This window comes from Pseudomonas sp. PSPC2-3 (assembly GCF_049898265.1).
GTDB lineage: Bacteria > Pseudomonadota > Gammaproteobacteria > Pseudomonadales > Pseudomonadaceae > Aquipseudomonas > Aquipseudomonas veronii.
The window spans coordinates 54,067-279,028 of the sequence record NZ_JAFCXJ010000008.1; the positions used below are offsets into that span (position 1 = coordinate 54,067).

Annotated in this window: 213 protein-coding genes, 1 tRNA gene, 2 pseudogenes and 1 riboswitch (2 of these 217 running past the window's edge); of the genes and pseudogenes, 110 read left to right on the plus strand and 106 right to left on the minus strand. The window is 61.6% G+C overall.

Annotated elements, in window-relative coordinates:
• The 3 genes from ydcS to ACP7E3_RS18870 all read right to left on the minus strand — a co-directional run.
• A protein-coding gene (gene ydcS / locus ACP7E3_RS18860) for a putative ABC transporter substrate-binding protein YdcS (RefSeq protein WP_017844682.1) crosses the window boundary here: on the minus strand, positions 1-464 show its start. 688 nt of this gene lie to the left of the window's left edge; only the first 464 of its 1,152 coding nucleotides appear in the window; its start codon is at positions 462-464; the stop codon falls past the left edge of the window.
• A gap of 73 nt (positions 465-537) precedes the next feature.
• Positions 538-1,995, minus strand: coding sequence for a gamma-aminobutyraldehyde dehydrogenase (locus ACP7E3_RS18865; RefSeq protein WP_017844683.1), 1,458 nt, complete (start codon positions 1,993-1,995; stop codon positions 538-540).
• A gap of 132 nt (positions 1,996-2,127) precedes the next feature.
• On the minus strand, positions 2,128-3,039 hold the full coding sequence (locus ACP7E3_RS18870) for a LysR family transcriptional regulator (RefSeq protein ID WP_017844684.1): 912 nt from the start codon (positions 3,037-3,039) through the stop codon (positions 2,128-2,130).
• Positions 3,040-3,207: 168 nt separating this feature from the next.
• Between ACP7E3_RS18870 and ACP7E3_RS18875 the strand changes: the two genes are divergently transcribed.
• The gene (locus tag ACP7E3_RS18875; RefSeq protein ID WP_017844685.1) at positions 3,208-3,918 is read left to right on the plus strand and encodes a tellurite resistance TerB family protein; all 711 of its coding nucleotides are present in this window, start codon (positions 3,208-3,210) and stop codon (positions 3,916-3,918) included.
• A gap of 53 nt (positions 3,919-3,971) precedes the next feature.
• On the opposite strand, the gene ACP7E3_RS18880 is transcribed toward ACP7E3_RS18875, so the two are convergent.
• The 6 genes from ACP7E3_RS18880 to ACP7E3_RS18905 all read right to left on the minus strand — a co-directional run bounded on the left by ACP7E3_RS18880 (position 3,972) and on the right by ACP7E3_RS18905 (position 9,782).
• Positions 3,972-4,586, minus strand: a complete 615-nt coding sequence (locus ACP7E3_RS18880; RefSeq protein WP_057005797.1) for a hypothetical protein — start codon at positions 4,584-4,586, stop codon at positions 3,972-3,974.
• On the minus strand, positions 4,583-5,218 hold the full coding sequence (locus tag ACP7E3_RS18885) for a DUF2515 family protein (RefSeq protein ID WP_057005796.1): 636 nt from the start codon (positions 5,216-5,218) through the stop codon (positions 4,583-4,585). Before ACP7E3_RS18885 ends, ACP7E3_RS18880 begins: the two co-directional genes overlap by 4 nt.
• A 188-nt stretch (positions 5,219-5,406) precedes the next feature.
• Entirely contained in the window at positions 5,407-6,018 is a 612-nt protein-coding gene (locus tag ACP7E3_RS18890; RefSeq protein WP_057005795.1) for a hypothetical protein, read from the minus strand.
• Positions 6,015-7,454, minus strand: a complete 1,440-nt coding sequence (locus tag ACP7E3_RS18895) for a PAAR domain-containing protein (protein WP_426124049.1) — start codon at positions 7,452-7,454, stop codon at positions 6,015-6,017. The genes ACP7E3_RS18890 and ACP7E3_RS18895 overlap by 4 nt, the downstream gene beginning before the upstream one ends.
• Before the next feature lie 274 nt (positions 7,455-7,728).
• Positions 7,729-8,346: a hypothetical protein gene (locus ACP7E3_RS18900; RefSeq protein ID WP_426124051.1), complete on the minus strand. Its 618-nt coding sequence runs from the start codon at positions 8,344-8,346 to the stop codon at positions 7,729-7,731.
• The gene (locus ACP7E3_RS18905) at positions 8,343-9,782 is read right to left on the minus strand and encodes a PAAR domain-containing protein (RefSeq protein WP_426124053.1); all 1,440 of its coding nucleotides are present in this window, start codon (positions 9,780-9,782) and stop codon (positions 8,343-8,345) included. The genes ACP7E3_RS18900 and ACP7E3_RS18905 overlap by 4 nt, the downstream gene beginning before the upstream one ends.
• A 216-nt stretch (positions 9,783-9,998) precedes the next feature.
• Here ACP7E3_RS18905 and ACP7E3_RS18910 point away from each other — a divergent pair, with 216 nt between their 5' ends.
• From ACP7E3_RS18910 to ACP7E3_RS18980, 15 genes are all read left to right on the plus strand, one after another.
• Complete coding sequence (locus ACP7E3_RS18910) at positions 9,999-11,621, plus strand: methyl-accepting chemotaxis protein (RefSeq protein WP_046384494.1); 1,623 nt, start codon at positions 9,999-10,001, stop codon at positions 11,619-11,621.
• A complete protein-coding gene (locus tag ACP7E3_RS18915; protein ID WP_288077219.1) occupies positions 11,621-12,133 on the plus strand; it encodes a chemotaxis protein CheW in 513 nt (170 codons plus the stop codon). Before ACP7E3_RS18910 ends, ACP7E3_RS18915 begins: the two co-directional genes overlap by 1 nt.
• Entirely contained in the window at positions 12,130-13,389 is a 1,260-nt protein-coding gene (locus tag ACP7E3_RS18920) for a CheR family methyltransferase (protein ID WP_057004708.1), read from the plus strand. The genes ACP7E3_RS18915 and ACP7E3_RS18920 overlap by 4 nt, the downstream gene beginning before the upstream one ends.
• Complete coding sequence (locus ACP7E3_RS18925; RefSeq protein ID WP_046384491.1) at positions 13,382-14,083, plus strand: chemotaxis protein CheW; 702 nt, start codon at positions 13,382-13,384, stop codon at positions 14,081-14,083. The genes ACP7E3_RS18920 and ACP7E3_RS18925 overlap by 8 nt, the downstream gene beginning before the upstream one ends.
• A complete protein-coding gene (locus tag ACP7E3_RS18930; protein ID WP_426124056.1) occupies positions 14,080-16,359 on the plus strand; it encodes a hybrid sensor histidine kinase/response regulator in 2,280 nt (759 codons plus the stop codon). Before ACP7E3_RS18925 ends, ACP7E3_RS18930 begins: the two co-directional genes overlap by 4 nt.
• Complete coding sequence (locus ACP7E3_RS18935) at positions 16,356-17,366, plus strand: chemotaxis response regulator protein-glutamate methylesterase (protein WP_046384489.1); 1,011 nt, start codon at positions 16,356-16,358, stop codon at positions 17,364-17,366. The genes ACP7E3_RS18930 and ACP7E3_RS18935 overlap by 4 nt, the downstream gene beginning before the upstream one ends.
• 51 nt (positions 17,367-17,417) lie before the next feature.
• Entirely contained in the window at positions 17,418-18,419 is a 1,002-nt protein-coding gene (locus ACP7E3_RS18940; protein WP_046384488.1) for a response regulator, read from the plus strand.
• Between the two features lie 239 nt (positions 18,420-18,658).
• A protein-coding gene (gene prfB, locus ACP7E3_RS18945; RefSeq protein ID WP_098100956.1) for a peptide chain release factor 2 occupies positions 18,659-19,754 on the plus strand; the annotation gives its coding sequence in 2 pieces (ribosomal slippage) (positions 18,659-18,730 and positions 18,732-19,754; 1,095 coding nt in all).
• Positions 19,755-19,824: 70 nt separating this feature from the next.
• Complete coding sequence (gene lysS / locus ACP7E3_RS18950) at positions 19,825-21,327, plus strand: lysine--tRNA ligase (RefSeq protein ID WP_046490136.1); 1,503 nt, start codon at positions 19,825-19,827, stop codon at positions 21,325-21,327.
• A gap of 106 nt (positions 21,328-21,433) precedes the next feature.
• On the plus strand, positions 21,434-22,150 hold the full coding sequence (locus ACP7E3_RS18955) for a TetR/AcrR family transcriptional regulator (RefSeq protein WP_017844698.1): 717 nt from the start codon (positions 21,434-21,436) through the stop codon (positions 22,148-22,150).
• Between the two features lie 15 nt (positions 22,151-22,165).
• Complete coding sequence (locus tag ACP7E3_RS18960) at positions 22,166-22,714, plus strand: hypothetical protein (RefSeq protein WP_261754164.1); 549 nt, start codon at positions 22,166-22,168, stop codon at positions 22,712-22,714.
• A 21-nt stretch (positions 22,715-22,735) separates the two neighbouring features.
• Complete coding sequence (locus ACP7E3_RS18965) at positions 22,736-24,013, plus strand: flavohemoglobin expression-modulating QEGLA motif protein (protein ID WP_017844700.1); 1,278 nt, start codon at positions 22,736-22,738, stop codon at positions 24,011-24,013.
• Positions 24,014-24,119: 106 nt separating this feature from the next.
• The gene (locus ACP7E3_RS18970) at positions 24,120-25,025 is read left to right on the plus strand and encodes an alpha/beta hydrolase (protein ID WP_046490139.1); all 906 of its coding nucleotides are present in this window, start codon (positions 24,120-24,122) and stop codon (positions 25,023-25,025) included.
• Positions 25,022-25,348, plus strand: coding sequence for a hypothetical protein (locus ACP7E3_RS18975; RefSeq protein WP_017844702.1), 327 nt, complete (start codon positions 25,022-25,024; stop codon positions 25,346-25,348). The genes ACP7E3_RS18970 and ACP7E3_RS18975 overlap by 4 nt, the downstream gene beginning before the upstream one ends.
• A 119-nt stretch (positions 25,349-25,467) precedes the next feature.
• A complete protein-coding gene (locus ACP7E3_RS18980; protein ID WP_372813319.1) occupies positions 25,468-25,836 on the plus strand; it encodes a hypothetical protein in 369 nt (122 codons plus the stop codon).
• Between the two features lie 47 nt (positions 25,837-25,883).
• Here ACP7E3_RS18980 and ACP7E3_RS18985 read toward each other — a convergent pair whose 3' ends face one another.
• From ACP7E3_RS18985 to ACP7E3_RS18995, 3 genes are all read right to left on the minus strand, one after another.
• Entirely contained in the window at positions 25,884-26,669 is a 786-nt protein-coding gene (locus ACP7E3_RS18985; RefSeq protein ID WP_017844704.1) for an OmpA family protein, read from the minus strand.
• Between the two features lie 56 nt (positions 26,670-26,725).
• Entirely contained in the window at positions 26,726-27,151 is a 426-nt protein-coding gene (locus ACP7E3_RS18990) for a DUF4398 domain-containing protein (RefSeq protein ID WP_026139763.1), read from the minus strand.
• Between the two features lie 284 nt (positions 27,152-27,435).
• Positions 27,436-27,780, minus strand: coding sequence for a hypothetical protein (locus ACP7E3_RS18995; protein ID WP_017844706.1), 345 nt, complete (start codon positions 27,778-27,780; stop codon positions 27,436-27,438).
• Between the two features lie 198 nt (positions 27,781-27,978).
• Here ACP7E3_RS18995 and ppc point away from each other — a divergent pair, with 198 nt between their 5' ends.
• The 6 genes from ppc (at position 27,979) to ACP7E3_RS19025 (ending at position 34,504) form a co-directional block, all read left to right on the plus strand.
• The gene (gene ppc / locus ACP7E3_RS19000) at positions 27,979-30,624 is read left to right on the plus strand and encodes a phosphoenolpyruvate carboxylase (RefSeq protein WP_046384485.1); all 2,646 of its coding nucleotides are present in this window, start codon (positions 27,979-27,981) and stop codon (positions 30,622-30,624) included.
• Between the two features lie 280 nt (positions 30,625-30,904).
• The gene (adk, locus tag ACP7E3_RS19005) at positions 30,905-31,552 is read left to right on the plus strand and encodes an adenylate kinase (protein WP_046384484.1); all 648 of its coding nucleotides are present in this window, start codon (positions 30,905-30,907) and stop codon (positions 31,550-31,552) included.
• A gap of 90 nt (positions 31,553-31,642) precedes the next feature.
• On the plus strand, positions 31,643-32,329 hold the full coding sequence (gene tsaB / locus ACP7E3_RS19010) for a tRNA (adenosine(37)-N6)-threonylcarbamoyltransferase complex dimerization subunit type 1 TsaB (protein WP_104903816.1): 687 nt from the start codon (positions 31,643-31,645) through the stop codon (positions 32,327-32,329).
• A gap of 160 nt (positions 32,330-32,489) precedes the next feature.
• Positions 32,490-32,789 (plus strand): hypothetical protein, encoded by a 300-nt coding sequence (locus tag ACP7E3_RS19015; RefSeq protein ID WP_017844710.1) that lies wholly within the window; start codon positions 32,490-32,492, stop codon positions 32,787-32,789.
• Positions 32,789-33,649: a DUF72 domain-containing protein gene (locus ACP7E3_RS19020; RefSeq protein WP_426124063.1), complete on the plus strand. Its 861-nt coding sequence runs from the start codon at positions 32,789-32,791 to the stop codon at positions 33,647-33,649. Before ACP7E3_RS19015 ends, ACP7E3_RS19020 begins: the two co-directional genes overlap by 1 nt.
• A 27-nt stretch (positions 33,650-33,676) precedes the next feature.
• On the plus strand, positions 33,677-34,504 hold the full coding sequence (locus tag ACP7E3_RS19025; RefSeq protein WP_177029789.1) for an isocitrate lyase/PEP mutase family protein: 828 nt from the start codon (positions 33,677-33,679) through the stop codon (positions 34,502-34,504).
• Positions 34,505-34,544: 40 nt separating this feature from the next.
• Here ACP7E3_RS19025 and ACP7E3_RS19030 read toward each other — a convergent pair whose 3' ends face one another.
• Positions 34,545-35,165: a hypothetical protein gene (locus ACP7E3_RS19030; RefSeq protein WP_046384481.1), complete on the minus strand. Its 621-nt coding sequence runs from the start codon at positions 35,163-35,165 to the stop codon at positions 34,545-34,547.
• A gap of 96 nt (positions 35,166-35,261) precedes the next feature.
• Here ACP7E3_RS19030 and ACP7E3_RS19035 point away from each other — a divergent pair, with 96 nt between their 5' ends.
• Positions 35,262-36,044 carry a class I SAM-dependent methyltransferase gene (locus ACP7E3_RS19035; protein WP_017844714.1) on the plus strand — a complete coding sequence of 261 codons (783 nt, stop codon included), beginning with the start codon at positions 35,262-35,264 and terminating at the stop codon, positions 36,042-36,044.
• A gap of 18 nt (positions 36,045-36,062) precedes the next feature.
• Here the strand turns inward: ACP7E3_RS19035 and ACP7E3_RS19040 are convergent, their stop codons facing one another.
• A complete protein-coding gene (locus tag ACP7E3_RS19040; protein WP_026139764.1) occupies positions 36,063-36,722 on the minus strand; it encodes a TetR/AcrR family transcriptional regulator in 660 nt (219 codons plus the stop codon).
• 93 nt (positions 36,723-36,815) lie between these two features.
• On the opposite strand from ACP7E3_RS19040, the gene ACP7E3_RS19045 reads away from it, so the two are divergent.
• Genes ACP7E3_RS19045 through ACP7E3_RS19055 form a run of 3 tightly spaced genes read left to right on the plus strand, consistent with a single transcriptional unit; the run spans position 36,816 to position 41,584 of the window.
• Complete coding sequence (locus tag ACP7E3_RS19045) at positions 36,816-37,916, plus strand: efflux RND transporter periplasmic adaptor subunit (RefSeq protein WP_046384480.1); 1,101 nt, start codon at positions 36,816-36,818, stop codon at positions 37,914-37,916.
• A 6-nt stretch (positions 37,917-37,922) separates the two neighbouring features.
• On the plus strand, positions 37,923-40,988 hold the full coding sequence (locus ACP7E3_RS19050) for an efflux RND transporter permease subunit (protein WP_426124067.1): 3,066 nt from the start codon (positions 37,923-37,925) through the stop codon (positions 40,986-40,988).
• Positions 40,989-40,990: 2 nt separating this feature from the next.
• Positions 40,991-41,584 carry a LysE family translocator gene (locus ACP7E3_RS19055; RefSeq protein ID WP_046384478.1) on the plus strand — a complete coding sequence of 198 codons (594 nt, stop codon included), beginning with the start codon at positions 40,991-40,993 and terminating at the stop codon, positions 41,582-41,584.
• A gap of 477 nt (positions 41,585-42,061) precedes the next feature.
• On the opposite strand, the gene ACP7E3_RS19060 is transcribed toward ACP7E3_RS19055, so the two are convergent.
• From ACP7E3_RS19060 to plsB, 3 genes are read right to left on the minus strand one after another with little or no spacing between them, the layout of a single operon-like run.
• Entirely contained in the window at positions 42,062-42,751 is a 690-nt protein-coding gene (locus ACP7E3_RS19060) for a DUF4197 domain-containing protein (protein ID WP_426124069.1), read from the minus strand.
• Between the two features lie 27 nt (positions 42,752-42,778).
• The gene (locus tag ACP7E3_RS19065; protein ID WP_046384477.1) at positions 42,779-43,180 is read right to left on the minus strand and encodes a YbaY family lipoprotein; all 402 of its coding nucleotides are present in this window, start codon (positions 43,178-43,180) and stop codon (positions 42,779-42,781) included.
• Between the two features lie 50 nt (positions 43,181-43,230).
• Complete coding sequence (plsB, locus tag ACP7E3_RS19070; RefSeq protein ID WP_046384476.1) at positions 43,231-45,750, minus strand: glycerol-3-phosphate 1-O-acyltransferase PlsB; 2,520 nt, start codon at positions 45,748-45,750, stop codon at positions 43,231-43,233.
• A 180-nt stretch (positions 45,751-45,930) separates the two neighbouring features.
• Here plsB and ACP7E3_RS19075 point away from each other — a divergent pair, with 180 nt between their 5' ends.
• Positions 45,931-46,140 (plus strand): cold-shock protein, encoded by a 210-nt coding sequence (locus ACP7E3_RS19075; RefSeq protein ID WP_017844724.1) that lies wholly within the window; start codon positions 45,931-45,933, stop codon positions 46,138-46,140.
• 143 nt (positions 46,141-46,283) lie between these two features.
• On the opposite strand, the gene ACP7E3_RS19080 is transcribed toward ACP7E3_RS19075, so the two are convergent.
• The 4 genes from ACP7E3_RS19080 to ACP7E3_RS19095 form a co-directional block, all read right to left on the minus strand.
• Positions 46,284-46,661, minus strand: coding sequence for a hypothetical protein (locus ACP7E3_RS19080; protein WP_046490163.1), 378 nt, complete (start codon positions 46,659-46,661; stop codon positions 46,284-46,286).
• A 71-nt stretch (positions 46,662-46,732) separates the two neighbouring features.
• On the minus strand, positions 46,733-47,542 hold the full coding sequence (locus ACP7E3_RS19085) for a putative RNA methyltransferase (protein ID WP_017844726.1): 810 nt from the start codon (positions 47,540-47,542) through the stop codon (positions 46,733-46,735).
• A complete protein-coding gene (dapE, locus tag ACP7E3_RS19090; RefSeq protein WP_108525949.1) occupies positions 47,542-48,693 on the minus strand; it encodes a succinyl-diaminopimelate desuccinylase in 1,152 nt (383 codons plus the stop codon). The genes ACP7E3_RS19085 and dapE overlap by 1 nt, the downstream gene beginning before the upstream one ends.
• A gap of 226 nt (positions 48,694-48,919) precedes the next feature.
• Positions 48,920-51,511, minus strand: a complete 2,592-nt coding sequence (locus ACP7E3_RS19095; RefSeq protein ID WP_046384473.1) for a glycosyltransferase — start codon at positions 51,509-51,511, stop codon at positions 48,920-48,922.
• Positions 51,512-51,729: 218 nt separating this feature from the next.
• On the opposite strand from ACP7E3_RS19095, the gene tcdA reads away from it, so the two are divergent.
• Positions 51,730-52,539, plus strand: a complete 810-nt coding sequence (gene tcdA / locus ACP7E3_RS19100; protein WP_371928159.1) for a tRNA cyclic N6-threonylcarbamoyladenosine(37) synthase TcdA — start codon at positions 51,730-51,732, stop codon at positions 52,537-52,539.
• Between the two features lie 122 nt (positions 52,540-52,661).
• Here the strand turns inward: tcdA and ACP7E3_RS19105 are convergent, their stop codons facing one another.
• The 4 genes from ACP7E3_RS19105 to ACP7E3_RS19120 form a co-directional block, all read right to left on the minus strand.
• Positions 52,662-53,069: a SufE family protein gene (locus ACP7E3_RS19105; RefSeq protein ID WP_017844731.1), complete on the minus strand. Its 408-nt coding sequence runs from the start codon at positions 53,067-53,069 to the stop codon at positions 52,662-52,664.
• Positions 53,066-54,271 (minus strand): aminotransferase class V-fold PLP-dependent enzyme, encoded by a 1,206-nt coding sequence (locus tag ACP7E3_RS19110; protein ID WP_079442985.1) that lies wholly within the window; start codon positions 54,269-54,271, stop codon positions 53,066-53,068. The genes ACP7E3_RS19105 and ACP7E3_RS19110 overlap by 4 nt, the downstream gene beginning before the upstream one ends.
• Positions 54,272-54,335: 64 nt before the next feature.
• Positions 54,336-55,370, minus strand: coding sequence for a 2,3,4,5-tetrahydropyridine-2,6-dicarboxylate N-succinyltransferase (gene dapD, locus ACP7E3_RS19115; protein ID WP_046490174.1), 1,035 nt, complete (start codon positions 55,368-55,370; stop codon positions 54,336-54,338).
• A gap of 32 nt (positions 55,371-55,402) precedes the next feature.
• Positions 55,403-55,765 carry an ArsC family reductase gene (locus ACP7E3_RS19120; protein WP_026139766.1) on the minus strand — a complete coding sequence of 121 codons (363 nt, stop codon included), beginning with the start codon at positions 55,763-55,765 and terminating at the stop codon, positions 55,403-55,405.
• Positions 55,766-55,977: 212 nt separating this feature from the next.
• On the opposite strand from ACP7E3_RS19120, the gene ACP7E3_RS19125 reads away from it, so the two are divergent.
• Complete coding sequence (locus ACP7E3_RS19125; protein ID WP_046384470.1) at positions 55,978-57,621, plus strand: Na+/H+ antiporter; 1,644 nt, start codon at positions 55,978-55,980, stop codon at positions 57,619-57,621.
• A gap of 44 nt (positions 57,622-57,665) precedes the next feature.
• Here the strand turns inward: ACP7E3_RS19125 and ACP7E3_RS19130 are convergent, their stop codons facing one another.
• The 5 genes from ACP7E3_RS19130 to map form a co-directional block, all read right to left on the minus strand.
• Positions 57,666-58,448, minus strand: a complete 783-nt coding sequence (locus ACP7E3_RS19130) for a M12 family metallopeptidase (RefSeq protein ID WP_232566338.1) — start codon at positions 58,446-58,448, stop codon at positions 57,666-57,668.
• A 113-nt stretch (positions 58,449-58,561) separates the two neighbouring features.
• Positions 58,562-59,275: a M12 family metallopeptidase gene (locus ACP7E3_RS19135; protein ID WP_108525956.1), complete on the minus strand. Its 714-nt coding sequence runs from the start codon at positions 59,273-59,275 to the stop codon at positions 58,562-58,564.
• Positions 59,276-59,364: 89 nt separating this feature from the next.
• Positions 59,365-60,564, minus strand: coding sequence for a succinyldiaminopimelate transaminase (gene dapC, locus ACP7E3_RS19140; RefSeq protein WP_046490180.1), 1,200 nt, complete (start codon positions 60,562-60,564; stop codon positions 59,365-59,367).
• A gap of 39 nt (positions 60,565-60,603) precedes the next feature.
• Positions 60,604-63,306, minus strand: a complete 2,703-nt coding sequence (locus ACP7E3_RS19145; RefSeq protein ID WP_046384468.1) for a [protein-PII] uridylyltransferase — start codon at positions 63,304-63,306, stop codon at positions 60,604-60,606.
• Between the two features lie 64 nt (positions 63,307-63,370).
• Entirely contained in the window at positions 63,371-64,153 is a 783-nt protein-coding gene (gene map, locus ACP7E3_RS19150; protein ID WP_017844739.1) for a type I methionyl aminopeptidase, read from the minus strand.
• A gap of 389 nt (positions 64,154-64,542) precedes the next feature.
• On the opposite strand from map, the gene rpsB reads away from it, so the two are divergent.
• From rpsB to ispD, 23 genes are all read left to right on the plus strand, one after another.
• A complete protein-coding gene (gene rpsB, locus ACP7E3_RS19155) occupies positions 64,543-65,280 on the plus strand; it encodes a 30S ribosomal protein S2 (protein WP_017844740.1) in 738 nt (245 codons plus the stop codon).
• A 191-nt stretch (positions 65,281-65,471) separates the two neighbouring features.
• Entirely contained in the window at positions 65,472-66,335 is an 864-nt protein-coding gene (tsf, locus tag ACP7E3_RS19160) for a translation elongation factor Ts (RefSeq protein ID WP_046384467.1), read from the plus strand.
• 210 nt (positions 66,336-66,545) lie between these two features.
• Positions 66,546-67,289, plus strand: coding sequence for a UMP kinase (pyrH, locus tag ACP7E3_RS19165; protein ID WP_003172271.1), 744 nt, complete (start codon positions 66,546-66,548; stop codon positions 67,287-67,289).
• Positions 67,286-67,843 (plus strand): ribosome recycling factor, encoded by a 558-nt coding sequence (frr, locus tag ACP7E3_RS19170; RefSeq protein ID WP_046384466.1) that lies wholly within the window; start codon positions 67,286-67,288, stop codon positions 67,841-67,843. Before pyrH ends, frr begins: the two co-directional genes overlap by 4 nt.
• Positions 67,844-67,859: 16 nt before the next feature.
• On the plus strand, positions 67,860-68,615 hold the full coding sequence (uppS, locus tag ACP7E3_RS19175) for a polyprenyl diphosphate synthase (protein ID WP_017844743.1): 756 nt from the start codon (positions 67,860-67,862) through the stop codon (positions 68,613-68,615).
• Entirely contained in the window at positions 68,615-69,421 is an 807-nt protein-coding gene (locus ACP7E3_RS19180) for a phosphatidate cytidylyltransferase (protein WP_017844744.1), read from the plus strand. The genes uppS and ACP7E3_RS19180 overlap by 1 nt, the downstream gene beginning before the upstream one ends.
• The gene (gene ispC / locus ACP7E3_RS19185) at positions 69,418-70,608 is read left to right on the plus strand and encodes a 1-deoxy-D-xylulose-5-phosphate reductoisomerase (RefSeq protein ID WP_017844745.1); all 1,191 of its coding nucleotides are present in this window, start codon (positions 69,418-69,420) and stop codon (positions 70,606-70,608) included. The genes ACP7E3_RS19180 and ispC overlap by 4 nt, the downstream gene beginning before the upstream one ends.
• A 53-nt stretch (positions 70,609-70,661) precedes the next feature.
• Positions 70,662-72,014 (plus strand): sigma E protease regulator RseP, encoded by a 1,353-nt coding sequence (gene rseP, locus ACP7E3_RS19190; protein WP_017844746.1) that lies wholly within the window; start codon positions 70,662-70,664, stop codon positions 72,012-72,014.
• A 74-nt stretch (positions 72,015-72,088) separates the two neighbouring features.
• Positions 72,089-74,476, plus strand: coding sequence for an outer membrane protein assembly factor BamA (bamA, locus tag ACP7E3_RS19195; protein WP_108525960.1), 2,388 nt, complete (start codon positions 72,089-72,091; stop codon positions 74,474-74,476).
• Positions 74,477-74,520: 44 nt separating this feature from the next.
• Entirely contained in the window at positions 74,521-75,024 is a 504-nt protein-coding gene (locus tag ACP7E3_RS19200) for an OmpH family outer membrane protein (protein ID WP_003172279.1), read from the plus strand.
• Positions 75,025-75,027: 3 nt separating this feature from the next.
• On the plus strand, positions 75,028-76,083 hold the full coding sequence (gene lpxD / locus ACP7E3_RS19205; RefSeq protein WP_017844748.1) for a UDP-3-O-(3-hydroxymyristoyl)glucosamine N-acyltransferase: 1,056 nt from the start codon (positions 75,028-75,030) through the stop codon (positions 76,081-76,083).
• Between the two features lie 110 nt (positions 76,084-76,193).
• A complete protein-coding gene (gene fabZ, locus ACP7E3_RS19210; RefSeq protein WP_003172281.1) occupies positions 76,194-76,634 on the plus strand; it encodes a 3-hydroxyacyl-ACP dehydratase FabZ in 441 nt (146 codons plus the stop codon).
• A complete protein-coding gene (gene lpxA / locus ACP7E3_RS19215; protein ID WP_046384462.1) occupies positions 76,631-77,407 on the plus strand; it encodes an acyl-ACP--UDP-N-acetylglucosamine O-acyltransferase in 777 nt (258 codons plus the stop codon). The genes fabZ and lpxA overlap by 4 nt, the downstream gene beginning before the upstream one ends.
• A 2-nt stretch (positions 77,408-77,409) precedes the next feature.
• Positions 77,410-78,549 (plus strand): lipid-A-disaccharide synthase, encoded by a 1,140-nt coding sequence (gene lpxB / locus ACP7E3_RS19220; protein ID WP_126589170.1) that lies wholly within the window; start codon positions 77,410-77,412, stop codon positions 78,547-78,549.
• On the plus strand, positions 78,546-79,178 hold the full coding sequence (rnhB, locus tag ACP7E3_RS19225; protein WP_426124080.1) for a ribonuclease HII: 633 nt from the start codon (positions 78,546-78,548) through the stop codon (positions 79,176-79,178). Before lpxB ends, rnhB begins: the two co-directional genes overlap by 4 nt.
• A 76-nt stretch (positions 79,179-79,254) precedes the next feature.
• Positions 79,255-82,776: a DNA polymerase III subunit alpha gene (gene dnaE / locus ACP7E3_RS19230; protein WP_126589172.1), complete on the plus strand. Its 3,522-nt coding sequence runs from the start codon at positions 79,255-79,257 to the stop codon at positions 82,774-82,776.
• Positions 82,777-82,914: 138 nt separating this feature from the next.
• Positions 82,915-83,862, plus strand: a complete 948-nt coding sequence (locus ACP7E3_RS19235) for an acetyl-CoA carboxylase carboxyltransferase subunit alpha (RefSeq protein WP_017844753.1) — start codon at positions 82,915-82,917, stop codon at positions 83,860-83,862.
• Between the two features lie 161 nt (positions 83,863-84,023).
• Positions 84,024-85,343: a tRNA lysidine(34) synthetase TilS gene (gene tilS / locus ACP7E3_RS19240; protein WP_426124083.1), complete on the plus strand. Its 1,320-nt coding sequence runs from the start codon at positions 84,024-84,026 to the stop codon at positions 85,341-85,343.
• 273 nt (positions 85,344-85,616) lie between these two features.
• On the plus strand, positions 85,617-87,248 hold the full coding sequence (locus ACP7E3_RS19245; protein WP_026139768.1) for a CTP synthase: 1,632 nt from the start codon (positions 85,617-85,619) through the stop codon (positions 87,246-87,248).
• A 5-nt stretch (positions 87,249-87,253) separates the two neighbouring features.
• Positions 87,254-88,099 (plus strand): 3-deoxy-8-phosphooctulonate synthase, encoded by an 846-nt coding sequence (kdsA, locus tag ACP7E3_RS19250; protein WP_126589174.1) that lies wholly within the window; start codon positions 87,254-87,256, stop codon positions 88,097-88,099.
• 152 nt (positions 88,100-88,251) lie between these two features.
• Complete coding sequence (gene eno / locus ACP7E3_RS19255; protein ID WP_017844757.1) at positions 88,252-89,541, plus strand: phosphopyruvate hydratase; 1,290 nt, start codon at positions 88,252-88,254, stop codon at positions 89,539-89,541.
• 171 nt (positions 89,542-89,712) lie between these two features.
• Positions 89,713-89,991 (plus strand): cell division protein FtsB, encoded by a 279-nt coding sequence (gene ftsB / locus ACP7E3_RS19260; protein ID WP_003172294.1) that lies wholly within the window; start codon positions 89,713-89,715, stop codon positions 89,989-89,991.
• Entirely contained in the window at positions 89,988-90,695 is a 708-nt protein-coding gene (ispD, locus tag ACP7E3_RS19265) for a 2-C-methyl-D-erythritol 4-phosphate cytidylyltransferase (RefSeq protein ID WP_017844759.1), read from the plus strand. Before ftsB ends, ispD begins: the two co-directional genes overlap by 4 nt.
• Positions 90,696-90,806: 111 nt before the next feature.
• On the opposite strand, the gene ACP7E3_RS19270 is transcribed toward ispD, so the two are convergent.
• Positions 90,807-91,709: a LysR substrate-binding domain-containing protein gene (locus ACP7E3_RS19270; protein ID WP_046384458.1), complete on the minus strand. Its 903-nt coding sequence runs from the start codon at positions 91,707-91,709 to the stop codon at positions 90,807-90,809.
• 109 nt (positions 91,710-91,818) lie between these two features.
• On the opposite strand from ACP7E3_RS19270, the gene ACP7E3_RS19275 reads away from it, so the two are divergent.
• The 8 genes from ACP7E3_RS19275 (at position 91,819) to rpoS (ending at position 98,938) form a co-directional block, all read left to right on the plus strand.
• Positions 91,819-92,931: an S-(hydroxymethyl)glutathione dehydrogenase/class III alcohol dehydrogenase gene (locus ACP7E3_RS19275; protein WP_057004721.1), complete on the plus strand. Its 1,113-nt coding sequence runs from the start codon at positions 91,819-91,821 to the stop codon at positions 92,929-92,931.
• Positions 92,932-92,939: 8 nt separating this feature from the next.
• The gene (fghA, locus tag ACP7E3_RS19280) at positions 92,940-93,785 is read left to right on the plus strand and encodes an S-formylglutathione hydrolase (RefSeq protein ID WP_017844762.1); all 846 of its coding nucleotides are present in this window, start codon (positions 92,940-92,942) and stop codon (positions 93,783-93,785) included.
• A gap of 54 nt (positions 93,786-93,839) precedes the next feature.
• Positions 93,840-94,313, plus strand: a complete 474-nt coding sequence (gene ispF / locus ACP7E3_RS19285; RefSeq protein WP_017844763.1) for a 2-C-methyl-D-erythritol 2,4-cyclodiphosphate synthase — start codon at positions 93,840-93,842, stop codon at positions 94,311-94,313.
• The gene (truD, locus tag ACP7E3_RS19290; protein WP_046384456.1) at positions 94,310-95,368 is read left to right on the plus strand and encodes a tRNA pseudouridine(13) synthase TruD; all 1,059 of its coding nucleotides are present in this window, start codon (positions 94,310-94,312) and stop codon (positions 95,366-95,368) included. Before ispF ends, truD begins: the two co-directional genes overlap by 4 nt.
• Positions 95,356-96,105 (plus strand): 5'/3'-nucleotidase SurE, encoded by a 750-nt coding sequence (surE, locus tag ACP7E3_RS19295; protein WP_017844765.1) that lies wholly within the window; start codon positions 95,356-95,358, stop codon positions 96,103-96,105. The genes truD and surE overlap by 13 nt, the downstream gene beginning before the upstream one ends.
• 41 nt (positions 96,106-96,146) lie before the next feature.
• Complete coding sequence (locus ACP7E3_RS19300) at positions 96,147-96,782, plus strand: protein-L-isoaspartate(D-aspartate) O-methyltransferase (protein ID WP_169850588.1); 636 nt, start codon at positions 96,147-96,149, stop codon at positions 96,780-96,782.
• Between the two features lie 209 nt (positions 96,783-96,991).
• Entirely contained in the window at positions 96,992-97,828 is an 837-nt protein-coding gene (locus ACP7E3_RS19305; protein WP_082643844.1) for a peptidoglycan DD-metalloendopeptidase family protein, read from the plus strand.
• Positions 97,829-97,933: 105 nt separating this feature from the next.
• Positions 97,934-98,938, plus strand: coding sequence for an RNA polymerase sigma factor RpoS (rpoS, locus tag ACP7E3_RS19310; protein WP_017844767.1), 1,005 nt, complete (start codon positions 97,934-97,936; stop codon positions 98,936-98,938).
• A 190-nt stretch (positions 98,939-99,128) separates the two neighbouring features.
• On the opposite strand, the gene ACP7E3_RS19315 is transcribed toward rpoS, so the two are convergent.
• The gene (locus tag ACP7E3_RS19315; RefSeq protein WP_002554837.1) at positions 99,129-99,338 is read right to left on the minus strand and encodes a cold-shock protein; all 210 of its coding nucleotides are present in this window, start codon (positions 99,336-99,338) and stop codon (positions 99,129-99,131) included.
• Positions 99,339-99,737: 399 nt separating this feature from the next.
• Here ACP7E3_RS19315 and dcd point away from each other — a divergent pair, with 399 nt between their 5' ends.
• Positions 99,738-100,304 (plus strand): dCTP deaminase, encoded by a 567-nt coding sequence (gene dcd / locus ACP7E3_RS19320; RefSeq protein WP_017844768.1) that lies wholly within the window; start codon positions 99,738-99,740, stop codon positions 100,302-100,304.
• A 107-nt stretch (positions 100,305-100,411) separates the two neighbouring features.
• Positions 100,412-100,609: a hypothetical protein gene (locus ACP7E3_RS19325; RefSeq protein ID WP_046490227.1), complete on the plus strand. Its 198-nt coding sequence runs from the start codon at positions 100,412-100,414 to the stop codon at positions 100,607-100,609.
• Positions 100,610-100,841: 232 nt separating this feature from the next.
• Here the strand turns inward: ACP7E3_RS19325 and ACP7E3_RS19330 are convergent, their stop codons facing one another.
• From ACP7E3_RS19330 to ACP7E3_RS19375, 10 genes are all read right to left on the minus strand, one after another.
• Entirely contained in the window at positions 100,842-101,606 is a 765-nt protein-coding gene (locus ACP7E3_RS19330) for an ABC transporter ATP-binding protein (RefSeq protein WP_010563548.1), read from the minus strand.
• Positions 101,607-101,619: 13 nt separating this feature from the next.
• The gene (locus tag ACP7E3_RS19335) at positions 101,620-102,738 is read right to left on the minus strand and encodes a succinylglutamate desuccinylase/aspartoacylase family protein (protein WP_169864453.1); all 1,119 of its coding nucleotides are present in this window, start codon (positions 102,736-102,738) and stop codon (positions 101,620-101,622) included.
• Positions 102,739-102,747: 9 nt separating this feature from the next.
• Complete coding sequence (locus tag ACP7E3_RS19340) at positions 102,748-103,458, minus strand: ABC transporter permease (RefSeq protein WP_426124091.1); 711 nt, start codon at positions 103,456-103,458, stop codon at positions 102,748-102,750.
• A complete protein-coding gene (locus tag ACP7E3_RS19345) occupies positions 103,455-104,183 on the minus strand; it encodes an ABC transporter permease (protein ID WP_426124093.1) in 729 nt (242 codons plus the stop codon). The genes ACP7E3_RS19340 and ACP7E3_RS19345 overlap by 4 nt, the downstream gene beginning before the upstream one ends.
• Positions 104,184-104,240: 57 nt before the next feature.
• Positions 104,241-105,020 (minus strand): transporter substrate-binding domain-containing protein, encoded by a 780-nt coding sequence (locus ACP7E3_RS19350; protein WP_046384451.1) that lies wholly within the window; start codon positions 105,018-105,020, stop codon positions 104,241-104,243.
• 263 nt (positions 105,021-105,283) lie between these two features.
• Positions 105,284-107,725: a penicillin acylase family protein gene (locus ACP7E3_RS19355; RefSeq protein WP_426124096.1), complete on the minus strand. Its 2,442-nt coding sequence runs from the start codon at positions 107,723-107,725 to the stop codon at positions 105,284-105,286.
• A 102-nt stretch (positions 107,726-107,827) separates the two neighbouring features.
• Positions 107,828-108,028, minus strand: a complete 201-nt coding sequence (locus ACP7E3_RS19360; protein WP_003189235.1) for an SEC-C metal-binding domain-containing protein — start codon at positions 108,026-108,028, stop codon at positions 107,828-107,830.
• On the minus strand, positions 108,025-108,507 hold the full coding sequence (locus ACP7E3_RS19365) for an LEA type 2 family protein (protein ID WP_046384449.1): 483 nt from the start codon (positions 108,505-108,507) through the stop codon (positions 108,025-108,027). The genes ACP7E3_RS19360 and ACP7E3_RS19365 overlap by 4 nt, the downstream gene beginning before the upstream one ends.
• Before the next feature lie 21 nt (positions 108,508-108,528).
• Positions 108,529-108,999, minus strand: a complete 471-nt coding sequence (locus ACP7E3_RS19370) for a YchJ family protein (protein WP_017844777.1) — start codon at positions 108,997-108,999, stop codon at positions 108,529-108,531.
• Between the two features lie 4 nt (positions 109,000-109,003).
• A complete protein-coding gene (locus ACP7E3_RS19375) occupies positions 109,004-109,501 on the minus strand; it encodes a DUF6231 family protein (RefSeq protein WP_017844778.1) in 498 nt (165 codons plus the stop codon).
• Positions 109,502-109,691: 190 nt separating this feature from the next.
• Between ACP7E3_RS19375 and ACP7E3_RS19380 the strand changes: the two genes are divergently transcribed.
• The gene (locus ACP7E3_RS19380; RefSeq protein ID WP_046384448.1) at positions 109,692-110,387 is read left to right on the plus strand and encodes an OmpA family protein; all 696 of its coding nucleotides are present in this window, start codon (positions 109,692-109,694) and stop codon (positions 110,385-110,387) included.
• A 171-nt stretch (positions 110,388-110,558) separates the two neighbouring features.
• The gene (locus ACP7E3_RS19385) at positions 110,559-111,317 is read left to right on the plus strand and encodes a hypothetical protein (protein ID WP_046384447.1); all 759 of its coding nucleotides are present in this window, start codon (positions 110,559-110,561) and stop codon (positions 111,315-111,317) included.
• A 102-nt stretch (positions 111,318-111,419) separates the two neighbouring features.
• Here the strand turns inward: ACP7E3_RS19385 and ACP7E3_RS19390 are convergent, their stop codons facing one another.
• The gene (locus tag ACP7E3_RS19390) at positions 111,420-111,884 is read right to left on the minus strand and encodes a CopD family protein (RefSeq protein WP_169881954.1); all 465 of its coding nucleotides are present in this window, start codon (positions 111,882-111,884) and stop codon (positions 111,420-111,422) included.
• 99 nt (positions 111,885-111,983) lie between these two features.
• On the opposite strand from ACP7E3_RS19390, the gene dinG reads away from it, so the two are divergent.
• The 5 genes from dinG to pdxH all read left to right on the plus strand — a co-directional run bounded on the left by dinG (position 111,984) and on the right by pdxH (position 119,814).
• Complete coding sequence (dinG, locus tag ACP7E3_RS19395) at positions 111,984-114,128, plus strand: ATP-dependent DNA helicase DinG (RefSeq protein ID WP_017844782.1); 2,145 nt, start codon at positions 111,984-111,986, stop codon at positions 114,126-114,128.
• Positions 114,129-114,226: 98 nt separating this feature from the next.
• Positions 114,227-116,524, plus strand: a complete 2,298-nt coding sequence (locus ACP7E3_RS19400) for a beta-galactosidase (RefSeq protein WP_079442999.1) — start codon at positions 114,227-114,229, stop codon at positions 116,522-116,524.
• 82 nt (positions 116,525-116,606) lie between these two features.
• Positions 116,607-117,752, plus strand: coding sequence for a serine hydrolase domain-containing protein (locus tag ACP7E3_RS19405; protein WP_057004727.1), 1,146 nt, complete (start codon positions 116,607-116,609; stop codon positions 117,750-117,752).
• A 142-nt stretch (positions 117,753-117,894) separates the two neighbouring features.
• A complete protein-coding gene (locus ACP7E3_RS19410; protein WP_426124101.1) occupies positions 117,895-119,139 on the plus strand; it encodes an OmpA family protein in 1,245 nt (414 codons plus the stop codon).
• Between the two features lie 27 nt (positions 119,140-119,166).
• Entirely contained in the window at positions 119,167-119,814 is a 648-nt protein-coding gene (gene pdxH / locus ACP7E3_RS19415) for a pyridoxamine 5'-phosphate oxidase (RefSeq protein WP_046384443.1), read from the plus strand.
• 54 nt (positions 119,815-119,868) lie between these two features.
• Here the strand turns inward: pdxH and ACP7E3_RS19420 are convergent, their stop codons facing one another.
• Complete coding sequence (locus ACP7E3_RS19420; protein ID WP_017844787.1) at positions 119,869-120,111, minus strand: hypothetical protein; 243 nt, start codon at positions 120,109-120,111, stop codon at positions 119,869-119,871.
• A gap of 157 nt (positions 120,112-120,268) precedes the next feature.
• Here ACP7E3_RS19420 and ACP7E3_RS19425 point away from each other — a divergent pair, with 157 nt between their 5' ends.
• Entirely contained in the window at positions 120,269-120,733 is a 465-nt protein-coding gene (locus tag ACP7E3_RS19425; RefSeq protein WP_003189251.1) for a glycine zipper 2TM domain-containing protein, read from the plus strand.
• 76 nt (positions 120,734-120,809) lie between these two features.
• On the opposite strand, the gene nhaA is transcribed toward ACP7E3_RS19425, so the two are convergent.
• Positions 120,810-121,985, minus strand: a complete 1,176-nt coding sequence (nhaA, locus tag ACP7E3_RS19430; protein WP_057004729.1) for a Na+/H+ antiporter NhaA — start codon at positions 121,983-121,985, stop codon at positions 120,810-120,812.
• 215 nt (positions 121,986-122,200) lie between these two features.
• Here nhaA and ACP7E3_RS19435 point away from each other — a divergent pair, with 215 nt between their 5' ends.
• On the plus strand, positions 122,201-123,295 hold the full coding sequence (locus ACP7E3_RS19435; protein WP_057004730.1) for a PLP-dependent cysteine synthase family protein: 1,095 nt from the start codon (positions 122,201-122,203) through the stop codon (positions 123,293-123,295).
• A gap of 58 nt (positions 123,296-123,353) precedes the next feature.
• On the opposite strand, the gene ACP7E3_RS19440 is transcribed toward ACP7E3_RS19435, so the two are convergent.
• The 3 genes from ACP7E3_RS19440 to ACP7E3_RS19450 all read right to left on the minus strand — a co-directional run bounded on the left by ACP7E3_RS19440 (position 123,354) and on the right by ACP7E3_RS19450 (position 126,441).
• Positions 123,354-124,967, minus strand: coding sequence for an NAD(P)/FAD-dependent oxidoreductase (locus ACP7E3_RS19440; RefSeq protein WP_426124104.1), 1,614 nt, complete (start codon positions 124,965-124,967; stop codon positions 123,354-123,356).
• A gap of 106 nt (positions 124,968-125,073) precedes the next feature.
• Positions 125,074-125,745, minus strand: coding sequence for a COG3650 family protein (locus tag ACP7E3_RS19445; RefSeq protein ID WP_057004731.1), 672 nt, complete (start codon positions 125,743-125,745; stop codon positions 125,074-125,076).
• Between the two features lie 96 nt (positions 125,746-125,841).
• A complete protein-coding gene (locus tag ACP7E3_RS19450) occupies positions 125,842-126,441 on the minus strand; it encodes a short chain dehydrogenase (RefSeq protein WP_256823043.1) in 600 nt (199 codons plus the stop codon).
• A 104-nt stretch (positions 126,442-126,545) separates the two neighbouring features.
• Between ACP7E3_RS19450 and ACP7E3_RS19455 the strand changes: the two genes are divergently transcribed.
• Entirely contained in the window at positions 126,546-127,454 is a 909-nt protein-coding gene (locus ACP7E3_RS19455; protein ID WP_017844793.1) for a LysR family transcriptional regulator, read from the plus strand.
• Here the strand turns inward: ACP7E3_RS19455 and ACP7E3_RS19460 are convergent.
• From ACP7E3_RS19460 to ACP7E3_RS19500, 9 genes are all read right to left on the minus strand, one after another.
• The gene (locus tag ACP7E3_RS19460) at positions 127,451-127,936 is read right to left on the minus strand and encodes a DoxX family protein (RefSeq protein WP_046384439.1); all 486 of its coding nucleotides are present in this window, start codon (positions 127,934-127,936) and stop codon (positions 127,451-127,453) included. The genes ACP7E3_RS19455 and ACP7E3_RS19460 overlap by 4 nt on opposite strands.
• Positions 127,933-128,709, minus strand: a complete 777-nt coding sequence (locus ACP7E3_RS19465) for a DNA-binding domain-containing protein (protein WP_169881953.1) — start codon at positions 128,707-128,709, stop codon at positions 127,933-127,935. The genes ACP7E3_RS19460 and ACP7E3_RS19465 overlap by 4 nt, the downstream gene beginning before the upstream one ends.
• Entirely contained in the window at positions 128,706-129,584 is an 879-nt protein-coding gene (locus tag ACP7E3_RS19470; RefSeq protein ID WP_046384437.1) for a DUF692 domain-containing protein, read from the minus strand. Before ACP7E3_RS19470 ends, ACP7E3_RS19465 begins: the two co-directional genes overlap by 4 nt.
• A 23-nt stretch (positions 129,585-129,607) precedes the next feature.
• Complete coding sequence (locus ACP7E3_RS19475) at positions 129,608-129,913, minus strand: BufA1 family periplasmic bufferin-type metallophore (RefSeq protein WP_017844797.1); 306 nt, start codon at positions 129,911-129,913, stop codon at positions 129,608-129,610.
• 226 nt (positions 129,914-130,139) lie between these two features.
• On the minus strand, positions 130,140-130,841 hold the full coding sequence (locus tag ACP7E3_RS19480; RefSeq protein WP_017844798.1) for an ABC transporter ATP-binding protein: 702 nt from the start codon (positions 130,839-130,841) through the stop codon (positions 130,140-130,142).
• Position 130,842: 1 nt separating this feature from the next.
• A complete protein-coding gene (livG, locus tag ACP7E3_RS19485; RefSeq protein WP_012722652.1) occupies positions 130,843-131,610 on the minus strand; it encodes a high-affinity branched-chain amino acid ABC transporter ATP-binding protein LivG in 768 nt (255 codons plus the stop codon).
• Complete coding sequence (locus tag ACP7E3_RS19490; protein WP_017844800.1) at positions 131,607-132,860, minus strand: high-affinity branched-chain amino acid ABC transporter permease LivM; 1,254 nt, start codon at positions 132,858-132,860, stop codon at positions 131,607-131,609. The genes livG and ACP7E3_RS19490 overlap by 4 nt, the downstream gene beginning before the upstream one ends.
• Positions 132,857-133,780 (minus strand): high-affinity branched-chain amino acid ABC transporter permease LivH, encoded by a 924-nt coding sequence (gene livH / locus ACP7E3_RS19495; RefSeq protein WP_003231100.1) that lies wholly within the window; start codon positions 133,778-133,780, stop codon positions 132,857-132,859. Before livH ends, ACP7E3_RS19490 begins: the two co-directional genes overlap by 4 nt.
• Before the next feature lie 228 nt (positions 133,781-134,008).
• A complete protein-coding gene (locus ACP7E3_RS19500) occupies positions 134,009-135,136 on the minus strand; it encodes a branched-chain amino acid ABC transporter substrate-binding protein (protein WP_017844801.1) in 1,128 nt (375 codons plus the stop codon).
• A gap of 341 nt (positions 135,137-135,477) precedes the next feature.
• Here ACP7E3_RS19500 and ACP7E3_RS19505 point away from each other — a divergent pair, with 341 nt between their 5' ends.
• Positions 135,478-135,780 carry a DUF2288 domain-containing protein gene (locus ACP7E3_RS19505; RefSeq protein WP_046384436.1) on the plus strand — a complete coding sequence of 101 codons (303 nt, stop codon included), beginning with the start codon at positions 135,478-135,480 and terminating at the stop codon, positions 135,778-135,780.
• A gap of 221 nt (positions 135,781-136,001) precedes the next feature.
• On the opposite strand, the gene ACP7E3_RS19510 is transcribed toward ACP7E3_RS19505, so the two are convergent.
• From ACP7E3_RS19510 to ACP7E3_RS19520, 3 genes are all read right to left on the minus strand, one after another.
• Positions 136,002-138,179 (minus strand): hypothetical protein, encoded by a 2,178-nt coding sequence (locus ACP7E3_RS19510; protein WP_026139772.1) that lies wholly within the window; start codon positions 138,177-138,179, stop codon positions 136,002-136,004.
• Between the two features lie 205 nt (positions 138,180-138,384).
• Entirely contained in the window at positions 138,385-140,649 is a 2,265-nt protein-coding gene (locus ACP7E3_RS19515; RefSeq protein ID WP_079443005.1) for a putative bifunctional diguanylate cyclase/phosphodiesterase, read from the minus strand.
• A 133-nt stretch (positions 140,650-140,782) separates the two neighbouring features.
• Positions 140,783-141,151: a YkgJ family cysteine cluster protein gene (locus tag ACP7E3_RS19520; RefSeq protein WP_057004735.1), complete on the minus strand. Its 369-nt coding sequence runs from the start codon at positions 141,149-141,151 to the stop codon at positions 140,783-140,785.
• Positions 141,152-141,404: 253 nt separating this feature from the next.
• Between ACP7E3_RS19520 and ACP7E3_RS19525 the strand changes: the two genes are divergently transcribed.
• Complete coding sequence (locus ACP7E3_RS19525; RefSeq protein ID WP_057004736.1) at positions 141,405-142,757, plus strand: spinster family MFS transporter; 1,353 nt, start codon at positions 141,405-141,407, stop codon at positions 142,755-142,757.
• A gap of 167 nt (positions 142,758-142,924) precedes the next feature.
• Here ACP7E3_RS19525 and rapA read toward each other — a convergent pair whose 3' ends face one another.
• Positions 142,925-145,771: an RNA polymerase-associated protein RapA gene (gene rapA / locus ACP7E3_RS19530; protein ID WP_057004737.1), complete on the minus strand. Its 2,847-nt coding sequence runs from the start codon at positions 145,769-145,771 to the stop codon at positions 142,925-142,927.
• Between the two features lie 218 nt (positions 145,772-145,989).
• Here rapA and ACP7E3_RS19535 point away from each other — a divergent pair, with 218 nt between their 5' ends.
• Positions 145,990-146,331, plus strand: a complete 342-nt coding sequence (locus tag ACP7E3_RS19535) for a hypothetical protein (protein ID WP_046384432.1) — start codon at positions 145,990-145,992, stop codon at positions 146,329-146,331.
• On the opposite strand, the gene ACP7E3_RS19540 is transcribed toward ACP7E3_RS19535, so the two are convergent.
• The 3 genes and pseudogenes from ACP7E3_RS19540 to ACP7E3_RS19550 all read right to left on the minus strand — a co-directional run bounded on the left by ACP7E3_RS19540 (position 146,328) and on the right by ACP7E3_RS19550 (position 148,744).
• Entirely contained in the window at positions 146,328-147,509 is a 1,182-nt protein-coding gene (locus tag ACP7E3_RS19540) for an aminotransferase class V-fold PLP-dependent enzyme (protein ID WP_108525988.1), read from the minus strand. The genes ACP7E3_RS19535 and ACP7E3_RS19540 overlap by 4 nt on opposite strands.
• Positions 147,506-147,782: pseudogene (locus ACP7E3_RS19545) on the minus strand (RidA family protein). Before ACP7E3_RS19545 ends, ACP7E3_RS19540 begins: the two are co-directional and overlap by 4 nt.
• 89 nt (positions 147,783-147,871) lie before the next feature.
• Entirely contained in the window at positions 147,872-148,744 is an 873-nt protein-coding gene (locus ACP7E3_RS19550) for a LysR substrate-binding domain-containing protein (protein WP_261754157.1), read from the minus strand.
• Between the two features lie 132 nt (positions 148,745-148,876).
• Between ACP7E3_RS19550 and ACP7E3_RS19555 the strand changes: the two genes are divergently transcribed.
• Together ACP7E3_RS19555 and ccoM are read left to right on the plus strand one after the other, a co-directional pair.
• Complete coding sequence (locus tag ACP7E3_RS19555) at positions 148,877-149,038, plus strand: hypothetical protein (RefSeq protein ID WP_017844811.1); 162 nt, start codon at positions 148,877-148,879, stop codon at positions 149,036-149,038.
• 143 nt (positions 149,039-149,181) lie between these two features.
• On the plus strand, positions 149,182-149,298 hold the full coding sequence (gene ccoM, locus ACP7E3_RS19560; protein ID WP_017844812.1) for a cytochrome c oxidase subunit CcoM: 117 nt from the start codon (positions 149,182-149,184) through the stop codon (positions 149,296-149,298).
• A gap of 176 nt (positions 149,299-149,474) precedes the next feature.
• Here ccoM and ACP7E3_RS19565 read toward each other — a convergent pair whose 3' ends face one another.
• Positions 149,475-150,950, minus strand: a complete 1,476-nt coding sequence (locus ACP7E3_RS19565; protein ID WP_057004740.1) for an inorganic phosphate transporter — start codon at positions 150,948-150,950, stop codon at positions 149,475-149,477.
• Between the two features lie 333 nt (positions 150,951-151,283).
• Positions 151,284-151,484 carry a hypothetical protein gene (locus ACP7E3_RS19570; protein ID WP_003172389.1) on the minus strand — a complete coding sequence of 67 codons (201 nt, stop codon included), beginning with the start codon at positions 151,482-151,484 and terminating at the stop codon, positions 151,284-151,286.
• A gap of 541 nt (positions 151,485-152,025) precedes the next feature.
• Between ACP7E3_RS19570 and pcaR the strand changes: the two genes are divergently transcribed.
• The 11 genes from pcaR to pcaC all read left to right on the plus strand — a co-directional run bounded on the left by pcaR (position 152,026) and on the right by pcaC (position 162,715).
• Entirely contained in the window at positions 152,026-152,868 is an 843-nt protein-coding gene (pcaR, locus tag ACP7E3_RS19575) for a pca regulon transcriptional regulator PcaR (RefSeq protein ID WP_017844814.1), read from the plus strand.
• Between the two features lie 144 nt (positions 152,869-153,012).
• Positions 153,013-154,353 (plus strand): MFS transporter, encoded by a 1,341-nt coding sequence (locus tag ACP7E3_RS19580; RefSeq protein WP_426124113.1) that lies wholly within the window; start codon positions 153,013-153,015, stop codon positions 154,351-154,353.
• A gap of 171 nt (positions 154,354-154,524) precedes the next feature.
• On the plus strand, positions 154,525-155,382 hold the full coding sequence (locus tag ACP7E3_RS19585) for a CoA transferase subunit A (RefSeq protein ID WP_017844816.1): 858 nt from the start codon (positions 154,525-154,527) through the stop codon (positions 155,380-155,382).
• Positions 155,382-156,161 (plus strand): CoA-transferase subunit beta, encoded by a 780-nt coding sequence (locus ACP7E3_RS19590; RefSeq protein ID WP_017844817.1) that lies wholly within the window; start codon positions 155,382-155,384, stop codon positions 156,159-156,161. The genes ACP7E3_RS19585 and ACP7E3_RS19590 overlap by 1 nt, the downstream gene beginning before the upstream one ends.
• Entirely contained in the window at positions 156,158-157,363 is a 1,206-nt protein-coding gene (pcaF, locus tag ACP7E3_RS19595) for a 3-oxoadipyl-CoA thiolase (RefSeq protein WP_169850589.1), read from the plus strand. The genes ACP7E3_RS19590 and pcaF overlap by 4 nt, the downstream gene beginning before the upstream one ends.
• A gap of 17 nt (positions 157,364-157,380) precedes the next feature.
• On the plus strand, positions 157,381-158,085 hold the full coding sequence (gene pcaH, locus ACP7E3_RS19600) for a protocatechuate 3,4-dioxygenase subunit beta (protein WP_017844819.1): 705 nt from the start codon (positions 157,381-157,383) through the stop codon (positions 158,083-158,085).
• Between the two features lies 1 nt (position 158,086).
• Positions 158,087-158,653, plus strand: a complete 567-nt coding sequence (gene pcaG / locus ACP7E3_RS19605) for a protocatechuate 3,4-dioxygenase subunit alpha (RefSeq protein ID WP_102617393.1) — start codon at positions 158,087-158,089, stop codon at positions 158,651-158,653.
• Positions 158,654-158,839: 186 nt separating this feature from the next.
• A complete protein-coding gene (locus ACP7E3_RS19610) occupies positions 158,840-160,135 on the plus strand; it encodes an MFS family transporter (RefSeq protein ID WP_017844821.1) in 1,296 nt (431 codons plus the stop codon).
• Between the two features lie 10 nt (positions 160,136-160,145).
• On the plus strand, positions 160,146-161,510 hold the full coding sequence (locus tag ACP7E3_RS19615) for a 3-carboxy-cis,cis-muconate cycloisomerase (protein ID WP_046384424.1): 1,365 nt from the start codon (positions 160,146-160,148) through the stop codon (positions 161,508-161,510).
• A gap of 10 nt (positions 161,511-161,520) precedes the next feature.
• Complete coding sequence (gene pcaD, locus ACP7E3_RS19620; RefSeq protein ID WP_046384423.1) at positions 161,521-162,312, plus strand: 3-oxoadipate enol-lactonase; 792 nt, start codon at positions 161,521-161,523, stop codon at positions 162,310-162,312.
• Between the two features lie 10 nt (positions 162,313-162,322).
• The gene (pcaC, locus tag ACP7E3_RS19625; protein ID WP_017844824.1) at positions 162,323-162,715 is read left to right on the plus strand and encodes a 4-carboxymuconolactone decarboxylase; all 393 of its coding nucleotides are present in this window, start codon (positions 162,323-162,325) and stop codon (positions 162,713-162,715) included.
• An 88-nt stretch (positions 162,716-162,803) separates the two neighbouring features.
• Here the strand turns inward: pcaC and ACP7E3_RS19630 are convergent, their stop codons facing one another.
• The 9 genes from ACP7E3_RS19630 to ACP7E3_RS19670 all read right to left on the minus strand — a co-directional run bounded on the left by ACP7E3_RS19630 (position 162,804) and on the right by ACP7E3_RS19670 (position 177,700).
• Positions 162,804-164,270, minus strand: a complete 1,467-nt coding sequence (locus ACP7E3_RS19630) for a M91 family zinc metallopeptidase (RefSeq protein WP_052735811.1) — start codon at positions 164,268-164,270, stop codon at positions 162,804-162,806.
• A gap of 137 nt (positions 164,271-164,407) precedes the next feature.
• Positions 164,408-165,307: a polysaccharide deacetylase family protein gene (locus ACP7E3_RS19635; RefSeq protein WP_079443013.1), complete on the minus strand. Its 900-nt coding sequence runs from the start codon at positions 165,305-165,307 to the stop codon at positions 164,408-164,410.
• A 111-nt stretch (positions 165,308-165,418) separates the two neighbouring features.
• Positions 165,419-166,960: a M91 family zinc metallopeptidase gene (locus ACP7E3_RS19640; protein ID WP_426124118.1), complete on the minus strand. Its 1,542-nt coding sequence runs from the start codon at positions 166,958-166,960 to the stop codon at positions 165,419-165,421.
• 91 nt (positions 166,961-167,051) lie between these two features.
• Positions 167,052-168,302: an OprD family porin gene (locus tag ACP7E3_RS19645; protein ID WP_046490264.1), complete on the minus strand. Its 1,251-nt coding sequence runs from the start codon at positions 168,300-168,302 to the stop codon at positions 167,052-167,054.
• A gap of 142 nt (positions 168,303-168,444) precedes the next feature.
• On the minus strand, positions 168,445-170,058 hold the full coding sequence (locus ACP7E3_RS19650; protein WP_046384420.1) for a J domain-containing protein: 1,614 nt from the start codon (positions 170,056-170,058) through the stop codon (positions 168,445-168,447).
• A gap of 10 nt (positions 170,059-170,068) precedes the next feature.
• Complete coding sequence (locus tag ACP7E3_RS19655; RefSeq protein ID WP_046384419.1) at positions 170,069-171,766, minus strand: molecular chaperone HscC; 1,698 nt, start codon at positions 171,764-171,766, stop codon at positions 170,069-170,071.
• A 166-nt stretch (positions 171,767-171,932) separates the two neighbouring features.
• Positions 171,933-173,390 (minus strand): AdeC/AdeK/OprM family multidrug efflux complex outer membrane factor, encoded by a 1,458-nt coding sequence (gene adeC, locus ACP7E3_RS19660; RefSeq protein ID WP_126589330.1) that lies wholly within the window; start codon positions 173,388-173,390, stop codon positions 171,933-171,935.
• Positions 173,387-176,548, minus strand: a complete 3,162-nt coding sequence (locus ACP7E3_RS19665) for an efflux RND transporter permease subunit (RefSeq protein WP_128191908.1) — start codon at positions 176,546-176,548, stop codon at positions 173,387-173,389. The genes adeC and ACP7E3_RS19665 overlap by 4 nt, the downstream gene beginning before the upstream one ends.
• A gap of 3 nt (positions 176,549-176,551) precedes the next feature.
• Positions 176,552-177,700, minus strand: a complete 1,149-nt coding sequence (locus ACP7E3_RS19670; protein ID WP_017844834.1) for an efflux RND transporter periplasmic adaptor subunit — start codon at positions 177,698-177,700, stop codon at positions 176,552-176,554.
• 286 nt (positions 177,701-177,986) lie between these two features.
• Between ACP7E3_RS19670 and ACP7E3_RS19675 the strand changes: the two genes are divergently transcribed.
• Positions 177,987-178,619, plus strand: a complete 633-nt coding sequence (locus ACP7E3_RS19675) for a TetR family transcriptional regulator (RefSeq protein ID WP_108526007.1) — start codon at positions 177,987-177,989, stop codon at positions 178,617-178,619.
• 295 nt (positions 178,620-178,914) lie between these two features.
• Here ACP7E3_RS19675 and ACP7E3_RS19680 read toward each other — a convergent pair whose 3' ends face one another.
• Genes ACP7E3_RS19680 through ACP7E3_RS19690 form a run of 3 tightly spaced genes read right to left on the minus strand, consistent with a single transcriptional unit; the run spans position 178,915 to position 181,504 of the window.
• On the minus strand, positions 178,915-179,970 hold the full coding sequence (locus ACP7E3_RS19680; protein WP_057004747.1) for an alkene reductase: 1,056 nt from the start codon (positions 179,968-179,970) through the stop codon (positions 178,915-178,917).
• A 27-nt stretch (positions 179,971-179,997) separates the two neighbouring features.
• Entirely contained in the window at positions 179,998-181,164 is a 1,167-nt protein-coding gene (locus ACP7E3_RS19685) for an MFS transporter (protein WP_017844837.1), read from the minus strand.
• Between the two features lie 13 nt (positions 181,165-181,177).
• Positions 181,178-181,504, minus strand: coding sequence for an ArsR/SmtB family transcription factor (locus ACP7E3_RS19690; protein ID WP_017844838.1), 327 nt, complete (start codon positions 181,502-181,504; stop codon positions 181,178-181,180).
• A gap of 154 nt (positions 181,505-181,658) precedes the next feature.
• On the opposite strand from ACP7E3_RS19690, the gene ACP7E3_RS19695 reads away from it, so the two are divergent.
• Complete coding sequence (locus tag ACP7E3_RS19695; protein ID WP_426124124.1) at positions 181,659-182,243, plus strand: ACP phosphodiesterase; 585 nt, start codon at positions 181,659-181,661, stop codon at positions 182,241-182,243.
• Positions 182,244-182,290: 47 nt separating this feature from the next.
• Here the strand turns inward: ACP7E3_RS19695 and ACP7E3_RS19700 are convergent, their stop codons facing one another.
• A complete protein-coding gene (locus ACP7E3_RS19700; protein WP_057004749.1) occupies positions 182,291-183,082 on the minus strand; it encodes a lysophospholipid acyltransferase family protein in 792 nt (263 codons plus the stop codon).
• Entirely contained in the window at positions 183,082-183,837 is a 756-nt protein-coding gene (gene olsB / locus ACP7E3_RS19705) for an L-ornithine N(alpha)-acyltransferase (RefSeq protein WP_017844841.1), read from the minus strand. Before olsB ends, ACP7E3_RS19700 begins: the two co-directional genes overlap by 1 nt.
• Positions 183,838-184,022: 185 nt before the next feature.
• Between olsB and ACP7E3_RS19710 the strand changes: the two genes are divergently transcribed.
• The 4 genes from ACP7E3_RS19710 (at position 184,023) to ACP7E3_RS19725 (ending at position 187,265) form a co-directional block, all read left to right on the plus strand.
• Positions 184,023-185,105 carry a serine hydrolase domain-containing protein gene (locus tag ACP7E3_RS19710; RefSeq protein ID WP_057004750.1) on the plus strand — a complete coding sequence of 361 codons (1,083 nt, stop codon included), beginning with the start codon at positions 184,023-184,025 and terminating at the stop codon, positions 185,103-185,105.
• A complete protein-coding gene (locus ACP7E3_RS19715; RefSeq protein WP_017844843.1) occupies positions 185,102-185,416 on the plus strand; it encodes a hypothetical protein in 315 nt (104 codons plus the stop codon). Before ACP7E3_RS19710 ends, ACP7E3_RS19715 begins: the two co-directional genes overlap by 4 nt.
• A gap of 99 nt (positions 185,417-185,515) precedes the next feature.
• Complete coding sequence (locus ACP7E3_RS19720; protein WP_017844844.1) at positions 185,516-186,106, plus strand: YceI family protein; 591 nt, start codon at positions 185,516-185,518, stop codon at positions 186,104-186,106.
• 1 nt (position 186,107) lies between these two features.
• Positions 186,108-187,265, plus strand: a complete 1,158-nt coding sequence (locus tag ACP7E3_RS19725; protein ID WP_128191910.1) for a phospholipase D-like domain-containing protein — start codon at positions 186,108-186,110, stop codon at positions 187,263-187,265.
• A 235-nt stretch (positions 187,266-187,500) separates the two neighbouring features.
• On the opposite strand, the gene bglX is transcribed toward ACP7E3_RS19725, so the two are convergent.
• Positions 187,501-189,792, minus strand: coding sequence for a beta-glucosidase BglX (gene bglX / locus ACP7E3_RS19730; RefSeq protein ID WP_057004752.1), 2,292 nt, complete (start codon positions 189,790-189,792; stop codon positions 187,501-187,503).
• 241 nt (positions 189,793-190,033) lie between these two features.
• On the opposite strand from bglX, the gene ACP7E3_RS19735 reads away from it, so the two are divergent.
• The 4 genes from ACP7E3_RS19735 (at position 190,034) to ACP7E3_RS19750 (ending at position 193,466) form a co-directional block, all read left to right on the plus strand.
• The gene (locus ACP7E3_RS19735) at positions 190,034-190,645 is read left to right on the plus strand and encodes a LemA family protein (protein WP_017844848.1); all 612 of its coding nucleotides are present in this window, start codon (positions 190,034-190,036) and stop codon (positions 190,643-190,645) included.
• An 18-nt stretch (positions 190,646-190,663) separates the two neighbouring features.
• Entirely contained in the window at positions 190,664-191,395 is a 732-nt protein-coding gene (locus ACP7E3_RS19740) for a TPM domain-containing protein (RefSeq protein WP_079443018.1), read from the plus strand.
• 31 nt (positions 191,396-191,426) lie between these two features.
• Positions 191,427-192,044 (plus strand): TPM domain-containing protein, encoded by a 618-nt coding sequence (locus tag ACP7E3_RS19745; protein WP_426124129.1) that lies wholly within the window; start codon positions 191,427-191,429, stop codon positions 192,042-192,044.
• 204 nt (positions 192,045-192,248) lie between these two features.
• Positions 192,249-193,466 carry a class I SAM-dependent methyltransferase gene (locus ACP7E3_RS19750; RefSeq protein WP_108526017.1) on the plus strand — a complete coding sequence of 406 codons (1,218 nt, stop codon included), beginning with the start codon at positions 192,249-192,251 and terminating at the stop codon, positions 193,464-193,466.
• A gap of 102 nt (positions 193,467-193,568) precedes the next feature.
• Here the strand turns inward: ACP7E3_RS19750 and ACP7E3_RS19755 are convergent, their stop codons facing one another.
• Positions 193,569-194,468, minus strand: a complete 900-nt coding sequence (locus ACP7E3_RS19755; protein ID WP_057004755.1) for a DMT family transporter — start codon at positions 194,466-194,468, stop codon at positions 193,569-193,571.
• Positions 194,469-194,655: 187 nt separating this feature from the next.
• Here ACP7E3_RS19755 and ACP7E3_RS19760 point away from each other — a divergent pair, with 187 nt between their 5' ends.
• The gene (locus ACP7E3_RS19760) at positions 194,656-195,237 is read left to right on the plus strand and encodes a DJ-1/PfpI family protein (RefSeq protein WP_102618437.1); all 582 of its coding nucleotides are present in this window, start codon (positions 194,656-194,658) and stop codon (positions 195,235-195,237) included.
• Between the two features lie 18 nt (positions 195,238-195,255).
• Positions 195,256-195,555, plus strand: coding sequence for a ribbon-helix-helix domain-containing protein (locus ACP7E3_RS19765; RefSeq protein WP_017844854.1), 300 nt, complete (start codon positions 195,256-195,258; stop codon positions 195,553-195,555).
• 7 nt (positions 195,556-195,562) lie between these two features.
• On the opposite strand, the gene ACP7E3_RS19770 is transcribed toward ACP7E3_RS19765, so the two are convergent.
• The 4 genes from ACP7E3_RS19770 to ACP7E3_RS19785 form a co-directional block, all read right to left on the minus strand.
• Positions 195,563-198,121, minus strand: a complete 2,559-nt coding sequence (locus ACP7E3_RS19770) for a TonB-dependent receptor (protein WP_169882123.1) — start codon at positions 198,119-198,121, stop codon at positions 195,563-195,565.
• Positions 198,122-198,247: 126 nt separating this feature from the next.
• On the minus strand, positions 198,248-199,216 hold the full coding sequence (locus tag ACP7E3_RS19775; RefSeq protein ID WP_426124133.1) for a FecR family protein: 969 nt from the start codon (positions 199,214-199,216) through the stop codon (positions 198,248-198,250).
• Positions 199,213-199,752, minus strand: coding sequence for an RNA polymerase sigma factor (locus tag ACP7E3_RS19780; RefSeq protein ID WP_017844857.1), 540 nt, complete (start codon positions 199,750-199,752; stop codon positions 199,213-199,215). Before ACP7E3_RS19780 ends, ACP7E3_RS19775 begins: the two co-directional genes overlap by 4 nt.
• A 110-nt stretch (positions 199,753-199,862) precedes the next feature.
• Positions 199,863-200,879, minus strand: coding sequence for a DUF4917 family protein (locus tag ACP7E3_RS19785; RefSeq protein ID WP_017844858.1), 1,017 nt, complete (start codon positions 200,877-200,879; stop codon positions 199,863-199,865).
• A gap of 123 nt (positions 200,880-201,002) precedes the next feature.
• Between ACP7E3_RS19785 and yiaY the strand changes: the two genes are divergently transcribed.
• Both yiaY and ACP7E3_RS19795 read left to right on the plus strand, forming a co-directional pair.
• A complete protein-coding gene (gene yiaY / locus ACP7E3_RS19790) occupies positions 201,003-202,151 on the plus strand; it encodes an L-threonine dehydrogenase (RefSeq protein WP_017844859.1) in 1,149 nt (382 codons plus the stop codon).
• Positions 202,152-202,259: 108 nt separating this feature from the next.
• Entirely contained in the window at positions 202,260-202,937 is a 678-nt protein-coding gene (locus ACP7E3_RS19795) for an NAD(P)H-binding protein (protein WP_126589327.1), read from the plus strand.
• Here ACP7E3_RS19795 and ACP7E3_RS19800 read toward each other — a convergent pair whose 3' ends face one another.
• Positions 202,938-203,426 (minus strand): DMT family transporter, encoded by a 489-nt coding sequence (locus ACP7E3_RS19800; RefSeq protein ID WP_128191912.1) that lies wholly within the window; start codon positions 203,424-203,426, stop codon positions 202,938-202,940.
• Between the two features lie 77 nt (positions 203,427-203,503).
• Between ACP7E3_RS19800 and ACP7E3_RS19805 the strand changes: the two genes are divergently transcribed.
• The 4 genes from ACP7E3_RS19805 (at position 203,504) to ACP7E3_RS19820 (ending at position 206,185) form a co-directional block, all read left to right on the plus strand.
• The gene (locus ACP7E3_RS19805) at positions 203,504-204,421 is read left to right on the plus strand and encodes a LysR family transcriptional regulator (protein ID WP_376740634.1); all 918 of its coding nucleotides are present in this window, start codon (positions 203,504-203,506) and stop codon (positions 204,419-204,421) included.
• A 13-nt stretch (positions 204,422-204,434) separates the two neighbouring features.
• The gene (gene fos, locus ACP7E3_RS19810; RefSeq protein WP_017844864.1) at positions 204,435-204,845 is read left to right on the plus strand and encodes a fosfomycin resistance glutathione transferase; all 411 of its coding nucleotides are present in this window, start codon (positions 204,435-204,437) and stop codon (positions 204,843-204,845) included.
• 54 nt (positions 204,846-204,899) lie between these two features.
• A complete protein-coding gene (locus ACP7E3_RS19815; RefSeq protein WP_046384396.1) occupies positions 204,900-205,541 on the plus strand; it encodes a LysE family translocator in 642 nt (213 codons plus the stop codon).
• Between the two features lie 116 nt (positions 205,542-205,657).
• Positions 205,658-206,185 (plus strand): DUF4142 domain-containing protein, encoded by a 528-nt coding sequence (locus ACP7E3_RS19820; RefSeq protein WP_017844866.1) that lies wholly within the window; start codon positions 205,658-205,660, stop codon positions 206,183-206,185.
• A gap of 92 nt (positions 206,186-206,277) precedes the next feature.
• Here ACP7E3_RS19820 and ACP7E3_RS19825 read toward each other — a convergent pair whose 3' ends face one another.
• The 4 genes from ACP7E3_RS19825 to ACP7E3_RS19840 form a co-directional block, all read right to left on the minus strand.
• Positions 206,278-206,778 (minus strand): methylated-DNA--[protein]-cysteine S-methyltransferase, encoded by a 501-nt coding sequence (locus ACP7E3_RS19825; RefSeq protein ID WP_046490294.1) that lies wholly within the window; start codon positions 206,776-206,778, stop codon positions 206,278-206,280.
• Positions 206,779-206,907: 129 nt separating this feature from the next.
• A complete protein-coding gene (locus ACP7E3_RS19830; protein ID WP_057004761.1) occupies positions 206,908-207,318 on the minus strand; it encodes a type II toxin-antitoxin system HicB family antitoxin in 411 nt (136 codons plus the stop codon).
• Positions 207,319-207,340: 22 nt separating this feature from the next.
• Positions 207,341-207,523 (minus strand): type II toxin-antitoxin system HicA family toxin, encoded by a 183-nt coding sequence (locus ACP7E3_RS19835; RefSeq protein WP_057004762.1) that lies wholly within the window; start codon positions 207,521-207,523, stop codon positions 207,341-207,343.
• Positions 207,524-207,670: 147 nt separating this feature from the next.
• Positions 207,671-208,573, minus strand: coding sequence for a LysR family transcriptional regulator (locus tag ACP7E3_RS19840; RefSeq protein WP_046384393.1), 903 nt, complete (start codon positions 208,571-208,573; stop codon positions 207,671-207,673).
• 95 nt (positions 208,574-208,668) lie between these two features.
• On the opposite strand from ACP7E3_RS19840, the gene ACP7E3_RS19845 reads away from it, so the two are divergent.
• Both ACP7E3_RS19845 and ACP7E3_RS19850 read left to right on the plus strand, forming a co-directional pair.
• A complete protein-coding gene (locus ACP7E3_RS19845; protein ID WP_126589325.1) occupies positions 208,669-209,832 on the plus strand; it encodes an MFS transporter in 1,164 nt (387 codons plus the stop codon).
• Complete coding sequence (locus ACP7E3_RS19850) at positions 209,829-211,022, plus strand: MFS transporter (protein ID WP_126589324.1); 1,194 nt, start codon at positions 209,829-209,831, stop codon at positions 211,020-211,022. Before ACP7E3_RS19845 ends, ACP7E3_RS19850 begins: the two co-directional genes overlap by 4 nt.
• Positions 211,023-211,103: 81 nt before the next feature.
• Here the strand turns inward: ACP7E3_RS19850 and ACP7E3_RS19855 are convergent, their stop codons facing one another.
• From ACP7E3_RS19855 to ACP7E3_RS19920, 14 genes and pseudogenes are all read right to left on the minus strand, one after another.
• Positions 211,104-211,472: a BrnA antitoxin family protein gene (locus tag ACP7E3_RS19855; protein ID WP_057004765.1), complete on the minus strand. Its 369-nt coding sequence runs from the start codon at positions 211,470-211,472 to the stop codon at positions 211,104-211,106.
• 3 nt (positions 211,473-211,475) lie between these two features.
• Positions 211,476-211,758: pseudogene (locus ACP7E3_RS19860) on the minus strand (BrnT family toxin).
• 223 nt (positions 211,759-211,981) lie between these two features.
• Complete coding sequence (locus ACP7E3_RS19865) at positions 211,982-212,287, minus strand: DUF6482 family protein (protein ID WP_017844869.1); 306 nt, start codon at positions 212,285-212,287, stop codon at positions 211,982-211,984.
• Positions 212,288-212,310: 23 nt separating this feature from the next.
• Positions 212,311-212,835, minus strand: coding sequence for a DUF3833 domain-containing protein (locus ACP7E3_RS19870; protein WP_017844870.1), 525 nt, complete (start codon positions 212,833-212,835; stop codon positions 212,311-212,313).
• Between the two features lie 218 nt (positions 212,836-213,053).
• Positions 213,054-213,127 (minus strand) — tRNA-Gly (locus ACP7E3_RS19875).
• 142 nt (positions 213,128-213,269) lie between these two features.
• Positions 213,270-214,154 (minus strand): alpha/beta fold hydrolase, encoded by an 885-nt coding sequence (locus tag ACP7E3_RS19880; RefSeq protein ID WP_057004957.1) that lies wholly within the window; start codon positions 214,152-214,154, stop codon positions 213,270-213,272.
• Between the two features lie 304 nt (positions 214,155-214,458).
• Positions 214,459-215,151: a pseudouridine synthase gene (locus ACP7E3_RS19885; protein WP_017844881.1), complete on the minus strand. Its 693-nt coding sequence runs from the start codon at positions 215,149-215,151 to the stop codon at positions 214,459-214,461.
• Positions 215,151-215,363 carry a cysteine-rich CWC family protein gene (locus ACP7E3_RS19890; RefSeq protein WP_017844882.1) on the minus strand — a complete coding sequence of 71 codons (213 nt, stop codon included), beginning with the start codon at positions 215,361-215,363 and terminating at the stop codon, positions 215,151-215,153. The genes ACP7E3_RS19885 and ACP7E3_RS19890 overlap by 1 nt, the downstream gene beginning before the upstream one ends.
• Before the next feature lie 59 nt (positions 215,364-215,422).
• Positions 215,423-219,046 carry an urea carboxylase gene (gene uca / locus ACP7E3_RS19895; RefSeq protein WP_426124140.1) on the minus strand — a complete coding sequence of 1,208 codons (3,624 nt, stop codon included), beginning with the start codon at positions 219,044-219,046 and terminating at the stop codon, positions 215,423-215,425.
• Positions 219,047-219,282: 236 nt separating this feature from the next.
• Positions 219,283-219,912, minus strand: a complete 630-nt coding sequence (locus ACP7E3_RS19900; RefSeq protein ID WP_046384385.1) for an urea amidolyase associated protein UAAP2 — start codon at positions 219,910-219,912, stop codon at positions 219,283-219,285.
• A 9-nt stretch (positions 219,913-219,921) separates the two neighbouring features.
• On the minus strand, positions 219,922-220,647 hold the full coding sequence (locus ACP7E3_RS19905) for an urea amidolyase associated protein UAAP1 (protein ID WP_017844885.1): 726 nt from the start codon (positions 220,645-220,647) through the stop codon (positions 219,922-219,924).
• Entirely contained in the window at positions 220,644-221,408 is a 765-nt protein-coding gene (locus ACP7E3_RS19910; protein WP_017844886.1) for an ABC transporter ATP-binding protein, read from the minus strand. Before ACP7E3_RS19910 ends, ACP7E3_RS19905 begins: the two co-directional genes overlap by 4 nt.
• Positions 221,405-222,220, minus strand: a complete 816-nt coding sequence (locus ACP7E3_RS19915) for an ABC transporter permease (RefSeq protein ID WP_046384383.1) — start codon at positions 222,218-222,220, stop codon at positions 221,405-221,407. Before ACP7E3_RS19915 ends, ACP7E3_RS19910 begins: the two co-directional genes overlap by 4 nt.
• A 12-nt stretch (positions 222,221-222,232) precedes the next feature.
• Positions 222,233-223,300, minus strand: coding sequence for a putative urea ABC transporter substrate-binding protein (locus tag ACP7E3_RS19920; RefSeq protein WP_046384382.1), 1,068 nt, complete (start codon positions 223,298-223,300; stop codon positions 222,233-222,235).
• A 60-nt stretch (positions 223,301-223,360) separates the two neighbouring features.
• A riboswitch (guanidine-I (ykkC/yxkD leader) is annotated at positions 223,361-223,462 on the minus strand.
• 313 nt (positions 223,463-223,775) lie between these two features.
• On the opposite strand from ACP7E3_RS19920, the gene ACP7E3_RS19925 reads away from it, so the two are divergent.
• Positions 223,776-224,102: a hypothetical protein gene (locus tag ACP7E3_RS19925; protein WP_082643854.1), complete on the plus strand. Its 327-nt coding sequence runs from the start codon at positions 223,776-223,778 to the stop codon at positions 224,100-224,102.
• A gap of 154 nt (positions 224,103-224,256) precedes the next feature.
• Entirely contained in the window at positions 224,257-224,691 is a 435-nt protein-coding gene (locus ACP7E3_RS19930) for a DUF3757 domain-containing protein (RefSeq protein ID WP_046384380.1), read from the plus strand.
• A gap of 3 nt (positions 224,692-224,694) precedes the next feature.
• On the opposite strand, the gene ACP7E3_RS19935 is transcribed toward ACP7E3_RS19930, so the two are convergent.
• Positions 224,695-224,962 carry the 3' end of an enoyl-CoA hydratase/isomerase family protein gene (locus ACP7E3_RS19935; protein ID WP_017844891.1) on the minus strand. It continues 845 nt past the right edge of the window, so only the last 268 of its 1,113 coding nucleotides appear in the window; its start codon lies beyond the right edge, outside the window — the gene reads right to left on this strand; it ends in the stop codon at positions 224,695-224,697.

Sequence of the window (224,962 nt, forward strand, 5' to 3'; positions counted from 1 at the left end):
GTGTTGTACATCAGCACGTTCGGCCCCCACTGGTACGGAGTACCGTAGGTTTGCTGGCCGACCACGTACCACGGCGCGTCTTTCAGGCGCGGGTCGATAGTCTTCCAGTTGGGAATCAACGCGGTATTGATCGGCTGCACCCGCTTGCCGACGATCAACCGCAGCGACGCATCGCCTGACGCGGTGACCAGGTCGTAACCGCCCTTGGCCATCAAGCTGACCATTTCGTCAGAGGTGGCGGCGGTTTTCACATTGACCTTGCAGCCGGTTTCCTTCTCGAAACCTGTGACCCAGTCGTAAGCCTTGTCGCTTTCGCCCCGTTCGATATAGCCGGGCCAGGCGACGATATCCAGCTGGCCTTCGCCGGCGCCTACCGCTTTGAGCGGTTCGGCGGCCTGCAGGCTGGCGCTGGCCAGCAGCGCGGTGGTCAGGGCACTGAGCAGTGCGGTCTTATGCGCGGACATGGGGAATCCCTCTTCTTTAATTATGGTCGGGGCAGTTTTTTGCAGCCGGTGACGCTTGAGCTTAGTTGTTGTTTTAAAGGTGCTGGCCGTGGCGAGCCATGATGTGCCGCACCACGCTGTAGTCCTGTAGCGAATCGCTGGACAGATCTTTGCCATACCCGGAGCGCTTCAAGCCGCCGTGGGGCATTTCGCTGACCAGCATGAAATGACTGTTGATCCAGGTGCAGCCGTATTGCAGGCGCGCCGCGACCTGCATGGCCTTGTCCAGGTTCTGCGTCCACACCGACGAGGCCAGGCCGTATTCGGAGTCGTTGGCCCAGTCCACCGCTTGTTCCAGTTCGTCGAAGCGGGTCACGGTGACCACCGGGCCGAACACTTCGCGCTGGACGATTTCATCACTTTGTTTACAGCCGGCGAGCAACGTCGGCTGATAAAAGAAGCCCGCGCCGGAATGCACGGCGGCGCCGGTGACGCGTTCGATATGCGGCTGGCCGAGGGCGCGTTCGACAAAGCTGGCGACGCGGTCGCGCTGGCGCGTGCTGATCAGCGGGCCGAGTTCGTTGTCGGCATCGCGCTTGCCGGCAAAGCGCAGGCTGCTGACCGCCGCGCCCAGGTCGGCGACCAATTTGTCGTGAATCCCCGCCTGGGCGTAGATACGGCACGCGGCGGTGCAGTCCTGGCCGGCGTTGTAGTAACCGTAGGCGCGCACGCCTTCGACCACGGCTTGCAGGTCGGCGTCGTTGCACACAATCACTGGCGCCTTGCCGCCCAGTTCCAGGTGCGTGCGTTTAAGGGTTTTCGACGCGGCTTGCAGGATCTTTTGTCCGGTGACGATATCGCCGGTCAACGACACCATCCGCACCTTCGGGTGGCTGACCAGATGGCTGCCGACGCCTTCGCCGCCGCCGCACACAATGTTGATCACCCCGCGCGGCAACAACTGGTTGAGCGCTGGAGCGAGGGCGAGGATCGACAGCGGCGTGTGTTCCGACGGCTTGAACACCAGGGTATTACCGGCGGCCAGGGCGGGAGCGATCTTCCACGCGGCCATCATCAGCGGGTAATTCCACGGCGCAATCGAGGCCACCACGCCAATCGGGTCACGCCGCACCATGCTGGTGTAGCCCGGCAGGTATTCGCCGCTGAGCTGGCCGGTCTGGCAGCGCACGGCGCCGGCAAAGAAGCGGAACACATCGACGGTGGCGCTCAAGTCATCCTGGCGGGCCAGGTGCAACGGTTTGCCGCAGTTCAGGGATTCGAGGCGAGCCAGGTAGTCAGCTTGGTGCTCGATGGCATCGGCGATGCCCAGCAGAATGTTCGAACGTTGCTGCGGCGTGGTGCGGGACCAGCCGGCAAATGCGCGGTGGGCGGCGAGGATCGCGGCTTCGACCTGTTCGATGCTGGCTTCGGCGATCTGAGTCAGCACTTCGCCCGTGGCTGGGTTGAGAATCGGTTCGACAAAGCCCTGGCCCTGGACCAGTTCGCCGTCGATCAGCAACGCAGTGAGCAGCGGGGTGGGCGCAGCGGACATTTTTCGCGATCTCTTTTCTTGTGTGGCCATGGGCGTTCTCTTACAAGGCGCCCGACTTTCTCTTATGGATGCACAGAGACTAGAGGTCAGGCGCGAGGTCAACAAATACTAAATACTGAATGCAGCATTCGATTAAATAGATGGCTTGCGCGGGTGCGGCTGTTCCCGTGCCACGGTCAGGAACGGGTCGACCAGCGCCGGGCGCGCGGTGCCACGGCGCCAGGCGAGGCCGACGTCGAGGGTCTGGCTGAGGTCGGCGATGGGGCGCGCTTCGATAATGTCGCCTTCCAGGGACCAGGGGCGGTAGGTCATGTCCGGCTGGATCGACACGCCCAGGCCGGCGGCCACCAGGCTGCGCACGGCTTCGGTGGAGGCGGTGCGCAAAGTGACGTGTGGTTGCAGGCAGGCAGAGGCCCACATGCGTTGAGCGTTGTGGCCCATTTCGTCGACGTTCAGCTGAATCAACGGCTCACGCGCCACATCGGCCAGGTTGATGCTGTCGTGCTCCAGCAGCGGATGTTGCGCCGGCAGCCACAGGCGGTGGGGCGAGTGGGTGAGTACTTCGGTCTGCAGGGCGTGGCGGTCTTCGAGGTTGGAGAGGATCAACACGCCCACATCGATCTCGCCGCTGACCAGCAAATGCTCGATGTACGGGCGCTCATCCTCCATCACGCGGATTTCCACATTGGGGTAGGCGCGTTGGAAGCGGGTGAGCAGGTCGGCCAGGTAATAACCGGCCACCAGGCTGGTCACGCCGACGATCAATTGCCCGGCCACCTGGTCGGTGCTCTGCTGCAGGCTGCGCTTGGCGTTGTCGACGGTGGCCAGGATCAAGTGCGCCTGGCGCAGGAACTGATGGCCCTGGTGGGTCAGGGTCATGCCCTTGGCGTGGCGGTTGAACAGGTTGACGCCGATTTCCTGCTCCAGTTGCTGGATCGCCAGGGTCAGGGTCGACTGCGAAATAAACGCGGTTTGCGCAGCGGCGGAGATCGAACCGGTCTCGGCCACGGCGATGAAGTGGCGGATCTGACGCAAGGTCATCATGCTGGAGTTACCAGTGGGGTGTTTTTATCGATTTGCTCGAGTGTATATCGATTTAACCGAAGGATAGCCGCGTTACATCTGGAAGCACTCTAGATCGGGGTTTTTTGGCGCTTAGTTTTACGCTGGGAGTCTATTGGTCTTATGAACCCTGGTGTCTGGAGGCTACGCATGAATACCCGTGGATTACTCGAACAACTGCTCAAGTCTGGTCAAGACATGTTGCAGAACAAGGCCGGCGGCCAGCGCAAATCCGACGACAAAGGCGCCCTCGGCGGCCTGCTCGGCAGTGGCGGGCTCGGCAGTTTGCTCGGCGGCGCTGGCGGCGGGGCCCTGGCCGCTGGGGCCATGGGCCTGCTGCTGGGCAATAAAAAAGCGCGCAAATTCGGCGGCAAGGCCCTGACCTATGGCGGGTTGGCGGCATTGGGCGTGATCGCCTACAAAGCCTATGGCAACTGGCAGGCGCAACAGGCCAGCGCGCCCCAAGGCGAGCCGCAGACCATCGACCGCCTGCCGCCAGCCCAGGTCGAGCAACACAGCCAGGGCATCCTCAAGGCGTTAGTGGCGGCGGCCAAGGCCGACGGGCATGTGGATGAGCGCGAGCGCGCGCTGATCGAAGGTGAATTCAACAAGCTGGATAACGACCGTGAATTGCAAAGCTGGCTGCACGGCGAGCTGAACAAACCCCTCGACCCGGCCGACGTGGCGCGGGCCGCCGGCACCCCGGAAATGGCCGCCGAGATGTACATCGCCAGTGTGATGCTGGTGGATGAGGAGAACTTTATGGAGAAGGCGTACCTGGATGAGCTGGCGCGGCAGCTCAAGTTAGAGCCCGGTTTGAAGGTTGAATTGGAGAAACAGGTGCGCCAGGCGACGCTTTAGGGATCGTTCCCATGGATGGGCGCGATCAGGAGTGACAGGTCTATCGGGGGCGGCTAAGGAGGGCCCCATGGCGCGGCCAGTTGCAGCGTCATGAGGTAACGCTCCTCTGTGGGACGTCTATCGTCCTTGAATCGCCCAACCACCAGCATCACTTGATACTTGTCGCTCGCTCGCCAATAGGATGTGCCGCCTCGGTTCACATTGCGCAGCCGGGCACGCCATTCCGGGGTATCGGCGAACGGAGGGTTGGACGCAACTCGAATGGGTTCCCAGCCTGCCTTGCGCCATTGCTCCTGCAAGTCCAGTACGACCTTGAGGGTGTCGTCGAGCAGTAGTGGCTCTACTTGGGGAGACAAGCTGAGATCTGCGACTCGCATATCCTTATATCTAATCATGAAGAAACGCGCAGGCGGGCTCATAAACCCATACTGAGGGTCTATGAAACGCAGGCGAGCATCAGATTTCGGTACTGTTCCCCAATAATTTCCCGAAACGGCTGGGCCAATGCTTGCGCTGGAACGCTGACGCATGTCTTCCCAGGGCTCGCCTAGCATCAGCGCAATTTCCGGATCTTCCGCGCCCAGGCGTAGCGCTATCCATACGAGTGATGCGGCAACGACCAGTCCCGGTCCGCCACGTCGCCAACCTATCTTCGCGAGCCGGCTCATTGAACACCCCGGTTTTCAGCGATATCGTCTAGCGCCTGTTCGATTCGATGCCGCTCAGTACTGCGCAGCAGTGTGTGAAACCGCGCTGCAGCCTTGAGCACGAATGCCATACGCTGATCGATATTGGCTAGATTGGCGAAGGGGTTGTTGTTGAAATCAATGGTCCGACCTTCATCAGCGGGACTGCATTGGTTTGCCAGTGTCAGTTCAATGGCCTGAGCGATCCCGGACGGTATGCCCGTGACGTATGAAAGATGGTTGCTACGTAGCAGGGTCACGAGTTTTGGATCGCCGTACATGGTCGGTTGAAGAATGTTTCGTTGTTCGTGGTCAGCCAGATGCTCAATACTTTTGGCAATGTCTCCATCGTCAATCGCCTTGAAGGCCTGCAATATTTCCGGGTAATCCCCCTCAAACCTTAGCTTTTCCTGCCCCACCGACCACAACACCCGATCCTGTCCATCCTCATAAATGTTCTGGCGCGACCGCAAGCAGGTCTCAAGCAAGCCCAACCCCCGGTCCTCACCTTCAAGGGCGATGGCTACTTTGGTGATGCGAAAGCCCCTCAAACCGCCGCCGACGGTCCCGCCAGCGGTGGTCTTGGCTCCTCGGGTAATGAAATAGCGGCGCATGCCAGCGATGTCCTTTTGTTCGCAGGGACTAGCACGCTAGGCTCGGCGAGAAAAGCCTGGTAGTCGGACGCTTCGCGGGTTTTTGTAGGTTGGTTCTGTGAAAAGGGTGCCTCAGGCCACCCTCTAGGCATGCCTGCGCACGATGAAGATCGTTCTCACGTTCTGTGGAAACGATTTAACAAATCTATTTATGGCAGCCCCCACGGCCTGGATAATTCCAGTGTAATGAGGTACCGCTCTTCTGTGGGATGCCGATAGTCCTTGAAGCGCCCAACTACCAACATGACTTGGTATTTGTTTTCTGCCCGCCAGTAAGACTTGCCACCCCGGTTCACATTTCGCAATCGAGCACGCCATTCAGGTGTGTCGGCGAATGGAGGGTTGGAGGCGACTCGGATGGGCAGCCAGCCGGCATTGCTCCATTGTTTTTGCAAATACAGCACGACGTTGAGGGTGTCATCGAGCAATAGCGGTTCGATTTGGGGGGACATGCGGATACTACCAACGCGCTCCTTGTCGAAACTTACCGCGAGGAAGCGGGCAGGCGGGGTAACGAATCCATATTGAGGGTCTATGAAGCGTAGACGGGCATCGGACTTTGGTAGCCTCCCCCATATTTCTCCGGGAATAGCAGGGGCGATTGCTGCACTGGAGCGCTGACGCATGTCTTCCCAAGGCTCCCCAAGCATCAGTGCGATTTCTGGCGTACTGGTGAAGAAACGTATCATCCCCACCAGTAGTACGGCAGCGAACAATACAAGTGCGGCATGTCGCCAATTTACTTGTGAGAGCCGGTTCATCGCATGCCCCGACCTGCAGCGACATCATCCAGCGCTTGTTCGATTCGATGCCGCTCACCGCTATTTAACAGCTTGTCAAATTGCGCGGCGGCCTTGAGCACGAAGGTCATGCGTTGATCGATATCGGCCAAGTTGGCGATGGGGTTGTTGCTGAACTCAATGGTCCTGCCGTCATCAACAGAGCGGCATTGGCTTGCCAGCGTTAGCTCAATGGCTTGCGCGACTCCGGACGGTATGCCCGTGACGTATGAAAGATGGTTGCTACGTAGCAGAGCCACTAATTTTTGGTCGGTATACATGGTTGGCTGAAGGATATTTTGCTGTTCATGCCAAGCCAGATACTTAACACTTTCGGCGATATTTCCTTCGTCAATGGCCTGAAAGGCTTGCAGAATGTAGTCGTAGTCAAGCCCAAACCTTAAATTTTCCTGCCCCACCGGCCACAACACCCGCTGCAGCCCATCCTCAAAAATGTTCTGGCGCGAGGACAGGCAGGTCTCAAGCAACCCCAACCCCCGCTCCTTATAAAACGCATGCAACGGAAACACATCCAAAAACAGCGTGGTATTGCCCATCGCCATCATCTCGTACACATGTTGATAAAGCTGCTGCACGCTCGATAACGGTTCACCCTCGCGCCGCCAATCAACATCAGGCACCGGGTTATTACGGCTGGCCTGTTCATGCTCCCGCAGGCGCCGCTCGTACTCCCGCAGTTTTGCCTGCCGTTCACGCTCCTCTGCGCTGAACAACCCCCAAACCCCTTTCCGGGCACTCTTTCGCAATTGCTCCGCCGCTTCAAATTCCGCCTGAATTTTCTCGATGGATTCTGCCGCGTGCAGCAAACCGCACCCCACTTGCTTGGAGGCAAACGCCGCAAGGCCCGCCCACTGAAAACGGTTGTCGAGGCGCCAGAGCTGGGCATACGCCGAGTTGATGAGCCGGTTGCGCAACCTGGGGTCGGCGATCAGCTTGCCGCCGGGGGCGATCACGTCTTCTGCCTGCTTCTGGTAGAAGCGCCAATTGCGCTCGCAGGCTGACTCGAGTATTTCGCTGAAAGCGGAAGGCGTTGAGCTCGGGGTGGGTTTTTTCGTGGGCGCTGGCGCTTCCGATGCGGTCGCGCTTCGGCGGTGTGCCGCGGAGTCTTCAGCAGTAAGGGTCTGAAACCGCTCGAACTGGTCGGCCAGCAGGCGAGGGGGCGGGTCGCATTTACAGCGGCAGAGATCGTCCGAGAGCGCCACCCGTCGCCCTCGTGCCCACTGCTCCAGGCGCGGGCCAACACAGACTATGACTCCGGTGGTTTTGCATACCGGGCAAAGCACCTCATGACCTTCAAGGGCGATGTCCACTTGGGTGATGCGAAAGCCCGTCAAACCGCCGACGACGGTCCCGCCAGCGGTGGTCTTGGCTCCTCGGGTAATGAAATAGCGGCGCATGCCAGCGATGTCCTTTTGTTCGCAGGGACCAGCACGCTAGGCTCGGCGAGAAAAGCCCGGTAGTCGGACGCTTCGCGGGTTTTTGTAGGTTGGTTCTGTAATTACCCTTCGGGATGTTTTTGCATTCTGTGGGCAGCGCATCGAAACCTGTCCTCCCTGCGCTCGCTGAGCATCAACGCAATTTATGGCTCTATGCTGAAAAAACTTAGCCTCCCCAGTAATAGCGCAACAATGATCAGTCCACATCCGATACCCCGACAGCCTGAATGTAGATTCATGGGCGCACCCAAGGCTCGCCCAGGTTCAGCGTGATCAGATAACGCTCCTCATTGGGGTGCCGGTCATCCTTGAATCGATGGGCGACCAGCATCACTTGGTATTTATTTCCAGCCTGCCAGTACGAGGTCCCTCCCTGGTACGGGTCCTGCAATTGGGCGCGCCATTCTGGTGTGTCAGCAAAGGGGGGATCATATTTGGCTCGGATGGAGACCCAGCCGCCTTTGCGCCATTGCTCTTGTAGATCCAATACAACCTTGAGGGCATCATCGAGTAGCAGTGGTTCGATTTGAGGGGACATACGAATGCCGCTAACCCGCTGATCGCTGTCGAAGTCCATGGTGAAGAAGCGGGACAACGGGGTCGTGAACGCATATTCAGGGTCGATGAATTGAAGGCGAGCATCGGTTTTGGGAAGCCTGAACCAATGATGCCCAGGAATTGCGGGGTCAATGGCGGCGCTGGAGCGCTTGCGCATGTCCTCCCAAGGTTCTCCAAGCATCAATGCGACTTCTGGCTCGTCGGCGAAAAAACGCATTGTTATTCCCGCCAGTAACGCGGCAGCGAACAGCACGGGTGCGATGCCCTGCCAGCTCACCGTCGTGAGCCTACTCATCGAACATCCCGGCCTTCGGCGATGGCTTCAATCGCCTGTTCTATGCGATTTCGCTCGGTGCTATGTAGCAGGTCGTCAAACTGCGCGGCGGCCTTGAGGACGAACGCCATACGCTGATTGATATCGGCCAAGTTGGCGAATGGATTGTTACTAAAGGCGATCGTGCGTCTTTCATCTGCAGGGTGGCATTGGCTGGCAAGTGTCAGTTCGATGGCTTGCGCGGCCCCGGACGGTATATCTGTGACGTAGGAAAGATGGTTGGCACGCAACAGAGTTATCAATTTCAGATCGTTGTACATTGTCGGTTGAAGAATGTTTTTCTGTTCGTGACGAGCCAGATGCTCAACACCCTCCGCGATGTTGCCAGCGTCAATAGCCCTGAAAGAACGTAGGATTTCCCTATGGTTGGTGCCGAACTCAAGCCTCTCGTGCCCCACCGGCCACAGCACCGGAGACTGACCATTGCCATGAATCTTTCTGCGTAGCGGTAAACATCTCTCCAACAACCCCAACCCCCGCTCCTTATAAAACGCATGCAACGGAAACACATCCAAAAACAGCGTGGTATTGCCCATCGCCATCATCTCGTACACATGTTGATAAAGCTGCTGCACGCTCGATAGCGGTTCACCCTCGCGCCGCCAATCAACATCAGGCACCGGGTTATTACGGCTGGCCTGTTCATACTCCCGCAGGCGCCGCTCGTACTCCCGCAGCTTTGCCTGCCGTTCACGCTCCTCGGCGCTGAACAACCCCCAAACCCCTTTCCGGGCACTCCTTCGCAATTGCTCCGCCGCTTCAAATTCCGCCTGAATTTTCTCGATGGATTCTGCCGCGTGCAGCAAACCGCACCCCACTTGCTTGGAGGCAAACGCCGCAAGGCCCGCCCACTGAAAACGGTTGTCGAGGCGCCAGAGCTGGGCATACGCCGAGTTGATGAGCCGGTTGCGCAACCTGGGGTCGGCGATCAGCTTGCCGCCGGGGGCGATCACGTCTTCTGCCTGCTTCTGGTAGAAGCGCCAATTGCGCTCGCAGGCTGACTCGAGTATTTCGCTGAAAGCGGAAGGCGTTGAGCTCGGGCTGGGATTTTTCGTGGGCGCTGGCGCTTCCGATGCGGTCGCGCTTCGGCGGTGTGCCGCGGAGTCTTCAGCAGTAAGGGTCTGAAACCGCTCGAATTGGTCGGCCAGCAGGCGCGGGGGCGGGTCGCATTTACAGCGGCAGAGATCGTCCGAGAGCGCCACCCGTCGCCCTCGTGCCCACTGCTCCAGGCGCGGGCCAACACAGACTATGACTCCGGTGGTTTTGCACACCGGGCAAAGCACCTCATGACCTTCAAGGGCGATGTCCACTTGGGTGATGCAAAAGCCCGTCAAACCGCCGACGACGGTCCCGCCAGCGGTGGTCTTGGCTCCTCGGGTAATGAAATAGCGGCGCATGCCAGCGATGTCCTTTTGTTCGCAGGGACCAGCACGCTAGGCTCGGCGAGAAAAGCCCGGTAGTCGGACGCTTCGCGGGTTTTTGTAGGTTGGTTCTGTAATTACCCTTCGGGATGTTTTTGCATTCTGTGGGCACCACGTCGAAACCCATTGATAAATGAAGGCTTGTGCTCAGCTATACTCCCCCCCATTTGAATGGCTCTTCGAGGAAACACTGTGAAGAATTGGACCTTGCGCCAGCGGATTTTGGCGAGCTTTGCGGTCATTGTCGCGATCATGCTGCTGATGGTTGTGGTGTCCTACTCGCGGTTGCTGAAGATCGAAGCCAGCCAGGAATCGGTCCGGGACGATGCGGTACCGGGGGTTTACCTCAGTTCGATGATCCGCAGCGCATGGGTCGACAGCTATCTGCTGACCATCGATATCATCGGCCTGCGCGCAGATAAAACCCTCACCAGTGCCGATAAGACGGACTTCAAGTCTTTCGAAGCGCGTATTGAACAGCAGATGGCCAATTACGAAAAAACCGTCAACAGCCAGGCTGATCGCATGGAGTTCGATAACTTCAAGGCGGCGCATATCAACTACAACAAGGCCCTCGCCGAGGTGCTGGCGCGCATTGAAGCCAATGATTTGCCGGGTGCGAGCGTGCTGGTCGAAGAGCAATTGACGCCGATCTGGACCGAAGGGCGCATGAAGCTCAATGACATCATCACCGAAAACAAGAGCGTGTCTGACCGCGCCACATCGGCCATCGACGAGTCGGTGATGTCGGCCAAGCTCAGCATGGCGGTTTCGCTGATCATCGCCATCTTCGCCGCTGGCCTGTGCGGTCTGCTGTTGATGCGCGCAATCATGGCGCCGATGCAGCGTATCGTCGAGATCCTCGACGTCATGCGTACCGGTGACCTGAGCAAGCGCTTGAACCTGGAGCGCAAGGACGAATTCGGCGCGGTCGAAACCGGCTTCAACGACATGATGACCGAACTGACCGCCCTGGTGTCTCAGGCCCAGCGTTCGTCGGTGCAGGTGACTACCTCGGTCACCGAGATTGCCGCCACCTCCAAGCAACAACAGGCCACGGCTACGGAAACCGCGGCAACTACCACCGAGATCGGCGCTACTTCGCGGGAGATCGCCGCCACTTCCAAGGACCTGGTCCGTACCATGACCGAAGTCTCCACCGCCGCCGACCAGGCCTCGGTCGCCGCCGGTTCCGGCCAGCAAGGCCTGGCGCGCATGGAAGAAACCATGCACTCGGTGATGGGTGCGGCTGAGCTGGTCAACGCCAAGCTGGCGATCCTTAACGAGAAGGCCGGCAACATCAACCAGGTGGTGGTGACCATCGTCAAGGTTGCCGACCAGACCAACCTGTTGTCCCTCAACGCCGCCATCGAGGCCGAGAAGGCCGGTGAGTACGGCCGCGGCTTTGCCGTGGTGGCCACTGAAGTGCGCCGCCTGGCCGACCAGACCGCCGTGGCCACCTACGACATCGAGCAGATGGTGCGCGAGATCCAGTCGGCGGTGTCCGCCGGGGTGATGGGCATGGACAAGTTCTCCGAAGAAGTGCGCCGGGGCATGTTCGAGGTGCAGCAAGTGGGCGAGCAACTGTCGCAGATCATCCACCAGGTCCAGGCCCTGGCGCCGCGGGTGTTGATGGTCAACGAAGGCATGCAGGCCCAGGCCACCGGGGCCGAGCAGATCAACCACGCGCTGGTGCAATTGGGCGATGCCAGCAGCCAGACGGTGGAGTCCTTGCGCCAGGCCAGCTTTGCCATTGATGAACTGAGCCAGGTTGCGGTCGGTCTGCGCAGCGGCGTGTCGCGTTTCAAAGTCTGATGAGCGACCTCGCGGCTAAACTCGGCGTCGTCCCGGCAGCGAAAAAGGCGTTGTTCCTGGTGTTCCACATCGGTCACGAACGGTATGCCCTCAAGGCCACCGAAGTGGCCGAAGTGCTGCCGCGCCTGCCGCTCAAACCCATCGCCCATGCACCGCTGTGGGTGGCGGGTATCTTTGCCCATCGTGGCGCGATGGTGCCGGTCATCGACCTCAGTGCCTTGACCTTCGGCGAGCCGGCCCAGGCGCGGACCAGCACGCGGCTGGTGCTGGTCAACTATAAACCTGAGCCCTGGCTCGAGGCGCGTTGGCTGGGACTGATTCTGGAGCAGGCCACCGAAACCCTGCGTTGCGACCCGGCGGAGTTCAAGCCCTACGGCCTGGACAATCCCCAGGCGCCCTACCTGGGACCGGTGCGCGAAGATGCCTTGGGCTTGATGCAATGGATCGGCGTCGCAGATATGCTCACCGATGACGTGCGCGCCTTGCTGTTTTCTGCCGAGCCGAGCCTATGAGCAACGACCCGCGCTTCTTTGCCTTCTTGAAGGAACGCATTGGCCTGGACGTGGCCTCGGTGGGCGAAGCCATCATCGAACGCGCCGTGCGCCAGCGCAGCCAGGCCGTCGCGGCCCACACGGCGGATGAGTACTGGCAGCACCTGCAGCACTCCCACGACGAACAGCAAGCGCTGATCGAAGCGGTGATCGTGCCCGAGACCTGGTTTTTCCGTTACCCCGAATCCTTTGCGACCCTGGCCCGTCTGGCCAAGGCGCGCCTGGCCGAGATCAACCAGTTGCGCGCGCTGCGCATCCTCAGCCTGCCCTGTTCCACCGGCGAAGAACCCTATTCGATCGCCATGGCCTTGCTCGATGCCGGCCTGGCGCCGCATCAGTTCAAGGTGCAGGGCATGGACGTCAGCCCGCTGTCGGTGGAGCGTGCCCAGCGCGGCGTGTATGGCCGCAACTCGTTTCGCGGCGGCGACCTTGAGTTTCGCGACCGCCACTTCACCGAGCAGGCCGATGGTTATCGCATCGACGACCGCGTGCGCGAACAGGTGCGCCTGCAAGTCGGCAACCTGCTCGACCCGGGGTTGCTCGCCAATGAGCCGAGCTACGACTTTGTGTTTTGCCGCAACCTGCTGATCTATTTCGACCAACCCACGCAAAAACAAGTGTTCGACGTGCTCAAGAACCTGACCCACGTGGACGGCGTGCTGTTTATCGGCCCGGCCGAAGGCAGCCTGTTGGGGCGTCATGGCATGCGTTCGATTGGCGTGCCGCAGTCGTTTGCATTCAGCCGGCACACCGAGCCGGTCAAGCCTGAGCCGATATTCGTGCCGATACCCGCGCCCGCGCCTCGGCGCAGCATCGCAGCGGTCCCGCCCAAGCCGCGACCGTTCAGTACGCTCAATGCCCAGGTGGTGCCGATCAAGGCGCCAGCGTCGGAGGCCGGCGACCTGCTCAGCCAGATCGCGACCCTGGCCAACGAAGGCAAAAGCGCCGAGGCCCGTGCCGCCTGCGAGCGTTATTTAAGTCAACACCCGCCGGCCGCCCAGGTGTTTTACTGGTTGGGGCTGCTCAGCGATGTGGCCGGCAACGCCCTGGACGCCCAGGGGTTTTATCGAAAAGCCTTGTACCTGGAACCGCAGCATCCGCAGGCCCTGATGCAGCTGGCCGCGTTGCTCGAAGCCCAGGGCGACATTGCGGCGGCGCGTCGGTTGCAGGCGCGGGCCGCGCGTAGCGAGCTGACAGTGAGCAAAAACCATGAGTAGCCCCAACGCGCTCGACACTGCGGGCCTGGCCCTGACGATGGACGACACCCAGGCCATCGACGATTGCTGGAACCGGATCGGCATTCACGGCGACAAGTCCTGCCCGTTGCTGGCGGACCATATCCATTGCCGCAACTGCTCGGTGTACTCCGCCGCCGCTACCCGCTTGCTGGATCGCTATGCGTTGCAGCAGGACGATCATCGCCCGGTCGCCGATACCCAGGCGAACGAAGACATCGTCACCCGGTCCCTGCTGATATTCCGCCTCGGCGAAGAATGGCTGGGGATCGCCACCCGATGCCTGGTGGAAGTGGCAACCCTGCACCCGATCCATTCTCTGCCGCACCAACGTTCCCGCGCGTTGCTTGGCGTGGCGAACGTGCGCGGCGCGCTGGTGGCGTGCCTGTCGCTGGTCGAGCTGTTGGGCCTGGACGCCATCAACCACGGCACGCCGGGCGGGCGCATCATGCCGCGCATGTTGATCATCGCCGCGCAGGATGGCCCGGTGGTGGTGCCGGTGGATGAAGTCGACGGTATCCATGCCATCGATGAGCGTACTTTGACGGCGGCGTCAGCCTCCGGCACCCAGGCCAGCGGCCGCTTCACTCAGGGCGTGTTGCAGTGGAAGGGCCGTAGCCTGCGTTGGCTGGACGAGGCTCAGTTGCTGTCTGCCGTGACCCGGAGCCTCACATGACCCCCGACCAGATGCGCGATGCCTCGCTGCTGGAATTGTTCAGTCTGGAAGCCGATGCCCAGACCCAGATACTGAGCGCGGGCCTGCTGGCCCTGGAGCGCAACCCGACCCAGGCCGACCAGCTCGAAGCCTGCATGCGCGCCGCGCACTCGCTCAAAGGCGCGGCGCGGATTGTCGGGGTGGACGCCGGGGTCAGCGTGTCCCATGTCATGGAGGATTGCCTGGTCAGCGCCCAGGAAAGTCGCCTGTATCTGCAGCCGGAACACATCGACGCGCTGTTGCAAGGCACCGACCTGCTGATGCGTATCGCCACGCCGGGCAACACCGTGGGGCCGGCGGATGTCGAGGCGTATGTGGCCTTGATGGAGCGCCTGCTCGACCCGTCGCCGCCCACCGCCAAGGTGGCGCCGCCGCCCGCGCCTGCCCCAGCGCCCACTCCGCTGATTGAAGCGCTGCCCGCCGAACCCGAGCCTGCGCTGTCCCTCGGCAGCGAACCGCTGCGTCAGAACAAGCGCATGACCGAAGGCGGCGAGCGCGTACTGCGTGTGACCGCCGAGCGTTTGAACAGCCTGCTGGACCTGTCGAGCAAATCCCTGGTCGAAACCCAGCGACTCAAGCCATACCTGGCCAGCCTGCAACGCCTCAAGCGTGTGCAGGGTAACGGTGTGCGTGCGCTGGACCACCTCGATGGTCACCTCAAGACCCTCGACTTGAGCCTGGAAGCCCAGGAGTCCCTGGCCGATGCCCGCCGCTTGCTGAGCGAAGCCCAAGCCCTGCTGGCGGAAAAAACCGCTGAGCTCGATGAGTTCGGCTGGCAGGCCGGGCAACGCGCCCAGGTGCTTTACGACACCGCGCTGGCCTGCCGCATGCGCCCGTTTGCCGATGTGCTCGCCGGCCAGGTCCGCATGGTGCGCGACCTCGGCCGCAGCCTGGGCAAGCAGGTGCGCCTGGAGATCGAGGGCGAAAAGACCCAGGTCGACCGCGATGTGCTGGAGAAGCTCGAAGCGCCGCTCACCCACTTATTGCGCAATGCCGTCGACCACGGCATCGAAACGCCGGAACAACGCCTGCTGGCGGGCAAGCCGGCCGAAGGCTTGATCCGCTTGCGGGCCTCCCACCAGGCCGGTTTGCTGGTGCTGGAACTGAGCGACGACGGAAATGGCGTCGACCTCGAACGCCTGCGTGGCACGATCGTTGATCGGCATCTGTCGACGGTGGAAACCGCCTTGAACCTCAGCGAGGAAGAGTTGCTGACGTTCCTGTTCCTGCCGGGCTTCAGCCTGCGCGACAAGGTCACCGAAGTCTCCGGGCGCGGCGTCGGCCTGGATGCGGTGCAGCATATGGTCCGCCAACTGCGCGGCGCGGTGGTGCTGGAGCAAGCGGCGGGGCAGGGCAGCCGTTTCCATCTGGAAGTGCCGTTGACCCTGTCGGTGGTGCGCAGCCTGGTGGTGGAAGTCGGCGAAGAAGCCTATGCCTTCCCGCTGGCGCATATCGAGCGCATGTGCGACCTGGCGCCCGACGACATTGTGCAGCTCGAAGGCCGCCAGCATTTCTGGCACGAAGGCCGGCATGTCGGCCTGGTCGCCGCCAGCCAGCTGTTGCAGCGCCCGCCGGGGCAAGGTAATGACGAGACGTTGAAGGTGGTGGTGATCCGCGAGCGCGATGCGGTGTATGGCATTGCCGTGGAGCGTTTTATCGGCGAACGCACGTTGGTGGTGCTGCCGCTGGATGATCGGTTGGGCAAGGTCCAGGATATTTCCGCCGGGGCGTTGCTGGACGATGGCTCGGTGGTGTTGATCGTCGACGTCGAAGATATGCTGCGCTCGGTGGACAAGCTGCTCAATACCGGCCGCCTGGAGCGTATCGCCCGGCGCAGCCAGCAGGCCGCCGAAGCCCCGCGCAAACGCGTGCTGGTGGTGGACGATTCGCTCACCGTGCGTGAATTGCAGCGTAAATTGCTGCTTAACCGCGGTTATGAAGTGGCCGTCGCCGTCGATGGCATGGACGGCTGGAACGCCTTGCGTTCCGAGGACTTCGACCTGCTCATCACTGACATTGATATGCCTCGTATGGACGGGATCGAATTGGTCACACTCTTGCGCCGGGATGCTCGCCTGCAATCGTTGCCGGTGATGGTGGTGTCCTACAAGGACCGCGAAGAAGACCGACGCCGTGGACTCGACGCCGGCGCCGATTACTATCTGGCCAAAGCCAGTTTCCACGATGACGCCCTCCTTGATGCCGTAGTGGAACTGATCGGAGGCGCGCGGGCATGAGGATTGCAATCGTCAATGACATGCCCATGGCCGTGGAGGCGTTACGCCGCGCCGTGAGCTTCGAGCCCGCGCACCAGGTGGTGTGGGTAGCCAGTAATGGCCTGGAAGCGGTGCAGCGTTGCGCCGAATTGACCCCGGACCTGATCCTGATGGACCTGATTATGCCGGTGATGGACGGCGTGGAAGCCACCCGGCGGATCATGGCCGAGAGCCCGTGCGCGATTGTGATCGTCACCGTCGACCGCCAGGCCAATGTCAGCCGGGTGTTCGAAGCCATGGGCCATGGCGCCCTGGATGTGGTGGATACACCGGCCCTGGGCGTCGGCAATCCCAAGGACGCCGCCGCGCCGTTGTTGCGCAAGATCCTCAATATAGGTTGGCTGATCGGCCAGCGCGGCAGCCGTGTGCGCGCCGAAACCGCGCCGCCGCGCAGCACCGGCAAACGCCAGAGCCTGGTGGCGATCGGTTCTTCGGCCGGCGGCCCGGCGGCCCTGGAAGTCCTGCTCAAGGGCCTGCCCCGGGACTTTCCCGCCGCCATCGTGCTGGTGCAGCATGTGGACCAGGTGTTCGCCGCCGGCATGGCCGAGTGGCTGAGCAGCGCCTCCGGCCTGCCGGTGCGCCTGGCCCGCGAGGGGGAGCCGCCACAAAGCGGGGTCGTGCTGCTGGCCGGCACCAATCACCACATTCGTCTGTTGAAAAATGGCACGCTAGCCTATACAGCCGAGCCGGTGAACGAGATTTACCGGCCGTCCATCGATGTGTTTTTCGAAAGTGTGGCCAGCCACTGGAATGGTGATGCCGTCGGCGTGCTGCTGACCGGCATGGGTCGCGACGGAGCCCAGGGGCTCAAATTAATGCGGGAACAAGGATATCTGACCATCGCCCAGGACCAGCAGAGTTCGGCGGTGTATGGCATGCCCAAAGCGGCGGCGGCGATTGACGCTGCTGTTGAAATTCGCCCACTGGACAGAATTGCGCCCCGACTGCTGGAGGTATTTGCAAAATGATCAATATCCCCGGTGGTGCTGGTTTGCGGGCAGTAATTCAGGTGATTGCAGATGAATGATTTACAGATCGACGGCATCAAGACCGACGAAAATGCCGCCATGGTGTTGCTGGTCGACGACCAGGCCATGATCGGCGAAGCCGTGCGGCGTGGCCTGGCCCATGAAGAAAACATCGACTTCCACTTTTGCGCCGACCCGCACCAGGCCATCGCCCAGGCGATCCGCATCAAACCCACGGTGATTCTGCAGGACCTGGTGATGCCCGGCCTGGATGGCCTGACGCTGGTGCGCGAATACCGCAACCACCCGGCCACGCAGAACATCCCGATCATTGTGCTCTCCACCAAGGAAGACCCTCTGATCAAAAGCGCGGCGTTCTCGGCCGGCGCCAATGATTATCTGGTCAAGCTGCCGGACAACATCGAGCTGGTGGCGCGTATCCGCTATCACTCGCGCTCCTACATGACCCTGTTGCAGCGTGATGCGGCCTATCGCGCGCTGCGCGTCAGCCAGCAGCAACTGTTGGACACCAACCTGGTACTGCAACGGCTGATGAACTCCGACGGCCTCACCGGGCTGTCCAACCGCCGGCATTTCGACGAATACCTGGAACTGGAATGGCGCCGCGCCATGCGGGACCAGACCCAATTGTCGCTGCTGATGATCGACGTGGACTTCTTCAAGACCTACAACGACAGCTTCGGCCACGTTGAAGGCGACGAAGCCCTGCGCAAGGTTGCCGCCAGCATCCGTGAAGCCAGCAGCCGGCCTTCGGACCTGCCGGCGCGCTACGGCGGCGAAGAGTTCGCCCTGGTGCTGCCGAGCACTTCGCCGGGTGGCGCACGGCTGGTCGCCGAAAAACTGCGCATGGCCGTCGCCGCCCTGAAAATCCCGCACATCGCTCCGGCCGAGGGCGCGAGCCTGACCATCAGCATCGGCCTGTCGACCATGACGCCGGTGCAAGGCACCGATTGCCGCCAGTTGATCATGGCGGCGGACAAGGGGCTGTATACGGCCAAGAACAACGGGCGCAATCAAGTCGGTATCGAGTGATCCGAGGCCAGTGCCGGTCCACATGTGCGAGGGGCGGCGTGACGACTCGGCTTGCTTCCGATGGCGGTGCGACAGTCACCTAGTGCAGGGCTGACACACCGCTATCGAGGGCAGGCGCCCTCTCACAGTGGATTTTCATGGTTCTTGAGCCTGCCTTTTCGCCAAGCGGGCTGCCGTTTGCGCCTGTTTGTCGTTATACTCGTCGGCTTTCAAAAGTTCGCCAACGAGTGCTGCCCGCCATGGAAATCAACCCGATCCTTAACACCATCAAGGACCTGTCCGAGCGCTCCGAAACTATTCGGGGGTATCTTTGACTACGATCAAAAGCATGAGCGTCTGACCGAAGTCAATCGCGAGCTTGAAGATCCGAGTGTCTGGAACAAACCCGAATACGCCCAGGAACTGGGCCGCGAGCGCGCAGCGCTGGCGCAGATCGTCGACACCCTCGACGAACTGAACACCGGTCTGGCCGATTGCCGCGACCTGCTGGACATGGCTGTCGAAGAAAACGACGAAGGCGCGGTAGGCGATGTCGTCGCCGAGCTGGCCCGTCTCGAGGAAAACCTCGCCAAGCTTGAATTCCGCCGCATGTTCAGCCACGAAATGGACCCGAACAACGCCTACCTGGACATCCAGGCCGGTTCCGGCGGCACCGAAGCCCAGGACTGGGCCAACATCCTGCTGCGGATGTACCTGCGCTGGGCCGACAAACGCGGTTTCGACGCGACCATCATGGAGCTGTCGGCCGGTGAAGTCGCCGGCATCAAAGGCGCCACCGTTCACATCAAGGGTGAATACGCCTTCGGCTGGCTGCGTACCGAGATCGGTGTGCATCGCCTGGTGCGCAAGAGCCCGTTCGACTCCGGCAATCGCCGCCACACCTCGTTCTGCGCGGTGTTCGTCTCGCCCGAGATCGACGACAAGGTGGAAATCGAGATCAACCCGGCCGACCTGCGGATCGACACCTATCGCTCCTCCGGTGCCGGTGGCCAGCACGTAAACACCACCGACTCGGCGGTACGTATCACCCACGTGCCGACCAACACCGTGGTCAGTTGCCAGAACGAACGTTCCCAGCACGCGAACAAGGACACCGCCATGAAAATGCTGCGGGCCAAGTTGTACGAGCAGGAAATGCAGAAGCGCAACGCCGCTTCCCAGGCGTTGGAAGACACCAAGTCGGATATCGGCTGGGGTCACCAGATCCGTTCCTATGTTCTGGACGCGTCGCGGATCAAGGATCTGCGCACTAACATCGAACGCAGCGACTGCGACAAGGTGCTCGACGGCGACATCGACGAATACCTGGAAGCCAGCCTGAAATCGGGGCTGTAAACCGCCAGCCCGACCTCAAGTCCCCCGTCAGTGGCGGGGGCAACGAACCTGTGATGGAAAATTTAAAGACATGAGCGACCAACAACTCGACCCGCAAGCCCTGCAACAGGAAGAAAACTCCCTGATCGCCCTGCGCAAGGAAAAGCTTGCTGCCGAGCGCGCCAAGGGCAATGCCTTCCCCAACGACTTCCGCCGCGATGCCTACTGCGAAGACTTGCAGAAACAGTACGCGGACAAGACCAAGGAAGAGCTGGCAGAGGCTGCGATCCCGGTCAAGGTGGCAGGTCGCATCATGCTCAACCGTGGCTCGTTCATGGTGATCCAGGACATGTCCGGGCGCATCCAGGTCTACGTCAACCGCAAGACCCTGCCGGAAGAAACCCTGGCCGCCGTGAAAACCTGGGACCTGGGCGACATCATCGCCGCCGAAGGCACCCTGGCCCGTTCCGGCAAGGGCGACCTGTACGTTGAAATGACCAGCGTGCGCCTGCTGACCAAATCCCTGCGCCCGCTGCCGGACAAGCACCACGGCCTGTCCGACACCGAGCAGCGTTATCGCCAGCGCTACGTTGACCTGATCGTCAACGAAGACGTGCGCCACACCTTCCGCGTGCGTTCGCAAGTGATTGCCCACACCCGCGCCTTCCTGATGAAGCGTGACTTCCTGGAAGTGGAAACGCCGATGCTGCAGACCATCCCCGGGGGGGCCGCAGCCAAGCCGTTCGAAACCCACCACAACGCGCTGGACATGGGCATGTACCTGCGTATCGCGCCGGAGCTGTACCTCAAGCGCCTCGTGGTCGGCGGCTTCGAAAAAGTCTTCGAGATCAACCGCAACTTCCGCAACGAAGGCGTCTCGACCCGGCACAACCCTGAGTTCACCATGTTGGAGTTCTACCAGGCCTACGCCGACTACGAAGACAACATGGACCTGACCGAAGAACTGTTCCGCGAACTGGCGCAACTGGTCCTGGGCAGCACCGACGTGCCGTATGGCGACAAGGTGTTCCACTTCGGCGAGCCGTTCGTGCGGCTGTCGGTGTTCGACTCGATCCTCAAGTACAACCCTGAGTTGACTGCCGACGACCTGACCGACATCGACAAGGCCCGCGCCATCGCCAAGAAAGCCGGCGCCAAGGTGCTGGGCTTCGAAGGCCTGGGCAAGCTGCAGGTGATGATTTTCGAAGAGCTGGTGGAGCACAAGCTGGAACAGCCGCACTTCATTACCCAGTACCCGTTCGAAGTGTCGCCGCTGGCCCGTCGCAACGATGACAACCCGAACGTCACCGACCGTTTCGAACTGTTCATCGGCGGCCGCGAAATCGCCAACGCCTACTCCGAGCTCAACGACGCGGAAGACCAGGCCGAGCGCTTCATGGCCCAGGTGGCCGACAAGGACGCCGGCGACGACGAAGCCATGCACTACGACGCCGACTTCGTGCGCGCCCTGGAGTACGGCATGCCGCCGACCGCGGGCGAAGGCATCGGCATCGACCGCCTGGTGATGTTGCTGACCAACTCGCCGTCGATCCGCGACGTGATCTTGTTCCCGCATATGCGGCCACAAGCGTAACCGTAGCGAAATCCGAAGCCGCCTTTTATAAGGCGGCTTTTTTATGTGGCGTAAATAAGCGTCAAGCAAACAGCGCCAGGTTTTGATCTTTTCAAGGATGTGTGTCGTGAACCGCGTAATCGCTCAGGAAGGAGCCGCTGGCATTGCCGCTGCCGTGGCTGAAAGTGTCCAGTACCAGGGCCGCAAGGCCAGTCGTCGGGGCAGCGAGCAACGCAGGCAAGATATTCTCGATGCCGCCATGCGTATCGTGGTGCGTGATGGCGTGCGAGCCGTGCGTCACCGTGCCGTGGCGGCGGAAGCTGGGGTGCCCCTGTCGGCGACCACCTATTACTTCAAGGACATCGATGACCTGCTCACCGATACCTTCGCCCAATACGTCGAGCGCAGCGCCGCATTCATGGGCAAGCTGTGGGTGCGTAACGAAGGCTTGTTGCGCGAGATGGTCGCGTATGGCGATGGCAGCCCGGAGTCGCGTTCGCAACTGGCCGATGACATTGCGCGGTTGACCGCCGATTACGTGCAGCGCCAATTGAGCAATCGTCGCGAGTACTTGATGGCCGAACAGGCCTTTCGCCAGGAAGCCTTGCTCAACCCGCGCCTGGCCGAGCTGGTGCGTTCTCACCAGCAGATCCTGTTGCAGGGCACCGGGCAGTTTTTCCAGGTATTGGGCTCGCGCGAGCCGCAACAGGATGCCAAAGTGTTGACGGCGATTATCGGTCGGATGGAATATCAGGGCCTGCTGGACGGCGCGGAACCGCTGAGCGCTGACGACATGCTTGAGATCCTCAAGCGTTACATGCATTTGGTGTTGGCCTCGGTCTGACACCGGGAGTGTCCAATGAAAGCCTGGCGTGTCGCGGTCGTCGCCTTGTCGTTCCTCTTCCTCAGCGGTTGCCTGGTGACCTTCAAGGAACCGCTGCCGACCAGCGAGGCGGCGCCCGCTGCGCTGGTGGGCCAATGGACGAGCAAGAATGCCTGGGGCGAGCCGCTCAACCTGCAGATCAGCCGCGCCGGCAAACACCGCTACAAAGCCGTGAGCTACCCTCAGGCCAAGCCCGGCCAGCGTGATGAGTATGTGTTCAGCGTCTCGCGCCATGGCAATCGCTGGTATCTGTCGGCGCCGTTGCCGGGCAAACTCGGTGGGCATTACGTCCTGGCGGGGTTCGAACTCGACGAAACGCACGAATTAGTGGTCTATAACCTCGACCTCGAGCAAATTCACCAGGCCATCGGGCAGCGGTCGTTGCACGGCAGCACGGTGGACACCGTGGAAGGCCCCGGCGTACTGGTCGACAGCCCGATGGACCAGGTGTTTGCCTACCTGGATGACCCGGCCAATGCCGATGTGTTCGTTGAAGCTGCGCGCTACCGGCGTGCGGATAAATAACGTTTAAAGAGGAAGTACCGGGTGGACGATTACCAGCAGACGATACGCAGTTTGTCCGATCGCATTGTGCTGGCGCAAACACCGATCCGCGTCCTCGACGCAGTGAAATGGGACGACAACATTCGCCAAGGCTTCCTCAAGGCCAAGGGCAAGGCAATGCCCGCGGTAGACCGCGATTACTACCTGAACCGGCCGCTGTCGTTCGATTCGAGCGCGGTGAAGCTGGAGTTTCAGAACATCGAGCGCGACATCACCCGCCGCCTCGGCCAGTTCAGCCCCGTAGGGCAGATCATGCGCCGCATGTGCCGGGAGTACCGCATGGTGGTGCGTATGCTCGAAGCGCGCGGCACCGAGGATTTCGGCCTGATTTCCCAGGAACTCTACGGCGCCGCCTCCGATGCCTTCCATGCCGGCGACCCGACCCTGGCCGACCTCGGCCTGATGCTCTCCGACTACCTGAACAATATCGACGTGCGTGGCGACCTGAAGGACGAGGCCAAGACCCTCACCGCCAAGGACGCGGTCAGCCTGCTGCAAACCCGTCTGAACAAGGTGTTTGGCGAGGCCGAGGAAACCATCCGCGTGTTCGAGTCCGACGGCATCGTCGCCGACGCAGCGGCGGGGGCCGACTACATCAAGATCCGCGCCGATGCGATGTTCAACGAGCGCGACGTGCGCGCCCTCGAAGTGCATGAAGGCCTGGTGCATGTGGGCACCACCCTCAACGGCCTGAACCAGCCGATCTGCACCTTCCTGTCCAAGGGCCCGCCATCGTCGACCGTGACCCAGGAAGGCCTGGCGATCCTGATGGAAATCATCACCTTCGCCTCCTACCCGAGTCGCTTGCGCAAGCTGACCAACCGCACCCGTGCCATCCACATGGTGGAAGAGGGCGCCGATTTCCTGCAGGTGTTCGAGTTTTTCCGCGAGCAAGGTTTTGAAATGGCCGAGAGCTACGGCAACGCCAGCCGGGTGTTTCGCGGTTCGGTGCCGAACGGTCTGCCGTTTACCAAGGATTTGTCCTACCTCAAGGGCTTTATCATGGTCTACAACTACATCCAGCTGGCCGTGCGCAAAGGCAAGCTGGAACAAGTGCCGTTGCTGTTCTGCGGCAAGACCACCCTGGAAGACATGCGTACCCTGCGCCAACTGATCGACGAAGGCCTGGTGGTGCCGCCCAAATACCTGCCGGAGCAGTTCCGCGACATGAACGCCCTGGCGGCGTGGATGTGTTTCTCCAACTTCCTCAACCATTTGAGCCTGGATCGGATCGAGGCGGATTACTCCAACATCCTGTAAAGGCTGAACTGACCCAACCGGTCCAACAAGGTGGGAGGGGGCGTGCTCCCACCTTGTTGGACCTGCACACGCCTGAACATTTCGACTATCAGCGAGGCTTCAACGGATGAGAATCCTCGGCATTCTTTGCCTGTTACTCACACTGAACGGCTGCAGCTCCCTGCTGTTCTACCCGGAGCCCGGCTTGCCGTTCACGCCGCAAAAGGCGCACCTGGCGTATCGCGACGTCACGCTCACCACCGCCGATGGCGTCAAGCTGCATGCCTGGTGGCTGCCGGCCAAGCCGGGAGTGCCGCTCAAGGGCACGGTGCTGCACCTGCACGGCAACGGCGGCAACCTGGCCTGGCACCTGGGCGGCAGTTGGTGGTTGCCGGAGCAGGGCTATCAAGTGCTGTTGCTGGACTATCGCGGCTATGGGCTGTCGCAAGGCAAGCCGTCGCTGCCGGCGATCTATCAGGACGTCGACGCGGCTTTCAGCTGGATCGACAAGGCGCCCGAAACCCAGGGCCAGCCGTTGATCGTCCTCGGCCAAAGCCTGGGCGGCGCGCTGGCCGTGCATTACCTGGCGGCCCACCCCGAGCGGCAGGCCCACCTCAAGGCCCTGGTGCTGGACGGCGTGCCCGCCAGTTATCGTGATGTAGGACAATTCGCCCTGAGCACCTCCTGGTTAACATGGCCGTTTCAGGTGCCCTTGTCTTGGCTGGTGCCCGACGCCGACAGTGCGATCAATGGCATGCCCCAGTTGAGCGGAGTCCCGAAACTGCTGTTCCACAGCCTCGATGACCCGATCGTACCGCTGTCCAATGGCATCCGCTTGTATCAGGCCGCGCCTGCACCCAGGGTGTTGCAACTGACCCGCGGCGGCCATGTGCAGACCTTTGCCGACAAGACCTGGCAAACTGTGATGCTGCGTTATCTGGACGACCCGCAACACTTCAACGGCCTGCGTCGCCTGGGCGAGATTCCGAATTACCCTATTCCTAAAGTTGACTCATCAGAGAGCCCGCAATGAGCGAAGAACGCAACATGATCCCGCTGATCCTCACCGGTATCGGCACCATCATCGGCACCGTCGGCTGCCTGTGGTTTTATGGCTACCTGCATTTCGCCAAACCGGAAGACGCGTTGCTGCTCAGCGACTTCACCATGCTCAAGACCGTGCCCGGCGAGGACTACAAGATCTCCCTGACCCCGGCGGCGCAAGTGGCGCAATGCGTCGATGGCGTGCTGGTGATGTTCGATACCGAGCAAAAAGGCCTCAGCGGTGTGCTGGTGAACAACAAAAAGCAGGCCGTGCGTTGCGTCGGTCAGGAAACCCCACAGTTGCAGCAATAAACCGTTGCGCGCAGTACCGCCCGGCCTGAAATTTCTGGAACCGTTTTGCGTAAGACGCCACTGATTGGCTTGTCAGCGTTGCTGATAACAATCCTTACGAAAAAATCCGGGAGAGCGGTATGGCTATCAGTGCACTCGATAGAGCAATGGGCATGGTCAATGGGCAGAACAGCCTTGATCAGGGGGGCTTGCAAGAGGTTGGGCAGCAGCCGGGTAAGATGGGGGCCGAGCTGATCAAGAAGCTTCTGGAGAAACTGGAAGGCAGCAACGGTGCTCAGGGCGGTGGCGGTGCTCAAGGCGGTGGCGGTGCTCAAGGCGGTGGCGGTGCTCAGGGCAGTGGCGGTGCTCAGGGCGGTGGCGATTCCTCGGGCTCTGGCGGTTCCGGCGATCAACTGGATATGGAGAAACTGAAGAAGATGATGGCCGGGCGCCAAGGCATGGAAGCGATGATGCCGGACAGCGACAACGGTCGTAAGATCGGCGCCTGACAGGCAAAAAAAACCCACCGTTCAGGTGGGTTTTTTTCCAGCATCGATCAGTAAGCGACGGACGAACGTGGCTTGACCGGCTGGTTGTCGTTGGAGATGGTCACTTCAACGCGGCGGTTCATGGCGCGCCCGGAAACGCTGCCGTTATCGGCCACCGGGTATTCCTTGCCATAGCCCTGGGTCACGATGCGCGAAATGTCCACGCCTTGCTGGGCCAGTGCGCGCTGTACGGAGGCCGCACGGCGCTCGGACAGGCTCTGGTTGTACGAGTCGGAACCGGTGCTGTCGGTGTAGCCTTCGACGATCACTTTACGGTCCGGGTTATCGCGCAGGAACTGCGCCAGTTTGGTGATGTTGACCAGGCCGTTGGACTTCAGGTCGGACTTGTTGGTGGCAAACAGCACGTCACCAAAGGTCACCAGGGTGCCACGCTCGGTCTGCTTGGCGTTCAGGCTGTCTTGCAGTTGCTTGATCTGCGCATCGCGGGCATCGAGCAAGGCGCGGGCGCGCTCGTCACCGGCGTTTTTCAGTTTGGCTTCGGATTCGCGCAGCGCGATGGTGTCTTTGGCCACTTCAACGCGCTGGTTGGTCAGGTAGGCCAATTGGTCGACTTTCTTCTGGTCTTCCTTGTCGCGGTAAGCCTTGTCAGCCTTGTCCAGCCATTCGCTGGCGTCCTTGGTTTCCAGGGCCGCCACTTTGGTGGCTTGCGGGTTGGACTGCAGGGCCGAGAAGTTGGTCCGTGCATTTTCCAGGTTCGCGTTCGGCGGAGTGGAGCATGCTGCCAGAGCAACGCTCATCGCCAGCAGGGCAGGGATCATCAATTGTTTGCGCATAGTCGTGTCGTCCTTTCAATTCGATATCAGGTGCGATGCAGCCAAGGGGCGGCGGCTTATTTCTGTTGGATAGCAGCCGGGCGCATGCCTTCCTTGCGCAGTTCATCAACCGCTTTCTGCGAGTCCTTCACCGCCTGCTCGGCCTTGGCGGCCTGGGCTTTACGCTCAGCGACGCGGGCGTCCCATTCGGCTTGCTCGGCCAGGCGACGGGCTTCGTCATAGTTTTTGTCGTGCATGGCAATTTCGGCTTGCTTGAGCTTGTCCTGGGCCGACTTCATTTCCACGGCGGCGAACTCGGTGCCGCCGGCGCTGACTGCGCTGTTGACCGCAGACTGAGTCACCGCGTATTGCTCGGTCGGTGGGTTGCCAGCGCAGCCCGCCAGGACGAAGCTAGTGCCGATGGCCAACGCGGCCAGTTTGAGCCCGCGCAGGTGGTTAAACGTGGATTTGGCAGTGCTGGTCTTCATCGTCTTCAACTCCATTGGATAACGCCTCAAAAACATCAAAATCCATCGCACTGGTCAGCGGCTGCGGGCCCGGCGGTAAAGCACGAAACGCCTATTCAAACGGCCGTTCCAAGTGATGGCTTACTGGTTGTGACCTGCGGCTTTTTTCAAAAGTTCAGAGAAGATGGCTATTGGCCTGAAAAAATACCTGACTGATCGGTCAGTGCTTTTTGGCTTGAACTTTTGCCGCGCGCAGAGGTATGCCGGGCCCTTGTGAGGCCCGGAAATACGCGGGATGGAGGGTGTTTAAGAACGGCTGATCAGTGCTTCGGTTCGTCGGCGCCGGCCGACATGTCGTGCAGATAGCGGCGCGACAATGTCAGGAAGCGCGGGGTGGGGCCAACGTCTTCATACAACGGATCACCCTCTTCGTCGGTGGCAATCACATGCTGGCCCTTGATGTACGGAAAGCTGGTTTCCAGCTCTTCGAGGGCGGCGCCGATCAGCTCGCCGAGCAATTCTTCGGGGTGGCGCTTGGGGTACATCTCCGCAATGGCCGCCAGGCGGGCGGCGGATTCCACGTCCAGATGGATCGCGTACTCCGTCTTGGTCAGGCGACCCTTGGCGTTTTCTTCCCAATGCTGGGCCAGTTCTCGAATTTTCATGGCAACCTCAATAAAACCCTGGGTAACGGGCGGTGATGAGCGACCAGCCGCCAGCGTGGATAAACGCGGCGACTCACTCATGAGACTAGCTGTAAGCCACAAGGTTTAAAGTGGTTTGTGCTTGGCCTTGTCAGAAAGTGACGCGGGCGGCACTCTGGAAGGCCTGCGCGTCCCGGATTTCTGGCTGGAGATTGGCTGATGAGTGATATCGATGCACGCTTGCGTGAGGATGTTCACCTGCTGGGTGAACTGTTGGGCAACACCATTCGAGAGCAGTACGGCGATGATTTTCTCGACAAGATCGAGCAGATCCGCAAAGGCGCCAAGGCTGACCGGCGTGGCGCGGTGGCCGATCAGGCGGCGGGCGAGGAACTCAGCGCCAGTCTGAACCAACTGCAGGAAAACGAACTGTTGCCGGTCGCCCGGGCCTTCAACCAGTTCCTCAACCTGGCCAACATCGCCGAGCAGTATCAGTTGATTCATCGGCGCGATGAGTCGCAACCGGCGCCTTTCGAATCGCGGGTGTTGCCGGAGTTGTTGGCGCGCCTGCAACGCGAAGGCCACAGCAATGAATCCCTGGCCCGTCAGTTGGGGCGCCTGGAGATCGAGCTGGTCCTCACCGCGCACCCCACCGAAGTGGCCCGTCGCACCCTGATCCAGAAATACGACGCGATTGCCGCGCAACTGGCGCTGAAGGATCACCGTGACCTCACCACCGCCGAGCGCGAACAGATCCGCGAGCGCCTGCAACGGCTGATCGCCGAGGCCTGGCACACCGAGGAAATCCGCCGTACCCGGCCCACGCCCGTGGATGAAGCCAAATGGGGCTTCGCGGTGATCGAGCACTCGTTATGGCAGGCGATCCCGAATTACCTGCGCAAGGCCGACCATGCGTTGCAGGCCGCCACCGGCCTGCGCCTGCCTTTGGAAGCGGCGCCGATTCGCTTCGCCTCGTGGATGGGCGGCGACCGTGACGGCAACCCGAATGTCACCGCGCCGGTCACCCGCGAAGTCTTGCTGCTGGCGCGCTGGATGGCGGCCGATCTGTACTTGCGCGATATCGATCAGTTGGCCTCGGAGCTGTCGATGCAGCAGGCCAGCCCGGCGTTGCAGGCCAAGGTCGGCGACAGCGTCGAGCCGTATCGCGTGCTGCTCAAGCAACTGCGTGATCGCCTGCGGGCGACCCGCCAATGGGCCCAAGCCGCATTGAGCGCGACCATCCCGGCACCGGCGGATGTGCTGCAACACAACCGCGACCTGCTGGACCCGCTGGAGCTGTGCTACCAGTCGCTGCATGAGTGCGGCATGGGCGTGATCGCCGATGGTCCGTTGCTCGATTGCCTGCGCCGCGCCGTCACCTTTGGCCTGTTCCTGGTGCGCCTGGATGTGCGCCAGGACGCCAGCCGCCACACCGCGGCGATGACCGAAATCACCGATTACCTCGGTCTGGGGCGTTACGAAGACTGGAACGAAGAGATGCGTATCGGCTTCCTGATGAAGGAACTGGTCAATCGTCGACCGCTGCTGCCGGGCTATTTCAAGCCGTCGGCGGATACCGCCGAGGTGTTGAACACCTGCCGGGAAATCGCCGCCGCCCCGGCCGCGTCCCTGGGCTCGTATGTCATTTCCATGGCCGGCGCCGCGTCGGATGTGCTGGCGGTGCAACTGTTGCTCAAAGAGTCGGGCGTGCAACGGCCGATGCGCGTGGCGCCGCTGTTCGAAACCCTGGCCGACCTGGACAACGCCGGCCCGGTGATCGAAAAACTGTTGCTGCTGCCGGGTTACCGCGCGCGGCTGCAAGGCCCGCAGGAAGTGATGATCGGCTACTCGGACTCGGCCAAGGACGCCGGCACCACCGCCGCCGCCTGGGCGCAGTACCGGGCGCAGGAACGTCTGGTGGATATCTGTCGCGAGCAACAGGTGGAACTGCTGTTGTTCCATGGTCGCGGCGGCACCGTCGGACGAGGCGGCGGCCCGGCCCACGCGGCGATTCTGTCGCAACCGCCGGGCTCGGTGGCGGGGCGGTTCCGCACCACTGAACAAGGCGAAATGATCCGCTTCAAATTCGGCCTGCCGGACATCGCCGAGCAGAACCTCAATCTGTACCTGGCGGCGGTGTTGGAAGCGACGTTGTTGCCGCCGCCACCACCGCAGCCGGACTGGCGCCATTTGATGGATGAATTGGCAGCGGACGGCGTCAGCGCCTACCGCGCGGTGGTGCGGGAAAATCCGCAATTCGTCGAGTATTTCCGCCAGTCCACCCCGGAGCAGGAGCTGGGGCGCCTGCCCTTGGGCAGTCGCCCGGCCAAACGCCGTGCCGGTGGTATTGAAAGCCTGCGGGCGATCCCGTGGATCTTCGGCTGGACCCAGACCCGCCTGATGCTGCCCGCCTGGCTCGGCTGGGAAGCGGCGTTGAGCAAGGCGCTGGAGCGCGGGGAAGGCGAGTTGCTGGGGCAGATGCGCGAGCAATGGCCGTTCTTCCGCACCCGCATCGATATGCTGGAAATGGTGCTGGCCAAGGCCGATGCCGATATCGCGCGGCTCTATGACGAGCGCCTGGTGCAGCCCGAGCTGTTGCCGTTGGGCGCGCATTTACGCGACCTATTGTCGCAGGCCTGCCAGGTGGTGCTTGGCCTGACTGGCCAGTCGCAACTGCTGGCCCATAGCCCGGACACCCTGGAGTTCATCCGCCTGCGCAACACCTACCTCGACCCCTTGCACCTGTTGCAGGCCGAATTGCTGGCGCGCTCGCGTCGCCAGGAAGCGGCACAGGACAGCCCTCTGGAACAGGCGTTGCTGGTGTCCGTGGCCGGTATCGCCGCCGGCTTGCGCAATACAGGCTGAGGTTTTTTGCGTGTGCTCAACGGCTTGCAGATAACCCACGACGGCCGTCCTTAACAGGGCGGTCGGCGTTTAGGGGGGAGGGTTGCACTCAGGCACACCTCTCCTATGACGCATGTGTGGTGCGGGTTTTTCCTACTTTTGGCGGCTTGTGTGGTTAAGGCCTGCTGTGTATCTTGATCAGCCTTTGGCCGTTTGGGCGGCCTGGACCCACATTTTTACGAGATTGGCCCCACGCGGCGAATCCGAGCGTCATCTCTATAAAAAATTGAGGAGCACATCGATGCGCGTCATTCTGCTGGGAGCTCCCGGGGCCGGTAAAGGTACTCAGGCAAAGTTCATCACTGAAAAATTTGGCATTCCACAAATCTCCACCGGTGACATGCTGCGCGCTGCGGTAAAAGCAGGCACCGAGCTGGGCATTAAAGCCAAAAGCATCATGGATGCTGGCGGTCTGGTTTCCGATGACCTGATCATCGCGCTGGTCAAGGACCGTATCGCGCAACCCGATTGCGCCAATGGCTTCCTGTTCGACGGCTTCCCACGCACCATTCCCCAGGCAGAAGCCCTGGTGACGGCAGGTGTCGAGTTGGACGCCGTGGTCGAAATCGCGGTTGAAGACGAAGAGATCGTGCAGCGTATCGCCGGTCGCCGCGTTCACGAGGCCTCGGGTCGCGTGTACCACACCATCTACAACCCGCCGAAAGTCGAAGGCAAGGACGATGTCACCGGTGAAGACCTGGTGCAGCGTAAAGACGACACCGAAGAAACCGTGCGTCATCGCCTGTCGGTCTACCATTCCCAGACCAAGCCGCTGGTGGATTTCTACCAGAAGCTGTCGGCTGCCCAAGGCAAGCCGAAGTACAGCCACATCCCTGGCGTCGGCTCGGTGGAAGCGATCACCGGCAAGGTGCTGCAAGCACTGAGCTGATCGAACCATCGGCTTTACGCACAACGGCCCGCTTGCGGGCCGTTGTTGTTTATACTGGCGCACTTTTTTTCGACTTGGACACCGACACCGATGAGCACCCTGCTGGCCCTGGACACTGCGACTGAAGCTTGCTCGGTTGCCTTGCTGCACGATGGCAAGGTCACCAGCCACTACGAGGTGATCCCGCGCCTGCACGCGCAGAAGCTGTTGCCGATGATCAAGCAACTGCTGGAGGACGCCGGCACGAGCCTGTCGGCCGTGGACGCCATCGCCTTCGGCCGTGGCCCGGGCGCCTTTACCGGCGTGCGTATCGCCATCGGCGTGGTCCAGGGCCTGGCCTTTGCGTTGGAGCGCCCGGTGTTGCCGGTGTCCAACCTCGCCGTACTGGCCCAGCGTGCGTTGCGTGAACACGGTGCGCGGCAAGTGGCGGCGGCGATCGATGCGCGGATGGATGAAGTCTATTGGGGCTGCTACCGCGAAACCGACGGCGAGATGCGCCTGGCAGGCGTTGAGGCCGTGCTGCCCCCCGAAGCGGCGGAGTTGCCGAGCGATGCCAGCGGTGATTGGTTCGGTGCCGGTACGGGCTGGGGTTATGGCGAGCGCATCGGTGTGCCGCTGGTTGGCCAGGACGCCACAATGCTGCCGCATGCCGAAGACCTGCTGACCCTGGCGCGCTTTGCGTTCGAGCGCGGCGAAGCGATTGCTGCGGACCAGGCTGCGCCGGTGTATCTGCGCGATAAAGTCGCGCAGACCAAGGCCGAACGCGGGATAATTTGACGTCAAAAATACGGGTGTTTTTGGCCAAAGCGCGCCAATCGTCAGAATTTGCCCCGGCGTTTAAACCTTTTTCCATTTATGTGTTCTAGTTATCACCAGAGCATTTGCGCGCTACGGATTGCGCCACTAAAATGCCATTACTGATACCGAGTTCGCATCGATGCGTATAGACGGCTTTTCCTCACAGTCCTACCCCCTCAAGCGTAAGCCGCGCAAGGCAAACGTCACGGTAGACGAGTCCGTCGAGGATTCGCCGGACTTCATCGAGGTCCAGTCCGAAGCGTCCAGCCCCCAAGGCGCTGCAAATGCGCGTACCAGTGGTCTTCCTGCCCGCCAGCAAGACATGGTCTTCCCGCGCTCCATGAGCAAAAGCGTTGCCACCGCCCTGGCCAGCTACCTGACCACCGCCGGCTTTGTCGAATGGGATATGGAAGTGCTGGGTCTCGACATCCACATCTGATGCGCCTGCCTTATTTCATCGGTTGCCCGTCCTGGAGTGAAAACGCCTGGCGCGAGTACCTGTACCCTGTCGATGCCCGTTCCAGCGATTACCTCGCCCTCTACTCGCAAGTCTTCAACGCGGTGGAAGGCAACACCACGTTTTATGCGCGCCCGTCGGCCGCCACCGTGCAGCGCTGGGCTGAGATCATGCCCGCGGATTTTCGCTTCACTGCCAAGTTCCCCGGTGACATCAGTCACGGTGGCGACCTGCGTGAGCAACTGCCGGCGGCACACAGTTTCGTCGACTTGATGAGCCCGTTGGGTGAGCGAATTTCGCCGCTGTGGCTGCAATTGTCGGCCAGCTTTTCGCCGCAGCGCCTCGCTGAACTGGCCGGGTTTATCGACGGGCTGGAACGCCCCCTGGCCGTGGAAGTGCGCCACCCGCAATTCTTCGCCAAGGGCGATGCCGAGCGCATGCTCAACCGCCTGCTGCGCGACCGTGGCGTCGAACGGATCTGCCTCGACCCTCGCGCCCTGTTCAGTTGCACATCCTCCTCGGCCGCGGTGCTGCATGCCCAGGCGAAAAAACCCAAGGTACCACCGCGTCCGGCGGCGTTGACCCTGTTTCCCCAGGTGCGCTTCATCGGCCACCCCGAGCTTGAGGCCAACGACCCCTTCCTGATCCCGTGGGTGGAAAAGATCGCCGGTTGGATCGAAGAGGGACGCACCCCCTACGTGTTCCTGCACACCTCGGATAACCGCCTCGCCGCGCAACTGGCGCTGCGTTTTCACGCCAAACTGATGGCACGTTTGCCCGGCTTGCCCGCGTTGCCGACCTTGCACCGCGAACCCGCAGCGCAGCAACTGGGGTTACTCTAAGGCTCCTTTTCCCGCCAGGAGTCAGTCATGGATGCCCAAACCCTTCGCGCCGAAACCTTCAAGGCCCTGCATGCACGCGATCGTGCGTTTGTGATGCCCAACCCGTGGGACGCAGGCTCGGCGATCATGCTCGCCAGCCTCGGCTTCGAAGCCCTGGCCACCACCAGCGCGGGCTACGCGTTCAGCCTGGGGCGCCCGGATGCCGAAGGGGCGTTGTCCCTGGAAGACACCCTGGTCAACGCCACGATGATCGCCAAGGCCACCGCGTTGCCGGTGGCCGCCGACCTGGAAAACGGCTTCAGCGACACCCCCGACGGTTGCGCCCGGACCATTTTGCGCGCGGCGGCCAGCGGTATCGTCGGTGGCTCCATCGAAGATGCCACGGGTATCGCCGTCGACCCGATCTATTCCTTTGACCTTTCCGTCGAGCGTGTGGAAGCTGCGGTCGCTGCTGCGCGCAGCCTGCCATTCCCGTTCATGCTGACGGCCCGTGCAGAAAACCTCCTGCATGGTCGCCTGGATTTGCCTGACACTATTCGCCGCCTGCAGGCCTACGCCGAAGCCGGTGCGGACGTGCTCTATGCGCCGGGGCTGCGCAGTGCCGAGGAGGTGCTGGCGGTGGTCAAGGCCGTGGCCCCAAAACCGGTGAATGTGTTGATGTCCGGCGGCCTGAAACTCAGTGTGGCGCAGTTGAGCGCGATGGGCGTCAAGCGCATCAGCGTGGGCTCGGCCATGGCGCTGGCGGCGTATGGCGAGTTTTACCGCGCGGCGCAGGAGGTGTACCAGTCCGGCACGTTTACTTTCACCGAGCGCTCGATGCCCTACAGCCAGGCCAGCCAATTCTTCAAGGATTAAGCGGCGCGTGTTCGCACGGCATGGGGCGCGGCGTTGAGGCTTATGCCGCCAGGCGCAGGTTGTTGACGATCAGCGGACGCGCCCAGTGGTAGTCGAAGTCCAGGGCCTTTTGTTGGGCGGCCAGCTCTTCTTGTGGGAACGGCGTGGCGGCCGCTGGCAGCAGGTCCAGTTCGAACTCGGCGATCGGCAAGTGCAATGGGCGCGGTTCCGGCGCGGCGCCGGGTTCCGGTAGCGGTTGGCCGGCGCTCAGCACGATCGGGCGCACCCAAGTGCTTTCGAAATTCTGCTGGCGCTGCTGGGCGACGATCTCTTCTTGCGGGAATGGCGTGGCGGCCGGTGGCAACAACTCGGTTTCGAATTCGGCAATCGGCAGGAACAGCGGTTCGGGCGGGGCGATCTCAGTGTCTTTCACGTCGCACTCACGCTGGGTGAGGATCTGCGACAGCAGGTCAGCACCAGCACTGGGTTCCACCGCTGGGTCCAGCGGCGCTGGCGCCTTGGCCGCGAGCGCGTCCGGCGTTTCGCCGAGCTGCTCGGCCAACGCGCGGGCGAAGAAGTCCTGCCACACATGACTGACGCCGGCCAGCGCTTGAGTATTGCGCAGGCCGTAGTGGTTGTGGGTCGGCAGTACACCGATGGTTAGCGGAAGAATGTCTGACATTTTTCTCGGTCGACGCTCAGCTCTGGCAAAATACCTGATCCTTGTTTCTATCGGCCGTTGTTGGCCGATCCTTAATATTTTTGAGCGTAGCGATTCATGAGCGAACAACCAGCGGCCAGCCGCATTCAAGTCGAGGCCTTGGCCGACGGCTTCCAGGCCCGCGCCGAACAGTGGGCTGCGCTGCTGGGCTTGCCGCTACAGCTGGCGGATGCGGAGTTTTCCCTGCAAGTCGGGGAGCAAGGCCTGCAGTTGCAACAGCTCGGGCCTGACGCGCCAGGGCCGGTGCGCGTGGATTTCGTCGAAGGCGGCGCGGCGCATCGGCGGTTGTACGGCGGCGGCAGCGGGCAGATGATCGCCAAGGCCGTGGGCATCGCCCAGGGCGTGCGCCCACGGGTGCTGGACGCCACGGCCGGGCTGGGCAAGGACGCATTCGTGCTGGCCAGCCTGGGCTGCGAGATGAGCCTGATCGAACGTCAGCCGCTGATCGGCGCATTGCTCGAGGATGGCCTGGCACGCGCGGCGGAGGATTTTGAGGTGGCGCCGATCGTGGCGCGGATGACGCTGCTCAAGGGCAACTCCATCGAGGTGATGCTCAATTGGCAAGGCGAGCCGCCCCAGGTGATCTACCTCGATCCGATGTTCCCGCACCGTGAGAAAACCGCCCTGGTGAAGAAGGAAATGCGCCTGTTCCGCCCCTTGGTCGGCGATGATCCAGACGCACCGGCCCTGCTGGCGGCGGCGCTGGCCCTGGCCAGTCACCGCGTGGTGGTCAAGCGCCCGCGCAAGGCGCCGTGCATCGAGGGGCCCAAGCCGAGCCATGCGCTGGATGGTAAATCCAGCCGCTACGACATCTATCCGAAAAAGGCACTCAAGTCCTGAGCCTCGCGCTACAAGCGGTCACCCGTTGCCGCTTGCAGCGGGTTCTCGGCGATAGGCCCGCATAAACAATCCCACCACATCCTGCACGTGGGCTTCGGCCGCTTCCTCGCTCAATTGCCCGCCGCAGCCATACAACAAGCAGAAGTTCGCCGTGCCCTTGAGCAGGCAGAAGAAGTGTTCGGCTGCGGTAAAAGGCTTGTCGATGCTCAGCGCGCCGCTCTGGTCGATGTGCCCGAGCAGACGCTCCATGCCTTGCAACATCCGCATCGGCCCGGCTTCGAAGAAGATCTGCGAGAGTTTCACGTCCTGATTGCCCGTGGTCATCATCAGGCGGTGCAGGTTCACCGATTCCTTGCTGTTGACCAGGCGATGGAAGCGGCGCCCGATATTCAGCAGCACCGTCTCCACAGGCACACCCTCGGGCAGCTCAAAGTACATCACCGGCAACTGTTCTTCGCACTTGGCCATCACGGCGGCGGTGAACAAGGTCTCTTTGTCGGTGAAGTGGCTGTAGACGGTCAGTTTCGATACGCCGGCCTCAAGGGCCACGGCATCCATGCTGGTATTTGCGTAACCGTTGCTCAAAAACAGGATTTTCGCTGCTTCGAGGATTGCCTGGCGTTTTGCCATGTCCTTGGGACGCCCAGGGCTACTGGTATTGACAAGATTGTCGGACATTTCCACCTTTAATACTGGACTGGTGAGTTTGGTATTAATAACATACTGCCCAGTATAATTATTCCTAGCACCATTTGCGAAAGGTCCTTCAGCATGCGCAGCATTCTCCTGCCCCTTGCGTTGCCTGCCAGCCTGGTCTTTCTACTCGCCGCCTGCGGCCATGAAGAATCGCCCCAGACTACCCTCCGCCCGGCCATGGTGGTGCAACCACAGCCTGCGGCGCAGACGATGGACAGTTATCCAGGCGAGGTGCGTGCCCGGTACGAACCGGACCTGGCCTTTCGCATCGGCGGCAAGGTCAGCAAACGGCTGGTGGAGGAGGGCGAGCGGGTCAAGGCCAATCAACCGCTGGCGGAACTCGACCCTCAGGATGTGCGCCTGCAACTGGAAGCCACCCGCGCCCAGGTGGCCGCCGCCGAGGCCAACCTGCGGCTGGTGCGTGCCGAGCGTGACCGCTACAAGACCCTGATGGATCGTCAGTTGGTCAGCCGTTCCCAGTACGACAATGCTGAAAATCTGTACCGATCAGGTGAGGCGCGCCTCAAGCAGATCAAGGCCGAGTTCGATGTGTCCAGTAACCAGGCCGGTTATGCCGTACTCCGCGCTCCTCAGGACGGCGTGGTTGCCAAGCGCGCGGTGGAAGTCGGCCAGGTGGTGTCCGCCGGCCAGACCGTGTTCACCCTGGCCACCGATGGCGAGCGTGAAGTGCTGATCAGCCTGCCCGAGCAAGGTTTCGGCCGGTTCAAGATCGGCCAGCCGGTGTCGGTCGAGTTATGGAGCCAGCCGGACCAGCGATTTGCCGGACGTATTCGCGAACTGTCGCCCGCAGCCGATCCGAAATCGCGCACCTTCGCTGCGCGCATCGCCTTCACCGGCGGTAAGGTTCCGGCCGAGTTGGGCCAGAGCGCCCGCGTTTTCATACAGGCAGACGGTGTTATTCCGCTGTCGGTGCCGCTGTCAGCCTTGAGCGCGGAGAACGGCGTGTCCTACGTCTGGCGCGTGCAGCCGGATGACACCCTTGTGCGTACCCCAGTGCGTATCGGCGCCTTCGGCGAAAAAACCGTACCCGTGCTCGAAGGCTTGAGCCCTACCGACTGGGTGATTGCCGCCGGGGTTCATGTGCTCCATGAGGGGCAGCAAGTGCGCCCGGTGGATCGCTCCAACCGGGTGGTGAATCTGGCGGTCAAGGAGTAGTCCCCGATGGGTTTCAATCTTTCCGAATGGGCGTTGCGTAATCGCCAGATCGTACTGTTCCTGATGCTCCTGCTGGCGGTGGTCGGCACTTTGTCCTACACCAAGCTTGGGCAAAGCGAAGACCCGCCGTTCACCTTCAAGGCCATGGTGATCAAGACCAATTGGCCCGGTGCCACGGCCCAGGACGTGTCGCGCCAGGTCACCGAACGCATCGAGAAAAAGCTCATGGAGACCGGTGAGTACGAGCGCATTGTGTCTTTCTCGCGCCCCGGCGAATCCCAGGTCACCTTCATCGCCCGCGACGCCATGCGCTCGGCGCAGATTCCCGAGTTGTGGTACCAGGTGCGCAAGAAGATCAGCGATATTCGCCAGACCTTGCCGCCGGATATCCAGGGACCGTTTTTCAACGATGAATTCGGCACCACCTTCGGCAATATCTACGCCCTGACTGGCGACGGCTTTGACTATGCCGTGCTCAAGGACTACGCCGACCGCATCCAGATTCAACTGCAGCGCGTGCCGGATGTGGGCAAGGTCGAACTGCTCGGCCTGCAGGATGAGAAGATCTGGATCGAGCTGTCCAACCTCAAACTCGCCACGCTCGGCTTACCGCTGGCCGCTGTTCAACAAGCGCTGCAGGAGCAGAACGCGGTCTCCACTGCCGGCTTCTTTGAAACCCCGACTGAGCGCGTGCAACTGCGGGTGTCGGGTAACTTCAAGAGTGTGGAAGAGATTCGCAGCTTCCCGATTCGCGTAGGTGACCGAACCTTCCGTATTGGCGATGTGGCCGACATCCACCGTGGCTTCAATGATCCACCGGCGCCGCGCATGCGCTTTATGGGCGAAGATGCGATCGGTCTGGCCGTCGCCATGCACGAGGGCGGCGACATTCTGGTGTTGGGCAAAGCCCTCGAAGGCGAGTTCGCACGCCTGCAGAAGAACCTTCCGGCGGGCATGCAACTGCGCAAGGTGTCGGACCAACCGGCGGCGGTGAAAACCGGTGTCGGAGAGTTCGTCCGGGTGTTGGCCGAGGCGCTGGGCATTGTCTTGCTGGTGAGTTTTTTCTCCCTCGGTATACGCACTGGCATGGTCGTGGCCCTGGCGATTCCGCTGGTGCTGGCGATGACCTTTGCCTGCATGTACTACCTCGGCATCGGCTTGCATAAGATCTCCCTCGGCGCGCTGGTGCTGGCCTTGGGCTTGCTGGTGGATGACGCGATCATCGCCGTGGAAATGATGGCGATCAAAATGGAGCAGGGGTACGACCGCCTTAAAGCGGCCAGTTTTGCCTGGACCAGTACCGCGTTCCCGATGCTGACCGGTACGCTGATCACGGCGGCCGGCTTCCTGCCGATTGCCACCGCGCAGTCGAGTACCGGTGAATACACCCGTTCGATCTTCCAGGTAGTGACCATCGCGTTGCTCGCCTCGTGGGTTGCTGCCGTGGTGTTCGTGCCGTACCTGGGCGAAAAACTCCTGCCGGACTTGGCGAAAATTCATGCGGCTAAACACGGCGCTGACGGTCCCGATCCCTACGGCACACCGTTCTACCAGCGTGTCAGACGTTTGCTGGAGTGGTGTGTCAGTCGGCGCAAGACCGTGATCGTGCTGACGCTGCTGCTGTTTGTCGGCTCGGTCGCACTGTTTCGTTTTGTGCCGCAACAGTTCTTCCCGGCTTCCGGCCGCCTGGAGTTGATGGTCGACCTGAAACTCGCCGAGGGCGCGTCCCTGAGCAACACCGCTGGCCAGGTCAAGCGCCTGGAAGCCCTGCTCAAGGAACACGCCGGCATCGACAACTACGTGGCCTATGTCGGCACCGGTTCGCCGCGCTTCTATCTGCCCCTCGACCAGCAACTGCCGGCCGCCAGCTTTGCGCAGTTCGTGGTGTTGGCCAAGTCCATCGAAGAGCGCGAAAGCCTGCGCATCTGGTTGATCGAAACCCTCAACGAGCAGTTCCCCGACCTGCGTTCACGGGTCACACGCCTGGAAAACGGCCCGCCCGTGGGTTACCCGGTGCAGTTTCGCGTGACCGGCGAGCATATCGACGAAGTCCGTGCCCTGGCGCGCAAAGTGGCGGCCAAGGTGCGCGAAAATACCCACGTGGCTAACGTGCATCTGGACTGGGAGGAACCGAGCAAGATCGTCTACCTCAATATCGACCAGGACCGTGCGCGCGCCCTCGGTGTGAGTACCGCCAACCTGTCGAAATTCCTGCAGAGTTCTCTGACCGGTGCCAGCGTCAGCCAGTACCGGGAAGACAACGAGTTGATCGAAATTCTCCTGCGCGGCACTGTCCATGAGCGCACTGAACTGTCGCTGCTGCCGAGTCTGGCCGTGCCGACCGACAACGGCAAAAGCGTCGCGCTGTCGCAGATCGCCACCCTCGAATACGGCTTTGAGGAAGGCATCATCTGGCACCGTAACCGCCTGCCCACCGTGACCGTGCGCGCCGACATCTACGGCAAGGAACAACCGGCGACCCTGGTTCAGCAGATCCTGCCGACCCTCGACGGCGTGCGTGCCGAACTGCCGGATGGCTACCTGCTGGACGTCGGCGGTACCGTCGAGGACTCGGCCCGCGGGCAGAATTCGGTCAAGGCCGGTGTGCCGCTGTTTATCGTGGTGGTGCTGACGCTGCTGATGCTGCAACTGCGCAGCTTCTCACGCACGGTAATGGTATTTCTCACGGCGCCCCTGGGGCTGATCGGGGTCACGCTGTTCCTGCTGGTGTTCCGCCAACCCTTCGGCTTCGTGGCCATGCTCGGCACCATCGCCCTGTCAGGAATGATCATGCGCAACTCGGTGATTCTGGTGGACCAGATCGAACAGGACATCAAGGCAGGGCTGGCGCCGTGGCAGGCGATTATCGAAGCCACTGTCCGACGCTTCCGGCCGATTGTTCTCACAGCGCTCGCGGCGGTACTCGCGATGATCCCGCTGTCACGCAGTGTGTTCTTCGGGCCGATGGCAGTGGCGATCATGGGCGGGTTGATTGTGGCGACGGCGTTGACCCTATTGTTCCTGCCGGCCCTGTATGCTGCGTGGTTCCGAGTGAGGAAGGACGTCGCGTAATCATGCTGGCCACTGTTTCAGCCTTAGTGTTGTTGTTGCTCGCCCCCGGCCCGACCAATACCCTGCTTTTGCGCGCCGGGGTGTTGTTCGGGTTTCGGGCTTCGTGGAAGCTGGTCTTCATCGAATGCCTGGCGTACCTGTTGCAAGTGACGCTGTGGGGTGTGGCGTTGCTCTACCTTTCGGTATACGCCCCATGGGCCGTGAAATTGACGCAGTTGGCCGCTGGCGCTTACTTGCTTTTGGTTTCGTATCAGTTGTGGTTGCGCGAAAAAGCTCAGGCCGCTGTAAACCAGGATCGATTCACCGGCTTGTCCTTTTTCTGGTTGACGGTGATGAATCCCAAGGGGCTGTTGATTGCCTCGTTGATCGCGCCGATCAATACCTTTATCCACTGGGCGGGTTACCTGGTTTTCATGAGCACCCTTGCACTGGTCGTGCTGCCGGTAGGCGCGGCCTGGGTAGCATTCGGTGCGGGAATCGTCGGGCGTCAACCGGGTTGGTTGAGTGCGCTTGCGATTAATCGGGTCGCCGCCATCGCCATCGGGTGTTTTGCCACGGTTCTATTGGGGCGCCTGGCCGATTCTATTTTCAACTGACGCGAGGCAGTATTTCACACGCAGGACGGAACCATTTTTGCCCTTGCTTCCACACAGGATTAGTCGACCGAGCGGTTCCCGTGTATGAGATGCGGGGCAGTGAGTTGGCGCTAATCTGAATAGGAAGGAGTGTGTATGCTTTTACTACCTTTGCTGGCGTTACCGATGCAAGTCGCGGGCTCGATGCTTGGGCTGGGAAATATGTTTGGACAGAATCAGCCAAACGCCAATCGCGATATCAATATTAATATCAACAACGATAGCCATAACTTCAATGCGTCGTCGTCCAGCTCTCATCACTCACACATGTCTCACGGTGGTGCCCGACGAGCGTCGCACATCCATTATTGAGCCTACTCATCGACGCTGCCGGGCGTGAGCGTGCGGCGCCTGGTTCGGGGGCCTGATAGCCGGTTCGGCGAAAAATCAAGGCCCTGACGATGTCAGGGCCTTTTTTTCAGCTCAGGTCGCGTGGCGTTACAGCGCGCCAAACACCTTCTTCGCCAGACTGGTCGCCGCTGCCGCCGGGTTTTTGCGAATGGTCTCTTCCTGCTGCGCAATCATCTTGAACAAACCATCCAGCGCTTGTTCGGTCACATAGTTTTCGACGTTGGCACTTTTGGCATCGACCGCGCCAAACGCCGCGGCCTTGCCGGCCAGCGCGTTGTACTGCTGCGCCACGCCGACCTTGTCGGTGGCGGCCTTGACGATCGGCAGGAACTTGGCGCGGATGGCTTCGCGGCTGCTTTTGTTCAGGTACTGGGTGGCCGAATCCTGGCCGCCGGTGAGAATGCCCTTGGCATCGCTCACGCTCATGTTTTTCACCGCGTTGACCAGGATTGGCTGGGCTTGGGTCACGGCGGTTTCGGCGGCTTTGTTCATGCTGGTTTCCAACTGCTCGACCTGGTAACCCATGCCGAACATCTTCAGCTTGTCGGCGACTTTGCCCAGTTTTCCCGGCAGGCCGATCTTGACGTCGGGGTTGTTGCTGAAACCACCCGGTACACCCAGTTGTTTCACGGCGATCTGTGCGCCTTGGGTCAATGCATCCTTGAGGCCGCCGGCGGCGTCGCCCTGGGACAGGCTGCCAAGATCCAGGGCCATGGCGTTGGCACCGAGCAGCAGGCCGGCGCACAGGGCGGTGAGACGAAGGGAATTACGGAGCATGGGCGCTTCCTTATGATCTGGAAATAATCAGTGTGCGACCGCATCAACCCGCAGGCGCAGCGGTTGAACGTCTTGGCCATTGAGTTGCACAGGGTGCCGCTCGGTGGTGATGAACAGTAGCTTGCCCTCCACTTCGATGCGAGCGCTGACCGAGTAACTGTGGCCCGGCTTGACCTGGGCCGGGTCATAGCTCAAGTGGAACGGCAATGGCACCTGGCCTTTGACCGGGCCTTTCTGTTCGGCCAGGGTCACGGCCGGCGCGTCCATCAGCGATACGTCCTGCAGGCTGACGCTCAAGATGGCTGTCGGCGGCAGCGCGATGCGTTGCAGGTAGAACACTTCGCCATCGAGGCTGGCCTTGGGCGCGGGATTCATGGAATGGCAGGCGCCGAGCAGGGCGGTCAGGCCCAGGAGGATGATCTTTTTCATGGTGCAGCTCCTTTTCAACGGCGCCGTAACCCAGCGACGCCTTATTCAATTTAGCGGCTTTCTTCCGGTTTGCGGGCTTCGGCTTCGACCGGCGCTTCGGCCGCGCCGTCGACGCGGTGCAGGGCAACCTGGCGGATCGACAGGCGAATCTCAGCCGGCAGCACCCGTTTCGCCGCGCCTTCAGCCAGTTCGCCGAGCAGGTCGTGATAGCTCAACTTGCCGGCTTCGTCGCGGCGCAGCACATCTTGCTCCAGCAACGTCTGAATAAAATGTCGGAAAAGGCTCTTGTCGAAGAACTCCGGGGCATTGAGGCCATGCAGGATCGATAGGCGCTGGGCCATGATCGTACACAGGTCTTCCAGCTCTTCGGCGCTGATGCTGTTCCGGCCGCTGTTGAGCAGCAGCGAAATCGCCATGTAGAAGCGTTGCAGGGTCTGGGCGATGCTCTTGGACAGCAGTGTCAGCAGCACAAAGTGCCGCGAACTCGGCGCCGGGCGCAGGTACACGTTGTTCTCGAAACGCAGCAGGCCTTGTTCGACAAACGCCTCCAGCCACTGGTCGATCACCGTGTCCAGTTCCTCCAGCGACCAGCGGATAAACAGCTCTGACTGCAGGTATGGGTACAGCGCACGGGTGTAGCGCAGAATCTGCTCGCGGCTCATCCGCGAGCTGCTCTGGAAGAAGCTCGCCAGCAGCGCCGGCAAGGCAAAGATATGCAGCACGTTGTTGCGGTAGTAGGTCATCAGGACGGCGTTCTGCTCGTCCAGGTACAGAATCTTGCCGAGAGCATCGCTCTGTTCCGACAGCAGGTTCATGTCCTTGACGTGCTTGATCAACGCCATGCCATCCCCTTCGGGCAGGGTGGTATGCGGCGAGTAGGGCACCCGGCGCAGCAGCGCCAGGTACAGGTCCAACTGGCGGGCCATGGCCTGTTCGTCCAGGGCCAGGCGCGTGGTCGACAGCAGCGCCAGGGCCACCAGGTTCACCGGGTTGATCGCCGCCGCTTCGTTCAAATGGCGCGCCACCCGCTCGCCGAGGCGGTTGGTGGTTTGGTTGAGCCACGCCGGTTTGTAGTGCGGGCCCAGTTCCTGGGCACGCCAGCCCGGTTGTTCGGCGTCGAGGAATTGCGCCAGTTTGATCGGTTCGCCGAAGTTGACCGCGACCTGGCCAAAGCGCTGCTTGAGCGCACCGACCACCTTGAAAATATCGAAGATCGACTCTTTCTTCTTGCTCGCGCCGCGCAGCTCACCGAGGTAGGTACGGCCTTCGAGCACACGCTCGTAACCGATATACACCGGCACGAACACGATCGGCATGCGCGAGGAGCGCAGGAAGCTGCGCAACGTGATCGCCAGCATGCCGGTTTTCGGTTGCAGCATGCGCCCGGTGCGCGAGCGTCCGCCTTCGACGAAGTACTCCACGGGGAAACCCTTGGTGAACAGGGTGTGCAGGTATTCGTTGAACACCGAGGTGTACAGCGGGTTGCCCTTGAAGGTGCGGCGCATGAAAAACGCACCGCCGCGGCGCAGCAGGCTGCCGATCACCGGCATGTTCAGGTTGATGCCGGCGGCGATGTGCGGTGGGGTCAGGCCGTTCTTGAACAGCAGGTAGGACAGCAGCAGGTAGTCGATATGGCTGCGGTGGCAGGGTACATAGATCACCTCGTAACCCTGGGCAACCTGTTGCACACCCTCGATGTTATTGACCTTGATGCCGTCGTAGATCTTGTTCCAGAACCAGCTCAGCACCACTTCCAGGAAGCGGATCGCGGTGTAGGTGTAGTCCGAGGCGATTTCGTTGCCGTAGCGCAGGGCCAGGGCCTTGGCTTTTTCCGGGCTGATCTTCTCGCGTTCGGCTTCATCGAGGATGGCCTGGCGCACCAGCGGCATATTCACCAAGCCCTTCACCAGGTTGCGGCGGTGGGACAGGTCGGGGCCGATCACTGCGGTTTTCAGGTTGCGAAAGTGTACGCGCAGGATGCGTTGGGCCATGCGGACGGTGCGTTCGTGGCCTTTATTGTGCTCGATCAATTCACGCAGGTTGATAGGCGCGGAGAATTGGACGCGGGTCTTGCGCCCCAGGATCAGGATGCTCAGCAGCCGGCGCAGGCGCCCGGTGACGGCCCAACTGTCGGCGAACAGCAGTTTCCATGGGCTGGACTCGCTGTCGGGCGACTGTCCCCAGAACACGCTGACCGGAATGATTTGTGCATTCTCTTGTGCGTGCGCGCTGAGGGTATTGACCAGGCGGGTCAGGGTCGGCGGCGCGCCGCGTTTGTCCTGGCGGCCGAGCCAGTCCGGCTCTGGCGTGAGGTAGAAGAACGCCGCGGGTTCCAGCAACGGCCCGACCGCTACCGGCAGCACCGGGCGCGGCAGGCCGGCCTTGGTGCACTCGGTATCGACCACGGCCAATTCGGTGAGGGAGGGTGATTGCAGGACGTAGAACACCGGCCGGCTGCGGTCGAGGTTAAGGGTAAGGGACGACTGGTTGATCGTCTCTGAGCGAACCCAGAGGTACAACAGTCGGCGCAAGGTGCCAAACACCAGACGGCGGAACGGGGAGCGGGTCATAGGCGAGCTGCTTCAAGTGGAAAAAACCGAGCAGGTGCTCGGGTGGGTAGTGTGCCGTATTCACCGAAAATCGGCAAAAAAGCAGCGATGTAAAGTTGAGTTGATCGTTTTTGAGCCTGTCTTATACTCGGCAGTTCAACGCGACCGACTCGACAATAACAATCATGTGGGAGTGAACAGATGACAACGCGCGAAACCGGTAATGTGAAGTGGTTCAACGATGCCAAGGGATATGGCTTTATTCAGCGTGAAGACGGCAAGGATGTGTTCGTACACTACCGCGCCATCCGCGGTGAAGGGCACCGTTCCCTGGCCGAAGGCCAGCAGGTGGAATACGCCGTGGTGAGCGGCGAGAAGGGCTTGCAGGCAGAGGATGTGGTGGGTTTGTAATGCGGGTTTTTGTTACACCGTAGAACCCATGTGGGAGCGGGCTTGCTCCCGATCGCGGTGGGCCAGTCAATACATTTAGTGACTGATCCAACGCGATCGGGGGTAAGCCTCCTCCCACATTTGATTGGGTTCACACATTCAGATCAGGTGGTTTTCCAGGTGATCTGCTCTTCACCGTCTTCGCTGATGCGAATCCAGGTGTCGGCGCTTTCCTCGCCTTCTTCCTCAACCCAGCTGCCCGGTGCGCAACGCACTTCGACGTTCAGCGCGGCAAAGGCGGCGCGGGCGCAGGCGATGTCGTCTTCCCACGGGGTCTGATCGCTTTCCAGGTACAGGCTGTTCCATTTGCCTACCGCCTTGGGCAGCCAAGTGACAGGCACGTCGCCGGCCGTGCACTTGTAGGTCTGGCCGCGCTGGACCCAGGCGGTGCAAGGGCCAAGGGCGGCGCCCAGCCAGGCGGCGATGGCCTTGTGGTCGACGTCGGCGTCCTTCAGGTAAATCTCGATATCAGGTTGGCGCATGGATGTTCCTCGTTGCGGGATTCGAAAATCCATTCGCGGATTCAGGGTGGGCGGAGTGCCCGAAAAGTCGGTTATTGAAGCACGAAATAATCGTAGCGCATCGATACGCTGACCCGCAGCGGTTCGGCATGCTCGATTACCTCGGTGCGGCGCTCGGCGCTGGCGCGCCAGCCGTGAGGGGTCATGGCCAGCAGGTTGGCACGGTCTTTCGGGTCCGCCAGGCTCAGCGTGAACTCGAGGGTTTCGCTGTGCGCAAGGCTCATGCCGTCCGGCACCAGGGCCAGGTGTTTGTCGTCGGTGTACTCGCGCACTTCGTCGTACAGGCGCTCGCGCAGCTCCATCAGGTGACCGCGGGTCGGGCCGACTTTCATCAAGCCGCCGCCGGGGCTGAGCAGGCGTTTGGCCTCTTGCCAGTCCAACGGGCTGAACACGCTGGCGAGAAACTGGCAGCTGGCATCGGCCAACGGCACGCGGGCCATGCTGGCGATCAACCAGGTCAGTGCCGGGTTGCGCTTGCACGCACGCTTGACCGCTTCCTTGGAGATATCCAGGGCATAGCCATCGGCGTGGGGCAGGGCGTCGGCGATTTGTGCGGTGTAGTAACCCTCGCCACAACCGATGTCCACCCAGCGCTGCGGTGCTTGTTGCGCGGCCAGTTGCGCCAGGCGCTTGGCCACCGGGGCGTAGTGGCCGGCGTTGAGGAAGTCGCGGCGCGCCTCGACCATGGCGAGGTTGTCGCCCGGGTCGCGGCTGTTTTTGTGCTGCACCGGCAACAGGTTCAGGTAACCCTGGCGCGCGCGGTCGAAACGGTGTCCGACCGGGCACGCCACGCCATTGTCCACCGCGTGGAGCGGTGCGCTGCAAATGGGACAGGCCAGCATCAGGCGAGCAACTTGATCAGGGTCTGGTAGTAGATCTCGGTCAGCACGTCGAGGTCGCTGGCCAGAATGCGCTCGTTGACCTGATGGATCGTCGCGTTGACCGGGCCCAACTCGACCACCTGGGTGCCGAGGGTCGCGATGAAGCGCCCGTCGGACGTACCGCCGCTGGTGGACGCCTGGGTCTCGCGACCGGTGACTGCCTTGATGCTGGCGGACACCGCATCGAGCAAGGCCCCCGGTTCGGTGAGGAACGGCAGGCCGGACAGCGCCCAGTCTACGTGCCAGTCCAGGCTGTGTTTGTCGAGGATCGCGGCAACGCGCTGTTGCAGGCCTTCCACGGTGGATTCGGTAGAGAAGCGGAAGTTGAACACCGCTGTCAGGTCTCCGGGGATCACGTTGGTCGCGCCGGTGCCGGCGTTGAGGTTGGAGATCTGGAAGCTGGTCGGTGGGAAGAAGGTGTTGCCGTCGTCCCAATGCTCGGCGGCCAGTTCCGCCAGTGCCGGGGCAGCCAGGTGGATCGGGTTCTTCGCCAGGTGCGGGTAGGCCACGTGACCTTGCACGCCGCGCACGGTCAGGGTAGCGCCGAGGGAGCCGCGCCGGCCGTTCTTGACCACATCGCCGACCAGGCTGGTGCTGGACGGTTCACCGACGATGCACCAGTCCAGACGCTCCTTGCGCGCGGCCAGGCGTTCGATCACGGCCTTGGTGCCGTGGTGCGCCGGGCCTTCTTCATCGCTGGTGATCAGAAAGGCCACCGAGCCCTTGTGGTCCGGGTAGTCCTGCACGAAGCGCTCCGACGCCACCAGCATCGCCGCCAGGCTGCCTTTCATGTCCGCCGCGCCGCGGCCGCAGAGCATGCCGTGGTCGTCGATCAGCGCGTCGAACGGATCGTTCTGCCAGGCCTGCACCGGCCCGGTCGGGACCACGTCGGTGTGGCCGGCAAAGCACAGCACCGGGCCGTCGTGCTTGCCGTGGGTGGCCCAGAAGTTATCTACGTTTTCGATACGCATCGGCTCAAGCTGGAAACCGGCGTCGCCCAGGCGCTGCATCATCAGCTTCTGGCAATCGGCGTCGATCGGCGTCACCGAGGGACGGCGGATCAGGTCGATGGCAAGTTGAAGGGTCGGCGAAAGGTCGGCATGGGCCGTCATGGGAAACTCCGGAAATCGAGGCGGCGACGTTCTAATTGACTGTAGGAGCGAGCTTGCTCGCGAAAAACGCAAGAGCACCGCGTTCATTCAAGATGTTCGCGTGATCGTTGATGATTTTCGCGAGCAAGCTCGCTCCTACAGTGATATGTGCAAGGCTTACAAAACGGCCGTTATCTTATAGCAAAACGGCGGCCAGAGGCCGCCGTTTAGTGCATTGCACACGTTTTTACAGCGCGGTGGCCGGCTCTGCCTTCGGCGCCGGTTTCGGCAGCGACGACAGGAACGCCATGATCAACGCCGCCACATACGGCAGCGACTGCACCAGCAGCATCACCACCCAGAAGCGCATGTCGGCGCTCGGCAGGCCCTGCACCAGGTAGATCCCCAGCGCCGCGCCCCACAACAGCAGCATGATGAACATCTCTTCGCGGGCTTCGGAAATCGCTACCCAGAACCCGTGGTTATCCGCGTTTTTCGGTGTGCGAAAGAACGGAATGCTGGTGGTGAAGAAGCCATACAGCACCGCTTTGGCGATGGTGTGGGACAACGCCAGGCCGGCCAGCGCCGCACAGAACGCATCCTTGAGGTTAACCCCCACGGCACGACGGTACAGGAAGATGATCTTGCCCACCTTGAACACGAACAACGCCAACGGCGGGATCGCGAAAATCAGCAACGGCGGGTCGACCCGGGTCGGCACGATGATCATCGCCGCCGACCACAACAGCGCGCCGACGGTGAAGAAGATGTTCATGCCATCCGCGACCCACGGCAACCAGCCCGCGAGGAAGTGGTAGCGCTGGCCACGGGTCAGCTCGGTGTCCTTGCCGCGCAGCAGGCTGGCGGTGTGACGCTTGATGATCTGGATCGCGCCATAGGCCCAGCGGAAACGCTGTTTCTTGAAGTCGATGAAGGTGTCGGGCATCAGGCCCTTGCCGTAGCTTTCGTGGTAATACGCGGCCGACAGGCCTTTCTCGAACACGCGCAGGCCGAGTTCGGCGTCTTCGCAGATGCACCAGTCGGCCCAGCCCAGCTCTTCGAGCACCGAGCGACGGGTCATGGTCATGGTGCCGTGCTGGATGATCGCGTCGCGGTCGTTGCGGGTGACCATGCCGATATGGAAGAAGCCTTTGTATTCGGCGTAGCAGAGCTTCTTGAAGGTGCTTTCGTTCTGGTCGCGATAATCCTGCGGCGACTGCACCACGGCGATTTTCGGGTCGGCGAAGTGCGGCACCATGTGCTTGAGCCAGTTCGGCGACACGCAGTAGTCCGAGTCGATCACCGCGATCACTTCGGCATCCTTGGCGGTGTGCGGGATCAGGTAGTTCAACGCGCCGCCCTTGAAACCGGCCAGGGGCGCGACGTGGAAGAACTTGAAGCGCGGGCCCAGGGTTGCGCAGTAGTCGCGCACCGGTTCCCACACCGCCGGGTCCTTGGTGTTGTTGTCGATGATCAGGACTTCGTAGTCCGGGTAGTCGAGGGCGGCCAGGGCATCGAGGGTCTGTTTGACCATCTCTGGCGGCTCGTTGTAGCACGGCACATGGATCGACACTTTCGGGCGGTAGTCCGAGTCCCCCACGACCGGCAGGAATTCACGCCGACGCTTGTGAGTCCAGACCGCTTCCGCCAGTTCATGGGCTTCGGCCAGCAGCACGATAAACACGCCCAGGGCGCCGAGCGCCAGGAGGAAGCCGACCGTCAGGCTGAACCAGGTGCTGTATTGCTGGCTGTAGTCGTAGCCGATCCACACCAGCACCGAACCGCACAGGAACGCGATAAAGGTCAGGAAGGTCCGCCCGCGTTGGCGCAGGGCCGAGCCGTCGATCATCAGCAGGGTCAACGACAGCAGTGCAAGCACCACCGAACCGATGGCCAGCACGCGCCATTGCGGGATCGCGACCACCGGTCCTTCGAAGTTGAATTTCTGCTGACGCGCGGCGTTGTACACGCCCCAGTAGGCGCCGACCGAGCCTTCGTCGCTGGCTTTCCACGGTTGGTCGAAGGCCTCGATCACGAAGTAGTTGAAGCCCTGGCGGTTCAGCTTGTTCACCAGCGTGCGCAGGTAAATTGCCTGGTCGGCGGGAGACGCATCAGCACCGCCACGCATGCGGCCGTTGCTCGGCCAGCCGACTTCCGACAGCAGCAGCGGCTTTTTCGGGAAGGTCTTCTTCAGATCCCGTGCGCGGTCGAGTACGAATTGGCCCGCCTGGTCCACCGGAATATGTTCCCAGTACGGCAGGATGTGCGCGGCGATCAAGTCGACGTGCTTGGCCAGTTGTGGGTTGTGCTCCCAGATGTGCCATTGCTCGGAGGTGGTCACCGGCACCTTGACGGCCGCGCGCACGCGATCCAGCAACACGATCAGTGCTTCGGGGGTGATCTCTTTACGGAACAACGCTTCGTTGCCGACCACCACGCGCACGACGCTGCGCGAGCTGTTGGCGATCTCGATGGCGCGCTGGATCTCGCGTTCGTTGCGTTCCAGGTCCGGGCTGATCCAGATCCCCAGGGTGACGCGCAGGCCGAACTCTTCCGCCAGCTTGGGGATGTCTTCCAGAGTGCCGTCGACCGAGTAGGTCCGGATGTTGTCCGTCAACTTGCTCATGATCTCCAGATCGCGACGCATCTGGTCGTCGGTCGGGTACTGGTCTTTCTGTGGGTACTGGCCTTGTTGAAACGGCGAGTAGGAAAAACCGGAGATCTGTTCAGGCCAGTTGGGGGCAGTGACCGGGCGGTTGATCAGCGCCCAGAAGCCGGTGAACAGCGCGGCAATTGCCAGCACCACCACCAGGTTGAGTCCAAATTTACGCGATGACATGGCTATTTCGGGTTCCAAAAGGTGTGGAACGAAAAGAGGTGTCGGCCTACGCCGAACGGCGCGCATCCTACACCGGCCCTTCCCTGAGCGTACAGCAGACTGAGAAAAGCCGGACGTTAGTCCGCGAATCTCCAGCTAAGTTCTTTACTTGTATCGCGAAGTTTCGAACTTGTCCTGGCAAAGCCCTATAATGCGCGCCGGTTTTTGGGGTAATGGTCATGAGTACAGAAGATCCGCGGTTTGCAGGCGTCGCCCGTTTGTATGGCATTGAAGGCCTGGAGCGCTTGAAAGCGGCCCATGTGGCGATCGTCGGCGTCGGCGGCGTAGGCTCATGGGCGGCGGAAGCCATCGCCCGTTGTGGGGTGGGCGAGATCTCGTTGTTTGATTTGGATGATGTCTGCGTCAGCAACAGCAACCGTCAGTTGCATGCCCTCGACAGCACCGTGGGCAAACCCAAGGTCGAGGTGATGGCTGAGCGCCTGCGCGGCATCAACCCGGACTGCACGGTGCATGCCGTGGCGGATTTCGTGACCCGCGAGACCATGGCCGAGTACATCACCCCCAACATCGACTGCGTGATCGACTGCATCGACGCCGTCAACGCCAAGGCGGCACTGATCGCCTGGTGCAAGCGCCGCAAGATCCAGATCATCACCACCGGCGGCGCTGGCGGGCAGATCGACCCGACGTTGATCCAGGTCTGCGACCTGAACCGCACCTTCAACGATCCGCTGGCCTCGAAAGTGCGCTCCACCCTGCGCCGTGACTATGGCTTCTCGCGCACGGTGACCCGCCATTACAGCGTGCCGTGTGTGTTTTCCACCGAGCAACTGCGCTATCCGAAGCCGGACGGCAGCATCTGCTTGCAGAAGAGTTTTGTCGGCGACGGGGTAAAGCTGGACTGCGCCGGCGGGTTTGGCGCGGTGATGATGGTGACGGCCACCTTCGGCATGGTGGCGGCGACCAAGGCGGTGGACAAGATTGTGGCCGGGGTGCGCCGGCCTTCCGAGCGGGTCAAACCTTCTTAAACCTCAAGGCCTTGCACCATTCAAATGTGGGAGGGGGCTTGCTCCCGATAGCAGAGTGCCAGTCACTGAATACATTGACTGAACCACCGCTATCGGGGGCAAGCCCCCTCCCACATTGGGTTTTATGTACGGCTTAGTTCGCGCATGCGCTGCAGCACGGCGTTCAGGCCATTGCTGCGCGACGGCGACAACTGGCGGGACAGCCCCAGTTGATTGAACCAGTCCGGCAAGTCGACCGCCTGCAACTCGGCGGCCGACAGCCCGTTGACCCGCGCCAGCAGCAACGCCACCAGCCCACGGATCATGCGCGCTTCGCTGCTGGCGGCGAACTGCCAGTGGCCGTCGGATAAACGCCCGACCAGCCATACCAGGCTCTCGCAGCCCTGCACCAGATTGGCCTCGACCTTGTCTTCGTCCGCCAGCGGCGGCAGCCGTTCGCCCCATTGCATCAGCAGGCGCGCGCGTTGCTCCCAACTGCCCACTGCCTGAAACGACTCAAGCGCGCCGACAGCCTCGGCCGGCAGGCTCATCGCAGCATATCCAGGGCCTGGTCCAGCGCTTCGAAGAATCGCTCCAGATCATCGGAATTGTTGTACAGCGCCAGGGACACGCGAATCGCTCCCGACAAGTGCATCGCCTTGAGCAGCGGCATTGCGCAATGATGGCCGGCGCGCACGGCAATGCCCTGTTCGGTCAGCAAGTGCGCAAGATCGGCGTTATGCACGCCTTCCACCACAAAACTGACCAACGCCACCTGCGGCGCGCCCAGTACGCGCACGCCATTGCGCGCTTTCAGCCCGCGCAACAGGTACTCGTGCAGGGCGGCTTCGTGGGCGATGAGCGCCGGTTGATCCAGTGAATTGAGGTAATCCAGGCTGGCGCCCAGGCCGATCACGCTGGCAATCGGTGGGGTGCCGGCCTCGAACCCCAGCGGCGCGGGGCGGAAGCTGGCGCTGTGGTAATCGGCCTGTTGCACCATTTCGCCGCCGAACTGCCAGTGGCGCAGCTGTTGCAGGGCTTGGGTGCGGCCGTACAGCACGCCGACGCCGTCCGGGCCGTAGAGTTTGTGGCTGGAAAATACGTAGAAGTCGCAGCCCAGCGCTTGTACGTCGTGGCGGCCATGGACGATGCCCTGGGCGCCATCGACCACGGTCAGCGCGCCCTCGGCCTTGGCCATGGCCAGCAAGGGTTCCAGCGGCTGCCAGGTGCCCAGCACGTTGGACAGTTGGCTCACCGCCAGCAGGCGCGTGCGCGGGCCGATCAGCGTGGCGGCGGCCTGAAGGTCGATCATACCGTCGTCGCCAACCGGCAGGATCACCAGTTCCAGCGCGCGACGTTTGGCCAGTTGCTGCCAGGGCAGCAGGTTGGCGTGGTGTTCCAGGGCGCTGATGACTAGTTCATCGCCCGCATTGAATAAGTGCTCGAGGCCGTAGGCCAAGAGGTTCAGCGCCGACGTCGCGCCATGAGTGAAGACGATGTGCCCGCTGTCTCCTGCATTCAACCACTGCGCGACCTTGTTGCGACTGTCCTCGAAAGCCTGGGTCGCGTGGGCGCCCGGCAAATGCTGGGCACGGTGAACGTTGGCGGCGCCATTGGCGTAGTAATGGCTGATCGCGTCCAACAGGGCTTGAGGTTTTTGCGCGGTGGCGGCGCTGTCCAGATAGGTCTGGTCTTGCCGTTGCAGGGCGGCGATGGCCGGAAAGTCGACGCGCCAGGGAGAGGGCACAAGCATGGTGTTCAAGACTCGTATAAACGGGCCCCAGGATCGGGGCCCGCGAGTGGCATCGAGTCGCTGCTTAGTTGTGAGCGTGCAGCGCTTCGTTCAGTTCGATGGCCGACTTGTGGGTTTTGCACTCCACGGCACCGGTCTCGGAGTTACGGCGGAACAGCAGGTCTGGCTGGCCGGCCAGCTCGCGCGCCTTGACCACTTTAACCAACTGGTTGCGCTCGTCGAGCAGGGCAACCTTGGTCCCGGCGGTGACATACAGGCCCGATTCCACGGTGTTGCGGTCGCCCAGCGGGATACCGATACCGGCGTTGGCGCCGATCAGGCAGCCTTCGCCGACCTTGATCACGATGTTGCCGCCACCCGACAGGGTGCCCATGGTGGAGCAACCGCCGCCCAGGTCCGAACCCTTGCCGACAAATACGCCGGCCGAGACACGGCCTTCGATCATGCCCGGGCCTTCGGTGCCAGCGTTGAAGTTGACGAAACCTTCGTGCATCACGGTGGTGCCTTCGCCCACGTAGGCGCCCAGGCGGATACGCGCCGCGTCAGCGATACGCACGCCGCTGGGTACGACGTAATCGGTCATTTTCGGGAACTTGTCCACCGAGAACACTTCCAGCAGCTCGCCACGCAGGCGCGCTTCGAGTTGGCGTTCGGCCAGCTCATTGATGTCGATCGCGCCCTGGCTGGTCCAGGCCACGTTCGGCAGTTGCGCGAATACACCGGCCAGGCTCAGACCGTGGGGCTTGACCAGGCGGTGGGACAGCAGGTGCAGCTTGAGGTAGGCCTCAGGCGTGGAAGTCAGTGCGGCGTCTTCGGCCAGCAGGGTGGCGACCAGCGGGGTATGGCTTTCAGCCAGGCGGGTCAGCAGGGCTGCCTGGGTCGCGTCGACGCCTTTGAGCGCGTCAGCCAGTTGCAGGGCTTGGGCGACGGTGAAGGTGATCGCCTGGTTGCCTTCGCTGTAACCGAGGATCGGCGCGATGGCGGCGACGACTTCTGCCGACGGGTTGAGTACGGGTTGTGCGTAAAACACTTCCAGCCAAGCACCTTGGCGGTTCTGAGTGCCGACGCCGAAGCCCAGGCTGAACAGGGAATTGGACATGCTGTTACCTCTACAAAAATGGGATGGCCGGCCTACTTGAGGGCTGCCGAATAAGTATCTGGCTTGAAGCCAATCAGGGTTCTGTCTCCGAGATCAAGCACCGGGCGCTTGATCATCGAGGGTTGTGCGAGCATCAATTCAATGGCTTTCGACTGATCGAGATCGGCTTTGCGTTCGTCTTCGAGTTTGCGAAAGGTGGTGCCCGCACGGTTCAAAACCACCTGCCAACCGTGCTCGTTGCACCATTGGGTCAAGTGTTCGCGGTCGATACCGACGGTTTTGTAGTCATGGAACTCGTAGCTCACGCCGTGCTCGTCGAGCCAGGTGCGGGCTTTTTTCATGGTGTCGCAGGCTTTGATGCCGAAAAGGTGCAAGGTTTTACTTGATACGGTCAAGGAATTGCCCCCCTTTGGACCAATGAAGATGAAAGGTCTGGGATTATGCCACGACCAGCGGGTTTGGGTGCCGCTCGTCTCTAGCGTGGATTGCCCCGTGCGACTATTGTGCGAAAGCCATCGCGCAGCATAGGCGGCTAATATGGCACTTCAATGGTGAGTTGTTGCCTGATGTGTGTCGTTGCAAGTCGATTGTCCGGGAAAACCGCGTTATGCAAACCGCCTACACCGTTCTTATCTTGCTGATGCTGGTCAGCGTTTCGCGTCTGGTATGGCGAGTCATCCCACTGCCGTTACCGCTGGTGCAGATTGCCGCCGGGGCCTTGCTGGCCTGGCCCACGCTGGGGCTGCATGTCGCGCTGGACCCGGAGTTGTTCCTGTTTCTGTTCCTGCCGCCGCTGTTGTTCTCCGATGGCTGGCGCATGCCTAAGCGTGAACTGTGGCGCCTGCGCGGGCCGATTCTGACGTTGGCGGTGGGGCTGGTGTTGTTCACCGTGGTCGGCGCCGGCTACTTCATTCATTGGTTGTTGCCTTCGATTCCATTGCCGGTGGCCTTTGCCCTGGCGGCGGTGTTGTCGCCGACGGACGCCGTGGCGGTGTCGGCCATTTCCCAGAACCGTTTACCCACGCCGTTGATGCATATGCTCCAGGGCGAAGCCTTGATGAACGATGCCTCGGGCCTGGTGACCTTCAAGTTCGCCCTGGTGGCAGCCTTGACTGGGGTGTTTTCCCTGGCGGATGCCAGCCTGACCTTTGTACTGGTGGCCATCGGCGGTCTGGCGGTCGGGATCGCGTTGAGCTGGCTGGTGGGGCGCTTGCGTGTCTGGATGATTGCGCGAGGCTGGGACGACCCGGCCACCCACGTTGTGTTCATGTTGCTGCTGCCGTTCGCCGCCTATGTTCTGGCCGAACGCCTGGGCGCATCGGGGATTCTTTCGGCCGTGGCGGCGGGCATGATGCAAAGCTGGCTGGACCTGCTGCCCCGCCAGACCAGCACGCGCTTGCTCAATCGCAGTGTGTGGTCGCTACTGGAGTTTGCCTTCAATGGCTTGATCTTCCTGCTATTGGGGTTGCAACTGCCGGACATCATCAAGGCGGTGGTGAGTCATGAAACCACGCTGTGGCCGACCCTGCTGTATCGCTGCCTGGACGTGGTCGCGATCTTCCTGGTGTTGTTGGTATTACGCTTCATCTGGGTGCAAAGCATCTGGCGTCTGTCGGGCGTGCTCCGGCGCCTGCGTGGGAAAAGCGAGCTTACCCTGGTGCCGACGGCACGTTCCTGCTGGCTGTTGACCGTGGGCGGTGTGCGCGGGGCGGTGACGTTGGCCGGTGTGATGTCGGTGCCCTTGCTGCTGGCGCCGGGCAAGGCGTTCCCGGAACGCGATCTGCTGATCTTTATCGCGGCCGGGGTGATCCTGTTGTCGCTCATCGCTGCCTGTATTGCGTTGCCGCTGCTGCTGCGCGGCATTGAAAAAAGCCCCGATGAAAAACACCACAATGAAGTGCGCGAGGCGTGGAAAAAGACCGCCGTGGCGGCGATCCATGCGCTTGAGGTCGAAGAACCCACCGAGAGCGCTCCCGCGGACGCCGCCCAGGCCGCATTGGCTACCGAACTGAAGGCGCGACTGATGTCGGAATACCGGCATCAGTTGGACGTCTTCAACGACTCCGCCGAAGCCCAGGCACTGGCGTCGCAGATGGACCAACTGGAGCGAAAGCTACGGCTCAAGGCGTTGCGGGCGCAGCGCTTGGAGTTGTATAGCCTGAGCCGTCATCACCGGATCGGGGATGACGTGTTGAGGGAGGTGTTGGACGACCTGGACATGAGTGAGGCGAACCTGGGGTCGCCGAAGTAGGCAATTGGGGGCCGCCGTGCCGCCGGCGCTGAGTATGCGTTGCCTTAAACGGTGCAGTCTGAGTCGGCATCACGAAAGCGTGGATGACGGATCACGGCGGGTATGGGCGCCGCTTGAGGGTAGGCTTTTTGGGCCCAGGCAATGTCTCCGTCACTCAGTGACCTGTTCTCGCTGTGCGCCCGCTTTCCATTGGTCTGGTCCGGGCTGACAGCGTAGTGCATGACCGAGTCAGGGTCATAAGGCAGCAAGTCATAAGCGCTGCTGCGAGTCAGCGGCAGGACGTTGTCCTCCACCTCCTGCGGGTTGGGGGTGTTGCGGTAGGTCTGGTGGATGGTTTCACGGTTCCACGGAATGTTGGCATCGGGGTGCTGGTGGGCGTGATGGGCACCGAGCATATGCCCGAATTCATGCAGGACGGTGTCTTCGAAGCGGGGCGCGTTGTGATCCATGGGCAGGCTCATGGTCGGCAGCCCGAACGGAATGTTGCGCGCATCGGTGCCTATGGATGAAGCGCCGCCGTTATCGCCCGGCGGATTCTGCGCAATACGGATATCGCCTCTCGCGCCCGAGACAAAATCAAACTTCAGGTTGATATGGGGCAGCCAACGGCTGGCGGCTTTTTTCACGGCCAGCACGTATTCGTCGTCCACCCCATACTCATACATGGCGATCGTGAGCGTAGTGTTCTGGGGCCAGTATTTGCCCGGCTCGCCGACATTGCGTCGACGTCTCGAAAGACTGTGCGTTGGCGTAGCGCTATCGCTGCTTTCGCCAGGCGACCAGTGCGTGCCAGGCTGATACGAGGCTTCGGGGGCGGGGTTTATCATTGAGCGTTTCCTGCGGCAGGTCGAGACGAGACACTGGTTGATTCGTGCCAATTACAGGAAAGTTCCCGGCGGTGTTGAGTGAATACGTGAGCCGATGTTTACCCCTGGGCCCGCTACGTCGGGTTGACCGGGGGGTACAGCATTCTGATCGTTTGCTTGTCGCCCGCGGAAAGGGTTGTGTTTTTAGGAATGGCCTGGCCGTTGCGCCTCAATGCTGCCGGAATTTCATAATGCATCACGGACTGTGGATCGTATGGGGTGATCTGCAGGCCGGGCCGGTTGTCTGGCTCAAGGATATGCTCGCGTACCATGGCTTCGTTGAAAGAGTCGCTGGTGTAGTAGTCATACACTTGGGGGCTGTCCCAATCCAGGCTGTTCTGCGGGTGTTGGTGTTCGTGCAATAACCCGAGGGCGTGGCCGAATTCGTGCAGGGCCGTACTGCGCAACTTCTTCGAGTCGTCGGTCCGGTTGAGGTGCATCGTGGGTTGATCTTCATCGATGCGCTTGGCCTCCGTGCCAATGGCGGACCAATTGCCCTTGAGCCCTTCATCGTCAGAAATACGAATATCGCCCGTCTTGCCTTCGACGATATTGAAGCGCAGGGCCGGCGTGTGGTGGGCCCACTCGCGGATAGCGTCCACCACCAGCGCTTTGCTTTTTTCGCTGCTCAGGTCGAGCGCAACGGTGACCACGCCGGCCGGCCAGCGCTTGTCGCTGTCGGCGATGCCTCTTTTGGTTCGCCCGGCGGATTCGGGAGGGGAGGTGTGGTTATTCGGGAGCGGCTCATAAGCGGGGGGAGGGGCGAGCGACGGGGTGATTAGGCTCATAGGCATTACTCGTAGGAAGTTTGCCTATTGGTGGTGAGCGAGTGAACAAGGTTCCCGCACTGTGCGACACAGTGCGGGATGTGGCGAGGTTACTTCCTGCGTTGAATGAAATCGCGAATGCGCTCAGCCGCTTCCACGCACTCCGCCAGTGGTGCAACCAATGCCATGCGAACGCGCCCGGCGCCTGGGTTGACGCCGTCCACCTCCCGCGACAGGTACGAACCGGGTACTACGGTCACGTGTTCTTGCACAAACAGATCGCGACAGAAGGCGGCGTCGTCACCCTCTACATTCGGCCACAGGTAGAAACCACCATCGGGGGCTTGTACGTCCAGCACCGGCTTGAGGATCGCCAGCACGGCGTCGAATTTTTCCCGATACAGGTCGCGGTTGGCCTGGACGTGGGCTTCGTCCTGCCAGGCGGCGATGCTTGCCAGTTGGGTTTGCACGGGCATCGCGCAGCCGTGGTAGGTGCGGTACAGCAGGAAGGCCTTGAGGATGTCGGCGTCGCCGGCCACGAAGCCGGAACGCAGGCCCGGCAGGTTGGAGCGCTTGGACAGGCTATGGAACACCACGCAGCGTTTGAAGTCCTGGCGGCCGAGTTCGACGCAGGCGCTCAACAGGCCCGGCGGCGGGCTTTGTTCGTCGAAGTACAGCTCGCTGTAGCACTCGTCGGCGGCAATCACAAAGTCATATTCGTCGGCCAGGGCGATGAGCTTTTTCAGGGTGTCGACCGGGATCAGCGCGCCGGTCGGGTTGCCGGGGGAGCACAGGAACAGGATCTGGCAGCGCTTCCAGACGTCTGGCGACACGGCGTCGAAATCCGGGTTGAAGCCATTGGCGTCCAGGCACGGCAGGTAGTGCGGCTTGGCGCCGGCCAGGAACGCCGCGCCTTCATAGATCTGGTAGAACGGGTTCGGGCTTACCACCAGCGCGTCGTCACTGCGATTGACCACGGCTTGGGTGAAGGCGAACAGTGCCTCGCGGGTGCCGTTGACCGGCAGGATGTTACGCGCCGGGTCCAGCCAGCCCTTGGGTACATTGAAGCGGCGTTCGCACCAGGCCGCGATGGCTTCGCGCAGCGCCGCAATGCCCAGGGTGGTCGGGTACACCGCCATCTGGTCGAGGTTATTGCTCAACGCCTCGGCGACGAAGGTCGGCGATTTATGCTTGGGCTCGCCGATGGACAACGCGATCGGACGTTTGTCCGGGTTCGGCGTGACGCTGCCGAGCAGGGCGCGCAATTTTTCGAACGGGTAGGGCTGCAGCTGGTTCAGGGCGTTGTTCATCGGTGGATCTCGTGCAAGGCGTTAAAAACTGGGCGGGTATCAAATCGTCAGGCGCGTCAGCTCGACCCCGGGCTCCTGGTGAACGCTCAACTGCTGGACGATTGCATCCTGCAGGCGGCGGCACAGTTCGGGGTCGGACAGCGGCTGGTTGTCGGCGTCGGTAATGAAGAACACGTCTTCCACGCGCTCGCCGAGGGTCGCAATCTTGGCGTTCTGCAACGACAGGTCGAACTCCAGGAAAATCCCGCCGATCCGCGCCAGCAGGCCCGGGCGATCCGGCGCGCTGAGTTCCAGCACCGTCACCGGGCGCTGGGCGTCGTTGGAAATGGTCACCTGGGGCGCAAACGCAAAATGCTTGAGCTGGCGTGGCACGCGGCGCTGGATGATGGTCGGGTAGTCGTCCGGGTTGCGCAACGCTTCGGTCAGGCCTTCGCGGATCTTTTTCACCCGCGCCGGGTTATCGCCGATGGACTCGCCTTCGGTGTCGAGCACGATGTAGGTGTCGAGGGTGAACTGGCTGCTGGAGGTGATGACCCGGGCGTCGTGGATGTTCAGGTTGAGCTGGTCCATGGCCGCTACGGTCACGGCGAAGAAGTCGTGCTGGTCGGGGGCGTAGATGAAGATCTGCGTGCCGCCTTCGAACTCGCGTTGGGTCGTCTCTTTGATCAGCACCAGCGGGCCGCCATCGGCCGGTTGCTGCAGGATTGCATCGCTGTGCCAGGCCACGTCGCCGGCGGTGTGGCGCAGGAAGTAATCGTCGCCCAGTTGCGACCACAATTGTTCGACGTCGTCCGGGTCGTTGCCGCCGCGCACCAGGATATCCAGGGCCGCGCTTTGGGTGCGGCGGATCTGTTCTTCGCGGTCCACCGGGTTTTCCAGGCCCCGGCGCAGGGCGCGCTTGGTCTCGGTGTAAAGCTGGCGCAACAGGCTCGCGCGCCAGGAGTTCCAGAGGGTCGGGTTGGTGGCATTGATATCGGAAACCGTCAGCACATACAGGTAGTCGAGACGGGTTTCATCGCCGACGATCCCGGCGAAGTCATGGATCACCTGCGGGTCGGACAGGTCCTTGCGCTGGGCGGTCGTCGACATCACCAGATGGTTCTGCACCAGCCAGACAATCAGGCGGCTGTCCCACAACGGCAACTGGTGACGCTGGCAGAACGCCTCGGCATCGACCGCGCCGACTTCCGAATGGTCGCCGTGGCGGCCTTTGCCGATGTCGTGGTACAGGCCGGCCAGGTAGATCAGTTCGGGTTTGGGCAGCTTGGCCATCAGCTTACTGGCCAGCGGGAATTTCTCTGACACCTGGGTGTACTGCAGCTTACGCAGGTGCTTGATCAGGTTCAGGGTGTGGGCGTCGACGGTGTAGATGTGGAACAGGTCGTGCTGCATCTGCCCGACGATAAAGCCGAACTCCGGCAGGTAACGCCCGAGGATGCCGTAGCGGTTCATCCGCCGCAGGTTGCGGTGGATGCCGATCTTGCACTTGAACAGCTCGATGAACAGGCTGGTGTTGCGGATGTCGTTGCGAAAGTCATCGTCGATCAGGTGACGGTTTTCTCGCAGCAGGCGAATCGTGTCGGCGCGCACGCCTTTGATTTCCGGCTGCTGGGCCATCAGCACGAAAATTTCCAGCATGGCAAACGGCGTGCGGCGGAACACGTTGTCGTTGCGCGCCTCGATATAGCCGTCGTGCAGCTGGAAACGCGGGTTGATCGGCTGCGGCGGCGCTTCGTCTTCCGGGGCCAGGATCACTTCTTCGAAGTGCTGGATGATCAGGTCGCTGAGCTGGGCGATGCTCATGACCACCCGGTAGTACTGCTGCATGAAACTTTCGATGCTGGTCTTCGCGTCTTCGCCCTCGAAACCCAGCAGGGTGGCGATGGAGCGCTGATGGTCGAACAGCAGACGGTCTTCGGCGCGCCCGGCGAGCATGTGCAGGGCGTAGCGCACTTTCCAGAGGAATTCCTGGGACGAGGCGAGCAGGGCGTTTTCGCTTTCCACCAGAAAGCCTTCACCGGCCAGGGCGCGCAGGTTCAGGGTGCCGTACTGGCGACGGGCGACCCACAAGATCGTCTGGATATCGCGCAAGCCCCCGGGGGAGCCTTTGACGTTGGGTTCCAGGTTGTATTCGGTGTCGTTGTACTTGTGGTGCCGGGCTTTCTGCTCGGCGCGCTTGGCCAGGAAGAACTCCTTGCTCGGCCACATGTGTGCGGTGCTGGTGACTTCGAGCATGCGTTGGCGCAGACGCTCGGGACCGGCGATGGTGCGGCTTTCCATCAGGTTGGTGATGACGGTGAGGTCGGCGCGGGCTTCTTCGCCGCATTCGGCCACCGAGCGCACGCTCTGGCCGACTTCCAGGCCGATGTCCCACAGCAGCGTCAGAAAACGCTCGATGGAATCGCGAAAGATCTCATGGTCGGCGCTGTCCAGCAGGATCAGCAGGTCGATGTCCGAGTAGGGGTGCAGCTCGCCGCGGCCGTAGCCGCCGACCGCCACCAGGGCGATATCGGCGTCTTCGCTCCAACTGAACTGTTCCCAGGCCTTTTGCAGGATGTTATCGACGAACCAGGCACGGTCCTCGATCAGCCGACGGATGTCCCGGCCGCTGCGAAAGCGCTCGTCGAGCACCTCGCGGGCCTGGCGGATAGCCTTCTTGAAGGCGGCGATAGGGCTGGCCTTCAGCGCCAGTTCGGCCTGGAACTGGCCACGGTCGAAGAGTTCGGGATCCACCTGGGGCATCGTTCGGCTTTCCTTTCTATCTATCAGTCAGTCACAACACAGTCTGGGAAAACCAGGGCAGCCGTTACGCCGAGATGCGTGGGATGGTGTCGTCCGCGCGCAGGGTGAAGATCTCGTAGCCGGTGTCGGTGACCAGCAGGGTGTGTTCCCACTGGGCGGAGAGCTTGCGGTCCTTGGTGATGGCGGTCCAGCCGTCGCCCAGCACCTTGGTGTCGGCCTTGCCCTGGTTGATCATTGGCTCGATGGTAAAGGTCATGCCGGCTTTGAGTTCCATGCCGGTGCCGGCGCGGCCGTAGTGCAGGATTTGCGGCTCTTCGTGGAACACCTTGCCGATGCCGTGGCCGCAGAACTCACGGACCACCGAGAAGCCGTTCTTTTCAGCGTGCTTCTGGATCACTTCACCGATATCGCCCAGGCGGCAGCCGGGTTTGACGATTTCAATGGCCTTGTACATGCATTCCTGGGTCACCTGGGACAGGCGCTCGGCCCAGACCGGCACGGTGCCGACATGGAACATGCGGCTGGTATCGCCGTGGTAGCCGTCTTTGATGACGGTGACGTCGATGTTCAGGGTGTCGCCGTCTTTCAGCGGTTTGTCGCCGGGAATCCCGTGGCAGACCACGTGGTTGATCGAGGTGCAGATCGACTTGGGGAAGCCCTTGTAGTTCAGCGGGGCAGGGATAGCTTTTTGCACGTCGACTATATAGTCGTGGCAAATGCGGTCCAGCGTTTCGGTGGTGACGCCGGGCTTGACGTGTTCGGCAATCATTTCCAGCACGTCGGCCGCCAGTTTGCCGGCAACGCGCATGCCGGCAATGTCTTCGGCGGTTTTCAAGGTAACGGTCATACAGGCTCTCTCTCTAGCGCGAGGCGCTGAAATCAATACGGTTTACGGGTGTGCGACAAAAGGTTGCAGAATTCGCACAAACCCTGAAAAACGCGATTCTACCAGACGCGGGCGGCAAACCATGAGCGTCTGGCCATCGGTTATCTCTATAAGGTGGGGCTATAGTGGCGCGATTCAAAGGGTTGCGCAAAAGTCGTTGGCGGCAAATGTGATTGCGGGTTTCGTTTTTTCCCTTCGTGTGGTATAAAATGCGCCGCTTTCCGGGGATACCCCGCGAAGCTTAAATCCACACACGTGTCGACACGATGACCTGGGTGCCGGAGGCCTTGATGCCGCTGGTTGGTCATTGGGATACGTGGAGGCCAAACCCGACTTATTAAGGAACTATCATGTCCCAAGTCAACATGCGCGATATGCTGAAGGCCGGTGTGCACTTCGGTCACCAGACCCGTTACTGGAACCCGAAAATGGGTAAATACATTTTCGGCGCGCGTAACAAGATCCACATCATCAACCTTGAAAAAACCCTGCCAATGTTCAACGAAGCTCTGACTTTCGTAGAGCGTCTGGCCCAGGGCAAAAACAAGATTCTGTTCGTCGGCACCAAGCGTTCCGCTGGCAAGATCGTTGCTGAAGAAGCAGCACGTTGCGGTTCGCCGTACGTCGATCACCGCTGGTTGGGCGGCATGCTCACCAACTTCAAAACCATCCGTGCTTCCATCAAGCGTCTGCGTGACCTTGAAGTGCAAGCCGAAGACGGTACTTTCGCCAAGCTGACCAAGAAAGAGGCGCTGATGCGTACTCGCGACCTGGAAAAGCTCGATCGTTCCCTGGGTGGTATCAAGGACATGGGCGGTCTGCCTGACGCACTGTTCGTTATCGACGTTGATCACGAGCGCATTGCGATCACCGAAGCCAACAAGCTGGGCATCCCTGTTATCGGCGTAGTCGATACCAACAGCAGCCCAGAAGGCGTTGACTACATCATCCCAGGCAACGATGACGCCATCCGCGCTATCCAGCTGTACATGGGTTCGATGGCTGACGCTGTCATCCGCGGTCGCAACCACGTTGCTGGTGGTACCGAGCAGTTCGCTGAAGAAGCTCCGGTAGCCGCAGCTGAGTAATTGACGCCCTGGCGTTGACTCAGTAAGCAAAAAGGGGGCTTGGCCCCCTTTTTGCCCCCTCGAAAACCATTTGTCGGCAGCGCAGCTACAACATCTGTAACGTGCAGCGGCCTACAAGGGTGATTCGGGAAGAATTGATCGCCCGTTTGATCGGGTGGAATGGTTGAAAACCTATCCAAGAGGATTTTGAAATGGCAGAGATTACTGCAGCGTTGGTTAAAGAACTGCGTGAGCGTACCGGCGAAGGCATGATGGATTGCAAAAAGGCCTTGACCAAGGCTGGCGGCGACATCGAAAAAGCCATTGATGACATGCGTGCTTCGGGCGCCATCAAGGCTGCCAAGAAAGCAGGCAACGTTGCTGCTGAAGGCGCCATCGCGCTGAAAGAAGACGGTAAATCCGCAGTTCTGCTGGAAGTGAACTCGCAGACCGACTTCCTGGCTCTGCAGGACGACTTCAAGGCATTTGTTGCTGCCAGCATTGAGAAAGCGTTCGCTGACAAGCTGACTGACGCCGCTCCGCTGATCGCCGCTCAAGAAGCTGATCGCCTGGTACTGGTCGGCAAGGTTGGCGAAAACGTCAACATCCGTCGCCTGGCTCGCGTTGAAGGTGATGTTGTCGGTGGTTACCTGCACGGCAACAAGATCGGCGTTGTGGTTGCCCTTAAAGGCGGCAGCGTTGAGCTGGCCAAAGACATCGCTATGCACGTAGCGGCCAGCAACCCTGAATTCCTGCTGCCATCGGAAGTGTCCGCTGAAGCCATCGAACGCGAAAAAGCGGTGTTCCTGAGCCTCAACGCTGACAAGATCGCGGGCAAGCCAGAAAACATCGTTGAAAACATGATCAAAGGCCGTATCAGCAAGTTCCTGGCTGAAGCGAGCCTGGTTGAGCAGGCGTTCGTCAAGAACCCTGAAATCAAGGTTGGCGAACTGGCCAAGAAAGCCGGTGCTGAAATCGTTTCCTTCACTTACTACAAAGTAGGCGAAGGCATCGAGAAGCCGGTCGACAACTTCGCTGAAGAAGTTGCTGCCCAGCTGGCTGCCGCCAAGCAATAAGACGGTTTTCAACTGTCGCCCGAAAGAGGCTGCCCGCTCACGCGCGCAGCCTCTTTTCAAATGGGAAGGCTAATTTTATTTGGCTTCCCTTCGGAACTGGCTTACAAAGCCGTGTTCCGATGGCGCTGTGATAGCGTCCAGCTAGAGTGAACGCAAGCCGTAAACGGCTCGCCAAGAATTTTTTAAAATACGCCGCAGGAGAGATTCGCAATGGCTCAGCAGGGCAGTGGTTATCAGGCTCGCTATAAACGCATTCTACTCAAGCTCAGCGGCGAGGCCCTGATGGGCTCGGAAGAGTTCGGGATCGATCCCAAGGTGCTCGACCGCATGGCGCTGGAAGTTGGCCAATTGGTCGGCATCGGCGTGCAGGTCGGCCTGGTGATTGGCGGTGGCAACCTGTTCCGCGGTGCCGCACTGAGTGCGGCGGGCATGGACCGGGTCACCGGCGACCACATGGGCATGCTGGCCACTGTGATGAACGCCCTGGCCATGCGCGATGCCCTGGAGCGCGCCAACATCTCGGCGATCGTGATGTCGGCTATTTCCATGGTAGGCGTGACCGATCACTATGACCGTCGCAAAGCCATGCGCCACCTGAACGCCAAGGAAGTGGTCATCTTCGCCGCCGGTACCGGCAACCCGTTCTTCACCACCGACTCGGCCGCATGCCTGCGTGCGATTGAAATCGATGCTGACGTCGTGTTGAAAGCGACCAAAGTCGACGGCGTATACACTGCAGATCCATTCAAAGACCCGCATGCCGAGAAGTTCGATCATCTGACCTACGATGAAGTGCTGGATCGCAAGCTGGGCGTGATGGACCTGACGGCAATTTGCCTGTGCCGCGACCACAAGATGCCGCTGCGCGTATTTAACATGAACAAGCCCGGCGCCCTGCTGAACATCGTACACGGCGGCGCGGAAGGCACTCTGATCGAGGAAGGCCAACAATGATCAACGAAATCAAGAAAGACGCCCAAGCGCGTATGCACAAATCCCTGGAGTCTCTGGCCCATGCGTTCGGCCAGATTCGTACAGGCAAGGCGCACCCCAGCATTCTGGGGAGCGTGATGGTGCCGTACTACGGTGCCGACACCTCCATCACCCAAGTGGCCAATATCACCGTAAAAGACTCGCGCACCCTGCAAGTCGTTGCCTTCGAGCGCAACATGCTCGCGGCGGTCGACAAGGCGATCCAGAGCGCCGGCCTGAACCTCAACCCGACCAACCTGGGCGAGTTGCTGCTGATTTCCATGCCTGCCCTGACTGAAGAAACCCGCAAGGGCTTCACCAAGCAGGCGCGCAGCGCAGCAGAAGATGCACGTGTTGCCGTGCGCAACATCCGTCGCGATGCCCTGGGCGAGCTGAAGAAGCTGGTCAAGGACAAGGAAATCAGCGAAGACGAAGAGCGCCGTGCGGCGGCTGACATCCAGAAGCTGACCGACAAGGCCGAAGCTGATATCGATGCGGCCACCAAGCAAAAAGAAGCGGACTTGATGGCCGTATAAGGGTCAGGGCGCTTTCATGGAAAAGACCAAGCAGACTGTGCCCTCCGTGGTGCCGCGCCATGTCGCGATCATCATGGATGGGAATAATCGCTGGGCGAAAAAACGCTTCCTGCCTGGCGTCGCCGGGCACAAAGCGGGTGTCGATGCGGTACGGGCAGTGATCGAGGTGTGCGCCGAGGCCAAGGTCGAAGTGTTGACCTTGTTCGCGTTTTCCAGTGAAAACTGGCAGCGCCCGGCCGAGGAAGTCAGTGCCTTGATGGATCTGTTCTTCAGGGCTCTGCGTCGTGAGGCCAAGCGCCTCAACGACAACAACATCACGCTGCGCATCATTGGTGATCGCTCGCGGTTCCACCCGGAGCTGCAAGCGGCCATGCGTGAGGCTGAAGCCATTACCGCCGGCAGTAACCGTTTTGTGCTGCAGATTGCCGCCAACTACGGTGGCCAGTGGGACATCGCCCAGGCTGCGCAACGGCTTGCCCGCGAAGTGCAGGCCGGCCACCTGCAGCCGGACGAAATCACGCCCGAACTGTTGCAGACCTGCCTGGTTACCGGCGACCTGCCGCTGCCGGACTTGTGCATCCGTACCGGTGGCGAGCACCGCATCAGTAATTTCCTGTTGTGGCAGTTGGCCTATACCGAGCTGTATTTCTCCGACCTGTTCTGGCCGGACTTCAAACACGATGCCATGCGTAAAGCGCTGGCCGATTTCGCTTCCCGTCAGCGTCGCTTCGGTAAAACGAGCGAGCAGATCGAAGCTGGAGCCCGGGTTTAATGCTTAAACAACGAATCATCACTGCACTGATCCTGCTGCCGATTGCCTTGTGTGGCTTTTTTCTGCTCGACGGATCCGGCTTTGCGCTGTTCATCGGCCTGGTCGTGACGCTTGGTGCCTGGGAATGGGCGCGCCTGGCCGGCTTCAGTGCGCAGTTGCCGCGGGTGGTGTATGCCGCCATCGTGGCGCTGTTGCTGTTCCTGATGTACATCCTCCCGGATCTCGCTCCTTGGGTGTTGGGTGCGGCAGTGCTGTGGTGGGCGTTGGCGACCTTCCTGGTGTTGACTTATCCGCGCACCAGCAGCCAGTGGTCCAGTGTTGCCTGCAAGCTGGTGATCGGCTTGTTGATTCTGCTGCCGGCCTGGCAAGGGCTGGTGGAGATCAAGCGTTTTCCGATCGGCAATGAGTTGATCCTGGCGGTGATGGTGTTGGTCTGGGGTGCCGATATCGGTGCCTACTTCTCCGGTCGGGCCTTCGGCAAGCGCAAGCTGGCGCCGGCGGTCAGTCCGGGCAAGAGCTGGGAGGGCGTGTACGGCGGCCTGGCCTTGACCTTGGTGATCACGCTCGTGGTTGGTGTTGTGCGTGGCTGGTCGGTGAAAGAGCTGTGCCTGGCCTTGCTGGGCGCGGCCATCGTCGTATTGATCTCGGTCGTGGGCGACCTCACCGAGAGCATGTTCAAGCGCCAGGCCGGGATCAAGGACAGCAGCAATCTGTTGCCGGGTCATGGCGGCGTGCTGGACCGTATCGACAGTCTGACCGCTGCGATCCCGATCTTTGCCGTGCTGTTGTGGATGGCTGCGTCGTGAGCCGCCTGCAACAGGTCACCGTGCTGGGTGCGACCGGCTCGGTAGGGTTGAGCGCCCTGGATGTGATCGCGCGCCACCCGGAACGCTATCAAGTTTTCGCATTGACCGGCTTCTCTCGCCTGACTGAGCTGCTGGCGCTGTGCGTGCGCCATGCGCCACGTTTTGCCGTCGTGCCTGGGGTCGCCGCCGCGCGAGGCTTGCAGGATGACCTGCGCGCCGCCGGCCTGGCTACTCAGGTGCTGGTGGGCGAGGAAGGGTTGTGTCAGGTGTCGGCCGATGCCGAGGTGGATGCCGTGGTGGCGGCCATCGTCGGCGCCGCTGGCTTGCGCCCGACCCTGGCTGCCGTCGATGCGGGCAAGAAGATCCTGCTGGCTAATAAAGAAGCGCTGGTCATGTCCGGCACGCTCTTTATGCAGGCGGTGCGCAAGAGCGGGGCGGTATTGCTGCCGCTCGACAGTGAGCACAACGCGATTTTCCAGTGCATGCCCGGCGATTTTGCCCGCGGCCTGAGCCAGGTCGGTGTACGCCGGATTTTGCTGACAGCATCCGGTGGACCTTTTCGCAAAACTCCGCTGGCGGACCTGGAGCATGTGTCTCCGGATCAGGCGTGCGCCCATCCGAACTGGTCCATGGGGCGCAAGATCTCCGTGGATTCGGCCAGCATGATGAACAAGGGCCTGGAGTTGATCGAGGCCTGCTGGTTGTTCGATGCGCGGCCCGATCAGGTCGAGGTGGTGATTCATCCGCAAAGTGTGATTCATTCCCTGGTCGACTATGTGGATGGCTCGGTGCTGGCGCAGTTGGGTAACCCCGACATGCGGACGCCGATCGCCAATGCCCTGGCCTGGCCTGAACGGATCGATTCCGGTGTTGCACCGTTGGACCTGTTCGCGATTGCACGCCTGGACTTCGAGGCACCGGACGAGCAGCGCTTTCCATGCCTGCGCCTGGCGCGGCAAGCTGCGGAGGCGGGCAACAGCGCGCCAGCGATGCTCAATGCGGCTAACGAGGTGGCGGTGGCGGCGTTTCTCGAACAGCGCATCCGCTTTCCGCAGATCGCGAGTATCATCGAGGATGTTCTGAGTCTTGAGCCCGTGGTGGCTGTGAATGATCTGGGGGCAGTGTTCGAGGCGGATGCCAAGGCCCGCGCCCTGGCCGAACAATGGTTGAACCGCAACGCGCGTTAGTCTTTGGGCGTGTTTGCGTCTTCAGGCACTGGATTGGAATGCGGAGAAATTAGATGAGTGCGCTTTACATGATTGTCGGCACCCTGGTTGCTCTGGGTGTGCTGGTTACCTTCCACGAATTCGGCCACTTCTGGGTGGCGCGTCGTTGCGGCGTCAAGGTACTGCGCTTTTCCGTTGGTTTCGGCATGCCGTTGCTGCGTTGGCACGACCGCCGTGGCACCGAGTTCGTGATCGCGGCCATCCCCTTGGGCGGCTACGTCAAGATGCTCGATGAGCGCGAAGGCGAAGTGCCGGCGGATCAACTGGATCAGTCCTTCAATCGCAAGACCGTTCGTCAGCGCATCGCTATTGTCGCCGCCGGCCCGATCGCCAATTTCCTGTTGGCCATGGTGTTCTTCTGGTTCCTGGCCATGCTCGGCAGCGAACAGATACGTCCGGTGATCGGCGCGGTTGAAGCGGACAGCATGGCGGCGAAGGCGGGATTGGTCGCCGGGCAGGAAATTGTTTCCATTGATGGCGAACCAACCACCGGTTGGGGCGCGGTCAATTTGCAGTTGGTACGTCGCCTGGGCGAAAGCGGCACCGTCAAGGTGGTGGTGCGCGAGCAGGACTCTTCCGCCGAGACCCCGCGTGAACTGGCCCTCGACCATTGGCTCAAGGGGGCCGATGAGCCGGACCCGATCAAGTCCCTGGGTATTCGCCCATGGCGCCCGGCCTTGCCGCCGGTGCTCGCCGAGCTTGACCCGAAAGGCCCGGCCCAGGCCGCAGGTCTGAAAACCGGCGACCGCCTGCTGGCCCTCGATGGCCAGGCGCTGGGCGACTGGCAGCAAGTGGTCGACCTGGTGCGTGTACGGCCTGATACCAAAATTGTGCTGAAAGTTGAGCGCGATGGTGCTCAAATCGACGTCCCCGTGACCCTGGCGGTTCGCGGGGAAGCCAAGGCGGCCGGGGGTTACCTCGGTGCCGGCGTGAAAAGCCCGGAGTGGCCGCCGTCGATGATGCGCGAGGTCAGTTTCGGGCCGTTGGCGGCAATTGGCGAGGGTGCGAAACGCACTTGGACCATGAGCGTGCTGACTCTCGAATCGCTCAAGAAAATGTTGTTCGGCGAGCTCTCGGTAAAAAACTTGAGTGGGCCGATAACCATTGCTAAAGTGGCGGGCGCTTCTGCCCAGTCGGGTGTCGCGGATTTCCTGAATTTCCTGGCTTATCTGAGTATTAGCCTTGGGGTTCTGAATTTGTTGCCCATTCCAGTATTGGATGGGGGGCATCTGTTGTTTTATCTGGTCGAGTGGGTGCGTGGTCGCCCCTTGTCGGATCGGGTGCAGGGTTGGGGGATACAGATCGGTATCAGTTTGGTGGTCGGGGTGATGTTGTTAGCCTTGGTCAACGATCTGGGACGACTGTAACGCTTCGCTGAATTGCGAATCTGCCGCATTTTGCGGCAGTTTGTTTATTGCCAGTTGGAATAAGAAAGGACTTCATGAAACGTCTGCTGCTAACTGCGGTTCTCACCGTATTGATGATCGCCGAAGTTCACGCCGAGTCCTTCACTATCTCCGATATTCGCGTCAACGGCCTCCAGCGGGTTTCCGCGGGTAGCGTCTTTGGTGCCTTGCCGTTGAACGTCGGGGAACAGGCTGATGACCGTCGCCTGGTGGAATCCACTCGTGCGCTGTTCAAAACGGGGTTCTTTCAAGATATCCAACTGGGTCGCGAAGGTAACGTCCTGGTCATCACCGTCGTCGAGCGACCTTCTGTCGCCAGTATCGAGATCGAGGGTAACAAGGCGATCTCCACTGAAGACCTGATGAAGGGCCTCAAGCAATCCGGCCTGGCCGAGGGCGAGATCTTCCAGCGCGCCACCCTCGAGGGTGTGCGTAACGAGCTGCAACGCCAGTACGTTGCCCAGGGCCGCTACTCCGCGACCGTGGAAACGGAAGTGGTCCCGCAGCCTCGTAACCGTGTCGGCCTCAAGGTCAACATCAACGAAGGCACCGTGGCGGCCATTCAGCACATCAACGTGGTGGGCAACACCAAGTTCCCTGATGAAGACCTGATCGGCCTGTTCGAGCTCAAGACCACCAACTGGCTGTCGTTCTTCAAGAACGACGACAAGTACGCCCGTGAAAAACTCTCCGGTGACCTGGAGCGCTTGCGTTCCTACTACCTGGACCGTGGCTATATCAACATGGATATCGCTTCGACCCAGGTGTCCATCACCCCTGACAAGAAGCATGTGTACATCACCGTCAACGTCAACGAGGGTGAGAAGTACAAGGTCCGCGACGTCAAGCTCAGCGGCGACTTGAAAGTGCCTGAAGACCAGGTCAAGGCCCTGTTGCTGGTGCAGAAAGACCAGGTGTTCTCGCGCAAGCTGATGACCACCACGTCCGAACTGATCACCCGTCGCCTGGGTAACGAAGGCTATACCTTCGCCAACGTCAACGGCGTGCCGACCCCGCACGATGACGACCACACCGTGGACATCACCTTCGTGGTCGACCCGGGCAAGCGTGCCTACGTGAACCGCATCAACTTCCGTGGCAACACCAAGTCTGCGGACGAAGTGCTGCGTCGTGAAATGCGTCAGATGGAAGGTGGCTGGGCGTCGACCTACCTGATCGACCAGTCCAAGACCCGTCTTGAACGTCTGGGTTTCTTCAAGGAAGTCAACGTCGAAACCCCGGCCGTACCGGGTGTGGACGACCAGGTTGACGTGAACTACGCCGTTGAAGAACAAGCCTCGGGCTCGATCACCGCCAGCGTCGGTTTCGCACAGAGTGCCGGCCTGATCCTCGGTGGTTCGATCACCCAGAACAACTTCCTCGGTACCGGTAACAAGGTTTCCATCGGCCTGACTCGCAGCGAATACCAGAGCCGCTATAACTTCGGTTATGTCGACCCCTACTGGACCGCTGACGGTGTGAGCCTGGGCTACAACGCCTTCTATCGCACCACCGACTACAAAGACCTCGACGTCAACGTTGCCAGCTATGCGATCGACAGCCTGGGTGCCGGCGTCAACATCGGTTACCCGATCAGTGAGACCTCGCGTCTGACCTTCGGCCTGACCGCGCAGCAGGATAAGATCAAGACCGGTGTGTACACCGTGGATGAGATCTTCGACTTCACCCGTCGTGAAGGCGACCAGTTCCTGAACTTCAAGGCGTCTGCCGGCTGGTCCGAGTCGACCCTGAACAAAGGCGTACTGGCCACCCGTGGTCACTCCCAGAGCGTGACCCTGGAAGCCACCACGCCGGGCAGCGACCTGTCGTTCTTCAAGCTCGACTACCGTGGCCAGTTGTTCCAGCCTTTGAGCGACAACTACACCATGCGCCTGCACACTGAACTGGGCTATGGCGACGGTTATGGTTCGACCAGCGGCTTGCCGTTCTATGAGAACTACTATGCAGGTGGTTTCAACTCGGTTCGCGGCTTCAAGGACAGCACCTTGGGTCCTCGTGGTACCCCTAGCCGTGGCGCTGGCGTGACCGGTAACACCGGCACCGTGGCGGATACGGACACTAGCGCACTGCCATTCGGTGGTAACGTGCTGATCCAGGGTGGTGCCGAGATCCTGTTCCCGCTGCCGTTCGTGAAAGATCAGCGGTCCCTGCGTACTTCGGTTTTCTGGGATGTGGGTAACGTATTCGACTCCAAGTGCGATCAGGTCACCAACCCGACTGGCGTGAAGTCCAATACCCAGTGTAACGAAGTAAGCCTCAGCAACCTGGCGAGCTCCGTAGGTGTTGGCGTGACGTGGGTGACTGCGCTTGGTCCGTTGAGCTTTGCTCTGGCCATGCCAGTCAAGAAACCGGATAACGCTGAAACCCAGATTTTCCAATTCTCCCTCGGCCAGACGTTCTAAGCGTCTGACCCAAGATAACGACAACGGATCTGTAGGAGTACATCGTGCGTAAGTTGACTCAATTGGTTCTGCTGGCCACTGTGCTGGTAACCACCCCGGCCTTCGCCGAGATGAAAATCGCCGTCCTGAACTATCAGATGGCCCTGCTGGAATCCGACGCGGCCAAGAAGTACGCGGTGGATGCCGAGAAGAAGTTCGGTCCGCAACTGACCAAGCTCAAAACGTTGGAAAGCAGTGCCAAGGGCATCCAGGATCGTCTGGTAGCCGGTGGCGACAAGATGCAGCAAGGCGAGCGCGAGCGCCTGGAGCTTGAATTCAAGCAAAAGGCCCGTGACTACCAGTTCCAGTCCAAGGAGCTGAACGAAGCCAAGGCTGTTGCCGACCGCGAAATGCTCAAGCAGCTCAAGCCGAAACTCGACAGCGCTGTGGAAGAAGTCATCAAGAAAGGTGCCTTTGACCTGGTGTTCGAGCGCGGCGCCGTGATTGACGTCAAGCCTCAATACGACATCACCCGCCAGGTGATCGAGCGCATGAACCAGCTGAAGTAAGCCATGACCGCGACTATCAAGCTCGGCGAGTTGGCCGAGTTCCTGGGAGCCACCTTGCGTGGTTCCCCGGAGAAAGAAATCACTGGGCTAGCCACCTTGCAGGAGGCTGGCCCATCTCAGTTGAGCTTCCTCGCAAATCCCCAATACCGTAAATACCTGGCCGATAGCCAAGCCGCAGCCCTGCTGCTGAAGGCTGCTGACGCCGAGGGTTACGCCGGGGATGCGCTGGTGGTGCCTGATCCGTACCTCGCTTATGCGCGGGTATCCCACCTGTTCGATCCGAAACCCAAGGCGGCTGGAGGGATTCACCCGACGGCGGTGATCGCCGATGATGCCCAGGTTGATCCTGCGGCGAGCATTGGCGCCTTTGCCGTGATCGAAAGTGGCGCGCGCATTGGCGCCGGTGTCACCGTGGGCGCTCAGTGCTTTATCGGCGCACGCTGTGAAATCGGTGCCGATGGCTGGCTGGCGCCCCGCGTGACCCTGTACCACGATGTGCGTATCGGGCAGCGGGTGGTCATTCAGTCGGGCGCGGTGATCGGTGGTGAAGGCTTCGGTTTTGCCAATTCGAAAGGCGTTTGGCACAAGATTGCCCAGGTCGGCGGCGTATTGATCGGCGACGATGTGGAAATCGGCGTCAATACCGCTGTTGATCGCGGGGCTTTGGCCGATACCGTGATCGGCAATGGCGTGAAGCTCGATAACCAGATCCAGATTGCCCACAACGTACAGATTGGCGATCACACCGCCATGGCGGCCTGCGTAGGCATATCCGGCAGCACCAAGATCGGCAAGCATTGCATGCTCGCCGGTGGCGTAGGGCTGGTGGGCCACATCGATATTTGCGACAACGTCTTCATCACCGGCATGACCATGGTCACCCACTCGATTACCGAGCCCGGTGCCTATTCGTCCGGTACCGCCATGCAGCCTGCGGCTGAATGGCGCAAGAGTGCGGCGCGTTTGAGGCACATCGACGACATGGCTCGACGTCTCAAGCAGCTGGAAAAGCGTGTTGGGGACGTGACCCCTGGCGGTAATGCTTCATCAGAAGGCTGATACCATTTCCATATCAAGTGTGCACAGCCGCTAGACTGCCTCCTTGATTTGCTAGCGGGGCGTGCGTTTAGTCGCCCGCCCCCAATCTTTATTACAGGCTTCCCCCCGAAATGATGGACATCAACGAGATTCGCGAATACCTGCCTCACCGTTACCCGTTCCTGCTGGTGGACCGTGTAGTGGACCTCAATGTTGAGGAAAAGCGCATTCGTGCCTACAAGAATGTCAGCATCAACGAACCGTTCTTCAATGGCCACTTTCCCGCGCATCCGATCATGCCGGGCGTGTTGATCATTGAAGCAATGGCCCAGGCTGCCGGTATCCTTGGTTTCAAAATGCTCGACCTCAAGCCTGCCGACGGCACGCTTTATTATTTCGTGGGCTCCGACAAGTTGCGTTTCCGCAACCCGGTCACCCCGGGTGACCAGTTGATCCTGGAAGCCAAGTTCATCAGCTGCAAGCGCCAGATCTGGAAGTTCGAATGCCAGGCCTCGGTGGATGGCAAGCCGGTGTGCTCCGCCGAAATCATCTGCGCGGAACGCAAACTATGAGTTTGATTGACCCTCGCGCAATCATCGATCCGTCGGCCGTACTGGCCGCCGACGTTGAGGTCGGCCCTTGGTCGATCGTCGGCGCAGGTGTGGAAATCGGCGAGGGGACTGTCATCGGGCCGCACGTGATCCTCAAGGGACCGACCCGCATTGGCAGGCACAATCGCATCTATCAGTTTTCCTCGATAGGCGAAGACACCCCCGACATGAAGTACAAGGGGGAAGAAACACGCCTGGTAATCGGTGATCACAACATCATTCGTGAAGGCGTGACCATTCACCGTGGCACCGTGCAGGACCGTGCCGAGACCACGTTGGGTGATCACAACCTGGTCATGGCCTACGCGCATATCGGCCACGACAGCGTGATCGGCAACCACTGCATCCTGGTCAACAACACCGCGTTGGCAGGCCATGTACACGTTGACGATTGGGCGATCCTGTCCGGTTTCACCCTGGTGCATCAGTACTGCCACATCGGCGCCCATAGTTTTTCCGGCATGGGCACGGCTATCGGCAAGGATGTCCCGGCGTTCGTCACGGTGTTCGGCAACCCTGCCGAAGCCCGCAGCATGAACTTCGAAGGCATGCGCCGTCGGGGTTTCAGCGACGATGCGATCCACGCCCTGCGTCGCGCCTACAAGGTGGTTTACCGCCAGGGCCTGACGGTTGAGCAGGCATTGGCTGAACTGACCGAGCCGGCAATGTTGTTCCCGGAAGTCGCGGTGTTCCGTGACTCGATCCAGGCGTCGACCCGCGGCATCACGCGCTGATCATGGCCAATCTGCGTATCGCATTGGTCGCCGGGGAAGCTTCCGGCGATATCCTGGGCGCGGGGCTGATGCGGGCGCTCAAGGCCCAGCATCCAGCGGTCGAGTTCATTGGCGTGGGCGGCCCGTTGATGCAGGCCGAGGGCCTCACCTCCTACTTCCCCATGGAGCGCTTGTCGGTCATGGGGTTGGTGGAAGTGCTGGGCCGTCTGCGTGAGCTGCTGGCACGGCGCAAGCTGCTGATTCAGACCCTGATCCAAGAAAAGCCTGACGTGTTCATCGGAATCGACGCGCCGGATTTTACCCTCAATATCGAACTCAAGTTGCGTCAGGCCGGGATCAAGACCGTGCATTACGTCAGCCCGTCCGTGTGGGCGTGGCGGCAGAAGCGCGTGCTGAAGATCCGCGAAGGCTGTGATTTGATGCTGACCTTGCTGCCGTTCGAAGCCCGTTTCTACGAAGAGAAGGGCGTGCCGGTGCGGTTTGTCGGGCACACGCTGGCCGACACCATCCCGCTGCACGCCGATCGTGCTGCGGCGCGTGCCGAACTGGGCTTGCCGGACGGCCCGCTGGTCGCGCTGATGCCGGGCAGTCGGGGTGGCGAAGTGGGCCGCCTGGGCGCGCTGTTTTTTGATGCCGCCGAGCGCCTGCTGATCATGAAGCCTGGCGTGCGCTTTGTGCTGCCGTGTGCGAGCCTGCAACGTCGCGCACAAATCGAAACCTTGCTGCAAGGGCGCAACCTGCCGTTGACCCTGCTCGATGGTCAGTCGCACCTGGCCCTGGCGGCGTGCGACGCGGTGCTGATCGCCTCGGGTACCGCGACCCTGGAGGCGTTGCTGTACAAGCGTCCGATGGTCGTGGCTTACCGCCTGGCGCCGCTGACCTTCTGGATTCTCAAGCGCATGGTTAAAAGCCCCTACATCTCCTTGCCCAATCTGCTGGCCCAGCGCCTGTTGGTGCCGGAATTGTTGCAGGACGATGCAACGCCCGCAGCCCTGGCGCAGACGCTACTCCCCTTGATCGACGGCGGCGAAGAGCAGACCCGCGGCTTTGACGAGATCCACCGCACCCTGCGGCGCGATGCGTCAAACCAGGCGGCGGATGCCGTGTTGACCTTGATCGGCCATAAACAGGAAGCCCTATGACGACGCAAATGGGGCTGGATTTCAGCCTGGTCGCGCAAGCCCACGAACTGGTGGCCGGCGTGGATGAAGTCGGGCGCGGCCCGCTCTGTGGTGCCGTGGTGACGGCGGCGGTGATTCTTGACCCGAACCGGCCGATCCTCGGCCTCAACGACTCGAAGAAACTCACCGAAGCGCGTCGGGAAAAACTCTTCGACGAGATCTGTGAAAAAGCCCTGAGCTGGCATATTGCCCGGGCCGAAGTCGAAGAGATCGACGAGTTGAATATCCTCCACGCCACCATGCTTGCCATGCAGCGCGCCGTCGAGGGCCTGCATATCACCCCGAAACTGGCGATGATCGATGGCAATCGCTGCCCGAAACTGGCGATGCCGGCTGAAGCGGTGGTCAAGGGTGATAGTAAGGTGCCTGCCATCGCGGCCGCCTCGATTCTGGCCAAGGTCAGCCGTGACCGTGAAATGGCTGCGTTCGAATTGGTCTACCCCGGCTATGGCATCGCGGGCCATAAAGGCTACCCGACGCCCGTTCATCTGGAAGCGCTGGCCCGTCTCGGCCCGACGCCGATCCACCGCCGCTCGTTCGCCCCGGTGCGCCTGGCTTACGAACAGCGCGAGAGCCTCAGCGAGGTTTAGTCGCGAGGCTGATGTTTTTGCCCAGGCCCGGTACAATCCCGGGCCTTGTTGTTTCTACGTTTAAGACAGGATCACTATGCCGGCTTCATTCGTTCACCTACGCCTGCACACTGAATACTCCCTGGTCGACGGCCTGGTACGGATCAAACCGCTGGTCAAAACCCTGGTGGGCATGAACATGCCTGCCGTCGCGGTCACCGATCAGAACAACATGTGTTCCCTGGTCAAGTTCTACAAGAACGCCATGGGCGCCGGCATCAAGCCGATCTGCGGCGCCGACCTGTGGCTGTCGAACAAAGACCCGGATAACCCTCTGAGCCGCATCAGCCTGTTGGCGATGAACGGCGTCGGTTATCGCAACCTCACTGAACTGATTTCCCGTGGCTTCATCGACGGCCAGCGCAACGGCGCGGTGATCATCGAGCGTGAGTGGGTGGCCGAGGCCAGCGAGGGCGTGATCATGCTCTCGGCGGCCAAAGAGGGCGAAATCGGGATCGCGCTGCTGGGCGGCAACCCGCAGGAAGCCGAAGTGCTGGCCCGCGAGTGGATGGCCGTGTTCCCTGACCGCTTCTACCTGGAAGTCCAGCGCACCAACCGCCCCAACGATGAAGAACATCTGCACGCCGCCGTGGCCCTGGCCGACAAGCTGGGCGCGCCGCTGGTGGCGACCAACGATGTGCGCTTCATCAAGAAGGAAGATTTCGAAGCCCACGAAACCCGCGTGTGCATCGGCGAAGGGCGGGCCCTGGATGACCCGCGCCGCTCGAAAAACTACAGCGAAGAGCAATACCTCAAAAGCGCCGAGGAAATGGCCGAGCTGTTCAGCGACCTGCCCGAGGCCCTGGAAAACTCCGTCGAAATCGCCAAGCGCTGCAATATCGAAGTGAAGCTGGGCAAGCACTTCCTGCCCAACTTCCCGATTCCCGAAGGCATGACCATCGATGAGTATTTCCGCAAGGTATCGTTCGATGGCCTGGAGGAACGCCTCTCGGTCCTGCTGCCCAAGGACACCACCGAAGATTACGAAGCCAAGCGTCAGGTCTACGTCGACCGGCTGAATTTCGAGCTGGATATCATCATCCAGATGGGGTTCCCCGGTTACTTCCTGATCGTGATGGACTTTATCCAGTGGGCCAAGAGTAACGGCGTGCCGGTCGGTCCAGGCCGGGGCTCGGGTGCCGGCTCGCTGGTTGCCTATGTGCAGAAGATCACCGACCTCGACCCGCTGGAATATGACCTGCTGTTCGAACGCTTCCTTAACCCGGAACGGGTCTCCATGCCCGACTTCGACGTCGACTTCTGCATGGACGGTCGCGACCGCGTGATCGAATACGTGGCCGATAAGTATGGCCGCAACGCCGTGAGCCAGATCATCACGTTCGGTTCCATGGCGGCCAAGGCGGTAATCCGCGACGTGGCCCGGGTGCAGGGCAAGTCCTACGGGCTGGCGGATCGCCTGTCGAAGATGATCCCGTTCGAAGTCGGCATGACCCTGGAAAAGGCCTACGAGCAGGAAGAAATCCTGCGCGACTTCATCAAGGTCGACGAAGAAGCCGCCGAAATCTGGGAGATGGCGCGCAAGCTCGAAGGCGTGGTGCGTAACGTCGGTAAACACGCCGGTGGCGTGGTGATCGCGCCGACCAAGCTCACCGACTTTTCGCCGATCTATTGCGACGAAGAAGGCGATGGCCTGGTGACCCAGTTCGACAAGGACGACGTGGAGGCGGCCGGCCTGGTGAAGTTCGACTTCCTCGGCCTGCGGACTCTGACGATCATCGACTGGGCGCTCAAGACGATCAATCGCGAGCGTGCCAAGGTCGGCGAAGCACCGCTGGACATCGCGTTTATCCCGCTGGATGACAAGCCGACCTACAGCCTGCTGCAAAAAGCCGAAACCACGGCGGTGTTCCAGCTGGAATCCCGCGGCATGAAAGAGCTGATCAAAAAGCTCAAGCCCGACTGCCTGGAAGACTTGATCGCACTGGTCGCCCTGTTCCGTCCGGGCCCGCTGCAATCGGGCATGGTGGATGACTTCATCAACCGTAAGCACGGTCGCGCCGAACTGGCCTACCCGCACTCGGACTACCAGTACGAAGGCCTCAAGCCGGTACTGGCACCGACCTACGGCATCATCCTGTACCAGGAACAGGTGATGCAGATCGCCCAGGTCATGGCCGGTTACACCCTCGGTGGTGCGGACATGCTGCGTCGCGCCATGGGTAAGAAAAAGCCCGAGGAAATGGCCAAGCAGCGCGGCGGTTTCATCGAGGGTTGCGCCACCAACAATATCGACGCCGACCTTGCCGGTAACATTTTCGACCTGGTGGAAAAATTCGCCGGTTATGGCTTCAACAAATCTCACTCCGCTGCCTACGGCCTGGTGTCGTACCAGACCGCCTGGCTGAAGGCCCACTACCCGGCGCCGTTCATGGCCGCGGTACTCTCGGCGGATATGCACAACACCGACAAGGTCGTGACCTTGATCGAGGAAGTGCGAACCATGAAGCTGCGCCTCGACGCGCCGGACGTGAACGCCTCGGAGTTCAAGTTCACCGTGAACGACGAAGGCCGCATCATCTATGGCCTGGGCGCGATCAAGGGGGTGGGCGAGGGCCCGGTGGAAGCGATCACCGAGGCGCGCCAAAACGGCCCGTTCAAGGATCTGTTCGATTTCTGCGCGCGGGTCGACCTCAAGCGCATCAACAAACGTACCCTTGATGGCTTGATCCGCAGCGGCGCCCTCGACCGTCTCGGCCCGTATTTCCATGATGAGCCGAAGGCCTACCAGGCGAATATCGACCGCAATCGCGCGGTGCTGCTGACCGCCATGGAAGAAGCGATCAAGGCCGCCGAACAGACCGCCCGCACCCACGACAGCGGTCACGCCGACCTGTTTGGCGGGTTGTTCGTCGAAGAAGACGCGGATGTCTACGCCAACCATCGCAAGGCCAAGGAGCTGACCCTCAAGGAACGCCTCAAAGGTGAGAAAGACACCCTGGGCCTGTACCTGACCGGTCACCCGATTGACGAATACGAAGGGGAAATCCGTCGTTTCGCCCGTCAGCGCATCATCGACCTGAAACCGGCGCGCGACACCCAGACCGTCGCCGGCATGATCATCGCCCTGCGGGTGATGAAAAACAAAAAGGGCGACAAGATGGGCTTTATCACCCTCGACGACCGCTCCGGCCGGATCGAGGCGTCGCTGTTTGCCGATGCGTTCCATTCGGCGCAGTCGCTGTTGCAGACCGACGCCATGGTGGTGGTGGAAGGGGAGGTCAGCAACGACGACTTCTCCGGCGGCCTGCGCCTGCGGATCAAGCGCGTGATGAGCATGGAAGACGCGCGCACCAACCTGGCCGAAAGCCTGCGCTTGAAGGTCAAAACTGAGGCGCTCAAGGGCGATCAGCTGCGCTGGTTGGGGGACTTGCTCAAACGCCACCGTGGCGCATGCCCGGTGACCATGGAATACACCGGTAACGACGCCAAGGCCATGCTGCAGTTCGGCGAGACCTGGCGAATTGATCCCGCTGATGGCTTGATTCAAGCATTGCGTGACCAGTTCGGTCGTGACAACGTCTTCCTCCAATACCGTTGACGATCAGGTGATGGCAAATAGCCTGATCTCGACCAAACATTTAATCTCGACCTAGACGCGCCTCTCCCTTAAGGTAGGGCGCGAATAGACAACCGGCTGGCCAGGCACTCCTTGGCCGTCGACCCAAGACGGACGCTTATGAACCCGAATTTTCTTGATTTCGAACAGCCGATCGCTGACCTGCAAGCCAAGATCGAAGAACTGCGCCTGGTCGGCAATGACAACTCGCTGAATATCGGCGATGAAATCGCTCGCCTGCAAGACAAGAGCAGCTCGCTCACCGAAGACATCTTCGGCAAGTTGACCAGTTGGCAGATTGCGCGCCTGGCCCGCCATCCGCGCCGTCCGTACACCCTGGACTACATTCAGCACATCTTCACCGAGTTCGACGAGCTGCACGGCGACCGCCACTTCTCCGACGACGCCGCCATCGTGGGCGGTATCGCTCGCCTGGACGACCAGCCGGTGATGGTGATCGGTCACCAGAAAGGCCGTGAAGTGCGTGAGAAAGTCCGCCGTAACTTCGGCATGCCGCGTCCGGAAGGCTACCGCAAGGCTTGCCGCCTGATGGAAATGGCCGAGCGCTTCAAGATGCCGATCCTGACGTTCATCGACACCCCGGGCGCGTACCCGGGTATCGACGCCGAAGAGCGCAACCAGAGCGAAGCGATCGCCTGGAACCTGCGCGTCATGTCCCGCCTGAAAACCCCGATCATTGCCACCGTGATTGGTGAAGGTGGTTCCGGCGGCGCGTTGGCCATTGGTGTCTGCGACCAACTGAACATGTTGCAATATTCGACCTACGCGGTGATCTCGCCGGAAGGTTGCGCCTCGATCCTGTGGAAAACCGCCGAGAAAGCGCCGGACGCTGCCGAAGCGATGGGCATCACCGCCGATCGCCTCAAGGGCCTGGGGATCGTGGATAAAGTCATCGCCGAACCATTGGGCGGCGCCCACCGCGACCCGGCCGCCGCTGCCGCGACCATCCGTGCCGAACTGGGTTCGCAACTGGCGATGCTCAAGAAGCTGGATACCGAAGCACTGTTGGCCCGGCGTTACGAGCGCCTGATGAGCTACGGTCTCTAAACCGCAGCCGTAAAAAATGTGGGAGGGGGCTTGCTCCCGATTGCTGAGTGTCAGTCAATGCATCTGGTGACTGACCTGCCGCAATCGGGAGCAAGCCCCCTCCCACATTTGCTTTGTGTATGCTTGGCCAACGTATTCCAGGTTTGCGGCGGTAACATCTGATGAAACCATTACTCTCCGCCAAACTCCTGCAAACCCTGGCGCCCTGGCGCAACGCTTCGGCCTGGCATATCGCTTTTTCCGGCGGGCTTGATTCCACCGTCTTGCTGCACCTCCTGGCAAATCTCGCCAAAACTGAGAAGCTTCCTACGCTCGGCGCTGTTCATGTCCACCATGGCCTGCAAGCTGCGGCCGATGCCTGGCCCGCTCATTGTCAGTCGGTCTGTGACGCCCTTGGCGTGCCGTTGCGGGTGATGCGCGTGCAGGTGCGGGCTGGCGCAAGCCTGGAGCGCGCAGCCCGTGATGCGCGCTATCAGGCATTCAGTGAGGTGGTCGGGGTAGGGGAAGTGTTGCTCATCGGCCAGCACCGCGACGATCAGGCCGAAACCTTGCTGTTTCGTCTGTTGCGCGGCGCGGGGGTGCAAGGGTTGGCGGCCATGCCGATGCAGCGTGCGCTGGCGGGCGGTCATCTGCTGCGGCCGTTACTGCGCAGTTCACGCGCGCAACTGCAGGCCTACGCCGAGGAGCACCAGTTGACGTGGATCGAAGACCCTTCCAACGCCGATCCCCGCTTTTCGCGCAATTACCTGCGCCATCGTGTATTCCCGCGCCTGACCGAGCGCTGGCCCCAGGCCGTGGCCAACCTGGCCCGCGCCGCTGAACATTTGAGCGAAGCCCAAGGTCTGTTGGACGAGTTGGCGCACATCGACCTGCAAGCCGCCGAGCAGCCTTCGCCTTTTCCGTGGCTGCCCTTGCCGTCCTTGGCCCTGGCGCCGCTGTGTGAGCTTTCCGACGCGCGTCAACGCAACGCCCTGCGCCATTGGCTGAGCCCGCTGACGCGTTTACCCGACAGCGACCACTGGGCCGGCTGGCATTCCCTGCGCGACGCCAAGCTCGATGCACAACCCCTGTGGCGCTTGGCCAACGGCGATCTGCACCGTTGCGGCGAGCGCATCTGGTGGCTGCCCTCCAGTTGGTCGGAGTTTTCCGACGCATCGGTGAGCTGGGCGCAGCCGCAAAACCCGCTAGAGTTACCGGGTAATGGCCAACTCCGGTTGATCGGTCGGGTTCCCGAGGGCGTGTTGCAGGTTCGCTATCGCCAGGGCGGCGAAATCATCGACATTCCGGGGCGCGGTCGGCGCGATTTGAAGCGTCTGCTCAACGAAAGTGGGCTGCCGGGTTTTGTCCGTGGCAGATTGCCGCTGCTGTATCGGGGCGAGCAATTGCTGGCTGTGCCCAGCCTTGCAGGGCTTTGGAAGACGTCGAATGACGGCTGGCAATTACATTGGATGCCACAGACCTGCGATCAAGGTTTGAGCTGATAGCGCCTTTCCGGTAGACTACGCTCCCTTCTTGATACAACTTCTGTGGATTCGCCTGAATCGCAGCAGTTGCCGATTACCAAGCAGTCTTTGCTGGGCGATTCCAAAAAATGTGTAGCGATCAACGTACCGGTGTTTCATTGCTGGTCTGTCACCACGCGGCGGTTTTTTTGAAAGGTGCACTGTGATTAATGCAGGTGATCGGGGGCTTCGGCCTTCCTTCGCTTTCCCCGGCGGCTCGGACCGCTTTAACGCAGACTTCTAGGGTTTTTCATGACGCGCTACATATTCGTCACGGGCGGTGTTGTTTCTTCATTGGGGAAAGGCATTGCCTCCGCTTCATTGGCGGCCATCCTGGAGGCGCGGGGACTTAAGGTCACCATGCTCAAGCTGGACCCGTACATCAACGTTGACCCGGGCACCATGAGCCCGTTCCAGCACGGTGAAGTGTTCGTCACCCACGACGGCGCCGAGACCGACCTGGACCTGGGCCACTACGAGCGGTTCATCCGCACGACCATGACCCAGAACAACAACTTCACCACCGGCCGTGTCTACGAACACGTGCTGCGCAAGGAGCGTCGTGGTGACTACCTGGGTGCAACCATCCAGGTGATCCCGCACATCACCGACGAAATCAAGCGCCGCATCATCAAGGGCGCGGGCGATGCCGACGTGGCGATGGTCGAGATCGGTGGCACCGTGGGTGACATCGAATCCCAACCGTTCCTCGAAGCCATCCGCCAGTTGCGTTTCGAAGTCGGCGCCAAGCGCGCGATGCTGATGCACCTGACACTGGTGCCCTACATCGCCACCGCCGGCGAAACCAAAACCAAACCAACCCAGCACTCGGTCAAGGAACTGCGTTCCATCGGCCTGCAGCCGGACGTGCTGGTGTGCCGTTCCGATCACCCGATCGATATTTCCTCGCGTCGCAAGATCGCGCAGTTCACCAACGTTGAAGAGCGTGCGGTGATTGCCCTGGAAGACGCCGACACCATCTACAAGATCCCGGGCATCCTGCATTCCCAGGGCCTGGACGATTTTGTGGTCGAGCGTTTCGGCCTGCAATGCGGCGGCGCGGATCTGTCCGAGTGGGAAGCCGTGGTCGACGCCAAGCTCAACCCTGAGCACGAAGTCACCATCGCCATGGTCGGCAAGTACATGGAGCTTTTGGACGCGTACAAGTCGCTGATCGAAGCGATGAGCCACGCCGGCATCAGCAACCGTACCAAGGTCAACCTGCGCTATATCGATTCCGAAGACATCGAGAACCAAGGCACCGCGCTGCTCGAAGGCGTCGACGCGATCCTCGTTCCAGGCGGTTTCGGCCTGCGTGGCGTGGAAGGCAAGATCACCGCCGTGCAGTACGCTCGTGAGCACAAGGTGCCGTACCTGGGGATCTGCCTGGGCATGCAAGTGGCCGTTATCGAGTTCGCTCGTAACGTGCTGGGTTGGAAAGACGCCAACTCCACCGAGTTCGATCATTCCAGCGGCCACCCGGTCGTAGGCCTGATCACCGAGTGGGAAGACGCCACCGGCGCCGTTGAAACCCGTACCGAATCGTCCGACCTGGGCGGCACCATGCGCCTCGGCGCGCAAGACTGCCTGCTGGAGCCGGGTTCGCTGGTTCACGACTGCTATGGCAAGGACGTGATCGTCGAGCGTCACCGTCACCGCTACGAAGTGAACAACAACCTGCTGCCGCAGATCAAAGCAGCCGGCCTGAAAGTCTCCGGTCGCTCCGGTGACGGCAAGCTGGTCGAAGTGGTCGAGGCGCCGGATCATCCATGGTTCGTGGCCTGCCAGTTCCACCCTGAGTTCACCTCGACGCCGCGCGACGGTCACCCGTTGTTCAGCGGTTTCGTTAAAGCAGCACTGACGCAACATCAGAAGAAGGCGTGAAGCTGATGGCCCAGAAGATCATTCGCGTAGGCGACATCGAGATTGCCAACGACAAGCCCATGGTGCTGTTCGGCGGCATGAACGTGCTGGAAAGCCGCGACATGGCGATGCAGGTCTGTGAAGAGTACGTCAAGGTTACCCAGAAACTGGGTATCCCTTATGTGTTCAAGGCCAGCTTCGACAAGGCCAACCGTTCGTCCGTGACCTCCTATCGCGGCCCGGGCCTTGAAGAAGGCATGCGGATCTTCCAGGACATCAAGCAAGCCTTCGGCGTGCCGATCATCACCGACGTCCACGAGCCTGAACAGGCTGCCGTGGTCGCCGAGGTGTGCGACATCATCCAGTTGCCGGCCTTCCTGTCGCGCCAGACCGACCTCGTGGTCGCCATGGCCAAGACCGGTGCGGTGATCAATATCAAGAAAGCCCAGTTCCTCGCGCCCCAGGAAATGAAGCACATCCTGAACAAGTGCGTGGAAGCGGGTAACGACCAGTTGATCCTCTGCGAGCGCGGTTCGAGCTTCGGCTACAACAACCTCGTGGTGGACATGCTCGGTTTCGGCATCATGAAACAGTTCGAATACCCGGTGTTCTTCGACGTGACCCACGCGCTGCAAATGCCGGGTGGCCGCGCCGATTCCGCTGGCGGGCGTCGTGCCCAGGTATTGGACCTGGCCAAGGCCGGCATCAGCCAGTCCCTGGCCGGCCTGTTCCTGGAAGCCCACCCGGACCCGGACAACGCCAAATGCGACGGTCCTTGCGCCCTGCGCCTGGACAAACTGGAGCCATTCCTGGCCCAGCTCAAGCAGTTGGACGAACTGGTCAAGAGTTTTCCGATGGTAGAGACCGCGTAAGCGCCATTTCTCCGTGTAGGAGCCGAGCTTGCTCGCGATGAGGCCCGAGAGGGCACTATTACTGGCAAGTTCGTTCCAAATATTGCAATGTGCGCGACAAGTTAAATCGAGCGGTATAGAGCATTTTCGTCAACTTTGGAGTGTTTACAACAATGGCAAAAATCGTCGACATCAAAGGTCGTGAAGTTCTCGACTCCCGTGGCAACCCCACCGTCGAAGCCGACGTGCTTCTCGATAACGGCATCATCGGCAGCGCTTGCGCGCCGTCCGGTGCTTCCACAGGTTCCCGCGAAGCGCTGGAACTGCGTGATGGCGACAAGAGCCGTTACCTGGGCAAGGGTGTCCTCAAGGCGGTAGCCAACATCAACGGTCCGATTCGCGACCTGTTGCTGGGCAAAGACCCGCTGGACCAGAAAGCCCTGGACCACGCGATGATCAAACTCGACGGCACTGAAAACAAAGGCAGCCTGGGTGCCAACGCCATCCTCGCCGTGTCCCTGGCCGCCGCCAAGGCCGCCGCGCAGGACCAGGACCTGCCGCTGTACGCCCACATCGCCAACCTTAACGGCACTCCGGGTGTGTACTCGATGCCGGTGCCGATGATGAATATCATCAACGGCGGCGAGCACGCCGATAACAACGTCGACATCCAGGAATTCATGGTGCAGCCGGTTGGCGCCAAGACCTTCTCCGAAGGCCTGCGCATGGGCACCGAGATTTTCCATCACCTCAAGGCTGTGCTGAAGGCCCGTGGCCTGAGCACCGCCGTGGGTGACGAAGGTGGTTTCGCGCCGAACCTGGCGTCCAACGAAGATGCACTGAAAGTCATCTCCGAAGCCGTAGCCAACGCCGGCTACACCCTGGGCACCGACGTGACCCTGGCCCTGGACTGCGCTGCCAGCGAATTCTACGAAGACGGTAAGTACAACCTGTCCGGCGAAGGCCAGGTGTTCAACTCCGAAGGGTTTGCCGAGTACCTCAAGGGCCTGACCCAGCGCTACCCGATCATCTCGATCGAAGACGGCCTGGACGAGTCCGACTGGGACGGCTGGAAAATCCTCACCGACAAGATCGGCGAAAAAATCCAGCTGGTGGGCGACGACCTGTTCGTGACCAACACCAAGATCCTGAAAGAAGGCATCGACAAGAAGATCGCCAACTCGATCCTGATCAAGTTCAACCAGATCGGCACCCTGACCGAAACCCTGGAAGCCATCCAGATGGCCAAGGCCGCGGGCTACACCGCCGTGATCTCGCACCGCTCCGGCGAAACCGAAGACTCGACCATTGCCGACCTGGCCGTGGGCACGTCGGCGGGCCAGATCAAGACCGGCTCGCTGTGCCGTTCCGATCGCGTGTCCAAGTACAACCAATTGCTGCGTATCGAAGAGCAACTGGCGGGTAAAGCCAAGTACAACGGTCGCAGCGAGTTTCGCGGCTGATCAGTAAATGGTAAAAAGTCGGCAGATTGTGTCGGAAAAATCACGAGAGTGTGAAATTCGACGCTAATCTGATGACGATCAAGCACAAGCCTGGGTCTTCCAGGCTTCGTGCTATCCGTTGCTGCAAAAGTTTTGTATGGCGGTCTTTTTTCACTGGATACCCGATATTCGATGCGCAGTCCCAATTGGTTGTTCCTCGTCTTGCTCTTGTTGCTGGCTGGCCTGCAGTACCGCCTATGGGTGGGTAATGGCAGCTTTGCGCAGGTAAAAGACCTGACCCAGCAAATTGCCGACCAGCACGCCGAAAACGAACGCCTGCTGGAGCGCAATCGCGTTCTCGATGCCGAGGTGCTTGAGCTGAAAAAAGGCACGGAGACCGTCGAAGAGCGGGCTCGCCATGAGTTGGGCATGGTCAAGGAGGGCGAAACCCTCTACCAGTTGGCCCAATGAATCACCGTTTGCCGGCCTTCTGGGCCGTGATTCCTGCCGCGGGCATCGGTGCCCGTATGGCTGCGGACCGTCCCAAGCAGTACTTGCAACTGGGCGGGCGCACTATTCTCGAACACAGCCTTGGCTGTTTTCTCGACCACCCCTCGCTCAAGGGCCTGGTGGTCAGTCTTGCTGTTGATGACCCTTACTGGCCTCACCTCGCGTGTGCCGCTGACCCGCGTATCCAGCGGGCGGACGGTGGCTCGGAGCGTTCGGGCTCGGTACTCAATGCGTTGCTGCAGCTCAATGCCCTGGGTGCCAGCGATGATGATTGGGTCTTGGTGCATGATGCGGCGCGGCCTAACCTGAGTCGTGACGATCTCGACAAACTGCTCGCCGAACTCGCGGACGATCCGGTGGGTGGCCTGCTGGCTGTGCCGGCCCGCGATACCCTCAAGCGTGTAGACAAGCATGGTCGCGTCATCGAGACCGTTGACCGCAGCTTGATCTGGCAGGCCTACACGCCGCAGATGTTCCGCCTGGGTGCGCTGCACCGTGCACTGGCCGACAGCCTTGTGGCCGATGCGGTCATTACCGACGAAGCGTCGGCCATGGAATGGTCTGGCCAGGCGCCGCGCCTGATCGAAGGGCGCTCGGACAATATCAAGGTGACCCGGCCCGAGGACCTGGAATGGCTGCGACTACGCTGGGCCAATCGGCTGTAGGAGCGAGCTTGCTCGCGAAAAACTTGAGAGCGCCGCTTCAATCCAGATTGTCCGCGTTATCGTTGACGTTTTTCGCGAGCAAGCTCGCTCCTACATAAACGATAAACGCCATCAATGCTCAGTACCGTACTCCGGCCGTTCGGCCAACCCTGCCTTTAAATAATCCACCAGCTTCCTGACCTTCGGCGACAAATGCCGCTGCTGCGGATACAACGCCCACACCGCCGTATTCGGCGGCTGATGCGCTTCCAGTAACGACACCAGCGCGCCACTGTGCAAATGCTCGAGCACGTAATAGTCCGGCAACTGACACAAGCCCACCCCTTGCAACGCCGCGTCCAACACCGCTTGCCCACTGTTGCAGCGCCAGTTGCCCTGCACCCTTTGGGAAAATTCGCGCCCGTCCTGGGCCAGTTGCCAGATGTCCGAGCTGCCGATCAGGCAATTGTGCCGAGTCAATTCCGACAAACTGTGCGGCCGCCCATACCGCGCCAGGTAGGACGGCGACGCGCACAAGTACATGCGGCGCGGCGCCAGGCGGCTGGCGACCATGCGCGAGTCTTGCAGGCGTCCCAGGCGAATCGCCAGGTCGAGACCTTCGTGTACCAAGTCCAACTGACGATTGCTCAGTTCGATGTCCACCCGCAGTTGCGGGTAAAGCCCCATGAACCGCGTCACCAACGGCACGATGAATCGTTCGCCATACGCCACGGCGCAGGTCATGCGCAGCATGCCCTTGGGCTCGCTGGCGAGGTCGCCGACGGCGCGCAGGGCCTCTTCGCGGCCATCCTGCAGGCGCTGGCAGTGTTGCAGAAAGGTCTGGCCGGCTTCGGTCAGGGTCACCTTGCGCGTACTGCGATACAGCAAGCGCGTTTGCAGCCGTTCTTCCAGGCGAGCCACTTGCCGGCTGATGTGCGACGAAGACACCCCAAGGCGTTCCGCCGCCGCGGTGAATTGGCTGCATTCAGCGACGGCGACGAACTCATCGATGCCTTCCCAGCGGTTTTCCAGCATGGCGATTATCCCTGTACAGCAATAAAGTTTTGCTTTTGCCTGGATTATTAATCAGCGGGGCATGTTTTACACTCGCCGTCTTAGTTTTTAACTCCCAGGAGAAACCCGGATGATCAAGTCCCGCGCCGCCGTAGCCTTCGAAGCCAAGAAGCCCCTCGAGATCGTAGAAGTGGATGTCGCCATGCCCAAGGCCGGCGAAGTGCTGTTGCGCGTGGTTGCGTCCGGCGTGTGCCATACCGACGCCTACACGTTGTCGGGCGCCGACCCGGAAGGCATCTTCCCGTCGATTCTCGGCCATGAAGGCGGTGCGGTGGTTGAGGCGATCGGCGAGGGCGTGACCTCGGTTGCGGTCGGCGACCATGTGATCCCGCTCTACACCCCGGAGTGCGGCAAGTGCAAATTCTGCCTGTCGGGCAAGACCAACCTGTGCCAGGCGATTCGTGCCACCCAGGGCAAAGGCCTGATGCCCGATGGCACCACGCGTTTCTCCTACAAGGGTCAGCCGATTTTCCACTACATGGGCACCTCGACCTTTTCCGAGTACACCGTGCTGCCGGAAATTTCCGTGGCGAAAATTCCTAAAGACGCGCCGCTGGAAAAAGTCTGCCTGCTCGGCTGTGGCGTCACCACCGGTATCGGTGCGGTGATCAACACCGCCAAGGTCAAGCCCGGCGATACCGTCGCCATCTTCGGCTTGGGCGGTATCGGCCTGTCGGCGGTAATCGGCGCGGTAAAAGCCAAGGCCGGTCGCATCATCGCCATCGACATCAACCCGGCCAAGTTCGAAATCGCCAAGCAACTGGGCGCCACCGACTGCATCAACCCGAAAGACTACGATCGCCCGATCCAGGACGTGATTGTCGATTTGACTGACGGCGGCGTGGACTTTTCCTTCGAGTGCATCGGCAACGTGCAACTGATGCGCGCCGCCCTCGAGTGCTGCCACAAAGGCTGGGGCGAATCGGTGATCATCGGCGTTGCCGGTGCCGGCCAGGAAATTTCCACCCGTCCATTCCAGCTGGTGACCGGCCGCGTCTGGCGCGGTTCGGCCTTTGGCGGCGTGCGTGGTCGCAGCGAGCTGCCCAGCTACGTGGAAATGGCCCAGAACGGCGAGATCCCGTTGGACACCTTCATCACCCACACCATGGGCCTGGAAGACATCAACAAAGCGTTTGATCTGATGCATGAAGGCAAGAGCATTCGTACCGTCATTCACTTCTGAGGTCGGCCATGAGTCTGGAAAACCTGTCGTGCCAGAAGAGCTTCGGCGGCTGGCATAAACGCTACAAGCATCATTCCGAGGTGCTCGGTTGCGACATGACCTTCGCCGTCTACCTGCCGCCGCAAGCGGAGCAGGGCGGCAAGCTGCCAGTGGTGTACTGGCTGTCCGGGTTGACCTGCACCGATGAAAACTTCATGCAGAAAGCCGGCGCCCAGCGCATGGCGGCCGAACTGGGGCTGATCATTGTTGCGCCGGACACCAGCCCGCGTGGTCCTGGGGTGCCGGGCGATCCGGACAACGCCTGGGATTTCGGCCTGGGGGCCGGTTTCTATCTGAATGCCACCCAGGAACCCTGGGCCAAGCACTATCGGATGCATGACTACGTGGTGCAGGAATTGCCGGCGTTGGTTGAGGCGCATTTCCCGGCTTCGCAGAAGCGCGGTATCAGCGGCCACTCCATGGGCGGCCACGGTGCGCTGGTATGTGCATTGCGCAACCCCGGGCGTTACCTATCGGTGTCGGCGTTTTCGCCGATCAACAACCCGATGGATTGCCCATGGGGCCAGAAAGCCTTCTCCCGTTACCTGGGCGAAGAGCGCTCGAAGTGGCGCGAGTGGGACGCTTGCGTGCTGATCAGCGAAGCCGCGGAAAAGCTGCCGTTGCTGGTGGACCAGGGCGACCGCGACGACTTCCTCGCGGTGCAGCTCAAGCCCGAAGCCCTGCAGCAAGCGGCGAAAGCGGCCAACCATCCGCTCGAACTGCGCCTGCAACCGGGCTACGACCACAGCTACTTCTTTATCGCCAGCTTCATCGAAGATCATTTGCGACATCATGGCCGTGCTTTGCTCGGTTAATATGCGACAAAAGTAGGTAGAATCACGCCCTGAATTAAATCGGGGCGTTTTTTTATGCGTATTGGCCACGGCTACGATGTGCACCGTTTCGCTGAAGGCGATTTCATCACCCTGGGCGGCGTGCGGATCGCGCACCACCATGGGTTGCTGGCTCATTCCGACGGCGATGTCCTGCTGCACGCGTTGAGCGACGCCTTGCTCGGCGCCGCGGCGCTCGGCGATATCGGCAAGCACTTTCCGGACACCGACCCGACCTTCAAGGGCGCGGACAGCCGGGTATTGCTGCGCCATGTGGTCGGCCTGATCCACGCCAAAGGCTGGAAGGTCGGCAACGTCGATAACACCATCGTGGCCCAGGCGCCGAAAATGGCCCCCCACATCGAGTCGATGCGCGCGTTGATCGCGGCGGATCTGCACATTGAATTGGATCAAGTGAACGTGAAAGCCACCACCACCGAAAAGCTCGGGTTTACCGGTCGTGAAGAGGGCATCGCGGTACATTCCGTCGCTTTGTTGCTGCGCGCATGAACGACTTGCAACTGCTGGGCCCACGGGCCTATGGCGAGGCCTTGGGCAGCGCCGTGCTGAAGGCTACCGCGGAAGATTTCCAGGTCGACGAAGTGCTCGATATCCCGCTGAGCGGTGAGGGTGAGCACCTGTGGCTGTGGGTGGAAAAGCGTGGCCTCAACACCGAAGAAGCCGCGCGCCGGATCGCCAAGGCCGCCGGCGTGCCGTTGCGCACCGTCAGCTATGCCGGGCTCAAGGATCGCCAGGCGTTGACCCGCCAGTGGTTCAGTGTGCAACTGCCGGGCAAGGCCGATCCGGACCTGAGTGGCGCGGAAAACGACACCCTCAAGATCCTCAAGACCGGCCGCCACAAGCGCAAGCTGCAACGCGGTGCTCATTCGGCCAACGGTTTTACCTTGCGCCTGACGCAACTGGCGGGGGATCACGCGGCCATCGATGCGCGCTTGCAACTGATCGCCCAGCACGGCATTCCCAATTATTTCGGCACCCAGCGCTTTGGCCACAACGGCGGCAATGTGGTGGATGCGCGTGAGTGGGCGGCCCGCAAGGCCTTGCCGGAGCAGCGCAACGTGCGTTCGCGGTTGCTGTCGACGGCGCGCAGTTACCTCTTCAACAAAGTGTTGGCGGCCCGTGTCGCGGACGGTTCCTGGCAGCGTGCGCAGGTCGGCGATCTGCTGGCCTTCACCGACAGCCGCAGTTTTTTCCCGGCGGGGGAGGCTGAATGCAGCGACCCGCGCCTGGCGATCCTCGATCTGCACCCCACCGGACCGCAGTGGGGCGAAGGCGATTCGCCAGCCAGCGGTGCAACCCAGGCGCTGGAGCAGGCGGTTGCCGCCAGTGAGGCCGACCTGCGCGATTGGCTGGTGAATGCCGGCATGAGCCAGGAACGTCGCATTCTGCGACTGCCCATTGGCGGGTTGACGTGGCATTATCCCGGGCCTGACATTCTGCAATTGGAATTCGTCCTGCCGGCCGGATGCTTCGCCACTGTCTTGGTGCGCGAGCTTGTTGATCTGGTGCCGGTGGGGCAGACGGACAGCCCATGCGTATTCTGATATCAAATGACGACGGTGCCACCGCACCCGGCCTCGCCGCGCTTCATGCTGCGCTGGCGGATTACGCCGAGTGCGTGGTGGTTGCCCCCGACCAGGACAAGAGCGGCGCCAGCAGTTCGCTGACGCTCGACCGTCCGCTGCACGTGCACGTTCTGGCCAATGGCTATATCAGCGTGAACGGCACCCCCACCGACTGCGTACACCTGGCGATCAACAGTTTGTTGGATCAGGAGCCGGACCTGGTGGTGTCGGGCATCAACCTCGGCGCCAACCTGGGGGATGACGTGCTGTATTCCGGCACGGTGGCGGCGGCCCTGGAAGGGCGTTTCCTGGGGCGGACCTCGTTTGCCTTTTCGTTGACCTCGCGTCAATTGGACAACCTGCCGACGGCCGCGCATTTCGCGCGCAAGCTGGTGGAGGCCCACGGTTCCCTCGATCTGCCGCCCCGGACGGTGCTTAACGTCAATATCCCCAACTTGCCCCTCGAGCATATTCGCGGTATCCAGCTCACGCGCCTGGGCCATCGCGCCCGCGCAGCGGCGCCGTTGAAGGTGGTCGACCCGCGTGGCAAGGAAGGTTATTGGATCGCCGCTGCGGGCGATGCCGAAGACGGTGGGCCGGGCACTGACTTTCATGCGGTGATGCAAGGCTATGTATCGATTACCCCGTTGCAGCTCGATCGCACCTTCAGTGATGCCTTCAGTAGTCTCGATGGCTGGCTGGAGGACTTGCGCTGATGGCTCGTGAACAAGACGACCTGTTGCGTCGCGGCATCGGGATGACCTCCCAGCGCACCCGCGAGCGTCTGATCCAGCGCCTGTACGAAGAAGGCCTGTCCAACGCCCAGGTACTGGAAGTGATCCGGCGCACGCCCCGGCACCTGTTTGTCGATGAGGCCCTGGCCCATCGCGCCTATGAAGACACGGCGTTGCCGATCGGGCATAACCAGACCATTTCCCAACCGTATATGGTTGCGCGCATGAGCGAGCTGCTGCTGGCGGCGGGCCCGTTGGACAAGGTGCTGGAGATCGGCACCGGTTCCGGCTACCAGACTGCCGTGCTGTCGCAGTTGGTGGAGCGCGTGTTCTCGGTGGAGCGCATCAAGGTGCTGCAGGATCGCGCCAAGGAACGCCTGGTGGAACTGAACCTGCGCAACGTGGTGTTCCGCTGGGGCGATGGCTGGGAAGGCTGGCCGGCGCTGGCGCCGTATAACGGCATCATCGTCACCGCGGTCGCCACCGATGTACCGCAGGCGTTGCTCGATCAACTGGCCCCCGGCGGTCGGCTGGTGATCCCGGTGGGTTCCGGCGAAGTGCAACAATTGATGCTCATTATCCGTGAAGACGAAGGCTTTTCCCGGCATGTGCTCGGCGCCGTGCGTTTCGTGCCGTTGCTCAATGGCCCGCTGGCCTGATCATTTATTCGCGAGCAGTGAATTCTGTTGGCGGCGATGTGTCTTACGGCGGGGTCTATAGAGTCAACATGATCGGTCGTTGGTTTTAAACGCGATGAATCTTTCGTTTCAGTCGTGTGCCAGTAAAAAGCCAATGCCCAGTTATACTTACGACATATTTCAAGCCTGATACAGGCATTCATGTTCAGCCACCACAAAGGGAGCGGCGGGTGAGTCTCACAGGTCTTGCGCAGCGTATGAGTAAAACAAGCTTTCAGCGACTGGTGCTTGGCCTTGTCTTGAGTTCCTTATTGGCGGCTTGTTCGAGCGCGCCTTCCGGGGGCGCGAGGGTGGTTGATCGCACGAATGCCGCGCCGCAGAAGCCGACCGTAACCACGGGGCAGTATGTGGTGCGCAAGGGCGATACGCTGTTTTCGATTGCCTTCCGCTATGGCTGGGACTACAAGGCGCTCGCCGCGCGCAACAATATTCCGGTGCCCTACACGATACATCCGGGTCAGACGATTCGCTTCGATGGACGCACCGGTTCAACACCGACATCAGTGGTGACAAACACCACATCTTCGCCCTCGTCCTCGAGCAAAACCACGATCATCACGCGGCCTGCAGGCAGCGCCGCGCCTGCGGTTGCGAGCAAACCGGCAGCCGCGCCGCTGCCGCCTGCGGGGCCTGCGCCGACCGGCTGGGGATGGCCGTCGAACGGCGTATTGATTGGAAAATTCTCTTCAAACGGTAGTTTGAATAAAGGCATTGATATCGCCGGGGATTTGGGACAGCCTGTTTTAGCTGCATCTGATGGGACAGTGGTGTACGCCGGGAGTGGTTTGCGGGGCTACGGCGAGCTGGTCATCATCAAACACAGCGATACCTACGTCAGTGCTTACGGCCACAACCGTAGGCTGTTGGTTCGGGAGGGGCAGCAGGTCAAAGTCGGACAGACAATTGCCGAAATGGGGTCAACTGGTACAGACCGGGTGAAACTGCACTTTGAGATTCGCCGCCAAGGGAAACCTGTAGATCCTCTGCAATTCCTACCCCGTCGTTGATGTGTTGCCAGCCTGTTCCCTCACGTAGAAGGAACAGGCTCCAGCGTTGCCAAGGATAAAGGCGTCGCTTGAGCTTGAGGTCGAACTCACCAAAGGACTATAACAATGGCTCTCAGTAAAGAAGCGCCGGAGTTTGACATCGACGATGAGGTTCTCCTTACGGAGACCGGCATCGCTATGGAATCGATGTCGAATGAGGGAATGGCTGTACCTTCAGTTCGCACCAAATCCAAGAACTCCACTGCGTTAAAGCAACATAAGTACATTGACTACACGCGGGCGCTCGATGCGACCCAGCTGTACCTCAATGAAATCGGCTTTTCCCCTCTGCTGACTCCCGAAGAAGAAGTCCATTTTGCGCGCTTGTCGCAAAAGGGTGATCCGGCTGGGCGCAAGCGCATGATTGAAAGCAACCTGCGCCTGGTGGTGAAAATCGCCCGACGCTACGTCAATCGCGGGCTGTCCCTGTTGGACCTGATCGAGGAGGGCAACCTGGGCTTGATCCGGGCGGTGGAGAAGTTCGACCCCGAACGCGGCTTCCGCTTCTCGACCTATGCCACCTGGTGGATTCGTCAGACCATCGAACGGGCGATCATGAATCAAACCCGCACGATCCGGTTGCCGATCCATGTGGTCAAGGAGCTCAACGTCTACCTGCGGGCGGCGCGTGAGCTGACACAAAAACTCGATCATGAACCCTCTCCCGAAGAAATCGCCAACCTGCTGGAAAAACCGGTGGGCGAGGTCAAGCGCATGCTCGGTCTTAACGAGCGCGTGTCTTCGGTCGACGTCTCGCTGGGCCCGGATTCGGACAAAACCCTGCTGGACACCCTGACGGATGATCGCCCGACAGACCCTTGCGAGCTGTTGCAGGACGATGATCTTTCCCAAAGCATTGACCAGTGGTTGTCGGAGCTTACGGACAAGCAGCGCGAGGTGGTGATTCGCCGCTTCGGCCTGCGCGGTCATGAGAGCAGCACCCTGGAGGATGTAGGCCTGGAGATCGGCTTGACCCGTGAGCGGGTGCGGCAGATCCAGGTAGAAGGGCTCAAGCGCTTGCGTGAGATCCTGGAGAAGAACGGCTTGTCGAGCGAGTCGTTGTTTCAGTAACGACGCAGTCTGAATGTGGGAGGGGGCTTGCTCCCGATGGCAGTGGATCAGTCACTGGATGTATTGACTGACCCACTGCCATCGGGAGTAAGCCCCCTCCCATATTTTTTGCGCTCATGCATGCCCAAATCCCAGGCATAAAAAAACCCCGCTTTTAAGGGCGGGGTTCTTTCGACTGAGTCAGTACAAGTTAGATAACTTGAACTTCTTCAGCTTGCATGCCTTTCTGACCGCGGGTAGCGATGAAAGAAACCTGTTGGCCTTCTTTCAGGCTTTTGAAGCCGTCGGATTGGATAGCTTTGAAGTGAACGAACAGGTCGTCACCGGATTGTGGAGTGATGAAGCCGAAGCCTTTTTCATCGTTGAACCACTTAACGGTACCAGTTTGGCGATTAGACATGGTGTATCTCCTTGGACAAAGTTAACTGCGACTCAGGAAAAGCCCTGGCCGAGACTGAGTGCAAAGAGCAGGAAAAATTCTTGGAGATGGTTGGATCGAAATTCAACATATCGTGTAGAGATTCTCAGTGACACAAGCAGCACAGTGGCGCCACCTTAACCCTTTTTCCGGAACGTGCCAATGGTATTTCCGAAGGTTTCTCTAATTTCGTGACTGGCGGTGGTATTTACGTCCGTCGTGCACGCCGATTCTGGTCCCGGCCCCAATGGACGCGGCTTGTACAAGGCGGGCATTGATCAACACATTCGTCAACAAAAGCCCCACGCCCTTTGAACCCCAACGCCTGCCCCGGTAAGATGCCCAACAGAATTTTTCCACCTCGCTATCAGGACACCCGCCATGAGCATCAAATCGGACAAGTGGATTCGCCGCATGGCGCAAGAGCACGGCATGATCGAACCGTTCGTTGAGCGCCAGATCCGTGGTGACGACGCCGATCGCGTGATTTCGTATGGTGTTTCCAGCTACGGCTACGACGTGCGTTGTGCCGATGAGTTCAAGGTGTTCACCAATATCAACTCGGCGATCGTCGATCCGAAGAACTTCGACGAAAAGAGCTTCGTCGACGTCAAGAGCGACGTGTGCATCATCCCGCCCAACTCCTTCGCCCTGGCGCGCACCGTGGAGTTCTTCCGTATTCCCCGCGACGTGCTGACCATCTGCCTGGGTAAAAGCACTTACGCGCGCTGCGGCATCATCGTCAACGTGACGCCACTTGAGCCTGAGTGGGAAGGTCACGTCACCCTGGAATTCTCCAACACCACCACCCTGCCAGCGAAGATCTACGCCAACGAAGGCGTGGCGCAGATGCTGTTCCTGCAGTCCGATGAGGCCTGTGAAGTGTCCTATAAGGACCGTGCTGGCAAGTACCAGGGCCAGCGCGGCGTCACCTTGCCACGCGCTTGATCGAAAGCTCCTACGCGTAAAGGGAATTAGTCTGCGGAAAGTGACTCTATTGGGTGTACTGCTTCGGTGCGTGCAATGCGCGCCGAGCCACGCTTGAGGAGTACCTTATGAAGCTCGACCCGCGAATCAGCGCCGAACTCGCCCGGCTTGAACCCAACCAGATTGGCGTGATGGCGTGGTCCCTGATGGCCGACCCTGCCTATGCGGGTGGTCTCCCCGGTCAACCTGACCCGGATTCCCCTGAGCCTACCGAACCTGGCGAACCGACCCTTCCGGACGAGCCGCCACCCGCGCCGATGGCCTGATGCCTGCAGATTGGAATGTGGTCAGTCCTTCCGCGGGCTGACCATCTCTCCTGGCGGCCGATCACAAATATCTGCCGTGTTGCACTCAGTATCCCCAGCAAAGCCCCAAAACGCGGGCAGCGGGCTGCCTGCGCGCTTATCGTGGATTGCCGCGCTCAAGCGCATGGGCCGGCTGGGCGGGCTCTCAGAGCGCTTAGGCGGCGCTGGGGCGTGTGGGAAGATCAGCGAAGGCTTACTTCAGATTGCCACTCAGGAACTGTTGCAGGCGCTCACTTTTCGGGTTGCCCAGCACATCCTCCGGCGTGCCTTGCTCTTCCACCAGGCCCTTGTGCAGGAACAGCACCTGGCTCGACACCTTGCGCGCAAAGCTCATCTCGTGGGTCACCATGATCATGGTGCGACCTTCCTCGGCCAGGCCCTGGATCACCTTCAGCACTTCGCCCACCAGCTCCGGGTCGAGGGCCGAGGTGGGTTCGTCGAACAGCATCACTTCCGGTTCCATCGCCAGGGCGCGGGCGATGGCCACGCGTTGCTGCTGGCCGCCGGAGAGAAATGCCGGGTATTGATCGGCCACGCGGGCCGGCAGTCCGACTTTGTCCAGGTAGCGACGGGCACGGTCTTCGGCGTCTTTCTTACTGCAGCCCAGCACCCGGCGCGGGGCCATGGTGATGTTTTCCAGCACGCTCATGTGGCTCCACAGGTTGAAGTGCTGGAACACCATCGCCAGGCGTGTGCGCAGGCGCTGCAGCTCGGCATCGTCGGCCACGCGCATGCCGTGGCGGTCGCTGACCATGCGGATCGGCTTGTCATCCAGGGTCATCGCGCCGTCGTTGGGGGTTTCCAGAAAGTTGATGCAGCGCAGGAAGGTGCTCTTACCCGAGCCGCTGGCGCCGATCAGGCTGATCACGTCACCGGTCTTGGCCTTGAGCGAGACGCCTTTGAGCACTTCATTGTCGCCATAGCTTTTATGCAGGCCTTCAACGGTCAGTTTGTACATGGGGCGTGCATCCTCAAGGCGAAAGTAGGTAGCCGCTGCGGTAGGCCTCTGAGCCTGCGACATGGCCGATGACCATCCCCGCAGTGGCCATGCGCCGTAGCGAACGGGCGTAAAGCAGGCCGGCGTTTTGACAATGCACAGGCGTTACGCGGTCAGTAATGGGGTCGATGATTTCGGCGATCAGTTGCCCGGCTTCGAGGTACTCGCCGGGCAAGGCGCTGAACACCAGCAGGCCGCCGACCGGCGTCGCCACCGGTTCGACTCCCGCCAGCGGGGTGGCCGGGTAGGGCAGGGCGGGCAGCGGTGCCACGTCGCCGGCAATCGCGCCGAAGTGAATCAGGTAGTCGATGATCGCCTGGCAGTCGAGGCCGGCCAGGCCGTGGTTGACGTCACCCTGGCCGCGCAGCTCGACGGTCACCGAAAAGCTGCCCATGGGGATCGGGAAGCGTTCTCCGAAGCGTTGCTGCAATTGCCACCACACCAGGCTGAAGCACTCATCGAAAGATTGCCCGCCGGAATCGGTGGCCAGCAAGTTGGCCTCCGAGCCGATATAGCGCGCCAACGGCTCCACCTGCGGCCAGGCCTCGGGCGTGGTGTACAGGTGCGCCACGGCTTCGAAATCGCAATGCAGGTCGAGCACCATGTCGGCATCGCAAGCCAGGCGTTGCAGCACCAGGCGCTGGGACTGCAACTGCGTCGCGGCGGTTTGTGCGGCCAGCGCGGTGGAGAGTGCCGTGCGGATCAATTCGACGTTGCGCTGGGGATCATCCCCGAGCACATCCTCGACCCGATCGCCCACCTCTTCACTGAGGTCGACAAACAGGCGATTGAAGTTCTGCCCGCTTTCCAGCTCATAGCGGCCCAGCGGGATGTCCATCAACACTTGTTCGAGGCCCGCCGGGTTGGCGATCGGCACCAGCACTATCTCGCTGCGCAAGCGCCCGGCGGCGACCAGTTGCGCCAGGCGCGCCTTGAGGTGCCAGGCCACCAGCATGCCCGGCAATTCATCGGCATGCAGTGACGACTGGATGTAGACCTTGCGTTCGGCCAGCTCCGGGCCGAAGTGGAAACTGTGAATCTGCCGTGCCGTGCCAGGCACGGGCGCGATCAGTTCATGAACCTGATGACGCATGAAGGCTCCTTAGTGGCTCGGCCCGAGGAAGGCCAGCCAGCGGCGCTCCGCCAGACGAAACAGACCGACCAGGGCAAAGGTCACGGTCAGGTAGATCAGCGCAGCGATGCCGAACGATTGAAAGGTGAGGAACGTGGCCGAGTTGGCGTCCCGGGCCACTTTGAGAATGTCCGGGATCGTCGCGGTAAACGCCACTGTCGTCGAGTGCAGCATCAAAATCACTTCGTTGCTGTAGTACGGCAATGAACGGCGCAGGGCCGACGGCGTGATGACATAGGCGTACAGCTTCCAGCCGCTGAGGCCGTAGGCTTTGGCCGCTTCGACTTCGCCGTGGGCCATGCTGCGGATCGCCCCGGCGAAAATCTCCGTGGTGTAGGCGCAGGTGTTGAGGGCAAAGGCCAGGACCGTGCAGTTCATCGCATCGCGAAAGAACGCATCCAGCACCGGTTGGGCGCGCACGGCGGCGATGCTGTAGATGCCGGTGTAACAGATCAGCAATTGGATATAGAGCGGCGTGCCGCGAAACAGGTAGGTGTAGAACTGCACCGGCCAGCGCACCAAGGGATTGCGCGACACCCGGGCGATGGACAGCGGAATCGACACCAGGAAGCCGATCACCAGCGAGGCGCTGAGCAACCACATGGTCATGGCCAGGCCGGTGATGTGCTGGCCGTCGCTGTAAAGGAATGGGCGCCAGTATTCCTGCAAGAGTTCGATCATCGCACGGCCTCCCGCGAGCCTGCCGAATAGCGACGTTCAAGACGGCGCAGGACAAAGTTGGACGCACTGGTGATCAGCAGGTAGATCAGTGCGGCGATCACCAGGAAGTAAAACAGCTGATAGGTGCTCTTGCCGGCGTCCTGCGCGGCCTTGACCAGATCCGCGAGGCCGATGATCGACACCAGTGCGGTGGCCTTGAGCATTACCATCCAGTTGTTGCCGATGCCCGGCAGGGCAAAGCGCATCATTTGCGGGAAGGTCACGTAGCGAAACCGCTGCCCGCGCTTGAGGCCGTAAGCCGTGGCGGCTTCCAATTGACCACGGGGCACCGCGAGGATCGCGCCGCGAAAGGTTTCGGTGAAGTACGCACCGTAAATAAAGCCCAGGGTGATCACCCCGGCGCTGAATGGGTCGATTTCGATGTAGTCCCATTCCATGAAGTCGGTAAGACCGGTCAGCCAGGTTTGCAGGCTGTAGAAAATCAGCAGCATCAGCACCAGGTCGGGCACGCCACGAATCAACGTGGTGTAGAGCTGGGCGGGAATGCGTAGGAGCGGCAGGCTGGACAGTTTGGCGCTGGCGCCGAGCAGGCCCAGCAACACGCTGACGGCCAGGGACAGCACCGACAACTTGAGGGTCATCCAGGTGCCTTGCAGCAACAGCGGGCCGAAACCCTTCAAACTGAACGCGCTCAGCCCGAGGGTTTGCAACAGTTCTTCGAACATAAATCAGGACCTATGGCGATAAAACAGCGCCCCTCGCGGGAAGGGGCGCCCCAGGCATTATTTGCCGCTGTACAGGTTCAGATCGCCAAAGTGTTTCTTCTGGATGCTGGCGTAGGTGCCATCATCGTGTAACGCTTTGATACCTTTATCCAAAAGGGCCTTCAGCTCAGTGTTACCTTTTTTGATACCGACCGCGGTTTTCGACGGCAGCAATGGGTCGTCGATGGCCGCGCTGACTTCGTAACCGGCACCGGCCGGCGACTTCAGGAAGCCCAGTTCGGCTTGCAGCATGTCCTGCACGGAGGCGTCGAGACGGCCGGAGGTCAGGTCAGCGTAGACCTGGTCCTGGTTGGCGTAGGCCTTGGTGGTTACACCGGCTTTATCCAATACGGCCTTGGCATAGGCTTCCTGGATGGTGCCTTGCTCGTAGCCCACGGTTTTGCCCTTGAGCGACTCAGGCGTGGAGTAGCCGGCGCCCTTCTTGAATACCAGCGAAGTCGGGCCGGAGAACAGCTCGTTGGAGAAGTCGATGGCCTTCATGCGGGCTTCGGTGACGGTCATGGACGAAATCACACCGTCGAATTTGTTGGCTTTGAGGCCTGGAATCATGCCGTCGAAGTCGCTTTCGACCCACTTGCACTTGACCTTCAGCTCAGCGCAGATCGCATTGCCCAGGTCGATGTCGAAGCCCACCAGGCTGCCGTCAGCGGCTTTGGACTCGAACGGCGCGTAGGACGGATCGACACCAAAACGCAATTCCTTGTATTCCTTGGCCAAGGCGGAACCAGCGGCCATGCACAGAGCCAGTGCAGAAAGGGTCAGCAATGCTTTTTTCATTATGTAATCCCTGGAAACCAAGATAAGCGCTTGTGGCGCGTTTAGGACTGTTACTGAACGGTGTCAGACGGATCACAAGTAGCAATTTCTGCACCATAGTTCCGAATGCAGCTCCGAATGATCGTTTTAAAAGGTGGGAAGAGGGAGCTATGAGTATAGGAGGTGCCCGAAAATGGGCATGAAAAATAGGCTGCACTATTTTGGATCGAGCGCAGATTAAAAAATGTGGGAGCAGGCAAGCCTGCTCCCACCTGTTGGTACGGTTATTTGCCGGGCGTGAGGGTCAGCCTGGCTTTCCCATACACCTTGTCAAAGTTCTGCGGCTGCATCGGGAAGCTCAGGTATTGCGCCTTGAGCGACGGATCGATGCCATTGGCATAGTTCGGGCTGACCGGGTTGCCGGACTGGCCGATACCGCCCTGGCCCGTCATCGGTTCTGCCTGGCCGAAGTCGACAATCATGCGCAGTGCCGGCACTTGGGTGGTGTCGAAACTCTCCCCCCAGTTGTACGGCGCCGGGTTCAGGGTGTTGTGGTCGCCGCCGCTGGCCAGCGGGCCGCGGATCACCTGGCCATTGCGGTTCTTCCAGGTGGTGCTGTGCAGTTTGCCCCACTGCCAGGCCTTGTGATCGGTACCCAGTTGGCTGTCGCCGGCAGTGATCGCAGCGGCCAGGCTGCGGGCGAGGATCGTCGGTTTGTCTTCTTTCTGCGCGGTGCGGACATCGTCCCAGAACGGGCTGTCTTCACGGCCCAGCAGGTGGTCGGCCTGGGCGGCGTAGGACAGGCTCGCGTTGCTGACAAAGGCTTTCCAGCTGGCGCTGTTTTGCGGGCCGAGTTCGTCGAGGAAGATCTGTTTGCTGCTTTCCTGCAGGAACAGCTCATACATCGCTGCGTCGGCGGACGTCGGCGTCAGGCGGCCGTCAAACGCCATCAGACGATTCAGCGCTTCACGGGCCTTGGCCTGTTCGGCCGCGGGCAGCGCAGCGATCGCCTGTTTCAGCGGCTGCGCCATGCCCGGCGCCTGGAACATGTTCTTGAGCTTGGCGGCGAACGTGGTGGTCTGGTCGTATTGCATGGCGATCATGCTGCGGCTGTCATGCTTGCCGGCATTGGCCAATTGCGCCAGGCGCTCGCTGCGCTCCGGAGCGTCCCAGGAGTTGGACAGTTGCATGCCATAACCGCGCGGCGCGGTACGTTGGTTGGCGGTGCCGATCCAGCCTTGGGCCGGGTCCTGGTCATAAGGGTGCAGCATCGCGTCGGCGTAACCGTCCCAGTCGAAGCGCGCATCCCAGCCCGGCGAGGGCAGCAGGCCTTCGCCTTCGCGGCGGTTGGGGAAGCGCCCGGTAACCTGCCAGCCGATGTTGCTGGCGTCGGCGAACACCATGTTCAAGGCAATGGCGCGGATTTCCCGGGTCGCATCCGAGGCCTTGGCGGCGTTTTGCGCGCGGGACAGGTCGAAGAACGCATCAAGGCTCTTGTCGTCCTTGAAGTCCGCCGTTTGCAGGGCCAGGCCCAGCCCGCTGGTCAGCGCCTGGCTGCTGTTGAGCAGGGCGCCGTGGCGGGTTTCGTACACCACCTCACGAATCGAGCGTTGGCCTTTGATGAAAAAGGTCTCGTTGCGCACAGCGGCCGGTAGCCATTTACCGTTGTTCTCGTAGTACAGCGCGCTGCCCTGGCGTTTGACCTTTTCCAGGAACAGGTCCTGGGTGTCGCCCTTGACCGTGCTCATGCTCCACGCCACTTTGCCGTTGAAGCCGGACAACAGGGTCGGCAGGCCGGCGATCGAGGCGCCGACGGCCTGGTATTTCGGTGCGCGGATCTGCACGTAGTTCCATGGCGACGGGGCTTGCGGCTGGGCGGCGAGGTCATTGGCCAGCAGGCTCTTGCCGCTGCGGCTGCGTTGCGGGCCGATGGCCCAGTTGCTCGAAGTGGTCACCGCCAGTGAGTTGAGGCTGCTCAGTTGCTGGCTGACCGTGTCCAGCCCGGCCAGGCCGGTGATCTGGCTCAGGTTCACGCCCTTGAGCTTGTCGGCTTCGGCCAGGGGGATCGGCTCGTCCGGCGCGCTTGGGGTGAGCCAGGCGAGTTTGTCGACACCGACCTTTTGCGCGAGCACCAGCGATGACAATTCTTCCTGCAGGTTGGCCGACTCGCTGAAATTCAACAGGCAGAACAACAGCGCCGAATCTTCCGGCTTCCAGTACTCGGGTTTGTAGCCGGTCTGGGCCAGGTCCGGCGGCAGCTTGTCGCGGTAGCGGAACAGGTAGGCGTTGACGCCGCGGGCATACACTTCAAAGAAGCGCTTGAGGCGCGGCGACGAGGCGTTGTAGAGCTCGCCGGCGCTTTTTTTCAGGTTGACCGCGCGCATGAAACGGTCGACATCCAGCACCTCGGGGCCGGACATTTCCGCCAGACGGCCCTGGGCCAGCAGGCGCAACGTGACCATCTGCGTGATGCGGTCGCTGGCATGCACATAGCCGAGGCTGAACAGCGCGTCGTGGAAGGTATTGCTTTCAATCAGCGGCATGCCCTGGGCATTGCGGCGTATCGAAACATTCTGCGCGAGGCCCTTGATCGGCTGGACGCCGGTAACGGGTGGCAGGGTGTCCTGGGTGCTCTGGAGCTGGCAACCGGCCAGGTTTAATGCACTGGCCACTGCCGCGGCAACGCCGAACCGGGGAAGAAAATGTGAAAGGGCTGGCGAGGCCATGGCAAAGCTCCTGCGGGGGGTAGCGTCAGTAAAGGCGCTACGTTAGTGAGCGCGGTGAAACGACGCAAGCAGGAGCTAAAGCTTATTTTCAGTAGCCAGGTTTCAAGCGCCGTGGCACTTCTTGAATTTCTTCTCGCTGCCGCACGGGCATGGATCGTTGCGGCCAACGTCTTTCAGGGCGTTGCGCACCGGCTCCTGGTGAGCGTGGCCGCAGTTCGGGCCGTGGACATGGCCGTGGTCGTGATCATGGTGATCGTGATCGTGGTTGCAGTCAGGACCATGGACATGGGGTTGCTGAGTCATCGATGTCGCTCCGGAATAAAATCGCCGGGGATTATCTCGCCATTGTGGTCCACGCGCACGTCATTACCGATGAATAATCCGGTTTTCAGCTCGCCTTCCAGCCGATAAGGCACGGGCCGGTCGGGGTTTTTCAGCATCTGCACGACGTCACGGATCTGCGGCCAGAGGTTGGTGCGTACCGAGATCTTGAAAAAGGCGTGGCCACGCGGCGGCACGGTGAGCCATTCGTTGGATTCGCCTTCGGTCAGCAGCAAGCGACCCAGGGTGACCTTGTAGATCAGGCCGCGCACCGTGAGGTCGGCGTCGTCGCGGTTATCCACGCGGAAATACAGCTTGAACTTCTGTTCGAGCAACTTGGCCCGCACCACTTCGACCTTCACCAGGGCGACGTGGGGCGGTGGGGCATCGTCCTCGAACCATGAGGCGCAGCCACTCAAGCCAAGGGTCAACGCCAGCAACAAGCTGTAAGTGCGGAGCATGGCGCGATCCCTGTGAGGTGGTTAGAGGTAGCTGGAGCAACACTTCTTGAACTTCTGCCCACTCCCGCAGACGCATGCATCATTGCGTCCGGCCTTCACTTCCACGGTGGGGTCGATGAAGTACCAGTGTCCCTCATTCTGTACGAAAGAGGACTGTTCGCGGTGGCTGTGTTCGCCGGTGCTGTCATGCCAGCGCGCGGTAAACGTCACGAACGCATGTTCCGGCTGGCCGCCGAACACCTCGGAGCTTTCCACTTCCAGGCCGAGCCAGGTGCTCTGGGCGCTCCAGGTGGCGATGGCATCACGGTCCAGGCCGGCCTGCTGCGCAGGCAACGTGGTAGCCACCAGGTAGTCCACCAGGCCCAGTACGTAGGCGCTGTAGCGCGAGCGCATCAGCGCGGTGGCGCACGGCGCCGGGTGGCCGGCGTGATAATGGCCGCAGCACGCGTCCAGCAGGTTGCCGCTGCCACAGGGGCAAATGGATGTACTCATCGGGTTACCACCAATACTTTCCGAAGTTTTCCGGGTTGGCCCAGAAGCGGGCGTTGAGCCAGTCCGGCACCTGTTTATAGTCAAGCAGATCATAGGTAAACAGCGTCAGTACCTGCTCATCGCGCTGGAAGCGCTCGCCGGCCTGCAGGGCCAGGGAGAAGAAGTCAGTGTCTTTCCAGTCGCAGGCGCCCAGGTCGACCAGCACCGCAATGCGGCTGGCATTGAGGTTACGGATGCCGCCCAGCAGGGTCAGGCCTTGTGGTTTTGACAGGTGCTCCAGGCAATCGACCACCAGCGCCAGGTCAAAACGCTGCGCCGCGAGGTCCGCCGGCAGCGCGCCAGGCGTCGCGACGGACACCTGGGTCTCAGGGTGCGCCTTTTGAAAGGCCTCCAGCGCCGGGAACTGGCTGGCACCCAACAGCAACAGGCGTTTGGGCTGGTGCAAATCGAGCAAGGCAGCCAGGGCTTGCTGGGGTGTACGGGAAGAAATACCAGCGGTCATCAGAGATCCTCACATCAGGACCCTAGAGACTAGCGCGGCTGAGCGTGCGGGCCTAGAGCGGGTGGTTGCGAAAAGTCCTTCAAGTACGCCCATCCTCAATGAATCCGGGGGTGTGACGTACTGGCGCAGTTGAAAGGAGCGGTCTTTACTCCACCCATCGGCCCCTGCCGATCCCCTCAGGAGAAATCAAATGAGCATCATGCGGACAGCTCTACCCTTGGTTCTGCTCACCGGAGTATTGACAGGTTGTGCAGGTTTGCAAAAAACCGATTGGCCCACCTGCGCCGCCGTGGGCGGCGTGACCGGTGCGGCGATCGGTGCGACGGAAAGCTCAGCCTATGCCGGCTACGGCGCGTTGTTGATCGGCGGCATGGCCGGCGCCTATTGCTGGGTACACGGCGATGGTGACGAAGACGGCGACGGCGTGCCGGACAGCCGCGACAAGTGCCCCGGCACGCCGAAAGGCGTACAGGTCGATGCCAATGGTTGCCCACCTGCGCCACCCGCGGCGGTGGTTGAAGAGGTGGTTGTGGTCAAGGAAGAAACCATCGTGATTCGCGATGTCCACTTCCAGTTCGACTCGGCGAAGCTGACGGCGGCGGATAAAACCGCGCTCGACACCATCGCCACCCGCCTGAAACGCGAAGCCCCGAGCGCCCAGTTGCGGGTCAGCGGGCATACCGACAGCGTCGGCAAGGACGCCTACAACCAGAAACTCTCGGAAAAACGCGCACATTCGGTGACGGACTACCTGATCGGCGCCGGTGTGCCTCGCAGTAACTTCGTGTCGGTGACCGGTGCGGGCGAAAGTCATCCGGTGGCTGACAACAAAACCGCTGAAGGCCGTGCCCTGAACCGCCGCGTAGAAATCCAGATCAACCGCTGACAGGCCTTGCCCCTGTGGGATTCCACAGGGGCATCGTTGGCGATCCTCGCTGAAACCGCCGCCTTCTCAAGTTTTTTGATCCTTCACTGGCAAATCGCCTGTAGAAGTCGTTACTGTGCGCCCAAAGAAAAATTTGAAATAACAAATTCCCCATCACTCAGGAGCCCCATGATGCGTAAGGTTTTTCTGTTGGCCCTGTTGGTCAGCCCCGTTGCCCTGGCCCAGAGCGTGAGTGTTGAAACCAACTCGTTGATGCGCTTGCCCAGCAGTACCAGCGTATTGCAGCTGGAACGCCTGGACGTCGCGGACTACGGCACGTTGCTCATCCCGGCCACGATCAGCCAGGTCTCGGTGGATGAGTTGCACCTGGGCCGCGAAGCACGCATCGCCATCGCTCCGGGGAGCACCGGGCTGCAATTGCAGGCGCGGCATGCGCAACTGGAACATGGCAGCCAGATCACCTCGCGTGGCGCTCCCGGTACCCACGAAAAACCAGCCAGGGCCGGACGTGACCTGACCTTGCGCATCAATGCCCTGACGGCGCAGGAACTGTCGGTGGATGCCCGTGGTGGCGCTGGCGCCCAAGGTTATGCCGGGCTGGACGGCGCCAACGGCGAAGACCCGGGTTGCACTTGGGGCTCCGCTGGGCGCGGCGCCAACGGTGATAACGGTGGCGACGGGTTGCCTGGCGCGGCGGGTGCGCAGGTGCGGGTCGAACTGCCGCAGGACTTCCCAAGCGACAAGATCAAGGTCTGGGTCGATGGCGGCGCGGGCGGTTTGGCGGGGACGGCGGGCAAGCCTGGGCGTGGCGGGCAATCCAAGGGTTGCCTGGTGTACCGCGCCGATGGTGGCGAGAAAGGCCGGCCAGGGGTGGAAGGGCAGCCGGGGCCGGCCGGGCCTGCGGGAACTGTGACCATTCAGCGACTTTGAGTCGTTCGATCTGACGCCATCGGGAGCACGCCCCCTCCCACATTTGGAATGCATTTCAAGTGTGGGAGGGGGCGTGCTCCCGATGGCCGTTTAAGGCACGTCTCAGAACATCGGCCGCGCCGAAGCAATCGCGACCACCACCAACCCAACGAGCAGGTTAATGCCCACCAGCTTGCGGATCTGCCCCAGCACCGCCGCCCCGGCCGGCCAGTTTTCAGCCGCCACCGCTGCGCGCAATTCGGGGAACTTCAACGCCTGGATGCGGATGAACAGCGCCGTCATCACCACATACAAGCCCATCATCACCTGCACGTAACGCGGTGCGGTTTCAAACCCGCTGAAGCGCAGTTGCAACAGGCCGACACCGCTGATCGGCAAAACCAGCACCGCCACCCAAACCCACACGAAAAAACGTTGAAACACATTCGCCCACAGCTTGAGCCGGGCAGGGCCCTCGAGGGCCGCCACAGCGGCCGGGCGCAGGATCATCCAGGCGAAAAACATGCCGCCGACCCAGATCAGGGCGGCCAATACATGCAGGGTGTAAACGAGGCTGAACACGGTCATTGCGGTACTCCGTTCTGCGCGGGATTAATTAGCGGGGTATGATAGCGGCCGATCCGAACCACTGAAAATTTATCCAGCGTTTTTTGCGCCCGACTATCCATGATCAGCACTGAACTCAAAACCACGATCCAGGGCGCCTATTCGCGTTTTCTCGAAGCCAAGAGCTTGAAACCGCGCTACGGCCAACGCCTGATGATCGCCGAAGTGGCCAAGGTCCTCGGGGATATCGACACCGACGACGAAGGCCGGCGCAGCGGTGACCCCGCGGTCGTGGCCGTCGAGGCCGGCACCGGTACCGGCAAGACCGTGGCCTACAGCCTGGCGGCGATTCCCACCGCCAAGGCCGCCGGCAAGCGCCTGGTGATCGCCACCGCCACCGTCGCCCTGCAGGAGCAGATCGTCTACAAAGACCTGCCCGACCTGATGCGCAACAGCGGCCTGAACTTCACCTTCGCCCTGGCCAAGGGCCGTGGCCGCTATATGTGCCTGTCCAAGCTCGACGTGCTGCTGCAGGAAGGCCACGCGCAAACTGCCACGGCCTCCTTGTTCGAAGAAGAAGGCTTCAAGATCGAAGTCGATGAAGTCAGCCAGAAGCTGTTTACCAGCATGATCGAAAAACTGGCCGGGAATAAATGGGACGGCGACCGCGACAGCTGGCCCACCGCCCTGGAAGACGCCGATTGGGCGCGCCTGACCACCGACCACAGCCAATGCACCAACCGTCATTGCCCCAACTTCGGCCAGTGCGCCTTCTATAAAGCGCGCGAAGGCATGGGCAAGGTCGACGTGATCGTCACCAACCACGACATGGTCCTCGCCGACCTGGCCCTGGGCGGCGGCGCCGTGCTGCCGGACCCGCGCGACACGCTCTACGTATTCGACGAAGGCCACCACCTGCCCGACAAGGCCATCGGCCACTTCGCCCATTACACGCGCCTGCGCTCCACCGCCGACTGGCTCGAGGCCACCGCCAAGAACCTCACCAAACTGCTGGCCCAGCACCCGCTGCCCGGCGACCTGGGCAAGCTGATCGAACAGGTGCCGGAACTGGCGCGGGAGATCAAGACCCAGCAGCAGTTCATGTTCAGCGCCTGCGAGCAGGTTGCCGACTTCAAACCCGGCGAAGACGTCGAAGGCCGCGAGCGCCCGCGCCATCGCTTTGTCGGCGGGCTGATCCCCGAGCACATGCGTGAAATGGGCGTCGAACTGAAGAAGGGTTTTTCGCGCCTGACCGACCTGTTCACCCGCCTGACCGACCTGCTCAAGGAAGGCATGGACGGCGAGGTCAACATCGGCATCGCGAGCAACCAGGCCGAGGAATGGTACCCACTGTTCGGCAGCCTGTTGTCCCGCGCCCAGGGCAACTGGGAGTTGTGGACGGCCTTCACCGTCGAAGACCCGGAAGACAACCCGCCCATGGCCCGTTGGCTGACCCTGTCGGAAAGCGGTGCGCTGTTCGATATCGAGGTCAACGCCAGCCCGATCCTTGCGGCGGAAATGCTGCGACGCAACCTGTGGAACGTGGCGTATGGCTGCCTGGTCACCTCGGCCACGCTGACCGCCCTGGGCACCTTCGACCGCTTCCGCATGCGCGCCGGCCTGCCGAAAAAAGCCGTCACCGCCGTGGTGCCGAGCCCGTTCCATCACGCTAACGCCGGTGTGCTGCGCGTGCCTGACCTCAAGGCCGACCCTCGGGATGCGCCGGCCCACACCGCCGCGATCATCCGTGACTTGCCGGAACTGGTCGAAGGTTCACGCGGCACCCTGGTGCTGTTCTCGTCGCGCAAACAGATGCAGGACGTGTTCGACGGCCTTGACCGCGACTGGCGCAAGCAGGTGTTTATCCAGGGCAACCTGTCCAAGCAGGAAACCCTGAACAAGCACAAAGCGCGGGTCGATGGCGGCGATTCCAGCGTGCTGTTCGGCCTGGCGAGCTTTGCCGAGGGCGTGGACTTGCCCGGTGCCTACTGCGAACACGTGGTGATCGCCAAGATCCCGTTCTCGGTGCCGGATGACCCGGTCGAGGCCGCGTTGGCCGAGTGGATCGAGGCCCGTGGCGGCAACCCGTTCATGGAAATCTCGGTGCCGGATGCGTCCCTGAAGCTGGTGCAGGCCTGCGGGCGCTTGCTGCGGACCGAAGAAGACCGAGGCACCATCACCTTGCTGGACCGCCGTCTGGTCACGCAGCGCTATGGCAAGGCCATCCTGAATGCCTTGCCGCCGTTCCGGCGCGAAATTTCTTAAGCCACAGTGGGCAAAATCGCCCACTTCGTGGTCTATCTCACTGCCATCGCATTATGTCATCAGGCCATTTATCGGCCGTTTGGGAGAACCTTGCTCGTATGATTCGCACGCTGCCCGCCCTTTTTGCCCTGCTGTTCGCTGCGCCACTGCTGGCCGCGCCCGCCGGGCAACAAACGTTGTTCAACTTCGTCCGACCTGCCGATGTGGTCAAAGTCGCGACCCAGGACGCCAGCCTGCCGCAATACAACGCCGAACAAACCCCTGAAGGCGAGGTGCTGCGCCGCATCACCTTCAACCCGGCCGCCGAACCGAGCCTGGTGCTCAGCCCGCAGACCGGCGCCTGGGACTGGTCGCAATCCAGCGCCATCAGCCTGCGTATCCAGAGTGCCATGGACTGGGCGCTGACCCTGTACGTCAAGGTGCAGAGCAACGACGGCAAGACCCTGGTCAGCCGCATCGACCTGCCGGCCGGTCCGGCCCAGACCCTGCTGATCCCGCTGCAAGCCAACTCGCCATTGAGCCAGGGCATGAAGGCCGGCCCGCCGATGCCGATCAGCGTCGACGGCCAGCGCGTGTTACTGGCCAGCAGCGCCGGAGACATCGACCGCAGCCAGGTGGTGTCGGTGACCCTGTCGATGATCAAACCGAATGTCGCCCAGAGTATTCTGCTGGAGCGCTTTGGTGTGCAGGACAGCGAGCCGGTGCTGAAGGCGGCCTACAGCGAACTGGTGGATGCCTATGGCCAGTCCACCCGCGCGCGCTGGCCGGAAAAGGTCAGCAGCGACGAGCAACTCAAGGCCGCCGCCACCAAGGAGCAGCAACAGCTCAAGGCTTGGCTGGCCGAGCGGGATAAATCCTCCCTGGACCAGTACGGCGGTTGGAACAAAGGCCCGGCGTTCGACGCCAGCGGCTTTTTCCGCACCGAGAAGCGCGATGGTCGTTGGTATCTGGTGACGCCGGAGGGGCATCCGTTCTATTCCCTGGGCGTCAACACCGTGGCTTCGGATAACAACCAGACCTACGTGGCGGGCCGTGAATGGATGTTCGCGGCGCTGCCCAAGGCCGGGGAACCCTTTGACAAGTACTACGGCAGCGGCGACAACCGCACCGGTAACGGCGCCGGCGAAGGGCGTAGCTTTGGCGCCGGGCGTTGGTACGATTTCTACCGCGCCAACCTGCAGCGCACGTATGACACTGACGGTTTCGACCAGAAGCGCTGGGTCAGCCACACCCTCGACCGCCTGCAGGCCTGGGGTTTCAACACCGTCGGCAACTGGAGCGCTGCACAACTGGCCAGTGCGGACCGCGTGCCGTACACCTTGCCGCTGTCGATCGTCGGCGATTACGCCAGCATCAGCACCGGCACCGACTGGTGGGGCGGCATGCCCGACCCGTTCGACCCGCGTTTCGCCATGGCCACCGAGCGCGCCGTGGCCATCGCTGCCCGCGATCATCGTGACGATCCTTGGCTGATCGGTTTTTTTGCCGATAACGAACTGGCCTGGGCCGGTCCCGGTGACGATGCAAAATCCCGTTACGCCCTGGCCTATGGCACCCTGCGCATGACCACCGATGTACCGGCCAAGCGCGCGTTCCTCAAGCAACTGCGCGACAAATACCGTAACGAAGAAGGCCTGTCGAAAGCCTGGGGCATCCACCTGGCGGGCTGGGAACTGATGGAAGACCCGGGCTTCGAACCGCCGATGCCCAACCCTGAGCACCCGGAAATCGAAGCCGACTTCAAATACTTCCAGAAGACCTTCGCCGATACGTACTTCAAGACCATCTCCGATGCACTCAAATGGCACGCGCCCAACCAGTTGCTGCTGGGCGGGCGTTACGCGGTGAGTACGCCGGAGGCGGTGGCGTCCTGTGCGCAGTATTGCGACGTGTTGAGCTTCAACATGTACACGCTCAAACCCCAGGACGGCTATGACTTCGCCGCGTTGCGCGCGTTGGACAAGCCGGTGTTGATCACCGAATTCAACTTCGGCTCGGCGGACCGCGGCCCGTTCTGGGGCGGTGTGACCCAGTTGGCCAAGGAAGAAGATCGCGGCGCGGCGTATGCCAACTTCCTCAAGCAGGCCATGGCCGAGCCGTCGATTGTCGGCGTTCACTGGTTCCAGTACCTGGACCAGCCCGTGACCGGGCGTCTGCTGGACGGCGAAAACGGCCACTTCGGTCTGGTCGGCATTACCGATGTGCCGTTCCAGGGCTTTGTCGACAGCGTGCGTCGAAGCAACCTGGCGGCGGTCGACCAACTGGGCAAGGAGGCCGAAAAGGCCAAGGCGGCCCGCGCGGTTCGCGAGCATGAAGGCAGCAAGCCCGGGCATGACGGTAAAGGTGCGGGGCAGGGCGCCGGACACACCGGTGGGCATGCCGGAAATGGTCATTGATTGAGTGTTGACGGGTTCACAAATCCTACAAGGGCTGGAACAATGTCGGCCACTTTTTACAGCGTTTTCCGAGGGGGCTTAGGTGCAGGTTCAGGGGCATTACGAACTCCAGTTCGAAGCGGTACGTGAAGCGTTCGTCGCGTTGTTCGATGACCCGCAGGAACGTGGTGCGGCGCTGTGCATCCAGATCGGCGGGGAAGCCGTGGTCGACCTGTGGGCCGGCACCGCCGACAAGGACGGGGCACAGGCCTGGCACAGCGACACCATCGTCAACCTGTTCTCCTGCACCAAGACTTTCACCGCCGTTGCGGCCCTGCAATTGGTGGCCGAAGGCAAGCTGCAACTGGATGCGCCAGTGGCCAACTACTGGCCGGCATTTGCCGCGGCCGGTAAAGAAGCGATCACCTTGCGCCAGTTGCTCTGCCACCAGGCCGGGTTGCCGGCGATCCGCGAGATGCTGCCCACCGAAGCGCTGTACGACTGGTCGTTGATGGTCGACACCTTGGCCGCCGAAGCGCCGTGGTGGACGCCGGGCCAAGGCCACGGCTACGAAGCGATCACCTATGGCTGGCTGGTCGGGGAATTGCTGCGCCGTGCCGACGGGCGTGGGCCGGGCGAATCCATCGTGGCGCGGGTTGCACGCCCGTTGGGGCTGGATTTTCATGTGGGCCTGGCGGACGAAGAATTTTATCGCGTGGCCCATGTAGCGCGCGGCAAAGGCAACATGGGCGATGAAGCCGCGCAACGTTTACTGCAAGTAATGATGCGTGAACCCACGGCCATGACGACGCGGGCATTTGCCAATCCGCCGTCTATTCTGACCAGCACTAATAAACCCGAATGGCGGCGTATGCAGCAGCCAGCGGCAAACGGTCACGGTAATGCGCGTAGCCTGGCGGGTTTTTATAGTGGTTTATTGGACGGTAGTTTGCTGGAAAGCGACATGCTCGAACAATTGACCCGTGAACACAGTATCGGGCCCGATAAAACCTTATTGACCCAAACCCGTTTCGGCCTGGGCTGCATGTTGGATCAACCGCAATTGCCGAATGCGACCTTCGGCCTTGGCCCGCGTGCATTTGGACATCCTGGTGCGGGCGGTTCGCTGGGGTTTGCCGACCCCGAACATGATGTAGCGTTCGGTTTTGTGACTAATACGCTGGGGCCCTACGTACTTATGGACCCACGTGCACAGAAGTTGGTCAGAATATTGGCCGGTTGTCTGTAAACCCCTTGCTGTTTCACGTTTTTTTGTTACAAATGCAAGTATAAGAAGACGCTGAGCAAAATATTGTAACTTTAATGTTCTGGAAGCGTCTGTTTAACGGGTCATTCAGACCCTCGGTTTTTTCTCATTTTGTGGATATCTCATGTTATCGAACAAGTCCTTGGCACTGGCGCTGTGCCTATCTATTACTGGCTGCGCACAAACACCACAAAATGATGCCGAAGGCGGGCATTGGTGGTCATTTGGATCTGACAAGGCTGCTACCAAGGACGCAGTGAGCCAAACTGACGCCAAGCCGGACGCCAAGCCGGACGCCAAACCCGCCGCGGGCGCCAAACCTGCCGCACCGGTAGCGGCTGCTGCCAGCGCCAAGCCGGCTGCACCGGTAGCTGGCGCAGCTGGCGCCAAGCCTGCCGCACCGGTAGCCGCCGCTCCTGCGCCAGCCCCGGTGGCCAAAGCGGATACCGGCTCCAGCTGGTGGCCGTTCTCCTCCAAGAGTGCCGACGAAAAGGCCGCCGATGCCAAGGCTGACCTGAAGGCCGACCTCAAGGCCGCCACCCCGGCGCCAGCCGCTGCTCCTGCCGCCCCCGCCGTGGCCAAGACCGACTCCGAGACTCACTGGTGGTGGCCGTTCGAAAGCACGTCCAAGCCTAAGCCATTGGCCAAGGTCGACGTGACCAACGTGCCGATGCCCGACCCGAAAATCACCCAGGCCTGGCTGGACGACTATGAGCCGCGCCTGCGCGCCGCGATCAAGGACAGCAACCTGCAACTGGAACGTCGCGACAACGTACTGGTGGTGATTGCCCCGGTAGACGGTTCCTACAACCCGAAACGCCCGGCGATGTTGCTGCCGGTCACCCTGGGCCCGTTCACTCGCGTCGCCAAGGCTGTTGAAGCCGACCCGAAGACCGCCGTACTGGTCCTCGGTCACGTTGATGCCACCGGCGCGGCCCCGGCGAGCCAGGCGCTGACCAAAGAACGCGCGCAATCCATCGCATCGATTTTCAGCCTCAGCGGCCTCAAGCAAGACCGTCTGATGCTGCGTGGCATGGGCGACATGATGCCGCGTGCTGCCAACGACAGCACCCAAGGCCGTGCGCTGAACCGTCGCATGGAAATTATGTTTACTCAGCGTACAACTATGTTGGCCTTGCTGAGCAAGTACAACTCGGGCAAGACCCTGCCTGTGGCTGAAATGGTTGCCGTGCAGGACGTTCCCGCGCCGGCACCGGTCGCAAAAGCCCCGGCGAAAAAGGCTGGCGCGAAGAAATCCGCCGCCAAGCCAGCCGCGAAAAAGGCCCCGGCCAAGGCAGCTGCCAAGAAACCCGCAGCGGCCAAAGCCAAGGCCGCTGCACCGGCTGCGAACGACCAGGCAAAAAACTGATCCGCTGAACCAGAAGGATAAAGTCGCATGACCCAGGCATTGGCTGATATGCGCCGTGACTACACACGGGATGGTTTGAGCGAGGCCCAGGCCCCGAGCGAGCCGTTTGCCTTGTTCCATCAGTGGTTCGGCGATGCGGTGAAAACCGAGCAGCCGCCGGTGGAGGCCAATGCCATGACCCTGGCCACGGTCGACGAGGACGGTCGCCCGCACTGTCGCATCCTGCTGCTCAAGGGCCTGGATGCGCAGGGCTTTACCTTCTTCACCAACTATGAGAGCGCCAAGGGCGATCAGCTTGCGGCGCGGCCCTTCGCGGCCATGACCTTTTTCTGGCCGACCCTGGAGCGTCAGGTACGCATCGAGGGTCGGGTGGTCAAGGTCACGCCGGAAGAGTCGGATGCCTATTTCCAGGTGCGCCCCTTGGGCAGCCGCCTGGGTGCCTGGGCTTCCCCGCAGAGCAAGGTGATCCGTGACCGCGAAGAGTTGCACGATTTGCTCAAGGTCACCGAACAGCGGTTCAGCGACACTCAGCCGCACTGCCCCGAGCACTGGGGCGGCTATCGCTTGTTGCCCGAGCGCATCGAGTTCTGGCAAGGCCGCGCCAGCCGCCTGCATGACCGCCTGAACTACCGCTTGCATGGGGCCGACTGGACCCGTGAGCGCCTGGCGCCCTGATCGTCGTCTTGCGTCACCCTTTCTGACTGTTGCCCGTCACCCCGAAGCCTCTGTTCAAGAGGCCTCGGGCGTGTACTGCTGCGCCGCGTTTTTCAACCAGTCCGGCAGCTCGCGGCGGTTGATCTTCAGGGTGCGGGCTTTTTCCAGTTGTTGCAGCATGAAGGCCCGCTTGTGCAGGTCGTTGCCCGCCAGGGAGAGCGCCAGGTCGCGGTCGATCCAGCGGCGGATGCGCAGGTATAACCAGCCATGGAAATACAAGCCGGCTACGGTCGTGACTATAATGATGAAATAATCCATGAGCGTCCTGTTTACGAGATGAGAGCTACCGTTTGTCGTCTGTTTTGGTGCTGGCACTCTGTACTAGGGCTGAATGAAAGCAATTTTCTGCGGAGCTTGCCGTGACAGGCGTCAAGCGGCCGCGTCTAATGAACACCTGTCCTTTGGAGTTGATGCTATGCGTAAGTCCGTTTTACTAGTTGCCTGCTTTACTACCCTGTCGTTGTTGTTGGGTGGCTGCGCCTCGAGTCTGACCGGCGACTCATACTCCCGTGACGAAGCGCGTCGCGTGCAGACCGTTCGCATGGGGACCATTGAATCCCTGCGTCCGGTGAAAATCGAAGGCACCAAGACCCCAATCGGCGGTGCGGCCGGTGCCGTCATTGGCGGCGTGGGCGGCAGCGCCATCGGTGGCGGCCGTGGCAGTATCGTGACCGCCGTGATCGGCGCTGTCGCCGGCGGCCTGTTGGGTTCGGCCACCGAAGAAGGCCTGACCCGCACCCAGGGCGTGGAAATCACCGTTCGCGAAGACGACGGCAGCATGCGCGCCTACGTGCAGGCCGTGCAGGAAAATGAAATCTTCCGCATCGGTGATCGCGTTCGCATCATGACCGTTGATGGTACCAGCCGCGTGACTCGCTAAGCGTTAAGCCGCGAGCAAAGAAAAACCCCAGCCGGGTGACCGGCTGGGGTTTTTTGTGCGCGGTGTTTTGTGCGAGTCAGGCTTTCTTGCGACTCGCCATCGCCGTCACCGCATAACCGATACACGCCGCGAGTATCGACCCGGTCAGAATCCCCATTCGATCTTCCCCGGCAAATTCGCTGGCGCCCGGCACGAACGCCAGGGAGCCGACAAACAGGCTCATGGTGAAGCCGATGCCGCACAGGATCGCTACGCCGAACACCTGGCCCCAGCTGGCGCCGCTGGGCAGCGCGGCGAGGCCGGTCTTGATGGCGAGCCAGGTCAGGCCGAACACGCCGATGGTCTTGCCGATCAGCAGGCCGAGGGCGATGCCCAGCGGTACGTGGTGGGTGAAGCTCTCGAGGCTGACCCCGCTCAGGGACACGCCGGCGTTGGCGAACGCGAACAGCGGCAGGATGCCATAGGCCACCCATGGATGCAGGGCATGTTCGAGCGTCAACAGCGGCGAGGGTTCGGCGTTTTTGGTACGCATCGGGATGCAGAACGCTAGCGTCACGCCGGCCAAGGTGGCATGCACGCCGCTTTTCAGTACGCAGACCCACAGGATCAGGCCGATGATCAGGTACGGCCCGAGCTTGATCACGCCCAGGCGGTTCATGGCAATCAAGGCGATCAAGCAGGCGCCCGCGCCCGCCAGGGCGGCGCCGGACAGGTCGCTGGAATAGAACACGGCGATCACGATGATCGCGCCCAGGTCATCGATGATGGCCAGGGTCATCAGGAACAGTTTCAGCGACACCGGCACGCGCTTGCCGAGCAGCGCCAGGACGCCCAATGCGAAGGCGATATCGGTGGCCATGGGGATCGCCCAGCCGGAAAGCGCCGCCGGGTAATCCTTGTTGATTGCCCAGTAGATCAATGCCGGCACGACCATGCCGCCGATCGCCGCGGCGCCTGGCAGGACGACTTGCGAAGGCTTGGACAGGTGGCCGTCGAGCAGCTCGCGCTTGACCTCCAGGCCGATCAGCAGAAAGAACAGGGCCATCAGGCCGTCGTTGATCCACAGCAACGCGGGCTTGGCGATCTTCAGCGCGCCAATCTGCGCCACCACGGGCACGTCGAGGAACGCGCTGTAGAGGTGCGACAACGGTGAGTTGTTGACGATCAGCGCCAACGCGGCTGCGGCGATCAACAACAGACCGCTGGCGGCTTCCAGCTGGAAGAAACGGGTGAACGTGCTACGCAGAGCCAAGGGGTACTCTCCAATCCAGATTCAATAGATGCGTACCCTAACCCGTACCGTTAGTTGTTAAAACAAAAGTTATATTCTTATTTGTTATAAGAAGGGGGCGCGCTCGGAGTTGGGGCGGAGCCTAGCAATTGTGTGTCCGATTGAGTCGTTACTGTATCTGTGTGTGGTGTAGGAAACATCCTAAGATTGAGACTGAAATCCTTAGAGATCCTCTCATGAGCGACCACCGTCCCTGGGCCCGCGAAGCCATTCGTATCATTGAAGCAGACTTCCAGCGCAGCGCCGACACCCACCTGATTCCTTTGGCGCTGCCCGGCTTGCCGGGTATCGAGTTGTACTTCAAGGATGAGTCCAGCCACCCCACCGGCAGCCTCAAACACCGGCTGGCGCGCTCGCTGTTCCTGTATGCGCTGTGCAATGGCTGGCTGAAGCCGGGAGCGCCGGTGATCGAAGCCTCCAGCGGTTCGACGGCGATCTCCGAAGCCTACTTCGCACGCTTGCTCGGCCTGCCGTTTATCGCCGTGATGCCGGCCACCACCTCCCAGGAAAAGATCGCCCAGATCGGCTTCTATGGCGGCAAGAGCCATCTGGTACAAGATCCGACGCAGATCTACGCCGAATCCGAACGCCTGGCGCAGGAAAGCGGTGGTCACTTCATGGACCAGTTCACCTACGCCGAACGCGCCACCGACTGGCGGGCGAACAACAATATCGCCGAGTCGATCTTCCAGCAGATGCGCTTCGAGCGTCATCCGGAGCCGAGCTGGCTGATTTCCAGCCCGGGCACGGGCGGCACCACCGCGACCCTGGGACGCTATGTGCGTTATCGCCAGCATTGCACCCGCGTGTTGTGTGCCGATGCCGAGCGCTCGGTGTTCTTTGACTACTACCTGAGCGGCGATGCCGGCTTGCGCCTGGAGTGCGGCTCGCGGATTGAAGGTATTGGCCGACCGCGGGTCGAAGCGTCGTTTTTGCCCAAGGTCATCGATGCGATGGTCAAGGTGCCGGACGCGCTGTCGCTGGCGGCCATGCATTACCTGGCCGAGCGGTTGGGTCGGCGGGTCGGCGGCTCCAGCGGGACCAACCTGATCGGTGCGCTGATGGCGGCGCAGCAGATGAAAGCGGCGGGGGAGTCGGGGTCGATCGTGGCGATCTTGTGTGACGGGGGCGAGCGGTATGCCACTACCTATTACGATCAGGCGTGGCTGGCGGGGCAGGGGTATGAACTGCAGGGCTTGATAGCCGCGGTGGCGGCCAGCGTCGAGCGCGGTGAGCCACTGCCCGATGACATCCTGCGCGCGAATATCTGACACGTCACAAAAACCAATGTGGGAGCGGCCGCGCTCCCACCTTTGGACGGCGCTGTTTTCAGGCCTCGATACCCAACATATCCCGCGCCAACGCTTCGGCAATCCGAATGCCGTCGACGCCCGCCGACAGAATCCCACCGGCATAACCCGCGCCTTCGCCGGCCGGGAACAGGCCTTTGACGTTCAGGCTCTGCATCGATTCGTTACGGGTAATCCGCAACGGCGATGAGGTGCGTGTCTCGATCCCGGTCAAGACGGCATCGTGCAACGAGTAGCCCTTGATCTGCTTCTCGAACGCCGGCAAGGCTTCACGGATCGCTTCGATGGCGAAGTCCGGCAGTGCCAGGGCCAGATCGCCCATGGACACCCCAGGTTTGTAGGACGGTTCCACGCTGCCGATGGCCGTGGACGGCTTGCCGGCGATGAAATCGCCGACCAGTTGCGCCGGGGCTTCGTAATTGCTGCCGCCGAGGATGTAGGCGTGGGATTCCAGGCGCTCCTGCAGCTCGATGCCGGCCAGCGGACCGCCTGGGTAATCGACCTCAGGCGTGATGCCGACGACGATGCCGGAGTTGGCGTTGCGCTCGTTGCGCGAGTACTGGCTCATGCCGTTGGTCACCACGCGATGCGGCTCGGACGTCGCGGCCACCACGGTGCCTCCGGGGCACATGCAGAAGCTGTAGACCGAACGGCCATTCTTGGCGTGGTGTACCAGTTTGTAGTCGGCCGCGCCGAGTTTCGGATGCCCGGCGTATTTGCCCAGGCGCGCGGCGTCGATCAGCGACTGTGGGTGTTCGATACGGAAACCCAAGGAAAACGGCTTGGCTTCCATGTACACGCCACGGCCGTGGAGCATACGGAAGGTGTCGCGGGCGCTGTGGCCGAGGGCGAGGATCACGTGCTTGGAGAGGATCTGCTCGCCGCCGTCGATGACCACGCCGTTCAGTTGACCGTCTTCGATCAATACGTCAGTCACCCGTTGCTCGAAGCGCACTTCACCGCCCAGGGCGATGATTTGCTCGCGCATGTTTTCCACCACGCCGGTCAGGCGGAACGTACCGATGTGCGGCTTGCTGACGTAGAGGATTTCTTCCGGCGCGCCGGCCTTGACGAACTCGTGCAGCACTTTGCGCCCGTGGAATTTCGGGTCTTTGATCTGGCTGTAGAGCTTGCCATCGGAAAAGGTCCCGGCGCCGCCCTCACCGAACTGCACGTTGGACTCCGGGTTGAGCACGCTTTTGCGCCACAGGCCCCAGGTGTCCTTGGTGCGCTGGCGCACTTCCTTGCCGCGTTCGAGGATGATCGGCTTGAAGCCCATCTGCGCCAGCAGCAGCCCGGCGAAAATCCCGCACGGGCCAAAACCGACGACGATCGGACGTTCAACCAGATCCGCGGGCGCCTGGCCCACCACCTTGTAGCTGACGTCCGGCGCCGGGTTGATGTTGCGGTCGTCGGCAAACTTGAGCAGCAGGGCGGCTTCACCCTTCACGTTCACGTCGACGGTGTAGATGAAGCACAGCTCCGACGATTTCTTGCGGGCGTCGTAGCTGCGCTTGAACAGGGTGAAATCGAGCAGGTCATCACTGGCGATGCCCAGGCGCTGCACGATGGCGGGCCGCAGGTCTTCTTCGGGATGGTCGATGGGCAGCTTGAGTTCGGTGATTCGTAACATGACAGGATCCGGTGTGCGGCGTTTGGTGGGGCCGGCGGTTTTGCAAACCGGCGATTATAAGCCCCAACGGCAGGTTCCCGTCATGTTAAAACAGCGCGGGCCCGAATCAATCGTCGCGCGAACCGCCGAAAGCCGCGCAGCCACGCTGGACTTGACCGTTGACCCGCAACTCGGCGGTCATGTGTTGCAGGCTGCCGCTGGCACTGTCGACACAGCGCTGCGGGGCCACCCACAGTTCGATGTGCTGGTTATTGGCTTCGGTCATCAGGTTGAAACGCCCGTCACCCAGTTGTTCCTCGACATAGGGAACCGGCAGCGGTGGCTGGCCTTCGCGCTCCAGCACCATGCCCTTGGCGGTGACGTTCAGCGTCCAGGCCGGTTTGTGGCCGTTGGCGCGCAGGATCGTGCGCTTGAAGTCGGGATCATCGCAGGCCGAGATCGAGCGCTCGACGCGGTACAGCTGTTGCAGCTCCACTTCGCCCTGGGTGCCGGCGGCGACGCCGGAGAACTTGCCGCGCAGGTCGGCAAACAGTGCGCCTTGCTGGCCGGCCAGGGAAGCGGCTTCCTGCAGGATGCTGGTGCCGCCGGTGTCCTTGACCACGTAGTTGCGCTGGTCGTGGCACGGTTGGAACAACAGCTTGCCGGCGACTGCCGTGAGCTCGCCCTGCATGCGGGTCAGCCCGGCAGTGGACGGTTTGGCCGGCTCGCTTTCGAACAACTGGCAGGCGGTGAACAAGGGGAGCAAGGCAAACAGCATGAGGGTACGGGCGGCACGCATTATCGGGTCTCCTGACAAGTGCCGCCACGTTACGCAGGCTGGCGGTGCATCACAAGCCCACGCGCCAGCTTCAGGCATTTCTTACAGCTTTGGCGTTCAACCTACGATAAAGGTTTGGCCGGTCTGCAAGCCCTCGACGCTTTTCGCGTAGGCCAGCGCCACATCGGCGCCCGCAGCCGGTTTGTACCCGCGAAAGTACGGTGCATAGCTGTCCATGGCTTCCAGCAGCACTGTCGGGCTTACGGAATTGACGCGCAGGCCCCGTGGCAATTCGATTGCCGCGGCTTTCACAAATGCATCCAGTGCGCCATTGACCAGTGCCGCCGAGGCGCCGGTGCGAATCGGGTCGCGGTTGAGGATGCCGCTGGTAAAGGTGAACGAGGCGCCGTCGTTGGCGTACTCGCGGCCGATCAGCAGCAGGTTGACCTGGCCCATCAGTTTGTCGCGCAGGCCCAGTTCGAAATCGGTTTCGCTCATCTCACCCAGCGCGACGAAATTCACACTGCCGGCGGCGCAGACCAAGGCATCGAACCGGCCGGTCTGCTCGAACAGCCGACGGATCGAGGCGCTGTCGCTGATATCCACCTGGAAGTCGCCGCTGCTGCGACCAATGCTGATCACCTCGTGACGCTGCGCCAGTTCCGCCTTGACCGCCGAGCCCACGGTGCCGCTGGCACCAATCAATAGGATTTTCATTGTGCTGTTTCTCCAGTGGGTAAGTGAGGGTTCAGTCTAGTGTGGCTTTTCAAGTGGATAAACGCGCTAATAGGCAACCTTTGGTTTTCAAATGGAAACAATCCATGAGCGAGATGGATGACCTGGCGGCGTTTGCCGTATTGATCGAGGCCGGCAGTTTCACCGTGGCGGCTGAGCAACTGGGTTGCAGCAAAGGGCAACTGTCCAAGCGCATCAGCCAGCTGGAGGCGGGGTACTCGGTGGTGTTGCTGCATCGCACCACGCGCAAGCTCAGCCTGACCGCGGCCGGCGCTGCGTTGTTGCCCCAGGCGCAGGCGTTGGTGGCGCAGGTCGAACGGGCACGTCAGGCGCTGGCCCGGCTCAAGGACGACTTGGCCGGGCCGGTGCGTATGACGGTTCCGGTGTCGTTGGGCGAAACCTTCTTCGACGGCTTGTTGCTGGAGTTTTCCGAGCACTACCCGCAGGTGCAGATCGAACTGGAGCTGAACAACAGCTACCGCGACCTGGCGCGGGATGGCTTCGACCTGGGGGTACGCTCGGGCGCCATCGAAAATCAGCGCCTGGTGGCCAAGCCGCTGTTGGCCTGGCACGAGATGACCTGTGCCAGCCCGGCCTACCTGGAGCAGCACGGCGAACCGCTGACCCCGGCCGATCTGGCGTCTCACACCTGCCTGCTGAACAGCCACTACAGCGGCCGCGAAGAGTGGCTGTACCACCAGCAGCACGAGCTGCTGCGCGTGCGGGTGAGCGGGACCTTCGCTTCCAATCACTACAACCTGTTGAAAAAGGCCGCCCTGGTGGGCGCTGGTATTGCGCGGCTGCCTTCCTACGTTTTACCGGCGGAACTGGCTGACGGCCGATTGCGCTGGCTGCTGCGGGATTATCAGACGCGGAGCCTGCCGATGTACCTGGTGCATCCCTATCAGGGCGGCTTACCGCGACGCACCCAAGTGTTGGCCGACTACCTGGTGGACTGGTTCAAGCGCAGCGGTGAAGCCCTCGACCGACTCTAGCGATAGCGGCGGGCGATCAGGTGGTCGACGGAGAGGCGACCCGGGCCTTTGGCCACTAACAGCAGTAGGACGGCCAGCCAGGTGCCGTGGGTCGGGTAGGCATCGGGGTACACGAACAGTTGAATGGTCAGGGTCATCCCGATCAACGCCAGGGCCGAGAAGCGTGTGGCCAAGCCCAGCAGGATCAGCACCGGGAAGAAGTGTTCGGCAAATGCCGCCATGTGCGCGGCCACTTCCGGCGACAGCCAGGGCAGCTTGTATTCGCTGCGAAACAGCGGCAACGTCGAGGCGGCGAGGCGCGGCTCGCCCAGTTGGAAGGTGCCGCTGATCAAGTCGATGGCAAAGCCTTCGACTTTGGTCTGCCCGGACTTCCAGAACACCGCCGCGATGGAGAAGCGTGCGAGAAAGGCGATCAAGCTGTAGGGGATTTTTTCGAAAAGCTGGATGGCCCGGTTGATCAGGCACGTTGATCGAGGGTTCATGGCGATACCTTGTGTTCCAGAGACAGATGAGTGATGGCGGCTTGGTTGATCAGCAGCGCCAGGCATTGGTGCAGGTCGAACTCGGCTGAGGCCTCGAGTGCGTGCGCGAGCGCCTTCTCCAGCACCGCGCCCTGGTTCAGGCTGTCGATAAACGCCACCGAGCCGCTGTCGATGGCGAACACCTTGACCTCCAGGCCCCGGCGCAACACGAGGGCGCCCTGGGCATGCCAGGGATTCAACGTGGCAATCGCGCCCTCGGTCTGGTGCGCCGCCCATACCGCGACGACGGCGTAGCGCGAGTCCAGCGTGGCCAGGGATGGGTGCAGTTGCAGGTGCAATGTGCCCAGCTCGGTGTGCGTTTGCAGTTGCTGCAGAACAGCCTGCGGTTCCAGCGCGAGGGCATCCGCCGCGTGATAGGCACGGACCCGCAAGCGTTCCAGGCGTGCTACATCCGCCAGGTAAGGCACGCTCGCGGCCGGTTCAAAGCCCTGGATAAAACCGGAAAATGTCGCGCCGTATTCGCTGATCAATGGGCTTGCCGGTGGGGACGCCTGTACATAACAGCCGGCCATGGCGCGGAAAAACTCATCGCCCACCAGTTGCAACGTCACCGGGTAAGCGGTCGCCAGCGCGTTGATCAACGAGCCGTGGACATTGTTGCGATACACCGCAAAACGGCTGGCCGGGTCGGCGCCGTTGCTGCTGAACAGGCCGGCCGGGCAGGCTTGGTCCGGCGCCAGCAGGGCGGCGGCAAAGTCTTCGAGAAGGCTCATGGGCGGCCCCGCGACAAGTGCCGTTCGGCCTGCTGTGCCTCGGCCAGCAGCACGCTGAAGGCCGGTACCTGGTTATCCCTTTCGATCAGCGTGGCCACCGGGCCGGTACGCGCGAGCACGTGTTCGTACAACTGCCAGACGGCGTTATCGATGGGCGCGCCGTGATCATCGATCAGCAGGCGCTCGCCCAGGCTGTCGGTGTCTTCGGCAAAGCCTGCCAGATGAATCTCAGCCACGGCGTGCAAGGGCAGCGCGTCGATGTAGGTCAACGGATCGCGCTGATGATTGATGCACGACACATAGACGTTATTCACGTCCAGCAGCAGGCCGCAGCCGGTGCGGCGGATGATTTCGCCGATGAAGTCCGTTTCGTCGAGGGTCGAGCGCTGGAACTGCAGGTAGGTCGACGGGTTCTCCAGCAGCATTGGCCGCTTGAGGGTGCTCTGAACCTGATCAACGTGTTCGCACACTCGATTGAGGGCGGCGACATCGTAGGCCAGGGGCAGCAAGTCGTTGAAAAACACCGGGCCGTGGGTCGACCAGGCCAGGTGCTCGGAAAAGGCCTGGGGTTGATAGCGCTCGATCAGTGTCGCCAGCCGTGCCAGGTGCTCACGGTTCAGCGGGTTTTCGCCGCCGATGGACAGGCCCACGCCGTGCAGCGACAGCGGGTACTGCGCGCGAATCAAACCCAGGTAGTGATGAAACGGGCCGCCGGCCACCATGTAGTTTTCGGCATGCACTTCAAAAAAACCGATATCGGGGCAGGTGTCGAGCACTTCGGTGAAGTGCTCGTTTTTCAGCCCCAGCCCGGCCCGCAGGGGGAGGCCGGGCACCTGAGCCGCTGAGGGCGTTTGCAGGAACGAAAGCGTCATCATCAGTACTCAGGCTGCGGGCTGCTTCAGGACTTGGCGGTAAAGGCCGCTTCCTGGCCGAAGCCAGTCGACGAGGTGGTGCTTGGGGTTTGTGTGCAGGTGCCGGCCGGGACCAGTTTCCAGGCGTTGGCCTGATCCTTGGTTTTGGACGTGCCGGCGCAGGAAGTGCCGGCGCCGGCGGCGCAATCGTTCTTGCCGGCTTCGGCGACGCCGAAGCATTTCTGCATGTCGTCGGCCGCGTGGGCGCTGGTGCTCAAGGCGGACAGGCTCAGGGCGGAACTCAGGGCGAGGACGAGGGAAGCAGCGGACAGTGAACGGTGTTTAACGGTCATGGTGTATCTCCAGCAGTGGAATGAGTCGGCGGGCATGATTGCCTGCTTGTACCACTAGAGGCTGGACGCTGGAATTCGTTACAAGCCGTTTGAAAAAAAATTCAGCGATCACCCGAAACAAATGTGGGAGGGGGCTTGCCCCCGATGACGGTATATCAGTCACATGTTCTGTGCCTGACATGGCGCCATCGGGGGCAAGCCCCCTCCCACATTTAGCAACCGGGTGTTAACCGCCGAGGTACGCCTCACGCACCTTCGGATCGGTCAGCAACTGTTCACCCGTGCCCTGCATCACCACCCGGCCGTTTTCCAGCACATAGGCACGGTCGGCGATTTTCAGCGCCTGGTTGGCGTTCTGTTCGACCAGGAACACCGTCACACCGTCCTTGCGCAGCTGTTCGATGATGTCGAAGATCTGCTGGATGATGATCGGCGCCAGGCCCAGGGAAGGTTCGTCGAGCAGCAACAGCTTGGGTTTGCTCATCAGCGCGCGACCGATGGCGAGCATTTGCTGCTCGCCGCCGGACATGGTGCCGCCGCGCTGGCTGAAGCGTTCCTTGAGCCTGGGGAACAGGTGCAGCACCTTGTCCATTTGCTCCTGGTAGTCGCCCTTGTCGGTGAAGAACCCGCCCATGGCCAGGTTCTCTTCGACGGTCAGGCGCGAAAACACCCGTCGGCCTTCCGGCACCACGGCAATGCTTTTACGCATGATGTGCGACGACTGCTGGCCCACCAGCTCTTCACCCATGTAGCGGATGCTGCCGCTGTGGGCCTGCGGCGAACCGCACAAGGTCATCAGCAAGGTCGACTTGCCGGCACCGTTGGCGCCGATCAGCGTGACGATCTCACCCTGGCGCACTTCGACGTTGACGCTGTGCAGGGCCTGGATCTTTCCGTAGAAAGTGGAAACGTTTTCGAATTGCAGCATTTTACGCTTCCCCCAGATAGGCTTTGATCACTTCAGGATTGTCGCGGATCTGCTCCGGCGTACCGTCGGCCAGGGGCGTGCCCTGGTTGATCACCACGATGTGGTCAGAAATGCTCATGACCAGTTTCATGTCGTGTTCGATCAACAGCACGGTGGCGTTGTTTTCCTCACGCAACACGCCGATCAGCGCCTTGAGGTCTTCGGTTTCCTTGGGGTTCAAACCGGCGGCCGGTTCGTCGAGCATCAGGATCCGCGGGCGGGTCATCATGCAGCGGGCGATTTCCAGGCGACGTTGCTGCCCATAGGCCAGGGTGCCGGCGGGGCGGTTGGCGAACTCGGTGAGGTTGACCTTGTCCAGCCAATACTCCGCGTATTCCATGGCCTCGCGCTCGCTCTTGCGGAACGCCGGGGTCTTGAACAAGCCAGCGAAGAAGTTGGTGTTCAAGTGACGGTGCTGAGCGATCAGCAGGTTCTCGACCGCCGTCATGTCCTTGAACAACCGCACGTTCTGGAAGGTCCGCACCACGCCTTTGCGGGCGATCTCGTGACCGGCCAGGCCCTGGATCGGCTGGCCGTCGAGCAGGATGCTGCCACCGCTGGGCTTGTAGAAACCGGTGAGGCAGTTGAACACCGTGGTCTTGCCGGCGCCGTTGGGGCCGATCAGCGCAACCACTTGTTTTTCCTTCACGGTCAGGGCCACGCCATTGACCGCCAGCAAGCCGCCGAAGCGCATGCTCAAGTTTTCGACTTTCAGGATCTCGCGGCTCATTTGCGCAGCTCCATGTGTGGACGTTGCATGGGCAGCAGGCCTTGAGGACGCCAGATCATCATCAGCACCATCATGGCGCCGAACATCAACATGCGGTATTCGCTGAACTCACGCATCATTTCCGGCAGCAGGATCATCACGATCGCCGCGAGAATCACGCCCAACTGCGAGCCCATGCCACCCAGTACCACGATGGCGAGGATGATCGCCGACTCGATAAAGGTGAACGACTCCGGCGTCACCAGGCCTTGGCGAGCGGCGAAGAAGCTGCCGGCAAAACCGGCGAACGCGGCGCCCAGGGTGAACGCGGACAGCTTGATGATGGTCGGGTTCAGGCCCAAGGCCCGGCAGGCGATTTCATCTTCGCGCAGCGCTTCCCACGCACGGCCGATCGGCATGCGCAGCAGGCGGTTGATCACGAACAGTGCGGCCAGGGCCAGCAACAGCGCCACCAGGTACAGGAACACCACTTTGCTCACCGGGTTGTAGGCAATCCCGAAGTACTCGTGGAAGGTCTGCATGCCTTCGGCCGCAGAGCGCTCGAACGACAGCCCGAAGAAGGTCGGCTTGGGAATGCTGCTGATGCCGTTGGGGCCACCGGTGATGTCGGTCAGGTTACGCAGGAACAGTCGGATGATTTCCCCGAAGCCCAGGGTCACGATGGCCAGGTAGTCGCCGCGCAGACGCAGCACCGGGAAGCCCAGCAGGAAGCCGAACGTCGCCGCCGCCATGCCGGCCAGGGGCAGGCAGATCCAGAAGCTCCAGCCCAGGTAGTGCGAGAGCAGCGCATAGGTGTAGGCGCCCACGGCGTAGAAACCCACATAACCCAGGTCGAGCAGGCCGGCCAGACCGACCACGATGTTCAGGCCCAGGCCCAGCAACACGTAGATCAGGATCAGGGTGGCGATGTCGACCGCACCGCGCGAGCCGAAGAACGGCCAGATCAGCGCGGCCACGATCAGGCCGATGATGATGTAGCGCTGGGTGCGCGGCAGGGTCAGGAATTGGCTGACCTTGGGCGATACCAGCGGGCCACGGTTGCCCTTGAACAACGCGCCGACCTGCCGGGTGAACAGCACGCGCAGGAACATCAGCACCGAACACAGGGCAATGATGGTCAGGGTCACGGGACCGGTGCCATGCACTTCCAGGTTGATGCCGACAATGCTCAGCTTGAGGCCGAGTACCGGGAACGCCACGGCCCACACCAACAGGGCGCTGAAAAACGCCGATTTAAGATATCTGCTCATACTTTCTCAACCTCCGGACGGCCCAAAATGCCGGTCGGACGGAACAACAGCACCAGAACCAACAGGCCGAACGCCACGACGTCCTTGTACTGGTCGCCGAAGATATCGGCGCCAAACGCTTCGGCCACCCCCAGCACCAGCCCGCCGAGCATCGCGCCCGGAATGCTGCCGATGCCGCCCAATACCGCTGCGGTAAAGGCCTTGAGGCCGACCAGGAAACCGGCGTTGGGGTTGATCACGCCGTACTGCATGCTCAAAAGCACGGCCGCGACGGCCGCCAGCGCGGCACCGATGACGAAGGTCAGGGCGATGATGTTGTTGGTGTTGATGCCCAGCAGGTTGGCCATCTTGATGTCTTCGGCGCAGGCCCGGCAGGCGCGCCCCAGACGGGAGCGGGAAATGAACAGGGTCAGGCCCAGCATGGCCACCAGGGTGACGACGAAGACCAGGATCTGCATGTACGAAATCAGCACTTCTTGTGCGCCGCCTGGGCCGAAGGAGAAGCTCCCCGGGATCAGGTTGGGAATGGACTTGTCCTTGGAGTCCTGGGACAGCAATACGGTGTTCTGCAGGAAAATCGACATGCCGATGGCGGAAATCAGCGGGATCAAACGGTTGCTGCCACGCAAGGGACGATAGGCAACCCGTTCGATACTGTAGCCATAGGCACTGGTTACGACGATCGACGCCAGGAACGCGGCGGTCATCAACAACGGCAGGGAGTGGATCCCCATCATGGCCAGCCCGGCAAGGGCAATGAAGGCCACGTAGGAACCAATCATGTAGACCTCGCCATGGGCGAAGTTGATCATTCCAATGATGCCGTAAACCATTGTGTAGCCAATGGCTATCAAGGCATAGGTGCTGCCAATGGTCAGGCCATTAACCAGCTGTTGGAAAAAATGATAGATCTCAGGCATTACAACGCTCCTAAAAACCCGATACGCATTTCACTGGTGGAGTCATGTTCCGGCCCTGCGCTGTGTTCTGTGAGCACATTTGCGCAAAGCGTTTGCCAGCGAACCGCTGGTGACGGTTTTAAGATTTTCAGGTGAGCCAGCGCCCGGATCGCGGGTGACAGGCCCATAAACCTCGTAAAACAAAGCCCACTGCTCTCACAGTGGGCTTGTTGACCAGTAACGCCTGGCTTACTGAGGGGAAACTTCGGTTTTCGGTTTGCCGAAGTGCCACTCGTAGACCACGAACTTGAAGTCCTTCAGGTCGCCCTTGGCGTCGAAGCTCAGATCGCCGGTAGGGGTCTTGAAGGTGCCCGCGTGGATGGCTTCGGCCACTTTGGCGGTGTCTTCGCTTTTCGCGGCTTTGATACCACCGGCGATGACTTCAATGGCCGAGTAGGCCGGGAACACGAACGGACCGGTTGGGTCCTGCTTGTTCTTGGCGAACTCTTCAACGATGGCTTTGTTGGCCGGGTCGGTGTCGAAGGATTTCGGCAGGGTCACCAGCAGGCCTTCGGAAGCGCCCTGGGCGATTTGCGAGATGGAGTCGTTGCCGACGCCTTCTGGGCCCATGAACTTGGCGTTCAGGCCTTTTTCCTTGGCTTGGCGCAGGATCAGGCCCAGCTCAGGGTGGTAGCCGCCGTAGTAGACGAAGTCGACGTTGGCTTGCTTGAGTTTCTGGATGATCGAGGAGAAGTCCTTGTCACCGGCGTTCAGGCCTTCGAAGACGGCAACCTTGGTGCCTTTCTTCTCGAGGGTCTGTTTAACGGCAGTGGCGATGCCTTCACCGTATTGTTGCTTGTCGTGCAGCACGGCAACGATCTTCGGCTTCACGTGGTCGGCGATGTAGTTGCCGGCCGCCGGGCCTTGGGCGCTGTCCAGGCCGATGGTGCGGAAAATCAGCTTGTAGCCACGGGCGGTGATTTCCGGGCTGGTGGCTGCCGGGGTAATCATGATCACGCCTTCGTCTTCATAAATGTCGGACGCGGGCTGAGTGGAGCTGGAGCACAGGTGACCGACCACGAACTTGACGCCGTCGTTGACCACTTTGTTGGCGACGGCCACGGCTTGCTTGGGATCGCAGGCGTCGTCGTATTCCTTGGCTTCGAGCATTTTGCCATCGACGCCGCCCTTGGCGTTGATGTCGGCGATCGCTTGCTTGGCACCCATGAACTGCATGTCGCCATATTGCGTGACAGGACCGGTTTTAGGCCCGGCGATGCCGATCTTGATGGTGTCGGCTGCGAACGAATGGCTGGCAACCCCGGCCAGGACCATAGCGGCAAACAGTTTGGAAATCTGCTTAGTAGCCTTATTCATAGTGCTCCACTCTTACTGTTGTCTTTTTTATAGTTCTAGCGGCCTTGTGAGCTGCAGAACCGGATCAGATATCTTGAATATCCCCCCGGCAGTGCCCTGGCAACTGTACCGGTACAGTGTAGAGCGCCGGTTGATCGCTTGAAAAGCTGGCTGCTGGGGGCAATACCCGGGCGTGTCGCTTAAATGAAAGAAAAAGACAGAATTGCGCCGGGACGCTGCCGCAGTGGCGGACAATCCGTGGCTTTCCTGACGCTTTCAATCGTTCACTCATTTGCAACTGGGTTTTTCTACGAGAGACACGACGTTATGATTGCGCCGATTTTTTCCCAAGGTGAATCCCCATGACGCAAGAACCTAGCACCCTCTATGCCAAGCTGCTCGGTGAAACCGCCGAAATCTCCTGGAAGGAGCTCGAACCGTTCTTTGCCAAGGGTGCCCTATTGTGGGTCGACGCCGGCCTGGATTTGATCGAGGCGGCCGAAGGCATGGCCGAGGATCAGCGCGATAAAGTCGCTGCCTGGCTGGCCTCGGGGAGCCTGGGCGAAGTGTCTGCGACGCGGGCATTGGACCTGCTGGAGCGTGATCCGAGCCTGTGGGCGGTGGTGGTTTCGCCGTGGATTCTGATCCAGGAAAGGGCAGTGTAAGAAAAGTCTGCACGAAAATGGTGCACAGTTTGCGCCGCTGCAAGTGTGTAGCGGAGTAACCGCTGATGCGGTGATGGCATCTTGCCGTGGAGAAAGGTCACAGCCGAGGGTGACGTGCGCGTCACGGGAACAGTTTTGCCGACGGCGAAATGCCCGGGGAATTGTTTCTTGGTGTTAGCAGATCGCTGTGGCGAGGGAGCGTGCTCCCTCGCCACAGACAACTAGGCGGTTTTGCCGGTATGGTTGTTCAACGAAATAATCTTAGTCTTGCCGATCCGATGACGGTAAATCTCACGCAAGTACTTGATCGCCTTCTTCACGCAATCCCGTGACAGGCGAATGTCATTGATCGAGACAAACTTATCTTTGTCATTGATCAACTCACGGTACTTCTTCTCATACATCGGCTTGATCGCGTACCAGTTGGTGTCGAGGATCTTCGCCGGGTTTTCAAACTCATTGAGCAGTTCGTCGATACGCTCTTCGTCGAAATCCTCGTGGATGATGAAGTCCAGGATCGAGTTGTCCAGCGTGTCGTCGAAACGGTACGGGTTGCGCGCAAAGCAGCGTTTGATGAACGCCACGATCAGCGTCAGGAAGTCATCCGACAGGCACGGGCTCTTGGCGATCAGGGTGGTCAACGACAGGTTGGCCGACGCGCCGATCACCAGGGCGTAGCGCTTGAGCGTGGTGTTGGGGAACAGGCTGTTGAGGTGGGTCTTGAGGCGGTTCAGGTCCATGTAGGACAGTTTGTAGTCCTTGGGCAGCGACACGATCGACACCACCGACGAGCAGTTCTTGAAGAAGTGCAGGTCGTGCAGCGCCGCCGCGTCATAGCCGGAGTTCTTGTACTGCTCCAGGGAGGCCTTGTAGCGCTTGGACTCGATCGGCAGCAGGCTGATGCCTTCGATGGCCTGGGTGACTTTGTTGAAGTGCGGCAGGTCGATGGAGCGGAAGAACAGGTCGTCGATGTTCAGGCGCTGCGGCTCTTTGTCGAACACCTTGAACTTGTCACCCGACGGCGCCGGGGTTTCCGGGACCACCGATTCGGCGTAGGCAATCGCCACCGGGCCGGCCAGGCTCATGAACAGGTCGTTGGCATCCAGGCGGATGGTTTCGCCGATGTCGATACCGGCGCGACGGAAGTAGTTCTGGTCGTAGTCGGTGGTGACCGCCTGGGCGGTAAGAATGTTGAAGATCTGTTGCGAGATATACTGGTTGGCGTGCTTTTCCATGGCATTGACATCAATGTTCTGGATATTGCCGTCATCGCTCTCTTCGGCGTAACGCATGATGTCGTTGGAGATCAGCATCATCGCGTTCCACGGGCGGATACGGCCCTTGACGCTGGCTTCGCTGCTGTCTTCATTGGCGAAGTTGTACGAGAAATCCCATTCTTCCGACAGATACTTGCAGAGCAGCCGCCCGGCGTTGATGTGCAGCGCCTCGGACATTTCGCTGCGGTGGTCGGAGATGTTCGGCAGCACGCAGATGCCGCTGGTGAAGATCGGTTCGAAAACGAAGGCGTGGCCGCTTTTGCTGTCGTGCTCGTCGGCCGGCTTGGTGTCGAACGTCTTGTTCATGTACGAATGCTGTTGGGCCAGGCCGAACTCCGACGCCATGCCCGAGCCGGTGCCGCCGCCGGCGCTGAAGATCGAGAAATACAGGCGCGACTGGTTGGCCTTGATGCCGCAGGAGTCGATCAGGTACGAATGGATCATCTTCCAGTCGGGGCTGGAAAAACGCTGGGTGTCTTTATTGAGGATGATCTTGGCCAGGTACTGGCCGAGGATCGGCGCGTTACCGGCGCCACCGGCATGGACTTCCGAGAGGTCCATGATTTTCATCTTGCTGTAATCGCGCAGGAAGCCGCTTTTTTCGCCCTTGCGCGAGAATCGGATGCGCCCGGCGATGTCTTTGTCCAGGTCGCCCAGCATCACCAGCGGCTCCACCAGGAACACCGGTTTGCTGGCCTTGCCGACGCCCAGGCGCAGGTTGTTGCGAATCCATTGGGCGGGGCTGTAGCCCTTGTCTGTCGACTTGTCTTCGGTACTGAATTCGTTGAGGTAGAACTTGCGTGCGTTATAGACCAGCTCGGCCACGTCCAGCGCAATGTTCGAACCGCAGCGGCCCAGGCCGATCAGGCACACCGAGGGGAATTCCTGTTCGCTACGCGGCTCGCCATCGACTTCCTGATGGGGCAGGCGCGGGAACACCATGTCGCGCAGGCCGTCGAGGTTGTCGAGGATGCGGTCGGTATTGGTCTCGGTGAAGTACAGGTATTGCTGGGTCGCCAGTGGACGGGGGCTGCTCAATGACTTCGAACCTGAAGGTTTTTCCGCAGGAGCTGTCGGCAACACATCGGAGACCACGGTGGCAGAGTTATTTTTAGAAGTCATTGTGCGCCATGTACCTGGGCGGATGGCTGTGAAATGTTAAAAAGCCATCACTGAGTGGGAGTTCGCGACTTTACAGTGCGTTCGGGTCCGGGGCGATAGGTTTAACCCTAGCGTTTCAAGGGGAAATCCCGGCCCGACTCTGATGAATCGGCCGTTTACCGGCGTTCTTTAGATAATTGATGGCGAAATGCCAAAGATTTAGACGTCAGCGAATTGGCCTGATGATCGAGGCGGGACAGCTTCGGTCTGGGCGAAGCTCGTTTGGCGACAGCGCTTCCTTGGCCGCCGCCACGTTGACCGGCGGCAGGAGGGGGCGCCGATCGATGCCCTGGATCACGCTGATGACCTCGTCGACGGGCACTGCCGGGCTCAACAGGTAGCCCTGAACGAAGTCACAGCCATGTTTAAGCAGCAGCTCGAACTGGGCCTGGGTTTCCACGCCTTCGATTACCGCCTGCAAGTGCAGGGTGTGGGCCATGCCGACAATCGCCTCGACGATCTCGATGTCGGCGCTCGACTGGGAAATGTCCTGGATAAACGAGCGATTGATCTTCAGTGTGTTGAGCGGCAGGCGCTTGAGGTAGGCGAGGGAGGAGTAGCCGGTGCCGAAGTCATCGATCGCCAGCGACACGCCCAGCGCGCGGATCTGCCGCAGCTTCGCCAAAGTGCTGCTGATATTGCCCATCAGCGCGTTTTCGGTGACTTCAAGCTCCAGGCGGTTGGCCCCAATCCCGCTGGATCGCAGGGCGTCTTCGATCTCATCGACCAGCTCGTCGCGGCCCAGGTTCAACGTCGAACAGTTCACGGCCATGGTCAATTCGCCGTAGCCCTTGTCGGACAGCAGGCTCAAGTCATGACAGGCCTGGCGCAATACCCAGTGGTCCAGTTCGGCGATCAATCCGTTGCTTTCGGCAATGCCGATAAAACGGTCGGGCGCGAGCAAGCCATGGTGCGGATGCTGCCAGCGCACCATGGCTTCCAGGCGGGTGATCCTGCCTCGCTTCATATCGAAGATCGGCTGATAGAACAACACCAGTTCGTTACGGGCGCGCAGGGCCATGCGCAGTTCCTCTTCCAGTTGCAGCTCCATGAACGCGCGGGTTTTCAGGTTGGAGCTGAAGAAGTTGAGGCTGTTACGCCCCGTATCCTTGGACTGGTACAGCGCCAGGTCGGCGGTCTTCAGCAATTCTTCGCAGGTCAGGCCGTCTTCGGGAAACAGGCTGATGCCGATGCTGGTGGTCATCACCATGCGGCGCCCGGCCAGTTCGATCGGGGTTTTCATTTTTTGCATGATGCGCTGGGCCAAATGCCGCGCTTCATCGCGGTGGTGGATGCTGATCAGGATGCAGAACTCATCGCCGCCAAAACGCGCGACCACGTCTTCATGGCTGCGCACCGAGCCCTTGATATGCCCGGCCAACACGGTGAGCAACTGGTCGCCGGCGTCATGCCCGAGGCTGTCGTTGATACGCTTGAAATGGTCGATATCGAGGAAAATCGCCGCCATCATGCCGTTGCTTCGGGTTTTTTCTGCGATTTTCTCTGCGAAAATCAGATTGAAACCACGGCGATTGAGCAAGCTGGTCAAGGCGTCGTAATGCGCCACCTGTTGCAGCGAGGCGCGGGCCTGGTCCAGCTCGCCGAGCAGGGCGTTGACCCGGCGAAGGTCGCGCTCCTTGTGTTGTAACTTCTTGTCTGCGAGGGCGGCGCTGATGCTGCTGGCGATCACCAGCAGGGTGATGATCGCCACCGACAGCCCCAGTTGAATGGGGTGGTTGTCCTGCGGCAATAACAGATCAGCGCCTGCGGTCACTACCAGTTGCATGGCGGCCATGCCGGTGAAGTGCATGCTCAGAATCCCTGCACCCAGTACCAGGCTGGCGGCGTATTTGAGCAATTGGTGAAACACGCCCGCGCCTTTGCGCAGGGCGATCGACAGCCACAATGCCGCCAGGCTGGCGCCGATGGCGATCGCAACCGAGGCCATGAACAGTTGCGAGTCGAAGTACGCCTGGGCCTGGGAGCGCATGGCCGACATGCCGACGTAATGCATCAGCGCGATGCCCAGGCCCATCCACACCGCCGCCGCCAGGCACTGGCGCACCCGCGGGTGGGGATGACTGAGGGTTTGCATGGCGAACCACGCGGCGGCCAGAGCGATCAGCAGCGACACGAGCGTCATGATCCATTCGTAGTGAATGACGACCGGTGCTTCGAAAGCCAGCACGCTGATGTAGTGAGTCGACCAGATACCGCCTGCCAGGCAAACGGCACCCAGCCAGCGCCAGTGACGGCGGGCGGTGGGGTCCTCGACATGGCCGACGCGTTCGGCCATGTCCAATGTGCCGAACCCCGCCGCACACGCAACCAGGTAGGCGAGTAGCACCAGAAAGGGGTTATGACTGCAGTTGAGTAACAAGTGCCCATTCTCGGGGAGGTCAGAAAAAAAATGCAGACCCAGCAATTCCATTGCATGCCCCGTCATTACGTCACTGCTTCCGGCGGTGACCTATGAGGTCGAGTATAGAAGCCTCGCGGGTTTCGCCAGGACGAATGGTAGGTTGCTCGCTATGATTTCGGCATCTTGCCTATAGCGATTGATGCTAAGCGCTGATCGGCAGGTCCAGCTCGAAAGGCGGTGGCTCCAGCGGCGTCAGACCAAATGCTGCGCGCGCGGCATCGCAATCGGTGTTTTGCACACCGTGGCTCCAGGAGGCGTCGAACTCGCGGCACACGCTGGAGCGCTGCTCATAGATCGTGCAATGAGTGCCTTTGCCCACTTCGCCCTCAAGGCTGCAGCAGCGCGCGGGTTTCTGGTCGGTCCCGATCATCGCCACGCGTGTGGGGTTGATCTGCACCACCAGGTCATCGGGCACCGTGCCCCCCGCCGAGGCGCACTCACCCCAGAAGAAAGACACACGGAAGTGTGAACAGCAGGCACCGCAATTCAGACACGGACTGGCTTCGGACATGGGCGTCTTCGATAAGGAAAGTAAGAGGGGTTGTGACAGGAAGGCTCGCCATTCTAATCGCGCCATGGCCGTTGGGAAGAGGAGGGCACACTTATATTTTTCGTAGGGAAAGTCCCGTAGTTTCGGGTGGAATCATGCCCTATCAGCGTTACGAATCATTACAGACAAGCGTCGCCGGCCTGACTATGTTGCAGATACCTGAGCAGGATGCATCGGGCATCGCAGCTCTCATAACAATAAAAGAGACGGACCCATGCAGAACTCGACCCAAGCGGCGAATGCCTGGCGCATTCTGTTCCTGCTGTTCCTCGCCAACCTGTTCAACTTCTTCGACCGCACCATTCCGGCGATCATCATCGAGCCGATCCGCATGGAGTGGCACCTGAGCGACTTTCAGCTGGGCATCATCGGCACCGCCTTCACCATTGTCTACGCCATTGCCGGCCTGCCGCTCGGGCGCCTGGCCGATACCGGTTCGCGCAGCAAACTCATGGGGTGGGGCCTGTTCGCGTGGAGCGGGTTGACGGCGATCAACGGCATGGTCGGCAGTTTCTGGACGTTCCTGTTGGTGCGTATGGGCATCGGCATCGGCGAAGCCAGCTACGCGCCGGCGGCCAACTCGCTGATTGGCGACCTGTTCCCGGCTCACCGCCGTGCGCGGGCCATGGGCATTTTCATGCTGGGCCTGCCATTGGGCCTGTTACTGGCGTTCTTTACCATTGGCGCGATGGTCAAGGCGTTCGACAGCTGGCGCGCGCCGTTCTTTATCGCGGCCGTGCCGGGGCTGATCCTCGCGGTCTTCATGTTCTTTATCAAAGAACCCAAGCGCGGCGCGGCAGAAACCGTGCAAGTCTCCCAGGAACGCGTCGACCGCCCGATCCGCCGCGTGCTGGCGGTGCCGACCTTTCTCTGGTTGGTGCTGGCCGGGCTGTGCTTCAACTTCGCAACCTATGCGTGTAACTCGTTCCTGGTGCCGATGTTGCAGCGCTATTTCCTGATGCCGTTGCAGGACGCGGCGGTTGCCACCGGGGTGATCGTCGGGTTGACCGGGCTGGTCGGCCTGACGTTGGGCGGCTGGATCGCCGACAAGATCCATCAACGGGTTGCCAATGGCCGCCTGTTGTTTGCCGCGTTCAGCCTGATCATTTCTACCGTCACCACCGCCTGGGCCTTGCACGCCGGGCGTATCGAGATCGGTGTGTTTGTCGCGCTGTTCAGTGTGGGTTGGTTGTTTGCCTACAACTTCTACACCTGTGTGTACACGGCGATCCAGGACGTGGTCGAGCCGCGCCTGCGGGCCACGGCGATGGCGCTGTTCTTTGCCGGCCTGTACTTGCTGGGTGGCGGCATGGGGCCGGTGGTGGTGGGGGGCTTGTCCGATCACTTTGCCCATTCGGCGATGTATGCCGCCGGGGCGGAGCAGATGACCGAGGCTTATAAAGCGGTGGGGTTGCATGACGCCATGTACCTGATTCCGGTGGCGCTGTTCTTGACCATGCTGTTTCTGTTTCAGGCGTCGCGCAGTTTTGTGCGGGATGCCAAGCGGATGAAAGACGGGCTGGTGGCGGTGGAGGTGGCGGTGCCGGCTGCTGCTGCGACGGCTTGAGATCGCGTTGACGCCATCGGGAGCAAGCTCCCTCCCACACTGGAACTGCATTCCAAGTGTGGGAGGGGGCTTGCTCCCGATGAGGCCATGACTGGCGAAGACCTTCTTCAGTGAATAAAAAAGGCCCGCATTGCGCGGGCCTTCTTTTTAGCTGAGCAACGCAGCAATCAACCCGCCACCAACACCCGGATCGCTTCCAGGCGCAGCGCGGCCTTGTCGAGCATGGCCAGGCCTTGCTCGCGCTGTTGGCGCAGGGCAACCAGTTCGCTGTCGCGCACGGTCGGGTTGACCGCTTGCAACGCGGTCAGGCGCGCCAGTTCTTCGTCGGTGTCGGCTGCCAGGCGACGCTTGGCCTCGGCCACGCGCTCGGCATGGCGCGGGGTGATCTTCTCTTCGCCGGCGTTGATGCGTGGCGTCAGCTGGTCGCGCTGGGCCTGGACGAACTTGTTGGCGCTGGCCCGTGGCACGCTTTCCAGCTGGTCGTTCAAGGTTTCGAACGACACGCGGCCGGACAGGTCGTTGCCGTTGGCGTCCAGCAGGCAGCGCAGGGCGGCCGGCGGCAGGTAGCGGCCCAGTTGCAGCGAGCGCGGGGCAACCACTTCGCTGACGTAGAGCAGCTCCAGCAACACGGTGCCGGGCTTGAGCGCCTTGTTCTTGATCAGCGCGACGGCGGTGTTGCCCATGGAGCCGGACAGCACCAGGTCCATGCCGCCCTGCACCATCGGGTGTTCCCAGGTGATGAACTGCATGTCTTCACGCGACAGCGCCTGGTTACGGTCGTAGGTGATGGTCACCCCTTCGTCATCGCCCAGGGGGAAGCTGGCGTCGAGCATTTTTTCGCTGGGCTTGAGGATCAGCGCGTTTTCCGAATGGTCTTCGCTGTCGATACCAAACGCATCGAACAGGGTTTCCATATAGATCGGCAGGGCGAACTGGTCGTCTTGCTCGAGGATGTCTTCCACCAGCGCATCGCCTTCACCCGCGCCGCCGGAGTTGAGTTCCAGCAAACGGTCGCGGCCGGTGTGCAGTTCCTGTTCCAGGCGCTCGCGCTCGGCACGGGCTTCGTCGATCAGGGCTTGCCACTCGCCGTCGTCGGCGTTTTCCAGCAGCGGCAGCAGGCGTGGGCCGAACTGATGCTGCAAGGCGTTGCCGGTCGGGCAGGTGTTGAGGAACGCATTCAGCGCTTCGTGGTACCACTGGAACAGGCGCTCTTGCGGGCTGGTTTCCAGGTACGGCACGTGCAGTTCGATCACATGTTTCTGGCCGATCCGGTCCAGACGGCCGATCCGCTGTTCCAGCAGGTCGGGGTGGGACGGCAGGTCGAACAGCACCAGGTGGTGGGAGAACTGGAAGTTGCGGCCTTCGCTGCCGATTTCCGAACAGATCAGCACCTGGGCGCCGAATTCTTCATCGGCGAAGTAGGCGGCGGCGCGGTCACGTTCGAGGATGTTCATGCCTTCGTGGAACACCGTGGCCGGGATGCCGGAGCGCACGCGCAGGGCGTCTTCGAGGTCCATCGCGGTTTCGGCGTGGGCGCAGATCACCAGGACCTTGGTGCGCTTGAGCATTTTCAGCTGGTCGATCAGCCATTCAACCCGTGGGTCGAAGCGCCACCAGCGATTGTCTTCCTCAATGTCCGGCTGCGACTGGAAGCTGACTTCCGGGTACAGCTCGGCGTGTTCGCCCAGCGGCAATTCGAGGTATTCGTCCGGGTTCGGCAGCGGGTAGGCGTGCAGCTTGCGCTCCGGGAAGCCCTGCACCGCGGCGCGGGTGTTGCGGAACAGTACGCGGCCGGTGCCGTGGCGGTCGAGCAGCTCGCGCACCAGGCGCGCGCTGGCTTCGGTGTCGCCATCGTTGACGGCGGTGAGTAGCGCTTCACCTTCGTTGCCGAGGAAACCCTGGATGGTGGTGTGCGCGGCCGGGGAGAGACGGCCCTTGTCCAGCAGTTCCTGCACCGCTTCGGCCACCGGGCGATAGTTCTCGCTTTCGGCGCGGAACGCTTGCAGGTCGTGGAAGCGGTTCGGGTCCAGCAGGCGCAGGCGCGCGAAGTGGCTGTCCTGGCCCAGTTGTTCCGGGGTAGCGGTGAGCAGCAGCACGCCAGGGATGACCTCGGCCAGCTGCTCGACCAGCGAGTACTCGGCGCTGGCGTTGTCTTCATGCCAGACCAGGTGGTGGGCTTCGTCGACCACCATCAGGTCCCAGCCGGCGGCGAACAGTGCGTCCTGGGCCTTCTCGTCGTCCACCAGCCACTCCAGGGCCACCAGGGCCAGTTGGGTGTCTTCGAACGGGTTGGCGGCATCGCTTTCGATGAAGCGTTCTTCGTCGAACAGAGCCACTTGCAGGTTGAAGCGCCGGCGCATTTCCACCAGCCATTGGTGCTGCAGGTTTTCCGGAACCAGGATCAGCACGCGGTTGGCGCGCCCGGACAGCAACTGGCGATGGATCACCAGGCCGGCTTCGATGGTCTTGCCCAGGCCCACTTCGTCGGCCAGCAATACCCGTGGCGCGATACGGTCGGCGACTTCACGGGCGATGTGCAACTGGTGGGCAATCGGTTGCGCCCGCACGCCGCCCAGGCCCCACAGCGAAGATTGCAACTGGCGGCTGGTGTGTTCCAGGGTGTGATAGCGCAGCGAGAACCAGGCCAGCGGGTCGATCTGCCCGGCGAACAGACGGTCGCTGGCCAGGCGGAACTGGATGAAGTTCGACAGTTGGGTTTCCGGCAGGGTGACCTGCTCGTTCTGCCCATTGAGGCCGTGGTAGACCAGCAGGCCGTCGACGTCGTCGACTTCTTGCACGGTCATTTTCCAGCCTTCGAAATGGGTGATGCTGTCGCCCGGCGAGAACCTCACGCGGGTGAGGGGCGCATTCCGTAGCGCATACTGGCGCGTGTCGCCAGTGGCCGGATAGAGCACGGTCAGCAAGCGGCCGTCCTGTGCCAGAACGGTGCCTAAACCCAGCTCTGCTTCGCTGTCACTAATCCAGCGTTGCCCCGGTTGATACTGCTGCGCCATGCTGCCTGACTCCCGCCGTGAAAAAGCCGACTATCTTAACGGAACAAGGCCCTCATCCAAAGGACTCTGACAAAAACTACGCGGTTTGCGCCGTGCATCGAATGTTGAGTCGACAGATGGCGGGCACTTGTGAGTGTCGACTGGGTCACAGGTTGGCAAGCCTGCGCTCAAGTCCGCCCGCCGCCCGCCGACAGCCTGCTGACAGGAGAACAACTATTATGCTGCCACCTATGCTGCCCGTCAGCGTTGTGCCGGTCACGTCGCAACTCGACCCGGTGCGTCAAAAACCCGATATTCCGCCCGTGGTGCCCGTACAAGCGAGTTCCAACGAGAGCACGATCGACCTGAAAAATGGCGATGCCGAGCAGTCGACGTTTTTGCTGCGCGAGGAGCAACGTCGCCAGCAGGAGCAGCAGAAACGCCGGCGTGAAGCCGATGACGACCCGGAGGCGCACTTGGCGATCCCGGGCGACGAGCTCAACGCCGATAACACCGTGCCCGTGGCGCCGCTGATCGAAGACGCGCCGCGCCAGGGGTTGTGGGTGGACGTCGAGGTTTAATCGCGCAGTTCGCGCAAGGCCGCCATCAGCCGTTCAATGTCCTGATCGGTGTTGAGCGGGCTGACGGAGATTCGCGCAATGCTGGCCAGGCCTCGTGCCTGCATATCCAGTGGGGTATACGCCACATCGTTGGCGCCGATATTGATGCGCTTGAGCTCCAGGCGACGCTTGAGCTCGAAGGCGTCCCAGCCGGCGAGGTTGAAGGCGATCAAGCCTGATTGGCTGGTGCCCAAGTCATGCAGGGAGATTCCCGGAGTCTGACGCAACGTTTCGCGGATTCGCTCGCTGGTCTGCCGGACCCGGTCCCACACCCGCTCAATCCCCAGTTGATTGAGTTCCTGCAACGCATTGCCCAAACCTGCCAATAAGGCGTAGGACGTTTCGCTGGTTTCAAAGCGTCGGGCATCGTTGCGCAGGCCGAACCCCTGGGCGCTCCACGGCGCTGAAAACACATCGCGCTGCGCAGGGTTCAACCGCGCCAGAAAGTCCGGCCGCACGTACAGCAGCGCCGTGCCCCGCGGCCCGCGCAGGTGCTTGCGGCCCGCCGACTTGAGCACGTCGCAGTGCAGCGCCTGCACATCCACCGGCACCTGGCCGACCGCCTGGCCGGCATCGATGAAGTAGGGGATGCCATGCCGCCTGGCCACTTCACCAATCGCCTGGGCGGGGTTGATCAGGCCGCCATTGGCGGGGAGCCAGGTCAGGTCGATCAGTTTCACGCTTGCGTCGATCATCGCTTCCAGGGCTACCGGGCAGACTGCACCGGTTTCATCGCAGGGGATTACCTCGATTCGCGCACCGGCCTGCACCGCCAGTTCCATGCTCGCCAGGTTGCCGCCCCATTCGTGGCGCCCCACCAGAATCCTGTCGCCCGGCTGCCACCGGCCCAGCGCCTGGAACGCCAGGCTCCAGGCGGTCGAGCCGCTGCCGGCAAAGGCAATCGACGCGGTGGGTGCATTGAGCAACTGGCCGGCGGCGCGGCGGGCTTTTTCCACCAGGATGGCGCCATGCTCGCTGGCCTCCATCGGGCCGTCGCACGCTTCGCGTTGCAGTTGCTCGATGATGGTGTCGAGGGTCGCCTGGCTCGGCAATGCAGCACCGGCCGTGTTGAAGTGTACGAGACCGGACCGACAACCCGGCGTGGCCTCGCGCAGGCGCTGGACGTCGAGCGGGCTCATGGCTGCAGCTCGAACATGGCGTCGACTTCCACCGCCACGCCCCCCCGGCAGGCTGGACACACCGACAGCCGTGCGTACATGCCGGCCTTTGTCGCCGAGGGGTTCGCCCAGGCGGCCGACATAGGCCGGTTTGCCGCCCAGCAATGGGATTTGCCCGGAGATAAACAACTGATTCCGGCTGATCACGTGGTTGATGTAATTGGCAATCGGCTGGCTGGGCGTCGGCAGCGTGAGGCCGAGGGCCTGCACGCGTTGGCGGATGGAATCGCGCATGTTGAATCCTCTGGGTTGAGAGGTTTCAGCATGTTGATCAAGGTGATGGACGGCAAACGCATAGATATCATTCGACGTATCGAAATAACTCACGCGTAGGCGCAGGCAGCCTTCAACCACGCGCTGAAACATTCGGCCGCCGCGCTGGCGGGGCCTTGGGGCGCGATCAGCCAGTAGCCGATTTCGCTGCGATACGGCGGCCAGTCGAAGGCTTCTACCAGGCTGCCGTCCTGGAGCCGGCGCTCGATCAAGCGGTGACGGCCCATGGCGATACCTTGGCCGGCCACGGCGGCTTCGACCACGATGTTGTAGTCATGCAGCACCACGCGCGGATGCGGGCTGAGGTCGACTTGATAATGGCCGGACCAATCCGTCCATTCGAACGGGCGGTGCGAGGTGGCCATCAGCAGAGCGCCGTTGTGCTGCCGGCTGGCCTTGAACGCCGGGCTGCACACGGGGGAGAGCACTTCCGGCATCAGCCGCGTGGCCTGCACGTCAGGCCAGTCGCCCTTGCCATAGCGGATGGCCAGGTCGACCTCGGCCGCCGCGACGTTCGCCAGTTGAATCGCTGGCACCAGCTCCACCTGGATCTGCGGGTAGCGTTGCAGAAAACCCGCCAGGCGCGGCGCCAGCCATAAGGTGGCAAAGGACGCGAGCAAGCCGATGCGCAACACCGTGACGCTGGACACCACCCGTTGGCTGCGGGTGGCGGCGGCGATCAGGTCGAGGGCAGGGCGGATTTGCTCGTAGTAGTGTTGGCCGTCTGCGGTCAGATCAATCGCGCGGGTGCGTCGGACAAATAGTGGTTTGCCCAGGTACTGTTCGAGCTTGTGTACCTGATGGCTGAGCGCACTCTGGGTCACTGACAACTCATGGGCCGCCTTGATAAAGCTCAAGTGCCGCGCCACGGCCTCGAAGGCGCGCAGGGCCAGCAACGGCGGAAGGTCCTTGTGCAGTGCCACCTGTGTGCGCCTCTTGGGTAAGGGAGAAGTGCCGATTTTGGGCGATGACCTGCATTTTGTCGCCCGCTGATTTGCTGTCGGGCAAGTGAGGCCGCATTATTAAGCGATCCCCGCCACGACGTAAGCCAAGCCATGAGTGATGACGACAAACTGATCGACCTGAACGCCGAACGCGCTAAACGGGTGCATGACCTCAACGATAAACGTCTGAATGAGGTTCGCCAGGCGTTTGAACAGGCGATGCCGCTCGGAAAAGTTAAGAAAAAACCGAAAAACAAACCGAAAAAGCGTTGAAACAGCCTGCATCTATTGATGCAGGTCAGTTATTTCCCTTCTTTACGCCCCGTCGTGGGCGACATTGATCCTCGTCAATTTCCCATCCCGCCTTCTCCTTTAACTTAGCCCTATCGCAACAAGGCAACAGCAGGAGGCCAGTCATGTTTTTCGATAATGTGGTGTTTGCCGGAGTGCTGACAGTTGGCCTCATGGTGCTGTTCTTCGTAGGGTTTGGATTTTTTATCTGGAGAGACGCGAACAAGCGTAAAAAACCATAGGTTTTTCCAGGTTACATGAGCACGCAAGGCATTTTGGGCGACTTCGGTCGCCCTTTTTTTTGCCCGCGATTTAATCAACACCGCTCTCACTTTTGAACGGCGTTCGGCTTGAGATCGACCGCATAAAAAAAGGTGCGACCCTCGCGGATCGCACCTTTGTCATGGCCGGCGGGCTATCAGCTGCCCAGCGCCTTGGACGCCATCCAGAACAACCCGGCCGACAGGCCTACGGTCGCCGGCAGGGTCAATACCCAGGCCATCAGGATGGTCTTCACCGTACCGCCTTGCAGGCCGCTCTTGTTGGCAACCATGGTGCCGGCAACACCGGACGACAACACGTGGGTGGTCGACACCGGCAGGCTGAAGATGTTGGCCAGGCCGATCATGCTGGCGGTGGTGATTTGCGCCGACATGCCCTGGGCATAAGTCATGCCCTGCTTGCCGATCTTCTCGCCGATGGTCAGTACCACGCGCTTCCAGCCAACCATGGTGCCCAGGCCCAGGGCGAGTGCGACCGCGATAATCACCCAGAACGGTGCGTATTCGGTGGTGGCCGTCAGGTCTTTGCGCAGCTTGTCGAGGTCGGACTTCTCACGGGACTCCAGGCCTGGCAGCTTGCCGACTTTCTTCGCGGTATCGTCCAGGCACAGCAGGTAGCGACGGACTTCGATGCGTTGGTCGGACGACAGCGCGTGGTAGTCGGAAACGCCTTTCAAGGTGCCCAGCAGCGCGTCGATGGTCGGTTCAGTCTGCTGCGGGTTGCAGCGGAACTTGCCCGGCAGGTCGTCCTTCACGCTTTTGCCCAGGGCCAGGAATTCGCCCAGGGTTTCGTGGTTGCGCTGGTAGAACTGGTTCAGGTGCAGGGTAGCGTCGCGGGTGCGCTCGATCTGGTAAGTGGTGCTGCCCAGGTCGAGTACGAACTGCGCCGGCACGATACCGATCAGCACCAGCATGATCAGGCCGATACCTTTCTGACCGTCGTTGGAACCGTGGACGAAACTCACGGCCATGGCGGAAATCACCAGGACCAGGCGGTTCCAGAACGGCGGGTGCTTCTTGTCGTCGACCTTGCGGCGCTGGTCCGGGGTCTTGTGCATCTTCGACAGTGGGCGCCACCGTTTCAGGACCAGCAACACCAGGGCCGCGACCAGGAAACCGGCGATTGGCGAGAACACCAGGGACGAACCGATATCGATTGCCTTCTGCCAGTTCACCCCGTCAGCCAGGGGAATGTCATTGATCAGCGCATTGGCCAGACCGACGCCCAGGATCGAGCCGATCAGGGTGTGCGAGCTGGAGGCGGGAATACCGAAGTACCAGGTGCCCAGGTTCCAGGTGATCGCCGCGGCCAATAAAGAGAAGACCATCGCCAGACCATGGCCGGTGTTCACATTGATCAGCAATTCCACCGGCAGCAAATGCACGATGGCGTAGGCGACACCGACACCGCCGAGCAATACGCCGAGGAAGTTGAACAACCCGGAGAAGAACACGGCCAGATGCGGCGGCATGGCTTTGGTATAGATGACTGTGGCCACCGCGTTAGCGGTGTCATGAAAGCCATTGATGAACTCGAAGGCGAGGACAAAGGCCAGGGCGAGCAGCAGGCTCACGAGAACCCAAGCATCCAGTCCGCTGAATAAATCGATCATGAAGGTTTTCTGACCCGGTCGTAAGGGGGCGCGATTATGCCAGAAAACCTCGGTAATCGATGCACTAGCTGCTCATCGGTAACAATCTTCATTGAAAAAAAGCCGGGCAGCAGCGCGCATCCCAGGGTTTTCGGGGGCTCGGCAAGTCTTTGATTTACAAAGCGAGGCGTCGTAGAGGTGGGGTTTTGTCACCTAAACGTCATCTCTGAAACATTTGTACGAAATTTCGTTGGTCGCAGCAGGACGCTGAATAATTGACCCACGAGCGAGGTGCCCTCCGCCGGCGGTGAGCCGGCGGAGACAGCAGAACCCGTTGGACTCAAACCTCGATGCTTATGGCTCTTCGGCTTTGAGTTCCTGTTCAATCTTTTGGATCTCCTGGGCAAAGGCCTGATCGAGCAGACTCGCTCGTTTGCGCCATGGCTTGCGCTCTGGTTCAGGCTGAGCGGCGTAGGTGGTGACTTCCCCGCCGTATACGTCCTTGTAACGTTGCTCCTGGCGCTCAAGTTCCGCGCGCAGTTCATCTTTCGTCACAGTGTTACCTAATTTGAGTTGAGTTTAATTAACGTGCAGTGCTACACCCGAATATTGCCCTCGGCATGTTTTAAGTTGAGCAGGTGAACCCTTCAACTTTAGACGAATTGCCAGCGGTGACTTCCTTGAACCGATATTTATAAACGGCAGCATAATCAACATACGATGCCGGGCGAGCTCCCATCCCGATATGGATATCGGGCTGACCTCTGCACAGGTTGCATTATAGCGGCGTATTTTAATAACACTATCATCATAAAGTTAAAAAGCGTCAACGTTGTGTGAGGCTTTTGTTACATGCACGCGTCAGTCTTGGTTGGGAAGTGGCCGACATAAATGCCGGCGTAAGCCCAATGCTGTCATGCAATCCGGTTTTTATGATCGCGCCGGCAAAATTGCGATAATCGCATGATCGTCCGATAATCGCCCAACGTTGCTGACCCAACCTTGTGCATCCCGGTTGGGGCGGCTTTCAATAGCGAGCAACCTTCGCGGTTGCCGATAAGCGCCAGCGGTTGAAAATAATAAAGAGGACCTTGAAATGAACGATCAATTGCGCAACTCCTTTGCGTCAGCGGCGCCGCCGATCGTGGCTTCACCGGCCAAACGCATCCAGGCATTCACCGGTGATCCGGACTTCATGACCTCCCTGGCCCGTGGCCTGGCCGTGGTGCAGGCGTTCCAGGAACGCAAGCGTCACTTGACCATCGCCCAAATCAGCCACCGTACCGAAATCCCCCGCGCCGCCGTGCGCCGTTGCCTGCACACCTTGATCAAGCTCGGCTACGCCACCACTGACGGGCGCACCTATTCGCTGTTGCCCAAGGTGCTGACCCTCGGGCATGCCTATCTGTCCTCGACGCCGCTGGCGGTCTCCGCTCAACCGTACCTGGACCGCATGAGCGAGCAGCTTCACGAAGCCTGCAACATGGCCACCCTGGAAGGTGACGACATCCTCTATATCGCCCGGTCGGCCACCACGCAGCGCCTGATTTCCGTGGACCTCTCGGTAGGCGGGCGTTTGCCGGCGTACTGCACTTCCATGGGCCGCATCCTGCTGGCGGCGCTGGACGATGCGTCGCTGCAGGACTACCTCGACCACGCCGACCTGCAAACCAAGACCAGCCGCACCCTTACCACGCCCGAAGCCTTGTTCGAGTGTCTGCAACACGTGCGCCAGCAGGGCTGGTGCATCGTCGATCAGGAGTTGGAACAAGGCCTGCGCTCCATCGCAGTGCCGGTGTATGACGCGTCCGGCCAGGTGCTGGCGGCGCTCAACGTGAGTACCCATGCCGGTCGTGTCAGCCGCAGCGAACTGGAGCAGCGCTTCCTGCCGAGCATGCTCAGCGCCAGCCGTGAGTTGAGTGCGCAACTGTTTGCCTAAGCTGTTCGGTGACCGCACAGATCCCGGTTCGATCAATTGACGTTGTTTCCCCTGGGTTATTACTGTGCGGCAGCGCTCTGAGCGCCGCCCAATAATAATGACGACCCCAGGTCGTTGGCCCGCCATCGGTGTGGAATAACAATAATGAATCAACCTTCTGTCGCTACCACCCTGGACGTGCAGTCCTTCATCAATGCCCAGCCACTGTCACGCTATCAGTGGCGTGTGGTGATCCTGTGTTTCCTGATTGTCTTTCTCGATGGCCTCGACACCGCCGCCATGGGCTTCATCGCGCCCGCGCTGTCCCAGGACTGGGGCATTGACCGCGCCAGCCTCGGCCCGGTGATGAGCGCCGCGCTGATCGGCATGGTATTCGGCGCCCTGGGTTCCGGCCCGCTGGCGGACCGTTTCGGGCGCAAAGTGGTATTGGTGAGTGCGGTGCTGGTGTTTGGCGCCTTCAGCCTGGTCTCGGCCTACAGCAGCAACGTCGATCAGTTGCTGGTGTTGCGCTTCCTCACCGGCCTGGGGTTGGGCGCCGGTATGCCGAATGCCACCACGCTGCTGTCCGAATACACCCCCGAACGCCATAAATCGCTGCTGGTGACCAGCATGTTCTGCGGTTTCAACCTGGGCATGGCCGGTGGCGGGTTTATCTCGGCCAAATTGATCCCGGCATTCGGCTGGCACAGCTTGCTGCTCATCGGCGGTATTTTGCCGTTGATCCTTGCGGTGGTGTTGTGGGGATGGCTGCCGGAATCGGCGCGCTACCTGGTGGTGCGCAACCGCGGCACCGACAAGGTGCGCAAAGCCTTGTCACCCATCGAGCCCGGCATCGTCGCCCAAGCCAGCGGTTTCAGCGTGCCCGAGCAAAAAACCGTGAAGGCGCGCAACGTATTCGCGGTGATCTTCTCCGGCACCTACAGCGCCGGCACCTTGTTGCTCTGGCTCACCTACTTCATGGGCCTGGTGATTGTGTACCTGTTGACCAGTTGGCTGCCCACGCTGATGCGCGACAGTGGCGCGAGCATGGAACAGGCCGCGTTCATCGGTGCGCTATTCCAGTTTGGTGGCGTGTTGAGTGCGGTCGGGGTGGGCTGGGCGATGGACCGGTTCAACCCGCACAAGGTCATCGGCACGTTCTACCTGCTGGCCGGGGTATTTGCCTACGCGGTAGGGCAGAGCCTGGGCAATATCACCGTGTTGGCGACCTTGGTGCTGATCGCCGGGATGTGCGTCAACGGTGCGCAATCGGCGATGCCGTCCCTGGCCGCACGCTTCTACCCGACCCAGGGCCGCGCCACCGGCGTGTCATGGATGCTCGGTATCGGCCGCTTCGGCGCGATCCTCGGCGCGTGGATGGGCGCCACCTTGCTGGGCCTGGGCTGGAACTTCGAGCAGGTGCTCACCGCGCTGGTGATCCCCGCCGCATTGGCCACGGCCGCCGTGGTGATCAAAGGCATGGTCAGCCATGCCGACGCCACCTGAAGACACGCGCATTTCCTGTGGGCGCAAGAAAGATTAGCTAGATAACAATCGGTTCGATAATCGAACACTGTGTCGATTATCGGATTGTTTGGCTTTTTGCCCCGGCTTAACCTTCAAGCACTTCGGCGCCACCTTCGCGCCTTTTTCGATCCACACCGGGAGCCCGAACCCATGGCTGAAATTCTTGCGCTGCGTGACGCGGTGAAGCGATTTGTGAACGACGGCGATACTGTCGCACTGGAAGGCTTTACCCACCTGATCCCTACGGCGGCGGGTCATGAAATCATTCGTCAGGGCAAGAAAGACCTGACGCTGGTACGTATGACGCCTGACCTGATCTACGACCAGTTGATCGGCGCCGGCTGCGCCCGCAAGTTGATTTTTTCCTGGGGCGGCAACCCTGGCGTGGGTTCCCTGCATCGCCTGCGTGATGCGGTCGAGAAACACTGGCCGCAACCCCTGGAGATTGAGGAACACAGCCACGCCGACCTGGCCAATGCCTACGTCGCCGGTGCTTCCGGCCTGCCGTTCGCGGTGTTGCGTGCCTACGCTGGTTCCGATCTGCCCAAGGTCAACCCGCTGATCAAGACCGTCACCTGCCCATTCACCGGCGAAGTGCTGGCGGCGGTGCCGTCGGTACGTCCGGACGTCAGCGTGATCCACGCGCAAAAGGCCGACCGCAAGGGCAACGTGCTGCTCTGGGGCATTCTTGGCGTGCAGAAGGAAGCGGCGCTGGCCGCCAAGCGTTGCATCGTCACCGTCGAAGAAATCGTCGACGACCTCAACGCGCCGATGAACAGCTGCGTGCTGCCGACCTGGGCGCTGACGGCGGTGTGCCATGTGCCTGGTGGCGCGCATCCGTCCTATGCCCATGGCTATAACCAACGCGATAACCGTTTCTACCAGGCCTGGGACCCGATCGCTCGCGACCGTGGGACGTTTACCGCCTGGATCGACGAATACATCCACGGCACTGCCGATTTCAGTGAATTCCAGGCCAAGCTGGCCGCCGCGCAGGAGGCCAAGTAATGGCTTACTCGACCAATGAAATGATGACCGTCGCCGCTGCACGCCGCCTGAAGAATGATTCGGTGTGTTTTGTCGGCATCGGCCTGCCGTCCAAGGCGGCCAACCTGGCGCGCCTGACGTCCTCGCCGGATGTGGTGCTGATCTACGAGTCCGGCCCGATTGGCGCCAAGCCCAGCGTATTGCCGCTGTCCATTGGTGACGGCGAGTTGGCGGAAACTGCCGACACTGTCGTCCCCACTGGTGAGATCTTTCGCTACTGGCTGCAGGGTGGGCGCATCGACGTCGGTTTTCTCGGCGCGGCCCAGGTCGACCGTTTCGGCAATATCAACACCACCGTGGTCGGCGATTATCACCAGCCCAAAGTGCGCCTGCCGGGTGCCGGTGGCGCGCCGGAGATTGCCGGCTCGGCCAAGAGCGTGCTGATCATTCTCAAGCAGTCGGCGCGTTCGTTTGTCGACAAGCTGGACTTCATCACCTCCGTCGGCCACGGCGAGGGCGGCGATTCACGCAAGCGCCTGGGCCTGCCCGGCGCCGGTCCTGTCGGGATTATTACCGATCTGTGCATCATGGAGCCGGAAGAGGGCAGCCATGAGTTCGTGGTCACCGCGCTGCACCCCGGCGTGACCCGCGAGCAAGTGGTCGCGGCCACCGGCTGGGCGATCCGCTTTGCCGATCAGGTCAGCACCACCGCGGAACCGACGGCAGTCGAACTGACCGCCCTGCGTGATCTCGAAGCCCGCACAGCGGCCGCCCACGGCCAAGCACCCGGAGAAGCCTGATGCGCGACGTATTTATCTGCGATGCAATTCGTACCCCCATCGGCCGTTTCGGCGGTGGCCTGTCCACGGTGCGCGCCGACGACCTGGCGGCACTGCCGATCAAGGCGCTGATCGAACGCAACCCTAGCGTGGATTGGCACGCCGTCGATGAAGTGTTCCTCGGCTGCGCCAACCAGGCCGGTGAAGACAACCGCAACGTCGCGCGCATGGCGCTGTTGCTGGCGGGCCTGCCGTCGAGCATTCCCGGCGTGACCCTCAACCGTTTGTGCGCTTCGGGCATGGACGCGATCGGCACCGCCTTTCGTGCGATTGCCAGCGGTGAAATGGAATTGGCGATTGCCGGCGGCGTCGAGTCGATGTCCCGCGCGCCGTTCGTGATGGGCAAGGCTGACACGGCGTTTTCGCGCAATATGAAGCTCGAAGACACCACCATCGGCTGGCGCTTCATCAACCCGCTGATGAAGGCCCAGTACGGCGTGGATGCGATGCCGCAGACCGCCGATAACGTCGCCGACGACTACCATGTGTCCCGCGCCGACCAGGACGCCTTCGCCCTGCGCAGCCAGCAACGCACCGCCGCCGCCCAGGCCGCCGGGTTCTTCGCCGAAGAAATCGTGCCGGTGCGGGTCGCCCATAAAAAAGGCGAAACCGTGGTGGAACACGATGAGCATCCACGGGCCGACACCACCCTGGAAACCCTGGCCCGGCTCAAACCGGTCAACGGCCCGGACAAGACCGTCACCGCCGGCAATGCGTCGGGTGTGAACGACGGGGCGGCGGCGCTGATTCTTGCGTCTGCCGAGGCCGTGAAAAAACATGGCCTGACCGCCCGTGCCCGAGTGTTGGGCATGGCCAGCGCCGGTGTCGCGCCACGGGTGATGGGTATCGGCCCGGTGCCGGCGGTTCGCAAGCTGGTGGAACGCCTGGGCCTGGCCGTCACCGATTTCGATGTGATCGAACTCAACGAAGCCTTCGCCAGCCAGGGCCTGGCGGTGTTGCGTGAATTGGGCATCGCCGACGACGCACCCCAGGTCAACCCGAACGGCGGCGCCATCGCCCTCGGCCATCCTCTGGGCATGAGCGGTGCGCGACTGGTGCTGACGGCTCTGCATCAACTTGAAAAAACCGGCGGCCGCAAAGGTCTGGCGACCATGTGTGTTGGAGTGGGTCAGGGCCTGGCGCTGGCGATTGAACGCATCTAATAAGAGAGGACCGCTCCATGAGTGACAAGCCCGGTTACCGGCGCCCGCAAGCGGGCACTCAACCTGATTACCTGCACCCTGCCTACCAGTCGACGAACCTGCGTTCGCCGTCTCAGCCGTTGGTGTTCCTGCCCCATTCCCTGTCGGAAATCACCGGGCCGACCATCGGCGCCGAGCGCATCAACGAGAAGGACAACGACCTGACTGCGCAGCACGACGGCGAGCCGCAGGGCGAGCGCATCATCGTTCACGGGCGCGTGCTCGATGAAAACGGTCTGCCGGTACCGGGCATCCTCGTGGAGATCTGGCAGGCCAACGCGGCCGGCCGCTACAACCACGCGCGCGATCTGCACGACGCGCCGCTCGACCCGAACTTCACCGGCACCGGGCGTACCGTCACCGACGCCGAGGGTTGGTACCAGTTCCAGACCATCAAGCCCGGCGCCTACCCGTGGGGCAACCACCACAATGCGTGGCGCCCGGCGCATATCCATTTTTCGCTGTTCGGCCCGAGCGTGCTGACGCGCCTGGTCACGCAGATGTATTTCCCCGGCGACCCGCTGCTCGAGTACGACCCGATCTACAACTGCGTACCGGACACCTCGGCCAAGCAACGCCTGATCGCCACGTTCGACCTGGAAAAAACCATTCCTTCCTATGCCCTCGGCTACCGCTGGGACATCGTCCTGCGCGGCCGCGACGCCACGCCGATGGAGAAATGAGATGAGCCTTTACGCGACCACGTCCCACACCGTCGGGCCGTATTACCACATCGGCCTGACCTGGCTGAACCGCGAAGCCCTGGCCAACGCCGCGACCCTCGGCGAACGCGTGGCGATCAGCGGGCAAGTGGTGGATGGCAACGGTGATGTCGTCAACGACGCCATGCTGGAAGTCTGGCAGGCCAATGCCGCCGGCAAGTACGACCACCCGGAGGACGACCAGGACAAAGCGCTGGACCCGAACTTCGAAGGCTTCGGCCGGGTGCCGGTGGATGCTGAAGGGCGCTTCCGCTTTACCACCGTCAAGCCGGGCAGCGTGCCGGGGCTGGCGGGCACGACCCAGGCGCCGCACCTGGTGGTGCTGGTATTTGCCCGTGGCCTGGTGAAACACTTGCTCACGCGGATTTATTTTGACGGTGAGGCGCTGAATGCGGATGACCCGTTGCTCGCGCGCGTGCCCACAGAGCGGCGCAGTACCTTGATTGCCAAGCCGGATGCGGACGGTGTGCATCAGTGGAATGTGGTGTTGCAGGGGACAGATAAGGAAACGGTGTTCTTTGATTACTGAGTTGGCTTGAGAACCTATCGGGGGCAAGCCCCCTCCCACACTTGAATGTATTCACACATCAAAGGTGGGAGGGGGCTTGCCCCCGATGAGGCCATGTCAGGCAACACCTATGTAAATGTCTACAAGCGGAACATGGCTGTTGCAAAGTGTGTCTAGGCTATAACCATTCCCACTGAGTGAAAAAAAATGACAACAACAACCAGTCACTACACCGGAGAAGAGCGCAGCAAACGGATTTTTGCGATTGTCGGGGCATCCTCCGGCAACCTCGTCGAATGGTTCGACTTCTACGTCTACGCCTTCTGCGCCATTTACTTCGCTCCGGCGTTTTTCCCCTCGGACGACCCCACGGTCCAACTGCTCAACACTGCGGGCGTGTTCGCCGCCGGTTTCCTGATGCGCCCCATCGGCGGCTGGCTGTTTGGCCGGGTGGCCGATAAGCACGGGCGCAAAAACTCGATGATGATCTCGGTGCTGATGATGTGCGCCGGTTCCCTGGTCATCGCCTTCCTGCCCACCTACAAAGACATCGGCGCCTGGGCCCCGGCGTTACTGCTGGTGGCGCGGCTGTTCCAGGGCTTGTCGGTGGGCGGCGAATACGGCACCACCGCGACCTACATGAGTGAAGTCGCGCTCAAGGGCCAGCGTGGGTTCTTCGCCTCCTTCCAGTACGTGACCCTGATCGGCGGGCAACTGCTGGCGGTGTCGGTGGTGGTGGTCCTGCAACAGATCCTCAGCGAAGACGAACTGCGCGCCTGGGGCTGGCGGATTCCGTTCGTGATCGGCGCCATCGCGGCGGTGATCTCCCTGCTGCTGCGTCGCAGCCTGAAAGAAACCACCAGCAAGGAAATGCGCGAAGACAAGGACGCCGGCAGCATCGCCGCGCTGTTCCGTGACCATAAAGCGGCCTTTATCACCGTGCTCGGCTATACCGCCGGTGGCTCGCTGATTTTCTACACGTTCACCACCTACATGCAGAAGTACCTGGTGAACACCGCCGGGATGCACGCCAAGACCGCCAGCTACATCATGACCGGCGCGCTGTTCCTTTATATGTGCATGCAGCCGCTGTTCGGCATGCTGGCCGACAAGATCGGTCGCCGTAATTCGATGCTGTGGTTCGGCGCGCTGGGCACCTTGTTTACGGTGCCGATCCTGCTCAGCCTGAAAACCGTCAGCAGTCCGTTCCTGGCGTTTGTGCTGATCACGCTGGCGTTGGCCATCGTCAGTTTCTACACCTCCATCAGCGGCCTGGTGAAAGCGGAAATGTTCCCGCCCCAGGTGCGTGCTCTGGGTGTGGGCCTGGCTTATGCGGTGGCCAACGCAATCTTCGGCGGCTCGGCGGAATACGTGGCCTTGGGTTTGAAATCCTTGGGCATGGAGAACACCTTTTATTGGTACGTCACCGGCATGATGGCGGTGGCTTTCCTGTTCAGCCTGCGCCTGCCGAAACAGGCGGCGTACCTGCATCACGATTTATAAAGGAGGCGTTATGACGCTGCGCACGAGCAACCAACTGTTCGACGCTTACTTCAGCGCTGAGAGCATGGCCGAGGTGTTCTGCGACCAGGGGCGCCTGCAGGGCATGCTGGATTTCGAAGCCGCACTGGCACGGGCCGAGGCCCAGGTCGGGTTGATCCCGCAGGCGGCCGTCGCGCCGATTGCCCAGGCGTGCCTGGCGTCGCTGTATGACGTCGATGCCCTCGGCGTGGCGATTGCCTCGGCGGGCAATTCGGCGATTCCGCTGGTGAAGGCGCTGGGCAAGTGGGTGGCTGGCGAAGACCCGAGTGCCGAACGCTATGTGCATTTGGGCGCGACCAGCCAGGATGTGATGGACACCGGCCTGGTCCTGCAACTGCGGCGCGCGCTGGCGTTGATCGAAGCCGACCTGGCTCGCCTCGGCGATATTCTGGCAGCCCAGGCCCAGCGGTATGCGGCTGTACCGTTGGCCGGGCGGACGTGGTTGCAGCATGCCACGCCGGTCACCCTGGGCATGAAAATCGCCGGTTGGTTGGGCGCGGTGACCCGCAGCCGCCAGCGCTTGATCGAGTTGAAACCGCGCTTGTTGGTGCTGCAATTCGGCGGCGCCTCCGGCACGTTGGCTGCGCTTGGCGAACAGGCAATGCCCGTTGCCCAAGCGTTGGCGGCGCAGTTGCAACTGACCTTGCCCGAGCAACCCTGGCATACCCAGCGTGATCGCCTGGTGGAGTTCGCCAGCGTGTTGGGTCTGATCGCCGGCAGCCTTGGCAAGCTGGGCCGCGATATCAGCCTGCTGATGCAGACCGAGGCGGCGGAAGTATTCGAGCCGGCGGCGCCCGGCAAAGGCGGCTCGTCGACCATGCCGCACAAACGCAACCCGGTGGGCGCCGCCGTGCTGATCAGCGCTGCGACCCGCGTGCCCGGCCTGGTGGCGACGCTGTTCAGCGCCATGCCCCAGGAACACGAACGCAGCCTGGGCCTGTGGCATGCCGAATGGGAAACCCTGCCGGAGATTTGCCGCTTGGTCTCTGGCGCATTGCAACAGGCGCTGCTGGTGAGCGCAGGGCTGGAAGTCGACCCCGAGCGCATGGCGCGCAACCTCGACCTGACCCAGGGCCTGGTGCTGGCCGAAGCCGTCAGCATCGTGCTCGCGCAGCGCCTGGGCCGCGACACCGCGCACCACCTGCTGGAGCAGTGCTGCAAACGCGCGGTGGCCGAACAACGCCATCTGCGCGCCGTCCTCGCCGATGAGCCGCTCATTACCGCCGAGTTGTCGGCGACAGACCTGGACCGCCTGCTCGACCCGGCGCACTACCTGGGCCAGGCCCAAACCTGGGTCAGCCGCGCTGTAACCGAACACTTTGCACTGACTGCCTGAGGAGATTGCTGTGGCTTTTGTACAACTCGCCGAGGGCGAACTGCATTACCAACTGGATGGCCCCATCGATGCACCGGTGCTGGTGCTGTCCAATTCGCTGGGCACCGACCTGAATATGTGGGACACCCAGGTCCCGGCCTTTGCCGAGCACTTTCGCGTGCTGCGCTTCGATACCCGTGGCCACGGCCAATCCCTGGTGACCGAAGGCCCCTACAGCATCGAACAACTCGGCCGCGACGTGATTGCGCTGCTGGACGCGCTGGACATCCCGCGCGCGCATTTCTGCGGGCTGTCCATGGGCGGGCTGATCGGCCAATGGCTGGGGATTCACGCGGGGGATCGTTTGCAGCGCCTGGTGGTGTGCAACACTGCGGCCAAGATCGGTACATCAGACGTGTGGAACCCGCGTATCGAGATGGTCCTGCGCGACGGTGCGGCCGCGATGGTGGCGCTGCGCGACGCGTCGATTGCGCGCTGGTTCACCGCCGATTTCGCGGCGGCCAACCCGCAGCAGGCCAAGCGCATTACCGACATGCTCGCGGCCACCTCGCCCCAGGGCTACGCCGCCAATTGCGCAGCGGTGCGCGATGCAGACTTTAGCGAGCAACTGTCGGCGATCCACGTGCCGACCCTGGTGATCGCCGGCACTGAAGACGCTGTCACACCGCCCGCCGGCAGCCACTTTATCCAGCGTCAGGTACAGGGGGCCGAGTACGCCGAGTTCTACGCCGCCCACCTGTCCAACGTGCAAGCCGGTGCCGCGTTCAGCGACCGGGTCATTCAATTTCTGCTGGCCCGCTGAGGAGTCTTTTGTGGACGAGAAACAACGTTACGCCGACGGCCTGCAAGTGCGCCGCGAAGTGCTGGGCGACGCGCATGTCGACCGCAGCCTGAATGCCTTGACCGAGTTCAACAGCGAATTCCAGGACATGATCACCCGCCACGCCTGGGGCGATATCTGGACCCGCCCCGGCCTGCCCAGGCACACCCGCAGTTTGATCACCATCGCCATGCTGATCGGCATGAACCGCGGCGAAGAACTCAAACTGCACCTGCGCGCCGCCGCCAGCAATGGCGTGACCCGTGCCGAGATCAAGGAAGTGCTGATGCAAAGCGCGATCTACTGCGGGATTCCGGCGGCGAATGCGACGTTTCATCTGGCCGAATCGGTGTGGGATGAATTGGGGGTCGAGTCGCGCGCTTAGTGCGACTCGGCACTGCACTCCTGGCGAGAGGCAACAGGTTGTCGAGGAGCGGTCGCTGACCGTCACGGGGCTGAGCGGTCAGGTCGACTCACAGGGAGCCGTAGCTTTTTCTCAGGGGCAGGCCCATTTCTTCTCGTAACGCGTTTTCGGTCAGTGGGTAAGGATTTGACGTGGTTGGCGCGGTTGCGGGGTCGTTGTCAAAGTCGAAGGGCGGACTGGCAGTTTCCAGGCCGACGACCTGGCGTTCATCATTGGGCTCCTGGGTGCGTGTGCCGTCCGGGCGGATAATTTCCGTATTGCCGAGAAATGTGCTGCCTGTGGCTGCGTTATAAGCGTGACCCAGTTCGTGGTACAGGGTCGTGGTGGTCGGCAGAAACACACGCGACTCGTCCGAGGCTTCTCTGGGGATGACCGGGTTATAGGTCACAAACGATTCTGTCGTGCCCGCGCCACGGACCCCATCGCGGATGATCGTGGGGTCCTGCCATTCTTCCAGGGGAACGCCCTCCGGCGGCACGACGATGTGAGCATCAGTGATATCTTGCATTATCGTGACTTTGGCTCCGCTGCGCTCTGCGGCGGCGTCCAGTTCATTCAACATGTGCTGGCTGTTGGGAGAGCCTCGGTAAAACTCCAGGTCATCCTCAACCCGTTGCTTGAATGCCGGGGAACCTTCGATATCAATCGCCTTGCGCCCTGCATTTTCGGGCAATGGCACGGTCTCGATAAACTTGAATCCGAATGGCAATCCCAGGTGATCGCTGCGTTTACCGTACACAACGTCGTCGCTTGAGTTGGAATAGACGCTGTCTTGACCTCTACCCGTGTAGATATGGCTTCGGCCATAAGCGTTTATCTGATCATCGCCTTTGCCGCCGTGCATGATGTTGTGGCCGCTTCCGCCGTGCATCAGGTCGTCATCGTTTCCTCCGTCCATGTAGCTGGTTTTGCTGTCAGGACCGTAACCCGCATACATGCGGTCGTTGCCGTTCCCGCCGTACATGGTGTTATTGCCTGTGCCGCCCATCATGGTGTCATCGCCGTCGTCACCGCTGGCGTAACTGCTTGCGCTGCCCAGTTGGATGATGTCATTACCCGCGCCGCCGTAAACTTGGCTTTTACCACCTCCGGTCTGTATATGATCGTTACCTTCACCTCCATGGATTAGGGTGTAAGCCATCACATCAGGATCAATGCGAACGGTGTCGTCACCTTTGTTCGCCCTGATGGCTATCGCTGTCGCATCGCTGTTAGCAGCGGGCAGTAAATAACTTTTGCCATTTATCACGGCATTGAGTTGGCCGCGTTCGCCTTTGCTGATGTGAATGTCGTCTGCGCCATCGGCAGTATCGATTTTTAGAATCGTCACATTTTTTTTCCCGCTTTCCCCCTGATACGACGTGGTTGTCAGTGTGATATCGACATTTTTGTCACTGACAATCTTGCTGGTCTGGGGGGGAGGGCTGTTTACGAGTGCAGTGGCGCCTGGAGCTGGCGATCCGCCGGGGAGGGCATTAGGTTCGGGCGCTTTAGGCGCAACGGAAGAGGTTTGCATCGTCAATACTCTTTCTTGTGAGCGTCGGTGATTTACCGCCGATCAGTGGTGAAAAAGTTGGAGGGGTTCCCGCATGACGATAACTACTTCATTACAGCATGTATGAAAAAAGACAACGCACAGCCCGATAACGCACATTACTTGGAATCGGCGTCCCACACCCAATTCCACACCCCGGGCAGATGCACTTCTTCACTCGCTTGTTTCACGGTACGCGCCAATGCCGCCCGCTCCAGTGCTGCGTGATCGGTGTAGAACGGCTCGGCGGCGGTCTTCAGGCCGTCGATCCGGGCGCTGTCCATCAGGATCTGCAGGTACTCTTGCAGATGCCGTGCGGTGTAGCGGTTGATGTCGTGGAAGGTCACCACCACCGGTATCACGCCGTCGACTGTCGGTAATTCCCCCAAGGCGATGCGTTCGCGTACCACCGACAGCTGGCGGATCAGGTTCTCGCGGCGGCGCGGGCTGGCGTTGAAGCCCCAGATCTTGCCGTCGTTGGCGCTCAGGTCGGTCAACAACACCTTCATGCCGTGGCGCTGGTAGGCGGCGAAGGTGCGCCGGTCGTAGTTCCAGAAGGGCGGGCGCACCAGCGTCGGCGACACGCCGGTGATCGCGGCGATATCTGCAGCGCCCTGGCTGAGGGTGCGTTCAAGCTCAGTGTCGCTCAACCAGCGATGGTTGGTATGAAAGGCCGTGGCCGTGTGGAACGCCAGCACATGCCCGGCCGCGAACTCACGTTCCATGGTCTTGCGGCCCCGTGAACTGCCGCCGGAGCGCGAGGCTTCGGTCTGCAGAAAGAACACCGCCTTGATGCCCGGCAATACCGGGTTGTTTGCCAGGTCGGCCATCACCGAGCGGGTCGGGTTGTTGTACCCCGAGGCGCTGGGACCGTCATCAAACGTCAGCAGAAAACGGATCGGCGCCTGGGCCTGCAGGCGTTGTTCGGTCTGTGGCGTCAGCGCGATGGGCGCGCTGATGCAGCCGCTGAGGCTCAAGGCCAGGGCAAGCAAGGCGGATGCGATGGCGAAAGATTTCATGGGTGCGCAGGCTCGAATAAAACCCGCTGCTGGATGGGTCAGCAGCGGCAGGCGCGCACGATACCGCAAGATGCTCGGCGTGGGGTTAAAGGCTGACAAACGCGATCTGGTTTAACCTACGTATTGCGCTCGCAGTGGCCTACCCATTTCCTCGTTCAAAGCGTTTTCAGTGAAGGGCTTGGGGTTGGTGGTGATGGCCGGCGTGGCAGGATCGTTGTCAAAATCAAAGGCGGCTGCGCTGCTCTCAAGGCCGACGGCCTGGCGTTCACTGTTAGGCACTTCGTGCGCCTGCCCCTCGAATACTTCCTGCGTGGAACCCGTGAAGGCGGTGCCGTTGGCGGCGTTATAGGCGTGAGCCATTTCGTGGTAGAGCCCGATGATGGGCGGGTGAGTCGTGCCCGCCGAGGGGTTCAGTTGGGACCGGTTGTATTCAATGCGCGCGCGGTCAGCCCGAGACCCTGGTACTCCGTCGACCATGAACCCCCACTTGGGATCGTCGCCGACTACCGGCGCACGTTCGTCCTGCAGCAGGGCCAGGAGTTCCTGGCTGCCGTAGATGTACCCGCTGCCGTTCTCCTGCCGATCTTCCACAATCGTTACCGGGGCGCCGTTGCGATCGGCAGCCGCGTCCATCTCTGCGAGCATCTGCTGGCCTTGGGGAGAGTGGCGTAACAGCGCCAAATCGTCTTCGACCCGTTGGATGAACGCGGCAGATCCCTTGATTGCAAACCCCTTGATTGGGCCGGCGTGGGCAGGCACGGCCGTCAATAGCGAGCCATTGAGGTGGTTGATCGAATCGCCGGGCTGGGCGTAGATCCGGTCGCCCGGTCGATTGGCAATGACGGTGTCGTAACCGTCGCCGGTGTAGAAGGTGCTTCGGTCGTGGCCGATCAAGCGATCGTGCCCGGTGCCTCCATGCAACACCGTGTGGCCGGAGCCGGCGTACAGCCGGTCATTGCCGTTGCCGCCATCCAGATAGCTGGCTTTTCGGCGCGATCCCGCGCCCGCATAGAGGCGGTCATTGCCGTTGTTGCCATAGAGCACGCTGTCGCCGCTGCCGCCCATGAGCCGGTCGTCACCGTCATTGCCCTCTGCGTAGCCAAGGCCGCTGCCAAGGCGCACGACGTCGTTACCGTTGCCGCCGAATACGCGGGTGTCGCCACCGCCGGCCTGGATTCGGTCATTGCCGTTCCCCGCTTCAATCACGATGGGCTGCATGACGTTGGCATCGATGTGTACGTGGTCATTGCCGCCGTGGGTCTTCAGGTACAGGGTCAGCGGTTTGCCATCGTTATCGTGGCTGGCAAAACGATACAACCGGCCATTGAGGCGAATGTTCAACTGATCGTCAGAAGCCTGGCTGATGTGGACCTGGTCCGCGTCGTTGCCGGTTTCCAGGAGCAGGCTGTTGTTCAGGCTGAAGGAATAGCCGCGCTCCCATATCGACTGTCCGCTGGCTTTTAGATTGCCGTCATTCAGGAACGGGTGCAGATAGGTCTGGATCGATGTGCCTGGGAGGAACTGCAAATGGGCAGGTTTGGCCAGCCCGTAGTGACCAGTGTCGAACGTTGCTACTGGGCGCGCTGCAGGTAAGGGCGGTACGCCATCGAGGAGGCGTGGGAGAAGGCGGGTACTACCGTTGAAAACATCCATGTGTGGTCCTTGTTTAAGCGCCAGGTATCAGCCCTGGCGCTTAACAGTGATCACCCGCAGCAAATCGTTCCCGCCAAGGTGTAATACGGCTTTACAGCAGACTGAGCGGGTAGCTGACGATCAAGCGGTTTTCATCGAACTCATTGTTGCTGAAGTCGCGACGGATGCTGGAATTGCGCCAGCGCAGCGTGAGGTTTTTCAGGGCGCCGCTCTGCAGCGTGTAGCCCAATTCGCTTTCGCGGCCCCACTCCTTGCCGTCGGTGATGGTGCCGGTATGCACGTTGCTGCCGCTGATATAGCGGTTCATCAAGGTCAGGCCCGGTACGCCGAGGGCGGCAAAGTTATAGTCGTGCCGCACTTGCCAGGATTTCTCCTGGGCGTTGTCGTAGCTGGAGTTGTAACTGTCGTTGGCCAGGGTGCCGCCGCTGGTGCCGTTGACGCGCATCCAGGCGCTGTTGCCGGTGAGTTTTTGCAGGCCGACGTAGAAGGTGTTGCCGCCGTACTTGGCCGAGAACAGGCCGGACCAGGTTTTGTTGTCCAGCTCGCCTGCGCGGGCGCTGCCGTCGTCCTTGCCGTAGAAGAACCCGAGGTTGGCGCCCAGGGTCCAGTCGCCCACGGGTTGGCTATGGACCAGGTTGACGAACTGCTGGCGGTAGATGTCCTTGAGCTGGGCGTTCCACAGGCCGACCTGGGTGCGTTTGTCGTTGAACGTGTATTCGCCGCCCTGGAAGTTGAAGCGGTCGGAGGTGAAGGCGGCTTTGCCGAACATCGACATGTCCGACATGCTGCTGTCGTCCCGCGGGCTGTTGGCGCGGAACTGGCCGCCGTAGAGGGTCAGGCCGTCGATTTCCTTCGAGGTGATCTGCCCGCCGCGCAGGGTTTGCGGCAGGGAACGGCCGTCGTCGGCGCGCAGGATCGGCAGCGTCGGCATCCATTCGCCGACCTTCAGTTCGGTCTTCGAAATCCGCGCCTTGAACGCCACACCCAGGCGCCCGAAATCGTCGGCGGGGCGGCCGTCGTGGTCCAGCGGCAATAACTGTGAACCGCCAGTGCCGCGCCCGCCATCAAGCTTGAGCGAGTACAGCCCCAGTACATCCACGCCAAACCCCACGGTGCCCTGAGTGAAGCCGGACTTGGCGTCGAGAATGAAACTTTGCGTCCACTCCTGCGCGCCGCCCTGGGCTTTGGTCGGGTTGGTGAAGTTACGGTTGATGAAGAAATTGCGCAGGTTGAGGTTGGCGCTGGCGTCCTCCATAAAACCGTGTTCTTCGGCGACGACGGGAAACGCGAGGCTGGCGACTGCGGTGGCCAGCAATAGCTGGCGAGGGTGAAAAGTGCTCATGGCATTGGACCTGTTGTTATTGGGGTTATGCAGGTGGCGGCCATGGTGCGGGGCAGTGCGGGGGTGGTTCAATCGGGGGAGGGCGGGTTTTGGGCGATGATCGAACGCAAGTTGCCGGGCGCTGAGGCCCGGCATTTGCGGGTTATCGTTTGGGCAGGTCGAAGTGGGTCCAAGGCACCGCTGGCAGGTAGTGTTGCGCAGCTACGATCAGCGCCACCATCACCACCAGGAATACCACTTGCAGGGGGCTCCAGAAGGCCCAGTGCAAACCGTTCAGCCACGGGTAGCCTTCGCTGAATTTCTGGCTCATCTGACCGATACGCGTCTTGTGCAACAGGTTGATCAGGACCATACCCGCGTAGGTGAACATGCCCAGCACGCCGAGCATCAAGCCGCAGGCCACCAGCATGATCGCCTGCGGTACGCCGTGGCGAATGACCAGCCAGTAGTCATTGGGGTTGATTCGCTTGGGGATCAGGTACTGGCTCAGCCACACATCCAGAACCCGATAGGTTGAACTCATCCCGGCCCACATTTGGGTGACGCGAAAGCCAACGGCCGCCGGCACGAACGCCATCAGCATGAAAATGACCAGCGACATCCCGTCCATTCTGTCTGGCTTATCGTGGGCGATGCTCAGGCCAAGCCCCAGGGCGAAGACGGCCCATAGCCGGATAAACACCTGTGTGTAGATCGGCCGAGGTACGAATTTGCGCCAAAAGAACAGATCTGTTTGAGGCAGGCGCTCGACCAGTTGCGGATAGCGCCAGGTCAGTGTTTGCGCCAGGTGCTGGCAGGCGTTCCACTCGTTTTCGCCAAACCCATCGATCATGCGTTTGTGTTGCGTGGCGGACATCGGCGTCAGCAGCAGGCGCGCGGCCAGGGCATCGGCTGATGTGCGCCGCGTGTCCTGGGCCTTGTCTTGCAAGTTGGCGTAGAAACTTTCCTGCTCGCAACGCGACACCAATTCGCGCCATATCCACGCCGGTTCCGGGTACACGCCTTTCTGGTCGTCCCAGCCGAATGCCTGGCACACCCGCTCGAACAGCGGCACGCTCCATTGGGTTTCATGCAGCAGGTGCAGGACGATGCGCTGCCACTGCTGTTGCAGGTCGAACACCCGCAGCCAGGGTTGGTTGGTGTATTGATTGAGCTGGGTGATGAACTCGCGCTCGGCCTTTTGCTCCAGCAGTTCCAGCAAGGTGCGGCGGTAGTCTTGCAGCAGTTCGCCGGTCAGCGCTTCGTATTGCCAGGACGTCATCGCCACTTGCTGCCAGGGCGTCAGCCATTCCAGGTGTTGGGCGGCCCAACCGGCGATGGCGCTGCGTTCACCCGGTGCTTCGAAACAATGGCGCAACAGGCCGGCCTGGAACGCATCGGTGCAGCCCTGTTGCCGAGCCTGGACCCAGCGTTCATCGAGGTTACGCGCGTTGAGGTCGTCGAGCAGTGCCTGGGCCGGGTCCGGTGTGTGGGCTTCGAAGGGCGCAGGGCTGACGGGGCTGATGTTCATCAGTTCGGCCAGGTCATTCAGGTTTGCGTAGACCGCTTCGGCCACGGGCGCCTGGACGCGTTCTTCCTCTTCGTTATCAGCCCGCCAGCGTGCTTCACTCAGGGCGTGTTCATAGGCCTCGCGCAGGCGCTGGAAGCCTTGGGCGTCGTCGTCCGGGCGGCAGCTTTTCAGCAAGCGCGCATAGCTGCGCTTGATGCTGCGCTCGTCGGCGTCATCTGGCAGTTGCAGTACGGTCCAGCAATCCATCGGTGTTCCCTCAGCGCCAGAACCCGTTGTCGAGTTGCTCAAGTTGACGGGTCAGTTCGCTGCGAGCTTCGCGGATGCGGCGTTCGTCCTGGGTGTCGAGTACCTGCTGGAACTGTGCCGCCCAATGCCCTAGCTGTTCGCGCAGCTCGCCGAGGTTTTCCTGGTAGAGCCGTTCGAGGCGGGCGACGAGCACGGTGTTGACCTGCTGGTCGCGTGGGTGGACCTTCAATTGCGCCAGGGCTTGCAGGCGTTGCTGGATCTCCTGCGGGTTGAGCACGCCGGGGTTGTTCTCGATCACCAGCGAATGTTGCTCGCCGGTCAGCGGGATATTCACCTGGGCTTCCAGCAAACCGTTGTTGTCGTAGGTGAAGCGCACGTCCAGGGAGACTTCACCGGCCTTGCGCTTGGGCACGGGAATATCCAGTTGGCCCAGTTCGATGTTGTCTTTGACCAGGCGGCTTTCACCCTGGTAGATCTTCAGCAGCACGCGGGTCTGGTCATCGTGCAGGGTGACCACGCTTTTGACCCGGCTCACCGGCACGCTGCTGTTGCGTTCGATCAACGGCAGGTAATGGCCGCTTTCGATATGGCCGCCGTACTGGTTCGAGGTTTCGATGCCCAGGGTGTAGGGGCAAACGTCAGTCAGCACCACTTCTTCGAGGGCGGCAGAGCGCGCCTTGAGTGCGGCCTGGATCGCTGCGCCGTGGGCCACCACCTGGTCGGGATCGAGGCTGATGGACGGGAAACGCCCGAACAGGCCTGCGGCAAGCTTACGTACCAGTGGCATACGCGTGGTACCGCCCACCAGCAGGATTTCATCCAGGTCGCCAACCCGAATCCGCGCATCGCGCAGGGCGCGTTCGATCGGCGCGCGCAGGCGCTCCAGCAGCGGCGTGTAGAGCTTGGCCAGTTCCTGTTGGGTGATGGTTTTCACCCATTGCTGGCCGTCGACACGCAGGGCGAATTCAGCACTGTCATCCTGGCCCAGGGCTTTGCGCACGCGCTCGGCTTCGCGGCGCAGGGCTTGCAGCACAGTGCTGGTGGGCGGGAAACCCGTGGCGTTACGTTGGCTGTCGACAAAGTGTTCGAGCAACAGGGTGTCGAAGTCTTCGCCACCGAGGAAGTTGTCGCCGGCGCTGGCGCGGACTTCCATCACCCCGTCGAACAGCTCGATGATCGACACGTCAAAGGTGCCGCCGCCGAGGTCGAAAACCAGGAACGAGGTTTCTTTATCACGCTGATGCAGGCCGTAGGCGAGGGCCGCGGCGGTCGGTTCGTTGATCAGTTTTTCAACGGTCAGCCCCGCCAATTCACCGGCGATGCGCGTGGCCTTGCGTTGGCCGTCGCTGAAGTAGGCGGGCACGCTGATCACCGCGTCGGTGACCGTTTGGCCGTAGGTACGCTCGATGTCCTCCTTGAGGCTTTTGAGCACCAGCGCCGAGAGTTCTTCGGGGCGAAACGAGCGGTCGCCCAGGCGCACTTCGGTGGCGCTGCCCATGTAGCGCTTGAACAGCGAGGTGGTCAGGTGCGGGTGGGTATGCAGGCGCTCTTTGGCGGCCTGGCCTACCAGGACGCGGCCTTGGTCATCCAGCCCGACCACGCTTGGGGTCAGCAACTGGCCCAGGGCGTTGGGCACCATTTCGGCGGCATCGCCGCGCCAGACTGCCGCAAGACTGTTGGTGGTCCCCAGGTCGATTCCTACGATCATTACGACAAGCTCCCTCTGTGGTCTGTAAGAATCTGTTACTGATTTTACCCTGAAAGGTTGAGCGATAGGCAAGGCGGGAGAGCGTTGTGGTCATAGCAAACACCGATGACCAGGCATAAAAAAACCGCTTCCAGTGAGGGAAGCGGTTTTGTCTACAGCGGTGTGATCAGAACAACTTCAACGCCGGTGCTTCTTCTTTCAACGGCTCGTTCTTCGCCGTTTGCTCGCTCCAGCCACCGCCGAGGGCCTTGTACAGGTTGACCTCGCTGGTCAACTGCGCGAGGCGGTCGGTGATCAGCGATTGCTGGGCACTGAACAGCTGGCGCTGGGCGTCGAGGAACGTCAGGTTGCTGTCGACACCAATGCGGTAGCGACGCTCGGCCAGGCGGTAGTAATCCTGGTTGGCGGCGACGAAACCACGCTGGGCCTCCAACTGCTCCTTGTAGGTCTCACGCGCGGCGAGGCCGTCGGAAACTTCCTGGAAGCCGGTCTGGATGGCCTTCTCGTAGTTTGCCACGTTGATCTCTTTCTGGATCTTCGAGTAGTCCAGGCTGGCGCGCAGGCTGCCGGCGTTGAAGATCGGGATGTTGATCTGCGGGGCGAACGACCAGGTGCCCGAGCCGCCTTTGAACAGACCGCCCAGGTCCGGGCTCATGGTCCCGGCGTTGGCTGTCAGGCTGATGCTCGGGAAGAACGCCGCACGGGCGGCGCCGATGTTGGCGTTGGCTGCCTTGAGGTTGTACTCGGCCTGCAGGATGTCGGGGCGACGCTGCAACAGGTCCGATGGCAACCCGGTCGGCACTTCGCTGAGCAGGTTATCCGACAGCGGCTTGCTGACGAGATTCGCCGGCAGGCCGGTGCCGAGTAGCAGGGTCAGGCTGTTTTCGTCCTGGGCCACCTGGCGGGTATAGCGTGCCAGGGCCACCCGGGCGTTTTCCACCGAGGTGCGCGCTTGGCTCAGGTCGAGGGCCGAGGACACGCCGACTTCGTTGCTGCGCGAGGTCAGCTTGTAGCTTTGCTCGTATGCGCCCAGGGTTTCCTGGGTCAGCTTGAGCAATTCCTTGTCGGCCTGCCAGGTCAGGTAGGCGGTGGCCACACTGGCCACCAGGCTGATCTGGGTGCTGCGCCGCGCTTCTTCGGTTGCGAAGTATTTCTGCAGCGCTTCCTCGCTCAGGCTGCGGACACGGCCGAACAGGTCCAGCTCATAGGAGCTGATGCCCAGGGTGGCCGAGTACGAACTGCTGATGCCTGCTTTACCGGTTTGCGACGAGCGTGCCGGTACGCGCTGACGGCTGCCGCTGCCAGTGGCCGATACGGCCGGGAACAGGTCGGCGCGCTGGATGTTGTACTGCGCCGCGTAAGCATCGATGTTCAAGGCCGCGACGCGCAGGTCGCGGTTGTTCACCAGTGCGGTCTGGATCAGCTGTTGCAGGGCAGGGTCATGGAAAAACTGCTTCCAGCCCTGTTCGGCGGCGGCCTGGTTCGGAGCCTGGGCCGACGAATACGCCGGGCCCTGCGGGAACTGCGCGGCCACCGGCGCCTCGGGGCGCTGATAGTCAGGTATCAGCGAGCAGCCACTGAGCACGAATGCCGTGACGGCTAAGGAAAGTAGCGACTTGCTCATTGGCCAGCCTCTTTAGGAGTTTGCTTGGGTTCAGTCTTTTTGCGTTCGCCCATGGCGGACACGGTTGCGAAGAACAGGGGCACCCAGAATATCGCCAGGACCGTGGCGGTGATCATACCGCCGATAACGCCGGTACCGATCGCATGCTGGCTGCCTGAGCCGGCGCCCGAGGAGATCGCCAGCGGCAATACGCCGAGGATGAACGCCATGGAGGTCATGATGATCGGTCGCAGACGCATGCGCGACGCTTCGATCGCCGACTCGACAATGCCTTTGCCTTGTTCGTGAAGCTCTTTGGCGAATTCCACGATCAGGATGGCGTTCTTCGCCGCCAGGCCCACCGTCACCAGCAAGCCCACCTGGAAGAACACGTCGTTGGACAAGCCACGCAGGCTGGTGGCGATCAACGCACCCACCACACCCAGCGGCACGACGAGTACCACCGCGATCGGAATCGACCAGCTTTCGTACAGCGCCGCGAGGCAGAGGAACACCACCAGCAGCGACAAGGCGTACAGCGCAGGCGCCTGGGAGCCGGACAGACGTTCTTCATACGACAGGCCCGTCCAGGCGTAGCCGACACCCGCCGGCAATTGCTTGGCGATGCGTTCGACTTCGGCCATGGCTTCACCGGTACTGTAGCCCGGTGCCGGGGTACCGAGGATTTCCATCGCCGCCACACCGTTATAGCGCGAGAGTTTCGGCGAACCGTAGATCCATTTGCCCGAAGCGATGGCCGACAACGGCACCATCTTCCCGGAGTCGCTGCGCACGAACCATTTGTTCAGGTCTTCAGGGGACATCCGGCTGGCGGCATCACCCTGCACGTACACCTTCTTCACTCGACCACGGTCGATGAAGTCGTTGACGTAGCTGCCACCCAAGGCGATGGCCAGGGTCTGGTTGATGTTCGACAGCGTGATGCCTTGGGCACTGGCCTTTTCGTCGTCGACGGTGAGCTCGTACTGCGGCTCATCGTTCACGCCGTTGGGGCGCACACCGGCGAGGATCTTGCTCTGGGCGGCCATGCCCAGGAACTGGTTGCGCGCAGCCATCAACTTGTCATGGCCCACGCCACCCTGGTCCTGCAGGAACACGTCGAAACCGGTCGCGTTACCCAACTCCAGTACAGACGGTGGCACGATGGCAAACACCATGGCGTCCTGGAACGTCTGCATGAAGTAACCTTGGGCGCGCTTGGCGATCTCGAACACCGAGGTGGACGCGTCACGCTCATCCCACGGTTTGAGCATCACGAATGCCAGGCCCGAGCTTTGACCACGCCCCGCGAAGTTGAAGCCGTTCACGGTAAAGACCGATTTCACGCCCTTGCCTTCGCCGGGTTCGCCTTCCTTGTCGTTGAGCAGGAAGATACGCATGTCGTCGATGACTTTCTGCGTGCGCTCGGCCGTTGAGCCGACCGGCGTCTGCACCTGGGCAAAGATCACGCCCTGGTCTTCGTCGGGCAGGAACGCTGCCGGGATCCGCATGAACAACCAGATCATGCCGGCAAAGATCAGCACGTAAACGAGGAACGCCGGAATCTTGTGCCTGATCATGTTCCCCACGCCGCGCTCGTAGCTCAGTACGCTACGGTCGAAGGTGCGGTTGAACCAGCCGAAGAAACCACGCTTGGGTTGGCCGTGCGTCTCGGGGTCGATCGGCTTGAGCATGGTGGCGCACAAGGCCGGGGTGAAGATCAGCGCAACCAGTACCGACAACGCCATGGCCGAAACGATGGTGATGGAGAACTGTTTGTAGATCACACCGGTGGAGCCGCCGAAGAATGCCATCGGCAACAGTACCGCCGACAGCACCAGGGCAATACCCACCAGGGCGCCCTGGATCTGGCCCATGGACTTGACCGTCGCCTCTTTCGGCGACAGGTGCTCCTCGGCCATCACCCGCTCGACGTTCTCCACCACGACGATGGCGTCGTCCACCAGCAAGCCGATGGCCAGGATCATGCCGAACATGGTCAGGGTGTTGATGGTGAAGCCGAACGCGGCCAGGATCCCGAAGGTACCCAGCAATACCACCGGTACAGTCATGGTGGTGATGATGGTGGCGCGGAAGTTCTGCAGGAACAGGAACATCACCAGGAACACCAGCACGATCGCCTCGACCAGGGTGTGTACCACACCGGAAATCGATTCGGTCACCACTGGAGTGGTGTCATACGGCACCACCGCCTTCATGCCTGGCGGGAAGAACGGTTCCAGGGACGCGACCGTGGCACGGATGGCCTTGGCGGTGTCCAGGGCGTTGGCGCCGGAGGCCAGCTTGATCGCCATACCGGACGCCGGGTTGCCGTTGAACTGCGCGCTGATGCTGTAGGTCTGGCCGCCCAGCTCGATACGCGCGACGTCCTTCAAGCGAACCTGTGAACCGTCGGTGTTGACCTTCATCAGGATATTGCCGAACTGCTCAGTGGTCTGCAGGCGGGTCTTACCGATGATGGTCGCGTTCAATTGGGTGCCGGGCAGGGCAGGCAGGCCGCCCAATTGGCCGGTGGCCACTTGTACGTTCTGTGCCGAGATCGCGGTGCTGACGTCTACCGGGGTCAACTGATAGTTGTTCAGCTTGGCCGGGTCGAGCCAGATACGCATGGCGTACTGCGAACCGAATACCTGGAAGTCACCTACACCCGCAGTACGGGAAATCGGGTCCTGGATGTTGGACACGATGTAGTTGGACAGGTCGTCCTTGGTCATGCTGCCGTCTTCCGACACCAGACCGATCACCATCAGGAAGTTCTTCACCGACTTGGTCACGCGGATACCCTGCTGCTGCACTTCTTGCGGCAGCAGCGGGGTCGCCAGGTTCAGTTTGTTCTGCACCTGGACCTGGGCGATGTCCGGGTTGGTACCCTGGTTGAACGTCACGGTGATGGTCATGCTGCCGTCGGAGTTACTGTCCGATGACACATAACGCAGGTTGTCGATACCGTTGAGCTGTTGTTCGATCACCTGCACCACGGTGTCCTGCACGGTTTGTGCGGATGCACCTGGGTAGGTCACCTGGATATCAATGGCGGTCGGCGCAATCGCCGGGTACTGGTTGATGGGCAACTTCAGGATCGACAGTGCCCCGACCAGCATGATCACCAGGGCAATCACCCAGGCGAAAATGGGACGGTCGATAAAAAATTTCGACATGGATTACTCCCCTTTGCCAGCAGCAGCGGCAGCAGGAGCGGCGGTACCGGCAGGCTGGGCGTTGTCGGCGTCCTTGACCTTGACCTGGACGCCCGGCTTGACGTACTGCAAGCCTTCGGTGATCACACGGTCACCGGCGTTCAAGCCTTTTTCCACCAGCCAGTAAGCGCCGGCGGTGCGGTTGGCGACCAGCACGCGCTGCTCAACTTTGTTGTCCGCGTTGACCACCAACGCCGTCGGGATACCCTTGAGGTCTCGGGTCACGCCTTGCTGCGGTGCCAGGATCGCCTTGCTGTTCACACCGGCTTGTAACTGGGCGTGTACGAACATGCCGGGCAGCAGGGTGTGGTCAGGGTTGGGGAACACGGCGCGCAGAGTGACCGAACCGGTGGTTTGGTCAACCGACACTTCGGAGAACTCCAGTTTGCCGTCCAGGCCATAGCTGCTGCCGTCTTCCAGGGTCAGCTTGACCTTGGCGGCATTGGCGCCGGCTTTCTCCAGTTGGCCGCTTTCCAGGTCGCGGCGCAGCTTCAGCATTTCAGCCGAAGACTGCGTGACGTCGACGTAGATCGGGTCCAGTTGCTGGATCACCGCCATGGCATCGGTCTGGCCATTGCTGACCAGCGCGCCTTCGGTGACCGAGGAACGCCCGATACGCCCGGAGATCGGCGCGAACACCTTGGTGTAGCGCACGTTGATTTGGGCGGTTTGAACGTTTGCTTCGGAAGTCATGCGGTTGGCGACGGCGGTGTCGTATTCCTGGCGGCTGACGGCCTGCTCGTCGACCAACTGCTTGTAGCGGTCGGCGATCGACTTGGTCTGGGACAGGCTGGCCTGTGCGCTTTTCAGGGTGGCGTCATAGACCGACGGATCGATCTGATAAAGCTGCTGGCCTTCTTTTACATCCCCGCCTTCCTTGAACAGGCGCTTGAGGATGATGCCATTGACCTGCGGACGGACTTCCGCGATGCGGTAGGCGGTGGTGCGGCCTGGCAGCTCGGACGTCAGGGTAAAGGCTTGCGGTTGAAGGGTGACCACGCCGACCAGAGGAGTTTGAGCGGGCGGAGCCGCCTCTTCCTTTTTACATCCGCTGAGCAGCGATGCCAGGGCGACGGCAGTGACCAGAGCGGTAACAGCTGGCTTAAGTTGCATGAAGATCCTCGGGTCAGGCGCGCAGATTGCGCACAAGAAGGGTGGAAGGGTAAAAAACAAGCTGTGAGTAGATAAGTAGCTTGCTACGCAATATACTTACGTTCATGGTTGTTTGTAAACTCTTGACAGGCTTCGCGCGGTGTTGACACAGCACCGCCCCGAGCCTCGATTTTAGTACGTTCGGCGCCCATGACGGTGTCGTCCCACAATTATTCAGATGCTCGTTAGCGCCTATTAAAGCAGCGTTACCGATAGTCCCACATGTTTTGATTGAGGTTTTATTGCCATGGTCCGTCGCACCAAAGAGGAAGCTCAGGAAACGCGCAGCCAGATTCTCGACGCCGCTGAGCAGGCCTTTTATGAGCGGGGTGTAGCGCGGACCACACTGGCGGACATCGCCGCGCTGGCCGGGGTAACGCGAGGCGCCATCTATTGGCACTTCAGCAATAAGTCCGACCTGTTGCAGGCATTGCTCGACACCCTGCACGAACCCCTGGACGAGCTGGCCAGGGCCAGTGAAAGCGAGGATGAAGTCGACCCGCTGGGGTGTATGCGCAAGCTGTTGATTCATCTGTTCCATCAAGTGGTCCTGGACCCGAAAACCCGGCGCATCAACGAAATCCTGATTCATAAGTGCGAGTTCACCGATGAGATGTGCGACATGCGCCGTCAACGCCAGACCCACAGCCTGGAGTGCAACCTGCGTATCAGCCTGACCTTGCGTAACGCGGTCCATCGCGGGCAACTCCCGGAAAACCTCGACACCACGCGCGCAGCGGTGTGCATTCATGCCTACATCAATGGCTTGTTGGGCCAATGGCTGCTGGTGCCGGACAGTTTTGAGCTGCACCAGGAGGCTGAGCGTTGGGTCGATGCAGGGCTGGACATGCTGCGCTTGAGCCCTAGCCTGCGCAATTAAGTCAAAATATGTAATTGCATCCAATTGTTTCAACAGTAAAGCCTAAGGGCGGGCAATCGTCCTGCTGACTATTGGTAGGATGACTTTATATACGGGCTGGCGGGTGGTTGAAAGATAGCCGCCTAAGTATTTTGTAGCGATTTTGTTGCAAGGCTGTGAAGGAATGTTTCTCCGGACCGCTGAGATCTAATGTGGGAGGGAGCAAGCCTCCTCCCACATTTGATCCGCGGTGTTTTCCTGATTGGGGAAAAAAAGCCCCGGTTCTTGCGAGCCGGGGCTTTTTCGTTTCAACGCATCACAGCGCCAGCGTCGGGTAGTCGATGTAACCGACCGGGCCCTTGGCATAGAAGGTTTCCGGGTGCGCCTGGTTCAGCGGCGCATTGGCTTTCAAGCGTGCCGGCAGGTCCGGGTTGGCAATGAACGGCACGCCAAAGGCCACCGCATCCGCCTTGCCCGAGGCCAGCCAGGCGTTGGCGCTGTCCTTGGTAAAGCGTTCGTTGGCGATGTACACGCCGCCGAAGGCTTCTTTCAATTGCGGGCCGAGGCTGTCAGCGCCTTCTTTTTCACGCGAGCAGATAAAGGCGATGCCGCGTTTGCCCAGTTCGCGGGCGACGTAGGTGAAGGTTTCGGCCAGGTTGTCGTCACCCATGTCGTGGGAATCGGCGCGCGGTGCCAGGTGGACGCCCACGCGGCCGGCGCCCCAGACTTCGATGGCGGCGTCGGTCACTTCCAGCAGCAGGCGCGCGCGGTTTTCCAGGGAGCCGCCGTAGTTGTCGGTGCGATGGTTGGTGCTGCTTTGCAGGAACTGGTCGAGCAGGTAGCCGTTGGCGCCGTGGATTTCCACGCCGTCGAAACCGGCGGCCTTGGCGTTCTCGGCACCGGTGCGGTAGGCGTCGACGATGTCGGCGATTTCAGCGGTTTCCAGGGCGCGAGGCGTTGGGTAGTCGGCCAGCGGGCGGACCAGGCTGACGTGGCCTTTAGGCTGGATCGCACTCGGTGCCACCGGGGTTTCACCGTTCAGGTAAGAAGGGTGGGAGATCCGGCCGACGTGCCACAGTTGCAGGAAGATCTTGCCGCCCGCGGCATGTACGGCCTTGGTCACATTGGCCCAGCCACGTACCTGATCGTTGGACCAGATGCCCGGGGTGTCCGGGTAGCCCACGCCCATCGGCGTCACGGACGTGGCTTCGCTGAGGATCAGCCCGGCGGAGGCGCGTTGTACGTAGTACTCGGCCATCAGCGCATTGGGCACGCGACCGGCGTCGGCACGGCAGCGGGTCAGCGGCGCCATGATGATGCGGTTCGACAGTTCCAGGTCGCCCAGTGTGATCGGATCGAAAATAGTCGTCATGGGATAACACCCTTCTCTTTAAGTTGATCAGTTGGTCGCAGGGGCCAGGTCGGCATCGCCGCTCTGACGGAAAGTGATCAGGGTCACCAGCAGCGCGAGGATCGCCAGGGCCGCGGCGGCCAGGGGCACGCTGGTCAGGCCGAAACCGTGGGCAATCACGCTGCCGCCGACCCAGGCGCCGAGGGCATTGCCGATGTTGAAGGCGCCGATGTTCAAGGTGGACACCAGGTTCGGCGCGGCCTTGCCGAAGGTCACCACGTTGATCTGCAGCGCGGGCACGGCGGCAAACGAGGCGGTGGCCCAGAGGAACAAGGTGATTTCGGTCGGGATCACCGCGATGCTGGTCCAGGTCAGCGCGGTGGAGACCACCGCCATGCTGATGAACACGCCGATCAGGGTGGCGGCCAGGCGTTTGTCCGCCAGCTTGCCGCCGATGATGTTGCCCACGGTGAGGCCCAGGCCGATCAGCAGCAGGGTCCAGGTCACGCCCTTGGGCGATACGCCGGTGACGTCGCCGAGCAGCGGCGCGACATACGTGAAGAGGGTGAACATGGACGCGGCGAACAGCGCAGTCATGGTCAGCGACAACCAGATGCCGGCGCCCTTGAGGGCGGCCAGTTCGGCGCGCATGTCGAGTTTTTCTTCATCGCGCTTGGCCGGCAGGAAGCGGATCAGGCCGATCAACGCGATCACGCCGATCACGGTCACCGCCCAGAAGGTCGAGCGCCAGCCGGCTTCCTGGCCCAGCGCCGTACCCAAGGGCACGCCCAGTACGTTGGCCAGGGTCAGGCCGGTGAACATCAAGGCCACGGCGGACGCACGCTTGTTGGCCGGCACCAGGTTGGCGGCGACCACCGAACCGATCCCGAAGAACGCACCGTGGCACAGCGCAGTGACCACGCGGGCAAACATCAGCACGTTGTAGTCGCTGGCCAGGGCGCAGAGCAGGTTGCCGATAATGAAAATGCCCATCAACGCGACCAGCGCGGCCTTGCGTGGCAGCCTGGCGGTGGCCAGCGCCATGAAGGGCGCGCCGATGGCCACGCCGAGGGCGTAGCCGGTCACCAGCCAGCCAGCGCCGGGAATCGACACGCCCAAGTCCGCCGCCACATCGGGCAGCAAGCCCATGATGACGAACTCGGTGGTGCCGATGGCGAAGGCGCTCAGGGCGAGGATGAGGAGCGAGAGGGGCATGTGCGTGTCCTTGTTACAGTGGTGCGCGGATTTCAGAACTGAGCTCAGTGATGAGCGCAGTGAGGAAGGCTTGGATCGTTTCCTCGTTGCGTTTGAAAAAGTGCCACTGCCCGGCCTTCTGGCTGCTGATCAATCCCGCCCGTTGCAAGGTCGCCAGGTGGGCCGACACGGTCGACTGGGACAAGCCGCAGCGCTGGTCGATCTGCCCGGCGCAGATGCCGTATTCGTGGTTGTGCAGTTGCTCGGGGAATTGCACTTTCGGGTCTTTCAGCCAAGTGAGGATGTCTCGCCGTACTGGGTGCGCCAGGGCTTTTATTATTTCGTCGAGGTCGATGGACATGGCGGTTGCTCGGTGTCGTAAAGCGTTATATCGCGATGAGGCGAACTTTAAATCGGTATATCCCGATATTCCAATATGATTTCGGTCTTAGGCCAGACTGAATCGGTATATCGGGTTATAACGATGCGTTGACGGCAGTGATAGACTGCACACCATGAATTATCTCGCACATCTGCACCTGGGCGGCCAACTTCCTGCGCAACTGCTGGGCAGCCTGTATGGCGACTTCGTCAGAGGTCGCCTGCAAGGCCAATTCAGCCCGCCGATCGAAGCGGCCATCCAGTTGCATCGTTCCATCGACCGTTTCACCGACAGCCATCCGCAGGTCGGCGAAGCGTTGTCGCGCTTTAGCCTGACGCGCCGGCGTTATGCCGGGATCGTCCTCGATGTGTTTTTCGATCACTGCCTGGCGCGGGATTGGGCGCTGTATGCCGAGCAGCCCCTGGAACACTTCACCTCCCAGGTGTACCGCGTGCTGGCGGCCGAACCGCAGTTGCCGGGGCGGCTGGCGCAGATTGCGCCGTACATGGCGGCGGATGATTGGCTGGGCTCATACCGCGAGTTCGCGGTGATGGAGCCGGTATTGCGGGGGATCTCGCGGCGCCTGACGCAGCCTGAGGAACTGGGCCATGCGATGCAGGAATTGCGCACGTTATACGAACCGTTGAGTGAAGACTTCCGGCTGTTCTATCCAGAGTTGCAAAAATTTGCACAAACCCAACTGACCACTGAGATCTAAATGTGGGAGGGGGCAAGCCCCCTCCCACATTGTTGACTGTGCTCGCTTCAGGCTGCGAATGCCGGCCGAACCGCAATCTGCTCTGCTTCCGGCAGCGGCCCGAACAACGCCTTCTGCACCGCCTGCTGCGCCTGGAACGCCAGCGCCGCGCGTTCCTGCCCGGCACAGGCAATCGGCGTGAGCACATGGATTTCCACATCGCCCTGGTCGTTGGCAAACAGGCGCATCAGGTGCGAGAGCAAATCGTCATCGCCAATGAACGGCGCCAGCGGGTCCACTTGCCCATCGCGCAGATACCGGATCGCCACCGGTTGCAGCGACACATCCGCCTCGATCGCACTGGCCAGCAGGCGCCCGTGAAAGGTGCGCAGGCTGCGCCCGTCGGTGGTGGTGCCTTCGGGGAACATCAGCAGCGGGTGTTGCTGCTCCAGGTGACGGGTCATCTGTTTGCGGATCAGTTGGCTGTCGCCTGAACCGCGGCGAATAAACAGGCTACCGGCCTTCGCCGCCAACCAGCCGGCCACCGGCCAGGTGCGGACTTCGGCCTTGGACAAGAACGACATCGGCGTGACCATGCCCAGCAGCGGGATGTCGGTCCAGGACACGTGATTGCTCACCCACAGCATCGGTGTCTGCGGCAATTCACCGTGTACCGTCACGCGAAAGGGCAGGGCGTTGGTCAGCCGCGACATAAAGAACCGCGACCAACGCTGACGGCGCACCATCGAGTTGGCCACCCCCAGGCGCTCGAACACACCGAACACACTGGCCATGCTCAAGCCCAGCGCCACCACCAACAGTACCCGGGCGATCCGCGCGTACACGCGCACGCGGCCCATCACATGGCCGCCTTGAAGTGGCGCGCATAACGCGGGCACAGCTCATCGCGCTTGAGCAGGATGAACACGTCGGCTACCTGGAAATCTTCATCCCAGCACGGCTCGCCGCAGATCTTCGCGCCCAGGCGCATATACGCCTTGAGCAGCGGCGGCATTTCCGCGATGACGTTGGACGGCAGGTCCAGCGCCGGCAGCGGTTTTTTCGGCTCGGCGCGCAGGTGTTCGTTGCACAGGTAGCGTTCGCGCAGGCGCTGCATGATCGCGTGGGCCTGGATGCCGCCATCGTGCATCGGGATGCTCGCGCAACCCATCAGGTAGCTGTAGCAGCCCTCGTTGAGCACTTCGGCCAACTCGCCCCACAGCACTGCAATGGTGCCGCCGTTGCGGTAGGCCGGGTCGACGCAGGTGCGGCCGATTTCCAGGATCGGGCCCTGCAAGTGCAGCAGGCCATGCAGGCTGAATTCTTCTTCGCTGTAGAACCGGCCCAGGGTGCTGGCGGCCTGGTGATCGAGCAAACGGGTGGTGGCCACCAGTCGACCGCTGTTCAAATCCCGCACGCCGATGTGGCTGCAGTGAACATCATAGTCATCCATGTCCAGGCCCAGTTCCGCGCCTTTCAGCTTGGCGTTGAACTCGCCGCTGAACACGTTGAACCGCAGGGCCTGTGCTTCTTGCAAAGCCTGGGCGCCGATCAGGCGTTCGGCTTGCAGACGGCGTTCATTGCCGGTGTCGCTGATGCGGGCGATCTGAGTCATGGCGAATCTCCGAGTGCCAGCCACGTTCCGGCCGGTCGACTTGTTTGTCCAAACTCAGGCTATGTAGGCTCGGTGTCATCTCCATGAAGTTACGGTGACGCTTAGATGACAGGCACTTATGTCGCCAATCTGTCATCGGCCTCGGCTAGGCTCGCGGGCTTGAATGCCCCCTTGAGTTCGTGTCCATGGTCAGAGGCTTGTTGTGCGTTGCCCTGTTGTTAGCCACCGTCACCACCCGCGCCGAAACCTGGCCTGACAAAGACTGGGCCAAGGGCACGCCGATCGAAGGTCCCGCTGTCGATGCCCTGAATGCCTACGCGTTTCCCCGGCGTGACGACGCCACGCGCCAAGGCATCCGCACCGACGCGCTGCTGGTGATCCGCGATGGCGAAGTCATCTACGAGCGCTACGCCATGCCCACCACCGCGAGCACGCCGCACCTGACCTGGTCGGTCAGCAAAAGCCTGATGGCCACCGTGCTGGGCGTGGCCTACGGCGAAAGCCGCTTCAAACTGAGCGACCCCGCCGCACGTTTCTACCCGCCGATGAAACAGCATCCAAGCGTGACGATGGCCGACTTGCTGCACTGGGCCTCGGGCCTCGATTGGCAGGAAGATTACGAATATGCCCCGCTGAAATCCTCGGTCGTTGCGATGCTCTACACCCGCGGCCGCGCCGACATGGCGGAGTTCGTCGCCGGCATGCACACCGCCCGCGCGCCGGGCGAGGCCTTCCGTTATTCCAGCGGCGACAGCAACCTGCTCTCCGCCGCGCTCAAGGGCATGCTCGGCCACAAGGCCTACATGAGTTACCCGTGGGATGCGCTGTTCAAGCCGCTGGGCATTCATAACGCCACTTGGGAAACCGATGCCGATGAAACCTTCGTCGCCTCGTCCTACGCCTACCTCACCGCCCGCGACCTGGCGCGCGTCGGCCTGCTGATGGCGCGCGACGGTCGCTGGCGGGAGCAACAACTGGTACCGAAAGCCTGGGTCGATTTCAATCGGCAACCGTTCGATCACTACAAGGCCGGCCAGGACGAAGCCGTGCCCGGCGGCCATTGGTGGCTCAACCGCGCCGTGCAGGGCGCCCCAAGACCCTGGCCCGACGCCCCCGCCGACACCTTCGCCGCCCTCGGCCACTGGGGCCAGGCGCTGTACGTCATGCCCGACGAACACCTGGTGATCGTGCGCTACGGCGATGACCGCGACGACAGCTACCGCCACAACGAACTGCTCAAACGCGTGCTGGCGGCGGTGCAGCCATGATCCGTCGTCGGCCGTTTACCAGTCTTTTCCTGCTGCTGTTGCTCGCCGTGCTGGGCTGGGGCTGGCACGAGCGCGTCAACCTGCAAGCCTTCCCCGACATCATCGCGGCGTATACGGCCAAGGAGTACTGCTCGTGCCGGTATGTGCAGAATAATCCCGCCGAGTATTGCCGGGGGTATGTGAAGCAGTACGTGCCGATCAGTGCGTTCACCGATGACCCGGAGCGCAGTGAAGTCAGCGCCAGTGGATTGGGGCGTACCCATACGGCCAGATGGTTGGGCGAACATCAGGGCTGCCGCCTCAACCCCTGACACGTCATCTCCGAGGTGGGGGTGGCTTTGTCAGCTACATTGCGCCCGGCAGGCGGCACAGTTAAGGTTCGTTCAGGTTTTCCGCCCCACGAGTCTTTAATGTTCAACGCGTCTGTCATCAAACCCCTGGCCTTCGCCCTGCTGGCCGCCGCCGCCGTGCCTGCCCACGCGGACTGGTACCTGGACAACGAGTCCTCGCGGCTGTCGTTCGTCACCACCAAAAACACCGAGATTGCCGAGGTGCAGCGCTTCCTGGTGCTGCACGGCAAGGTCGACCGCAACGGTGCGGCGCAGGTGGAAGTGGAGTTGGAGTCGGTCAACAGCGGCATCCCGCTGCGCGATGAGCGCATGCGCAATCAACTGTTCGAGATCAAGACCTTCCCCGAAGCGCTGATCAGCACGCAGATCAACCTGCAACCGATCAACGACCTGGCCCCCGGCGCGCAGTTGGAGTTGCGCCTGCCATTGAGCGTCACGCTGCATGGCAAGACCCACACCTACAACGCCGAGCTGCTGGCCACGCGCCTGGATGATCGGCGTTTCCAGGTGGTGACCCTGGAACCGCTGGTGTTGCGCGCCGAGGATTTTGAGCTGGTGCCGGGTGTGACGGCGTTGCGCAACGCGGCTGGGCTGGCGTCGATCAGTTTGGCGGTGCCGGTGGGTGCGGTACTGATCTTTACGGCGCGCTGACATGAGCGGCGCAGTGTTCCCGTGGCGCAGCGCCAACCGTTTCGAGTTGTTGATCGACGGGCCGAGTTTTTTCCCGCAAATGCTGGTGGACATTGCCCGGGCAGAGCATCAGGTGGATCTGGAGTTATACCTGGTGGAAGCCGGCGCCTGCGCCGAAGTCTTGGTGCAGGCGCTGGCGCAGGCGGCTGAGCGGGGCGTGCGGGTGCGCTGCCTGTTCGATGATTACGGCAGCCTGGCGTTCGCCCTCAGGTTGCGTAAGCGCCTGACCGACGCCGGTGTGGAACTGCGCTTTTACAATCGCCTGGAATGGCGGCGCTGGATGGGCAACCTGTACCGCGACCACCGCAAATTATTGCTGGTCGATCAAGGCATCGCCGTGGTCGGCGGTACCGGCGTCACCGATGAGTTCTGGACACCGGGGCAGGACAGCGCCGACTGGCATGAAGTGATGGTGCAGATCGACGGCCCGCTGGTGCTCGACTGGCAAGCGCTGTTCGACCGGCAATGGTTGGCCAACGACGACCGCCGCGCCTGGAAACCGGCCACCCATTTCGGCTTGCCGCACTTGCCCAAAGTACCGCCGACCGGGTCTGGTCTCGGCCGTGTGGCCTATGCCGACGCGCGCCAACACCGCGATATTCTGCACTCGCTGATCCGCGCGCTGAGCAGCGGCCACCGGCGCATCTGGTTGGCGACCCCGTATTTCCTGCCCACCTGGGGCGTGCGTCGGGCCTTGCGCCGGGCGGCGGGGCGCGGCGTGGACGTGCGCTTGCTGCTGACCGGCCCGCGTACCGATCACCCGTCCGTGCGCTACGCCGGGCACCGTTATTACCCGCGTTTGCTGCGCTCGGGCGTGCAGATATTTGAATACCAGCCGTGCTTCCTGCACCTGAAGATGGTCTTGGTGGACGATTGGGTGAGCATCGGCTCGTGCAACTTCGACCACTGGAATTTGCGCTTCAACCTGGAAGCCAACCTCGAAGCGTTGGACCCTGCGTTGACGCTGGCCGTGGCCGGCAGTTTCGAACGGGATTTTGCCCAGAGCCAGGCGGTGAGCCTGGAGGCATGGAAGTCGCGGCCGTTGTGGCGGCGGGTGAAGCAGCGGGTGTGGGGGTGGATCGATCGGTTGGTGGTGAACCTGCTCAATCGACGCGACTGACGCGCCCAACTCACCCAACGCGCTCAACTCGCTTAATTCGCTTAATTCGCTCAACGCGCTCAACGCGCTTAATTCGCTCAACGCGCTCAACGCGCTTAATTCGCTCAATTCGCTTAACTGTAGGAGCGAGCTTGCTCGCGAAAAACCTGAGAACAACGCGTTCATTCAGCATGAGCGCGTCATCGTTAACGGTCTTCGCGAGCAAGCTCGCTCCTACAGAGGGCGGGGGCGGGCGTTAGAGCAGCTCGAAGGTCTGCTGCTGCACATCCTGGGAGTCCAAGCCGATCTGCACATTGAACTCACCCGGTTCGGCCGCGAACTTGAGCTGGCTGTTGTAGAACTTCAAGTCCTCTTCGGTAATGGTGAAGTGCAACGTGCGCTCTTCGCCGGCCTTGAGCATGACTTTCTGGAAGTTCTTCAGCTCCTTGATCGGGCGGATCATCGAGCCGGCCACGTCCTGGATATACAGCTGCACCACGGTTTCGCCGTCGACCTTGCCGGTGTTTTTCACGGTGACGCTGGCGTCGAGCTTACCGCTCTTGTTCAGGGTGGTGGACGACAGCGCCATGTCCGACAGGCTGAACGTGGTGTAGCTCAAGCCATAGCCGAACGGGAACAGTGGCCCGGTGGTGTCATCGAAGTACTGCGAGGTGTAGTTACCCGGCTTGCCTGGGGTAAACGGCCGGCCGATGGTCAGGTGGTTGTAGTAGGTCGGAATCTGCCCCACCGAACGTGGGAACGTGATCGGCAGCTTGCCCGACGGGTTGTAGTCACCGAACAGCACGTCGGCGATGGCGTTGCCGCCTTCGGTGCCGGCGAACCAGGTTTCCAGGATCGCGTCGGCTTGCTGGTTTTCTTCGAGAATCGACAGCGGACGGCCGTTCATCAGCACCAGCACCAGTGGCTTGCCGGTGGCTTTGAGGGCCTTGATCAGGTCGCGCTGGCTTTGTGGGATGTTCAGGTCGGTGCGGCTGGACGATTCGTGGGACATGCCACGGGACTCGCCCACCGCGGCGACCACCACGTCGGCATCCTTGGCGGCCTTGACCGCTTCGTCGATCATCACCTGGGCCGGGCGGGTGTCATCCACCACTTCCGGGGCATCGAAGTTGAGGAAGTTGAGGTAGTCGACCACGGCCTTGTCGTTGGTGATGTTGGCACCACGGGCATAGATGATCTTGCCTTTCTCGCCGATCACCGCGTTGAGGCCGTCGAGCAGGGTCACCGATTGTGCCGGCTTACCGGCGGCGGCCCAGCTGCCCATCATGTCGATGGGGGCCTTGGCCAGTGGGCCGACCAGGGCGATGGTCGCGGATTTTTTCAGCGGCAGGGTGTCGTTCTGGTTCTTCAGCAGGACCATGCTGCGGCGTGCTATGTCACGTGCATCGGCGCGGTGCAGACGGCTTTCGGCGTAGGTGTCGGCCGGGTCGTCCTCGGCCTTGCCGATGCGCAGGTACGGGTCTTTGAACAGGCCCATGTCGTACTTGGCGCCGAGCACTTCACGCACGGCGTTGTCGATGTCGCTCTGCTCGATCTCGCCGGACTTGAGCAGCCCCGGCAATTCCTTGCCATACAGCGAGTCGTTCATGCTCATGTCGATGCCGGCCTTGATCGCCAGCTTGGCGGCTTCACGTCCGTCCTTGGCCACGCCGTGCTTGATCAGCTCGAAGATCGCGCCGTGGTCGCTGACGGCCAGGCCCTTGAAGCCCCAGTCCTTGCGCAACAGGTCGTTCATCAGCCAGGTGTTGGCGGTGGCGGGCACGCCGTTGATCGAGTTGAGCGCGACCATCACACCGCCGGCACCGGCCTTGATCGCCGCGTGGTAGGGCGGCAGGTAGTCCTGGTACATCTTGACCGGGCTCATGTCGACCACGTTGTAGTCGCGACCGCCTTCCACCGCACCGTACAGGGCGAAGTGCTTGACGCTGGCCATGATGCTGTCGGCATTCGCCGCGCTGCTGCCCTGGAAGGCCTTGACCATCACTTCGGCGATGCGCGACACCAGGTAGGTGTCTTCACCGAAGCCTTCGGAGGTGCGGCCCCAGCGCGGGTCGCGGGAGATGTCGACCATCGGCGCAAAGGTGATGTCGAGGCTGTCGGCTGCGGCTTCCTGGGCGGCAATGCGCCCGGAGCGGCCGATGGCGTTCATGTCCCAGCTGGACGCCAGGGCCAGGCTGATCGGGAAAATCGTGCGGTGGCCGTGGATCACGTCGTAGGCGAAGAACATCGGGATCTTCAACCGGCTGCGCATGGCCGCGTCCTGCATCGGACGGTTTTCCGGGCGGGTGATGGAGTTGAAGGTGCCACCGATGCGGCCGGCGGCGATTTCCTTGCGGATCAGCTCGCGGGGCATTTCCGGGCCGATGCTGATCAGGCGCAATTGGCCGATCTTTTCATCGAGGGTCATCTGCTTGAGCAGGTCGCTGACGAAGGCGTCCTTGTCTTTAAGCGCAGCAGGCTTTGTTTCTGCCCAGACGGGGTGGGTGGCCAGAGTGGCAACAAGGCCGAGCAAACACAGCTTCTTCATGAATATCCTTTTTCGGCGCACTGCACAGCGGTTAGGCTGATCGGCCAAAATGTGGGGAGCGTCTATTGTTGTTCGGGTGTCGTTCAGAAAAATGCAGCACACTCTGAACTCTTTATCGCGCTGGGCATCTTTTTAGCTGATTGGCTCGATGCATTCCAGTAGTGGGGGCGGATTATGCCCCATGTGCGCGGTTTATAGGGCGAGTCGTCAAATTCCATCAAGGTTGGGCAGGAGAAACACCATGCAAGCAGCACAAGGTTACCGCTGGGGCTTGAAGGCCGCGGCTTTGCTATTGATCAGCACAGTGTTGAGCGGTTGCGGCATCAACACCATTCCGACCCTGGATGAACAGGCCAAGGCGGCCTGGGGCCAGGTGCAGAACCAGTATCAACGGCGTGCCGACCTGATCCCCAACCTGGTGGAAGTGGTCAAGGGTTACGCAACCCATGAACAAGACACCCTCACCGCAGTGATTGAAGCGCGGGCCAAGGCCACGTCGATTCAGGTCGACGCCAGCACCCTCGACAACCCGGAAAAACTCAAGCAGTTCCAGCAAGCCCAGGACGGTTTGAGCAGTGCGCTCAGCCGCTTGATGGTGGTGTCCGAGCGCTACCCGGACCTGAAGGCCAACCAGAACTTCCTGGCCCTGCAGTCGCAACTGGAAGGCACGGAAAACCGTATCGCCGTGGCGCGTCGCGACTTTATCCAGGCGGTGCAGGCGTACAACACCGAGATCCGCACGTTCCCGGGGCGCCTGTGGCACAGCGTGATGTACAGCGATCTGCCGATCCGCGCCACGTTTGAAGCCACCACTGCCGATGCCGATAAAGCGCCGCAAGTGAAGTTCAAATAAAGCTGCATTGAGGTGTCGATGCGTTTATTACGGATAGGCCTGGCGCTATGGCTGTTGGCCTGCGCGGGCGTGGCCCAGGCGGCGTTGACCTTCCCGGCGTTGACCGGGCGGGTGGTGGATACTGCGCAGATGATCGACCCGGCGGTGCGCGAGCAGTTGACCCAGCAATTGCAGGCGCTGGAGCAAAGCCGTGGCGACCAGATCGTGGTGGTCACCGTGCCTGACCTGCAGGGCGTGCCGATTGAAGACTACGGTTATCAGTTGGGGCGCCAGTGGGGCATCGGCCAGAAGGGCAAGGACAACGGTGCGCTGTTGATCGTCGCCCGCGATGAGCGCAAATTGCGCATCGAAGTCGGTTATGGCCTGGAAGGCACGCTGACCGATGCGCAGTCGTGGGTGATCATCAATCAGGTGATTGCGCCCAAGTTCAAGGCCGGCAAGTTCAGCCAGGGCATCAGCGACGGCGTCGCCGCGATGATCCAGGTGGTGGGCGGCGAGCCGCTGGCGGTGCCGGCCCATGTGGCGGATGCCAACTTCGCCAAGGATAATCCGGGGTTTTCCATCGGCTTGTTCGTCCTGCTGATCGGCGTGTTGTGGCTGTGCAATCGCCTGGGCCTGCCCGTGTGGGCGATCCTGTTGGCGATTCTCAGCAGCAGTGGCCGTGGCGGTGGGGGAGGCGGCGGCGGTGGCGGTGGTTTTCGCGGCGGCGGTGGCGGTTTCGGCGGTGGCGGGGCTTCGGGCGGCTGGTGATGACAATAACTAAAAACGAGCGTTTACAACCATGGCACTACTGACTGAACACGAACAACGCCAGGTCGCCGAAGCGATCGCCCGGGTCGAGCGACAGACCGACGCCGAGCTGGTGACCGTGCTGGCCGCGCGTGCCGACGATTACGCCTACATCCCGTTGCTGTGGGCCAGCCTGATCGCGTTGGTGGTGCCGGGGGTGGTGCATTATTTCTCGGGCTACCTGAGCATGTACACCTTGTTGTTGGCGCAGTGGGCGACATTCATCGTGCTGTGCCTGGTGTTTCGCCTGCCCAAGGTCACTACCCGCTTGATCCCCCGCTCGGTACGCCACTGGCGCGCGTCGAACCTGGCGCGGCGTCAGTTCCTCGAGCAGAACCTGCACCACACGGTGGGCGGCACCGGGGTGTTGATTTTTGTCAGCGAGGCCGAGCGCTATGTGGAGATCCTGGTGGATGACGGGATTTCCAAACGCCTGGATGACAGCAGTTGGGATGGTATCGTCAAGGCGTTTACCCAGCAGGTGAAACAGGGCCAGACGTTGGCCGGGTTCATTGCCTGCATCGAAGCCAGCGGAGAGTTGCTCAAGGTGCATGTGCCGCTGACGCACGCGCGCAATGAATTGCCCAATCGTCTGATCGTGCTCGAATAACCCATGTGGGAGGGGGCTTGCCCCCGATGGCGGTGAGTCAGTCAACATCTTCATGGCTGACCCACTGCTATCGGGGGCAAGCCCCCTCCCACATTTGGATCTGCGGTGGGGCCCCCAATCTTACCGTTGATCAAATAACCCCGTGCCCTCAGCCCCCATCCCCCCTAAAATGCCCGGCATTCTCAGCCCGAGGCGTTTTTGTTCATGTCCGTCACCGCTCAACCTGCCCGCCCTGCGCCGGATCATCACGCCCAGTTCATCGAACTGCTCAGCGCAAGCCTTGCGCACAACGCCTTTATCAAACTGGTGCTGGCCAAGTACGTCGGTGAGGAAGCCGAGCTGCAACGGCTGATCATCAAGGCGGTGACGGTCAAGGAGCAGCCCTGCCTGTCCTTCGTCTACCGCTACAAAACCCGCGACATCACCAAGAACCTCCCGGTGGCCGACGGTGTGGCGGCGATTGCCGAGTTGTTGCCGACCTCGTTCAAGAACGCACACTTGCTCGCGCTGACCGACGAAGCCCAACTGGAATACAGCAAGAAGAACAAAAGCTCGCTGTTCAAAAGCAAGCCGCAGCAATTGCGTGAGGCGCCCTCGGCCGAGCACAACCGCGAGAAGAACCGCTTCCTCGACCTGAGCCGGCCGTTCCTCGCCGACCTGGGCGTGACCGACGCCAAGCACGCGCTGATCCCGTCGATGTCGCGCAAGTGGAAGCAGATCAACAAGTTCATCGAAGTGTTCAGCCATGCGCTGATCGCGTCCCCGCTGAGGCTAGACCAACCGGTGCGCGTCGCTGATTTCGGCTCGGGCAAGGGCTACCTGACTTTCGCCATCCACGACTACCTGCGCAACACCCTCAATGTCGAGGCCGAGGTCACTGGTGTTGAACTGCGCGAAGACATGGTCAGCTTGTGCAACGCCGCCGCCGTCCGCCTCGAACACCCGGGGCTGGTGTTCACCTGCGGCGACGTGCGCAGCGTCGCGCCCAGCGAGCTGGACGTGATGATCGCCCTGCATGCCTGCGACATCGCCACCGATTATGCGATCCACACCGGTATCCGTTCCGGCGCGTCGATCATCATGTGCTCGCCGTGCTGCCACAAACAGATCCGCCTGCAGATCCAGAGCCCGGTGCTGCTGAAGCCGATGCTGCAATACGGTTTGCACCTGGGCCAGCAGGCGGAAATGGTCACCGACAGCCTGCGCGCCTTGTTCCTGGAGGCTTGCGGTTATGAGACCAAGGTGTTCGAGTTCATCTCCTTGGAACACACCAACAAGAACAAGATGATCCTTGCGGTGAAACGCGCCGAACCGGTGGACAACGCGCAGCTACTGGACAAGATTCAGGCGCTCAAGGAGTTCTATCACATCACCGAGCACTGCCTGGAAACCCTGTTGCGCACCGACGGTTACCTCGGCTGAACACGAAGCCAATGTGGGAGGGGGCTTGCTCCCGATAGCAGAGGGTCAGTCAGCACATTTGTTGCTGATAGACCCCTATCGGGAGCAAGCCCCCTCCCACCGTTAAATCGCATTGGCCTTCGAGATTGGCGCCGGCTGCACCGCAGTCTTGCGCCCCAGCATCACCGTCACGATCACCCCGCAGGCGAACAGCCAGGTGATCGGCTCGATGTGTTCACCAAAGAACAACGCCGAAAACGCGATGGTGAAGAAGATCTGCAACAGCTGAATCTGGCTGACCCGCGCAATGCCGCCCATGGCCAACCCGGCGTACCACGCAAAGAACCCCAGGAACTGCGAGAACAGCGACACATAACCGAACGCCCACCAGGTGCCCATGGAAATCGCGCCTTGATGCTGCACCGCCAGGTAAGCCACCGGGCCGATCAACAGCGGCGTCGACAGCACCAGCGCCCAGCAGATCACCTGCCAGCCGCCCATCTCCTTGGCCAAGCGCCCACCTTCGGCATAACCCAGGCCGCCCACGGCAATCGCGCCGAGCATCAACAGGTCCCCCGCTTGAATACTGCCGGCACCGCTGATCAACGCATAACTCAGCACCAGCGCGCTACCCAAGGCGGCGCAGGCCCAGAAGGCTTTTGACGGCCGTTCGTGGGACAGCCACGCGGCGTACAGCGCAACGCACAGCGGTTGCAGGCCATTGACCAACGCGCCGTGGGACGCCGGCAGCGTCTGCATGGCCCACGCCGACAACACCGGAAAGCCCAAGATCACCCCGGCAATCACCAGGCACAGGCCGCGCACCTGGCGCCAGCTCGGCCAGCGCTCGCGGCGCCACAGCAACAGCGCCGCCGCCGGGATCGCAGCGAACAACGCACGGCCCAGACCGTTGAGCAGCGGGTGGATTTCCTGCACCACGATACGCGTGAAGGGCAGGGTCAGGCTGAAGATGATGACGCCCAGCAGGCCGAGGGCCATGCCGGTGTTTTCGCGCGAGTTCATGGCGGGAACCGGAATCGAGTGGTCGGAAGTGGACGATCATCTAGCCACAACCTCCGCGAATCGGGGGTCTACAGCTGGGTGCGGATTGATCCGTACAGTTGTAGTAGCGGGGGATTACCCGGCCCGTCGGCACGCGCCTATCTTGGCTACTCTTGTCTGCCCAACCGTTGAACTGGAGGAATGCCCCATGGCTGCGAAAAAGATCCTGATGCTGGTCGGCGATTATGTCGAAGACTATGAAGTGATGGTGCCCTTCCAGGCGCTGCTGATGGTCGGTCATATCGTCCACGCGGTGTGCCCCGACAAGTCGGCCGGCGAGACCGTGCGAACCGCGATCCATGACTTTGAAGGCGATCAGACCTATAGCGAAAAGCCCGGTCACCTGTTCGCCCTGAATGCGGATTTCGCCCAGGTCGAAGCCGCCGACTACGATGCGCTGCTGGTGCCCGGTGGTCGTGCGCCGGAATACCTGCGCCTGAATGAAAAAGTCCTGCGACTGGTGCGCGCCTTCGATCAAGCCGGCAAGCCGATTGCTGCGGTGTGCCATGGCGCGCAACTGCTGGCGGCGGCCGGTATCCTCGCCGGTCGCGAGTGCAGTGCCTACCCGGCCTGTGCCCCGGAAGTGCGCCTGGCGGGCGGTTCGTTCATCGATATTCCAGTGACCCACAGCCACGTTCAAGGCAATCTGGCCACGGCGCCGGCCTGGCCGGCGCACCCAAGCTGGCTGGCCGGGTTCCTCGGCCTGCTGGGCACGACAATCACCTTGTAAGCAACGGAGGTCATCGCCATGTGCGAGCTGTACGTCAAGGCCGACCCGATTCTCTATGAGTCTCGCTCGCGCTCCCTGCGCATCTGCGGCGTCGTCACTACCGTGCGCCTGGAGAACCAGTTCTGGGACATCCTCAGCGAAATCGCCAGCGTGGATGGCATGACCACCAATCAACTGATCACCAAGCTGTACGAGGAAGTCATGGACTACCGCGGCGAGGTGGTCAATTTTGCCTCGTTTCTGCGCGTCAGCTGTACCCGCTACTTGAGCAAGCAGCGCACACCGACGGCCGAGTTGAGCCTGGTGCGCAACCGCTAGGCCGCTGTCAGAAGAACCGTGTCACGCTGATCTTCGCGTCGCGCCCCTTGGTGTAGGCACGGTCGCCGCTCAGCGCCGGACGGAAGTTGTTGTTGAACAGGTTGTCCACGGTGAAGTTCACCTCGGTGCCTTTCAGGTAAGCCTGTTGCGGCGCCCATTTGGCGAACAGGCCCTGGGTGTTGTAGCGCTTGTTGCCGTACTGGTCGTAGAACAAGTCGCCGACGCCGGAGCCGGGGCCGCCGGAGTATTTATCGCTGGGCAGGCGATCGGTCGCGCCGATGAATTGCCCCATCCATCCCACCTGGGCATCCCAGGCCGGGATGTGGGTGCCCATGACCAGCACCCATTTGGTCGGCGGAATGTCGCGGGCCGACACATCCGGGCCCCATGGGTTGGTGTAGGCGCCTTCGTGCTTGCCGGTGGCGTAGGCGAACGACACCGAGCCGAACAGGTAGGTGGAGTTATAGAACGATTCCAGCTCGAAACCCTTGATGGTCAGGCCGCCGATGTTGCGGTAGTTGGACCTCGGCCCCGGCGGGCACGCGGTGGCGATGGTGCCGCCGTTGATAGCCTGGTTCTGGCAGCCCACGCCCGTGGCCTTGAAGATTTCGTCTTCGACTTTGTTGTGGAACAGGGTGGTGCGCAGTTGCAGGTTATCGTCCTGGGCGATCAGGTTGTCGAAGCGGGTGATGTTGCCCACGGTGATCGAGGTGATGCGCTCGGGGTCGAGGTCGACGCTGGTGGCGGTGCGGCTGCCCAGGCCCTGCACTTCGTACTGTTCGTCGATCACCGGGGCGCGCCAGGTCTGGCTCCAGTTGGCGAACAGGGCGACGTTCGGGGTGACGGTCCAGAACAGCGCCAGGCGCGGCGACCAGCCGGTGTAGGTGCGATCGCTGTAGTCGTGGCCGACGGCCGGGTCGGGGTTGCTGTAGTACGGCGCATCGTTGGCCTCGCCGCGGTTGCGCACATGGTCGTAGCGCAGCGATGGCGTGACGGTCACGTCGCCCAGGGTCAGCGCATCCTGGATGAAGAAGCTGTTGGTATCCACCTTGCCATGGGGCATGAAGCTCGGCTGGAAATGCCCATAGTTGTAGCGCGGCGTGTTGTAGGTGGCGCCGGGCATCCACATCTCGGTTTCGCGGGTGTGCTTGCGGATTTGCCCGCCGACTGTCAGTGCGTGTTGCAACGGCCCGGTGTCGAACAGGCTGACGTTGCGGATGTCGAGATGCTTGTCGGTGTAGGCCGTGTCCATCTTGCGCCCGCCGGTGGCCAACTGGAAAAACGCGGTGGCGTCGCGCTCGTCGGTCTGCTGGGTGTCGGACTGTGAATATTTGACGGTCAGGTCCACCAGCGGGTTGTCCAGGGGCTGGTATTCATACTTGCCCGACCAAGTGGTGTCGAGCGTGTCGCGGTTGGCCAGGAAACGTTTCAACGCGCCTTCGTAGCCGTAGCGGTCGATGTTGGCCTGGGTCGGTGGCGTCGGGTAGCTCGCGGCGGAAAACGGCGTCCACCGGTTGCTGCGGGCGCTCGAGTAAGACAGGCCGACACTGTGCTCATCGGTGAAGTGCGCGTTGACCTTGAACAGCTTGCCGTCCACATCCTGGGCGGTGTTGGGCAGGCGCTGGGGGTTGATCGGGTACTGGTTGTTCTCGTTGGGCAACTTGGCGGCCACCTTCATGTCGCCGCCGTCGCGCTGGGTCAGGTAGGCCAGGGCGTCGAACCGGCCATCGTCGGTGCGGCCATACACGGCGCTGCTGTAGACCTGTTCGTGGTCGTTGCTGGAATAACCGTACTTGAGCATCGCGCCGCTGTTGCGGCCGTCCTTGAGCAGGTCCGGGGCATCCTTGGTGGTCATGTTCACCGTGCCGCCAAAACCGCCGTTGCCGCTGAACGGCGAGTTGGGGCCTTTCTCCACTTCGATGCTCTTGATCAGCTCGGGCTCGATGAACACCGTGCCTTGCTGGTAGCGCTCGAAGCCGCTCTTGGTGGCGCCGTCGACGGTCAGCGGGACGTCTTCGGCGTCACCGAAACCGCGGATGTTGATGGTCTGGCCGCCGGGTTTGAGTGAACCGCCCTGGCTGATCCCAGGCAACGTCTGCAGCAGGCTGGGGATGTTGTTGGCCTGGTAACGGTCGATGTCCGCCTGGCTCAGGGTCGAGCGGCCGACGGTGCTGGAGTCGACTTGATTGCCGGTGCCGATCACGCTCAAGGCGTCCAGCTGGATCGCGCCGCTGCTGGTGGTCTTGCCCTCATCGGGGCGCACGACGTAGGTGCTGCCGACCTTGATCAGGGTGAACGCGCCATTGTTCAGCAGGGTACGAATTGCCACTTCCGCGGTGAAGTCACCGTTGAGCGCCGGCGCCTGGACGTTCTTGAGCTGCTTTTCATCGAACAGCAGCTGGATTTTCGCCTGTTGCGCGACCTGGCTCAGGGACGTGGCCAACGCCTGGGCGGGCAGTTGCAGTGTGAACGACTGCGCATGGGCGCTGAGGCTGAAGGCCAGGCATGTCGCCATTAGGCTCGGTCGAAAAAGCAGGTGCGAAGCGTGGCAAGGCGCGCGAAACATGAAATCCCCCGGGGTGGCCAAACAGCCAAAAAGGTGTGCGGATCGAACACAATCAGGAGGAAGACGGGGCCGAGGAAAAAAACCACACATGCGAATGAAAAATATTCTCATGTGTCTGCTTCGGGGCTATTTTCGGGGTTCGATCCGGACAATGCCATCGGCCGAGGTCACGGTTTTCACCGGCAACAAGGCGGGCAGGGCGTTGAGCAAGGCATCCGGGTCATGCACATCCAGGTTGCCTGACACCTTCAGGTGCGCCACGGCGTGACTCACCTGCAGCGGGGGTTGGGGACGGTACAAACTCAACTCATCGATCAGGCTGGCCAGCTCGCGATTGCGGAACGACAAGTGCCCGCTGCGCCAGTCGGCAACTTCCTCGGCGGTGAGGGTTTGTTGTTGCACGGTGCCCTTGGCGTAGTCGAAGGTGGCGCGTTGCTGGGCGCCGAGCAACGCGACCGGTTTGGTCGCATCCGGCGCGAACGCCACCTGGCCGTGGGCAACACTCACCACCAGTTGTTGCTGGCCACGTCGCACATCGAAAGCGGTGCCCACCACGCGCACCGTCGCTTCGCCGGCTTGCACGTACAGCGGCCATTCCTTGTCGGCCGCCACTTCGATATACAGCTGGCCCTTGTCCAGGTGAACGATGCGTTGGTGGGCGCTGAAGTCCACGCGCAGGCGGGTGTTGGCATTCACGTAGAGGCGGCTGCCATCGGGCAGGTTCAGGGCACGCATGCCCTTGGCGTGGGCTGCGACCTGGGTGTGATACAACTCGCGCGGCGCGCCGAGGGGCGTGGTCAGTACCGCGCAGAGCAGGGCGGCCGCCACGGCCAGGGCCGGGCGCCAGATCACGGCGGTGCGCTTGGGCAGCGCCACGGGCGTGTTCAGTTGCTGCAACTGGGCGAGGTCGGCCCACAGTTGTTCGAACTCGGCATAGGCTTGGGCATGGGCCGGCACCGCCTGCCAGGCGGCGAAGGCCTTGCGGTCGGCGCGTGCGGTGGCGTTGCGGTTGCGTGCAAACCAGCTGGCGGCTTGGGCATCGACGGCGTCGCTCGTTTCGATGTCCGGGGCGTCGATGTCGCTCAGGCGGTTCATGCTGGCTGCTCCGTGCCGGGGTCAGGTTGAAGGCGTCGCTTGCAATGCAGCAGGGCAAAAGCGATGTGCTTTTCCACCATGCTGGTCGAAATACCCATGCGCTCGGCGATCTGCGCCTGGCTCAAGCCTTCGAAGCGATGCAGCATAAGGGCTTCTCGCCTGCGCGGCGAGAGTTCGGCGAGGACTTCTTTCAACTGTTCCAGGCGTTGCAAGCGAAGCGCGGCGGCCATCGGCGGGTTGTGCTCGTCAATGACCGGCTCGGCATCCCTTTCAACCTGATCGGCGTGGACGGCCTGCCGTACCTTCTGTTTGCGCCAGTGATCGCGCAACAGGTTGCGCGCCATCTGGAACAGAAACGCCCGTGGCTGCTCGACCTTGGCCCGGTCGCGGTAGTCCAGCCATTGGGTGAAGACATCCTGGGTCATGTCTGCCGCGTCGCTGGCGTTGTCCGTGCGCTTGCGCAGGAAATACAGAATGTCTGCATAAAACCCGCGAAAGGCATCGTCCGACAGCGGGTCGGATTTGGGACGCGACATGGATATCCTTCTTGGCGAAGCACGACGTAGAAAAGTCGTGAATGATATCGAGAATTATTGTCGTTTGTCTCCAGGCAAGTACACTGACCCTGCGCAAGCGGCTCAGGACCTCAGCGTTCGACCGGCACCGACAGTGCCGGATGCCCCAGCGCATGGCTGCGCGCGGCAAAGAATCTCAACGCCACGCCACTGCCATCGAACAACTGCGAATACCGCCGCTTCTGCTGGCGGATAAACCCATCGCTGCGCCCCGATACCGCGATCGCCAGGGTCGTCACCCGGGCCTGGCGAATCGCATCCACCAAGTGTTTATCCTGCGCTCCCAGGTCGTGGCCGAAGATGCACAGCGCCCCTTCATGGCCGAGTAACTGCTCGTAGCAGAACGACAGATAATCCGAGCTGCGGATGGTCTTGAGCTTCTCTTCCACCTTGCCCTCGCTGACAAACAACGGCACATCGTCCAGGGTCTTGATCGTGTTGTTGATCGCAAAACTGCTGAGCAGGGTGCTGTCGGTGGTCGGCAATTTGCGTGCGGTGCCGTCGAGGTTGCGCACCAGGTGCAGGCCGCCGTGCAAGTAGAGGATGCGCGTGGCGTCGGTGCGGGTGTCGCGCAGGTCGAAGCTGGCGTCGGCGCTGCGGAACAGGTCGTCGATGCCGGGGGTGTGCAGGATCGCCCAGTAGTTGAGCAAGTCGTAGTTGCTGGTGAATACCGTGGAGTAGCTGGCCAGTTCCGCGTTGATCGTCGCCAATGTCGACGGCTGCACCAGGCGCCACGGGATGTGTACGGCGTGGATGGTGTTGATCAATGCTTCCTTGATCGCATAGTAGCGATTGCGCGGCGCCGCCGAACTGACCGCCAGGGCTTTGTTGACCCGGCTGGTGGTCTTCAGCGCGCTCAGGGCCTGCTCGAAACTGCGGGTCTGCAGGGCGTCGAACACGCTCAGCTCGGATTGGCTCAAGGGTTTTTCTTCAACGGTGCGTGCGTTTTCGAACAGCGAGTCGTAGGCAAAGTCTTCCCAAATCGCTCGGCTGGCGCCGTTGCCGATCAGAATTCCACTGAAGTCGATGGCGCTGCGCAGTGCGCTCCAGTCTTCAAGGTGGGCGTCAATATCCTGAAAATCCTTCATCGCGGCGGGTCTACTCGAAATCGGCGGGTCGGTGACTTTATCACGAGCGAGGGTTGATCCTGATCAAGGTGGGCCCTGTGATGAACGTTGATGCTGTCGGCATAACGCCTCTGAGGATTCGCCATGAGCAGTACCTTCTTCATCCCCGCCGTTAACATCATGGGCACTGACTGCCTTGACGACGCGATGGTCGCCATTCGCAACTACGGTTTTCGCAAGGCCCTGATCGTTACCGACGCCGGCCTGGCGAAGGCGGGCGTGGCCAGCATGATCGCCGAGAAACTGGCGATGCAGGACATCGATTCGGTGATCTACGACGGCGCCAAGCCCAACCCCAATGTGGACAACGTCGAGAAAGGCCTCGCGCTGTTGCAGCAGAGCGCCTGTGATTTCGTGGTGTCCCTGGGCGGCGGCTCGCCCCATGACTGCGCCAAGGGCATCGCACTGTGCGCGACCAATGGCGGGCATATCGGCGACTACGAAGGCGTCGATCAATCGAGCAAGCCGCAACTGCCGCTGGTGGCCATCAACACCACCGCCGGCACCGCCAGCGAGATGACCCGTTTCTGCATCATCACCGACGAAACCCGTCACGTGAAAATGGCCATCGTCGACCGCAACGTCACGCCGCTGTTGTCGGTCAACGACCCGTCGCTGATGGTCGGCATGCCCAAGGGCCTCACCGCCGCCACCGGCATGGACGCCCTGACCCACGCCATCGAAGCCTACGTATCCACCGCCGCCACGCCGATCACCGACGCCTGCGCGATCAAGGCCATCGAACTGATCAGCGCCAACCTGCGCCTGGCGGTACGCGACGGCACCGACAAGGCCGCGCGGGAAAACATGGCCTATGCGCAGTTCCTCGCCGGCATGGCGTTCAACAACGCCTCCCTGGGTTTCGTGCATGCCATGGCCCACCAACTGGGCGGCCTGTACGACTTGCCCCACGGCGTGTGCAACGCGGTATTGCTGCCCCATGTGCAGAGTTTCAACGCCAGCGTCAGTGCCAAGCGCTTGAGCGACGTCGGCCGTGCGCTGGGTGCGGACATCAACGGCAACTCGCCGGAAGAGGGCGCCCAAGCCGCCATCGCCGCCATCCGTACCCTGTCCCAGGACGTCGACATCCCCGCCGGCCTGCGCGAACTGGGCGCCAAGTTGCAGGACATTCCGCTGCTGGCCACCAACGCGTTGAAAGACGCCTGCGGCCTGACCAACCCACGCCGGGCTGATCAGCGTCAGATTGAGGAGATTTTCCGCAGCGCGTTCTGACGGGGTGGTCGCACGCTGCAAGCATTCAGCTACAAGCTGTTAAGGTGTGAATCCTGCACCGTATTCAACTTGAGCATGAAGCTTGCGGCTTGCCGCTGAGGTCCCCTTATGAGAGTTCTGTTATTCGGTGCCACTGGCATGATCGGTCAAGGCGTTCTGCGCGAGTGCCTGCTGGCCGCCGACGTGCAGGAAGTCGTCGCCGTCGGCCGCACGCCGTTGACCCTGGAGCACGCCAAACTGCATCAGGTGCTGCACGCGGACATGTTGGATTTGCAGGCTCTGGAGAACTTGCTGCAAGGTTTCGATGCCTGCTTCTTTTGCCTCGGTGTTTCATCGGCGGGGATGAATGAAACCCGCTACACCCATCTCACCTATGATCTGACCCTGGTCGCCGCCAGCACCCTGGCGCGGCTCAATCCGCAAATGACGTTTATCTATGTGTCCGGCGCCGGCACCGACAGTTCCGAAACGAGCCAGTCGATGTGGGCGCGGGTCAAGGGCAAGACCGAAAATGCCTTGCTGCGCCTGCCGTTCAAGGCGGTGTATGTGTTCCGGCCGGGGCTGATTCAGCCGTTGCACGACGTGCGTTCGAAGACGCCGTTGTACGCGTTGTTCTATACGGTACTCGGGCCGTTGCTCTCGTTGGTGCGTCGGATAAAGCCAGGTTGGGTAGTCAGCACCGAGACCGTTGGCCGTGCGATGTTGGCGGCGGTGCGTCACGGCGCACCACAGCCGGTGGTGGAGCAAGCCGAGATCCATCGCCTGGCCTCTCTGAACAACCGCTGATCAGCTCGCCGTCGCGAGTGCGCGGGCGGGGGTGGCGCTGAACTGAATCAACGCGACGCCACCGATCAACAGCAACGCGCCCAGTACCCGGGGCGTTGTCAGCGGGCGTTCCACCAGGCCGAACAGGCCGAAGTGATCGAGCAGCAGCGAGGCGAGAAGTTGCCCGGCCATGGCCAGCGCGATAAAGCCCGATGCGCCCAGCTTGGGCAGCAGCATCAACGCCAACGAGATAAAGCACACGCCAAATGCACCGCCGGCCCACATCCATAGCGGCGCCTTGCCGATAAACGCCAGGCTCGGCAACGGCAGGCGCAAGGCGATGATCACTGGCAGCAGCACGATGACGCTCACCAGCAACGACGCCAGCGTTGCCCACAACGGGTGACCGAGCCCGCGCCCGAGGTTGGCATTGATCGCGCTTTGAAACGGCACCACCGCCCCGGCGATCACCGCCAAAAGCAATAAACCTGCCCACTGCAACGTCGTCATGTTGAATCTCCCAGAGGTTTTGCTGGACTCTAGGCTATTCGTCGCGCAAATTTAAATTCCAAGTTTTTATGCAGGGCATGCAGCTGATGAATGATCTGCGCCGCATCGATCTCAACCTGTTGGTGATCCTCGACGCCTTGCTCAGCGAGCAGCACGTCACCCGCGCCGCTGCACGTTTGCACCTGAGCCAGCCGGCGGTCAGCCACGCCTTGGCGCGCCTGCGCGACATGCTTGGTGATCCGCTGCTGGTGCGTCACGGCGGCAGGTTGCTGCCGACTGCCCGCGCGCTGGAGTTGGCGATACCGTTGGCGCAGGCCTTGGCCCAGGTGCAGGCGCTGCTGGCACCGAATCGCTTTGATCCGGCCTCGGCCACGCGCAAGTTTCGCGTGGCGATGTCGGACTACAGCGCGGCGATTTTTCTGCCGGGGCTGGTGCGAACCTTGCGCCGTGAAGCGCCCGGCATCGATCTGCAGATCATCCAGGCCAGCCGCGAAGGCATGGTGGACGGCGTGCTCAGCGGCGATATCGACCTGGCTGCCGGGGTCTTCCCTGACATGCCTGCTGAATTGCGTACTACGCCGTTATTCGAAGAGCATTACACCTGCCTGGTCGACCGCGCCAGCCTGCCACCCAGCGGCACGCTCGACCTGCCCACCTACCTGTCGCGGCCCCATGTGCTCTTGGAAATGCGCGGCAGCGGCACCCCGGAAATCGAGCGGGCACTGAGCGTGATCCGTGAGCGGCGACATGTGGCGATCAGCCTGCCGCATTGGGGCGTGGCGCCGCAGTTGATCGAGGGCACGGACCTGATCCTGACCGTCTCGTCGAGGGGCGTGCTCAACATCGACCGTGAGCAACTGTCGACGGTGCCGCCGCCGTTTCATATTCCGTCGTTCGCCTTTGAGCTGGCGTGGCATGCGCGGCGGGGTGGGGATTCGGGGTTGCAGTGGTTGAAGGCGCAGGTGCAGGGTGTATTGTCCGAAGGTTGCCACTAACAGGAACGACCCCATGCTCACCGGCCTCAACCACTTGACCCTGGCTGTCACCGATCTGCCGCGCAGCGTCAGCTTCTACCATGACCTGCTGCAACTTCGCCTCGACGCCACCTGGGACAACGGCGCCTACCTGTCATTGCCCGGCTTGTGGCTGTGCCTGTGCCTCGACCCACTGCGCCCGTCGGTGCCGGCGGCTGAATACACCCACTTTGCCTTCACGGTAGGCGCGAGCGACTTCGCCGCGCTGGTGCAACGCCTGCGAGCCGCCGGCGTAGCAGAGTGGCGCGACAACCGCAGCGAGGGCGCTTCGTTCTATTTTCTCGACCCCGATGGCCACAAGCTCGAAGCCCATGTCGGTGATCTGGCCTCGCGCCTGCAAGCCTGTCGCGCCAAGCCTTATGCCGGCATGCAGTTTTACCCGTAGCGCGGGAACGTGCAGAATCCTTCCACCTCTCAACCGTCAGTCAGAGTCACGCCCATGACCCCATCCTTGCTGCTCGCCGTCCTCGCTTCGGGTTTTATCTACGGTATTACGCCTGGCCCGGGGGTGTTGGCCGTGTTCGGTATCGGCGCGGCCCGGGGGCGTCGCGCCGGGGCCGGTTTTCTGTGCGGGCATTTGCTCGGCGATGTGCTGTGGTGCAGCACCGCGCTGATTGCGATCGTGGGGGCGCGGGAAGTCGGCAGCACTGCGTTCGATGTGCTGGGCGTGCTCAGTGGCGCGTACTTGTTCTGGCTGGGCTGGCGCGCGATCCGTACCCAGCGCCGCAGTAGCGAGGCACCCCAGGGCGCGGCGCGGCATCCGTTCTGGCACGGCATCCTGTTCGGCCTGACCAACCCCAAGGCCTACCCGGTGGCCGTCGCCACGTTTACCGCCTTGCTGTCCAGCCGTGCCGAGTTGCTGACCTGGGCGATGCTGCCATCGTTGATCTTGCTGAGCTTTATCGGTGGGCTGTTGGCCTACGCGATTCTGATCGGCGTGGTGGGCGCGCAGCGGGTACGCACGGTGTATCAGCGTCACGAAATCCTCATCACCAAGCTCTGTGGGGTGATGTTCATCGGCTTCGCCATCAATGCGCTGGCCCACGCGTTGCCGGGCCTGTTCGGCAGTAAACCGGCGTGAGGCGGCGACCGTTCGTCGCACTGGCAAGTTTTTTCTAAACCTTTGCGGCGGTTAAAATTCGAATTCAGAGCGGGGCGTATGTTCTCGCACCTATTTTTGCCCTGGAGGAACCCATCATGAGCCGCATGGCTATCCGGTTACGCACCGCCAGTTTCGCGATGCTGCTGGGCCTCGGCGCCAGCAATGCTTTCGCCCAGTCGCCGGCTGAATTCATCGAGCAGGCTTCGGCCAAAGGCATGGCCGATATCGAAACCAGCCGCATGGCCCACGCCAAGACCTCGTCCCAGGAAATCAAGGACTACACCATCGAGGTGATCAACGAGCGCACCCTGGCCAACCAGCATCTGGCGGCCATCGCCAAGAAGCTCGACCTGCCCGTGGCGCCGCGCGAGAAGATCGTCGACAAAGCCGAAACCCTCATGCCCGAGCTCAAGGACGGTGATTCCTTCGATGCTGCCTACACCGCGCAACAGGTCAAAGAAAACGAAGACGCCATCGCGCTGTTCAAGCAGGAAGGTGCCGCGTCGGATGTCCCGGAAATAAAAGCGCTGGTGGATGAGACGCTGCCCAAGCTGGAAGAGCGTCTGCAAAAGGCCCGCGCCCTGGCATCTACCTACGGTAAAGGCCGTCAAGGCGACGGTTGAGGCTTGCACTCGATATGCAAAACGGCGGTTGGCGCCCATCCAACCGCCGTTTTTTTATGCCGGGTTCAAGTCGGTCCTGGTCGCCGGCGCACTCAGAACCGCAGTTCCGCCTGGCCTGTGCCTTCCAGTGCGAGCAGATACTGCTTGGCCGCAAGCCCGCCGGCAAACCCGGTCAAGCCGCCCGATGCGCCAATGACCCGATGGCACGGCGCAATGATCGAGATCGGATTACGCCCATTGGCCGCGCCCACGGCGCGCACGGCTTTCGGGTTGCCGATCTGCTGGGCGATCTGGCTGTAGCTGCGGGTTTCGCCGAAGGGGATGGTCAGCAGTGCCTGCCAGACTTGTTTCTGAAAGTCGGTGCCGGTGAAGTCCAGCTCCAGCTCGAACCGATGACGGGCACCGGCGAAGTATTCCTGCAACTGGCGCTCGGTTTCCAACAGCACGGGGTTGTCTTTCACTTCGCGCAATTCCCCCAGGCGTACACGGTTCGCGCGCTCTGTTTCCCATAGGATGGCGCTGAGTTTGCCATGGCGGGACACCAGGGTCAGTTCGCCGACGGGGGAGGGCATGAGTGTGTATTCGTAGGCCATCAACGGGCTCCTCGAAGAACGGACGTAAAAGGGTACAGCGCTACGGTAGTTCCACCGGCCTGGAGGCAAACTACGTTTCTTGCGGTCAAATTCCGCCGGAACGAGTCTGTCGGCGGCATTCAGATGCTGCTATCGATCCTGTTGCAGCACCTTGAGCGCTGCGGACGCGAGGAACCCCGAACGGCTTTTTTCCTCGGGATGGTGCAGTACGTATTCATCGATACGATTGAGCAAATAGCCTGGCAGGGTGATGTTGAGTTTCTGCGCCTTGCCCAGGTATTTGGTGACATCGATGTCCACCACTGCCCACATGCAACCGGCGTACTTGGGGTTGGCTGCATGCAGGGTGACTTTCTGCGCGCTGGGAATCGGCGCACCGTCTTCGGCGAGAATTTCGAAGTGGCCTTCAATCGCTTCACGGGCCATGGCCATGGCGTCGTCCAAGTCGTCACCGACGGAGTAGCAACCAGGAATGTCCGGGACTTCCACGCCCCAGGCATGGTCTTCGTCACCAGTAGAAATTGCGATGGGGTACAGCACGTTCGTTGTCCTCCAAGGACAGTTAACTCAGCAGTGCCTGTTTCAACATGCTTTTGGCGGTCTTGTCCAACAAGTCCTTCTTCGGATGAGGAATTGTCACCAGCCCCGGTTTCGTCGGGTGCTTGAAGGGGTGATGGCTACCTCTGACGCGCACCAGATACCAGCCGTCGGCGACGATATGGCCTATTAAATATCGGCTATCCACAGCACCTCCTTGTGGTGTGTGTTGGTGGTGGCTATAACCACTGAAGATAAATTATCAACACTCTACCTACCAGCGGTCGGTGAGCGATAGTTCGGTGGGGGGCGAATCAAGCGTATGAGCGCGCAGGACGGGCGTCGGTCAGAGGTATTACTGGGGTTTTCGCAGGAGTGACGCTTCTCCGATGACGGAGAGAAACGCATCAACCAATGCACTCGGTCTTTCAGTCGGGGTCAGCACCAACAACCGCGCACACGCATCCACCTCCACCAACGGCCTGTACGTCACGCCCTTGTTCATCAAGCTCTGCGTGCAGGCCGGCACCAAGGCCACCCCTTGCCCGGCGGCCACCAGGGCGATGATCGAGGTGATCTGGCGCCCCGTTGGCCCCGCGCGCAGGGGCACGCCATGCTGGCGATAAAGCTGCTCGACGGTCTGGTTCAGCCCTGACCCATAGTCCGCGGGAAACAGTATCACCGGGTACGCGCAGAGCTGCGCCAGGCTGACGGTTGCCTGCTCGGCCAGCGGGCTGTCGCTGGATACCGCCGCCACCAACCGCTCTTCGCCCAGCGACAGCGCCTGCACGTGGTCGTTTTGCGGTAACAGCCGGCTCAAGCCGATATCCAGCCGCCCATCGGCGACCTGCGCGCCGAGGCTGCCGGAGGCGCATTCCACCAGGGTCAATTGCACATCCGGGAAGCGTTGCGCGAAAGCCTGGATCGCCTGGCTGAACAGATCCGACAGGGCGATTGAACTGACATACCCCAACGCCAATTGCCCGGCCGTTCCGGCCGCGAGTTTGCCGGCGATGACGTGGGCCAATTCGACCTGTTCCAGCACACCCCGGGCATAGGGCAAAAACGCCCGGCCCTGGGCGGTGAGGGCGACCGTGCGGCTGGTGCGATCGAACAGTTTGAAACCCAGCTCTGCCTCCAGCGCGGAAATCTGCCGGGTCAATGGCGGCTGGGCCAGGTGCAGACGCAGGGCGGCGCGGCCGAAATGCAATTCTTCGGCGACCATCAGAAAGTAACGCAGCTTGCGTAGGTCGAGCATCCTGATCCTTGGGTATCAATCGGTGCGAATTCGGTATTGGTTTAAGCCCCGCCCGCCATTCTATAAAGACCTTTCAAAATAAAACGAGAGGTTTCATGAACGCGCGCCTGCATTGTGCCCGCCTTGCCCTGTTCCTGTGTGGCTGCGCGGCGTTTCTCAACCTGTATGCGACCCAGAGCATCCTGCAGACGTTTGCCGCGCACTTTCAGATCAGCGCCAGGACGGCGGGCTGGAGCATCACCGTGACCACGCTGGCGGTGGCGATCACCGCACCTTTCGTCAGCCGCCTGACCGCACGCTTGGAGCCGCGCAGCGTGATCAGCACGGCCGCGCTGCTGCTGGCGCTGCCGACGTTGATGACTGCCTATGCCGATAGCTTCGCCGAAGTGCTGATGTGGCGCTTTGTCGAAGGCATGTTGATTCCGGTGGTATTCGCCACCAGCGTGGCCTATATCGGCGAGCGCTGGCGTGGTGGGACCGTCACTGAAGTCACCAGCCTGTATGTTGCGGGCACCGTGTTGGGAGGGTTCGCCGGGCGGTTCGTCACCGGTGTGATGACCGAGTACGTGGGCTGGCGCGAAGCCTTTGAGCTGCTGGCCGTGTTGAGCCTGATGGTGGGCGGGTTTATCCAGTTTCTGCTGCCCGCCGGTCGGCCGCGAGCGATGCAGGTTGAAGCGTTTTCGTCGGGGCTGTTTCGCAAACCCTTGGTGGCGGCGTATGCCGTAGGTTTTTGCGTGCTGTTTTCCCAGGTTGCGGCGTTTACCTACGCAGGTTTGTACCTTGGCCTACCGCCTTTTAACTTGGGGCCTGCGGCCTTGGGAACGCTGTACATGGTGTTCTTGCTGGCCCTGGTTGTGATCCCCATCGCCGGGCGCCTGAGCAAAGCCCGCCCACCCGCCGAACTGCTGAGTGTCGCGGCGGTGCTTGGCATCAGCGGCTCGGCGCTGACCCTGATGCCGTCGCTGTGGTGCATCGTGATCGGGCTGGCGCTCAGTTCCACCGGTGTGTTTCTGGCCCAGGCTGCCGCCAATGCGTTCATTGCCGGCAGCGCTCGCGACAACAAGGCGGGGGCCGTGGGGGTCTATCTCACCGCGTACTACCTGGGCGGCAGTTGCGGGGCCGTCGTCCCGGCGCTGATCTGGGAGCGCTGGGGCTGGGCCGGGTGTGTGGCGCTGATCATCGTGTTCCAACTGCTGACGTTGCTGATCGCCTTGACTGGCTGGAAGCCCCTTAAACCTCAATTGATCCGCACACCATGAACGACACCGTCGCTTTGCCTGCTGCTGAAACATCCACCCGCCGCCGCGCGCTCATCGCCGGCTGCAGCGCCCATGCCGTACACGATGGCCTCACCGATGTGATCTACGTTCTGCTGCCTATCTGGCAAGCTCAATTCGCCTTGTCCTACGTCCAGATCGGCCTGTTGCGCGGCGCCTATTCCGGGATGATGGCGGTGTTCCAACTGATGGCCAGCCGCGCCGCCACACGCTGGGGGCGTACTCCGATGCTGGTGGGCGGCACCGCGCTGGCGGGTGTCGCTTACCTGTTGGTCGGGCAAGCCAGCGGGTTGACCGTGCTGTTGTTGGCGCTGCTGCTTGGCGGCCTGGGCGCCAGCACCCAGCACCCGCTGGCATCCTCGATGATCACGGACGCGTATGAGGAGGGTGGTGGCGTCAAGCAAGCGCTGGCCCACTACAACTTTTCCGGCGACATCGGCAAAACCCTGATTCCCGGCCTGGTTGGCCTGTTGCTCACGCTGATCAGTTGGCGGGCCAGCGCCACACTGTTGGGGCTGCTCGGCCTGGCGGCGGCGGGGTTGCTGTGGTGGCTGATCCCCGGTCAGCCACACGCAGCCGCATCCACAACCAAGCCCCAGCCTTGCACCGCAACCGGCTCCGCGGCCGGCCTGCGCGCATTGATCCTTACCGGCACTATCGACAGCGCCGTGCGAATGGGTTTTCTCACCTTCCTGCCGTTCCTGCTGCAAGCCAAAGGCGCGGGCACGGCCGGTATCGGCCTGGCGTTGACGCTGCTGTTCATCGGCGGTGCATTCGGCAAACTGTTCTGCGGCTATCTCGGCGTGCGTATCGGCATGATGAAAACCGTCTGGCTGACGGAAACCAGCACGGCGCTGCTGATCGTCGCCGCGCTGTATCTGCCGCTGGCTGGGCTGATGCTGATGTTGCCGGTGTTGGGGCTGGTGCTCAATGGCACCTCGTCGGTGCTGTACGGCGCCGTGCCGGACCTGGTCAGCCCCGGCAAACGGGAACGGGCCTTTGCGCTGTTCTACACCGGCACCATTGGCGGCGGAGCGCTGGCGCCGGTGCTGATGGGGGGCGTAGGCGATGCGCTGGGCGTGCCGGTGGCGGTGATGGTGTTGGCGGGGATGTTGCTGGTGACGTTGCCGTTGGTGTGGGAGGTGCGAAGGAGTTTAAGAAACGAGGTTTAAGCGGGTTTGGCTTACGGCAGTCGGTGCTTGTTCGCCTTGCCCCTCGCTGTCTTTATTTGGAAGGGCGTAGGGCTTTATCTATCACAGCGAGGGTTTGTTTTTCTGTTTGCCGAGCTTAGGCGTACCCAACACGCGATTCAGCTCTCCTGCAACGGCGATCAATTGCTGTTCCAGCGCCTCCACTTCGGATTGACTGATTCCGCTGTTGATGACCTGAAGTGTCTTCAGCGGTTTTTTAGGCGTGGGTGCCAGATCATGAACATCCTGAGAAATCAGCGCTTGCCGAAGAATGTTGTTGATGACGGTCTGGTAACCCGTACCGGCATTTTCAGCCCTTTCGCGAGCCGCCTCGATCACCGAGTCGTCGAGCATGATGGTGATCCGGGTTTTGCCTTTACTGCTGGCGACAGCGCCGCGTTTAGTGGTGCTGAGGTCGTATTCGTCTTTCATGATTCAAGCCTCCAGATACTTCCGGTCGTTCATTTCTGGATGCGAGTCTTGCGCTGATAGGTCTCACAAAATTCGGGTCCCGATAGGTATAGGCGAGCACCAATGTTCTTCCTTTCGCGTCCTTCCCGATGATGCACCAGCGATACTCGTCATGGTCATGGGTTTGCCATACCAGTGCTGATTCGTCATAAAACACCGGTTCCGTATCCGCCCGGCTCAAGCCGTTGTGCTTGCTTTTATTGAGCGTGTTTTTCGCGGCGTCATATTGAATTCTGAAGGTTTTAATTATGCATATTTTATATGTATATAAAAGCGGTTGTCGGGACCGCTGACCTTCAGATCTATGGGCGTTTGAATCTGTCCATCGACGTTGACTTGGAGTGTGGGGAGCAGAGAATTAGCGTGTAGGAGGTGTTACTGACAGAAGCGGCACAGGATCGCGTGCGGTAGGTTTCCCTTTCCAGCCCACCCATACCAAGGGGAAGGCCAGCCAAAGAATGAAATGCACCCTAGAAGGACTGGGCCAACGTAAACGGAATACGCAACGCACCGATGGGGCCTTCACGTGTACCGCACATTTCATCGTGGACGCAGTGCTGTACCAGCACACAAGGAAACGCCGGAACCCGTTGCAACAGGTCGCGCAAATGCGTGGTCGAGCCGATACGCATCGGTTTCGCATCCTCGTCCAGCAGCGTCATCGCCGTATGCTCGAGCCTGACGCGCGCGATGTAAAAACCGCCCTCCAGCGACAGCAGCTCCAGCTCGCGTATCTCACCCTTCACGGCCAGTTCGGTCAGCATTTGCATATTCATGATTCAGCCTCGCAGTGGGTCGTTCATTGGCGACGAAAGAACAGCGTGACCTGGCCCCATTCGACGCCAAACTTGGACATGCTCGAACGGTTGATCAACGTGTCTTCGTCCATCAAGTACATCCAGTCGTCAAAACTGACTTCGTAGACCGAGCCATCCACCGCCAGGTTGAGGCGGTAGCGCCAACGCAATGCGTTGCCGGCCACCTCGCCAATCGCCTCGCCAACCACATCCCCCGCGCGCCCGCGCCAGCGCCCAGGGCCATCCGGTGTCAACGTCCACACCCGCTGCTGGCGCGTGCCATCGCTGTAGAGAAAACGCTCGTCGAGAATCAACGCATCGCCCTCGCGTCGGCTGGCGATATCTACCTCAAAGCGCTTGGCCACTTCCCCCGAACGCTTCTGGAATATGCCCCAGGCCTTGACGGGTTTGCTGAAGAAACGCTCCAGGTCCAACTGCGGTTGCTGGTCGGCGTAGTGGTCGACCTCTACGTTGCCGCAGCTGCACAGGCTCAATACCAGAAGCAGTGAAACCAGTAGGCGTGCCATGGACCGGCTCCTTGATCGTGTGGGGCGGGGTACTGAGGTTCAAGGATTGATAGTTGTACAAAAATATTGTTTTGTACATGTTTCGCGGTGTTTATTTTGAAGGCTTCCGAGGCTTTGAAGCGCCCGACTCTATATTCCACCCATAAAAAAACCGGCCACCAAGGACCGGTTTTTACATCCCCCGTCAAAACCATCCTGACGCGAGATCAATATCTGAGTGGAGCGGGTGAAGGGAATCGAACCCTCGTTATCAGCTTGGGAAGCTGGAGTAATGCCATTATACGACACCCGCTCAGAGCGGCTGACTTTGTACCAGATGTGCGCCGCGATTTGAAGTTTTTCTTTGAGAAATGTGCAGGTTGCGCGTGTTTGCGTAGGCAACGAGCCGACCGACTGTAGGAGCGGGCATGCTCGCTCCTACAGTCGGCTGTGTTTCAGAGCGCAAAGGCATGCTGCGCCTGGCCCTGGTGATAGCGCAATCGGCTGGTCTGCCGCGCGGGCTTCAGAAAGCCGACCACGGCGTCGCGGCTGTCGCGGCAGGCCGCTTTGTGCTCCATGTCCAGAAAATGCCCGGTCGCCTGGATCGTGCTGAAGCTGCTGTTTGGCACGTATTGCCCGAACTGCTGGGCATCCTCGGCGCTGGTGTATTCGTCCCATTCACCGTTCATGAACAGCACCGGCACGGTGATCTGGCGCGCGGCCTTGAGGTAGCACAGCCGGTCGCTGTTGAGTACGTGGCTGATGTGGAAGTGCATCTGCCCGTATTCATGCTCGGCCAGGCTGCTGACGTGGCGGTAGTTGAAGCGCTTGAACAGCGACGGCAGGTGTTTGCCGATGGTGCTGTTGACCAGGTGGCCGACGCGGTCGCGGTCGAGCTTGCCGAGGTAGTCGACGCCGCGTTCGAGATAATCGCGCATGGGCGCGTTGATCACCGGCGAGAACGAGCTGATCACCGCCTTTTCCACGCGGCGCGGGCGCTGGGCGAGGGCGACGAGGGTGGCGGCGCCGCCCCAGGAGAAGGACAACACGTGTTCGGCGGCGAAGTGGTCGATGAGTTCCAGGAGGATCTGGCCTTCGACTTCCTTCGTCAGCATCTGCTCGTGGCGGTTATGGATTTTGGAGCGACCGGCGTAGGGCTGGTCGTACAAAACCACATTGAACTGCGGGTACAGGCTTTTCACGGTTTGGGCGAAGGAGGCCGTGGTGGCCATGGAGCCGTTGACCAGGATGATGGTCTTTTCAGCCGCGTCCGCGCGATAGAACTCCGTGTAAACCCGATACTGACCCTGTATATCCAACACAGCGATTTCTGGCCTCATGTCGTAAGACTCCTGGCAAGCGGGTAGGGCGCGCAGATCACTCTGCACGAGCTTTGTGACAGGTAGGCATACGCCTTGAAGATGAGCGCCCATGTCGCGCCGATGACGGCTGGCCGACGGGTGTTACCAGGGCGGGTTGTTTGCCGGGAAGGCCCGTGGATCAAGCGCGGGCGCGGCAAGGTGTTTCTTGGAGGTTATAGGCGACTCGCCAGTCATCTTTTGGCTGACGTTTTGATTCAAGCAGTCGGTTCGGGATGTCGCAAGTCGCAGGGATGGGTTTTAGCCATCACCGGCCGAACGGTCGTCAGACCTGGCGGATTTCATCGGCGCTCAACGCTCGATACTCACCGGGCGCCAGCGCGTCATCCAACGCCAGCGGCCCCATGCGTTCCCGATGCAAGCGCAGCACCTTGTTGTCGAAGTGCCCGAACATGCGTTTCACCTGGTGATAGCGACCTTCGATGATGCTCAAGCGTGCCAGGCGAGGCGCCAACAGCTCCAGCTGGGCCGGTTGAGTCGTCAGGTCTTCAAACGCGAAATACACGCCCGCCGCGAAGGTGGCGGCGTATTCCGCGCCGATCGGTTGTTCGGTCTCCACCAGGTAGACCTTGGGCAGTTTGGTCGTCGGTTGCGTCAGGCGCCGCGACCACTGGCCGTCGTTGGTGATCAGCATCAGCCCGGTGGTGTTGAAGTCCAGGCGGCCGGCGATGTGCAGCTCGTCCTTGTCCGGTTCGTCCAGCCAATCCAGCACGGTCGGGTGCTGGGGATCGCAGGTGGCGCTGACGCAGCCCTGGGGTTTGTGCAGCATGAAATAGCGCGCCGGTTTACCCGCCTGCAGCACCTCATCGTCCACGCACACCCGGCTGAATTCGCGCACCTCGTGGTGAGGATCGCTGACGGGCACGCCATCGACGCTCACCCGCCGTTCCACCAACAGCAGGCGCACTTGCTGGCGATTGAAACGCGGCAGGTTGCTGAGGAATCGATCAACCCGCATTACAACGGCTCAGCCCCGCGCAACTGTGCATCGACCTGGGCACAGCGCGGGCACAGGCAGGCCTGGTTGCGTAATGCATCGGGCAGGGCTTCGAGCACCGCCGGGTCGATGGTGACGCTGTAGCACCAGCAGGCCTGGTCGGCGGTGCGCGGGTCGGCCAGGGTGCAGTCGTTGCGGGCGCCGCAGGCGGGGCAGAGGGTGGCTGTGGTCATCGTTCGGTTCAGGCTGGATCGGGCAGGGCGCCGAAGGTCCCTGCACGATACAGCGCCGCTCAGTCCCGTTCCAGCACCACGACCCGCTGGCCGGCGCCAATCGCGCTGCCGGGCTGCACGGTGATTTCCCGCACCACTGCGGCGAACGGCGCCGGCAGCGCGATCTCCATTTTCATCGACTCCAGCACCACCAGCACATCGCCGGCGGCAACGCGTTCGCCCACCGCCACCCGGACCTGCCACAGATTGCCCGCGATATGGCTGTCGATGCTGTGCTCATTGGCCTTCAGCGGCGTGTCCTGCGCGAGCGGCGCTGGCGCTTCCTCGCTGTCGAAGTGCGCCTGGCCGCTGGCGATCCAGCGTTCGCGCTCGGCATTGAACGCCTGTTGCTGGTGCTCACGAAACGCATCGATACCGGTGGCTTCACGCGCCAGAAAATCCTGGTAGTCCGCCAGGTTCAACACGCTGTCCTCGATGTGCAACGCAAAGCGCCCCAGCGGAAAGTCCCGACGAATCTTTACCAGTTCTTCGGCACTCACCGGGTAGAAGCGGATCTGGTCGAAAAACCGCAGCAGCCACGGCTTGCCGTCGAAGGCCGCGACTTCGCGATAGCGGTTCCACATCTGCAACGTGCGCCCGACGAACTGATAGCCGCCGGGGCCTTCCATGCCGTACACGCACAAATACGCGCCGCCGATGCCCACCGAGTTCTCGGCGGTCCAGGTGCGGGCCGGGTTGTATTTGGTGGTCACCAGGCGATGACGCGGGTCCAGCGGCGTGGCCACCGGGGCGCCGAGGTAGACATCGCCCAGGCCCATCACCAGATAGCTCGCTTCGAACACGGTGTGGCGCACCGCGTCGAGGTCGGCGAGGGCGTTGATGCGGCGGATGAACTCCAGGTTGCTCGGGCACCACGGCGCGTCCTTGCGCACGGTGGTCATGTATTTGTCGATGGCCAACTGGCACGCCGGGTCATCCCAGGACAGCGGCAGGTGGACGATGCGCGAAGGCACTTGCAGGTTGGGCGTGGCGCACACGGCCGTCCATTCGCCGCTGATCAGCGCCAGCAGGTCGGCCAGGGGCAATTGTTCCGGCTGGTAGTGGACCTGCAGCGAGCGGATGCCCGGCGTCAGGTCGATCACGCCGTGCCGTGCGTGGGTTTCGAGGGCCTGCATCAGCGCGTGGGCGCGAAAGCGCAGCACCAGGTCGAGCTCGGGCGCGCCGATTTCCAGCAGCAGGTGGGTGTCGCCGGCCAATCGGGCAACCAGACGCGTATCTTCCTGGCCGATATCCAACACCACAGGCGACGCGGGCCAATGTGGGCGCGGGCTTGCTCGCGATGGCATCGCCTCGGTGTTGCTGTGAGCGCGCGTCGCCTGCATCGCGGGCAAGCCTGGCTCCGGCATTTGATCCCATTTCAGCGCGAGATCGCGGGCGGTCTCGAGGTTCACCGGTTCGAAGCGCAGTTTGTCGCCGGCCTTGAGTTGCCCGAGTTGCCACAGGTCGGCTTCGATCACCGTCACCGGGCACACGAACCCACCCAGGCTCGGCCCGTCCGGGCCGAGGATCACCGGCATGTCCCCGGTGAAATCCACCGCGCCGATCGCATAAGGGTTGTCGTGGATATTCGACGGATGCAGCCCGGCCTCGCCGCCATCGGTACGCGCCCACAACGGCTTGGGGCCGATCAACCGCACGCCGGTGCGGCTGGAGTTGAAATGCACTTCCCACTGTGTGGCGAAGAAGGTGTCGATGTACTCGGGCCGGAAGTATTCCGGCGCGCCGTGGGGGCCATAAATCACCCGTAGCGTGCGGACCTGCGCCAGCGGTTGCGCGACCAGTTGCCGGCCTGCGGTGACGTCGACCAGCGGCAACAGATGCAGCACGTCGCCCGCGCGCAACGCCCGCCCGCCATGCCCGCCGAACTGGCCCAGGGTGAAGGTGCTTTGGCTGCCCAGGTAGTCCGGCACTTGCAGCCCGCCGCGCAGGCACAGGTAACTGCGCGCGCCGGCCCCGGCGAGGGTGCCGAGGCTCAACAGCGATCCGGCTTCGATCCGCAGCGTGGTGTTCATCGGCACGGGGTGATCGTCCAGCAGCAGCGGAATATCCGCCCCGGTCACCGCCACCACGGCGGTGCAGTTGAAGCGCAACAGCGGCCCGCTCATGGTGATCTCCAAGGCTGCCGCGCCTTCGCGATTGCCCAGCAGACGATTGCCCAGGCGCAGCGCGCGGCTGTCCATCGGCCCCGACGGCGGTACGCCCACGGCCCAATAACCGAGGCGTCCGGGATAGTCCTGCACGCTGGTTTGCGTGCCCGCGCTGAGCACTTCGAACGTGTGGGCAACGTAGACCAGATCTTCCAGGCAGCGCGTCCACGGATGGCCACCGGCAAAGGGCGCGGCTAGCAGGATCTGGCGCAGGTAATCGCGGTTGGTTTCCACGCCGTAGAGCTGGCTGTCGCTCAAGGCGCGATGCAAATCCAGGCGCGCCTGTTCGCGGGTGGGCGCCCAGGTGATGAGCTTGGCGATCATCGGGTCGAAGTACGGCGGGATCTCACAACCGGCCTCGACCCAAGTGTCGATGCGCAAGCCTTCGGCCTGCGGAAAATCCACGCAGGTCAACAGCCCCGGGCTCGGCTGGAAATCGCGGCCTGGATCTTCCGCATACAAGCGTGCCTGGATCGCGTGGCCCTGGGGCTTCAACGCCAACTCACTCAATGGCCGCATGTCTCCCGCCGCCAGTTGCACCATCCAGCGCACCAGGTCCACGCCCCACACTTGTTCGGTGACGCCGTGTTCCACCTGCAACCGCGTGTTCACTTCCAGGAAGTAGAAGCGACTGTCTGCGCTATCGAAGATGAATTCCACGGTGCCGGCGCTGCGGTAGTTGACCGCCTTGGCCAGGGTGATGGCGGCCGAGCACAGGGCCTCGGCCATGCCTTCGGGCAGGTTCGGCGCCGGGGTTTCTTCGAGGACTTTCTGGTTGCGCCGCTGCACCGAACAATCGCGCACGCCAAGGGCGATCACCTCGCCCGCGCCGTCGCCGAACACCTGCACCTCCAGGTGGCGAGCGTGCTCGATGTACTTCTCGATAAACACGCCGGCATCGCTGAAGTTGTTCTGGCCCAGGCGCTTGACGGCGTCGAAGCACTCATTCAACTCCGCGGCGTGGCGGCATACGCGCATGCCGATGCCGCCGCCGCCGGCGGTGCTCTTGAGCATGACCGGGTAGCCCACGCGGTCGGCGGCGAGCATGGCGGCGTCGAGGTTGTCGAGCAGTTCGCTGCCTTCGAGCAAGGGGAGGTGGTGTTGCTTGGCCAGCGCCCGTGCGGTGTGCTTGAGGCCGAATACGCGCAGCTGTTGCGGGGTCGGCCCGATAAAGGCGATGCCGGCGTTTTCGCAGGCTTGCGCGAAAGCGGCGTTTTCCGAGAGAAAGCCGTAGCCGGGATGAATCGCCGTGGCGCCGCTGGCCTTGGCGATGGCGAGGATTTTGTCCACCGCCAGGTAGGTGCCGGCCGCGGCGCCTTCACCGAGGCTGTAGGCTTCGTCGGCGTGTTGGATGTGCAGGCTGGCCGCATCGGCTTCGGCGTACACGGCGACGCCCTTTACATGCAGCTCGCGCAAGGTGCGCAGGATGCGGCAGGCGATGGCGCCACGGTTGGCGATCAAGAGTTTTTCGAACATGGCAAAACCCTGCGGGCCGTCCCGCAAAGTGAAGGAGCACTACGGTCGTCCGCAGTGCATGTCGTGAGTGTGGGAGGGGGGGGGGCTCCCGATGGTGGTGAGCCAGTGGGTGCGTGTTTGGCTGACTTGCCGCCATCGGGGGCAAGCCCCCTCCCACAGGGTTCAGCGGTTTTGAAGACACTGCCCGGCTCGGGCCTGGCAGAGTGCAAATAACCAACTGCGCAAGCGCTTGAGTGTCAGTTCCATACAAGTAACTCCGCAGGCGTCGGGTTGTAGGCGTTGCACGGGTTGTTCAATTGCGGGCAGTTGGAGATCAGCACGATCACGTCCATCTCGGCGCGCAGGTCGACGTATTTGCCGGGGGCGGAAATGCCGTCTTCGAAGGTCAACCCGCCGTCGGCCGTGACCGGCACATTCATGAAGAAATTGATGTTCGGGCCAATGTCGCGTTTGCCCAGGCGACCGTCATGGGCGCAGGCCCGCAGGTAGTTGTCGCGGCAGCTGTGCATGTAGCGTTTTTCCAGGGCGTAGCGCACGGTGTTGCTCTCTTGGGCGCAGGCGCCGCCGAGGGTGTCGTGGCGCCCGCAGGTGTCTGCGACGAGGGTCAGCATCGGTTGGCCGAGGTTGGAATAGAGCACGCTGCCGGCGCCCAGGTACACGCTGTTCTGGCGGCGCAAGGTGCGTTGCACGTCGTAGCGCTCGCGCGGGTTTTTCACGCTGTAGAACAGCGTGTCGACCGCCTGGTTGCCCTCCAGGTCAAGGATGCGCAGGGTCTGCCCGGCCTTGACCTCCATCAGCCACGGCTCGCCGGCGGGAATGGTGGCGCGGTACACCGCCGTGTCGGGTTGTTTCAGTGCGATAGACATGGCAGCTCCTCAGGCGAACAGACGGTCGGTGTTGATAAAGCCGCGCGCGTTTTCCGGGCGCGAGGTGCGGCAGTGTTCGGCGACGCTTGGGTCGGCGTTCATCCAGCTCAGTTTCAGCGGTTGCGGGGCGTAGTCGGGGTTGGGGTCCATCGGATGCTGCAGCGCGGTGAGCACCACCAGGGTGTCCATCGGTGCGTAGAGTTCGATGTAGTCGCCCGCCTTGGAATTGCCCGGCACGAAATGCAGGCCACCGTTGTCGTCCACGCTGACTTTGCTGAACAGGTTGAGGGTCATCAGCAGGTCGGACAGCCCCAGGCCCCACTTGCCCAATTCCACCAGCAGGTTGTCGGTGCCGTTGCGATAGAAACCGTTGCGCAGTTCCTGATAGCGCCCCTGGCCGTACTTCTCGGCCACCTCGGCCGCGCACAGCACGCCGCCGATGCTGTCACTCCAGCCGCAGGTGTCGGCGGTGATGGCGGCCAGCACGCGGCCCATGTCCGAGTACAGGCAATGGCCGCGGGTGAGCTTGGCGGTGTGTTGGCATTTGAGGCTGTCGGGCAGGTTCAGGCGTTCGGTTTTTTCGTTCGCGTTGAGCAGGGTCAGGCTGACGTTGGCGCCACCGCGCAGGTCGGTGAGGCGCAGCAGTTGACCGCGCTTGAGCACGAAGGAGCGGTGGCCGCCGCCGGGCAGTATTTCTTCGGCGAACGGCGGGAACAGTTGAGTCGAATCGGTCATTTGGAAGTCGCTCCAAGTTCGGCGGCGAGCGCCTTGCGCCGCTCGCCGTTCAAAGGGATGTCGTAGGTGATACGGGCGCCATAGGCGCCGGGGGCGTGGGGGTCGACGCGGACCTTGTCGAACACCAGCAGGCGCGTGCCGAGGCTGAAGCCTTCGCTGAGGTCGTGGGTGACCATGAACACCGTCAGCCGGGTTTCGCGCCACAGCTCCAGCAGCAACTGGTGCATGTCTTTGCGGATGCCGGGGTCGAGGGCGCCGAAGGGTTCGTCCAGCAGCAAGACGCGCGGTTTCATGATCAGGGCCTGGGCGATGGCCAGGCGTTGTTGCATGCCGCCGGAGAGTTGCGCCGGGTACTTGTCCAACGCGTGGCCGAGGCCGACTTTGTGCAACAGCGCGGCGGCCTGTTCGCGCGCGGCTTTTTTGGCTTTGCCGAACAGCCGTCCGAGCAACGGCGCGCGCGGCAGTTCGAGGCCGAGGGCGACGTTGTCGAGCACGCTCAGGTGCGGGAACACCGAGTAGCGCTGGAACACCACGCCACGGCTGGCATCCGGTTCGCCGGCCAGCGGTTGGCCGTCGAGCAGGATGTGGCCCTTGCTCGCGGTTTCCTGGCCCAGCAGCAGGCGCAGAAACGTCGATTTGCCGCAGCCGGAGGTGCCGACCAGGGTGCAGAATTCGCCCTCGGCGACCTGCAGATTCAAACCCTCCAGCACCACCTGATCGCCGTAGCGCTGCCACACATTGTTGACGCTGATAAAGCTCATGCCCGCGCTCCTTCATACCAGGGGAACGCGCGCCGGGTCAGGGCCTTGAGGCCCCAGTCCATCAGCCAGGCGAGCAGGGTGATCCACACCACGTAGGGCAGGATCACGTCCATCGCCAGGTAGCGGCGCACCAGGAAGATCCGGTAGCCCAGGCCGTCGGTGGAGGCGATGGCTTCGGCGGCGATCAGGAACAACCACGCCGAGCCCAGCATCAGCCGCAGCGAGATCAGCAGGCGCGGCAACAGTTGTGGCAACACCACGCGCAGCATCAGGGTCCAGGTCGACGCGCCGAGGGTCTGTGCCTTCACCAGCAGTTCCACAGGAATTTCGCGTGCGCGCTGTTCCAGGTCGCGGGCCAGGCACGGGGTGACGCCGATGACGATGAGCATCACCTTGGACAATTCCCCCAGGCCGAACACGATGAACAGGATCGGCAGGATCGCCAGCGGCGGCACCATCGACAGTACCGTCAGCAACGGCGACAACGGCGCGCCGAACAATGGCAACGTCCCGGCGGCGATGCCCAGGCACAGGCCGGCGAGGGCACTGATGCCCAGGCCGAGCGCGAGGCGGCGCAGGCTCGACGCGCTGTCCTGCCACAGCACGTATTCGCCGGTGCGGCTGTCGGCGCTCAACGCCAGGCGCTTGACCGCCTCGAGCATTTGCCCGGCGCTGGGCAGCAGTTTGTCGTTGGGGTTATCCGCCAGGCGCTCGGCCGAGCCCACGAAGTAGGCGAACAGCAGCAGGGCGAACGGCAGCAGCACCAACAACAGGCGGCTGGAGCGGTCCGGGTGACGGTTGATCAGGCGCATGGCCGGGTCCTCTTACAACGTGCCGTCGGCGGCCATCTGCACGTAGCGGGGGTCGAACTGCAGCTTGAGGTTGGCCTTGTCGCCGCTGGTCACGCCATTGGCGAAGCTCATGCCCACGGCGCTGGTGTCCTTGGCCCCTTCACCCAACAGGCCGTGTTCAAACGAGAACTCGGCGACCTTGCGCATGGTCGCTGGCAACTGCGCGCTGGTGGCGAAGGCCAGGGCTTCCTTGGGCGTGGCGAACAACTTGGTGGTGTCCAGTTGCGACTGAAACCCCTTGAGGTCGGTGCCCGAGGCCTTGGCCATGTGTTCCAGGGCTTCGCTGCTGGCGGCGCCTTTGGCGTTCATCAGGGCGACCACTTCGAACCAGGCGCCGGTGAGGGCTTTGCCCAGGGCCGGGTTGTCTTTGAGGGTCTGGGTGTTGACCACCATCATGTCCATGATTTCGCCGGGCACTTTGCTGGAGTCGAACACCTGGGTGACGCCGGGTTTGGCGTTGATCGCAGAGAGCATCGGGTTCCAGGTCGTCACCGCTTGTACCTGGTCGGTGTTGAAGGCGGCGGCGATGTCGGCGTCGGAGGTGTTGACCACTTTCAGGTCTTTTTCGGTGAGGTCGGCCGACTCCAGCGCGCGGGCCAGCAGGTAGTGCGACACCGACAGTTCCACCAGGTTGACGTTCATGCCCTTGAGGTCGGCGACGGTCTTGCCGCTGCCTTTGATCACCACGCCATCGTTGCCGTTGGAGAAGTCGCTGACCACCAGCGCGGTGCTGTCGACGCCACCGGCGGCGGGGATGGTCAGGGCGTCCATGTTGGTCATGGTGCAGCCGTCGAACTGGCCGGCGGTGTACTGGTTGATGGACTCGACGTAGTCATTGAGTTGCACCACGTCGATGGTGATGCCGTACTTCTTGGCCCACTTGTCGAGGATGCCTTGGCTGCCGGCATACTCCCACGGCATCCAGCCGGCATAGATCGTCCAGCACACGCTGAAGTGGTCTTTGACGGCGGCCTGGGTCTGGACGCTCAGCACAGCAGCAAAGGCGGCGGCGAGCAGGGCGGGTAAACGGATTGAGGGCATGGGGCTTCTCCAGTTGATCGAGGGCGAGCAGGAGCAACGCGGCACCGTGAACGGTGGCTTGTCTCCCGGGCTTTTATCCCGCCGTGTAACCTCAACTGGAGGTCGCCGACTCTCGGACCAGCCACTCGCGTTTCGCGAGCCGGAACCCTAGTCAGCCATTGCAAATTGTGGTGCCGCGAACCTGTGATGAATCCTGCACGCAAGAGGCTAAGCGAGAGTCATGCCAAGTAGGGCGCGGGCGTGTAGGTCGCGGGTTTGCGCGCAACGCCCGACGCTCGAGTGCGTGCGGCTGCGTTGCACTGGTGCGCCGTCGCACTGCAATGAGGCATTCGGTTCGTCTGAAACAGATGTTTCAGTCTGTGTCGAAATCGCACCAGTTTCGCTTTTTGATGTCAGATATTTCGTCATTCAGCAAAAGTTGAATGCCGCCCGCCAGCGTCGCTGGCGGTGCTCTTTCGCGGTCCAGGAGGCCGCCATGTATCGACGACTGCTTCTTATCGCTGTGCTCGGTCTGTCCCTTTCTGCGTGCGTGCCCTATTACGATGGAGGCCCAGGTTATTACCGTTCCGAGGTCTATACCGCGCCCGCGCCGGTGTATTACTACGGCGGCGGCCCGGCGTATCAATATCGGCGTGACTATTACCCGGCGCCGCGTTACTACGCGCCGGCGCCGCGTTATTACCAGCCGGCGCCTCGCATGGGTTACCGGCCTTATCCAAACCAGGGTTGGGGGGATCGCTGGGGCAATGGCGGGCACGGTCGCGGTGGCGATCGTGGCGCTGGTCGCGGCGGTCATCGTTGACCGCTCTTGAAGGCAAGCGGCGCAGGCAGCGCCGCTTTTTCGTAGCATTTAGCAGTACTGTCAGATTTAACAGCTATCGTTTGGGTTTCTAGTGTATTCAACTGGGAGCGGCCGTTGTGTCTCTTCGACCGCCCAGTGAGCGAAGGAACCCCCGATGATCAGACAATTGATGTGCGTTTTACTCCTCATGGTCGGCGGCGTTGCACACGTGCAAGCGAACCAAGGCTGCCCTTATCCCTCGGCAATCAAGTACGTTGATGGCTACTTCCAGGCGACGGTAGGAACACTCGTCTGGCAAAGCCCGAAGATCGGCTATCGGGAGTTTGTCGACCAATTCATTGGCGCCATTTTTACCCCGGGCAAGGCACAGGATCGGGAAAACGGCTATGTAGACAAGTGCAGCTACCTGACCGGTGACGGTCAGAGAGTGGACTTGCGGTACGGCAAATCGGCAGAGGTGGAGACGATGTCGCTGACCGGTACTTTGCATTGGCACCTTGCCAGCGACCCCTTCGGCCTGCCGGTGTATATCTGCCAGGACAGTCAGCCGGACAATTGCGCATTCACGGTTAAAAAGCCAAAAAACTGACTGTCAAAAGTAGGAAAAATCCGCGAGCGGATGGCGGCCTTCCCAGGCTTTGTTGAAATGCGCCTGCACCACGGCCTGCGGAATGGCATTGATATCCGGCCAATGCCAATGAGGCTGCTGGTCTTTGTCGATCAACCGCGCGCGGACCCCTTCGCTGAATTCCGGGTGGCGGCAGCAATTGAGGCTCAGGGTGTATTCCATCTGGAACACCTCGGCCAGCGACAGGTGGCGGGCGCGCTGGAGCTGTTCCCACACCAGGTGCGCGGTCAGC

Excerpts from the sequence above, each read along its gene's own strand:
- ACP7E3_RS18875 (WP_017844685.1), top strand. The coding sequence starts at position 3,208 with ATGAATACCCGTGGATTACTCGAACAACTGCTCAAGTCTGGTCAAGAC.
- ACP7E3_RS19585 (WP_017844816.1), top strand. The coding sequence starts at position 154,525 with ATGGCTGAAATTCTTGCGCTGCGTGACGCGGTGAAGCGATTTGTGAAC.
- ACP7E3_RS19470 (WP_046384437.1), bottom strand. The coding sequence starts at position 129,584 with ATGATGACGCTTTCGTTCCTGCAAACGCCCTCAGCGGCTCAGGTGCCC.
- kdsA (WP_126589174.1), top strand. The coding sequence starts at position 87,254 with ATGGCCCAGAAGATCATTCGCGTAGGCGACATCGAGATTGCCAACGAC.
- ACP7E3_RS19725 (WP_128191910.1), top strand. The coding sequence starts at position 186,108 with ATGAGCGGCGCAGTGTTCCCGTGGCGCAGCGCCAACCGTTTCGAGTTG.
- rpoS (WP_017844767.1), top strand. The coding sequence starts at position 97,934 with ATGGCTCTCAGTAAAGAAGCGCCGGAGTTTGACATCGACGATGAGGTT.
- ACP7E3_RS19925 (WP_082643854.1), top strand. The coding sequence starts at position 223,776 with ATGTATCGACGACTGCTTCTTATCGCTGTGCTCGGTCTGTCCCTTTCT.
- ACP7E3_RS19500 (WP_017844801.1), bottom strand. The coding sequence starts at position 135,136 with ATGAATAAGGCTACTAAGCAGATTTCCAAACTGTTTGCCGCTATGGTC.
- ACP7E3_RS18895 (WP_426124049.1), bottom strand. The coding sequence starts at position 7,454 with ATGCGCCGCTATTTCATTACCCGAGGAGCCAAGACCACCGCTGGCGGG.
- ACP7E3_RS19335 (WP_169864453.1), bottom strand. The coding sequence starts at position 102,738 with ATGCGTCATCAGGTTCATGAACTGATCGCGCCCGTGCCTGGCACGGCA.
- tsf (WP_046384467.1), top strand. The coding sequence starts at position 65,472 with ATGGCAGAGATTACTGCAGCGTTGGTTAAAGAACTGCGTGAGCGTACC.
- ACP7E3_RS19520 (WP_057004735.1), bottom strand. The coding sequence starts at position 141,151 with ATGTCCGAAGCCAGTCCGTGTCTGAATTGCGGTGCCTGCTGTTCACAC.
- ACP7E3_RS19690 (WP_017844838.1), bottom strand. The coding sequence starts at position 181,504 with ATGTCCATCGACCTCGACGAAATAATAAAAGCCCTGGCGCACCCAGTA.
- ACP7E3_RS19615 (WP_046384424.1), top strand. The coding sequence starts at position 160,146 with ATGACGCTGCGCACGAGCAACCAACTGTTCGACGCTTACTTCAGCGCT.
- ACP7E3_RS19645 (WP_046490264.1), bottom strand. The coding sequence starts at position 168,302 with ATGAGCACTTTTCACCCTCGCCAGCTATTGCTGGCCACCGCAGTCGCC.
- rseP (WP_017844746.1), top strand. The coding sequence starts at position 70,662 with ATGAGTGCGCTTTACATGATTGTCGGCACCCTGGTTGCTCTGGGTGTG.
- ACP7E3_RS19085 (WP_017844726.1), bottom strand. The coding sequence starts at position 47,542 with ATGCTGGCCTGTCCCATTTGCAGCGCACCGCTCCACGCGGTGGACAAT.
- ACP7E3_RS19850 (WP_126589324.1), top strand. The coding sequence starts at position 209,829 with ATGAACGACACCGTCGCTTTGCCTGCTGCTGAAACATCCACCCGCCGC.
- ACP7E3_RS19590 (WP_017844817.1), top strand. The coding sequence starts at position 155,382 with ATGGCTTACTCGACCAATGAAATGATGACCGTCGCCGCTGCACGCCGC.
- ACP7E3_RS19680 (WP_057004747.1), bottom strand. The coding sequence starts at position 179,970 with ATGACGACTATTTTCGATCCGATCACACTGGGCGACCTGGAACTGTCG.
- tcdA (WP_371928159.1), top strand. The coding sequence starts at position 51,730 with ATGAGTACAGAAGATCCGCGGTTTGCAGGCGTCGCCCGTTTGTATGGC.
- ACP7E3_RS19110 (WP_079442985.1), bottom strand. The coding sequence starts at position 54,271 with ATGCTTGTGCCCTCTCCCTGGCGCGTCGACTTTCCGGCCATCGCCGCC.
- livH (WP_003231100.1), bottom strand. The coding sequence starts at position 133,780 with ATGCCTGAGATCTATCATTTTTTCCAACAGCTGGTTAATGGCCTGACC.
- ACP7E3_RS18995 (WP_017844706.1), bottom strand. The coding sequence starts at position 27,780 with ATGAAAATTCGAGAACTGGCCCAGCATTGGGAAGAAAACGCCAAGGGT.
- ACP7E3_RS19315 (WP_002554837.1), bottom strand. The coding sequence starts at position 99,338 with ATGTCTAATCGCCAAACTGGTACCGTTAAGTGGTTCAACGATGAAAAA.
- frr (WP_046384466.1), top strand. The coding sequence starts at position 67,286 with ATGATCAACGAAATCAAGAAAGACGCCCAAGCGCGTATGCACAAATCC.
- adk (WP_046384484.1), top strand. The coding sequence starts at position 30,905 with ATGCGCGTCATTCTGCTGGGAGCTCCCGGGGCCGGTAAAGGTACTCAG.
- ACP7E3_RS19930 (WP_046384380.1), top strand. The coding sequence starts at position 224,257 with ATGATCAGACAATTGATGTGCGTTTTACTCCTCATGGTCGGCGGCGTT.
- ACP7E3_RS19770 (WP_169882123.1), bottom strand. The coding sequence starts at position 198,121 with ATGTTTCGCGCGCCTTGCCACGCTTCGCACCTGCTTTTTCGACCGAGC.
- ACP7E3_RS18970 (WP_046490139.1), top strand. The coding sequence starts at position 24,120 with ATGAGAATCCTCGGCATTCTTTGCCTGTTACTCACACTGAACGGCTGC.
- ACP7E3_RS19805 (WP_376740634.1), top strand. The coding sequence starts at position 203,504 with ATGCAGCTGATGAATGATCTGCGCCGCATCGATCTCAACCTGTTGGTG.
- ACP7E3_RS19370 (WP_017844777.1), bottom strand. The coding sequence starts at position 108,999 with ATGAGTACATCCATTTGCCCCTGTGGCAGCGGCAACCTGCTGGACGCG.
- ACP7E3_RS19050 (WP_426124067.1), top strand. The coding sequence starts at position 37,923 with ATGGGTTTCAATCTTTCCGAATGGGCGTTGCGTAATCGCCAGATCGTA.
- ACP7E3_RS19350 (WP_046384451.1), bottom strand. The coding sequence starts at position 105,020 with ATGAAAAAAGCATTGCTGACCCTTTCTGCACTGGCTCTGTGCATGGCC.
- ACP7E3_RS19105 (WP_017844731.1), bottom strand. The coding sequence starts at position 53,069 with ATGAGCCTGCCGGCCGAGGCTGTCGGCGCGCTTGAGTCGTTTCAGGCA.
- yiaY (WP_017844859.1), top strand. The coding sequence starts at position 201,003 with ATGAGCAGTACCTTCTTCATCCCCGCCGTTAACATCATGGGCACTGAC.
- olsB (WP_017844841.1), bottom strand. The coding sequence starts at position 183,837 with ATGACTCAGATCGCCCGCATCAGCGACACCGGCAATGAACGCCGTCTG.
- ACP7E3_RS19750 (WP_108526017.1), top strand. The coding sequence starts at position 192,249 with ATGTCCGTCACCGCTCAACCTGCCCGCCCTGCGCCGGATCATCACGCC.
- ACP7E3_RS18900 (WP_426124051.1), bottom strand. The coding sequence starts at position 8,346 with ATGAGTAGGCTCACGACGGTGAGCTGGCAGGGCATCGCACCCGTGCTG.
- ACP7E3_RS19330 (WP_010563548.1), bottom strand. The coding sequence starts at position 101,606 with ATGTACAAACTGACCGTTGAAGGCCTGCATAAAAGCTATGGCGACAAT.
- ACP7E3_RS19360 (WP_003189235.1), bottom strand. The coding sequence starts at position 108,028 with ATGACTCAGCAACCCCATGTCCATGGTCCTGACTGCAACCACGATCAC.
- eno (WP_017844757.1), top strand. The coding sequence starts at position 88,252 with ATGGCAAAAATCGTCGACATCAAAGGTCGTGAAGTTCTCGACTCCCGT.
- ACP7E3_RS19820 (WP_017844866.1), top strand. The coding sequence starts at position 205,658 with ATGAGCCGCATGGCTATCCGGTTACGCACCGCCAGTTTCGCGATGCTG.
- dinG (WP_017844782.1), top strand. The coding sequence starts at position 111,984 with ATGATCAGCACTGAACTCAAAACCACGATCCAGGGCGCCTATTCGCGT.
- fghA (WP_017844762.1), top strand. The coding sequence starts at position 92,940 with ATGAGTCTGGAAAACCTGTCGTGCCAGAAGAGCTTCGGCGGCTGGCAT.
- ACP7E3_RS19440 (WP_426124104.1), bottom strand. The coding sequence starts at position 124,967 with ATGTTACGAATCACCGAACTCAAGCTGCCCATCGACCATCCCGAAGAA.
- ACP7E3_RS19700 (WP_057004749.1), bottom strand. The coding sequence starts at position 183,082 with ATGGGCCGCGTGCGCGTGTACGCGCGGATCGCCCGGGTACTGTTGGTG.
- ACP7E3_RS19840 (WP_046384393.1), bottom strand. The coding sequence starts at position 208,573 with ATGCTCGACCTACGCAAGCTGCGTTACTTTCTGATGGTCGCCGAAGAA.
- ACP7E3_RS19060 (WP_426124069.1), bottom strand. The coding sequence starts at position 42,751 with ATGCTCCGTAATTCCCTTCGTCTCACCGCCCTGTGCGCCGGCCTGCTG.
- ACP7E3_RS18925 (WP_046384491.1), top strand. The coding sequence starts at position 13,382 with ATGAGTAGCCCCAACGCGCTCGACACTGCGGGCCTGGCCCTGACGATG.
- ACP7E3_RS19410 (WP_426124101.1), top strand. The coding sequence starts at position 117,895 with ATGTTATCGAACAAGTCCTTGGCACTGGCGCTGTGCCTATCTATTACT.
- adeC (WP_126589330.1), bottom strand. The coding sequence starts at position 173,390 with ATGAGCAAGTCGCTACTTTCCTTAGCCGTCACGGCATTCGTGCTCAGT.
- ACP7E3_RS18975 (WP_017844702.1), top strand. The coding sequence starts at position 25,022 with ATGAGCGAAGAACGCAACATGATCCCGCTGATCCTCACCGGTATCGGC.
- ACP7E3_RS19075 (WP_017844724.1), top strand. The coding sequence starts at position 45,931 with ATGACAACGCGCGAAACCGGTAATGTGAAGTGGTTCAACGATGCCAAG.
- fos (WP_017844864.1), top strand. The coding sequence starts at position 204,435 with ATGCTCACCGGCCTCAACCACTTGACCCTGGCTGTCACCGATCTGCCG.
- ACP7E3_RS19065 (WP_046384477.1), bottom strand. The coding sequence starts at position 43,180 with ATGAAAAAGATCATCCTCCTGGGCCTGACCGCCCTGCTCGGCGCCTGC.
- ACP7E3_RS19355 (WP_426124096.1), bottom strand. The coding sequence starts at position 107,725 with ATGGCCTCGCCAGCCCTTTCACATTTTCTTCCCCGGTTCGGCGTTGCC.
- ACP7E3_RS18885 (WP_057005796.1), bottom strand. The coding sequence starts at position 5,218 with ATGCGCCGCTATTTCATTACCCGAGGAGCCAAGACCACCGCTGGCGGG.
- ACP7E3_RS19080 (WP_046490163.1), bottom strand. The coding sequence starts at position 46,661 with ATGCGCCAACCTGATATCGAGATTTACCTGAAGGACGCCGACGTCGAC.
- uppS (WP_017844743.1), top strand. The coding sequence starts at position 67,860 with ATGGAAAAGACCAAGCAGACTGTGCCCTCCGTGGTGCCGCGCCATGTC.
- uca (WP_426124140.1), bottom strand. The coding sequence starts at position 219,046 with ATGTTCGAAAAACTCTTGATCGCCAACCGTGGCGCCATCGCCTGCCGC.
- lpxA (WP_046384462.1), top strand. The coding sequence starts at position 76,631 with ATGAGTTTGATTGACCCTCGCGCAATCATCGATCCGTCGGCCGTACTG.
- pcaH (WP_017844819.1), top strand. The coding sequence starts at position 157,381 with ATGAGTGACAAGCCCGGTTACCGGCGCCCGCAAGCGGGCACTCAACCT.
- ACP7E3_RS18930 (WP_426124056.1), top strand. The coding sequence starts at position 14,080 with ATGACCCCCGACCAGATGCGCGATGCCTCGCTGCTGGAATTGTTCAGT.
- ppc (WP_046384485.1), top strand. The coding sequence starts at position 27,979 with ATGAGTGATATCGATGCACGCTTGCGTGAGGATGTTCACCTGCTGGGT.
- ACP7E3_RS19865 (WP_017844869.1), bottom strand. The coding sequence starts at position 212,287 with ATGAATATGCAAATGCTGACCGAACTGGCCGTGAAGGGTGAGATACGC.
- ACP7E3_RS19855 (WP_057004765.1), bottom strand. The coding sequence starts at position 211,472 with ATGAAAGACGAATACGACCTCAGCACCACTAAACGCGGCGCTGTCGCC.
- ACP7E3_RS19055 (WP_046384478.1), top strand. The coding sequence starts at position 40,991 with ATGCTGGCCACTGTTTCAGCCTTAGTGTTGTTGTTGCTCGCCCCCGGC.
- ACP7E3_RS19900 (WP_046384385.1), bottom strand. The coding sequence starts at position 219,912 with ATGTCTATCGCACTGAAACAACCCGACACGGCGGTGTACCGCGCCACC.
- ACP7E3_RS19540 (WP_108525988.1), bottom strand. The coding sequence starts at position 147,509 with ATGAGCCCGCTCGACGTCCAGCGCCTGCGCGAGGCCACGCCGGGTTGT.
- ACP7E3_RS19665 (WP_128191908.1), bottom strand. The coding sequence starts at position 176,548 with ATGTCGAAATTTTTTATCGACCGTCCCATTTTCGCCTGGGTGATTGCC.
- ACP7E3_RS19510 (WP_026139772.1), bottom strand. The coding sequence starts at position 138,179 with ATGACTTCTAAAAATAACTCTGCCACCGTGGTCTCCGATGTGTTGCCG.
- ACP7E3_RS19795 (WP_126589327.1), top strand. The coding sequence starts at position 202,260 with ATGAGAGTTCTGTTATTCGGTGCCACTGGCATGATCGGTCAAGGCGTT.
- pdxH (WP_046384443.1), top strand. The coding sequence starts at position 119,167 with ATGACCCAGGCATTGGCTGATATGCGCCGTGACTACACACGGGATGGT.
- ACP7E3_RS19015 (WP_017844710.1), top strand. The coding sequence starts at position 32,490 with ATGCGTATAGACGGCTTTTCCTCACAGTCCTACCCCCTCAAGCGTAAG.
- ACP7E3_RS19450 (WP_256823043.1), bottom strand. The coding sequence starts at position 126,441 with ATGAAAATCCTATTGATTGGTGCCAGCGGCACCGTGGGCTCGGCGGTC.
- ACP7E3_RS19695 (WP_426124124.1), top strand. The coding sequence starts at position 181,659 with ATGAATTATCTCGCACATCTGCACCTGGGCGGCCAACTTCCTGCGCAA.
- ACP7E3_RS18880 (WP_057005797.1), bottom strand. The coding sequence starts at position 4,586 with ATGAGCCGGCTCGCGAAGATAGGTTGGCGACGTGGCGGACCGGGACTG.
- ACP7E3_RS19095 (WP_046384473.1), bottom strand. The coding sequence starts at position 51,511 with ATGTCATCGCGTAAATTTGGACTCAACCTGGTGGTGGTGCTGGCAATT.
- ACP7E3_RS19460 (WP_046384439.1), bottom strand. The coding sequence starts at position 127,936 with ATGAACCCTCGATCAACGTGCCTGATCAACCGGGCCATCCAGCTTTTC.
- ACP7E3_RS19300 (WP_169850588.1), top strand. The coding sequence starts at position 96,147 with ATGACCTCCCAGCGCACCCGCGAGCGTCTGATCCAGCGCCTGTACGAA.
- plsB (WP_046384476.1), bottom strand. The coding sequence starts at position 45,750 with ATGACCCGCTCCCCGTTCCGCCGTCTGGTGTTTGGCACCTTGCGCCGA.
- ACP7E3_RS19555 (WP_017844811.1), top strand. The coding sequence starts at position 148,877 with ATGAGTGATGACGACAAACTGATCGACCTGAACGCCGAACGCGCTAAA.
- ACP7E3_RS19365 (WP_046384449.1), bottom strand. The coding sequence starts at position 108,507 with ATGCTCCGCACTTACAGCTTGTTGCTGGCGTTGACCCTTGGCTTGAGT.
- ACP7E3_RS19490 (WP_017844800.1), bottom strand. The coding sequence starts at position 132,860 with ATGAGCAGATATCTTAAATCGGCGTTTTTCAGCGCCCTGTTGGTGTGG.
- ACP7E3_RS19655 (WP_046384419.1), bottom strand. The coding sequence starts at position 171,766 with ATGATCGTAGGAATCGACCTGGGGACCACCAACAGTCTTGCGGCAGTC.
- ACP7E3_RS19345 (WP_426124093.1), bottom strand. The coding sequence starts at position 104,183 with ATGTTCGAAGAACTGTTGCAAACCCTCGGGCTGAGCGCGTTCAGTTTG.
- pyrH (WP_003172271.1), top strand. The coding sequence starts at position 66,546 with ATGGCTCAGCAGGGCAGTGGTTATCAGGCTCGCTATAAACGCATTCTA.
- truD (WP_046384456.1), top strand. The coding sequence starts at position 94,310 with ATGAACGACTTGCAACTGCTGGGCCCACGGGCCTATGGCGAGGCCTTG.
- ACP7E3_RS18980 (WP_372813319.1), top strand. The coding sequence starts at position 25,468 with ATGGCTATCAGTGCACTCGATAGAGCAATGGGCATGGTCAATGGGCAG.
- ACP7E3_RS19580 (WP_426124113.1), top strand. The coding sequence starts at position 153,013 with ATGAATCAACCTTCTGTCGCTACCACCCTGGACGTGCAGTCCTTCATC.
- ACP7E3_RS18990 (WP_026139763.1), bottom strand. The coding sequence starts at position 27,151 with ATGGAGTTGAAGACGATGAAGACCAGCACTGCCAAATCCACGTTTAAC.
- ACP7E3_RS19720 (WP_017844844.1), top strand. The coding sequence starts at position 185,516 with ATGTTCAACGCGTCTGTCATCAAACCCCTGGCCTTCGCCCTGCTGGCC.
- ACP7E3_RS19035 (WP_017844714.1), top strand. The coding sequence starts at position 35,262 with ATGAGCGAACAACCAGCGGCCAGCCGCATTCAAGTCGAGGCCTTGGCC.
- ACP7E3_RS19785 (WP_017844858.1), bottom strand. The coding sequence starts at position 200,879 with ATGAAGGATTTTCAGGATATTGACGCCCACCTTGAAGACTGGAGCGCA.
- lysS (WP_046490136.1), top strand. The coding sequence starts at position 19,825 with ATGAGCGACCAACAACTCGACCCGCAAGCCCTGCAACAGGAAGAAAAC.
- ACP7E3_RS19420 (WP_017844787.1), bottom strand. The coding sequence starts at position 120,111 with ATGGATTATTTCATCATTATAGTCACGACCGTAGCCGGCTTGTATTTC.
- dapE (WP_108525949.1), bottom strand. The coding sequence starts at position 48,693 with ATGACGGCCCATGCCGACCTTTCGCCGACCCTTCAACTTGCCATCGAC.
- bamA (WP_108525960.1), top strand. The coding sequence starts at position 72,089 with ATGAAACGTCTGCTGCTAACTGCGGTTCTCACCGTATTGATGATCGCC.
- ACP7E3_RS19650 (WP_046384420.1), bottom strand. The coding sequence starts at position 170,058 with ATGGATTGCTGGACCGTACTGCAACTGCCAGATGACGCCGACGAGCGC.
- ACP7E3_RS19715 (WP_017844843.1), top strand. The coding sequence starts at position 185,102 with ATGATCCGTCGTCGGCCGTTTACCAGTCTTTTCCTGCTGCTGTTGCTC.
- ACP7E3_RS19390 (WP_169881954.1), bottom strand. The coding sequence starts at position 111,884 with ATGACCGTGTTCAGCCTCGTTTACACCCTGCATGTATTGGCCGCCCTG.
- ACP7E3_RS19710 (WP_057004750.1), top strand. The coding sequence starts at position 184,023 with ATGGTCAGAGGCTTGTTGTGCGTTGCCCTGTTGTTAGCCACCGTCACC.
- ACP7E3_RS18920 (WP_057004708.1), top strand. The coding sequence starts at position 12,130 with ATGAGCAACGACCCGCGCTTCTTTGCCTTCTTGAAGGAACGCATTGGC.
- ACP7E3_RS19535 (WP_046384432.1), top strand. The coding sequence starts at position 145,990 with ATGCTGCCACCTATGCTGCCCGTCAGCGTTGTGCCGGTCACGTCGCAA.
- ACP7E3_RS18865 (WP_017844683.1), bottom strand. The coding sequence starts at position 1,995 with ATGTCCGCTGCGCCCACCCCGCTGCTCACTGCGTTGCTGATCGACGGC.
- ACP7E3_RS18940 (WP_046384488.1), top strand. The coding sequence starts at position 17,418 with ATGAATGATTTACAGATCGACGGCATCAAGACCGACGAAAATGCCGCC.
- bglX (WP_057004752.1), bottom strand. The coding sequence starts at position 189,792 with ATGAAGAAGCTGTGTTTGCTCGGCCTTGTTGCCACTCTGGCCACCCAC.
- livG (WP_012722652.1), bottom strand. The coding sequence starts at position 131,610 with ATGAGCCGCGAGATCCTGAAAGTCGAAAACTTGAGCATGCGCTTCGGC.
- ACP7E3_RS19880 (WP_057004957.1), bottom strand. The coding sequence starts at position 214,154 with ATGAGGCCAGAAATCGCTGTGTTGGATATACAGGGTCAGTATCGGGTT.
- ACP7E3_RS19910 (WP_017844886.1), bottom strand. The coding sequence starts at position 221,408 with ATGAGCTTTATCAGCGTCAACAATGTGTGGCAGCGCTACGGCGATCAG.
- dapD (WP_046490174.1), bottom strand. The coding sequence starts at position 55,370 with ATGTCCAATTCCCTGTTCAGCCTGGGCTTCGGCGTCGGCACTCAGAAC.
- ACP7E3_RS19920 (WP_046384382.1), bottom strand. The coding sequence starts at position 223,300 with ATGCCCTCAATCCGTTTACCCGCCCTGCTCGCCGCCGCCTTTGCTGCT.
- ACP7E3_RS19445 (WP_057004731.1), bottom strand. The coding sequence starts at position 125,745 with ATGCGTGCCGCCCGTACCCTCATGCTGTTTGCCTTGCTCCCCTTGTTC.
- ACP7E3_RS19145 (WP_046384468.1), bottom strand. The coding sequence starts at position 63,306 with ATGCCCCAGGTGGATCCCGAACTCTTCGACCGTGGCCAGTTCCAGGCC.
- pcaR (WP_017844814.1), top strand. The coding sequence starts at position 152,026 with ATGAACGATCAATTGCGCAACTCCTTTGCGTCAGCGGCGCCGCCGATC.
- ACP7E3_RS19130 (WP_232566338.1), bottom strand. The coding sequence starts at position 58,448 with ATGATAAACCCCGCCCCCGAAGCCTCGTATCAGCCTGGCACGCACTGG.
- ACP7E3_RS19505 (WP_046384436.1), top strand. The coding sequence starts at position 135,478 with ATGACGCAAGAACCTAGCACCCTCTATGCCAAGCTGCTCGGTGAAACC.
- surE (WP_017844765.1), top strand. The coding sequence starts at position 95,356 with ATGCGTATTCTGATATCAAATGACGACGGTGCCACCGCACCCGGCCTC.
- ACP7E3_RS19890 (WP_017844882.1), bottom strand. The coding sequence starts at position 215,363 with ATGACCACAGCCACCCTCTGCCCCGCCTGCGGCGCCCGCAACGACTGC.
- ACP7E3_RS19755 (WP_057004755.1), bottom strand. The coding sequence starts at position 194,468 with ATGAACTCGCGCGAAAACACCGGCATGGCCCTCGGCCTGCTGGGCGTC.
- ACP7E3_RS18870 (WP_017844684.1), bottom strand. The coding sequence starts at position 3,039 with ATGATGACCTTGCGTCAGATCCGCCACTTCATCGCCGTGGCCGAGACC.
- ACP7E3_RS19525 (WP_057004736.1), top strand. The coding sequence starts at position 141,405 with ATGCAGAACTCGACCCAAGCGGCGAATGCCTGGCGCATTCTGTTCCTG.
- ACP7E3_RS19340 (WP_426124091.1), bottom strand. The coding sequence starts at position 103,458 with ATGATCGAACTCTTGCAGGAATACTGGCGCCCATTCCTTTACAGCGAC.
- ACP7E3_RS19800 (WP_128191912.1), bottom strand. The coding sequence starts at position 203,426 with ATGACGACGTTGCAGTGGGCAGGTTTATTGCTTTTGGCGGTGATCGCC.
- ACP7E3_RS19180 (WP_017844744.1), top strand. The coding sequence starts at position 68,615 with ATGCTTAAACAACGAATCATCACTGCACTGATCCTGCTGCCGATTGCC.
- ACP7E3_RS19380 (WP_046384448.1), top strand. The coding sequence starts at position 109,692 with ATGAGCATCATGCGGACAGCTCTACCCTTGGTTCTGCTCACCGGAGTA.
- ACP7E3_RS19385 (WP_046384447.1), top strand. The coding sequence starts at position 110,559 with ATGCGTAAGGTTTTTCTGTTGGCCCTGTTGGTCAGCCCCGTTGCCCTG.
- ACP7E3_RS19745 (WP_426124129.1), top strand. The coding sequence starts at position 191,427 with ATGGCACTACTGACTGAACACGAACAACGCCAGGTCGCCGAAGCGATC.
- ACP7E3_RS18915 (WP_288077219.1), top strand. The coding sequence starts at position 11,621 with ATGAGCGACCTCGCGGCTAAACTCGGCGTCGTCCCGGCAGCGAAAAAG.
- ACP7E3_RS19325 (WP_046490227.1), top strand. The coding sequence starts at position 100,412 with ATGAAGCTCGACCCGCGAATCAGCGCCGAACTCGCCCGGCTTGAACCC.
- ACP7E3_RS19480 (WP_017844798.1), bottom strand. The coding sequence starts at position 130,841 with ATGCTGCAATTCGAAAACGTTTCCACTTTCTACGGAAAGATCCAGGCC.
- ACP7E3_RS19735 (WP_017844848.1), top strand. The coding sequence starts at position 190,034 with ATGCAAGCAGCACAAGGTTACCGCTGGGGCTTGAAGGCCGCGGCTTTG.
- ACP7E3_RS19565 (WP_057004740.1), bottom strand. The coding sequence starts at position 150,950 with ATGATCGATTTATTCAGCGGACTGGATGCTTGGGTTCTCGTGAGCCTG.
- ACP7E3_RS19425 (WP_003189251.1), top strand. The coding sequence starts at position 120,269 with ATGCGTAAGTCCGTTTTACTAGTTGCCTGCTTTACTACCCTGTCGTTG.
- ACP7E3_RS18985 (WP_017844704.1), bottom strand. The coding sequence starts at position 26,669 with ATGCGCAAACAATTGATGATCCCTGCCCTGCTGGCGATGAGCGTTGCT.
- ACP7E3_RS19740 (WP_079443018.1), top strand. The coding sequence starts at position 190,664 with ATGCGTTTATTACGGATAGGCCTGGCGCTATGGCTGTTGGCCTGCGCG.
- ACP7E3_RS19400 (WP_079442999.1), top strand. The coding sequence starts at position 114,227 with ATGATTCGCACGCTGCCCGCCCTTTTTGCCCTGCTGTTCGCTGCGCCA.
- ACP7E3_RS19905 (WP_017844885.1), bottom strand. The coding sequence starts at position 220,647 with ATGACCGATTCGACTCAACTGTTCCCGCCGTTCGCCGAAGAAATACTG.
- ACP7E3_RS19375 (WP_017844778.1), bottom strand. The coding sequence starts at position 109,501 with ATGACCGCTGGTATTTCTTCCCGTACACCCCAGCAAGCCCTGGCTGCC.
- dapC (WP_046490180.1), bottom strand. The coding sequence starts at position 60,564 with ATGAACAACGCCCTGAACCAGCTGCAGCCCTACCCGTTCGAAAAATTG.
- tilS (WP_426124083.1), top strand. The coding sequence starts at position 84,024 with ATGAAACCATTACTCTCCGCCAAACTCCTGCAAACCCTGGCGCCCTGG.
- ACP7E3_RS19670 (WP_017844834.1), bottom strand. The coding sequence starts at position 177,700 with ATGCAACTTAAGCCAGCTGTTACCGCTCTGGTCACTGCCGTCGCCCTG.
- tsaB (WP_104903816.1), top strand. The coding sequence starts at position 31,643 with ATGAGCACCCTGCTGGCCCTGGACACTGCGACTGAAGCTTGCTCGGTT.
- ACP7E3_RS19435 (WP_057004730.1), top strand. The coding sequence starts at position 122,201 with ATGAGCGACCACCGTCCCTGGGCCCGCGAAGCCATTCGTATCATTGAA.
- map (WP_017844739.1), bottom strand. The coding sequence starts at position 64,153 with ATGACCGTTACCTTGAAAACCGCCGAAGACATTGCCGGCATGCGCGTT.
- ACP7E3_RS19775 (WP_426124133.1), bottom strand. The coding sequence starts at position 199,216 with ATGAACCGCCTGAGCGACATCGACGCCCCGGACATCGAAACGAGCGAC.
- ACP7E3_RS19045 (WP_046384480.1), top strand. The coding sequence starts at position 36,816 with ATGCGCAGCATTCTCCTGCCCCTTGCGTTGCCTGCCAGCCTGGTCTTT.
- ACP7E3_RS19025 (WP_177029789.1), top strand. The coding sequence starts at position 33,677 with ATGGATGCCCAAACCCTTCGCGCCGAAACCTTCAAGGCCCTGCATGCA.
- ispF (WP_017844763.1), top strand. The coding sequence starts at position 93,840 with ATGCGTATTGGCCACGGCTACGATGTGCACCGTTTCGCTGAAGGCGAT.
- lpxB (WP_126589170.1), top strand. The coding sequence starts at position 77,410 with ATGGCCAATCTGCGTATCGCATTGGTCGCCGGGGAAGCTTCCGGCGAT.
- ACP7E3_RS19270 (WP_046384458.1), bottom strand. The coding sequence starts at position 91,709 with ATGCTGGAAAACCGCTGGGAAGGCATCGATGAGTTCGTCGCCGTCGCT.
- ACP7E3_RS19765 (WP_017844854.1), top strand. The coding sequence starts at position 195,256 with ATGTGCGAGCTGTACGTCAAGGCCGACCCGATTCTCTATGAGTCTCGC.
- lpxD (WP_017844748.1), top strand. The coding sequence starts at position 75,028 with ATGACCGCGACTATCAAGCTCGGCGAGTTGGCCGAGTTCCTGGGAGCC.
- ACP7E3_RS19640 (WP_426124118.1), bottom strand. The coding sequence starts at position 166,960 with ATGGATGTTTTCAACGGTAGTACCCGCCTTCTCCCACGCCTCCTCGAT.
- ACP7E3_RS18890 (WP_057005795.1), bottom strand. The coding sequence starts at position 6,018 with ATGAACCGGCTCTCACAAGTAAATTGGCGACATGCCGCACTTGTATTG.
- ACP7E3_RS19760 (WP_102618437.1), top strand. The coding sequence starts at position 194,656 with ATGGCTGCGAAAAAGATCCTGATGCTGGTCGGCGATTATGTCGAAGAC.
- ACP7E3_RS19610 (WP_017844821.1), top strand. The coding sequence starts at position 158,840 with ATGACAACAACAACCAGTCACTACACCGGAGAAGAGCGCAGCAAACGG.
- ACP7E3_RS19630 (WP_052735811.1), bottom strand. The coding sequence starts at position 164,270 with ATGCAAACCTCTTCCGTTGCGCCTAAAGCGCCCGAACCTAATGCCCTC.
- rnhB (WP_426124080.1), top strand. The coding sequence starts at position 78,546 with ATGACGACGCAAATGGGGCTGGATTTCAGCCTGGTCGCGCAAGCCCAC.
- ispD (WP_017844759.1), top strand. The coding sequence starts at position 89,988 with ATGAATCACCGTTTGCCGGCCTTCTGGGCCGTGATTCCTGCCGCGGGC.
- ACP7E3_RS19040 (WP_026139764.1), bottom strand. The coding sequence starts at position 36,722 with ATGTCCGACAATCTTGTCAATACCAGTAGCCCTGGGCGTCCCAAGGAC.
- dcd (WP_017844768.1), top strand. The coding sequence starts at position 99,738 with ATGAGCATCAAATCGGACAAGTGGATTCGCCGCATGGCGCAAGAGCAC.
- ACP7E3_RS19455 (WP_017844793.1), top strand. The coding sequence starts at position 126,546 with ATGAGCGAGATGGATGACCTGGCGGCGTTTGCCGTATTGATCGAGGCC.
- ACP7E3_RS19685 (WP_017844837.1), bottom strand. The coding sequence starts at position 181,164 with ATGCCCCTCTCGCTCCTCATCCTCGCCCTGAGCGCCTTCGCCATCGGC.
- ACP7E3_RS19915 (WP_046384383.1), bottom strand. The coding sequence starts at position 222,220 with ATGCGCCTGATCAACCGTCACCCGGACCGCTCCAGCCGCCTGTTGTTG.
- ccoM (WP_017844812.1), top strand. The coding sequence starts at position 149,182 with ATGTTTTTCGATAATGTGGTGTTTGCCGGAGTGCTGACAGTTGGCCTC.
- rpsB (WP_017844740.1), top strand. The coding sequence starts at position 64,543 with ATGTCCCAAGTCAACATGCGCGATATGCTGAAGGCCGGTGTGCACTTC.
- ACP7E3_RS19245 (WP_026139768.1), top strand. The coding sequence starts at position 85,617 with ATGACGCGCTACATATTCGTCACGGGCGGTGTTGTTTCTTCATTGGGG.
- ACP7E3_RS19675 (WP_108526007.1), top strand. The coding sequence starts at position 177,987 with ATGGTCCGTCGCACCAAAGAGGAAGCTCAGGAAACGCGCAGCCAGATT.
- ACP7E3_RS18935 (WP_046384489.1), top strand. The coding sequence starts at position 16,356 with ATGAGGATTGCAATCGTCAATGACATGCCCATGGCCGTGGAGGCGTTA.
- ACP7E3_RS19135 (WP_108525956.1), bottom strand. The coding sequence starts at position 59,275 with ATGAGCCTAATCACCCCGTCGCTCGCCCCTCCCCCCGCTTATGAGCCG.
- ACP7E3_RS19275 (WP_057004721.1), top strand. The coding sequence starts at position 91,819 with ATGATCAAGTCCCGCGCCGCCGTAGCCTTCGAAGCCAAGAAGCCCCTC.
- ACP7E3_RS19825 (WP_046490294.1), bottom strand. The coding sequence starts at position 206,778 with ATGGCCTACGAATACACACTCATGCCCTCCCCCGTCGGCGAACTGACC.
- ACP7E3_RS19020 (WP_426124063.1), top strand. The coding sequence starts at position 32,789 with ATGCGCCTGCCTTATTTCATCGGTTGCCCGTCCTGGAGTGAAAACGCC.
- ACP7E3_RS19845 (WP_126589325.1), top strand. The coding sequence starts at position 208,669 with ATGAACGCGCGCCTGCATTGTGCCCGCCTTGCCCTGTTCCTGTGTGGC.
- ACP7E3_RS19030 (WP_046384481.1), bottom strand. The coding sequence starts at position 35,165 with ATGTCAGACATTCTTCCGCTAACCATCGGTGTACTGCCGACCCACAAC.
- dnaE (WP_126589172.1), top strand. The coding sequence starts at position 79,255 with ATGCCGGCTTCATTCGTTCACCTACGCCTGCACACTGAATACTCCCTG.
- ACP7E3_RS19125 (WP_046384470.1), top strand. The coding sequence starts at position 55,978 with ATGCAAACCGCCTACACCGTTCTTATCTTGCTGATGCTGGTCAGCGTT.
- ACP7E3_RS19885 (WP_017844881.1), bottom strand. The coding sequence starts at position 215,151 with ATGCGGGTTGATCGATTCCTCAGCAACCTGCCGCGTTTCAATCGCCAG.
- ACP7E3_RS18960 (WP_261754164.1), top strand. The coding sequence starts at position 22,166 with ATGAAAGCCTGGCGTGTCGCGGTCGTCGCCTTGTCGTTCCTCTTCCTC.
- ACP7E3_RS19870 (WP_017844870.1), bottom strand. The coding sequence starts at position 212,835 with ATGGCACGCCTACTGGTTTCACTGCTTCTGGTATTGAGCCTGTGCAGC.
- ACP7E3_RS18905 (WP_426124053.1), bottom strand. The coding sequence starts at position 9,782 with ATGCGCCGCTATTTCATTACCCGAGGAGCCAAGACCACCGCTGGCGGG.
- ACP7E3_RS19780 (WP_017844857.1), bottom strand. The coding sequence starts at position 199,752 with ATGTCGCGTCCCAAATCCGACCCGCTGTCGGACGATGCCTTTCGCGGG.
- ACP7E3_RS19635 (WP_079443013.1), bottom strand. The coding sequence starts at position 165,307 with ATGAAATCTTTCGCCATCGCATCCGCCTTGCTTGCCCTGGCCTTGAGC.
- ACP7E3_RS19515 (WP_079443005.1), bottom strand. The coding sequence starts at position 140,649 with ATGGAATTGCTGGGTCTGCATTTTTTTTCTGACCTCCCCGAGAATGGG.
- pcaG (WP_102617393.1), top strand. The coding sequence starts at position 158,087 with ATGAGCCTTTACGCGACCACGTCCCACACCGTCGGGCCGTATTACCAC.
- ACP7E3_RS19465 (WP_169881953.1), bottom strand. The coding sequence starts at position 128,709 with ATGAGCCTTCTCGAAGACTTTGCCGCCGCCCTGCTGGCGCCGGACCAA.
- ACP7E3_RS19815 (WP_046384396.1), top strand. The coding sequence starts at position 204,900 with ATGACCCCATCCTTGCTGCTCGCCGTCCTCGCTTCGGGTTTTATCTAC.
- ftsB (WP_003172294.1), top strand. The coding sequence starts at position 89,713 with ATGCGCAGTCCCAATTGGTTGTTCCTCGTCTTGCTCTTGTTGCTGGCT.
- ACP7E3_RS19475 (WP_017844797.1), bottom strand. The coding sequence starts at position 129,913 with ATGACCGTTAAACACCGTTCACTGTCCGCTGCTTCCCTCGTCCTCGCC.
- rapA (WP_057004737.1), bottom strand. The coding sequence starts at position 145,771 with ATGGCGCAGCAGTATCAACCGGGGCAACGCTGGATTAGTGACAGCGAA.
- fabZ (WP_003172281.1), top strand. The coding sequence starts at position 76,194 with ATGATGGACATCAACGAGATTCGCGAATACCTGCCTCACCGTTACCCG.
- ACP7E3_RS19235 (WP_017844753.1), top strand. The coding sequence starts at position 82,915 with ATGAACCCGAATTTTCTTGATTTCGAACAGCCGATCGCTGACCTGCAA.